Here is a 227,275-nt window from a genome sequence, read left to right as displayed (position 1 = left end):
CGGCAACGGCTACTACGGCGGGCTGCAGTTCAGCCAGTCCACCTGGGCCGCCTACGGCGGCACCGAGTACGCCGCCCGCGCCGACCAGGCCACCAAGGCGCAGCAGATCGCCGTCGCCGAGCGCACGCTCGACGCCCAGGGCCCGGGTGCCTGGCCCACCTGCGGGAAGAGCCTCGACCCGTCGGCCCCGGAGGCCGGCACGGCGGCCGCCGCGCCCGCCCCCGAGCCCGCCGCCGCGCCTGCGGCGGCCGAGCCGGACACGGCCTCCCGGGCCGGCGAGTCCGCCGCCGGCGCCTCCGGCGGCTCGTACACCGTCCGGTCCGGCGACACGCTGGGCAAGATCGCCCGAGACCAGGGCGTCGACGGCGGCTGGAAGGCGCTCTACGCCGCCAACAGCGGCACGGTCAGCGACCCGAACCGGATCTACGTCGGCCAGGAGCTGAAGCTGGCGTGACCCGGGGCGGCAGCCGGGGGACCCGCTCCCCCGGCTGCCGCTCGCGGTTGACCGGGCCCGCAGCGGGCAAGAGGGACCGGTCAGCCGCGCTACCGCTGGGAGGCCCCCGCATGTCCGCACCCGTCGAGTTCGCCGTCTGGGCGCCCGTGCCCGAGCGCGTGCGCCTGCAGGTCGACGGCACGGTGCACGACATGCGCCGCGACGACGACGGCTGGTGGCGGGCCGAGGTCGAGGCCGGCCCGGAGTCCGACTACGGCTACCTGCTCGGCGACGACGACACCCCCCGCCCGGACCCGCGCTCGCGCCGGCAGCCCGACGGCGTGCACGGGCCGTCCCGCCGGTTCGACCCGTCGGCGTACGCGTGGGGCGACACCGCCTGGACCGGGCGCCCACTGGCCGGCGGCGTCGTCTACGAGCTGCACGTCGGCACGTTCACGCCCGAGGGCACCCTCGACTCGGCCATCGACCGGCTGGGCCACCTCGTCGACCTCGGCGTCGACTTCGTCGAGCTGCTGCCGGTCAACGGCTTCGACGGCACGCACAACTGGGGCTACGACGGCGTGCTCTGGTACACGGTGCAGGAGAGCTACGGCGGGCCCGCGGCCTACCAGCGGTTCGTCGACGCCTGCCACCAGCGCGGGATCGGCGTGATCCAGGACGTCGTCTACAACCACCTCGGCCCGTCGGGGAACTACCTGCCGCTGTTCATGCCGGTCTTCTCCGAGGGCGGCGCGAACACCTGGGGCGAGTCGGTCAACCTGTCCGGGCCGGACTCCGACGAGGTCCGCCGCTACGTCCTCGACAACGCCCTGATGTGGCTGCGCGACATGCACGTCGACGGGCTGCGGCTGGACGCCGTCCACGCGCTGGTCGACGAGCGCGCCACCCACGTGCTCGAGGAGATGGCCCAGGAGGTCGACCGGCTCTCGGTCGCCGTCGGCCGGCCGCTCACGCTGATCGCCGAGAGCGACCTCAACGACCCCCGCATGGTCACCCCGCGGGTGGCCGGGGGCACCGGCATCGCCGCCCAGTGGAGCGACGACTTCCACCACGCCCTGCACGCCGTCCTGACCGGCGAGGGCCAGGGCTACTACGGCGACTTCGCCGAGGCCGGCCTCGCCGGGCTGGCCAAGACCCTCACCGGCGCCTACTTCCACGACGGCACGTGGTCGAGCTTCCGCCGCCGCTCCCACGGCCGGCCGGTGGACACCGCCCGGCTGCCGGGCTGGAGGTTCCTGGGCTACCTGCAGGACCACGACCAGATCGGCAACCGCGCGATCGGCGACCGCGTCTCGGCGACGCTGTCCCCCGGCCTGCTCGCCGTCGGCGCGACCCTGGTGCTGACCAGCCCGTTCACGCCGATGCTGTTCATGGGCGAGGAGTGGGGCGCCTCGACGCCGTGGCAGTTCTTCACCAGCCACACCGACCCCGACATCGGCCGGGCGACGGCGGAGGGCCGCAAGAGCGAGTTCGCCGAGCACGGCTGGGACGCCGACGAGGTGCCCGACCCGCAGGACCCGGAGACGTTCCGGCGCTCGAAGCTCGACTGGGCCGAGCTGGACCGGGAGCCGCACGCGCGGCTGCTCGAGGTGCACCGGACGCTGCTGGCGCTGCGCCGGCAGCACCCCGACCTCGTCGACGCCGACCTGTCGGCGGTCGAGGTCGGCTGGGACGACGAGGACCGCGTCCTGGTCGTGCACCGCGGCGGGCTGCGGGTGGTGGCCAACCTGTCCGGGCGGCCGCAGCCGGTGCAGCTGGACCGGCCGGCGACCGGGGTGCTGTTCGCGACCGCCGACGAGCCGTCCCTGGACGGCGCGACGGTGACCGTCCCGGCCGAGAGCGCGGCCGTCCTCACCACCTGATGCGCCGGCTGCTCCCCTCCCCCGGCGGGGCGGACCTCACCGACGACGACCTGGCGGCGGCCTACGCGCTGCCGCCCGGTCGCTCGTTCCGCGTGGACTTCGTCGCCTCGCTCGACGGCGCGGTCACCGTGGACGGCGTCAGCGCCGGGCTCGGCTCGCCCGGCGACCGGCGGGTGTTCTCGACGCTGCGCGCGCTGGCCGACGTCGTCCTGGTCGGGCACGGGACGGCGGCCGGTGAGGGCTACGGCCCGGTGACGGCGGCCTCGGCGGTCGGGCGGCGGCGGGCCGCGCTCGGCCGGCCGCCGGAGCTGCCGGTCGCGGTGGTGTCGCGCCGGGCCTCGCTCGCGCCCGGCGCCCGGCTGGCGCAGCCGCCCACGCTGCTGGTCACCTGCGCCGCCGCGGACCCCGGCCGCCGGGCCGCGCTCGCCGACGCCGGGGTGGACGTGCTGGTCTGCGGGGACGCCGACGTCGACCTGCCGCTCGCGCTGGACCGGCTCGCCGACCGCGGCCTCGAGCAGGTGCTGTGCGAGGGCGGGCCGTCGCTGCTGTCAACGGCGCTGGACGCCGGCGTGGTCGACGAGCTCGACCTCACCGTCTCCCCCGCGCTGGTCGGCGGCCAGGCGCGGCTGCTGGACCGTACGCTGCGCGACGTCGTCCGCCCGCGGCTGACGCAGGTGCTCGAGGAGGACGGCGTCCTGTTCACCCGCTACGCGGTGCGCTGAGTCCACGGCGCGGGTCCCGGGGTGGCAGTCATGGCCGTTCCCGCCACCCGTCCGGTCGACGGCGGTCTGCCGGTGCGGGGGTCCGCTGGTTGACTGACCTGCATGGACCTGCCCGTGCTGCCGCCGGTCAAGCCGATGCTGGCCAAGGCCACGACGAAGCTCCCGACCGGGGACGGGCTGTTCTACGAGCCCAAGTGGGACGGCTTCCGCTGCATCGTCTTCCGCGACGGCGACGAGGTGGAGCTCGGCAGCCGCAACGAGCGCCCGCTGACCCGCTACTTCCCCGAGGTCGTGGCCGCGGTCAAGGAGGCCCTGCCCGAGCGCTGCGTCGTCGACGGGGAGATCGTCGTGCCGCAGGGCGACCGGCTGCACTTCGAGTCGCTGCTGCAGCGCATCCACCCCGCGAAGTCGCGGGTGGACCTGCTCGCCGAGCAGACGCCGGGCCACTTCGTCGCCTTCGACCTGCTCGCGCTCGGTGACGAGTCGCTGATGGAGACGCCGTTCGCCGAGCGCCGGCAGCGGCTGCGCGAGGTGCTGGACCGCGGGCACGAGCGGGTGCACGTCACCGCGGTCACCCGGGACGCCGCGATCGCGCAGCGCTGGTTCGACGAGTTCGAGGGGGCCGGTCTCGACGGCGTGGTCGCCAAGGACGCCGACCTGCCCTACGGCCCCGACCAGCGGCTGATGACCAAGGTCAAGCACGTGCGCACCGCCGACTGCGTGGTCGCCGGGTTCCGCTGGCACAAGAGCGGACCGGTCGTCGGGTCGCTGCTGCTCGGGCTGTACGACGACGGCGGCCTGCAGCACGTCGGCGTCGCGGCGTCGTTCCCCATGGCGCGGCGGGCCGAGCTGGTGGAGGAGCTGGCGCCCTACCGGGCCCAGGCGCTCGACGGGCACCCGTGGCAGGACTGGGCGAACGCCGAGGTGCAGGAGAACGGCGAACACCGGATGCCGGGGGCGCAGAGCCGGTGGAACGCGAAGAAGGACCTGTCCTGGGTGCCGCTGCGCCCGGAGCTCGTCGTCGAGATCAAGTACGACCAGCTGGAGGGACGGCGGCTGCGGCACACCGGGCAGTTCCTCCGCTGGCGGCCCGACCGCGAGCCGCGCAGCTGCACCTACGACCAGCTCGAGGTCCCGGTCCGCTACGACCTGGCCGAGGTGTTCAACGGGTGACCGGCACCTGCGGAGTGGCCGGCGCGGCGCGCCTCCTACGGTCGTGAGCATGCGTCTGCGCCGCGGCCTGCTCGCCGCCTCGACCGGACTGCTCGTGGCGGTCGCCGGCTGTAGCTCCTTCTCGGACCCGGACCCGTCGTCGGCGGACTCCTCGTCGGCCGCCTCCTCGACGCCGGCCGAGCCGGAGGCCGCGCCGATCACCTGGACCGACTGCGACGCGCAGATCACCGAGCTCGTGGCCGGCACGCCCGGCAGCGAGCGCGACCTCGCCTTCGAGTGCGGCCGCACCGAGGTGCCCATCGACCACGAGGAACCCGAGGGCGCGACGCTGCCGCTGTTCCTCGTCCGCGCGACGCTGGCCGGGCAGACCGACCGGATCGGCTCGCTGCTGGTGAACCCGGGCGGTCCCGGCGTCTCGGGGGCCGACCTCGGGCTGAGCCTGGCGCTGTCGCTGCCCGAGGACGTGTTGCGCCGCTTCGACGTGGTCGGCTTCGACCCGCGCGGCGTCGGCCTGTCCACGCCGGTGGAGTGCGTGCCCGCCGAGCTCAAGGACCGCATGACCGCCGCGGAGCCCCGGCCCACCGACCAGCAGCAGATGGACGAGGTCCTCACGCTCAAGGACGAGGCGGCCGACGCCTGCGCCGAGGAGTACGGCGACGCGCTCGGCACCTTCAACACCGTCGCCACCGCGCGCGACATGGACCTGCTGCGCGAGTCGCTGGGCGACGAACAGCTGACCTACCTCGGCTACTCCTACGGCACCACGCTCGGCTCCACCTACGCCGAGCTGTTCCCGGAGAAGGTCCGCGCGATGGTGCTCGACGCCGCGGTCGACCCCGACGCCGACCCGCAGGCCGACGCGGAGGCACAGGCCGCGGGGTTGGAGGCGGGGTTCGACGCGTTCGCCGCCAACTGCGTCGCCCTGGTGTCCGGGTGCCCGATCGGGGGCGACCCCCGGACGTTCGTGCAGGACCTGCTGACCGCCGCCGCCACCACGCCGATCCCGAGCAGCACGCCCGGAGAGACCCGCACCGCGACACCGGGCGTCGTCGTCGCCGCCGTCACCGCGGCCCTCTACGACACCGGGTCGTGGCCGCAGCTCTCGCAGGCGCTGGCCGCCGCGCGCAACGGCGACGCGGCGGGCCTCTTCTCGATCGCCGACCCCTCCGCCGGCCGGCTCCAGGACGGCACGTACACCAACCGGCTCGACGCCGACTTCACGATCAGCTGCGCCGACACCCCCGAGGAGGAGACGTTCTCCGAGGAGGAGGTGCTGCAACTGGCCCAGGAGTGGTCGCAGCGGTACCCGCTGTTCGGCGCCGGGGCCGCCTCCGGGCTCTACACCTGCGGCGTGTGGGACGCCGAGCGGACGCCGCTGCCCGAACGGGACGCCGAGGGCAGCGCGCCGATCCTCGTCGTCGGCAACTCCGGGGACCCGGTCACGCCGCTGCCCGGCGCCGAGGACCTGGCCGCGGACCTCACCGCCGGCACGCTGCTGGTCTGGCAGGGCCAGGGGCACACCGCCTACCCGAAGACCGACTGCGTCACCGCGGCGGTCAACGCCTACCTGATCGACCTCACGGCGCCCCAGGACGGGCTGACGTGCCCGGCCTGAGCCGCCCCGGACCGGGGAGCTGACGGATGGCGAGCAGCAAGGACGCGGTCACGCTGACCGTCGACGGGCACGAGGTGCGGGTCTCCAACCCGGAGAAGCCGTACTTCGCCGAGCGCGGCATCCGGAAGATCGACGTCGTCGAGTACTTCGTCAGCGTCGGCGAGGGGATCCTGTTCGCCCTGCGGGACCGGCCGACGACGCTGGAGCGCTGGCCCGGCGGCGTCTTCGAGGGCGCCCGGCTGTCGACCCGGATGGACAACACCGGCGACGCCTTCTACCAGAAGCGGGTGCCCAAGAACGCGCCCGACTGGGTGCCGACGGCGCACATCACCTTCCCCAGCGGCCGGACGGCCGACGAGATCGCGCCGGACTCGGTCGCCGTCGTCGCGTGGTGCGCCAACCTCGGCACGCTCACCTTCCACCCGTGGCCGGTGGACAGGACCGACGTCGAGTCGCCCAACCAGATCCGCATCGACCTCGACCCGCAGCCGGGCACCGACTTCTCCGACGCCGTGTGGGTCGCGCCGCACGTGCGGGAGCTGCTGCACGAGCTCGGCATGGAGGGGTGGCCGAAGACCTCCGGCGGGCGCGGGGTGCACGTGTACGTGCCGATCCAGCCGCGGTGGACGTTCACCGACGTGCGCCGCGCGGTCATCGCCTTCGGCCGCGAGCTGGAGCGGCGGCTGCCCGACCGCGTGACGATGTCGTGGTGGAAGGAGGAGCGCGGCGAGAAGATCTTCATCGACTACAACCAGATGGCCCGGGACCGCACGATCGCGTCGGCGTACTCCGTCCGGCCCAAGCCGCACGCGCCGGTGAGCGCACCGCTGGACTGGGACGAGCTGCCCGACGTGCACCCCACCGACTTCACCGTGCTGACCGTGCCGGAGCGGTTCCGGGCGGTCGGTGACAAGCACGCGGGACTGGCCGGGCACGCCTACTCCATCGAGCCGCTGCTCGAGCTGGCTGAGCGCCAGGCCGCCGACCAGGGCCTGGGCGACCTGCCCTATCCGCCGGACTACCCCAAGATGCCGGGCGAGCCGATGCGGGTGCAGCCCAGCCGGGCCCGGAAGCCGGCCGACGAGAACGCCTGATCCGGCCCTCGACGCGAGGGGAGCACGGCGCTCACTCCACGGACGACCCGCGTCCTGTGGTGGATCCGGCGTGCTCCTCCGGTGGACCTGCCGGGCGCCTGGGGCGGCTCTCGGGGTGTCCGCTGCTCCTCCCGCTGGCTGACCGGCCTGCGGCCGCGAGCCGGTGCTCGACGAGCGGCCGGGCACGCCGTCGCCGCGTGGTTCGCCGTCACTCGCATGACCGGGTCCAGCCGGCGGTCGTGGACGACGTCCTAGGGCGTCGGTGAGAGGCACGAACCTGCCGGCACGTCACCGTCGCGCCGTTCACCTGTCCCCCTCACCCCTGCCGCCGGACCGAGTCTGTGGTGGGCGGAGGTCCTGTCCGAGCACGCAGTCGACGGGCGGACCCCGTCCCTCTTCTGGCTCGACTCGTCCGGTCCCAGGCTCGGGTAGGTCCTGACCTCGACCGGCGCGCCTCCGCGACCCGAGCCCCCCGTGGTCGACCTCGCCCGCCGACTCCGCAGCACGCTCGTTGCCGAGGGTCCCTCGCACGCCCGAGCCCACACCGCCGTCGTGCTCTCGCGTCCGGGTGCAGCAGCGATCGATCCCGACGAGGACGGCCTGGGGACCTGGAGCCTCCACGTCGCAGCACGGGGCTGGATCACGACCGTCGTCGACCCACCGACGGGGAGGTTTCCTCCGCGCCGCGTCGCCCGGCGGTCCCCCGCCCGGCTCCTCGACCGTAGGTGGCGTGTTGACTAGGATAAGGGTCATGACGACGCAGTCGCTGGCGGCGGTCAAGGCGCACTTCAGCCAGGTGATCGACGAGGTCGCCGCCACGCACGAGCGCGTCACCATCACCAGGAACGGCACTCCGGTCGCGGTCATCCTCGCCGTCGAGGACTACGAGTCCCTGATGGAGACGTTGGAGGTCCTCTCCGATCCCCGAGCGCGCTCGGACATCAGGGAGGCCGAGGCGGCGATGGCCGCCGGTGAGGTCTACGGCGAGGCCGAGGTGCGGGCCGCACTCGCGGCCCGCCGGCGGTGACCGGCCCTCGTCACCACACCGTCGTCCTCTCGGCGGCGGCCGAGCGGGCCATCGAGCGAGACCTCCCCGAGCGGGTGGCTGTCGCGGTCGTCGACTTCCTCTACGGGCCGCTGGCCGCGGACCCGTACCGCGTCGGGAAGCCGCTGCGGTTCGAACTCGAGGGCTACTGGTCCGCGCGGCGGGGCCAGTACCGCGTCATCTACTCGATCCACGACGACGAGGTCCTCGTCAGGGTCGTGCGCATCTCGCACCGCGCCGACGTCTACGGCTGACCGATCGATCCTGCCGGCGCGGGCGCGTGCGGATCTCGGTCCCCCACGATGCCGGGGCGAGCCGATGCGGGTGCAGCCCGACCGGGCCCGGCAGCCGGCCGACGGGAACGCCTGATCCCGGGCCGTGCACGACCGGGTCAGCGGAAGACGACGGTGCTCTGGCCGTTGAGCAGCACCCGCCGCTCGCTGTGCCAGCGCACCGCCCGGGACAGCGCCAGGGCCTCGGCGTCCTGGCCGACCGTGGCGAGGGCGCGCGGGTCGAAGGTGTGGTCGATGCGGATGACCTCCTGCTCGATGATCGGCCCCTCGTCCAGGTCGGGCGTGACGTAGTGGGCCGTCGCGCCGACGAGCTTCACGCCGCGGTCGAAGGCCTGGTGGTAGGGCTTGGCGCCCTTGAAGCCCGGCAGGAACGAGTGGTGGATGTTGATCATCCGGCCGTGCAGCGCGGCGCACGTCTCGTCGGAGAGCACCTGCATGTACCGGGCGAGCACCACCAGGTCGGCCCGGTGCTCGTCGACCAGCTCGAGCAGCCGCACCTCGGCCTCCCGCCGGGTCGCCGGCGTGACCGGCACGTGGGAGAACGGCAGCCCGGCCGCCTCGGCCATCGGGCGCAGGTCCTCGTGGTTGGAGACCACGGCGACCAGGTCGGCGCCGAGGCTGCCGGCCCGCCAGCGGAAGACCAGGTCGTTGAGGCAGTGGCCGAGCCTGGACACCATGACGAGCACGCGCTGCGGCTGGTCACCGGTGACCTGGTAGGTCATGCCGAACTCGTCGGCCACCGGACCGAACCCCGCCGACAGGCGGTCGGCGTCGGTGTCCTGCGAGCAGATGAACGCCGTCCGCAGGAACAGCTGGCCGCGGACGGCGTCGTCGAACTGCTGGTGCTCGACGATGTCGCAGCCGTGCTCGAACAGGAACGAGCTGACCGCGCGCACGATGCCCGGGCGCTCCTGGCAGCTCAGCGTGAGCGTGAACGGGTGGGTCACGGGTGCCTCCTCAGCACTCGACGAGGTTGAGGGCCAGCCCGCCTCGGGCGGTCTCCTTGTACTCGTCCTTCATGTCGGCGCCGGTCGCGCGCATCGTCGTGATGGCCTTGTCGAGCGAGACGTGGTGCCGGCCGTCCCCGCGCACGGCCATGCGGGCCGCGGTGACGGCCTTGACCGAGCCGACGGCGTTGCGCTCGATGCACGGGATCTGCACCAGCCCGCCGACGGGGTCGCAGGTGAGTCCGAGGTTGTGCTCGATGCCGATCTCGGCGGCGTTCTCCACCTGCTCCGGCGTCCCGCCGAGCACCTCGGCGAGACCGGCGGCGGCCATGGAGCAGGCCGAGCCGACCTCGCCCTGGCAGCCCACCTCCGCACCGGAGATCGAGGCGTTCTCCTTGAACAGCAGCCCGATCGCCGCGGCGGTGAGCAGGAACCGCACCACCCCGTCCTCGGAGCAGGAGGGGACGAAGTCGCGGTAGTAGTGCAGGACGGCCGGGACGATCCCGGCGGCGCCGTTGGTCGGCGCGGTGACCACCCGCCCGCCGGCGGCGTTCTCCTCGTTGACCGCCAGGGCGTAGAGGGTGACCCACTCCATCGCGCGGAGCGGGTCGGTCTCGTCCGTGTGCGTCTCCAGCTGGGCGCGCAGCGCGGCCGCGCGCCGGCGGACCCGCAGCCCCCCGGGCAGGACGCCGGTGGTCCGGGTGCCGCGCTCCACGCACTCCTGCATCACCGCCCAGACGTGCAGCAGCCCGGCGCGGACCTCCGCCTCGCTCCGCCAGGAGAGCTCGTTGGCCAGCATCACGTCGCTGATCCGCAGCCCGGTCTCCCGGGTGCGCGCCAGGAGCTCCTCGCCGCTGCGGAACGGGTGGCGCACCGGCGTGGCGTCCTCGACGCGCACCGGGTGGCCGGCCTCGTCCTCGTCGAGGACGAAGCCGCCGCCCACCGAGTAGTACTCGCGGCGGCAGAGCTCCGCCCCGTCGGCGTCGACGGCCCGGAAGAGCATCCCGTTGCTGTGGAAGTCCAGCCGCCTGCGCCGGTGGAGGACGACGTCGTCGTCCACGCAGAACGCGACGGGGTGCTCCCCGGCCAGCCGGAGCTCCCCCTCGCGGCGGATCGTCTCGACCCGCGGCCCGGCCGCGACCGGGTCGACGAGGTCGGGCCGCTCGCCCTCGAGGCCGAGGACTACGGCCGGCACGCTGCCGTGGCCGTGACCGGTGGCGCCGAGCGAGCCGAACAGCTCGCACCGGACGCCGGCCACTCGCCCGAGCACCCCGTCCTCGACCAGGCGCGCGGCGAAGGCGCAGGCGGCCCGCATGGGACCGACGGTGTGCGAGCTGGAGGGCCCGATCCCGACCCTGAAGAGGTCGAAGGCGCTGATGGTCACCGTGCCTCCCGCTCCCCCGCCGTCGCCAGCTCAGGTACACAGTTGGTATATCAGTAGTAGGATGACGGTATGTCGATCCCTCTGGCGAGGCAAGACCCGATGGCCGTCCGCCTCTACGATCTGCGCGTGACCGCCGCACCGCTGGAGTCGGACCCGTCGGCCGCCACCTCCCTGGCGGACAGGGCCTACGTGGCGATCCGGGACCGGCTGATCATGCTCGACATCCGCCCGGGCGACCCGATCGACGACGACGAGCTGGCCGGGGCGCTGGGCGTGGGCCGCACCCCGGTCCGCGAGGCGCTCAAGCGGCTGGAGGGCGACCGGCTCGTGGTGTCCTACCCGCGGCGGGGCACGTTCGCGACCGGCATGGACATCTCCGACCTGGCCCACATCTCCGAGATCCGGGCGCAGCTCGAGCCGCTGGCCGCCCGCCGGGCCGCCGAGCGCGCTCCCCGGACCGGGACGGCCGGCCTCGAGGAGCTGGCCGCCCACATCGAGCAGCTGGACGTCACCGAGGTCGGCCGGGCCGAGCTCATGCGGTGGGACCTGGCGGTGCACCGGACCATCTACCGGGCCGCGGGCAACCCCCACCTCGAGGACGTCCTGATCCGGTACGACAACCTGGCGACGCGGATCTTCTGCCTGTTCCTCGACCGGCTCCCCACCGTGGACGTGCACGTGCGGGAACACGTGGAGCTGCTCCGGGCGATCGCCGCCGGGGACGCCGACCGGGCCGACGAGCTCGCCCGCGAGCACGTCCTCGGCTTCGAGCGGACGATCCGCGCCGTCATCTGAACGGACGCCCCGGTCCCCACCGGCCCGCGAGCGGGCCGGCGGCGGGGACCCGGCCCCTCCCTCAGGCGCGGATGCGGGTCATCTCCGGGTCGACGAGCGGCTCGGCGGTGACGGTCGCCGGGATGCGGCGGCCGAAGTACTCGATCTCGACCCTCGTGCCGACGGTCGCCGAGGCCGGCAGCCAGGCGTAGGCGATCGGCCTGCCGATGGTGTGCCCGAAGGCCGCGCTGGTCACGTAGCCGGCTGGAGCGCCGTCCACGAGGACCGGCTCGTGGCCGAGGACGACGCTGCGGCCGTCGTCGATCGTCAGGCAGGACAGCCGGCGGCTCACCGTGTCCTCGCCCTTCCCGGCGAGTGCCGCCCGCCCGACGAAGTCGGCCTCCTTCTGGCGGCGGACGGCGAACCCGAGGCCGGCCTCGTACGGGTCGTGCTCGGTGGTCATGTCGTGGCCCCAGGCGCGGTAGCCCTTCTCCAGCCGGAGGCTGTTGAAGGCCGCGCGGCCCGCGGCGACCACGCCGAGGTCCTGGCCGGCGCGCCACAGCACGTCCCACAGCCGCCGGCCGGTGTCGGCGCCGGTGTAGAGCTCCCAGCCGAGCTCCCCGACGTAGGACAGCCGCATCGCCGTCACCGGCACCCCCCCGATCCGGGCCCGCTTGGCGCGGAAGTACCTCAGCCCGTCCCGGGAGAAGTCGTCGGAGCTGACCCGCTGGACCAGGTCGCGCGCCCGCGGGCCCCACAGGCCGATGCAGCACGTGCCGCCGGTGACGTCGCGGACCTGCACGCTGCCGTCGTCGGGCGCCTGGCGCAGGAGGTGGTCGAGGTCGAGGGGGCCGTTGGCGCCGACCTGGAACAGCTGCTCCCCCAGCCGGGCCACGGTGAGGTCGCTGCGGATGCCGCCGGCCTCGTCGAGGGCGAGCGTGTAGGTCACCGACCCGACGGACTTGTCCATCTCCCCCGTCGTCAGCCGCTGCAGCAGGGTGAGGGCGCCGGGGCCGCTGACCTCGAGCCGCTTGAGCGGCGTCATGTCGTACACGGCCACGGCGGTGCGGGTCTTCCACGCCTCCGCCGCTGCGATCGGGGACCAGAACCGCCCCGCCCACGTGTCGCGCTCCGGCGGGACCCACTCCGCGGGCAGCTCGTCCACCAGGTGCGCGTTGGCCTCGTACCAGTGCGGCCGCTCCCAGCCGGCGGCCTCGAGGAAGACCGCGCCGAGCTCCTGCTGCCGGGCGTGGAACGGGCTGACCCGGAGGTCGCGCGGGGACAGCCGCGGCTGCAGCGGGTGGACCACGTCGTAGACCTCGACGAAGTTCTGCTGCGAGGTCTCGCTGACGTACTCCGGCGCGAGCTGCACGTCCTCGAAGCGGTGCACGTCGCAGCCGTGCAGGTCGAGCTCGCTGCGGCCGTCGACGAGCAGCTGGGCCACCGAGCGGGCCACCCCGGCCGAGTGGGTCACCCAGACCGCCTCGGCGATCCAGAACCCCGCCACGTCCCGCGACTCCCCGATCAGCGGGGCGCCGTCGGGGGTGAACGAGAAGACGCCGTTGAAGCCGCTGTCGATCTTCGACGAGCGCAGCGAGGGCAGCAGCAGCCGGCTCTGCTCCCAGGCCGGGGCGAAGTCCTCCTCGGTGAAGGGCAGCATCGAGGGCATCGCGGACTCGCGGACGCCGTCCCCCTGGGGCAGCTCGCGCAGGTCGACGGGCATCGGCCGGTGGGCGTAGGACCCGATCCCGAGGCGGTCGGCGCGCTCCCGGAAGTAAAGGTCCTGGTCCTGGTGGCGCAGGATCGGCAGGCTCGCCTCGCCGATCTCGTCGTTGCGGCCGACGAGGCCGGGCACCTGGCCGGTCCAGACGAACTGGTGGGCCAGCGGCAGCAGGGGGACGTCCATCCCGACCATCGCGCCGAGCTCCTGCCCCCAGAAGCCGGCGCAGGAGACGACGAGGTCGGCGGGGACGACGCCGTCCGGGGTCCGGACGCCGGTCACCCGGCCGCCGGCCTGCTCGATGCCGGTCACCCGGGTCGACCCCTGGAAGCGGGCGCCCCGGCCCTCGGCGCGGCGGGCCAGGGCGACGACCGCCCGGGACGCCTTGGCCAGGCCGTCGGTGGGGACGTGCAGACCGCCGAGGATGCGGTCGGGGTCGACCAGCGGGTGCAGCCGCACGCACTCGTCGACGTCGACCACCCGCGCCTCGACACCCCACGAGGTGGCCCAGCCCTGCTTGCGGTGCAGGTCGGCGAGCCGCTCCGGTGTGGTGGCCACCTCGAGCCCGCCGACCTGGTTGAAGCACCAGGCGCCGTCGATGTCGAGGCCCAGGAACTTCTCCACGGTGTAGCGCGCGAACGCCGTCATGGTCCTGGAGGCGTTGGTCTGGAACACCAGCCCGGGCGCGTGGGACGTGGAGCCCCCGGTCAGCGGGATCGGTCCCTGGTCGAGCACGGTGACGCGGTCCCAGCCCCGGGCGGTCAGCTCGTCGGCCAGGTTGGCGCCGACGATCCCCGCTCCGATGATCACGACACGAGGGGTGGCGGACATTGCTGCGCTCCTGACTGCCGGAGGATCAGGTCGGCCCCTCTGCAGGGTCCCGCCGCGAGCCTGCGGGGGGCGGGGGGCAGAGGGGTCCTTCATCCGTGGGTGAACTCGAGGGCCGCGTCGAGCAGCCAGTCGGCCAGGTAGCCGGCGAAGGAGGACCGGACGAGGACGACGACGTCGTCGCCGGTGTCGGACAGGCCCAGCAGGACGACGCCCGCCCGGCCGAGCGTGGTCTGGGCGCTGCTCCCCCGGCCGAACACCCGCGGGTGCAGGTCGATCGAGCAGCCCTTGGCCAGGACGTCGCGCACCCGCGACCCCGTGAGCCGCAGGCCGATCCGCTGGGCGGAGACGTCCGTCGCGGAGCCGCCCAGCGGGAGGACGGCGGTGCGGACCCGGGCCTCGAGCTCCTCGGGCGCCTCGGTGGTGCTGGTCAGCAGCCACTCGTCGGGGCCGAGCCAGACGGCCCGCCCCGCGCCGGCCGGCACCCAGGTGTTCGGGGTCGTCGGCAGGGCGACGCCGAGTGCCGCCGTCGCCGCGGGGTCCACGGTGCCGAGCCGGACGTCGGTCATCGCGACGAACGGCTCGACGGCGATGCCGACGGTCTCGGGCAGGCGCCCGAAGGCGGCGGTCCGTGCCTCGAGGGGGTGGGTGCGCGTCAGCTCAGCCATCGCGGCGGGCTCCTTCGGGATCGACCAGCACCGAGCCGGTGACCTCGACCGGGACGAGGGTGCCGTCGACGGGGACGTGCACGGTGTCGCCGATGCGGTCCCGGCCGCCCTCGACCAGGGCGAGGGCGAAGGGGCGGGCGAGCTCGGCGCTGCGGTAGCTGGAGGTGACGTGGCCGAGCATCGGGACCGGCGGGGGCGGCAACGCGCCGTCGGCGCGGAACTCCACGATCTGGGACCCCTCCGGCAGCACGGTCCGCCGGTCCACGGGCAGCAGCCCGACCAGCTGCTTGCGCAGCGGGTCGGCGTTGGCCGGGCGGGCGAAGGAGCGCTTGCCGACGAAGTCCGGCTTCTTCTTGGAGACCGCCCACGCCATGCCGAGGTCGTGCGGGGTGACGGTGCCGTCGGTGTCCTGCCCGATGATCGGGTAGCCCTTCTCCGCGCGGAGCACGTGCATGGTCTCCGTGCCGTACGGCGTGATGCCGTACGGGCGGCCGGCCTCGAGCAGCCGCTCCCAGACCGCGACCGCGTACCAGGGGTTGACGTAGACCTCGAAGGCGAGCTCGCCGGAGAAGCTGATCCGGGCCAGCCGGACCGGCACGCCCTCCAGCGTGGTGTCCCGCCAGGTCATGAACGGGAACGCCGCGGCGGAGACGTCCACCTCGGGGAAGACGGCGCCGACGACGTCGCGGGAGCGCGGGCCGACGACGGGGAGGGTGGCCCACTGCTCGGTGACCGAGGTGCAGCGGACCCGCAGGTCCGGCCACTCGGTCTGCAGCCACTCCTCCATCCAGTCGAGGACCTTGGCCGCGCCGCCGGTGGTGGTCAGCACGAGGAAGCGGTCCTCGGCCAGGCGCAGCACCGTGCCGTCGTCGATGACCATGCCGTCGACGCCGCACATGACGCCGTAGCGGACCGAGCCGACCTTCAGGCTGCTCATCAGGTTCGTGTAGAGCCGGTCGAGGAGGACGGCGGCGTCGGGGCCCTGGACGTCGATCTTGCCGAGGGTGGAGCCGTCGAGGATCCCGACGCCGGTGCGGGCCGCGGCGCACTCCCGGAGGACCGCGGTCTCCATGTCCTCGCCGGGCCGCGGGTAGTAGCGGGGCCGCTTCCACTGGCCGACGTCCTCGAAGACCGCCCCGGCCGCCACGTGCCGGTCGTGCAGTGCGGTGACCCGCTCGGGGTCGAAGAGCCGGCCCCGGTCGCGGCCGGCGAGCGCGGCGAAGGCGACCGGGGTGTAGGGCGGCCGGGAGGTGGTGGTGCCGGTGTCCTGGACCGGGATGCCGAGCAGCTCGGCGGTGATCCCCGAGGTGAGGACGCCGGAGGTCTTGCCCTGGTCGTGCGCCGTCCCGATGGTCGTGTAGCGCTTGACGTGCTCGATGGAGCGCAGGCCGGCGCCGACCGCGCGGGCGATGTCGGCGACCGTCGCGTCGCGCTGCAGGTCGACGAACGAGGTGCTGCCCCCGGCGCCGGAGGTGTCCGGCACCCGCCACAGGACCAGCGGCGCGGCCGGGGCGGCGGGCTCCGGGGCGGCGGGCAGCCGGTCCTCCCCCACCGGCGGGATGCCCAGCTCCGCCAGGGCCCGGCGGGTCACCCGCTGCCCGTCGGCCAGGCACCCGGCCAGGTCGAGGACGCCGGCGGCCGAGCCGGCGACCGACAGGCCGTCGAGCTCCTCCCCGGGGAGGAAGGCGCCGAGGGTCTCGTCGTAGCGGAGCCGGCCGCGGGCCTGGCTGAACAGGTGCACCGCGGGGTTCCAGCCCCCGCTGACCAGGAGCAGGTCGCAGGCGATCTCGCCGGCGGCGCCGACCTCTCCGTCGGTGAACGGGGCGACGAGGGCGTGGGTGACCCGCTCGACGCCGCGCGTGCCGGTGACCACGGCGCCGGGCAGCACCCGGACACCGGCGCGCTCGCACTCCTCGCGCCGGCGCGGCGAGCCCTCCGGCCGGGCGTCGACCACCGCCTGCACCCGCACGCCGGCGCGGGACAGGTCGAGGGCGGCGTCGTAGGCGCTGTCGTTCGTGGTGAACACGACGGCCTCGCGGCCGGGCAGCACGCCGTAGCGGTGCAGGAACGTGCGGGCGGCGCCGGCGAGCATGGTCCCGGGGCGGTCGTTGTCGGCGAACACGACCGGACGCTCGTGCGCCCCCGTCGCGACGACGACCGAGCGCGCCCGGAGGCGCCACACCCGCTGGCGGGAGACGTGCCTGGGCGCGGCGGCGCCGAGGTGGTCGGTGCGCCGCTCGAGCGCCAGGACGAAGCCGTCGTCGTAGCTGCCGAACGCGGTGGTGCGCTGCAGGTGCAGCACCTCCGGGTGCGCGGCCAGTTCCGCGACCGCGTCCGCCACCCAGTCCAGCGCCGGGACGCCGTCGAGCCGGTCGGTGCCCGACAGCAGCGAGCCGCCGGCCTCGGACTGCTCGTCCACCAGGGCGACGCGGGCTCCGGCCCGGGCGGCGGTCAGCGCGGCGGCCAGCCCGGCGGGCCCCGCTCCCACGACCAGCACGTCGACGTGGTGGTGGACCGCGTCGTAGCGGGCGGAGTCGGGGACGTCGGCGAGGCGGCCCTGCCCCGGCAGGCCGGAGGCGGCCAGCCCGTCGAAGAGCTCCACGGTGGTGGCCAGCAGCATCGGCTCGGGGAAGGGCTCCTCGATCTGCACGAGGCCGCCCGGGTCCTCGGCCCAGGCCGCGGCGATGCCGCGGGGGCGGCCGAGCTTGACGCTGGTGGCGACCCGGTGCCGGCCGTCGGCGAGCAGCGCCGAGGCGAGGGTGTCGCCGGGGTGGCCGCGGAGGGTCTCCCCGTCGAAGGTGAACTCGACCGTGGTGGCGCGGTCCACGCGGCCGCCCTCGGCGGTGCGGAAGGGGCTGGTCACGGGGTCACCGGCCTGGGGTCGTCGAGACGGTAGACGCGCTCGAAGCGGTAGGTGGCGGTGTCGCGGACCGCGTTGAACCAGCGGCGGCAGCCGGCGCTGTGGTGCCAGCGCTCGGCGAAGCGGCCCCGGGGGTTGGCGCGGAAGAAGACGTAGTACGCCCACTCCTCGTCGGAGAGCGCGGCCGGCTCCTCCGGGTACGGGACGTGGGCCTGGCCGCCGTAGTGGAACTCGACCTCCTCGCGGGGGCCGCACCACGGGCACGCGATGAGTTGCACGGAGGACTCCTGGGGCAGTGGGCGTTCAGTGGGCGACGGCGGCGGCGCCGTGCTCGTCGACGAGCACGCCGGTGACGAAGCGGTCGAGGCCGAACGGCGCGACGTACGGGTGGGGCTCGCCGTGGGCGACGGTGTGCGCCAGGGCCGAGCCGATGCCGGGCGTGGCCTTGAACCCGCCGGTGCCCCAGCCGCAGTTGAGGTAGAGGTTGTCGTAGCCGGCGCGGCCGACGATCGGCGAGGCGTCGGGGCTGACGTCGACGATGCCGGCCCAGGTGCGCAGCAGGTGCGCCCGCGCGAAGACCGGGAAGAGCTCGACCGCGGCGGCCATCTGCCGCTCGATCACGTGGAAGGCGCCGCGCTGGCCGTAGCCGTTGTAGGAGTCGATCCCGGCGCCCATGACCAGCTCGCCCTTGTGCGCCTGGGAGACGTACACGTGCACGGCGTTGGACATGACGACCGTGGGGTGCACCGGCTCGAGCAGCTCGGACACCAGCGCCTGGAGGGGGTGGCTCTGCAGTGGCACGCGGATGCCCAGCATGTCGGTGAGCACGGAGGTGTGGCCGGCCGCGCAGAGGACGACCCGGCCGGCGGCGATCGTGCCGCGGGTGGTGTGCACCCCGGTGACCCGGTCGCCGTCGGTGGCGAACCCGGTGACCTCGCAGTCCTGGACCAGGTCGACGCCGGCCTGGTCGGCCCGGCGGGCGAAGCCCCAGGCGACGTAGTCGTGCTTGGCGATGCCGGCGCGCGGCTGGTAGGTGGCCCCCAGGACCGGGTAGCGGATGTCGGCCGAGGTGTTGACGACCGGGCAGATCTTGCGGACCTCGTCGGGCTCCAGCCACTCCGCGTCGATGCCGTTGAGCTTGTTGGCCTCCACCCGGCGCACGCTGTCGCGGACGTCCTGCAGGGTGTGGGCGAGGTTGAGCACGCCGCGCTGGCTGAACAGGATCGGGTAGCCGAGGTCCTCCTCGAGCCCCTCCCACAGCTGCAGGGCGTGCTCGTAGATCGCCGAGCTCTCGTCCCACAGGTAGTTGGACCGGATGATCGTGGTGTTGCGGGCCATGTTGCCGCCGGCCAGCCACCCCTTCTCCAGCACCGCGACGTCCGTGATGCCGTGGTCCTTCGCCAGGTAGTGCGCGGTCGCCAGGCCGTGCCCGCCGCCGCCGACGACGACCACGTCGTAGGAGCGCTTCGGCTCGGGGCTGCGCCAGAGGACGTCCGGGTGCTCGGGCAGGTCCGCGCCGGGCGTGCGGGGGCTCATCGCGGGACCTCCGTCAGGTCGGGGTAGAGCGGGTGGCGGTCGGCCAGCCGGGCGACCCGCGCGCGGAGGCCGGCGAGCTGCTGCCCGTCCACCGAGGGCCGCAGCGCGGTGGCGACCACGTCGGCGACCTCCGCGAAGTCGTCGGGGCCGAAGCCGCGGGCGGCCAGCGCCGGGGTGCCGATGCGCACGCCCGAGCTGACCATCGGCGGGCGGGGGTCGAAGGGCACGGCGTTGCGGTTGACGGTGATGCCGACGGAGTGCAGCCGGTCCTCGGCCTGCCGGCCGTCGAGCTCCGACCCCCGCAGGTCGACGAGGACGAGGTGGACGTCGGTACCGCCGCTGACCACGTCGATGCCGGCCGCGCGGGAGTCGGGCGCCAGGAGCCGGTCGGCCAGGATCCGGGCGCCGGCGAGGGTGCGCTCCTGGCGCTCCCGGAAGGCCGGCTCCCCGGCCAGCTTGAAGGCGACCGCCTTGGCGGCGATCACGTGCTCCAGGGGCCCGCCCTGCTGGCCGGGGAAGACCGACGAGTTGAGCCTCTTCGCCAGGTCGGCGGTGGCCAGGATGACGCCGCCGCGCGGGCCGCCGAGGGTCTTGTGGGTGGTCGAGGTGACGACGTGCGCGTGCGGCACCGGCGACGGGTGCAGCCCGGCGGCGACCAGCCCGGCGAAGTGCGCCATGTCCACCATGAGGTACGCGCCGACCTCGTCGGCGATCCGGCGGAACTCGGCGAAGTCCAGGTGCCGCGGGTAGGCCGACCAGCCGGCGACGACGAGCCGGGGCCGCCGCTCCCGTGCCAGCTCCTCCACCTCGGCCATGTCGACCCGGTGGTCCTCACGGCCCACGTGGTAGGCGGCGACGTCGTAGAGCTTGCCGGAGAAGTTGAGCCTCATCCCGTGGGTCAGGTGGCCGCCGTGGGCGAGGTCCAGCCCGAGGATGGTGTCGCCGGGCTCCAGCAGGGCGGACATCGCCGCGGCGTTGGCCTGCGCCCCCGAGTGCGGCTGCACGTTCGCGTACTCCGCGCCGAACAACGCCTTCAGCCGGTCGACGGCCAGCTGCTCGACGACGTCCACGTGCTCGCAGCCGCCGTAGTACCGCCGGCCCGGGTAGCCCTCGGCGTACTTGTTGGTCAGCACCGAGCCCTGGGCCTCCATGACGGCCACCGGGGCGGAGTTCTCGCTGGCGATCATCTCCAGCGTGGTCTGCTGCCGGGTCAGCTCGGCGGAGATCGCGGCGGACACCTCCGGGTCGGTGTCCGCCAACGACCGGTCGAGCACGCGGTCCCCCACGGCCGGCGGGGCGACGTCAACCTGGACGACCATGCCGGGTCCTCCCTGTCGTGGAGCTGGTATGAGGACTGGTATATCAGTCGTCCAACACCGTAGGGCGGCGGCCGCGCGCGGTCAAGGGGTCCCCGGGAGGCGGGACCACGGACACCGCGCCCGGCCGGACGACGGAGGGGCCGGGAGGACGTCGTCCTCCCGGCCCCTCGGCGTCGCGTGCGGACTCACCCCGCCAGGCGCTGCGTCAGCCACTCGTGGAAGAGCCCGATGTGGTGCTCGGAGGGCACCAGCACCCCGCCGCGGGCGTAGGCCCGGGAGGACATGGCCGGCTGGGTCCGCTCGCAGGCGGCGAAGTCCTGCTCGTTCACCCGGTGGAACAGCTCCACCGACCGGCTGACGTCCCTGCCGGACTCGACCACCTCGCGGGAGTACAGCCAGTCGCACTCGACGATCGTCCGGTCGACCGCCACCGGGAACATCCGGTGGAAGACGACGTGGTCGGGCACCAGGTTCACGAAGACGGTCGGCTTGACCGTGATGGCGTAGTAGCGGCGGTCCTGGTCCTCCTCGACGCCCGGGAGCCGGCCGAAGCCCTCGCCGCCGTCGACGGTGAAGCCCTGGACGTCGTCCCCGAACTCGGCGCCGTGACCGACGAAGAACTGCGCGGCGTACCCGTCGGCGAACTCCGGGAGCACCTCGGTGAGCTCGGGGTGGATCGTCGCGCAGTGGTAGCACTCCATGAAGTTCTCGATGACGAGCTTCCAGTTCGCCTTCACCTCGTAGGTGATGCGGCGCCCGACGGACAGCGAGTCCAGCTCGTAGCGGTCGATCGCCCGCGCGTCCCCGAGGCGCTCGGCGACGGCGCCCACGACGTCGTCCTCGAAGGACGGGGGCTCGTCCGCCAGGCACACCCACGCGTAGCCCAGCCACTCGCGCAGGGCCACCGGCACGAGGCCGTACTCGACGCGGTCGACGTCGGGCATCTTCGTCAGGTTGGGGGCCGCGACCAGCTTGCCCTCGAGGTCGTAGGTCCAGGCGTGGTAGGGGCACTGGAAGGCCCGCCGGACCGTGCCCGAGTCCTCCGTGCAGATCTGCGCGCCGCGGTGCCGGCAGACGTTGAGGAACGCCCGCAGCCGCCCGTCCCGGCTGCGGACCACGAGCACGCTCTCCCGTCCCACCTGGACCTTCCGGAAGGACCCGGGTGTCGGGAGGTCACTCGAGCGCACGGCGCCGAACCACATGTCCTCGAGAACGCGGGACTGCTCCAGCGCGAAGACGGCGGGGTCGGTGTAGTAGTGGCCCGGCAGGGTGGAGATGAGGCTCGCGGGCTGGTCGGTGGTGGTCATACGGCACCTCGGGTTCCGTCGGGCGGTGCGGTGTGGAGGACACGCCAGACGTCGCACGACGCATCGCCTGCGACGAACCACGGTCGCCGTCCGCGCTCAGCGCAGGACGACCGGTGTGTTGCACATTACTCAGCGGATCGCGTCAGACGCAACAGCCCGAAAGCGTGCCGATCCTCGGGACCCGAGACCCCGTGGGGTCAGCGGGGCTGGCGGAAGAAGCCCAGCCTCCGGCTCAGCTCGTCGGCGCCCGCGACCACCCGGCGGGCGATGGCCGGGTGGTCCTCCGGAGCCATCCGGAACGACGGCCCCGAGACGCTGAGGGCGGCGACCACGTCCCCGTCCGCACCCCGGACGGGTGCCGCGACGGCGCTGAGCCCGACCTCGTACTCCTCGACCGTGGACCCCCACCCCTGCTCGACGATCCGGTCCAGGTCCTGCCGCAGCACCTCGGGATCGGTGACCGTGGTGGCGGTGAAGCGCTGCAGCTCGCGGGAGAGCACGCCCTTGCGGACGGTGTCGGGAGCGTGCGCCAGGAGCACCTTGCCGCTCGACGTCGCGTGCAGGGGGGTGCCCTGTCCCACCCAGTTGTGCGTGCTGAGCGCCGCCGGCCCGCGGGCCTGACTGACGTTCACGGCGCGGTCGCCGTCCAGGATGGCGATGTTGACGGTCTCCTCGAGGTCGGCGGCCAGCGCCTGGCAGATCGGCCGCCCCTCCCGGGCGATGTCCAGCTGGGCGGCGGCCGCGCCGGCCAGGCGCACGACGCCGAAGCCCAGCCGGTACTTGCCACGGTCGGCCATCTGCTCGACGAAGCCCCGGCCCTCGAGCGCGGCCACCAGCCGGAAGGCGGTGGACTTGTGCACACCGAGCTCCGCGGCGATCTCGGTGACGCCGGCCTCCCCGTGGGCCGCGAGGATCTCCAGGACGCTCAGGGCCCGGTCCACGGACTGGACGACGGCGACCGAGCTCCGCTCCCCGTTCTCCTCCTGCGGCCCGCTCATGACCTCAGCGTAGGTGGCGGGCGGTGGGGGTCGTCCCGTCTCTTGACGAGGGGACACCGCGGGGCCATGCTGTTGCGCCATCAGCGCATCGTTGCAACATCCGCAACAGTGAGCCTGGAGCGCCCATGATCCTGGTCTGCCCCACGACCGCGTTGCCGCCCGGCGAGGCGATCCGCGTCGAGGCCGAGGAGCCCATCGCGGTCTTCAACGTCGACGGCGAGTTCTACGCGATCGACGACACGTGCACCCACCAGGACGCCTCGCTGGCCGACGGGTGGCTGGAGGGCTGCGCCGTGGAGTGCCCCCTGCACGCCTCCTGCTTCGACCTGCGCACCGGGAAGGTGTCCGGCCCGCCGGCCAGGACGCCGGTCCGCACGCACCGGGTCGTGGTGGAGGACGGCCTGCTGTACGTGCAGCCCGCGGACGTCGGGGAGGAGGGGGCCGCGTGACCTCCACGGTCGCCGTCGTCGGGGCCTCCCTGGCCGGCCTCTCCGCCGCGCGGGCCCTGCGTGACCAGGGCTACGAGGGCCGGGTCGTCGTCGTCGGCGACGAGGCGCACGCGCCCTACGACCGCCCCCCGCTGTCCAAGGAGTTCCTGGCCGGCGCGGCGTCACCGGACGACATCGCCCTGGGCGTGCCCGACGACGACGGCCTCGACCTCGAGTGGCGCCTGGGCACCCCGGCGGTCGGCCTGGACCGCGCCACCCGCACGGTGCTGCTGGGCGACGGCACCGAGGTCCGGGCCGACGGCGTCGTCCTCGCCACCGGGGCCCGCGCCCGGCGCCTGCCCGGCGCCGAGCGGCTCGACGGCGTGCACGTGCTGCGCTCGCTGGACGACGCCGTCGCCCTGCGGGAGGACCTGGCCGCCGGCGGGCGTCTGGTCGTGATCGGCGCCGGCTTCATCGGGGCGGAGGTCGCCTCCACCGCCCGCAGGCTGGGGCTGGAGGTCACCGTCGTCGAGGCCCTGCCCGTCCCGCTCGCCGGCCCGCTGGGCGCCGACGTGGGCGCGGTCTGCGCCGGGCTGCACGCCGACCACGGCACCCGCCTGATCGTCGGCATCGGGGTCGCCGGCCTGGTGGGCAGCGGCAGGGTCGAGGCCGTCGAACTGACCGACGGCAGGCGGCTGCCCGCCGACGTGGTGGTCGTGGGGATCGGGGCCGTCCCGAACACCGAGTGGCTCGCCGGGTCCGGCGTGGCCCTCGGCGACGGCGTCCTCACCGACCCCCGCGGTGCGACGGACGTCCCCGGCGTGGTCGCGGCCGGCGACTGCGCCGCGACGTGGTCGCCCTCCGCGGAGCGGCACGTCCGGACCGAGCACTGGACCCACGCCCTGGAGCAACCGGCCGCCGCGGTCGCCACGCTGCTGGGCACCGGGGCACCCGCGCCGACGCCGGTGCCCTACTTCTGGTCCGACCAGTACGGCGTCCGCATCCAGTTCGCGGGTTCGCGCCGCGAGGGCGACGTCGCCCGCGTGCTGGAGGGCAGCTGCGCCGACCGCTGCTTCCTGGTGGTCTACGAGCGCGAGGGACAGCCCGTGGCCGTCCTCGGGATGGACCAGCCGCGCCTGTTCACCCGGTGGCGCCGGCAGCTGCGTTCGGCCGTGCCCGCCGCGTCCTGACCCCTGGCCGACCCCCGGCCGGTCCGGAGGGCTACCGGCGACCGCGGGGCGCGGCGAGCGCGGCCGTCGACACCAGCCCGGCGGCGGTGGCGAGGGCAGCCGGGGTGCCGGCGACGTCGGTGACGGCGCCGAGGAGGAGGGCGCCGGCGGCCTGGCCGGTGGTCAGGGCGACGAACAGGAGGGCCGTGGCCTGCGCCGCCGCCCCGGGCGCCAGCCGGCCGCCCCAGGCGATGAGCACGCCGGTCAGGGCCACGAAGCCGCAGCCGAACAGCGCCAGCGCCCCCGCGGCGACCACGACGCTCCCCGGTCGCCAGGCGAGCAGCACCGTGCCGGCGGCGGTGACCCCCGTCGGGAGCAGCCAGGCGGCGGGGAGGCCGGCGCGGCGCACGAGACTCCCGCTCAGGCCGCCGAGGAGGGCGGCCACGCCCAGCAGGCACCACAGCAGCCCGGTGGCCCGGGTGGACAGCCCGGCCCCCGTCGTCGCGTCCGGCCCGAACGTCCACACCCCCGCCCCGCCGGCCCCGGCGAGCAGGGCGGCGGTCAGCGCGCGGGCGAGGCGCCGCGGTCGCAGTCCGGCCCCCGGCCGACCGGGGTCGGCGGCGCGCGCGCGCCAGCAGGCGGACCGGTCGGCCCACCAGGTCACGAGCAGCGCGCTGCCGGCGAAGCCGAGCCAGGTCCAGCGCCACTCCCCCGGCCAGGCGAGCGCCACCAGGCCGCCGACGGCCACCCCGGCCCCGGTGCCGCTGTTCACCACCGCCTGGGAGCGGGGCTCGGCGGGCGGTGTGACCGTCCCGGCCACGGCGGCGACCAGGGCCGGGCTGGCGGCGCCCGCTCCGCTGCCGGCGACGAGCGCCCCGACCGCCAGGACCGGTGTCGTCCAGGCGGCGGCGACCACCAGCGCACCGACGGCGGCGCAGACGCCGGCGGACCACAGGGCCCGGCGGGCCCGTCCGCGATCGACCAGTCGCAGGCCCAGGACGGCCGCGACGCAGTAGGCGAGGTAGCTGCCCGCGGCGATGCCGCCGGCCACGCCGGAGGTCACGCCCAGGTTGGACCGGAACTGCGGCAGGGAGAGGCCGAACCCGTACCGGGTCAGGCCGTAGGTCACGGCGATGACCAGCAGCCCGCTGACCACCAGCGGGTGCGGCGCCGGCCGGTCGGCAGCGGGGGGAACCGGCTGTAACGATCGTTTCAGCATAACGATCGTTACACTAGGCGCGTGTCCACTGCCGCCGCGAGCCGACCGGCCCGGGAGCGCCTGCTCGACGCCGCCGGCGAGCTGTTCTACGAGAACGGGATCGCCGCGACGGGGGTGGACGCCGTCCTGGCCCGCGCCCGGGTGTCGCCGGCGACCCTGTACGCGCACTTCCCCGGCAAGGACGGGCTGGTGGCCGCCTACCTCGAGCGCCGATTCCGGCGCTGGCGGCAGGCCTGGGACGAGGTCCTCGACGAGCGGACCGACCCGGTCGACCGGCTGCTGTCCGTCTTCGACGCGGTGCTGCGCTTCCGCGCGGCCGAGGGCGGCCGCCGCGGCTGCGCCTTCCTCGCCGCGGCCACCGAGCTGCCGCCCGGCCATCCCGGCCACCGGTGGCCGGCCGCCGACTCCCGGCTGCTGACCGAGCGTCTCCACCGGCTGGCGGAGGCCGCGGGCGCCGGCGACCCCACCGAGGTCGCCGACGGCCTGCTCGTCCTCTACGACGGGGCGCTGGCCCGTCTCGCCCGCCAGGCGGTGACCGCCGGACTGGAAACCGGCGACACGGTGCAGCGCGCCCGCCGGATGGCCGCGGACTGGCTGACGGGCCGGCTCGGGGCGGCCCGCCCGTCCGCCTGATCCCGGCGACCGGCCTCCCGCCGACCCGCCGCCGGGAGGTCAGTCGCGCGGATCGAGCGGGCGGCCGATGGCCTCCGCCTCGGCCTGGTCCTGCCCCTGCGGGGGGACGGCCGTGCTCCCGGGCGGCACCACGAAGTTGCCCGTCGCGGTGACCGGCCGCCGGCCCTCCGGCTCGGCGTCGGCCGGGGACGACGGCGCCGGCACCCCGGGGGCGCCCGCAACGCCCGGCGCCGGCTCCACCACGAGGACGAAGTCGTCGCCGTGGCGCTTGATGCCGTCCATCACGGCCTGCTCGATCGCCAGCGTGGCGTAGTTGCCGCGCAGCACGATGGGGTCGCGCCGGAGGTCCTTGACCAGGCTCACCGCCATCGCCGCCATCACCAGCGCGAACGGCAGGGCCGCGATGATCGTGAGGTTCTGCAGCCCCGTCAGCGCGGCTCCGTCCTCCCCCAGGAGCAGCATGATCGCGGCGACGGAGCCCATCACCACGCCCCAGAAGACGACCACCCAGCGGCTCGGTTCCAGGGTGCCGCGCTGCGAGAGCGACCCCATGACGATCGAGGCCGCGTCCGCACCGGACACGAAGAAGATCGCCACGAGGACCATCACCAGCACGGTCGACACGGTGGCCAGCGGGTACTGCTCCAGGACGGCGAACAGCTGGCCCTCCGTGGTGCCCTGGCCGGCCACGTCGACGCCGCTGCGCTGGGCCGCGATCCCGGCCCCGCCGAACACGGCGAACCACAGCAGGCTGACCAGGCTGGGCACGAGGAGCACGCCCGTCACGAACTGCCGGATCGTCCGGCCGCGGCTGATGCGCGCGATGAACAGCCCGACGAACGGCGTCCAGCTGATCCACCAGGCCCAGTAGAAGACCGTCCAGCCGCGCAGCCAGGTGGCCATCGGGTCGCCGCCGGTGGCCTCGGTGCGCGCGGCCATCGCGCCGAGGTCGGAGAAGTAGCTGCCGACCGCGTCGGGGAGCAGGTTGAGGATGAAGATCGTCGGGCCGACGACGAAGACGAACACCGCGAGCAGCAGGGCCAGGACCATGTTGGTGTTGGACAGCCACTGGATCCCGCGCTCGATGCCGGAGACGGCCGAGGCGACGAAGGCGGCGGTCAGGATCGCGATGATCGCGACCAGGACGCCGTTGCCGACGTCCCCGGCCCAGCCGAGGATCTCGACCCCGCTGCCGATCTGCAGGGCGCCGAGGCCGAGGGAGGCCGCCGACCCGAACAACGTCGCGAAGATGGCCAGCACGTCGATGACCCGGCCGGCCGGGCCGCTGGCCCGCCGCTCACCGAGCAGCGGGACGAAGGAGGAGCTGATCAACTGGCGGCGACCCCGCCGGAAGGTGCCGTACGCGATCGCCAGGCCGACGACGGCGTACATCGCCCACGGGTGCAGCGTCCAGTGGAACAGCGTGGTCGCCATCGCCGTCTGGATCGCCTCGGACGTCTCGGGCTCGGTGGTGAGCGGCGGCGGGGCGACGTAGTGCGAGAGCGGCTCCGCGACCCCGAAGAACATCAGCCCGATGCCCATGCCCGCGCTGAACATCATCGCGATCCACGAGACGGTGCGGAACTGCGGTCGCTCCTCGTCGCGCCCGAGCGGGATCCGCCCGTACTTGCTGGCCGCCAGCCAGATCACGTACACGACGAAGGCCGAGGCCAGCAGCACGAACAGCCAGCCGAGGTTGCCGGTGACCCAGCCGAGGACCGAGCCGCTGGCGGTGCCGAGACCCGTGGGGGTCGCGAAGCCCCAGGCGACGAAGCCCAGCGCCATCACCGCGGCGATGGCGAACAGGACCCTGTCGACGGCCCAGTGCCGGTCGGCGACGCAGGGAGGCGGCTCCGCGATCGCCGGGTGGATCCCGGCCACGGTGACGTCCGCGGCGTGCACGGCGCGGTGGTCCTCCCGGGCTGCCGTGCCGCCGACCGGCGTCGGGCCGGCCTCGACCGCCTCGGGCCGGTCCGGCCGGCGGGAGGGCGGGACGGGTTCGCGTGGTTCCACCATGACGTCCCCCAATCACTGTTGCGTCATTCGAGACCCACTTCGGAAGAGGGAACCAGAGGTCTGCCCGAGGAACAAGGGTCGAACGTGACGCACACCACAGCCTCGCACCGTGACCGCTCCGCGCCACTCGGCCGCCCGTGGGAGTCGCTGAACGGGGTCGGGAGACCCGTCGCGCCGGCGCCCGTCAGCCGTGGTCCCGCCTCAGGACGCGTCCGTCGCCCACCCTGCAATCGCGTCGTCATCGAGCGCGCCGTCGGCCACGAGGGCCCGGGACCCGCGGGTGACCGCAGCCCCGGCGGGGAGCACGAGCGCCTCGCGCCCGGCCAGCTGCCAGCCGACGCCGGGGTACTCCCGCACCCGCACGAACCACGGGTCGGCCCGGGTCGCCGCGTCGGCGCCGGATCGAACCCCAGGAGCTCGACCACGTGCGGACCGGCGCAGCCTGACCCCGACGTCCCGACCCGCCCCGCGGTTGCCCGTCCCCACCGGGGGCGGGCAGCCGCACCGTTCCCCGAGGAGACCCGCGTGCGCATCGTGATCGCCCCCGACAAGTTCCGCGGCACGGCCACCGCCGTCGAGGCGGCCGGGGCGCTGGCCGCGGGGGTCGCGGAGGCCGGGCACCGGGCCGTCGTCGTCCCGCTCGCGGACGGCGGCGAGGGCGTGCTGGAGGCCCTCGGCGGCGGCACCCGCACGAGCACGGTCACCGGGCCGCTCGGCACCCCGGTGGAGGCCGCGTGGCGGCTGGACGGCGCGGACGCCGTCGTGGAGACGGCCCGCGCCTCCGGGCTGCTCCTGGCGGGCGGCCGGGAGGGCAACGACCCCTGGGCCGCCACCAGCCGCGGCACCGGTGAGCTGGTGGCCGAGGCGGTGCGCGCCGGCGCGCGGCGGGTCGTGGTGGGCGTCGGCGGGTCGGCCTGCACCGACGGCGGGCTCGGGGCCGTGGAGGCGCTCCGGGAGCTAGCGCCGCTCGACGGCAGCCGCGGCTGGACGGTGCAGGTCGCCTGCGACGTCGCGACGACGTTCCTCGACGCGCCGCGGCTGTTCGGCCCGCAGAAGGGCGCGACGCCGGAGCTGGTGCGGCGGCTGACCGGCCGGCTGCGCGACCTGGCGCAGGAGTACCGGGACCGGTTCGGGGTCGACGTGCGCGACCTCCCGGGCTCCGGGGCCGCGGGCGGACTGGCCGGCGGACTGGCGGCCCTGGGCGCCTCCCTGGTCCCCGGGTTCGACCTGGTCGCCGACGTCGTCGGGCTGCGCGCCTCCGTGGCGGCGGCCGACCTGGTCGTCACCGGCGAGGGGATGCTCGACGAGCAGTCCTTCGAGGGCAAGGTCGTCGGCGGCGTCGCCGCGCTGGCCCGGGCGGCCGGGGTGCCCTGGGCCGCCGTGGTGGGGCGGGCGCTCGTCACGCCGCCCGACGGCCGGGTGGTCGACCTCGTCGCCACCTTCGGGGAGGACCGGGCCCTGGGCGAGACGCCGTCCTGCCTGCGCGCCGCGGCGCGCGACCACCTGGGCCTCCGGGCGCGCGGGCCCGCCCGCTAGCGCCCCCGGCCCGACCGCGCCGGGCCGGTGCTGGCCCGGAGGATCAGCTCGGCACCGACGTGCACCCGGCGGGGGCGTCGCCCGCGGCGGTCAGCACCAGGTCCATGGCGCGGGCGCCCATCTGCTCCAGCGGGAGCCGCACGGTGGTCAGGGCCGGTGCAGGTCCGCGGCCATCCACAGGTCGTCGAAGCCCCCGACCGAGACGTCCTCGGGGACGCGCCGCCCGAGGCCGTTCTGCAGCGCGTGCAGCCCCCACGGCCATCAGGTCGTCGAGCGCGAGGACGGCGGTCAGGTGCGGGTGCCGGCCGAGCAGGTCCAGCGTGGCCGAGTGCCCGCCGCCGCGGGAGGAGTCGCTCTCCGCGACGGCGACCGCGTCCCGGTCGCGCCCGAGCGCGGCCCAGGCGTCGAGGAATCCGGCGAGCCGGCCGGACACCGTCCGCAGGTCCGCCGGGCCCGTGAGGGCGGCGGCTTCGCCGCCGCGCAGGCGCGGCCGGGGCCGGGCCGGATCCACCACTGCACGCCTGCCCTGGGCGCGGCGGAGCGCACCCTCGCGCTGCTGACCGGGCGGGCCGCCGACGCCGGGACCGACCTCGAGCTCCGCCAGGCCCCGCACACCGGCGACCTGCCGGACGAGGTCCTGCGGGTGGCCGACGAGGTCGACGCCTCGGTGAGCGTCATCGGCCTGCGCCGCCGCTCCCCGGTGGGCACGCTGCTGATGGGCAGCGCCGCCCAGCGGATCCTGCTGGACGCGACCCGCCCGGTGCTCGCGGTCGAGCCGCGCTCCTCCTGACCGCGGGCCGCGCGGCGGCTCCCGCCTAGCCGCCGAGGACGACCCGGAACGTGCCGTGGGTGCGGAAGTCGAGACCGGTGCCCTCGAACCCCTCGATGTGGACCTCGCCCGACGCGGAGGCGAACTCGCCGGTGCCGCCGGTCACGGCCCAGCTGCTCGGCTCCCGCAGGACCGGCGCCGTGACCCCGGTGCGGCTCACCCCCTGGACGGTGAGCGAGCCCCGCGGGCCCGTGGTGGTCGTGGTGCAGTGCAGCGTCGTGCTGTCCGTGGCGAGGTCCACCTGGTGGAACACGCAGTGCCCCCGGTCGACGGCCTCCCCCAGGCCACCGGTGCTGGCGTTGGTGTAGACGAGCTCGTCCCCGAGCGACGGCACGCCGTTCGCGTCGTGGTCGAGGAACGCCTCCTCCAGGCGGTCGGTCTCGAAGCTGCCCTCGAGGACCTGCCCGTCCGGGTCGGCCGTCGCGACCGCCGGCCACACGGCCACCCCCACGACGAGGGCGGCGGAGCCGGCGAAGGCGAGCGTGGTGCGCTTCTTCGGAGTACGCATGGCGTCCACCTCGGTGACGTCCGAGAACGGAGGGACGCCGGCCGCCTCTGACCGGGGGCTCGGGCCGGAGCACCCCGACGCTAGGAGGCCCGCGTCCCTCCGGGAAGACACCAAGGTCCCTGCCGGCGGCCGCCCGGTGGCTCAGCCCGGCGAGTGCAGCAGGGGCCCGCGGAGGTCGAGGTACTCGGGCGGTTCCTTGGCCAGCCGCACCAGTTCTTCCATGACCTCACGCCACTCCGCCGGCGGCTCCCTGCGCTCGCCCTCGCGGGCCTCGTCCTCCGAGGTGAAGTAGGCGACCTGGACCCAGCGCCCGTCCTCCTGGGTGACCATCACGGTGGCCAGGATCTCGGGGCGGAACTCCGCCAGGCGCTCCCGCGGCACCTGGCGCACGAGCTCCTTCGCGCGCTGGACGTCGGTGGTCTGCCCCTGGATCACCTGGACGAAGCCGGCGCGGTCCGGGTCGCCGAACACGTCGACGACGACGTCCTCGCTGTCGAGGAAGGTCGGCTCGCCGTCGAACAGCCGCCGGACCCCGTCCCACCACCGGCCCTGCTCGGGGCGGTCGGAGTTGCGGCGGGCGGCCTCGGCCGACTCGAACCGGGCCACGGCCACCAGCCACCCGTCGTCGGTGACCCCGGTGGTGCTGCCGAGCCACCCGTCCGCGCCGGGCGACAGCTGCGTCACCCACTCCTCGATGGCCGTGTACACGGCGTCCGTGTCCGTCGTCCTGCCCTGGATGACCTGGACGAACATGGCTGACCTCCCGCCGACGGCGTCTCTCCGGCCCCCGTGGGACCTCGAACGCTACGACCGGGCGGCGGCGCGGTCGACGGGTTCGCGCCCGGGGGCGGGGCGCGGGAGGGGACGGCGCGCGGAGGTCACGGCCCGTCGCTCCGGCCCCACGCGTCCCACGGACGCCGGGGTTCCTGTACGCGCAGGTCCGCCCGTCGCAGGATGACGGGCCGGTGCACCAGCGCACACACGGGGAGAGCACATGGCGTCGTTGTCCGACCCTGCCGTCCAGGCCGTCCTGCGGCACCACACCGGCCGGTCCCCGGGGACGCCGATGCGCGCGGTCGTGTCCAAGGCCGCCGCCCTCGGCTACGACCTCGCGCCCGAGCCGTGGGGGGACGAGCCCACGCTGCGCCTGGTGCGGCGGGCGCCGTCGGGGCGCAGCGTCACCCTCCTGGTGGACGGCCGGCAGCTCACCTCGCCCTCCCCTGCGGAGCGGGCCTTCGCCGCGGCGCTGCCCGGGGCCGACGCGACCCGGGCGGACGTCCGGTTCCCCTTCGCCGGCAGCGACCCGTTCGAGGTGCTGGTGGCCTTCTCCGACGAGGCGGACCGCACACCCGCGCCCGCGCCGGTCCTCCCGCCGGTGCCGCTCCCCGGGCCGGTCCCCGCCGGGAACACCCGGCAGCGGGCGGTGCTCGGCGTCGTCGCCGCGGTCGCCGTGCTGCTCGTCGTCGCCGGGATCGCCACCTCGGGCGTGCCCGGCGGGCTGCTCGCGCTGGGCCTGGTGGCACTGCTCGTCGGCCTCGGCGCGGTCGTCGCCGGCCGGGCGCGGTGGGCGTTCATCGCCTCCCGCCGGGTCGGCGGCGCCGTGGTCGCGGCGGGCCTCGCGGCCGTCGTCGTCGGCGGGGCGGCGGCGCCGCGCGCCGCGCCGACCGCCGCCTCGGCCCCGGCGAGCACCTCGCCGGCCGCGCCCACCACCTCCCCAGCAGAGGAGAGCGCCGCCACGGAGGCCGCCACCGAGGCCGCCGAGGACGCGCTGGCGGAGGCCGAGACCGCGGAGACCGCCGTCCCCGCGGTCGACTCCGCCACCGGGCTGCTCTCCGACGACGCCACCGACGCCGCCGTCGGGACCGCCGCCCCCACCACCGCGCTGGCCGCCCTCGCCGCCGTCCCGGTGCAGGGCCGGGCGCCGCGCACCGGCTACGACCGCGACCTGTTCGGCAACGGCTGGGTGGACACCGACCGCAACGGCTGCGACACCCGCAACGACGTCCTCGCCCGGGACCTGACCGGCGAGACGCTCAAGCCCGGCACCCGGGACTGCGTCGTCATGACCGGGACCCTCGACGACCCCTACTCCGGCCGGACCATCGCCTTCCAGCGCGGGCAGTCCACCAGCGACGACGTCCAGATCGACCACGTCGTCGCGCTCTCGGACGCGTGGCAGAAGGGCGCCCAGCAGTGGGACGCCGCCCGCCGCACGCGGTTCGCCAACGACCCGCTCAACCTGCTCGCCGTCGACGGGCCGCTGAACATGCAGAAGGGCGACGGCGACGCCGCGACCTGGTTGCCGCCGGACCGCTCCTACCGCTGCGCCTACGTGGCCCGGCAGGTGGCGGTGAAGGTCAGCTACGGGCTGTGGATGACGCAGGCCGAGCGCAACGCGGTCGCCACGGTCCTGAGCACCTGCCCGGCCGAGCCGCTGCCCGGCGGCGTGGTCGCCGCCGTGCCGCAGACGGCGGCGCCGACCACCGCGGCGCCCACGCCCCCCCGGCCGACCACGCCGGCCCCGGTGCCGACGACGGCGCCGCGCCCCGCGCCCGTCCCGGTCCCCGCACCCGCTCCGGCTCCCGCGCCGGCACCGGCCCCCGCTCCGGCCCCTGCACCGGCGCCCGTGGGGACCAGCTACGCGAACTGCACGGAGGTCAAGGCCGCCGGCGCGGCACCGATCCACCCCGGCGACCCCGGATGGGACCCGAGGTTCGACCGCGACGACGACGGCGTCGGCTGCGAGTCCTGACCACCCGGTCGTGATCGCCGGACCGACCCCCTCCCCCGTGGCGGGGGTCGGTCCGGCGTGACGGTGGGCCGCTCGGCCGCTCAGTCGGCGAGCAGCGCGGCGTGCGCGCCCAGGCGGTGCGCCAGGGCCGCGGCGGCGCCGGTGGAGCGCAGGACGTCGGCGAGCAGCTCGGCCAGCTCGACCGGGCGCTCCGGCAGCTCCCCGTCCAGCAGGGCGTCGAGGTCGGCCGTGTCGAGGTCGGCGAGCTCGACGAGCACCAGCGGCTCGGCGGGACGCGCGGCGGTCTCCATGACGGGCTCCTCGGGTCGGCGGGCCGGGCTCCGTCCCGGCACCTCCCGACCCTGACCGGCCCGCCGCAGCCCTCCCTCCGCGGAACCGCACGATTCCCGCAAGACCGGTCCCGGCAGGTCCGCGACCCGCCACGCGGGGGCCGGGGCTCCCAAGGACGCTCCGTGCCGGCTAGGGTTCGTCGCGTCGGGAAGGCCCTGCGCACTGGCAGGACCCCGATGCACCATCGCAGCTAGGAGCGAGCGCAATGCCCGAAGGAACTGTCAAGTGGTTCAACGCGGAGAAGGGGTTCGGCTTCGCCACCCCTGACGGTGGCGGACCGGACGTCTTCGTCCACTACTCGGCCATCCAGACCAGCGGTTACCGCACGCTCGACGAGGGGCAGCGCATCTCGTTCGACGTCGAGCAGGGTCAGAAGGGCCCGCAGGCGGCGAACGTCACCCCGCTCTGATCGCCTGAGCCTCCGCCAGCGCCCCCGTCCGGTCCGCCGGGCGGGGGCGCTGTCGCGTCCGGGACCGGGTCAGCGGGCCCGGGGCACGTAGCCGCCGACGAGCGCCTGCATGAACAGCGCCCCGGCGTCCGGGCCCACCGCCTGCGCCGCGTCGGCGAAGGCCCGCCAGCGGTCCCGCTCGACGTCGGTCGGCGCGTTCTGCGCCCGCAGCGCCGCCTGCTCGAGCAGCCGCTCCCACTCTCCCTGCGGCGTCGGCCACAGCCCCGCCAGCCGCCGCGCCTCGGCGGAGATCCCGGTGATCCGGACGATGTCGCCGGCGTGGTTGGTCAGCGGCTCGATGTAGCCGGCGGCCGCCAGCGCCTTGGCCGCCGCGACGACGTCGGCCTTCGGCAGCCCGCTGCCCGGGACGACCGAGCCGAGCAGGTACGGCGCGCCGCCGTGCCTGGGCTCGTCGACCAGCCGGGCGACGGCCCGCAGCACGGGCAGGTCGCGGCGGAACCAGGTGTCGGGCAGGGGCCGGTCGAGCGAGGTCACCCGGGAAGTCTCCGCCGCACGCGACGGCGCCCCGCCACCCGGGTTCCGGAGTGGCGGGGCTCGGCGGTCGGGGTTCAGCGCGCGCCGGTCAGCTCCGGGCGGGTGGCCAGGACGATCCCCAGCGCGACGTACCCGACCAGCAGGTGACCGGCGGCGGTGTACGCGACGACGGACGGAGCGATCTGCGCGACGGGGATGTTGACCGGCGCCCAGCTCTTGGCGCCCAGCGGCCACCAGCGCGCGGCCCCGCTCCAGCGGCCCGCGATCGCGATGCGGATGCCGATCAGGAACATGCCGACCATCGACAGCGGCCAGAAGGCGTCCAGGGCCAGGTACCAGGCCTCCTCGGCGTGCCCGGGCAGGAACGCCGCGCTCAGCGTGGAGAGGATCGCCAGGCTCAGCAGCACGTGCTCGAGGTGGAGGGCCGCGCGGGCCAGGCGGCCGGTGCCGATGGCGCCGGTCCACAGCTGGACGGTGACCAGGGCGACGAGCCCCAGCTGGAAGAGCAGCGCGGTCATCTCGTAGGCGAGGGCCTGCGAGCCGACGGTGGGGTCGATGCCGAAGGCCAGGATGCCGGCCGCCCATGCGGCCGAGCCGGTGGCGACGGCGATCCCGGCCCGGCGGACCGAGCGGACGGACGCGACCGGGCGGGCTGCCGGGGCGGCCGACCGCGGCGCCGCGGCGTCGGTGCGGGCGGGGGCGGGGGTGGTGCTGAGGGACATCTCGTCTCCCGGGTCGGGTGTCGCGGTGCCCTGTGCACCGCCTGGGAGAACCGTCTCGGGGCGCCGTCCCGGGCCACCAGGGCGCGCCGCCCTCCATCGCGTCCCCGTCGCCGTCCCGGGCGACACGGGACACCTGCCTCGTGCCCGGCGGGACACCGGCGGTGGAGGATCCCCCGCGTGCACGCGCAGGCCCCGGTGACCGGGCCCCCGGCGGGGGCGCCGGCTCCCCCGGCTCCCCTCCCCGAGCCCGCCCCGGGCGCTCCCTCCGCGCTGCGGGTGGCCGGGTGGTCGCTGGTCGCCGTCACCGTGGTCTCCGCCCTGGGGGCCGCCGTGCTCGACGTCCTCACCCCGGCCGCCGCCCACGCGGCCGCCGGGACGACGCCGGGCTGGATCGACGGCCTGCCCGGCGTCGGGCTCGCGGTCCCCGCCGCCCTGCTGCTGCGCCGCGCCCCGCGCAACGCCGTGTCGTGGGTGCTCGGCGGGACCGGACTGCTGTGGGCCGTCGACGGCCTGGCGTCGTCGTGGCTGACCCTCGCCGTCCGTGCGGACCCCGCACTGCCGGGCGCCACGCTGTCGTTCTGGTTCCTCAACCGGTTCGGTGCCTGGCTGCTGCTCGGGCTGCCCCTCCTGCTGCTGCTCTATCCCGACGGGCGCTAGCCCTCGGGCCGGTGGCGGCCGGCCGCCGCGCTCAGCCTGGCGGCGACCGCCCTCCTCCCGACGCTGCTGCTCGTGATGCCGTCGGAGATCGCCGACGAGCGGGCCGGCACCCGGACCCCGGACGTGTACCGCTCGCTCGACCTGGACCCGACGAGCCTGCCGCTGCCCGGATCGGTCGCCCTCCCGTTGCTGCGGCTGGCCTTCCCCGCGGCGCTGCTGGGCGTGGCGATCGCCGTCGCGGCGGTCGTCGCCCGGTACCGGCGGGCCGGCGGGGAGGACCGGCGGCGGATGCGCTGGCTGCTGTGGGCGGCCGTGGTCGACCTGCTGGTCGTGGCGACGACGGTCTTCGTGCCCGGGGACGAGGCGTCCCTCGCCCTGTCCGTCTCGGTCACGCTCACCGGCGCGGCGGTCGCCGTCGGCATCCTGCGGCCCCGCGCGGTCGACGTCGACCGGCTGCTCGGCGGCACGCTCGTCCACGGCGGCCTCGCCGTCGGCGTGGTGCTGCTCGACCTGCTGGTGCTCGCCGCCGCCGGCGCCCTGTTCGGCGACGCCCTCGGCCAGCGCGACGCCACGCTGCTCACCCTGCTGCTCGTCGCCGGCGTCTACGTGCCGCTGCGCGCGCCGCTGTGGCGGCTGGTCCGCCGCTGGGTGCTCGGCGAGCGCGAGGACCCCTACCGCGTCGTGTCCGGGCTGGCCGAGCGGCTGGAGCGCTCGGACGGTGCCGAGGAACAGCTCATGACGGTCGCCGCCGGCATCGCCGAGGCGTTCCGCACCCGCTACGTCGGCGTCGAGGTGGACTCCCCCGACGGCGGCCGGCTGGTCGCCGAGCACGGCACCCGCCCCGCCGCGGTGCAGTCGCTGCCGATCGCCTACCGCGGCGAGCAGGTCGGCCGGCTGCTGCTGCCCCGGGACGGCGTCCGCGCGCGGCTGGTCACCCGCGACGAGCGGCTGCTCGCCGACGTCGTCCGGCAGGCCGCCGCGGCCGCCCGCGCGGGCTCGCTGGCCGCGCAGCTGCAGGCCGGCCGCGAGCAGCTGGTCGCCGCCCGCGAGGAGGAGCGCCGCCGGCTGCGCCGGGACCTGCACGACGGGCTGGGTCCCTCGCTCGGCGCCGTGGTGCTGCGCATCGACACCGCCCGCAACCTCGCCGCCGCGCGCCCCGGGGACGCCGACCGGCTGCTGCGCCAGGCCCGCGACGACGTCTCCGCCGCGCTGGCCGACGTCCGCCGGCTCGTGCACGACCTGCGCCCGCCCGCGCTCGACGACCTCGGCCTGGCCGGGGCGGTGCGCCAGCAGGCCGAGCGGCTGCTCCCCCCGCCGGTCACGGTGACCGTGGACGCCGGCGGCCTGGCCGACCTGCCCGCCGCCGTCGAGGTGGCCGCCTACCGGATCGCGTCAGAGGCGCTGGCCAACGCGGCGCGGCACGCCGCCGCCTCCCGCGTGCGGGTCACGCTGGCCCGCGCGGACGGCGACCTCGTCGTCGCGGTGGCCGACGACGGCGTCGGGATCGCGCCGGACCGCGCCGCCGGCGTCGGGCTGGTGTCGCTCCGGGAGCGGGCCGCCGAGCTCGGTGGCCGCTGCACGGTGAGCTGCCCGCCCGACGGCGGGACCGAGGTGCGGGCGGTGCTGCCCGTGGAGGGAGGAGCGACCGGTGACCGAGCCCGATGAGCCGCTGCGGGTCGTCGTCGCCGACGACCACCCGGTCTACCGGGACGGGCTGGCCCTGCTGCTGGGCTCGGTGCCGGGCCTGGAGGTGGTCGGCACCGCGGCCGACGGCGCGGCGGCGGTCGAGGTGGTGCGCGAGCAGCTGCCCGACGACGTCGTGATGGACGTGCAGATGCCGGTGCTCGACGGCATCGAGGCCACCCGGCGGATCACGGCCGAGGCGCCGTCGGTGGGCGTGGTGGTGCTGACCATGAGCGAGGACGACGGGACGGTGTTCGCCGCCGTCCGCGCCGGCGCCCGCGGCTACCTGCTCAAGGGCGCCGACCAGGAGGAGGTGGTCCGCGCGATCACCACCGTCGCCTCGGGCGGGGCGGTGTTCGGCGCGGCGCTGGCCCGGCGGATCGCCGAGTTCTTCACCGCCGGACCCGCCGGGCCGGAGACGGCGTTCCCGCAGCTGACCGCCCGCGAGCGCGAGGTGCTGGAGCTGGTGGCCGCCGGGCGGTCGAACGCGCAGATCGCCGCGGTGCTGTACCTGTCGCCGAAGACGGTGCGCAACGTCGTCTCCAACGTGCTGACCAAGCTGCAGGTCACCGACCGCGCGCAGGCGATCGTGCGGGCGCGGGAGGCGGGCCTGGGCCGGTGAGGCGGGGAATCGGCCCGCGGCCCGGGTCGTTCCCCTGGGCATGACGACGTCCGCTTCGCAGCCGAAGGTGACCAGGACCGACGAGCAGTGGCGCGCCCAGCTGTCCCCGCAGGAGTACGCGGTGCTGCGCCAGGCCGGCACCGAGCGGCCGTGGACCGGGGAGTACGTCGACACGAAGACCGTCGGCGTCTACACCTGCCGGGCCTGCGGCGCCGAGCTGTTCCGCTCGCAGACCAAGTTCGACTCGCACTGCGGCTGGCCGTCGTTCTACGAGCCGTCGTCGGCGGACGACGTGGTGCTCCGCGAGGACCGCACCCACGGGATGGTCCGCACGGAGGTCCTCTGCGGCACCTGCCACAGCCACCTGGGCCACGTGTTCGACGACGCCCCGCAGACGCCGACCGGCGACCGGTACTGCATCAACTCCTTCTCCACCCGGCGGGGCCCCGCCGTGGGCTGAGCCCCCCGACACCCGCGTGAGGGCGGTCCCGGGGGCCCGGGTGCCCGCCCTCAGGCGCATCCCGGCGTCAGGCCAGGTCGCGGACCAGCTCGGCGACCGGCTTGCGCATGCCGGTGTAGAACGGCACCTCCTCGCGCACGTGCCGGCGGGCGCGGCTGGCGCGCAGGTCGCGCATGAGGTCGACGATGCGGTGCAGCTCGTCGGCCTCGAAGGCGAGCATCCACTCGTAGTCGCCCAGGCCGAACGAGGCGACGGTGTTGGCCCGCACGTCCGGGTAGGGCCGGGCCTGCATGCCGTGCTCCTTGAGCATGTCCCGCCGCTCCTCGTCGGGCAGCAGGTACCACTCGTAGGACCGCACGAACGGGTAGACGCAGACGTAGCGCCGCGGCTCCTCGTCGGCCAGGAACGCCGGGATGTGGCTGCGGTTGAACTCCGCCGGGCGGTGCAGCGCCATCTGGGACCACACCGGCTCCAGCGAGCGGCCGAGCTCGGTGCGGCGGAGCCGGGTGTAGGCCTCCTGCAGCGCCTCCGGGGTCTCGGCGTGCCACCAGACCATGAGGTCGGCGTCGGCGCGCAGGCCCGCGAGGTCGTAGGTGCCGCGGACGACGACGCCCTTGCCCGCCAGCTCCTCGAACAGCCCGGTGACCTCGTCGGCGGCGGCGGTGCGCCGGTCGTCGGCCAGCGGCCGGGCGAGCCGGAACACCGACCACATCGTGTAGCGGATGAGGGCGTTGAGCTCGTTGGCCCGCTTGCCGACGCTCTTGGTCTCCGTCTGCTCGCTCATGCCCCCATTGTCGCGCGGCCGGTCAGGAGCCGGCCGCGACGGCACTCACACCAGTGCCTCGACGGCCCGGCGCGCGCCGCGGATGCAGGCCGGCACGCCGACGCCGTCGTAGGCCGCGCCCGCGACCGCCAGCCCCGGCACTGCGGCGACGGCGTCGCGCACCGCCACCACCCGCTGCGGGTGGCCGACCAGGTACTGCGGCAGCCCGCCGCCCCAGCGCACCAGCCGCGCCTCCACCGGCTCCCGGCGCTCGAGGCCGAGCAGGTCGGCGACGTCGGCGACCACGGCGGCGGTCAGGTCGTCGTCGTCGCGCTGCAGCTGCACCTCGTCGCCGTAGCGGCCCACCGACGCGCGCACCCGCAGCAGCCCGTCGCCGGACAGGTGCGGCCACTTCGACGACGACACCGTCACGCCCTTGACCAGCCGCCCGGTCACCGGCGGGACGAGCAGTCCCGACCCGGCGTCGACCGGCTGGGCGGGGAACGCCATCGCGACCACGGCCATCGAGGCGTACGGGATGCCGCGCAGCGGCTCGACGGCGTCCGGCGCCACCCCGGCCAGCAGCCGCGCGGACTTCCCGGCCGGCGCGGTGACGATCACGGCGTCGGCCGCCAGCACCTCGGGCGCGGCGGTGGGCCCGACCGCCACCTCCAGCCGGCCGCCGGCGCGGCGGATCGCGTGCGCCGGCGTCCGCAGCCGCACCTGCGCGCCCGACGCCGCCACCAGTGCGGCGGGCAGCGCCCCGATCCCGTCGGCGACGGTGACGAAGACCGGCCCGTCGGCGTCGCCGCGGCTGCGGGCGCCGGCGTCCCGGGCGGCGACGGCCGCGGCCAGGACCGAGTCGGCGCGGGCGAGCTGCGCGGCCAGCGCCGGCATGGTCGCGGCCAGCGAGAGGTCGTCGGGGCGGCCGGCGTAGACGCCGCCGAGCAGCGGCTCGACCAGCCGGTCGACCACCTCGTCGCCCAGCCGCGCGCGCAGCAGCCCGCCGACGGAGACGTCGCCCTCCAGGCGCAGCGGCGGCAGCTCGGCCTCCGCGCGCACCCGGGCGACGCCGTCGGGGGTGAGCACGCCGGCCAGCCCGTCGGCCGACGTGGGCACACCCTGCACGGTGCCCGCCGGCAGCGGGTGGCGGCCGTCGGGGAGCACGATCGACGCCTGCGTGGTGCGCGGCGCGACCAGCCGGTCGGCCAGGCCCAGGTCCCCGACCAGTTCGACCGCCTCCGGCACGCGCGCCAGCACCGCCTCGGGCCCGGTGTCGTACCAGACGCCGGCGAGCTCGACCCGGTCGAGCTTGCCGCCGATCCGCCCGCCGGCCTCCACGACGACGACCTCGTCGCCGGGCCGCCGCCGGCGCCACTCGAACGCCGCGGTGAGCCCGGCGATGCCGGCCCCGACGACGACGACGCGGGCTGCCGGGGTGGCGGGGCGGGACGACATCACCGCGCCGTGAGCTCGTGCACCAGCTCGACGACGTGGGTGAGCACGCCGGGGTCGGTCTCGGGCAGCACGCCGTGGCCGAGGTTGAACACGTGCCCGCGGGCGGCGCGGCCCTGCTCGACGACGCGGCGGACCTCGCGGTCGACGGTCTCCCGGTCGGCCAGCAGCACGGCCGGGTCGAGGTTGCCCTGCAGGGAGCGCTGCGGCCCGACCCGGCGGGCGGCCTCGTCCAGCGGCACCCGCCAGTCGACGCCGACCACGTCGGCCCCGGCGTCGCCGATGAGCGCGAGGAGCTCGCCGGTGCCGACGCCGAAGTGGACGCGCGGCACGTCCCGGTCGCCGAGCCCGTCGAAGACCGCGCGCGAGTGCGGCAGGACCCGGGTGCCGTAGTCGGCGGCGGACAGCACGCCGGCCCAGGAGTCGAACAGCTGCACCGCGGACGCGCCGTTGTCGACCTGCACCCGCAGGAACGTGGCCGCCGAGACCGCCAGCCGGTCCAGCAGCCGGGTCCACGCCTCCGGCTCGGCGTACATGAAGGCCTTGGTGCGGGCGTGCTCCTTCGACGGGCCGCCCTCGATCAGGTAGGTCGCCAGCGTGAACGGCGCCCCGGCGAAGCCGATCAGCGGCGTCGGGCCGAGCTCGGCGACCAGCCGGCGCACCGCCGTCGCGAGGAACTCCAGCCGGTCGGGCTCGAGGTCGGGCAGCGCGTCGACGTCGGCGACGGTGCGCACCGGGCTGGCCACCACCGGCCCGACGCCGGGCTTGATCTCGACGTCCACCCCGGCCACCACCAGCGGCAGCACGATGTCGGAGAAGAGGATCGCGGCGTCCACGCCGTGCCGGCGGACCGGCTGCAGGGTGATCTCGGTGACCAGGTCGGGGTCCTGGCAGGCCTCGAGCATCGCGGTCCCGGCGCGCAGCGCCCGGTACTCCGGCAGCGACCGGCCGGCCTGCCGCATGAACCACACCGGCGTCCGGCCGACGGGGAGGCCGCGGGCGGCCCGCACGAGGTCCGAGTCGGCGGGGGACGGCGGGACGGCGGCTGCGGTGCTCACGACGCCCGATCCTCCCAGACCCCGCAGCGGCGGCGCGTCCGAGACAGACCGGGCCCGTGGCCCCTACCCTGCGAGCGTGGAGCCACACAGCCTGCCCGGGGACGGGGCCGGTGCGCGTGCGGGCTCCGGCGACGACCGGCCGGCCGCCTTCGTCGCGGGGCTGGAGTCCCTGGCGGCGGTGCGGGTGCGCCCCGAGGTCGTCCTCGAGACGATCCCGCCGCCGCAGCGCCTCGCGCCGTACGCGCACGCGCTGGCCGCGCGGGTCGTCGAGGGCGAGGGCGACGACGAGGTCGAGGTCGCCGTCGCCCGGTTCATCGTGCTGTACGACCCCGAGGGCCACGAGGCCTGGGACGGCACCACGCGCTGCGTCGGGTACCTGTCGGCGAGCACCGACGAGCACATGGTCGACGACGCGATGTTCTCCGAGGTCGCCTGGAGCTGGCTGACCGACGCCCTCCAGGAGTCCGGCGCGGCCTCGCACGCGCTCGGCGGCACCGTCACCCGCACCGCCTCGACCCGCTTCGGTGACCTCGCCGGTCCCGAGCACACGGTCGACGTCGAGCTCCGCGCCTCGTGGACCGCCGAGGACACCGCGATGGGCCGCCACCTCGACGCCTGGCTGCAGGTGCTCGCCAACGCGGCCGGGCTCCCGCCGCCGGGCGTCGCCCTGCTCGGTCCGTCCGGTCCGGTCCCCGGGACGCCCTGACCGCCCGCCCCCTGACCGGCGGGTCTCCCGCGGTCTCTACCATCGGAACCGACGGGACGCACTCCCCCGGGTCCGCGCCGCTCGGCCTGCACGCCCGGGAGCCGGCGGGACCGGTGGCGCGCACGGACGGGACGGCGGGTAGGTGGACGGCAACTGAGCACCGAGCCCCTCCCCCTCGACGGCCTGGAGACCGCCCCGGAGTCCGCTCCGGAGGCGCCCGCCCCGGTGCCCCTGCTGGCCCCGCGCGACGGGCTCCCGCCGGTCATCGACACCCCCGACGCGCTCGCCCGTTACGCCGACGCCCTGCACGCGGGCACCGGCCCGGTCGCCGTCGACGCCGAGCGGGCCTCCGGCTACCGCTACGGGCAGCGCGCCTACCTGGTCCAGCTGCGCCGCGCCGGCGCCGGCACCGGGCTGGTCGACCCCGTCCCGCTCGGGGACCTGTCCGCGATCCAGGACGCGATCGCCGACGCTGAGTGGGTGCTGCACGCCGCGAACCAGGACCTGCCGTGCCTGGCCGAGATCGGCATGGTCCCGAGCCGGGTGTTCGACACCGAGCTGGCCGCCCGCCTCGCCGGGCTGCCGCGGGTGGGGCTGGCCGCCGTCGTCGAGTCGCTGCTCGGGTACTCGCTGGTCAAGGGCCACTCGGCCGCCGACTGGAGCACCCGCCCGCTGCCCGAGGAGTGGCTGGTCTACGCCGCGCTCGACGTCGAGGTGCTCGTCGACCTCCGCGACGCGCTCGCCGCGCTGCTCGAGGAGCAGGGCAAGACCGAGTGGGCGCGGCAGGAGTTCGCCGCCGTCCTCGCCGCCGGGCCGCCGGCGCCGCGGCAGGACCCGTGGCGGCGCACCTCCGGCGTGCACGGACTGCGCAACCGCCGTCAGCTCGGCATGCTCCGCTCGCTGTGGGAGGCCCGCGACGACCTGGCCCGCCGGCGCGACGTCGCCCCCGGCCGGGTGCTGCCCGACGCCGCGATGGTCGCCGCCGTCCAGGCCGATCCGGGGAGCGAGGCCGCGCTGCTGGAGCTGCCGGTCTTCCGCGGCCGGGCCAACCGCCGGCTGGTGGGCACCTGGTTCGGGGCGCTGGCCCGCGGCCGGGCGCTGCCCGAGGCCGAGCTCCCGCCGCACAGCCGTCCCGGTGACGGGCCGCCCCCGGTCAACCGCTGGGCCGACCGCGACCCCGCTGCGGCCACCCGGCTGCAGACCGCGCGCAAGGCCCTCGCCGCCCTGTCGGAGGAGCTCAGCGTGCCGGTGGAGAACCTCCTCTCCCCCGACCTGGTGCGCCGGCTCATGTGGACCCCGCCCGAGCCGCGCGACGCCGAGACGGTGGCCGCGGCCCTGCGCGCCGGCGGCGCCCGCGAGTGGCAGGTCGGGCTCACCCGCGACCTGCTCACCGACGCGCTCTCCCGCGCCTGAACCCCTGTGACGACGGAGGGGCGGCCCCGGCGTGAGCCGGGACCGCCCCTCCGCGTGCGTTCGCGAGGCTAGTGCCCCGTGGCCGCGGCCCGCCGGCGGGCCAGCGCGTCGACGCTGGCGGCCAGCAGGAGGACTCCACCGGTGATGATGAAGTTCAGGTAGGCCTCGGTGCCCAGCAGGCCCAGGCCGTTGGCGATGATCGCCACGACCAGGCCACCGAGGACGGCGTCGCGCACCCGCCCCCGGCCACCGAAGAGGCTGGTGCCACCGATGACCGCGGCGCCGACGGCGTAGAGCAGCGTGTTGCCGCCGCCGGAGCCCGGCGCCACGGAGCCGAGGCGGGCGGCCGCGACGATGCCGCTGATCGCGGCCAGCGTGGAGCCGATCACGAAGACGCTCACGCGGATCTTCGTGACGTTGATGCCGGCGCGCCGGGACGCCTCCGCGTTGCCGCCGACCGCGTAGACGTGCCGGCCGAAGCCCGTCCGGCCGAGCACGAAGGTCAGGACCAGCAGCAGGATGACCACGAGCGGGATGGCGTACGGGATGCCGGCCAGCACCACACCGGGAGCCGGGGCGCGGTCGACGCTCAGCACCGCCGTCACCAGGACGACGACCGCGGCGATCACGCCGATCCGGACGAGCACCACCGCCAGCGGGGCGTGCGCCAGGTTCCTGGCCCGCTGGACGCGGAACCGGTTGAGCTGCAGCGCGGCGTACACGGCGATGGTCAGCAGGGCGAGGACCCAGCCGAGCACGACCGGCACGTTCTTGTCGCTGATCGCCGAGATCACCGGGTCGCGCACCGGCACCGTGCCGCCCTCGCCGATGAGCCGCAGGGTGAAGCCCTGCCAGCCCAGGAACAGCGCGAGGGTGACGACGAACGACGGGATGCCGACCAGCCCGACGAGGCTGCCGGTGAACAGGCCGATGACCACGCCGGTGGCGATCGCCGCCAGGACCGCGACCCACCACGGCGACCCGGCGTCGGCGAGCAGCTTGGCCATGACCGCGGCGCAGACGCCGCTGACCACACCGGCGGACAGGTCGATCTCACCCAGCAGCAGGATGAAGACCAGGCCCATCGCCAGGATGATGATCGGCGCGGCCTGGTCGGCCAGGTTGGCCATGTTCCGCGGGGTCAGGAACGTCTCCGGCCGCAGCGCGAAGAACAGCAGCCCGAGGACGACGATGCCGAGGACGGCCGGCAGCGCCCCGAGGTCACCGCCGCGGACGCGGTCGAGGTAGGCCCGGACGGTCGCGCCGAGGGTGTCCGCGCCGCGGTCGGCCTCGAAGCCCGACGGGGCCCCGCCCGGCTCCTGCGAGCTGGTCGGCTTGGAGATGGTGCTGGACACGGGTCAGACCTCCACGGCCGCGGCGTCGGCGGGTGCGATGCCCAGGTTGCCCGACCGGCCCGCCGTGATGAGCTCGATCACCTGGGGGCGGTCGACCTGCGAGATCGGCACGTCGGCCGCCATCCGGCCCAGGTACAGGGCGGCGACGCGGTCGGCCACCTCGAAGACGTCGACCATGTTGTGGCTGATGAAGACCACGGCGTGGCCGGTGTCGGCCAGCCGCCGGACCAGGTCGAGCACCTGCCGGGTCTGCGCGACGCCGAGGGCGGCGGTCGGCTCGTCGAGGATGACGAGCTTGGACTCCCAGAGCACGGCCTTGGCGATGGCGACCGTCTGGCGCTGACCGCCGGAGAGGCTGGAGACCAGTTGGCGCACGGACTTGAGGGTCCGGACGGAGAGCTTGCTGAGGGTCTCCCGGGCGGCGACCTCCATGGACGTCTCGTCGAGGAGCATGCCGCTCTTGCGCTCGCGCCCGAGGAACATGTTCTGGACGACGTCGAGGTTGTCGGCCAGGGCGAGGTCCTGGTAGACGACCTCGATGCCGAGGGCGGCGGCCTCGCGCGGCCCGCTGACCGTGACCGGCCGGCCCTCGAAGAGGAACTCGCCGGAGTCGATGGCGTGGATGCCGGCGATGGACTTGATGAGCGTGCTCTTGCCCGCCCCGTTGTCGCCGACGAGCGCGGTGACCTGTCCGGGGTAGACCTTCATGTGCACGTCGTGCAGGACCTGGATGGCACCGAAGCTCTTGTTGACGCCGCGGAGTTCCAGGGTGGGGGTGCCGTCCTGGGGACGGTCGGTGGGAGCGGACACACCGGGCCTCTCGTCGCGCTGGTGGGGCTGAGGCAGCAGCCGCCGGGGCGTCCCATCATGGGCGCCCCGGCGGCCGGTGACCACTACGAGATGCCGAGCTCCTGGCACGCGGCGGCGAAGTCGCCGGTGCACAGCTCCTCGGCGCTGACGAACTCGTCGTCCACGACGTCCTTGACGTTGTCGCGGAAGATCGAGACCGGGGTCAGCAGGACCGACGGGACCTCGCGGCCGCCCTCGGTGTCCTCGACGGTGCCGGTGGTCTCGCCCTCCTCGCCGTTGAGCAGCGAGACGGCCAGCTCGGCCAGCGCGTTGGCCTCCTCGCGGACCGACTTGTAGACGGTCATGCACTGGTCGCCGGCGAGGATGTTCTGGAGACCCTCGACGGAGGCGTCCTGGCCGGTGACGTTGGACGCGCCCGCGGCGTTGTTGCGGCCGAGGATCTGGATCACCGAGTTGGCGAGACCGTCGTTGGCCGCGACCACGCCCTGGATGTTGCCGCCGGCCTGGGTGTACATCTGCTCGAAGATCGTCGCGGCCTCCTGGTTGTCCCAGTCGGGCACGGCCTGCTCGGCGACCTGCGTGTACTGCGTCAGCGGGTCGAGCACCTCGTGGGCGCCCGCCGAGAACAGCGTCGCGTTGTTGTCGTCCGGCGAGCCGTTGAGGAACGCGATGTTGCCCTGCGCGACGCCGTTGGCCTCGAGGCACTGCTGCAGGCCCTGGCCCTGCAGACGCCCGACCTCGGTGTTGTCGAAGGAGACGTAGTACTCCGCCGAGCCACCGAGGGTGAGCCGGTCGTAGTCGATCGTCTGGACGCCCTCGGCGGCCGCCTGCTCCTGGATCTGCGCACCGGAGGCCGAGTCGAGGTTGACGATCGCGAGGACGGTGGCGCCCTCGGTGATCATCTGCTCGGCGATGGTCGCCTGCCGCTGGGCGTCGCCCTCGGCGTTCTGGATGTCGTACTCGACGCCGGCCTCCTCGAAGGCCGCCTCGAGGTAGGGGCGGTCGAAGTTCTCCCACCGCACCGAGGACTCGGTGTCGGGGAGGATCACGCCGACCTTGCCGGCGGCCTCGCCGCCACCGCCGCCGCCGCTGCCGCTGTCGCCGCTGTCACCGCTGTCGCTGCCACACGCAGCGAGGCTGAAGACCAGGGCGGCCGCCAGGGCCGTCATCGTGGTGCGCCGTCGCGCCATGGATGGGTCCACCGTTCCGTCGGGAATCTGCAGAAGTGCGGCGGCCAATATGCGCCCCGGGTCACACGGGTGGCAAGCCCGGGTCGGTGGCGTTGCCGGACCGTGACCTCCGTGCGGGTGAGCCTCCCGCACCCCGGTGCCCTCCGGGGAGCGGGTCGCCGTCGCAGCAGCGGTTACCGACCGGTAACTTCACCTGCGCCGTCCCCGTGCCCGGGCCGGCTCCCCCTGCTGCGGAGGTCCCATGTCCCGCTCGCTGCGTGAGGTCGTCTTCGTCGACGGCGTGCGCACCCCCTTCGGCAAGGCCGGCCCGAAGGGCGTCTACGCGGAGACGCGCGCCGACGACCTGGTCGTGCGCGTGATCCGCGAGCTCCTGCGCCGCAACCCGGCGCTGCCGGCCGACCGGGTCGACGAGGTGGCCATCGCCGCCACCACCCAGATCGGCGACCAGGGCCTGACCATCGGCCGCACCGCCGCGCTGCTCGCCGGGCTGCCGAAGTCGGTCCCCGGCTACGCGATCGACCGGATGTGCGCCGGCGCGATGACCGCCGTCACCACCACCGCCTCGGGCATCGCCTTCGGCGCCTACGACGTCGCCATCGCCGGCGGGGTCGAGCACATGGGCCGCCACCCGATGGGCGAGGGCGCCGACCCGAACCCGCGGTTCTTCAGCGAGAAGCTCGTCGACAGCTCGGCGCTGGTCATGGGCTCCACCGCGGAGAACCTGCACGACCGCTTCCCGCACCTGACGAAGGAGCGCGCCGACGCGTTCGCCCTGGCCAGCCAGCAGAAGTACGCCAAGGCCGTCGCCAACGGGCAGATCGGCCCGGAGCTGGTGCCGGTCGCGACCCGCTCGGCCGAGCACGGCTGGGGCCTGGCCACCGCCGACGAGCCCCCGCGGCCGAACACCACCCTCGAGGGCCTGGCGACGCTCAAGACGCCGTTCCGCTCGCACGGGCACGTGACCGCCGGCAACGCCGCGGGCCTCAACGACGGCGCCACCGGCTGCATCCTCGCCGCCGAGGACGTCGCCGCGGAGCTGGGCCTGACCGCCGGCATGCGGCTGGTCGGCTACGGCTTCGCCGGCGTCGAGCCCGAGGTGATGGGCGTCGGGCCGGTCCCCTCGACCGAGCGCGCACTGGCCCGCACCGGCCTGACCATCGGGGACATCGGGCTGTTCGAGCTCAACGAGGCCTTCGCCGTCCAGGTGCTGGCCTTCCTCGACCACTTCGGCATCGCCGACGACGACGAGCGGGTCAACCCCTGGGGCGGTGCCATCGCCGTCGGCCACCCGCTGGCCTCCTCCGGCGTCCGCCTGATGACCCAGCTGTCGCGGCAGTTCGCCGAGCGCCCCGACGTCCGGTACGGCCTGACCGCCATGTGCGTGGGCCTGGGCATGGGCGCCACCGTCATCTGGGAGAACACCGACTGGGAGGGTGCGGCCAAGTGAGCGAGCTCGCGAGCGAACCGATGAGCACAGCACCTGCGGTCACGCAGCCGACGAGCGCCAGCGAGGAGTGCAAGTGACCGCCGTCTTCGAGAACGAGGTCGTGACCACCGCCAGGGTGCGGTACGTGCGGGTGCCGGGCCTGGCCGGCGAGGTCGCTCTGATCACGATCGACAACGGGCACGACCACACCCGGCCGTCCACCTTCGGTCCCGGCGGGCTCGCGTCCCTGGACGCGGCGCTGGACGAGATCGCCGCCCACTCCCCCGCCCCCGTGGCGATCGGCGTGACCGGCAAGCCGTTCGTCTTCGCCGTGGGCGCGGACCTGTCCGGAGTCCCGTCGGTGACCTCCGCCGAGGCCGCGCGCGAGATCGCCGAGACCGGCCACCGGGTGTTCCGGCGGCTCAAGGACGCCGGCGTCCCGACGTTCGCGTTCGTCAACGGCGCGGCGCTCGGCGGCGGCCTGGAGCTGGCGCTGCACTGCACCTACCGGACGATCGCGAGCACCGCCGTCGTCGCCTTCCCCGAGGTCTTCCTCGGGCTGGTGCCCGGCTGGGGCGGCACGCAGCTGCTGCCGGACCTGATCGGCATCGACCCGGCGGTCACCGTGATCGTCGAGAACGCGCTGGCGCAGAACAAGGTCACCTCCGGCCCGCGGGCGGCGAAACTGGGGATCGCCGACGCGCTGTTCGAGCCCGCCGACTTCCTCGAGCGGTCGCTGGAGTGGGCCGCCGCCGTCCTCACCGGCGACGTCACGGTGTCCCGGCCCGAGGTCGACCGGTCCGGCTGGGACGCCGCGATCGAGCGGGCCCGCGGCATCGTGGCCGCGCGCACCCGCAACGCCTCCCCCGGCGCGCTGCGCGCCGTCGAGCTCCTCGACCTGGCCCGCAACGGCGTCGAGGGCGAGGCGTTCACCGCCGGCACCGCCGCCGAGGACCAGGCGCTCACCGACCTGCTCATGAGCGACGAGCTGCGCGCCTCGCTCTACTCGTTCGACCTGGTCAACAAGCGCGCCAAGCGGCCGGCCGGCGCGCCGGACAAGGGCCTGGCGCGGAAGGTCACCAAGGTCGGCGTCGTCGGTGCGGGGCTCATGGCCTCGCAGCTGGCGCTGCTGTTCGTGCGCCGGCTCGAGGTGCCCGTCGTCCTCACCGACGTCGACCAGGCCCGCGTGGACAAGGGCGTCGGCTACGTGCACGGCGAGCTGGAGAAGCTCGCCGCCCGCGGCCGGCTCTCCCCCGACGAGCTGAACCGGCTCACGGGCCTGGTCACCGGCGCGCTGGACAAGGCCGTCTTCGCCGACGCCGACCTCGTCGTCGAGGCCGTGTTCGAGGAGATGTCGGTCAAGCAGCAGGTGTTCGCCGAGGTGGAGGCCGTCGTCTCCCCCGAGTGCGTGCTCGCCACCAACACCTCGGCGCTGTCGGTGACGGAGATGGCCTCCAAGCTCGAGCACCCCGAGCGCGTGGTCGGCCTGCACTTCTTCAACCCGGTGGCGGTCCTGCCGCTGCTGGAGGTCGTGCGCGCCGAGCAGACCGACGACGCGACCCTCGCCACCGCCTTCGCCGTCGGCAAGGCGCTGAAGAAGTCCTGCGTGCTGGTCGCCGACGCCCCGGCGTTCGTCGTCAACCGGTTGCTCACCCGCTTCCTCGGCGAGGTCACCGCGGCCGTCGAGCAGGGCACGCCGGTGGCCGTCGCCGACCGGGCGCTGGACCCGCTGGGCCTGCCGATGACGCCGTTCGAGCTGCTCACGCTGGTCGGCCCGCCGGTCGCCCTGCACGTGGCCGAGCGGATGCACGAGGCCTTCCCCGACCGGTTCGCCGTCGGCGAGGGGCTGCGGAGGATGGTCGAGCTGGGCAAGACCAGCGTCTGGTCCGAGCCCGGCGTCGTCGACCCCGACCTCGCCGGCATCGACGCGGGCGACGCGCCGCTGACCGAGGACGAGGTCCGCGACCGCGCCGTGCGGGCGCTGGCCCAGGAGATCCGGCTGATGCTCGACGAGGGCGTCGTCCAGGCCGTGCAGGACATCGACCTGTGCATGGTGCTGGGCGCCGGCTGGCCGTTCTGGCTCGGTGGGATCTCCGCGTACCTCGACCGCACCGGCGTCTCGGAGAAGGTGACCGGCCAGCGGTTCCTGCCGCGCGGGGTGGCCGGCCTCCCCGCCTGAGGGCGCTGACGACAGACGGCCCGGGCCCCCGCACGGGGCCCGGGCCGTCTGTCGTCTCCGGTGCGGCGCCCGGACCTCGCGCCGTGGTGCCCGACGGGTCAGCGGAACTCGCGGGTGAGGCTCTCGATGGTGCGGTCGACCGAGGCGACCTCGACGTGCGAGGTGCCGCTGGTGAGGACGGGTCTCCTCCGGCTACTGCTGGGCGCCGTCCACGGGCTCGGCGGTCAGCTGCTGCTCGGCCCGCTCGGTGAGCACCGCGGTCCACTCGGCGATCCGGCGGGCGACGTCCTGCTCGGTCAGGCCGCAGTCGGCCAGCACCTGGCCCCGGCTGCCGTGCTCGAGGAACGCCTGCGGCAGGCCCAGCGCGCGCACCGGGACGTCGTGCTGCCGGTCCTGCAGCGCCTGCGACAGCGTCGTGCCGACGCCGCCGGCCCGGCCGCCGTCCTCCACGGTGACGACCAGCCGGTGCGCGGCGGCCATCTCGACGAGCTCGTCGGAGACCGGGAGCACCCAGCGCGGGTCGACCACCGTCACCTCGATGCCGTGGTCGGCGGCCCGCTCCGCGGCGGCCAGGCACATCGGCACCATCGCGCCGACGGCGACCAGCAGCACCTCGCGTTCCCCGCGCCGCAGCACGTCGACCGGGCCGCGCCGCTCCAGGGCCGGGATGTCCAGCGGCGGCGGCCCCTTGGGGAAGCGGACGACGGTCGGCGCGTCGGTGACGGCGACCGCCTCGCGCAGCGCCTCGCGCAGGGTCGGCTCGTCGCGCGGCGCGGCCATGTGCAGCCCCGGCACGACCGAGCAGATCGACATGTCCCACATGCCGTTGTGCGAGGCGCCGTCGGTGCCGGTGACCCCGGCCCGGTCGAGGACGACGGTGACCGGCTGGCGGTGCAGCGCGACGTCCATGAGCAGCTGGTCGAAGGCCCGGTTGAGGAAGGTCGCGTAGACCGCCACGACCGGGTGCAGCCCGCCCATCGCCATGCCGGCCGCGCTGGTGAGCGCGTGCTGCTCGGCGATCCCGACGTCGTAGGTCCGCTCGGGGAAGCGCTCGGCGAAGGCGGCCAGACCGGTCGGGTGCAGCATCGCCGCGGTCACCGCGACGACGTCGGCCCGCTCGGCGCCGATGCGCACCAGCTCGTCGGAGAACGCCGTCGTCCAGTCGCGGGCGACCGCCGGGCTGGCGCCGCTGTCGGGGTCGAAGACGCCGGTGGCGTGCCAGGCGTCGATCTGGTCGGTCTCGGCCGGCGGGTAGCCGAAGCCCTTGGTGGTGACCGCGTGCACGATCACCGGGCGGCCGAACGACCGCGCCCGGCGCAGCGCGGACTCCAGGACCTCGACGTCGTGCCCGTCGACCGGGCCGACGTACTTGAGGCCGAGGTCCTCGAACATGCCCTGCGGCGCCAGGACGTCCTTGACGCCCTTCTTGAGGCCGTGCAGCGCGTCGTAGAGCGCGGAGCCGACGACCGGGGCCTTGTGCAGGGCCTGACGGATGGCCAGCAGCGCCTGCTCGTAGCCCGGCCGCAGCCGCAGGCCCGCCAGCGCGTCGGCGACGCCGCCGATGGTCGGCGAGTAGGAGCGGCCGTTGTCGTTGACGACGATGACCACCGGCCGGTCCTGGGCGGCGGCGATGTTGTTGAGCGCCTCCCAGGCCATACCGCCGGTCAGCGCGCCGTCGCCGACCACGGCGACGACGGGGCGCTTGTCACCGCGGACGGCGAAGGCCTTGGCCAGCCCGTCGGCGTAGGACAGCGCGGTCGAGGCGTGGCTGTTCTCGACCCAGTCGTGCTCGCTCTCGGTGCGGCTCGGGTAGCCCGACAGCCCGCCGCGCTGGCGCAGCCGGTCGAAGCCCTCGACCCGGCCGGTCAGCATCTTGTGCACGTAGGCCTGGTGACCCGTGTCGAACACGATCGGCTCGTGCGGGGACTCGAAGACCCGGTGCAGCGCGATGGTGAGCTCGACGGTGCCGAGGTTCGGCCCGAGGTGGCCGCCGGTGCGGGCGACGCTGGTGACCAGTGCGTCACGGATCTCCGCGGCCAGCGCGGGCAGCTGCTCGGGGGGCAGGGCCCGGAGGTCTGCGGGGTCGCGGAGCGAGCGCAGGAGCGACACGGGGCGGCGGTGTCCTCTCTGTCGGCGGCGGGGCACGGCCCTCCGACGGCCGCCGACCCACTGTAGTCGCGCGGCGGCGCGGACCTCCTGTCGAGCCGGACCCGAGACGGGACGGTTCCGTCACCCTCGACACGCCGCACCCCGCTCACCCGGCCGATGCGGCTCCCTTCCGTCGGTGATTGACAGAACGCGGGCGCGCTCGCACGATGCCCGGCATGGACCCCCGCCCGTGGCTGCCCGATGTCACGGGCCCCTCGCGGCGGCTGGTCGAGGCGCTGCGGGTGAGCGGCCCCTCGACGCGGGCGCAGCTGGTGGAGCGGACCGGGCTCTCCCGCGCCACGGTGTCCGGCTACGTGGCCGACCTCGTCGACCGCGGCCTGGTGGCTCCCGCCGACGACGCGGGGGCGGTCGAGACCGGCGGCCGGCCCGCGCGGCTGGTGCACCTGACCCGGCGGGCCGGTGTCGTCGTCGGGGTCGACATCGGGCGCACCCACGTCCGGGTCGCGGTGGCCGACCTCTCGCACGAGATCGTCGGCGAGGAGACCACCACGCTGCCGGTCGCCGACCTGGACTCCGACGCGGTCCTCGACACCGTGGCGGGACAGGTGCGGGCCGAGCTGCGGCGGGCCGGCGCGTGCACCGAGGACGTCGCCGGCGCGGTGGTCGGCCTGCCGACGCCGGTGGTCGGCCGGGCGGCGAGCGCGCGCGGCACCGTGGCGCGGTCGAACATCCTGCCGACCTGGTCGGGCCGGACGCCGGCGCCGGCGCTGCAGGAGCGGCTCGGCGTCCCGGTCATCGTGGAGAACGACGCCAACCTGGGCGCCGTCGCCGAGGTCCGCTGGGGCGCCGGCCGCGGCTCGCGCGCCACCCTCTACCTGAAGATGGCCACCGGCGTCGGCGGCGCGCTGGTCATCGACGGCGACCTGCTGCGCGGCGTCACCGGCACCGCCGGCGAGATGGGCCACGTGAGCCTGGACCCGACCGGCCCGCTGTGCCGCTGCGGCAACCGCGGCTGCCTGGAGCTCACCGCCGGCGGCACCGCCCTGCTGCGGGCCGTCCAGACCGCCGCCCCCCACTACACCGACCTGCGGTCGCTGGTGGCCGGCGCCCAGGACGGCGACCAGGCCTGCCGGCGGCTGATCGCCGACGCCGGGTCCTCGGTCGGCTTCGTGCTCGGCGGCCTGGTCAACGTGCTCAACCCCGACCGCATCGTCGTCGGCGGCGAGCTGGGCACGGCCGGCGACCTGCTCGTCGACCCGCTGCGGCGGGCGCTCGAGCAGTCCGCCATCCCCGCCGCGGCCGAGCAGCTGACCGTGGTCCCCGGCTCCCTCGGGGCCCGCGCGGAGGTGCTCGGCGCGCTGGCGGTCGCGCTCCGGGAGGCCGACCGGCTGACCGGCTAGGGCCCCGGGGGCCCGCGGACGACGACCGGGCCCCCGGGTGCCGCTCTACAGGCGGGGGACCCAGACTTCGCCGCGCAGCGCCCCGGCGACCACCTCGACGCCGCGCGCCGCCGCGGCCAGCCGCGCGCCCTCCCGCTCGTAGGCGGCGACGGCGGCCTCGATGGCGTCCGGCGGCAGGTGGTCGGCCAGCTCGACGCGCACCGTGCGCCAGCCCGCCCGCGCCGCCTCCAGGCCGGCCGCGACGTGGTCGCCGGCGAACCGCGCGAGCAGCAGCGGGTAGCGGCGCAGCACCGCGTGGGCGCGGTAGTCGGGCGGGACGAGGTCGAACAGCCAGGCCACCGCGGAGCGCTCCCAGTCGGGCGCGCCCGGGGGCCGCACCTGCTCCGGCCAGCCCGGAGGGACGCTCGCACCCACGACCGGCATCCTGCCGCAGGTCGAACACGTGTTCGACCGGGGGCGCGCCGTCGTCACCCGGTCGTGATCACCGACGCCCCCGGCCCCCTGCAGGGTCCCGCCGCGAGCCCGTGAGTGGCGGGGGGCAGGGGGTCCCTCTCAGTCCTTCTGGCGCTTCAGCCAGAACTGCTCGAAGCCCCAGGTGCCCGCGCCGCTGGAGTGGTAGCTGACCAGCTCCCAGCCCTCGCCGCCGAGCCGGTTGAGCACCGAGCTGGTGTCCCCCTGCTGCCGCTCCAGTGAGCCGCCGGGCAGCTTGACGCTCACCCCTGCGCGCTGCGACTCGGTGTCGTTGGCCGTGATGACCGAGGCGTACTCCCAGGTGGTCACGGAGAGCACCGTAACGAAGGCCCCGGATCAGTCGCCCGGCACCAGCAGGGCGACGCACTCCACGTGCGCGGTCATCGGGAAGGCGTCGAAGGCGCGCAGGGCGGCCGGGCGGTACCCCGCGCCGGCGAAGGCGGCGACGTCGCGGCCCAGCGACGCCGGGTCGCAGGCGACGTAGACGACGGCGCGCGCCCCGGTGCCGGCCAGCACCCGGCTCACCGCGGCGCCGGCCCCGGCACGCGGCGGGTCGAGCACCACGACGTCGGGGACGCCGCCGAGCTCGTCGAGCAGCCCGGTGAGCCCGTCGGCGTCCACCTCGCCCTGCCACACCTCGGCCTGCGGCAGGTCGCCCAGGTTGACCTCCGCCGCGGCGCACGCGTCGGCGTCGGCCTCCACGCACACCACCCGGCCGGACTCCCCCACCCCGGGCGCCAGGGCGCCGCCGAACAGGCCGGCGCCGGCGTACAGGTCGAGCACGGTCTCCCCCGGCCGCACGCCGGCCAGCGCGGACACCGCGCCCACGAGCGCGTCGGCGGCCGACTCGTGCACCTGCCAGAAGCCGGTGCCCTCGACCTCCCAGTCCCGTCCGGCGGCGTGCCGCCCGGCCCGCCCGGCCGGCTCGGCGGGGACGTCGTCGCCCGGCCGCAGGACGCGGGTCGACGTCGGCACGCCGCGGCGGTCCAGCCGCGTGGTGGTCACCGTGCCCGCCGAGTCGACGGCGACGTCCACCGCCCCGGCGCCCGGCCAGCGCCGCGACAGCACCGCCCGCGCGGCCGGCTCGACGGTGATCGGGCAGTCGTCGAGGACGTGCACGTCGTGCGAGCGGTGCCGGCGCAGCCCGGGCGCCCCGTCCCGGCCGACGGCGAACCGCGCCCGCGACCGCCAGCGCAGCGGCCCGCCGGGCAACGCCTCGACGGTGAGCCCGGCCAGCACCGGGTCGGCGGCGTCCAGCCCACCGAGCCGGGTGAGCTGCTCGCGGACGACGTCGGCCTTGAGCCGCCGCTGACCCTCCCAGGAGACGTGCTGCCAGTCGCAGCCGCCGCAGCGCCCCGGGCCGCTGTGCGGGCAGGGCCGCTCCACCCGGTCGGGCGCGGCCTCGAGCACCTCGACGGCGTCGGCGCGGCAGTACCCGGGCTGGCGGTCCTCGGTGACCCGGACGACCACCCGCTCTCCGGGCAGCGCGTGCCGGACGAACACCACCCGGCCCTCGTGCCGGGCCACGCAGTGCCCGCCGTGCGCGACCGGGCCGACGGTCACCTCGAACTCCCGGCCGGTCCAGCCGGCGCCCCGGTCGGGCCGGGGCGGCGGGGCCGCCCGCCGGGGAGTGCGCCGCCTATCCATACGGCGTGGCCTCGACCTGGTCGTCGGTGAGGCCGCGGCGCAGGTCGCCGGGCATGGGGCCGGCGCGGCGGTCGTCCTCGTCGCCGCGGCCGATGGAGCTCTCCAGCTGCCACGGCACCGTCGTGATCATGACGCCGGGCTGGAACTGCAGCCGGGCGCGCAGCCGCAGTGCGCTCTGGTTGTGCAGCACGTTCTCCCACCAGTGGCCGACGACGTACTGCGGCACGAACACGATGACCAGCTCGCGCGGGCTGTCCCGGCGGATGCCCTTGACGTAGTCGACGACCGGCCGGGTGATCTCCCGGTACGGCGACTCGAGCACCGTCAGCGGCACCGGGACGTCGTAGCGCTCCCAGTCCGCCTGCAGCGAGCGGGTGTCGCCCGGGTCGACGTTGACCGTCAGCGCGGTGAGCTCGTCGGGGCGGGTGGCGCGGGCGAAGGCCAGCGCCCGCAGCGTCGGCTTGTGCACCTTGGACACCAGCACGATCGCGTGCACCTTGCTGGGCAGCAGGCGGGCGTCGGTGTCGGGGACCAGCTGCTCGGCGACGTGCGAGTAGTGCCGGTTGATCGCCTTCATGAGCAGGAACAGCACCGGCATCACGAGGATGACCAGGTACGCGCCGCGGGTGAACTTCGTGACCACGATGATCAGCAGGACGACGGTAGTGAGGCTGCCGCCGATGGTGTTGATCACCTGGGAGCGGCGCATCCGCCGCTTCTCGGCCGCGTCGCCCGACAGCCGGATCTCCCGGTTCCAGTGCCGGACCATGCCCCACTGGCCGATCGAGAAGCTGGTGAAGACCCCGACGATGTACATCTGGATCAGCCGGTTCGGGTCGGCCTCGAAGGCGAGGATCAGCAGCGCCGCGAAGCCGGCCAGCAGCAGGATGCCGTTGCTGTAGACGAGCTTGTCGCCGCGGGTGTGCAGCTGGCGGGGCAGGAACCGGTCCTGCGCGAGCACCGAGCCCAGCAGCGGGAAGCCGTTGAAGGCGGTGTTGGCGGCGAGGACGAGCACCAGCGCGGTGGCCGCCTGGATGTAGAAGAAGCCGACCGACTGGTCGCCGCCGAAGGTGGCCGCGGCGAGCTGGGCGATGACCGTGCGCTGGGGGTCGGTCTCGCAGTCGCCCGGGAAGCCGATGAGGTCGCAGGTGTTCTCGGCGTAGCGGACGTCGCCGAACAGGGCGAGCGCGGTGACGCCGGCGAACATGGTCGCGGCGATCCCGCCCATGAGCGCGAGCGTCGTCGCGGCGTTCCTCGACTTCGGCGGGCGGAACGCCGGGACGCCGTTGGCGATGGCCTCGACGCCGGTCAGCGCGGTGCACCCGGAGGCGAAGGCGCGCAGCGCGAAGAACACCAGCGCGACGCCGCCGAGGTCGTCGTAGCCCGCCTCGGGCAGCACCGACCAGCCGGCGCTCTCGGCGATGACCGGGGAGTCGGTGAAGAAGTCCCGGATCAGCCCGGTGACGATCATGACCATGATCCCGGCGACGAACAGGTACGTCGGGACGGCGAAGGTCTTGCCCGACTCCCGCACCCCGCGCAGGTTGGTCGCCGCCAGCAGCGCGACCAGCCCGACGGCGATGAGCACGCGGTGCTCGTTGAGCGCGGGGAACGCCGAGATGATGTTGTCGGTGCCCGCCGACACGGACACGGCCACGGTGAGCACGTAGTCGACCAGCAGCGCGCTGGCGACGGTCAGCCCGGCGAACTGGCCGTGGTTCTTCATCGCGACCTCGTAGTCGCCGCCGCCCGAGGGATAGGCGTGCACCACCTGGCGGTAGGACAGCACGACGGTCACCAGCAGCAGCACGACGACGACGGCCAGCCACGGCGCGAGGAACAGGAACGCGGTGCCGGCCAGCGTCAGGACGATCAGGATCTCCTGGGTGGCGTAGGCCACGGAGGAGAGCGGGTCGCTGGCGAAGATCGGCAGGGCCAGGGACTTCGGGAGCAGGGACTCCCCCGCACGGTCGCTGCGGACCGGCCGGCCGACGACGAGCCGTTTGGGGAGTTGTCCGAGGTCGGACAGCTTGGGCACGGCGGCGATGGTACGGACGCGGGGGCACCCGGTGCCGTCCCGCGTCGGGCGCCCCGCCCGGAGGGGGCACGCCGTCCGGGCGCACCCCCGGACCGCCCGCGCACGGGTGTAGCTTCGCGCCCTGGACCGCGGGCGGACGGCGCCCGTGCGAGGCATCCGGGAGCGACACGTGCACGTGGTCGTCATGGGCTGCGGCCGTGTCGGCTCGGCCATCGCGCGACGGCTGGAGCAGATCGGCCACAGCGTCGCGGTGATCGACCAGGACCCGGAGGCCTTCCGCCGGCTCGGGCCCGAGTTCACCGGCCGGCAGGTGACCGGCCTGGGCTTCGACCGGCAGGTGCTCCTCGACGCCGGCATCGACTCCGCCGGCGCCTTCGCCGCGGTCAGCAGCGGCGACAACTCGAACATCATCAGCGCGCGCGTGGCGCGGGAGACCTTCGGCGTCCAGCACGTCGTCGCCCGGATCTACGACTCCAAGCGCGCCGAGGTGTTCGAGCGGATGGGCATCCCGAGCGTCGCCACCGTGCCGTGGACGGTGAACCGGCTGCTGCGCGAGCTGCTGTCGGTGAAGGTCAGCGAGATCTGGCGGGAGCCCACCGGCCGGGTGCTGCTGATGCGGGTGACCGTCACCGACGGCTGGGTGGGCCGCAAGCTCTCCGAGCTCGAGGCCGCCTCCGGCGCCCGGGCCGCCTGGCTGGTCCGCTTCGGGGAGGCGCAGCTGCCCACCTCCTCCACCGTGCTGCAGGACGGCGACCAGCTCGTCGTCGCGGCCACCGACGAGATCTCCGACCGCGTGCACCAGACGGTCGAGCACCCCGAGGGGAGCAGGGCCTGATGCGCGTGGCCATCGTGGGCGCCGGGGCGGTCGGCCGCTCCATCGCCGGGGAGCTGCTCAACAACGGGCACACCGTGATGCTCATCGAGAAGGACGGCCGCAAGGTCCGCACCCGCGCGGTGCCGGGCGCGGAGTGGGTCCAGGCCGACGCCTGCGAGGTCTCCTCGCTCGAGGAGGCCCAGCTGGCCACCTGCGACGTCGTCGTCGCGGCCACCGGCGACGACAAGGCCAACCTCGTCGTCTCGCTGCTGGCCAAGACCGAGTTCGCGGTCAACCGCGTCGTCGCCCGGGTCAAGGACCCGCGCAACGAGTGGCTCTACACGGAGGCCTGGGGCGTCGACGTCGCCGTCTCCACCCCGCGGGTGCTCGCCGCGCTGGTCGAGGAGGCGGTGACCGTCGGCGACGTCGTCCGGCTGATGAGCTTCCGCAAGGGCGCGGCCAACCTGGTCGAGATCACCCTCGCCGAGAACACCCCGTGGGCCGGCCGGCCGCTGCGCGAGGTGCCGCTGCCGCGCGAGACGGTGCTGACGGCGATGCTGCGCGGCGACCGGGTCATCACGCCCACCCCGGACGAGCCGCTCGAGGTGGGCGACGAGCTGCTGTTCGTCACGCACGCCGACGTCGAGGAGCAGCTGCAGCAGGTCCTCTCCCCGACTGCTCTCTAGGCGCCGCCGGCTAGGAGCTGCCGGCGTCCGTCTCCACGCGGTGGCGGTGCAGGCGGGCGACGACCCATAGGGTGAGCGCGAGGGCGGCGGCGGTCACCGGCAGGCCGAGGACGAGCGAGGCGACGCCGAGCAGGTCCTCCTCGTCGGCGAGGTAGAGCGGCGTCTGCACGGCGACGCGCAGCAGGAACGTCAGCGCCCAGACGACGGTCAGCCAGCCGTAGGCGCGCACCATCCGCGGGTCGTCGCGCCAGTGCCGCTCGGGCTCCGGGTCCACCGGGCGCCCCGACTGCTCGGGCGCGGGCTCCGGCGGGGGCGGCTGGTGGTGCAGCCGGGCGCGGGCGCTGTCGACGCGGCGGCGCAGGCCGGGCAGCGAGTGCGCGGCCATCGACCCCAGGTGGCTCGGCGCGAGCCACTCGGCGACCACGCCGACCAGCGGCCAGCGCAGCGGCACCGAGCCCAGCAGCACCACGCCGATGACGGCGTTGCGGATGATGCCCGGCACGAAGTAGTTGCGCGCCTGCCCCGAGGCGGCGGCGATGGCGACCGCCACCGCGACGCCGAACAGGCCGCTGAACGCCTGCTGCACGCTCTCCCGGCGGACCAGCCGGACGAGCAGGATCAGGACGGCGGCGCCGATCGCGGCCCAGATCCCGGTGCGCAGGTCGCCGATCGCGTTGGCGACGATGAAGGCCAGCGTGGGCAGGGTCGCGTCGACCATGCCGCGCCAGCCGCCGAGCTGCTCCAGCACCATGTGCCGGTCGAAGGTGACCCCTCGGCCCGTGTCCTCGGTCGTGGTGCCGTCCGCGTGCGTGGGCTCCTGGTGCGGTGCTGCTCCCCCGGGATCGCGCCGGCCGTCGTCGTCGGCCGCCGGGATCACCCCGCGCTCAGCTCGTACCAGGGGTTGTAGATGACCTTGCGGCCGTCGAAGCTGGCGAACCGGCCGCGGGCGGTCAGCGTCCGGCCGGGCTCGATGCCCGGGATGCGCCGGCGGCCCAGCCAGACCAGGGTGACCGAGCCGGAGCCGTCGAACAGCTCCGCCTCCAGGGTGGGGACCGTCTCGCGCGGGGTGTAGACGACCGACTTGAGCCGGCCGGTCACGGTCACCACTTCCCCCTTGCGGCAGGCGCTCACCGGCTCGCAGCCGGCGCGGTCGGACTCCTCGCGCAGCTCCTGCGCGTCGATGGCGGAGTCGTCGGCGGTCAGCCGCTGCAGCGTGCGTGCGAGCCAGCCGCCGGGACGGGTCTGTGTCACGGTTCCAGGGTAGTGCGGCGGACCCGGCCGGCGGCGTGTTCCCCCAGCCACGCGCGGACCACCGCCCACGCCTCCCCCGCCGGGTCGATGGGCACCCGGTGACCGCCCGGGACGGTGCGCACCGTCACCCGGTCGCCGGCGCCCGCGGCCACCGCCGCGTACCGCTGTGACTGCTCGGGCGGCACGACGTCGTCGTCGGTGCCGTGCACGCACAGCACGTCGGCACCGGTGGGCAGCAGCCCGGCCGGATCGGCGACCGCGTAGCGGCCGGGCACCTCCCCCGGCTCCCCGCCGAGGAACTCCTGGACGGCGCTGCGGCCCAGGCGCTGCTCCGCCGCCCGCGCCAGGTCCACGACGCCGGCCTGCAGGACCGCCGCGGTCACCCGCACGCGCGGCCCGGCGCCGGGGGCGCCGTCGGGCAGCCGCGCCCGCCCGGCGGCCCACGCGGCCAGGTGCCCGCCGGCGGAGTGCCCGACGACGGCGAGGGAGCCGAGGTCCAACCGGCCCGCGTCCGGGAGGTCCGGGAGCGCGTCGAGCGCGGCGGCGACGTCCTCCAGGGTGGCCGGCCAGCCGCCGCCGCTGCCGACCCGCCGGTACTCCACGGCGACGGCGGCGTACCCGGCCGCGGCGAGGTCGGCGGCCAGCGGGCGGGCCAGCTCGACGCCGTACGCGGCCCGCCAGAACCCGCCGTGCAGCACGACGACCACGGGCGCGGGGTCCTGCGCGACGACCATCGGCGCCGGGTCCTGCGCGACGACCATCGGCGCCGGGTCCTGCGCGACGGGCAGGGTCAGCTCGAGGAACTGGTCGGGGTGCGGGCCGTAGGCGACGACGGCGGGGGTCACGCGGGGGGCCGCGGCGGGGCGGCCGGGCGGCCCGGCTGCTGCCCGACCTGCTGCTGCCCGGCCTGCTGCTGGCGGGCCAGCTGCGCGGCGGCCTGGGGCGGGAGGGTGAGCGGCAGCTGCTCGCGCACCGGCATCGGCGAGGTGCCCCGGACGACGACCACCTTGCGGAACACGTCCTCCAGCACCGCGGCCGCCTCGGGCGACTCGGCCGCCGGGCCGCTGATCATCCCGCGGAGGAACCAGCGCGGACCGTCGACGCCGAGGAACCGCGCGGCCCGGCGCACCGGCTTCGGCGGCGGGCCCCCGGGCTGCGCCGGCGGGGTCACGACGACGGTGCCGGCCAGCTCGGGGCCGAACGGGCCCTCGGTCTCCTGCAGCCGCCCGCCCTGGCCGGAGGCGCTGCGCGCCAGCTCGGCGCGGACGTCGTCCCAGATGCCGGCGGCGCGCGGCGCGGCGAAGGCGGACACCTGCAGCAGCGAGTCCCCGTAGCGCAGGGTCGCGCCGATCACCTTCTGCTGCTGGTTGAGGTCCACCCGCAGCTCGGTCCCGGGGACGGCGGGCAGCCGCAGCGCGCCCAGGTCGACGCGGGGCGTGCCGTCGTCGGGGGCGTCGGCCTCGTCGTAGGGGCCGGTGGTCTCCTCGACGTCGCGCTCGCGGTGCTGCGGCTCGGGCGGGACGCCGCGCTCGCGCAGGCTGCGCTCGATCCGGTTGCGCCGTCGTCCGAAGGGCATCTCAGGCCTCCTGTCCCGCGCCGGTGGACCCGTGGCCGCCCTCGCCGCGGACGCTCTCCGGCAGCACGTCGACCGGCACGAAGCGGGCGGGGACGACCGGCTGCACCACCAGCTGCGCGACCCGGTCGCCGGCGCGCAGCGTCAGCGGGGTGGCCGGGTCGAGGTTCACCAGGTTCACCTTGATCTCGCCGCGGTAGCCGGCGTCGATGGTGCCGGGGGCGTTGACCAGGCTCAGGCCGTGCCGGGCGGCGAGGCCCGAGCGGGGGTGCACGAACCCCGCGTAGCCCTCGGGGATGGCCACGGCCACGCCGGTGCCCACGAGCGCCCGCTCGAACGGCGCCAGGTGCACGTCCTCGGTGATGGTGAGGTCGGCGCCCGCGTCGCCGGGCAGCGCGTAGCGCGGGGGGATCGCCCCCGCCGCGGTCAGCCGGACGGGGACCTCGAGGGGGTCGGCCACGACGGCGACCCTAACCGCGCCGGAGCGGGGTCGGCGGACCGGCCGGGACCTCAGGCCGGACCGCGGCGCAGGTCGGCGCGGACCCGGCGGGCGAGGGTCTCGGTGGCCTTGAGGTTGCCGCGGCCGCCGAGCGCCGCACCGACGAACAGCGGCGCGGCCGAGCCGAGGCCGCGGGCCATCCGGCGCGACAGCCGGCGGCGCAGGGCGCGGAACCCGGCGGTGCCGAGGACGACGCCCAGCCCCTCCCGGGCGCCGCTCTCGACGGCGCGCTGCTGGGTCCAGCTGGAGAGGTAGGCGGCGGCGCGCTCGGCGTGGGTGCCGCCGGCCGGCCGTCCGGCGAGCTCGTGCAGCTCCCCGAGGAGGACGACCTCGACGCCGGCGGTGAGCAGCGTCTCGGCGGCGAGCTCCAGCGGCAGCGCCACCAGCGACCCCGGCATGAACCAGTGGGCCGCCGAGAGCCCGCCGGTGGCCGCGCCGACCGCGGCGGTGAGCCGCGCCGAGCGGGTGACGAGGGCGTCGGCGATCTCCTCGTCCGACCTCCCGGGGTACGCGGCGCGCAGCCGGGCGGCGTCGCGGACGGGCAGCCGCGGCGCCGCGGCGGCGAGCAGCTCGCCGAGCACCCCGATCGGGCCCCGGGCCGGGTCCTCGTCGTCGGCCCCGTCCCCGGCCGGCGGCCCCGGACGGCGGGCGGCGCCGGCCGCGGCGGCGCCCAGGGCGGTGATGACGTCGCGGACGACGCCGGCGGTGGACCGGCGGGCGTCCGGCTGCCCGGGGGCGGACGCCTCGTCGGCGCCCCCGCCGAGCAGTCGGGACACGGCGTCGGCGACCGTGCGGGCGGCCCGGCCCAGCCCGGTGTCCTCGGACAGCCAGGCCGGACCGTCCCCCGACCGGTCCGGCCCCGGCGGCGCCGGGGCCTGCACGGGCCGGGGCGGGGGGACGTCGCGGGGCGCGCCGATGCGCTCCCTGGGATCGGTCATCGGCTGCTCCCCCCGTGTCCGGCCATCGCGGTGATGCTGCCTATGCGGCGCAGTCGCGGCAGTACATCTGGTCGCCACGGGTGGCGGCGAGCCGGCTGCGGTGCTGCACGAGGAAGCAGCGCGAGCAGGTGAACTCGTCCTCCTGCTTGGGCAGCACGCGGACGGTCAGCTCCTCGTTGGACAGGTCCGCACCGGGCAGCTCGAGGCTCTCGTTGAAGTCGGTCTCGTCGACGTCGACCGAGGCCGACTGGGCCTCCGCCCGGCGGGCCTTGAGCTCCTCGAGGGAGTCCTCGCCGAGCTCGTCGGCCTCGTTGCGGCGCGGGGCGTCGTAGTCGGTGGCCATGGGGTGTGCCCCTCCTCCGGGGTAGTTCGCGGACGCGCTGGGCGCCCGCCTCGTCCGACGGCGGCGGGGTCCGCCGTCGGCCTGGCCGGCCGCCCGGGGGCGGCCGCTGGTCACGGGACCGGGCCTGCTCCCGTCCGACACGGGGTCGGCTCGGGTGCGGGACCGGCAGCCCCCCAACGCCGTGCGACCCCGGTTTGTGCCCGCCTGTCCGCGGGGGACACACGGGGACGGACGACGGCCCGTCCGGGGCGCCGGGAACCGGCCCGGGCGGGCGGTCGGGAGGCGGAGTGCCGGAGGTTACCCTGCCGCCCGTGTCGAGTCCCGTGGGAGCTGACCCCGCCGTCGTCGGTCCGTATCTCGCCTCCGTGTTCGGTGACGAGCGCTGGCGGGAGGTGACCGTCGAGCTCATCGCGGCGGGCATGTCCAACCTCACCTACGTCGTCACGCCGGCCGGCGGCTCGGCCGACGACGCGGTGATCCTCCGGCGCCCCCCGACGGGCGCCGTGCTCGCCACCGCCCACGACATGGTCCGCGAGCACAAGGTCATCTCCGCGCTCGGGCCGACGTCGGTCCCGGTGCCGCGGACGCTGCACCTGTGCACCGACACCGGGGTGCTGGGCGCGCCGTTCTACGTGATGGAGCGGGTCGTCGGCCTGCACGTGGTGAACGAGATCCCGGCCGGCTACGCCGACACCCCGGAGCGGCGGCGGGAGATCGGCGACGGGCTGATCGACGTCCTGGCCGACCTGCACGCCGTCGACGCCGACGCGGTGGGCCTGGGCGACTTCGGCCGGCCCGAGGGCTTCCTCGCCCGGCAGGTGCGCCGGTGGACCAAGCAGTGGGACGCCACCCGCGACCGCGACCGTCCGCACATGGACGCCCTCGCCGAGCGGCTGGCCGCGACCGTGCCCGCCACGCAGCGCACCGGGATCGTCCACGGCGACTACCGGCTGGACAACTGCCTGCTCGACCCGGAGCGGCCCGGCGGCATCCGCGCCGTCCTCGACTGGGAGATGTCGACCCTCGGCGACCCGCTCACCGACATCGGGATGCTGTTCGTCTACTGGCCCGAGGCCGGGGAGACCCGCCCGGTGCTCAGCCCGGTGACCACGCTGCCGGGCTTCCCGACCCGCCGCGAGATCGCCGAGCGCTACGCCGGGCGCAGCGGCGTGGACCTCTCCGACCTCCACTGGTACGTCGGGTTCGCCTTCTTCAAGTTCGCCGCGATCGTCGCCGGCATCGTGGCCCGCTCGGCCGCCGGCGCGATGGCCGGCAAGGACACCTCCGGCTACGCCGACCGCATCGACCCGTGCGTGGAGCTGGGACGCGCCGCGCTGGAGGACGGTGCCCTCTGAGGTCCGGCGGCCCGCCTAGACTCCGCGCGACCCGACCCGGCCTCCGCGCGGCCCCACCCGGCGCGGCCCGCCGGACCCCTCCGGGTCGCCGCCGAGGAGGACGACCGTGAGCACCAGCACCGCCACCCCGCCGGTGCGTCCCCGCAAGGACCGTCGCTACCTGCCGCCGCTGGTCTTCCTGCTGCTGCTGGCCCTGGTCGCGCTCGGGGTGTGGTGGAAGGTCTTCTCCGACGAGGGCGCCCGCGACGCGGCGCAGGCCGCGGCGTGCGAGACCGCCGAGGCGGCGCCGCCGTCGCTGGACCCCAGCACGGTCACCGTGCGCGTCTACAACGCCTCGGACCTCGCCGGCAAGGCGCAGGAGGTCGCCGGCGAGCTGACCGCGCGCGGCTTCGTCGTCGAGGAGGTCGCCAACGACCCGACCGACCGCGAGGTGACCGGCGCGGGCGAGATCCGGCACGGCGCGCGCGGCTCCGACGCCGCCCGGTACCTGACGCTCTTCCTGCCGGACGCCGGCTCCTACCAGGACACCCGCGCCGACGCCCGCGTGGACCTGGTGATCGGCCCGCAGTTCCCCGGGCTGGCCACGGCCGACCAGGTGGCGGCCACCCTCACCCCGATCGCGAGCGCCGAAGCGGCCTGCTAGCGGCCCTCCTGCAGGGTCCCGCTGCGAGCGTGCGAGCGGTGGGGGGCAGGAGGGTCCTTCCGCCCGTCCCTCTCACCCCTCGCGAGCTCGGGGTGAGCCTCCGGACGGGGCCGTTCCGGCACCTCATGAGTGGAGCCGGTCGAGCAGCGCGAGCAGCGGCCCGGCCACCGTCTCCGGGACCGCGACCGCCATCGGCTCGGCGAACGGCCGGCCGGGCAGGCCGGTGACCACCAGGCCGGCCTCGGCGGCGACCAGCGCGCCGGCGGCGTGGTCCCAGGGCTTGAGGTCCAGCTCGTAGTAGGCGTCCACCCGCCCGGCGGCCACCGAGCACAGGTCCAGCGACGCGCAGCCCTGGCGGCGGATGTCGCGGACCTCGGGCAGCAGCTCGGCGACGACGGCGCCCTGCGCCCGCCGCTGCTCCACCCGGTACCCGAACCCGGTGGCCACCAGCGTCTGCCCGAGGGACGCCGGCCGGTTGCCGGCCAGCCGCACCGGCTCCGGCCGCGCCGGGGTGGAGAGGAACGCCCCGCCGCCGGCGGTGGCGGTGAACAGCTCGCCGGTGGGGACGTCGAGCACCGCGCCCGCCACCGTGACGCCGTCGACCTGGGCGGCGATGGAGACGGCGTAGCCGCGCAGCCCGTAGAGGAAGTTGACGGTGCCGTCGATGGGGTCGACCACCCACCGCACGCCGCTGGTGCCCGCGCGGGAGGCGCCCTCCTCGCCGAGCAGGCCGTCGTCGGGGCGGGCGGCGAGCAGCCGGCCGGTGATCAGCCGCTCGGAGGCGGTGTCGACGGCGGTGACGACGTCGGTGGGGCTGCTCTTGACGTCGACGGCGGCCGCGGCCGACCCGCGCTCGCGGGCGACCAGGTCGGCCGCCTCCCGGGCGGTCGCGACGGCCAGGTCGAGCAGCTCGGCGGGGGACGGCGGGGCACTCACCCGGGCGATCCTGCCCGAGCCACCACCCGGGGTGCGGTGCCGGTCACTAGGGTGACCGCCGTGCAGGGGTTCGGCGTGGACATCGGCGGCAGCGGCATCAAGGGGTGCCTGGTCGACCTCGAGGCCGGCGCCCTCGTGGGCGAGCGGGTGCGGGTGGAGACGCCGCAGCCGTCCACCCCGGAGGCGGTCTACGAGGTCGTCGCCGGCATCGTGTCGTCCTTCGGCTGGACCGGCCGCATCGGCGTCACCTACCCCGGGGTCATGAAGCGGGGGGTCGCGCACACCGCCGCCAACATGGACAAGGCCTGGATCGGCACCGACGTCGACGCCGGGCTGAGCGCGCTGGTGCCCGGGACCGTCGAGACGCTCAACGACGCCGACGCCGCCGGGCTGGCCGAGATGCGCTACGGCGCCGGCCGGGACCAGGACGGCGTCGTCCTCATGCTCACCTTCGGCACCGGCATCGGCAGCGCGCTGTTCGTCGACGGACGGCTGGTGCCCAACACCGAGTTCGGCCACATCCAGGTCGACGGCGAGGACGGCGAGAAGCGCGCGTCGGCGGCCGCCCGCGAGCGCGAGGACCTCAGCTACCCGCACTGGGCCAAGCGCGTGGACCGCTACCTCGACGTCCTCGAGGCGGGGCTCTGGGTCGACCTGATCATCGTCGGCGGCGGGGTGAGCAAGAAGGCGCACAAGTGGGTGCCGCTGCTGAGCACGCGGACGCCGGTGGTGCCCGCGCAGCTGCAGAACGACGCGGGCATCGTCGGGGCCGCGCTGGCCGCCGCGGAGCGACTGGAGCCCTGACCGGGGCACGGGCCCGCCCTTCCGGGCGATCCCGCACCGTTCGAGGCGGTGGTCACACCGGCTCCCGTCGCTACAATGGAAGAGCCCCAGCCCGTCACCACCCAGCCGGGAGTCATCCCCCGTCCGAGCAGCGGCGAAACCCGTGCCGGACTCTGGGGCCCTCCCCGCTCCGCGGCCGACGGCCGGGGCCGCTGCCCGGGAGTCACACCGCCCCCGGGGAACGCACCCAGCACGGGAAGGATCCTGAGTGCCCGCCGACAAGCCTGCACCGGACGACGCCGCCGCGAGCAGCACGCGCTCGAGGACGGTCGCCGCGAGCACCCGGTCTCCCCGGGCCAGCGCCACCGTCGGGGTCGCCGACGACGCGCAGGCCAAGCCCGCCGCACGCAAGCGGGCCGCCACGGGCAAGACGGCCAAGACGGCCGCGCCCAAGGGAGCCACCAAGCCGAGCATCAGCCCCTCCCCCGGTACCGGTGAGGGCGCCGTGCTGACCGCCGTCGCCTCCGAGGACTCCGCCGTCGCGGTGGTCGACGCCGGCGCCGAGGGTCTGTCGATCGACGAGACCGTCGTCGCCGGCCCGGACGGCGCCGAGGCCGAGGCGCCCGCCGCCGAGGAGACCGCCGAGGGCGGCGACTTCGAGTGGGACGACGAGGAGGAGTCCGAGGCGCTGCGGCAGGCCCGCAAGGACGCCGAGCTCACCGCCTCGGCCGACTCGGTCCGCGCCTATCTCAAGCAGATCGGCAAGGTCGCCCTCCTCAACGCCGAGGAGGAGGTCGACCTGGCCAAGCGCATCGAGGCCGGCCTCTACGCCGCCGAGCGCATGCGCCAGGTCGAGGAGGAGGGCCAGAAGCTCTCCCCGCAGATGCGCCGCGACCTCAACTGGATCATCCGCGACGGCGAGCGCGCCAAGAACCACCTGCTGGAGGCCAACCTCCGCCTGGTGGTCTCCCTCGCCAAGCGCTACACCGGCCGCGGCATGGCGTTCCTGGACCTGATCCAGGAGGGCAACCTCGGTCTGATCCGCGCGGTCGAGAAGTTCGACTACACCAAGGGCTACAAGTTCTCCACGTACGCCACCTGGTGGATCCGGCAGGCGATCACCCGCGCGATGGCCGACCAGGCCCGCACCATCCGCATCCCGGTGCACATGGTCGAGGTCATCAACAAGCTCGGCCGCATCCAGCGCGAGCTGCTCCAGGACCTGGGCCGCGAGCCCACCCCGGAGGAGCTGGCCAAGGAGATGGACATCACCCCGGACAAGGTGCTGGAGATCCAGCAGTACGCCCGGGAGCCCATCAGCCTCGACCAGACCATCGGCGACGAGGGCGACAGCCAGCTCGGTGACTTCATCGAGGACTCCGAGGCGGTCGTCGCCGTCGACGCGGTCAGCTTCACCCTCATGCAGGACCAGCTGACCAGCGTGCTGCAGACGCTGTCCGAGCGGGAGGCCGGCGTGGTCCGGCTGCGGTTCGGCCTCACCGACGGCCAGCCGCGCACGCTCGACGAGATCGGCCAGGTCTACGGGGTGACCCGCGAGCGGATCCGGCAGATCGAGTCCAAGACCATGTCGAAGCTGCGCCACCCCAGCCGCTCCCAGGTGCTGCGCGACTACCTCGACTGACGAAGGACCTCCTCGCCCCCCGACCCTCGCCTGGCGCTCGGGCCGGGTCCCTGCGAGGAGGCCGTTCCAGCACGGCACCAGCGACGGCCGGCACCCAGCACGGGTGCCGGCCGTCGGCGCGTGTCGGCCGCGTTGCGGGATGGTCACGATCTCACCCCGGGGGGCGGACGGCGCGGTGTACCGCGGCACCGGCCGGGTAGACGGCGTAGCGTGGGCGACGTCGAGACAGCAGCGGACCCACAGCCGGAAACCAGCCCGGCGCCCGGAACGACCCAGCACCACCAACAGACCGGCACCACCCAGAGGTCCCTGCTGAACACCGTCCCCACCGGTCCCAGCGGTCACCGGCTCACCGGCACCCGGCGAGTCGCCCGCAGTGACAGGAGGCACGGGAACAGGAGGATCCATCCTGGCGCTGTGCAGGAGGCCGATCCGCAGCAGCGGGTCCGTGCGGTAGAGAGCGAGTGATGACCCAGATGACCCAGACGCTGACGACGACCCCCGCCGCCGACGACCTGGTCGTGCCCTTCCACTGCGACCGGTGCGGCGCACTGGCCAAGGTGCGTGTCGTGCTCGCCAGCGGCAGCGACCTCGTCTTCTGCGGGCACCACGCCCGCGAGTACGAGTCCAAGCTCCGCGACATCGCCGTCGACATCATCGAGACCGACGGCGAGCAGCGCCTCGCACACTGAGAGAGGCGCTATCGTCGCTCACCGCGATGATGCCCTCACCCGACGCCGCCGCCGGCGTCCCCGATCCGCCTGACGCGGACGGGGACCCGGCGGCTCCGTCGTTCCCGGGGACCCCCGGTCGACGGCGACCCGAGGAACCCCCGATGCCGCAGCACCCTGCCTCCTCCCCGTCGACCGGCACCTCCCCCGAGGTGGACGCCGACCCCCACGCCGGCCTGTCCGACGAGACCCGCCCGGTCCCCCGCGACCGCGGGCCCGTCGGCCCCGATGCGCCCCCTCCGCCGGCCGCCCCCGCCGGACCGCCGGAGCAGCCCGGCCCGGACACCCGCGACACGCCCGGGCCGGACCCGGTCCACGACACCGTCGCGCTGACCGGCGGCCCGGCCGCACCGCAGACCGGGCAGCGGACCACCGAACCGGTCGAGCTGTGGAAGCCCGCCACCGCCGACGCCCCCGCCGCGGACGCCTCGGACACCGTCGTCCTCGGCGGCGCCGCCGTCCCGGCCGACCCGCCGGCCGCGCAGCCCCCCGCCGCTCCTCCCGTCCCCCCGCCCGGCTCCGGCGGCGGCCCGGGCGACGCGGGCGGCCCCGGGGAGCCGCCCGCGGGCGCCCGCCGTCCGCGCTGGCGCCGTCCCGCCGTGCTGGCCCCCGTCGGCCTGCTCGCCGTCCTCGGCGTCGCCTGGGGCGTCGACGTGCTGGTGGCCGGCGACGACGTCCCCCGCAACACCGTGGTGGCCGGCGTCGACGTCGGCGGCCTGTCCCCCGCGGCCGCGGCCGACCGGCTCGAGCAGGACCTCGCCCCCCGCGTCGCCGCCGACCACGTCGTCGTCGCCGACGACGTCGAGGCCACCCTCTCCCCCGCCACCGCCGGCATCACCCTCGACGTGGACGCGACCGTCGACGCCGCCGACGACCAGCCGCTGAACCCCTGGACCCGCCTGGTCTCGCTGTTCACCGAGCGCGAGGTCGACCCGGTCATCACCGGCGAGGACACCGCCCTGGCCGCCCAGGTCGACACCATCGCCACCCAGGTTGACCGGGTGCCGGTCGACGCGACCATCGCGATCGAGGGCACCACGCCGACCCTGGTGGAGCCGGTGGACGGCCGGACGCTGGACCGCGAGGGCGCGGCGGCGGCCATCACCGCGGCGCTGGCCGCCGGCGGCGACCCGGAGACGCCGATCGAGCTGCCGGTCGACGTCGAGCCGGTGCGGGTGGGCACCGAGGAGGCGCAGCGCGTCCTCGACGGGACCGTCACCCCCGCGCTCGCCGCGCCGGTCACGGTGACCAGCCAGGACGGCGGTACCTCGGTCGAGGTCCCGGTCGAGGCGATCGCGGCGTCCCTGACCTTCACGCCGCAGGACGGCGGCGAGCTCGCCGTCGCCGTCGACCCCGCGGCGCTGCAGTCGGCGATGGCCGAGGAGTTCACCGCCTTCGGCGAGCCGGCCCAGGACGCCCGCTTCGAGGTCGTGGGCGACGGGGTGCGGGTCGTCCCGTCGGTCGACGGCACCGGCGTGGACCCGGCGGCGCTGTCCGGGCAGCTGCTCGAGGTGCTGGACGACCCGGCGCCGCGCACGGTCACCGCCCGGCTGGGCCCGGTGCCGGCCGACCTGACCACCGAGGAGGCGCAGGCGCTCGGCATCGTCGAGGAGGTCAGCTCCTTCACGACCACGACGACGAACAGCGCGAGCGGCACCAACATCCGGGTGGTGGCCGAGGAGGTCGACGGCGCCCTGGTGCTGCCCGGCGAGACGTTCAGCCTCAACACCTACACCGGCCCGCGCGGCACGGCGCAGGGCTACGTGCCGGCGAACGTGATCAGCGGCGGCGAGCTGTCGACCGCGGTCGGCGGGGGGATCAGCCAGTTCGCCACCACGATGTTCAACGCGGTCTTCTTCGCCGGTCTCGAGGACGTCTACCACAAGCCGCACAGCTTCTACATCAGCCGCTACCCCGCCGGCCGCGAGGCCACGGTGTACGAGGGCCAGATCGACCTGCAGTGGCGCAACGACTCCGACACCGGCATCTTCGTCGACACCCGGTGGACCCCCGGGGCCTCCGGCGGGTCGATCACGGTGACCTTCTACGGGACCAAGCGCTACGAGATCGAGGCGATCGAGAGCCCGCGGACCAACTACCGGCAGCCGGCGGTGCAGGAGAAGGTCGACGGCGGCGACTGCATCGCCCAGTCCGGGGTGCAGGGTTTCGACGTCACCGTGACCCGGGTGTTCCGCGACCTGCAGAGCGGCTCGGAGATCCGGCGGGAGACGTTCGAGACCAGCTACGCCGCCGAGGCGGTCATCCGCTGCGTCGCCCCGCCGCCGGCTCCCGACCCGGCCGCGCCCCCCGCCGCCGGCGGCACGCCGCCGGCGCAGCCCACGGCCTGACCGGCCGCCCGATCGGGTTCCCCGGCGCCCGACCCCGCCCCGTCGGCGGCGGGGTCGGGCGCCGGGCGTGCACACTGGCCTGGTGAGCACCGTGCGGGCCGGCGGGCGGTCCCGCGCCGACGGGGCCGCGGAGGACGCGCAGGCCCCCGCGACCGCCCCGCCTCCCGCCGGCGCCAGCCGCGCCGACCTCGCGGCCCCCGGCCGCCTCGACCACTGGCCGCCGGTGGTCCGGGTGCCCCTGCAGGTGCTCGGCCGCACGGTGGCCAAGGCCTGGCAGGACCGCATCCTCGGGCTGTCCGGCGAGGCGGCGTTCTGGCAGATCCTCTCGGTGCCGCCGCTGCTGATCGCGCTGCTCGGGTCGCTGGGCTTCCTCGGCGACTGGATCGGCGCGCAGTCCGTGCAGACCATCGAGGACACGCTGGTCGACGCCTCCAGCGAGGTGCTCACCGCCGACGTCGTCGACTCGCTGGTGCGGCCCACGCTCAGCGACATCCTGACCTCGGGCCGGCTCGACGTCGTCAGCGTGGGCTTCCTGCTCACCCTGTGGGCTGGGTCCTCGGCGACGGCGACGTTCATGAACACCATCGTCATCGCCTACGACCAGCGCGACGTCCGCGGCCCGATCGCCACCCGGCTCATGGCGCTGTGGCTGTTCGTCGTCGGCCTGGTGCTCGCGGTGGTCATGCTGCCGCTGCTGGTGCTCGGCCGCGGGGTGCTCGTCGGGCTGCTCCCGCGGGACTGGCACGAGACGGCGACGGTGCTGATCAACGCCGTCTACTGGCCGGTGGTGGTCGTGGGCCTGCTGCTCGCGCTGACGAGCTTCTACCACGTGGTCCTGCCGCGGCGGCTGCCGTGGCGGCGGCACCTGCCGGGCACGCTGCTGGCCGTCGGGTTCTTCATGGTGGCGGCGACGGTGCTGCGGCTGTACGTGTCCGACATCCTCGTCGCCGCGCTGCCCTACGGGGCGCTCGCGACCCCGATCGCGGCGCTGCTGTTCCTGTTCTTCTTCGGGATGGCGGTGCTGCTCGGCGCCGAGCTGAACGCGACGATCCAGGAGCGCTGGCCGGCGCCGCTGCGCCGGCACACCCGCCGGGCGCAGCGCCGCCGCGCCGCCGAACTCGAGGCCGAGGCCAAGCGCCTCGGACTGCGCTAGTCCTTGCGGAGCTGGTCGTAGACCTCCTTGCAGGCCGGGCAGATCGGGCTGCCGGGCTTCGGCGCCTTGGTCACCGGGAAGACCTCGCCGCACAGCGCCTCGACCAGCGTGCCCATGACGGCGCTCTCGGCGATCTTGTTCTTCTTGACGTAGTGGAAGACCTCGTTGGCGTTGCCGGTGTCCGAGTCGCGGACGTCGGGCTTCTCGAGGAGGTCGGTGTCGCTCACGGTCTCTCCCAGGCTCGGGGACGTCTCCTGCGCGGGCGCCCCGGCGTACTCCGGCGGAGGTGGTGGCCGGGGGCGTCCGCCCCGCCCACCATGATGGCAGGGTGCCTCCCGAAGCTCCCCGGACCGAGCCCCGCCATGCCGCCGCCGCGCCCCTGACCCTCTCCCCCGAGGTGGCCGAGGCGCTCGAGGCCGGTGCCCCCGTCGTCGCCCTGGAGAGCACGCTGCTCGCCCACGGCCTGCCGCGGCCGGACAACCGTGCCGCCGCCGACGACGTCGAGGCGGCCGTCCGGGCCGGCGGCGCGGTGCCGGCCACGATCGCGGTGCTCGACGGCGTGCCGCACGTGGGGCTGACGGCCGAGCAGGTCGACCGGGTGTGCGCCGACCCCGACCTGGCCAAGCTCGGCGTCCGGGACCTGCCGGTGGCCGCCGCCCTCGGCCTGTCCGGCGCCACCACCGTCTCGAGCACCGCGCTGCTGGCCGAGACCGCGGGCATCGGCGTGTTCGCCACCGGTGGCCTGGGCGGGGTGCACCGGCAGTCGGCCGAGACCTTCGACGAGTCCGCCGACCTCACCGCGCTGTCGCGCACCTCGCTGGCCGTCGTCTGCGCCGGCGTGAAGTCCATCCTCGACGTCCCGGCGACGCTGGAGCGGCTGGAGAGCCTGTCGGTCACCGTCGTCGGCTACGGCACCCGCACCTTCCCCGGGTTCTACGTCGCCGACTCCGGCGCGCAGGTGGACTGGGCCGTCGAGTCGCCCGAGCAGGCGGCCGCGGTGCTCGCCGCACGGCGCGAGCTGGCCCCGGGCGCGGTCGTCGTCGCCAACCCGCTGCCGGCCGACGAGCAGCTGGATCCGGAGCTGCACGCCCGGGTCATCGCCGACGCCCTCGCCGCGGCCGAGGCCGCCGGGGTGCGGGGCAAGGCGGTGACGCCGTTCGTGCTCGACCACCTGCACCGGGCCAGCGAGGGCGCCACGCTGGCGGTGAACGTGCGGCTGGTGCTGCGCAACGCCGAGCTGGCGGGGCGGATCGCGGCCGCGCTGGCCGCCGCGGCCCGCTGAGCACCCGCCCGGTCGTCGTCGTCGGCGACCTGGCCACCGACGTCGTCGCCGTCCTGTCCGGCGGGCCGGCGCCGGGCTCGGACCGGCCGGCCGTCATCCGCACCCGCGGCGGCGGTGCCGGGGCCAACGTCGCCGCGCACCTGGCCGCGCTCGGGGTGCCGGTCACCCTGGCCGGGTGCGTGGGCGACGACCCGGCCGGCGCGGCGCTGGTGGCCGAGCTCGCCGCCGCCGGCGTGGGCCTGGCGGTGCGGACCGTGCCCGGCGCGGCCAGCGGGACGATCGTCAGCCTGGTCGAGCCCGACGGGCAGCGGAGCATGCTCGCCGACCGCGGCGCCAACCTGGACCTGCGGCCCGGTGACGTCCCGCCGCCGGTGCCCGGCGGCCACCTGCACGTGTCGGGCTACACGCTGCTCGACGAGCGCCCCCGCGCGGCCGGGCTCGCGGCGCTGGCCGCGGCCCGGGTGGCCGGGTGCACGGTGTCGCTGGACCCGGCCTCGACCGGGCCGCTGACCGGCTACGGCGTGGACCGGTGGCTGGCCGACACCGCCGGCGCCGACCTGCTGCTGCCCAACGCCGACGAGGCGCGGCTGCTGTCGGGGTGCGCGGACGTCGTCGACGCCGCCCGGGCGCTGGCCGCCCGGCACGGCGCGGTCGCGGTGACCCTGGGGGCCGACGGTGCGCTGTGGGCCGCCGGGACCGCGGTGCTGCACCGCCCGGCGCACCCGGCCCGGGTCGTGGACACCACCGGCGCCGGGGACGCGTTCACCGCCGGGCTGCTCGCGGTGTGGCTGGGCGGGCCGGACGCCGACCCGGCCGCCGCGCTGGACGCGGGGCTGGCCCGGGCCGCCGAGGTGGTCGGCCGGCCGGGCGCGCGCTGAGGCGTCTCAGCCCTCGATGACCGTGCCGCCCTCGATGGCGCGCCGCCGGCGGGCGGGGTCGTCGAGGATCCGGTCGGGCTGCGGCGCCCTGTACCGGTGGGCGTTCAGCTTCTTCTTCGGGGGCCGGTCGTTGGCCATGACGACGGCGATCCAGGGCAGCACGGTGCCGAGGACCGCGAAGAGGATCGCGAGCCAGAGGATCTGGTAGGTCGCCGCGGCCAGCACCAGGGCGACGGCGCGGACCGCCATCGTGAGGATGTACCGCTTCTTCCGGGCCGCGTGCTGCTCGGCCAGGCTGGGTTCGGCCTGGGTGATGAGCACCGGCTCCGACCGGCGGGGTCGTGCGGACTGCTGGCTCGAGGCCACGGACACCCATCCCCTCCGCTGGCCCGGGGCCCGACGCTGTCGCCTCACGACCGGGACCGGTCCCTGCTGGCCGGCCCCGGGGATCCCCGGTCCGGCCCCCATGGTGCCACCGGGACAGGGGCTGCGCAGGTGCCTCCGCGGACGATCCCGGGCCACATCCAGCGTGTCGGGGCCGACTCCCCGCCGCCTACCCGGCGGCCCGCTCCGCGGCCTCCTCGGCGGCCTCCTTGGCGGCCTTCTTGGCGGCCTGCTTTGCGGCCCTGACCTCGGCCAGCGACTCCGGGCCGGTGATGTCGGCGACCGACCGGCGCGAGCCCTCCTCGCCGTAGGAGCCGGCCGCCTCGCGCCACCCCGGCGGGGTCACGCCGTACTGCTTGCCGAGCAGCGCGACGAGGATCTTCGCCTTCTGCGCACCGAAGCCGGGCAGCTCGCCGACCCGGCGCAGCAGCGTGGCGCCGTCCGGGACGCCGTCCCACAGGCCCTCGGCCCGGCCGTCGTAGCGGTCCACGAGCAGCCGGCCCAGCGCCTGGGCGCGCTGGGCCATCGAGCCCGGGTAGCGGTGCACGGCCGGGGGCCCCTGGAACCAGGCGAGCAGCCGGTCGGGCTCGGCGTCGGCGATTGCGGCCGCCGAGAGCGTGTCCACCCCCATGCGGTCGGCGAGCAGCCGCGGGCCGGCGAAGGCGCGCTCCATCGGGAACTGCTGGTCGAACAGCATGCCGAGGACCAGCGCGAGCGGGTCCCGGCCGAGCAGGTCGTCGGCGGCGTCGTCCTGGGTGATGCGGAGGGTCGGCACGCCCGCCGATCCTGCCGCACCACGCGCCGGGAGGGTCCAGGGATGCCCCGTGGTCCCCGGGACGAGTCCCCTGCCGAGGCGCCCCGTCAGGGGGGACCGGGCCGGCGACCGGTGGCAGCTGAGACGTCGAGCCGAGGGGCGTCACCGTGGACGATCGCCAGGCGGAGCAGCGAGGAGCCGTCGACGTCGTCGCGCTCGTGACGTCGGCAGGCGGCCTGGACGCGGTGTCTGCCGTCCTCCGGGAGCTGCCGGCGGAACTGCCCGTGGCGGTGGTGGTGCAGCAGCACCTGAGCGGTCAGGGCAGCCAGCTGGTGCCGATCCTGCGGAGGCGGGCCGATCGCGAGATCGACTGGGCGGAGAACGGCACGTTCGTGGAGCCGGGTCGGGTCCTGGTCACGCCCGCCCGGCGGCGGCTGGAGATCCTGCCCGACGGCAGCTGCGCCGTCGGTCCGGCTGACCTGGGAGCGATCGAGCGGGAGCTCGGCGTGCCGCTGTTCCACGGGGTGGGCCGCGGCATCGTGCTCGGCGACGCCGGCGCCCAGCTGATCGAGCCCGCCCGCCAGGTGGTCCGGGACCTGGATGCCGCGCGGGCCGCGGCCCGGTCCGCCCGCGGGCTGCAGCGCGGCCGGGTGGAGCTCGTCGCGATGCCCAGCCCCGGGATCGAGCCGCTGACCACCCTGGTCCGCGCCTTCACCACCGCCCACCCGGCGATGACCGTCACCGCGGACGCCGCGTTCACCCCCGAGGAGGTGGTGCAGGCGGTCAACGCCGGCCGGGCCGAGCTCGGGCTGCTCGGCGCCGCCTCGCCGGCGTCGGGCACGCGGTGCTGCCGTCGTCCTGGACCCCGCTCGCCGAGCGGGCGGGCGCGCGCGTCCGGCGCATCGAGCCCCCGGTCCTGCTCCGGATCGCCCTGGTCTCCCGCGCGACCGCCCTGACGCCGGCGGCGCAGGCCTTCGTCGCCTGCGTCGAGGACTACGTCGCCGGCGTGCAGGACCGATAGGGCCGGGCTATCCGTCCCATCGACGATCGGTGTTGGACGGCCGGGGAGGTGACGCCGTTCACTCGGGAGCGACCCCAGCAGCCGTCCTCCCGGAGACCGCCATGACCGCCCAGCGCACCTTCCGCATCGCCGCCATCCCCGCCGACGGAGTCGGGATCGAGGTCGTCGCCGCCGGCCGCGCCGTCCTCGACGCCCTCGCCGGGGCCTCGAACGGCCGCTTCGCCTTCGACTGGCAGGAGTTCCCCTGGGGCGCCGCCTACCACGCCCAGCACGGCCGGATGATGGACGAGGACGGCCTCGAGCAGCTCGAGGACTTCGACGCCATCTACTTCGGTGCCGTCGGCTGGCCGACCGTCCCCGACCACGTCAGCCTGTGGGGCCTGCGGCTGAAGATCTGCCAGGGCTTCGACCAGTGGGCCAACGTCCGCCCCGTCGAGTTCCTCCCCGGCATCCAGAGCCCGCTGCGGAAGGCCGACACCACCGAGCTGGGCTGGGTCGTCGTCCGGGAGAACTCCGAGGGCGAGTACGCCGGCTTCGGCGGGCGCAACTTCGCCGGCCGCGACGACCGCGGTGAGGTGGCCGTCCAGTCCGCGGTGTTCACCGAGGTCGGCTGCGAGCGGATCATCCGGTTCGCCTTCGACCTGGCCCGCACCCGGCCCCGCAAGAAGGTCTCCAGCGTCACCAAGAGCAACGCCCAGCAGTACGGCATGGTGCTGTGGGACGACGTGTTCGCGCGGGTCGCCGCCGAGTACCCGGACGTCGAGACCGAGAGCGTGCTGGTCGACGCGATGGCCGCCAAGTTCGTCCTGCGCCCCGAGGACCTCTCCGTCGTCGTCGCATCCAACCTCAACGCCGACATCCTCTCCGACCTCGGCAGCGCGCTGGCCGGCAGCCTGGGCCTCGCGGCCAGCGCCAACCTCAACCCGGAGCGGCGCTTCCCGTCCATGTTCGAGCCGGTCCACGGCTCCGCGCCGGACATCGCCGGCCAGGGCATCTGCAACCCCGTCGGCGCGATCGGCAGCGCCGCGCTCATGCTCGAGCACCTCGGCCTGCCCGACGAGGCCAAGGCCGTCCAGCACGCCGTCGAGGTCACCTCGGGCAAGGGCATCCGCACCCGCGACGTCGGCGGGACCGCGAGCACCGACGAGGTCACCGCGGCCGTCATCGAGCACCTGTCCCTCTGACCGCCCCTGCCGCGAGGAGCACCCGGGATCGCGTACGGCGTCCCCGGGTGGGTAGACCCGATGCGGGCCGAGATCGACCCCTGCCCGGCACCTGGGGTGACGCATGGGCGCGAGCGTGTGGGCGCGACGCCCGCCTCCGGCCCCGTGGCCGGGCCCGCCGGCGACGTGGCCGGAACAGCCGGCCACCCTCGCCGCACTGCCCGGTCTGCGCCGCCGCCTCCGCGCGGCGATCGCCGACGGCGAGCTCCCGGCCGGGTGCGACGACGGCGAACGGCTGCTGCTGGTGGTCGAGGAACTGGTGTCCAACGCGCTGCGGCACGGCCGCCCGCCGGTGACCGTCACGGTCACCGCGCCCCGGCTCGGCTGGCTGGTGGCCGTGAGCGACACCGCCGCCGGCCGGCCGCCGGTCCCGGCCCTCGGGCGGGACCCCGCTCGCGGCGGCATGGGCCTGTCCCTGGTGGCGCGGATCTGCGGTGCGCACGGGTGGGTCGCCGAGGACGCCGCCAAGGTCGTCTGGGCGCGGGTGCCCTACCTCGAGCTGCTCCGGACGGACCGTGCCCACCGGGCCACCGACCGGGCCCGCGGCCTGGCCGAGCGCCTCGTCGAGACCGCGGACCGGACAGCCAGGACCCTGGACGCACTGGCCGTGCAGGCGGACTCGGGCGGTCGGACCGACGTCGCCGGCCGGTGCCGGAGCGGGGCCAGGCGGGCCCGCCTGGAGGCCGAGCGGGCCCGCTGGGTGGTCCTCACCGCGCCTGGCCCCCGGTCGGACGCCCGGCGCACCGCCCCGCCTCCTCCCCCGCTCGGCAGGACGTCGTCCCCGGTCCCCGGTGTCCTGTGACGGTCCCCGCCGCCGGCGTCCCGGTCCTTGACCCCGGGCGCCCAGCGGTCCGCGCGCACCGCGCGCACCGCGCGTAGCGTTTCCCCGTGGGCGTTGTCGGGGAGGTCCCCGGCACCGAGTGCGGCGAGCACGTCCTGCAGCTGCACCGGTCCGAGGACGAACAGCTGACCGGTCTGACCGCCTGGGTCCGCCGCGGGCTGGACCTGGGCGAGAAGGTCGTCTGCACCGGGTCCCCGCGGCGGCCCGTGGACGCGCTGGTCGCCGCGCTGGACGGACGGGGTGCGGACGCGACCGCGGCCGTGCGCGACGGGCGGCTCGCGGTGCTGACGGCGGAGGACTTCTACGGCGCCGAGAGCCACGCCACCGTGGTGGACCGCGCGCTGGCCGAGGGCTTCGCCGGGGTGCGGATGGCGGCCGACGAGCCCGCCTGGCTGAGTGCGCTCGACCCCGCCGCGCACCGGGTGGTCGAGCAGCAGATGGACGAGCTGGTCTGCACCCGGCCGGTGCACACGCTGTGCCAGTACCCGCACGCGGGCACCGCGGGGTCGCGGTTGGAGGACGTCCTCGCCGTCCACCGGTCCGGGGTGCACGAGGCGACCTTCGCCACGACCCGGGACCTGGACGGGCTGGCCCTGCACGGTGAGGTCGACGGCACGAACGCCGACGTCTTCGAGGCCGTGCTGGCGACGGCGAGCCGGGGCGCGTCGCGGGTGCTGTGGCTGGACCTGGCCGAGGTGACCCACCTGGACGCCGGGTCCTGCTGGCGGCTGGAGGACGCGACGCTGGGGTTCCGGCTGGCCGGCGGGCACGTCCTGCTCGTCGCCCCCCAGCCGCCGGTCGAGCTCATGCTGCAGCTGATGGAGGTCGACGAGCTGCCGGGCGTGCACGTGGTGGCGGGGCGGCCATGACCTCCGGCACCGGAGCGGAGCTGCTGCACGCCGCGCTCCTGTACGGCTCCGCGGACGAACTGGTCGCCGCGGCGGCGCCCTTCCTCGCCGACGGGCTGGCCGCGGGCGACGCGGTGGTGCTCGCCTGCGGAGACGAGCACGACGCGCTCCTGGCCCGCGCCTCCGGCGGCGGGGACCGCGTCCTCCGGCTGTCGTCCGGGGAGGTCTGGACCGGCTGCGCGCGGGCGCTGGCCACCTGGCGCCGGCTCGTGGAGCGCCGGACCGCCGCCGGTGCCCCGCGGGTCCGGCTGGTCGCCGCCGTTCCTCCCGGCCCGGGGCGGTGGGCGGAGTGGCACCGCTACGAGGCGGCCCTCACCGTGGCGCTGGCCCCACTGCCGCTGACGGCGCTGTGCGTCTACGACCGGCGCGCGATCTCCGACCGGGTACGGGACGGGGTGGAGGAGACGCACCCCCTGCACCTGACCGCCGGCGGTCTCGTGCCCGGCGACCGCTACGTCGAGCCCGCGACGGTGCTGCGGCGGGACTCCGCGAGCCCGCCGCCCGCGGTGCCGGACGGCCCGCCCGCCCTCGTCCTGGCCGGCCTGACCGACGCGACCCGGCTGCCGCAGCTGCGCGCCCACGTGCGGGCCGCGCTGGACGGCGCGGACGGGCAGGCGCGGTCGTACGGCCGGTTCGCCGCCGCGGTCACCGAGGTGCTCGGCAACGCCTTCCGGCACGGCACGCCGCCGGTCGCCGTCCGGGTGTGGACGACGCCGACCCGGCTGGAGTGCACCGTCACCGACTGCGGGGACGGCTTCGACGACCCGCTGGCCGGGTTCGTGCCCCGCGGGAACGGCGCGTCACCGGCCGGAGCGGGCCTGTGGGTGGCCCGGCAGGCCTGCGACACCGTCGAGACGTTCCGCACCCCGACCGGGTTCGCCGTCCGCCTGGCCACCTCGCTGCCCGAGCCGGACGCCAACCCCGGGCCCGCCCCGGGGGTCGCGGCCCCCGAGGCCGCGGCCGACCGCGCGGACCGGGCCCGCGCCGAGGCCCGCGAGCTGGCCCGCCGGCTGGCCGCGCGGTTGCAGCCGTCCTGACCGGAGGCGGCGGGTACCCCGCACCGGTGTCCCGGTCCGTGCCGGACCGGGGTCAGGCGCCCGACGAGGCGTGGCCGGGGTCGGCCCCCTGCTCGGTGGTGCGCTCCCGGGGCGGTCCGCCGTACCAGTCGAGGCAGAGCATCGTCGCGTCGTCGCGGAGGTTCCCGCCGGTCGCCCGCAGCACCGCCGCGCCCAGGGCCTGGACGACCTCGCGCGGGTGCAGGTCCGCGGTGGCGACCAGCGCCGCGGCCACGTCCAGCGACGCCGCGTTGCGCTCCAGCATGCCGTCGGTGAGGAAGACCATCCGGTCGCCGGGCTCGAGGGGCAGCGGCTGCACGTCGAAGGTCTTGCCCGGGAGCACGCCGAACGGCGGCTCGACGCGCAGCGCGATCTCCTCCACGGCACCCGCGCGGAGGCGCAGGGGCAGGGTGTGCCCGGCGTTGACGACCAGCGCCGTGCCGGTGCGCAGGTCGACGCGCACGAGCTGCCCGGTGACGAACCGGCCGGGCGTCGCGTGCCGGGCCAGGGAGTCGTTGGCGTAGCCGGCCTGCGCGCCGAGGTCGAGCCCCTTGCGGCGCCCGTTGCGCAGGCTGCCGACCAGCAGGGTGGCCAGCAGCGAGGCCTCGACCTGGTGGCCGACCGCGTCGGTGATCGACAGCTGCAGGGAGTCCCGGTCGAGGTTGTAGTCGAAGGTGTCCCCGCCCACCTCGGCGGCCGGCTCCAGCCAGCCGGCGAGGGTGAACTGCCCCGCCTCGCAGGTGTAGGCCGCCGGCAGCAGCCGGCGCTGGATCTCCGCGGCCAGGGTGAACGGAGTGGAGCGCATGCCCCACTCGAAGACGTCGGTGTGCCGCCGCGCGGCGACGAGGACGTAGGCCAGCGCGTGCGCGGCGGTCTCGACGGTGGCGACCTCGGACGGGGAGGGCGGGCCGGGCAGCAGCAGCTCCAGCAGGCCGATGGCGTCCCCGCGGTTGGTGACCGGGACGATCACCCGGGCGCCCGCGTCGACGTGCTGCACGTCGACCTGCTGCGTCCGCAGCACGCGCCCGTACGGGCTCCCGCTCAGGGGCACCGTCTCGGCCTGCTCGGCCCCCTGGCTGCGGGCGCCCTCCACCCGGCCCGTGGACGTCAGCCGGACGACCGAGCGGCCGGTGAAGTCGGTGATGAGGAAGTGCACCTCGCGGGCGCCGACCATCTCCGCGAGCCTGGCCGCCACCACCGGCACCGCGTCGACGGGCGGCGCCGCCTCCACCTCGTCGAGGAGCTGGCCGACGTCGATCCCGCCGGCCTCTGACCCGGGCACACGCAGACGGTAGCGAGACGCGTCACCGCACGCCCCCGCCTCGCCGCGACGACGTCGCCGGCCTCTCCCCCGCCCCGGCCCGGGGCGGTCCGGCGGCCGGGTGGGACCAGTCGGTCCTCCGCGCCGGGGAACGCCAGTCGTTCGCCGCCGGCACGCGCCTCACCCGCTCGATCGCCTCGACGCTCCGGCCGAGCGACGTGCTGGTGCGCTCCTGCCGCCGATGTGCGTCCCGGCGGGCCCGCTCGAGGGCCTCGCGCAGCGGCCCGGCCCCCGGCGCGACGGACACCCACGCGGTGCCCCCGGCGACCAGCCGCTCCAGCGCCGTCCCGCGGACGAGACGGGAGACGTCCTCGACGTGGTGCAGGACCCCGACCGCCCTCCCGTCGGCGTCGAGGACGGGCGAGTCCACCGGGAGCCAGGTCCGCTCGACGAACGCTACGGACGTCCGCGCCCCGGTCGAGGTCGTGCGCCGCGGCTCCGGTGCTGCTGGTGCCGCGCCCGCCCTCGGGAGCAGACTCGTCCCGGGCCCCTGGAGGGCTCCCCTTCCCGCGGCGGCCCCGCTCGAGAGGAGGACCCGATGACCACGACCACCACCGGTCACGTCACGGTCGGCGAGGTGATGCGGCCCCCGGTGACGACGGTCGAGCGCGACGCCCACGTGGCCGCGGCCGCCTGGCTGATGAAGAAGCACCACGACAACGCGCTGGTCGTGGTCTCCGACGGCGCGGCGCAGGAACCGGTGACCCTGGTCTGCGACAGCGACGTCGCCCAGGTGGTCGCCGACGGGCGGGACCTCGAGCAGGTCCGGCTCACCCAGCTGCCCCTGCCGCCGATGGTGCTGGTCGCGCCGGACACGCCGGTCACCGAGGCCGCGGAGCGGATGCTCGCGGCCGGCGTCGTCTACGCGCCCGTGGTGCGGGACGGGCACCTGGTCGGGCTGGTCGACATCTCGGCCGTCTGCCGGGGGCTGCTCACCGAGCGGAGGACCGGCGCCGCCTGACCGCCCGGAGCCGGGCGTGCTCAGGCGGCCAGGGCGAACAGCGGCCAGGTGCCGGGGACGCCCCGGAGCGCCCGGACGCCGCGCTCGACGAACTCCAGCCCGGAGCCGACGACGAGGTCCCTGACCGTGCCGGAGACGAGCACCTCCCCCGGCGCCGCCTCCGCCACGACCCGCGCCCCGATGTGCACCGCCAGGCCGCTGACCCCGCCGCCGTCGGCCCGTTCCACCTCCCCGGCGTGCACCCCCGCCCGCAGCCGCAGCCCGACGGTCGCGGCGGCCTCGCGCACCGCGACCGCGCACCGGATCGCCCGCGCCGGGCCGTCGAAGGTGGCGAGCAGCCCGTCGCCGGCGACGTCGACCTCCTGCCCGCCGTAGCGGGCCAGTTCCTCGCGTGCGAGCGCGAGGAACCGGTCGCGGATGGAGGACCAGGCGGCGTCCCCGACCCGCGCGACCAGCTCGGTGGAGCCGGCCAGGTCGAGGAACAGCACCGTGGCAAGGACCGTCGTGGCGGCCCGGCCCGACGGGCGGGTGCCGGTGAGGAACTCCTGGATCTCGGCCAGCGGGGTCTCGGTGTCGCCGAGGAAGAAGAGGTGGTCGTCGCCCTGGAGCTCGACCAGCCGGGCGCCGGGGATGTGCTCGGCGAGGTACCGGCCGATGCCGATCGGGATCATCAGGTCGCCGCGGCGGTGCAGCACCAGGGTCGGCACCCGGATGGTGGGCAGGACGTCGCGCAGGTCGATGTGCGGGTAGAGCTCGAACACCCGGCGGGCCATCCCGGGGCTGGCACCCAGGCGCTGGAGCGTCCCCCACCAGGCGCGCAGCGCCGTGTCGTCCCGGCGTCCGGGGCCCCAGGCGCCCAGCCCGGCCCCCTCGCCCCAGTGCTCGACCAGCCCGGACAGCATCGCCGTCATCACCGGCTCCTCCACCCCGCAGGGGAAGTCCGGACCCCGCGTGATCCGCGGGTAGGCGCCGTAGAGCACCAGCGCCCGGGTGCGCTCGGGGTGCTGGGCGGCGAAGAGCAGGGCCATCGCCCCGCCCTCGGACACGCCGAAGAGGGCCGCCCGCTCGGAGCCGGCCGCGTCCATCACCGCGGTGAGGTCCTCGACCCGCTCCTCGAGGCTGGCCGGGCCCGGCACCGGGTCGGACAGGCCGGTGCCCCGCTTGTCGAACAGGATCAGCCGGCTGAAGCCGGCGAGGCGCTCGAGGAACCGGCGCAGCGACGGCTCCTGCCAGTTCCAGTCGAGGTGGGAGATGAACCCGGGGGCGGCCACGAGGTCGAAGGGCCCCTCCCCGACCACCTGGTAGGCGATGGCGAGGTCCCCGCTCCGGGCGTACCGCGTCCTCGGCGCCACGGGGCAGTCTGGCACGCGGGCCGCCGGCCCCGGCACCCGCGGACGACCCCGGGCCAGGGGCGTCCCGCACGACGGGGTGCCGGTCCCCGTCACAGCGCCCGGGTCAGGACCTCCCGCCCCGTCCGGGTGAACCCGCGGGCTCCGTACCACTCCGCCAGCCGGTGCGACCGCTGTCCGGCGGGCGTGACGACGACGTCGAGCTCGGCGCAGCCACGATCGCGGCACCAGTCGGCGGCGGCGTCGACGAGCCGCGCGGCCCAGCCCTGCCGGCGGTGTCCCGGCAGCACGTAGAGGTCCTCGAGCTCGGCGTTCCGGCCGACCTCGAAGCCGAAGGTGGTCGTCACCGTCGCCACCGCCACGACGCCCGCCTCCGCCTCGGCGACCAGCAGGTGGTTGGCCGGCTCGGCGAGGAACGGGCGGACGCGGGCCCGGACGTCGGCCTCCGAGGTGGCGAACCCCTCCTCGCGGAAGAAGCGCACCAGCAGGTCGGCCACCGCGCCGGCGTCCTCGGGACCGGCCGGCCGGACGCCGCTCATCCCGCCGCTCCGCGGCGCGGGAGGCCTCCGGGAGCCACCGCGACGGACGCCGGGACCGTCCCCGGCCGGCCCCTCGGGGCTCACGGCACGGTGAGGAGGAAGCGGCGCACCGCGGCGTCGAACGCCGCGGGGGCCTCGAGGTTGACGACGTGGCCGACGCCGGGGAGGAGCACCAGCCGGGATCCGGGGATCGCGGCGTGCAGGGCCTCCGCCACCGGCCGCGGCGCCCGCACGTCCTCGGCGCCGCAGAGCAGCAGCGTCGGGACGGCGACGGTCGGCAGCACGTCCCGCAGGTCGGCGTCCGCGAAGGCGGTGAGCATCGACCGCGTCCCGGCCGGACGGACGTCGAGCATCACGCCGCGGACGAGGTCGAGGGTCTCCTGCGGCACGGGGCCGGCGAAGAAGCCGGGCAGGTAGCCGTCGATCCACTCCGCCGGCGGGCGGTCGACCTCGGCGAGCACCCGCCGCAGCCGGGCCTCCACCTCCTCCGGGGGCAGCGACCCCTTCCACCCGGCGTAGGCGGAGACGAGGACCAGGGAGCGGACCGCCTCCGGGTGACGCTGCCACACCGCGAGGGCCAGCCCGCCACCGAAGGACAGCCCGCACAGGTGCACCCGGCCCAGGCCGAGCCCCTCGACGAGCGCGGCCACCGCGTCGGCGTACCCGGCCAGGGGCAGGTCGGCCGGCGGGTCGGGGGACGCGCCACAGCCGGGCGCGTCCCACGCGACCACGTCGAAGTCGTCCGACAGCCCCTCCAGCTGCGGCCGCCACTCCCGGCCGTCGCTCCACCCACCGTGCAGGAGCAGCAGCGGCGCGCCCGCACCCGCGCGGTGGTAGGCGATGGTCCACCCACCGGCCTCGACGACGTCCACGGCGACCCCTCGACGATGCTGCTGGCCGTGGCGCGGGGCGGCTGCCGTCCCGCGGGCCGAGCGTCCCACCCGGGCTGCCGGCCGTCGAGACGCCGGTTCGCGGGGACCGGACGACCCTGGCGCGACCGCCACCGGACGACTCTGGTGCGACCGCCACGGGACGCGGGATGCTGCCTCGCCGACCCAGGGAGCGGGTCGGACCGGCCGGCCGGGCGGGCAGAGCGCCCGACCGGTGCGGGACGAGGAGGCGGCCGTGCCGCAGAAGCTGACGGTGTCCCAGCTGGGGACGGTCCTGGGGGTCTGGGCCCATCCGGACGACGAGGCCTACCTGTCGGCCGCACTGATGGCCGAGGCCCGGGACGCGGGGCAGACCGTCGTCGTGGTCACCGCCACCGACGGCGAGCTCGGGGGCGACGGTCCGGTCGCCGGCCTGCGGCGGCTGGAGGTGGTGGCCGGCCTGGCCGCGGTCGGCGTCACCGACCACCGGTGGCTCGGCTTCCGGGACGGGCGGTGCGCCGCCGTACCCCCGGACGTCGGCGGCCGGGCGGTGCGCGCCCTGCTCGAGGAGGTGCGGCCGGACACCGTCCTCACCTTCGGCCGCGACGGCCTGACCGGGCACCCCGACCACGCGGCCGTGTCGGACTGGGTCGAGCGGGCCTGGCGGGCGGACGGGTGCCGCGCCCTGCTGCTGCAGGCCACGCTCACGGAGAGCTTCCACCGCCGCTGGGGCCGGCTCACGGAGCGCTCCGCCGTGTGGATGCCCGGAGCCCACCCGCCGTCCGTGCCCGACGCGGAGGTGGCCCTGCAGGTCCGCGCGCACGGGCGGACCGCGCGTCGCAAGCTCGAGGCCCTCCGGGCGCACGCGTCGCAGACCGCCGTCCTCCGGGAGTCCGTCGGGGAGGACACCTACCTCCGCTGGTGGTCGGAGGAGAGCTTCGTCCGGGTCCCCACTCCGCCGGCGGTCCTCGTCCCCAGGCCCCGGGCCCCGGGCGACGTGGTCCCGCGGGCGGTGTCCGGCGGCGGGGACCGCTGACCGTCCCGCCGGGGCGGAGCGGGTCCGGTCGTCGCGCACCGGTCGCGCAGGATGGGCCGGTGCGCGCGGTGGTGAGCAGGGTGTCCTCGGCCTCGGTGACCGTCGACGGGGCCGTCGTCGGGGAGATCGGGCCGGGCCTGCTCGCGCTGGTCGGCGTCGGCCGGGACGACGACGCCGGCCGGGCCCGCGCGCTCGCGCGGAAGGTCCACGAGCTGCGGGTGTTCCCCACCACCGACGGCGCCCGCTCGGCCGGCGACCTGGACCTGCCCGTCCTCGTGGTGAGCCAGTTCACCCTCTACGCCGACACGCGGAAGGGCCGCCGTCCGTCGTGGGACGCCGCCGCGCCCGGGGACGTCGCCGAGCCGCTGGTGGACGAGGTGGTGGCGGAGCTGCGGCGGCGCGGGACCTCCGTCGCGACCGGCGTGTTCGGCGCGCGGATGGCGGTGGCGTCGGTCAACGAGGGGCCGATGACCTTGCTGCTGGAGGTCTGACCCGGCGACGGAACGGGTACGGGGGGTGACCGAACACACGGCCTGTGCGTTCTCTGTGAACCCGGGCCGCGTGGAACACCTGGCCCCGTCGGGACCGTTGTACGGGGCGAAACACAACGGACCACAACGGACGAACGAACCGCGGGGGCCCCGCCGGACAACGGAGCCCCATCCCCGACGCGGGTGCGCCACCGTCACCGGACAGCCGGCGGTGCATCCGAACTCCGAGCAAGGACGAAGACATCCCGTGACGCTCCTCCAGTCTTCCCCCAGCGACGCCCTCGAGGTCCGCTCGCCCCGCCGCGAGCCGGACACCAGTGGCCTGGTGTCGACCGACCTGGTGCGCGTGTACCTCAACACCATCGGCAAGACCGCCCTGCTGACCGCCGAGCAGGAGGTGGAGCTGGCCAAGCGCATCGAGGCCGGCCTCTACGCCGAGCGGCTGCTCGCCGAGCGGCAGCTCACCCCCGCCCTGCAGCGCGACTACAAGGCCCTCGCGGTCGACGGCAAGGCCGCCAAGCGGCACCTGCTCGAGGCCAACCTCCGCCTGGTCGTCTCGGTGGCCAAGCGCTACACCGGCCACGGCATGACGTTCCTGGACCTCATCCAGGAGGGCAACGTCGGCCTCATCCGCGCCGTCGAGAAGTTCGACTACACCAAGGGCTTCAAGTTCTCGACCTACGCGACGTGGTGGATCCGCCAGGCGATCACCCGCGCGATGGCCGACTCCGGCCGCACCATCCGGCTCCCCGTGCACCTGGCCGAGCAGGTCAACAAGGTCGTGCGGACCCGCCGGCGGGTGCACCAGGAGCTCGAGCGCGAGCCCACCGCCGAGGAGCTCGGCCTCGAGCTCGACATGACGCCCGAGCGGGTCACCGAGCTGCTCGAGTACAGCCGCGACCTGGTCAGCCTCGACCAGACCGTCGGCGCCGACGAGGAGTCCCGCCTCGGTGACTTCATCGAGGACGCCGACGCCGCGGTGGCCGAGGACGCGGTGGCCTTCCAGATGATGAAGGGCGACGTGCGCAACGTCCTCTCCACGCTGGAGGACCGTGAGCGCGACGTGGTGGTGCTGCGCTTCGGCCTCGACGGCGGCCAGCCCCGCACGCTCGAGCAGATCGGCAAGCAGTTCGGCCTGTCCCGCGAGCGGGTGCGCCAGATCGAGCGCGAGACGATGGCCAAGCTGCGTGACCCGCAGCGCGCCGACGCCCTGCGCGACTACCTGGCGTAGGCACCGCCTCCGGAGAGCCGGCTCCCCCACGGGGGAGCCGGCTCTCGGCGTTGACAGGGACCGCACCCCGGGCCAGGCTCGTGCTCAACCGAACGGTTGAGGAGGCGGCCATGGCGGACACGGCGGAGCGGTGGGCGAGGCTCGCGGACGACTTCGGCCGGAGGGTCGACGGCGTCCCCGCGGACCGCTGGGACGCCCCCGCGCCGTGCGAGGGCTGGGTGGCCCGCGACGTGGTGCGGCACCTCGTCGAGTGGATGCCGTCCCTCTACTTCCCCGCCGTCGACCTGCCGGTGCCCGCGCACCCGTCGGTCGACGACGACCCCGCGGGCGCCTGGCGGGCCACCGACGCGGCGATCCGGGCCCTGCTCGCCGACCCGGACCTCGCCCGCCGGCCGACCAGCACCCGCGCCGGGGACATGCCCCTCGAGGACCTGGTCGCGATGACCGGCCTCATGGACCTCCTGGTGCACGCCTGGGACCTGGCCCGCGCCACCGGCCAGGACGAGACGCTGGACGCGGAGGAGGCCTCGGCGTTCCTCGCCGGCATCGAGCCGTGGGACGCCGCGCTGCGCGGCAGCGGGCACTACGGCCCGCGCGTCGCGGTCCCCGACGACGCCGACGACCAGGCGAAGCTGCTCGCCTTCACCGGCCGCCGTCCCTGACCCGGACCCGCCGATGAGTTCCGGCGCCGGCGACGGTCAGCCCGTCGTCGACACCGAGGAGGAACCGTGGGCCAGCTGCTGAGGGTGCAGAACTTCACCGTCTCGAGCGACGGGTACGGCGCGGGCGAGGGCCAGAGCCTGGAGCGGCCGTTCGGGCACGCCGACCCGGGGGTGCTGATGGCCTGGGCTGTGGACACGGCGGGCTTCCCCGGCCGCACCGGACCGGGCGGCAGCCGCGGCCTGGACGACTACTTCGTCCGCGACTTCTCCCACGGCATCGGCGCTGAGATCATGGGCCGGAACAAGTTCTCGCCCCACCGCGGCCCCTGGCCGGACCTCGAGTGGCGGGGCTGGTGGGGCGACGAGCCGCCGTTCCACACGCCGGTCTTCGTGATGACCCACCACGTGCGGCCCTCGTTCACGCTCTCGGACACGACGTTCCACTTCGTCGACGCCGACCCGGCCACGGTGCTGGAGAAGGCGCGCGCGGCGGCCGGCGGTGCCGACGTCCGGCTCGGGGGCGGCGCCACGGTGATCCGGCAGTTCCTCGACGCCGACCTCGTCGACACGCTGCACGTCGCCGTCGCACCGGTCGAGCTGGGCGGCGGCTCCCGGCTGTGGACCTCACCCGACGAGCTGCTCGACCGCTTCCACCGGGACGTCGCGCCCAGCCCGAGCGGCGTCACCCACCACCTGTTCTGGCGGAAGTGACCCGGGCTCCTCAGTCGCGCATGCGGCGGGGGCCGGGGTCGACGCGGGCGGTGGGCGGGCCGACCCGCACGGTGCCGCCGGCGACCACGAGCGAGCGGCCGCCGTGCCAGGGGTCGGCCGGGCCGACGATCACCGGCGACAGCGTCAGGCCGAGCACCTCGGGCAGGTCCTCGGCGAGCCGGGCCACCCGCAGCAGCAGGTCCTCCAGCGCCGCGACGTCGACCGGCTCGGCCCCCCGCCAGCCGTCGAGCAGCGGCCACGCCCGCGGCGCGCGGACCAGCTCGGCGGCGTCGAGGTCGGTGAGCGGCAGCGTGCGGTAGGCGCGGTCGCCGAGCAGCTCGGTGGCCACTCCCCCGAGGCCGAAGCTGACCAGGGCGCCGAACGACGGGTCGTCGACGACCTCGATGACGGTGGCCACGCCCGGCGCGGCCATCTCCTGCACGATCACCGGGTCGCCGGCCGGGATGGCCTCGAACGCGGCGCGGACGGCGCCGGCGTCGGGCAGGTCCAGCCGCACGCCGCCGAGGTCGGTGCGGTGCCGCAGCCACGGCGCCGTCGACTTGAGCACCACCGGGTAGCCGATCCCGTCGGCCGCGGCGACGGCCTCGTCCGCGGTGGTCGCCGTCCGCGTGCCGAGCAGCGGCACCCCGTAGGCGCCCAGCAGGGCGATGACCTCGTCGTCGGTGAGCTGCCGCCCGCCGGGTGACTCCGCCATCGCGCCGAGCACCACCGACCGGGCCCGGCCGGCGTCGACGCCGGGCAGCTCGGGCACCGTGCCGGCCGGCCGGCGGCGCCATCGGGCGTACTCGGCGACCCGCGCCAGCGCGATGACCGCCCGCTCCGGCGTCGCGTACGACGGGACCGAGCCGCGGGCCGGCATGCCGTCGGTGTCGGGCACGGTGAGCTCCGGCGGGATGCCCTCCGCCGACAGGAAGGTGGCGAGCACCGGCTTGGCCGAGTCCTGCGACACCTCGCGCAGGGCCCGGCCGTACGCGTCGGGCGAGGTGCGCACCAGCGGCGGGAGGAACACCGCGACGACGGCGTCCACGCCCTCGTCGTCGACCGCCTCCTGCAGCGCCGCACGGAAGGCCTCCGGGGTGCCGGCAGTGCCGATGTCGACCGGCGCCTCCTGCGCCAGGGTCAGGCCCTGGTCTAGGACGGCGTCGGCGACCAGCACGCCCAGCGCCGTCGAGTTGCCGACGACGGCGACCCGGTCGCCCGCCGGCAGCGGCTGGTGGGCCAGCAGCATGCCGACCTCGAACAGCTGGGCGACGGTCTCGACCCGGATGACGCCGGCCGAGGCGAACAGCGCCGCCACCGACTGCTCGGGCACCGCGACCGACGTGCCGGCCAGGCCCGGGGTGAGCCCGCCGTGCCGGCCGCTCTTCACCGCGACCACCGGCTTGGTGCGGGCGACGCTGCGCGCGAGCCGGGCGAACTTGCGCGGGTTGCCGAAGCTCTCCAGGTGCAGCAGCACGACCTCGGTGCCGGGGTCGGTGGCCCAGTACTGCAGCAGGTCGTTGCCGCTGACGTCGGCGCGGTTGCCGGCCGAGACGAAGCTGGACAGGCCGATGTTGCGGCTGCCCGCCCGCTCCAGCAGGGCCACGCCGAGCGCGCCGGACTGCGCGAAGAAGCCCACCCGCCCGCGGCCGGGGACCCGCGGCGCGAGGCTGGCGTCGAGCCGGATCGCCGGGTCGGTGTTGACGATGCCCAGGCAGTTGGGGCCGACCACCCGCATGCCCGAGGCGCGTGCCGCGGCGACCAGCCGCCGCTCGGCCTCGCGGCCCTCGGGCCCGGTCTCGCCGAACCCGCCGGAGATGACCACCAGGCCGCGGACCCGCTTGCGCCGGCAGGCCTCCACCACGCCCGCGACCTCGTCGGCGGGGACGGCGACGACGGCGAGGTCGACGTCGCCGGGGACCTCCTCGATGGAGGCGTAGGCCGGGACGCCGCGCACGTGCCGGGTGCCGGGGTTGACCGGGTAGACCGGCCCGTCGAAGCGGTAGTCGAGCAGGTTGCGCAGGACGAGGTTGCCGATCTTGCCCTCGTCGTTGCTGGCGCCGACCACCGCGACCGACGACGGGGTGAGCAGCCGCGCGATCGACCGGGACTCGCTGCGCTGCTCGCGCTCGTAGGCGACCGCCAGGGAGGTCTCGGTGGGGGCGATCGGGAAGGTCAGGTGGACGACGCCCTCCTCGTAGGAGCGCCGGGCCTGGTAACCGGCGTCGAGGAAGACCCGGACCATCCGGCCGTTCTGCGAGAGCACCTCGGCGACGAAGGTGGTGATGCCGCGCTCGCGGGCGGCGGCGGCCAGGTGCTCGAGCAGCACCGAGCCGAGGCCGCGGCCCTGGTGCGCGTCCTCGATGAGGAAGGCCACCTCGGCCTCGGTGGTACCCGGGAGGCGGTCGTAGCGGCCGACGCCGATCAGCTGGTCGCCGAGCAGCAGGACGAACGCGACGCGGGCGTCGTGGTCGACGTGGGTGAAGCGGTGCAGGTCCCGGTCCGACAGCCGCCTCATCGGCCCGAAGAACCGGTAGTAGCGGGTCTGGTCGGAGCTGCGGTCCATGAGCCCGGTCAGCCCCTCGGCGTCCTCCGGGCAGATCGGGCGCAGGTGCACCGTGCCGCCGTCGGCGGCGATGATGTCGGCCTCCCAGTGCGCGGGCGGCTGCGGCGCCGCCTCGGCGGGGGGCTGGCCGACGGTCTGCTGGTCAGTCACGGGGGTCGTCCGGGTCGAGGCCGAAGTAGGGGAAGGACGCCGTGCGGGTGCGGGAGATCGCCCGGTCGACGCGGGACTCGGTGTACGGGTCCCACGCCGAGAAGCCGGTGTAGCCGCCCTCGGTCATGTGCGTGGGCGGCCGGGCCCGCAGCCCGCGGGCGACGACGTCGTCGCGCCAGGACTGCGGGATCGCCGTCGCCGGGTCCAGCCGTTCCCCCGACGCCTCGGCGAGCAGGTGCGTCCAGGCCCGCGGCACGCAGCGCACCAGCCCGTAGCCGCCGCCGCCGAGGGCGATCCAGCGGCCGTCGCAGACCTCGTGCGCAAGCTCGTGCACCGCCCGGTAGCTGGCGCGCTGGCCGTCGACGGTGAGCGCCAGGTCGGCCAGCGGGTCCTCGTGGTGGGCGTCGCAGCCGCACTGGGTGACCAGGACCTGCGGCGCGAACGCCCGCACCACGCTGGGGACGACGGCGGTGAAGGCGCGCAGCCAGCCGGAGTCGTCGGTGCCGTTGGGCAGGGCGAGGTTGACCGCGGTGCCCAGCGCCTTCTCGGGGTCACCGGTCTCCTCGGGGAAACCGGTGCCGGGGAACAGCGTCAGCGGGGTCTGGTGGACGCTCACGGTGAGCACCCGCGGGTCGTCGTAGAAGGCGGCCTGCACGCCGTCGCCGTGGTGCACGTCGAGGTCGACGTAGGCGATCCGCTCGTAGCCCTGGCCGAGCAGCCAGGCGATGGCGATGGCGGCGTCGTTGAACACGCAGAAGCCCGAGGCGCGGTCGCGCATGGCGTGGTGCAGGCCGCCGGAGATGTTGACGGCGTGCTGCGCCCGGCCGGTGTGCACCAGCTCGGCGGCCTGCACGCTGCCGCCGGTGATGAGCGCGGCCGCGTCGTACATGCCCTCGAAGACCGGGTTGTCGGCGGTGCCCAGGCCGAACGCCTCGTCGGGGTGGGTCGGCGCGCGCCGCACCGCCTCCAGGTAGGCGGGGTCGTGCACCAGGGTGAGCAGGTCCTCGCCGGCCGGCGTGGGGCGGACCACCTCCACCCGGCCCGGCGCCAGCACGCCCAGCCCGTCGGCCAGCCGCATGGTGAGGTCCAGCCGCACCGGGTGCAGCGGGTGCTCACCGCCCATGGTGTAGCCGAGCAGGGCGTCGTCCCACACGACGGCCACCGAGTCGCTCACGGGCCCTCCCTGTCGCCGTCGCCGTCCGTGCCGGGCCCGCCGCCGGGCCGGTGCCCCGCGGGCGGTGCCCGGTCCGGACGCTACCGCCGCGCTCCTGCGGCCGTCCCCTCCGCGGCACCGTGTGACCTCGCCCGGGAGCCCGTCCGCGATCCCCGGACCGGTGGCCCGTGCGCCGTAGGATCGGGGCCGACACGGAGGAGTGCCAGTGAACGACCTCATCGACACCACCGAGATGTACCTCCGCACGATCTTCGAGCTGGAGGAGGAGGGCATCGTCCCGCTGCGGGCCCGCATCGCCGAGCGGCTGCACCAGAGCGGCCCGACGGTGTCCCAGACCGTGGCCCGCATGGAGCGCGACGGCCTGCTGACCGTCGAGGGCGACCGCCACCTGCAGCTGTCGGAGACCGGGCGCGCCCTCGCGACCGCCGTCATGCGCAAGCACCGGCTGGCCGAGTGCCTGCTCGTCGACGTCATCGGCCTCGACTACGCCGAGGTCCACGAGGAGGCCTGCCGCTGGGAGCACGTCATGAGCGAGGCGGTGGAGCGCAGGCTGCTCACCCTGCTCGGCAACCCGACGGTCTCGCCCTTCGGCAACCCGATCCCGGGCCTGGACGCGCTCGGCGGGGAGACCTCGGCCGTCCTCGACGCGCTGACGCTGCTGTCGAACACCGCGACCGCCGAGGGCCGTCAGGTCACCGTCCGGCGGATCAGCGAGCAGCTCCAGGAGGACGCCGCGCTGCTGCGGCAGCTCGCCGACCAGGGCGTCCGCCCCGGCGCCACGATGGTGGCGCAGTCGGTGAACGGCACGATCAGCCTCGACGGGCACCCGCTGCCGCAGGGCGTGGCCCAGCACCTGTTCGTCTCGGCGCTGGACGAGGACCTGAGCCCGGTCGAGGCCGCCGTCCAGCTGTAGCCGCCCCCTGCCCCCGAGCGTCGCAGCGCCCGGTCCCCCGCTGCGGCGAGGGGCCGGGCGCTGCTGGTTACGGTGGGCGGCACCGTCCCGTCGTCCCCGCGAGGAGCCCCGGTGAGCCCGTCCGACGCCGTGCCCGAGACCGCTCCCGAGCCCAATCCGGCGCACCCGTTCGCCCGGCTGGCCGACTTCGTCGCGATCCCGCGGGTGACCGGCCTGGCGCTGGCCGACGACGGCCGGCTGGCGGTCTCGGTGCAGACCCTCGACGCCGACCGGAAGAAGTGGGTCTCGGCACTGTGGGACGTCGACCCCGAGGGGCAGCGCCCGCCGCGCCGGCTGACCCGCAGCGCCCCCGGTGAGGCGGCGCCGGCGTTCGCCCCGGACGGCACGCTGCTGTTCGTCTCGGCCCGCCCCGACCCCGCCGCGGGCAAGGACGGCGGCGAGCCCCGGCCGGCGCTGTGGGCGCTGCCGCCCGGCGGCGGGGAGGCCCGGCCGGTGGTCACCCGGCCCGGCGGCGTGGGCGGGTTCGCCGTCGCCGCCGACAGCGGCGAGGTCGTCGTGGTGGCCTCGAGCATGCCCGGCGCCGCCGACGCGGACGAGGACGAGCAGCGCCGGAAGGCCCGCACCGACGCCGGGGTGTCGGCGGTGCTGCACGAGGCCTACCCGGTCCGGTACTGGGACAGCGACCTCGGCCCGGCGTCCCCGCACCTGTTCTGGGCCGGCGCGCTGCCCGCGGAGGACCCCGCCGGCGAGCCGGCCGGGCCGGTGCCGCTGCGCGACCTGACGCCCGACGCCGTCCCGCCGCTCGGCGCCGGGGAGGCGGTGGCCCTCTCCCCCGACGGCCGGCTGCTGGTGCGCGTGGACTCGGTCGCCGACGGCCCGGCCGGCCGGCGCGACCGGCTGGTCCTGATCGAGACCGCGACCGGCGACGGCCGGGTCCTGGTCGACGACCCGCTGGCCGACGTGTACGCCGCCGCGTTCTCCCCCGACGGCGCCTCGGTGGTCTGCGTGCGCGAGTCGACGACCACCTACGCCGAGCCGCCGGACTTCACGCTGCTGCTGGTCGACGTCGCCTCCGGGGACGCCCGCGACCTGACCCCCGACTTCGACCGCTGGCCCAGCGCCCCACAGTTCAGCGCCCAGGGCGACGCCGTCTACTTCCTCGCCGACGACGACGGCCGGCACGCGCTGTTCCGGGTCGAGCTCGCCGGGGGCGCCCCGGTCCGGCTGACCGGCGACGGCGCCTACAGCGACCTGCGGGTGGCCCGCGACGGCAGCGCCCTGTTCGCGCTGCGCTCTGCCTACGACGAGCCGCCGGCGCCGGTGCGCCTGGACCCGCGCGCGACCGGCCAGCACCCCGAGCCGCTGCCGGCACCCGGCGCGCTCGGGCCGTTGCCGGGCACCCTCCACGAGGTGCGGGCCACCGCCGCCGACGGCGCCGAGGTGCAGTCGTGGCTGGTGCTGCCCGAGGGCGCGAGCGCCGAGACCCCGGCACCGCTGCTGCTGTGGATCCACGGCGGGCCGCTGATGAGCTGGAACTCCTGGTCGTGGCGCTGGTGCCCGTGGGTGCTGGCCGCCCGCGGCTACGCCGTCCTGCTGCCCAACCCGGCGCTGTCGCAGGGTTTCGGGCAGGACTTCGTCCGCCGGGGCTGGGGCGAGTGGGGCGGCGCGCCCTACACCGACCTGATGACCGCCGTGGACGCCGCGCTGGAGCGGCCCGAGGTGGACCCGGAGCGGACCGCGGCGATGGGCGGCTCCTTCGGCGGCTACATGGCCAACTGGGTGGCCACCCAGACCGACCGGTTCCGGGCGATCGTCACCCACGCGAGCCTGTGGGACCTCGACTCGTTCGTCGGCACCACGGACGCCGCCTACTACTGGGAGCGCGAGTGGGGGATGCCGCTGGTCGAGCAGAAGCGCTACGAGCAGAACTCCCCGCACCGGTTCGCCGACGCCATCCGCACGCCGGTGCTGGTGATCCACGGCGACAAGGACTACCGCGTGCCGATCGGCGAGGGCCTGCGGCTCTGGTACGACCTGCAGAAGCGCGGCGTCCCGTCGCGGTTCCTGTACTTCCCGGACGAGAACCACTGGGTGCTCACGCCCGGCAACGCGACGGTCTGGTACGAGACGGTGATCGCCTTCCTCGCCGAGCACGTCCTCGGGCAGGAGTGGGAGCGACCCGAGCTCGTCTAGTCCCGCTCACCCGGCCTCCTCGAGGGTGTTGCCGATCAGCTCGCGCAGCCGGGCGGGAGGCAGGCACCGCGCCAGCCCGTCGGCGAGCAGCCGGGGCAGCCGGGCGTCGGGATCGGCGGCCAGGGCGCGGTCCAGGGCCACGTTGGCCATGGCGCCGTCGCCGCGCAGCCAGACGCTGACCGCGAGCAGCGTGGCCGGCGGTCCGTCGAGCGGCACCGGCGCGCGGCGGGTGCACTCGGTCCACAGCACCTCGGCGGCCGCGGCGTCGTCGCCGAGCGCCAGGCCCAGCGCGCGGTCGCGGACGTCCGGGATCGTCAGCCCCCACAGCACCCGGGCCACCCGGGCGTCGGCGAGCCGGGTGGCCGCGGTGGCCGGTCCGGGCCGGCACTCGGCCAGGGCCGCGGTGATCGCCGCGCCGGCCTCCGCGGCGACCGCGTCCCGGCCGAGCGCGCGGAGCCGGGCGGCGTGCTCGCGGCCCTCCGCCAGGCAGGCCGCCGCCATCGCGGGCGCCCCCGGGTCGCCGGCAGGCGGGGTGATCCGCGCGGCGAGCGCGGCGCGGTCGGCGGCCAGGACCGCCCCGCCGGCCACCGCCGCGGCGGCCAGCGGGCTCGCCCCGGCGGGCAGCGGCGTCCCCGCGCCGGGCTCGCAGCACGGGTACGGGCAGTCGTAGTCCCACCAGCGGCCCGACCGGACCAGCAGCGCCTCCCGCACCGGCACGTCCCGGGCGTCGAGGGCGAGCACCAGCTCGTGCACCAGGTCGCGGTGCGGGAGCTCCGCCACGGGCTCCCCCGGCCCGAGGGGCAGGACGAGGGCCGACCGGTCGTCGGGGGCCATGACGTCAGGGGCATCGGACACGACCGCCAGCAGCACCGCGACCGGGTCGTCGGTGAGCAGCTTGTCGGCCAGCGTGGCCGCCAGCGCGCGGGCCGCGGCGGGCGGCGGGAGGTCGGCGCGCACGGTGAGGCCGACGCGGCTGCCGTTCGGCCCGCGCAGGCCGACCAGCACGATCGACTCGGCGGGGTGGAAGCCGAGCAGGTGGGGCAGGGCGGCGGCGACCTCGCCGGTGTCGCCGAGCCGGATGACGGGGATCGGGGGTTGGTCCACCCGGCCGACCCTGGGGCGGAACGGGACCCCGATCCGCCCGGACGGTGCGCCTGTGGAGGGGACCGCCCCTGTGGACGGCCGGGCCCGGACCTGTCCGGCCCCTGCAGGGGCCCGCCGCGAGCGTGCGAGCGGTGGGGGTCCTTCCTCAGTCGAGGGCGGCGGCCTGCGTCTCGTACGCCTGCTCGAGCAGGCCGGTGAACGCCATGAGGTCCGGGCGCCCGCCGGAGGTGTCGGTCCTCAGCAGCACGACCACCCGCTCCCCGTCCTGCACGGTGCCGACCAGCGCCGGCACGGTCAGCTGCTGCCCGTCGGGCCCGGTCACGGTGGTCGTGTAGCTGATCCCGGCGGAGCCGTCGCCGAGGTCGGGGACGTCGAGCTCGGCGAAGGCGATGGTGACCGTGCCGATCTGCGGCGCGCTCACCTGCACCTCCCGGCACTGCTCGAGGTGCTGCCCGAAGCCGGCCGGCGCGTCCTCGGCCGGGCCGCCGGAGGCCAGCGCCTGCACGGTGGTCACCGTCCCGGCGACGGCGACCTGCGCGGCGACGTCGTCGTACTCGTCGAAGGACGGCGAGGTGCCCTGCACCGCGGGCTCGCACTCCGGCGGGGTCACCTGCAGGTCCTCGGTGGCGCCGCCGGCCACCGCCGCGCCCTGCTCCAGCGGGGCCTCGGTCAGCGGGGTGACCTGGGCGCCGGGGCCGAACGCCTCGGCCGGCAGCAGACCGGGCGCGAGGTCGGTCCCGGCGGACGAGGACGACGACGAGGGAGAGGCGGGCGAGGCCGTGCCCCGGACCTCGTCCCCGCCGCAGGCCGCGAGCAGCGGGACGGTGAGCAGGCCCGCGGTGGCGGCGAGCACGGCGCGGCGTCCGGTCACGCGCCGGACGCTAGCCAGCGGCGGGCGGGGCCGCAGCACACCCGCGCGCCGGCGTCACAGCTCGTACTGGACGGCGCTGCGGGCGGCCAGGTACGGGCGGACGTGCTCCGCGATCACCACGAGGTGCACCGGGTCGGTGGCGTAGCGCCGGAAGGTCTCGGCGTCGGGGAAGTCGGCGACCAGGACCGTGTGCGCGTTGCCCTCGACCAGGCCGGCGTCGGGCGCGACGGTGAACGCCAGCGACCCGGGCACCTGCTCGGGCAGCCGGCGCAGCGCGGCCACCGTCTCGGCCCGCCGGGCCTCGTCGGCGGCGTCGGACCAGGTGAAGTGCACGACGTGTCGGATCACGCCGGTCACCCTGTCAGGCGGGCCCGGAAAGTGGACGGGACGGGGTCGGTAGGGTCCGGCGCATGGGACGACGGCTGCGGATCGCACTGCTGTCGTACCGCAGCAAGCCGCACGGCGGCGGGCAGGGCGTCTACGTCCGGGCGCTGTCGCGGGAGCTCACCGCCCTCGGCCACGACGTCGAGGTCCTCAGCGGCCAGCCCTATCCCGAGCTCGACGACGGCGTCCCCCTCACCCGGGTGCCGAGCCTGGACCTCTACCGCGAGCCCGACCCGTTCCGGACGCCGCGGCCCTCGGAGTTCCGCGACTGGATCGACGTCGCCGAGTGGGCCGCGATGTGCACCGCCGCCTTCCCCGAGCCGCTGACCTTCACGCTGCGCGCCGCCCGGCTGCTGCTCCCCCGCGCGCACCAGTTCGACGTCGTGCACGACAACCAGAGCCTGGGCTACGGGCTGCTGCGGCTGGTCCGCGCGGGCGTCCCGACCGTGGCGACCGTGCACCACCCCGTCGCCATCGACCGCCGGCTCGAGCTCGCCGCCGCGTCCTCGCTGCGCCGCCGGCTGACGCTGCGCCGCTGGTACGCCTTCACCGCCATGCAGGCCCGCGTGGCGCCCCGGCTGGACGCGGTCACCACCGTCTCGGAGAGCTCCCGGCGCGACATCGAGACCCACCTGCACGTCCCCGCCGCGGGCGTCGAGGTCATCCCGGTCGGCATCGACCCCGACGTCTTCACCCCGCCGCCGGCCGACCGGCCGCGCGAGGCCGACTCGGTCGTCGTCACCACCAGCGCCGACGTCCCGCTCAAGGGCCTGGTGCACCTGCTCGAGGCGGTGGCCAAGCTGCGCACCGAGCGGCCGGTGCGGCTGACCGTCGTCGGCACCGCCCGCCCCGGCGGTCCGGCCGAGTCGGCGCTGGACCGCCTCGGCCTGCGCGACGCCGTCCGCTTCACCGGCCCGCTGCCCGAGGCCGAGCTGGTGCGGCTGCTGCAGACGGCCACCGTCGCCGCCATCCCCTCCCTCTACGAGGGCTTCTCGCTGCCCGCGGTCGAGGCGATGGCCTGCGGGACCCCGCTGGTCACCACCGACGCCGGCGCGCTGCCCGAGGTGGTCGGCACCCAGGCCGGCCTGCGGGTGCGGGCCGGGGACGTCGACGAGCTGACGGCGGCGCTGAAGCTGGTGCTGGAGAAGCCGTCGCTGCAGGAGCAGCTCGGCCGCGCCGGGCGCCGCCGGGTGCTGGCCTCCTACACGTGGCGCTCGACCGCGGAGCGGACCGCGGACTGGTACGCCGAGGTGCTGGACCGGAAGGGGCGCCGCGGATGACGCCGGGCCCGACGCGCGACCGGGAGGGTCGTCCGTGCTGACCGTCGACTTCGACCTGCTCGACCTGCGCCCCGGCATGACCGTGCTGGACCTCGGCTGCGGGGAGGGCCGGCACGCCTTCGAGGCCTACCGCCGCGGCGCGTCGGTGGTCGCCGTCGACTGGGGCGTGCCCGAGGTCGAGACGACCAAGCGGTGGCTGGGCGCGATCGCCGAGGCCGGCGAGGCCCCCGCGGGGGCGCGCTACGAGGTGGTCCGCGGCGACCTGCGGCACCTGCCGTTCCCCGACGCGAGCGTCGACCGGGTGATCGCCTCGGAGGTGCTCGAGCACATCCCCGACGACGGCACCGCGATGACCGAGATCGCCCGGGTGCTCAGACCGGGCGGGCGGGTCGCCGTCACCGTGCCGCGGTACGGCCCGGAGCGGGTGTGCTGGGCACTGTCGGACGCCTACCACGCCAACGAGGGCGGCCACGTCCGCATCTACCGCGGGGACGTGCTGCGCGCCCGGCTGTCGGTGGCGGGCCTGGTGCCCGGGCGCAGCCACCACGCGCACGCGCTGCACGCGCCCTACTGGTGGCTCAAGTGCGCCGTCGGCGTGGACCGGGACGCCGCCGTCGTCCGCGCCTACCACCGGCTGCTGGTGTGGGACCTGACGAAGCGGCCGTGGGTCACCCGACTGGCCGAGAAGGTGCTCGACCCGCTGATCGGCAAGAGCCTCGTCGTCTACGCGGACAAGCCCCGGGTGCCGGCGGCGGGCGCCCGCCCGGAGCGGGAGAAGACCGCTGCCGTCCGCTGAGCTGCCCGAGCTGCCCGGCGTCCTCGACGGGACCGCCGTGCGGCGCACCGTGGCCGCCATCGCCGCCGAGCAGGGCCGCGACGGTTCGCTGCCGTGGTTCCGCGGCGGGCAGCTGGACCCCTGGGACTCGGTCGAGGCGGCGATGGCCCTCGACGTCGGCGGGGAGCACGCCCGGGCGGCGGCGGCCTACCGCTGGCTGGCCGCCCGGCAGCGCGCCGACGGCTCCTGGGCCGCCGAGTACCGCGACGGCGCCGAGACCCAGCCCGCCGTCGAGAGCAACCACGCCGGCTACCTCGCCGTCGGCGCGTGGCACACCTGGCTGACCAGCGGCGACGAGCGGCTGGTCACCGAGCTGTGGCCGGCCGTGCGCCGCGGCCTGGACCTCGTCGTGGACATGCAGTTGGCCTCCGGCGCGATCGGCTGGGCGCTGCGCCCCGACGGCACCCCGGACGACGTCGCGCTGCTCACCGGCAACGCCAGCCTGTTCCAGGCGCTGCGCTGCGGCATCGCGCTGGCCGGGCTGGCCGGGCAGTCGCAGCCGGACTGGGAGCTGGCGGTCACCGGCCTCGGCACGGCGCTGCGCACCGACCCCGCCGCCTTCGCCGACCGCTCCCGCTGGTCGATGGACTGGTACTACCCGGTGCTCGCCGGCGCGGTCACCGGCGGGCCCGCCCGCACCCGGCTGGCCGACGGGTGGGACCGCTTCGTCGTCCCGGGCCTGGGCGCCCGCTGCGTGGCCGACCGCCCGTGGGTGACCGGCGCGGAGACCTGCGAGCTGGCGCTGGCGCTCGTCGTCGCCGGGCAGCCGGAGGCCGCGCTGGAGCAGGTGGCGGCCATGCAGCACCTGCGCCACGACGACGGCTCGTACTGGACCGGCTTCGTCTACCCCGACGACGCCCGCTGGCCGGTCGAGCGGACGACGTGGACGGCGGCGGCGGTGGTGCTCGCCGCCGACGCGCTGGCCGGCGCCACACCCGCCTGCGGGCTGTTCGCCGACCCCGCGGCGCTGCCCGCACCGGGCACCGAGGACGCCGGTTCGGCAGCGCCGCTGCCGGGCAGTGCCTCTGCGTGACGCGCACGTCGGCACGCCCCCGCACCCCCCCGAACCCCGCCGGCGACGGCGTCAGCGTCGTGGTCATGAGCCGCGACCGGCGCGCGGACCTGCTGGCCACGCTGCCCCGCCACGAGGCGCCGGTCGTCCTGGTGGACAACGGCTCCACCGACGGCACCGTCGACGCCGTCCGCGCCGCGCTGCCGGAGGTGACCGTGCTGCCGCTGGCGGACAACGTCGGCGCGCACGCCCGCACGATCGGCGCCGGGCACGCGGGCAGCGAGTTCGTGGCCTTCGCCGACGACGACTCGTGGTGGGCGCCCGGAGACCTGGCCCGCGCCGCGGAGGTCATGCGGGCGCACCCGCGGCTGGCGGTGCTCAACGCGCGGGTCCTCGTCGGCCCGGAGGAGCGGCTGGACCCGCTGTGCGAGGAGCTGGCCGTCAGCCCGCTCGGCACCCCGGCGCACCTGCCCGGGCCGCGGCTGCTCGGCTTCATCGCGTGCGCGGCGATGGTGCGCACCGAGGCGTTCCTGTCCGTCGGCGGTTTCGACCCCGTGGTGCGCTTCCCCGGCGAGGAGGAGCGGCTGTCCCTGGACCTCGCCGCCGCCGGGTGGGACATCGCCTACGTCGACTCGGTGACCGTGCACCACCACCCCTCGACCCGGCGGTCCGACCCCGCGGGGCGGCGCACGGCGATCTGGCGGTCCAGGCTGCTCACCGCGGTGATGCGGTTGCCGCTGCGCGACGTCGTCCGCACCGTCGTCACCGCGCTGCGGACCGGTGCGCCGGAGCGGCGGGGGCTGCGCCGGGCGCTGCCGGACCTGCCCGCCGCGGTGCGCCGCCGCCGGCGGCTGCCCGCGCACGTCCTGGCCGACCTGCGCCTGCTGTCCGGGGGCGCCTGATGACCGCTGCCGCGCCCCGGCCCCGGCCCGCGGACCCCGGCCCGGACGCGCGGGTCGCCGTCGTCGTGATCACCCACCAGCGCCGCGACGAGGTGCTCGGGGCGCTGTCCCGGCTGCTGGCGCTGCCCGAGCGGCCGCACGTGGTGGTCGTCGACAACGGCTCCACCGACGGCACCGCCGGGGCCGTGCGCGAGCGCTTCCCCACCGTGGAGCTCGTCGCCAGCCCGGAGAACCTGGGCGCGACCGGCCGCAACGTCGGCGTCGACCGGGTGGACGCGCCGTACGTGGCCTTCTGCGACGACGACACGTGGTGGGAGCCGGGGTCGCTGCGGCGGGCGGCCGACGTCCTCGACGCGCACCCGCGGCTGGCCGTGGTGACCGCGCGGATCCTGGTCGAGCCCGGCGGCCGCGAGGACCCGATCGTGCCGGAGCTGCGCGACTCCCCCGTCCGCGGCGCCGGCTGGCTGCCCGGCCCGGCCCTCGGCTCGTTCCTCGCCGGCGCGAGCGTCGTCCGGCGGGCGGCGTTCCTCGAGGCCGGCGGCTTCTCCGAGCGGCTGTGGCTGGGCGGGGAGGAGGAGCTCATGGCCGGCGACCTCGCCGCCGCCGGCTGGGAGCTGTGCCACCTGCCCGAGCTGACCGTGCACCACCGGGCGTCGAGGGCCCGCGACTCGCACCGCCGTCGGCGCGACGGCATCCGCAACACCCTCTGGACGACGTGGCTGCGGCGCCCGCTGCGCCCCGCGCTGCGCCGCACCCTGCACCTGCTGGCCACGTTGCCCCGGGACCGGGTGACCGCGCAGGCGCTGTGGGCCGCCGTCCGCGGGATCCCCTGGCTGGTGCGGGAGCGGCGGGTGCTGCCCCCGCACGCCGAGGCCCGGTTCGCCGCGCTCGACGCGGCCCAGCGCCGCTCCACCGCCCGCCGCTACGTGAGCTGACGCGGCGGCGTCCGCCCGGCCGGGGCGGCAGAGATGGCCGTTTCTGCCGCCCGGCGGCGCGGACCAGGCCAATCCGGCCGATTGGCCCGTAGGAGCCGGGCCGGGTGGGCAGCAGAGTGGCGGGCGTGTTGCAGCACCGTCCGGTTCCCGTGTCCGCCCGTCTCCCGCGTCGCCTCGTCCAGCTCTACGCCGGTCTCGCGCTCTACGGGGCGTCGATGGCCCTGCTGGTGCGGTCCTCGCTCGGGGTCACGCCGTGGGACGTGCTGCACCAGGGGCTCGCGCAGCGGCTGGGCTGGTCGCTCGGGCTGGTCACCGTGGTGGTGGGCGCGCTGGTCCTGCTCGCGTGGATCCCGCTGAGGGAGCGGCCGGGCATCGGCACGGTGAGCAACGTCGTCGTCATCGGGGTCGCCGTCGACGGCACGCTCGCCGTCCTGCCCGCCCCGTCGCACCTGGCGGCGCAGGCGGCCTTCGCGGCGTCGGGCATCGTCCTCAACGCCGTCGCCACGGCCGCCTACGTCGGGGTGCACCTCGGACCGGGCCCGCGGGACGGGCTGATGACCGGGCTGGTCCGGCGCACCGGCGGGTCGGTGCGGCTCGTGCGCACCACGATCGAGGTCGCCGTCGTCGCGACCGGGTGGCTGCTCGGCGGCACCCTCGGCGTCGCGACCGTCGCCTACGCCCTGGCCATCGGCCCGCTCACGCAGCTGCTGCTGCCCCGCCTGTCGGTGCGGCCGGAGGTCAGCGCGCGCAGCTGATGCAGGTGCGGGCGGTGGGCCGGGCGGCCAGGCGCTCGGGCGCGATCGGCCGGCCGCAGGACTCGCACCGGCCGTAGGTGCCGGCCTCGACGGCGGTGACCGCGGCGTCGACGTCGGCCAGCCGGCGGCGCGCCTGCTCCAGCAGCGCCGCCACCTGCTGCCGCTCGAACGCGATCGTGGCGCCCTCCGGGTCGTGCTCGTCGTCGGCGTTGGACGCCTGCGACGCGGCGACGATCTCGTCGAACTGCCGGGTCAGCGCCTCGATCTGCGCCTGGGCGGCCGCCCGCTCCGCCCCCAGCGCGTCAGCGGACACGGCGCAGCAGCCGCAGCGAGCCGGTGCCCGGCAGCTCCTCGAAGTCCCCGGACCCCAGCACCCGCCGGTAGACGCCGAACGGCGCCTGGCCGCCGTCGGCGGGGTCGGGGAAGACGTCGTGGATGGCCAGCGTGCCGCCGACGGCGAGCTTGTCCACCCAGGCGTCCTGGTCGCGGCGCGCAGACTCCTCGGTGTGGCTGCCGTCGAGGAACAGCAGCGCCAGCGGGGTCGACCACAGCGGCGCGAGCACCTCCGAGCGCGCCACGACGGCGACCACGACGTCCTCCGCGCCGGCGTCGGCGATCGTGCGGCGGAACCGCGGCAGCGTGTCGACCCGCCCGACGGCGGGGTCGACCAGCGACGGGTCGTGGTACTCCCAGCCGGGCTGGTGCTCCTCGGAGCCGCGGTGGTGGTCGACGGTGACCACCTGCCGGCCGGTCTCCCGCGCCGCGGCGGCGAGGTACAGCGCCGACTTGCCCATCCACGAGCCGATCTCCAGCAGCGGGCCGGGCACGGCGACCGTGCGGGCGGCCTCGTAGAGGGCGCGGCCCTCGTCGGCGGGCATGAAACCGGGGGCGGCCTCGGCGGCGGCCAGCAGTCGGAGGACCCCGTCCTCCTCCCGCCTCGCACGCTCAGCGCCGGGCTCGGCCGCCTGCAGGGGCCCACTGCGGGCGGGCGAGCGGTGGGGGGCAGGGGGTCCTTGCTGGGGCCGGTCAGTGCGCGTGTTCACCGGGCGAACCTCGCACGCAGGGCCGACATCCGCGCCTCCGGGGCCGCGCCGGCCGCCGTCCCGGCCGCGGTGGCGAAGAACGCGCCGACCGCCGTCGTCACCGGGACCGCCAGCACGAGCGCGATCGCGCCGACCAGCGTGCGGATGACCTCCTCGGCCACCGCGGCGCTGGTGAGCGTGACGCCGGCGGGCTGGGTGTAGACCTCGAACAGCAGCAGCAGCGGCAGCGCGGCCCCCGCGTAGGCGAAGACGATCGTGTAGACGGTCGAGGCGATGTGGTCGCGGCCGACGGCCATGCCGCGGCGGTACAGCTGCCGCCACCCCATCGCCGGGTCCACCTCGTTGAGCTGCCAGATCGCCGAGGCCTGGGTGATCGTGACGTCGTTGAGCACGCCGAGGCCGGCGACCACGACCCCGGCGATCACCAGGCCGGAGAAGTCCAGCGTCGGGTCGAACGTCAGCAGCTGGATGGTCTCCTCGCTGGTGAGCCCGGTCAGCCGCGCGACGCCGACGGCCACCGAGCCGAGCACGGTCACCAGCGCCAGGCCGAACAGGGTGCCCACGAGCGCCGTCGTCGTCCGGGCGGAGAAGCCGTGCGCGAGGTACAGGACGACGAACATGATCGCCGACGAGCCGACCAGGCTGACCAGCGTCGGCGAGGACCCCTCGAGCAGCGCCGGCAGCACGAACTGCAGCAGCACGAAGAACGCGAAGGCCAGGCCGACCAGCGCGGCGAGCCCGCGCAGCCGCGCGACCGCCCCGACGACGAGGGCGAAGGCCACCGCGAGGACGACGATCGGCGTGGTCCGCTCGAAGTCGGCGAACTGGTAGTCCGGGCCGCCCTCGGCGCCGGGGTCGCGGGTGAGCACGAGGGTGTCGCCCTCGCCCACCCCGTTGGCGACCACCTCGGCCGAGAGGTCGACCTGCTGGTACTCCCCCGCGCCGTCGCCCTCGAGCACCTCGACGACGGCGGTGGCGCAGGTCGCCTGCCCGGTCCCGGCCTCGCCGCAGGGCAGCGTCTGCAGCGAGACCACCCGCGCGTCGGCGTAGGTCGTCCCCGCCGGGAGGAAGGTGGCCGCGACCTGCTCGGCGCGGGTCGGCTCGCCGCCGGGCCAGAGCGCGACCAGGCCGACCACGGTGGCCAGCCCGACCGGCACGAGCAGCAGGAGCATCAGCGTGACCGCGCGGCGCCGCCGGGTCAGCGTCTCCGGGCTCGGCGGGGGCGCGTCGGGGTCGGGCCCGTGGCTGTGGGTGTGGGGCGGCACCCGGCCAGGCTAGGAGCAGCCCCCGGCCCGGGACCGCCCGACACCGCGGTGGGGCGCCGCCGGTCAGGCGCTGCGGCCGTCCGGCCCGTCCGGGCGCCGCGACGGGCCCCCCGACGGTGGTGCGCCGCCGGCGTCGGCCGGCCCGGCGCCCTCGCCCACCACCTCGAAGCGCCGCCACAGGCCGGTCAGCTGCAGCGGCCGGGCGACCGCGGCCGGCGGCTCGACCAGCGCCACGGTGACCGCCCGCGGCTGGGTCATCCGCTGCAGCTGCACGAGGACGGCCATCCCGGCGGAGTTCATGTAGGAGACGCCGCTGAGCTCCAGCTCCACCCGCGAGAGCGTGGGCACCGACAGCAGCTGGTCGGTGACCACGCGGACCAGCGGCCGGCGGGCGGCCTCGGTGAGCTCGCCGGTCACGGTGATGCAGCTGACGTCGCCGTCGAGCCGGGCGTCGACCTCGGGCTCGCTCTCGTGGGGCGTGGTGTCCTCGGCCGCGGGTCCACCGGTTTCTCGGTGCTCGTCCATGCCCGGGGTCTGCCCCCGTTGCCCGCCGTCCATGCGCGGGCGGGAACACACGTGGGCAAGAGACGTTTACACGAGTGTCTGGTCGAGGTAATCTCCAGTTGCCACTGGAGGTTCATCCCCGGGCAGCGATCACCATCCGGATCTCCGAGGAGGTTCACCAGCCATGGTGCTGACCGCGTACGACCCCTTCCCCAGCGCGTCCGCCGCCTTCCGCGCCCTGGACCAGCTCACCGGCCGCCCGGGCACCGCCCGCGCCCTGTCGGGCATGCCGATGGACGCCTACCGCGTCGGTGACAAGTTCGTCGCCCACTTCGACCTGCCCGGCGTCGACCCGGGCTCGATCGACCTGTCGCTGGAGGGCACGACCCTCACCGTCAGCGCGGAGCGCTCGGTCCCGCAGCTGGAGGGCGCGGAGTGGGCCGTCGCCGAGCGCCCCTACGGCGCCTACACCCGGCAGCTGGTCCTCGGCCGCAGCCTCGACACCGACCGGCTCGAGGCCAGCTACCACGACGGTGTGCTCACCGTGAGCATCCCGGTCGCGGAGAAGGCCCGGTCCCGCAAGATCACCGTGACCCGCGCCGACGTGCCGGCCGCGGTGGAGAGCCGGACCATCGAGGGCGAGCAGGAGCCCGCCCAGGGCGAGACGCGGGCCGTCGAGGGCTGACCGCCGTCGCGTCCGAGGGGGCCGGGCCGGTGCGGCCCGGCCCCCTCGTCCCGTCCGGGGCCGGAGGCCTCGACACCGCAGGGAGGAGGTCCCGTGACCGCTGACGGCGACCCGCAGCAGGCCGACCCGGCGGCCGACGCCGTGCGCCGGCTCGACGACCCCGACTTCCCGGCGCTGACGATGAGCCAGGCCGCCGCGCTGCTCGGCGTCCAGGCCGCCTTCCTGCGCAGCCTCGACGGCTCCGGCGTCCTGCAGCCGCACCGCTCCCCCGGCGGCCACCGGCGCTACTCGCGCCACCAGCTGGTCCTCGCCGCGCGACTGCGCGGCCTCCTCGACGACGGCCACACACTCGCCTCCGCCGAGGTCATCCTCGGCCTGCAGGACGAGCTCGCCGACGCCCGCGCCGACACCGTGCGGCTGCGCGAGACCGTCGACCGCCTGCGCGCCGGGCGCCCGGAGGACCCGGAGCCGGACCGCGCCTGACACCCCGGGGTCGCCCCCTGGGTTGATACCCCCTGGGGGTAGGGGTACCGTTGCCGCCGTGACCGACTCGGAGAGCGCCCCCGGCCACGTCCACGGCTACATCCACCGCAAGGACGACCACCTCAAGCGGCTGCGCCGCATCGAGGGCCAGGCCCGCGGGCTGCAGCGCATGGTCGAGGACGAGAAGTACTGCATCGACATCCTCACCCAGGTCTCGGCGATGACCTCCGCGCTGCAGTCGGTGGCGCTGAGCCTGCTCGAGGAGCACCTGTCGCACTGCGTCGCCGAGGCCGTCGCCACCGGCGGCCCGGAGGCCGACGCGAAGGTCCGCGAGGCCTCCGCCGCGATCGCCCGGCTCGTCCGCTCCTGACACCCCACCCCACCCCGGAGGACCCCGCCATGAGCACCGCCAGCTACACCGTCACCGGCATGACCTGCCAGCACTGCGTCGCCTCGGTCACCGAGGAGGTCAGCGAGATCCCCGGCGTCACCGACGTCGAGGTGGACCTGGCCAGCGGCGGCCTGACCGTCACCAGCGACGCCCCCGTCGACGACGCCGCCGTGCGCGCCGCCGTCGCGGAGGCCGGCTACGAGGTCGCCGGCCGCTGACGCGGCCGGCCGGTCGGGAGGGAGCTGTCGTGCGCACCGCCACCCGGGTCGCCGCCACGCTCGGCGCCGCGGCCGCCGTCCTCGGCGCCGGCTGGGGCGCGGGTGCCCTCGCCGGCCCGGTGGGCGCGCCCCCGGCCGCGGTCGAGGAGCACGCCGGCGACGGCGGGCACGCGGCGGCGGCTCCCGCCGGGGAGCACGACCTGCCCGCCGGGCTCGCCGTCTCCGCCGAGGGCCACACCCTCGACCTCGCCGACGACGCCCTGCCCGCCGGCACCGCCGTCCCGCTGTCGTTCCGGCTGCTCGGGCCCGACGGCGCCCCGGTGACCGCCTACGAGACCGTGCACGAGCAGGACCTGCACCTGGTCGTCGTCCGCCGGGACCTCACCGGCTACCAGCACGTGCACCCCGAGCTGTCCCCCGACGGCACCTGGACGACGACGGTCGCGCTCGAGCCCGGCTCCTGGCGGGTGCTGGCCGACGCCACGCCCACCGCCCTCGGGCGCGACGTGGTCCTCGGCGCCGACCTCGCCGTCGGCGGCGCGTGGGAGCCCACGCCGCTGCCCGCTCCCGCGGCGACCGCGGAGGTGGACGGCTACACCGTCACCCTCGACGGCGACCTGGTCGCCGGGGAGGAGTCCGAGGTCGTGCTCACCGTCAGCCGCGACGGCGTGCCGGTGACGGACCTGCAGCCGTACCTCGGCGCCCGCGGCCACCTGGTCGCGCTGCGCGCCGGCGACCTCGGCTACCTGCACGTCCACCCCACCGGCGACTCCGGCGGGCAGGTCCGCTTCGCCGTGCAGGTGCCCGCGGCCGGCGGCCACCGGCTGTTCCTCGACTTCCGCCACGGCGACGTCGTCCGCACCGCCGCCTTCACCCTGACCGCCCGGAGCGCCCCGTGACCACACCCACGCAGATCGAGCTGTCGATCGGCGGCATGACCTGCGCGTCCTGCGCGGCCCGCATCGAGAAGAAGCTCAACCGGCTCGACGGCGTCACCGCCACGGTCAACTACGCGACGGAGAAGGCGCGGGTCACCTTCGGCGACGGCGTCGCGCCCGAGGACCTCGTCGCGACCGTGGAGAAGGCCGGCTACACCGCAGCCCTCCCGGCGCCGGCCGAGGAGGACGCCCCGGAGGCCGACCCCGACGCCGGGCTGCGGCAGCGGCTGGTGCTCTCGGCCGTCCTGAGCCTGCCGGTCGTGCTGCTCGGCATGGTCCCCGCGCTGCAGTTCGAGAACTGGCAGTGGGCCTCGCTGACGCTGGCCGCGCCGGTGGTCGTCTGGGGTGGCTGGCCGTTCCACCGCGCCGCCTGGACCAACCTCCGGCACGGCGCGGCCACCATGGACACCCTCGTCTCGCTGGGCACCCTCGCCGCGTTCGGCTGGTCGCTGTACGCGCTGTTCCTCGGCACCGCCGGGGAGCCGGGGATGACCCACCCCTTCTCGCTGGCCGTGACCCGCGGCGACGGGAGCGGGGACGTCTACCTCGAGGCCGCCGCGGGCGTGACCACCTTCCTGCTGGCCGGCCGGTACGCCGAGGCGCGCGCCAAGCGGCGGGCCGGGTCGGCGCTGCGGGCGCTGCTGGAGATGGGCGCCCGCGAGGTGTCGGTCCTGCGCGGTGACACCCGGGACGGTGGCACCGAGGTGCGCGTGCCGGTCGAGCAGCTGCACGCGGGTGACCTGTTCGTCGTCCGGCCCGGCGAGCGGGTGGCCACCGACGGCGAGGTCGTCGAGGGCTCCTCCGCCGTCGACGCCTCGATGCTCACCGGCGAGTCGGTGCCGGTGGAGGTCGGCCCGGGCGACGCGGTCGTCGGGGCGACGGTCAACGCCGGCGGCCGGCTGGTCGTGCGGGCCACCCGGGTCGGCGCGGACACCCAGCTCGCGCAGATGGCGCGGCTGGTCGAGGAGGCGCAGAACGGCAAGGCGCAGGTGCAGCGGCTGGCCGACCGGGTGTCCGGGGTGTTCGTGCCGGTCGTGCTCGCGCTGGCGCTGGCCACCCTGGGCTTCTGGATCGGCACCGGCGCCGGCGTGGCCGGGGCGTTCCCCGCCGCCGTCGCCGTGCTGATCATCGCCTGCCCCTGCGCGCTCGGGCTGGCCACGCCGACCGCCCTCATGGTCGGCACCGGCCGCGGCGCGCAGCTCGGCATCCTCGTGCGCGGTCCGGAGGTGCTGGAGTCCACGCGGCGGGTCGACACCGTCGTGCTCGACAAGACCGGCACCGTCACCACCGGCCGGATGAGCCTGGCCGGCGTCGTCGCCGCCGACGGCGAGGACGCCGGCGAGGTGCTGCGCCGGGCGGGCGCGCTGGAGGACGCCTCCGAGCACCCGATCGCCGCGGCCGTGGCCTCCGCCGCCCGTGAGCGGGCCGGCGCGCTGCCGGCCGTCACCGGGTTCCGCAGCGAGGCCGGGCTCGGCGTGCGCGGCACCGTCGAGGGCGTGCCGGTCGCCGTCGGCCGGCCCGCGCTCGTGGGCCCGCTGCCCCCGGAGCTCGCCGCGGCGGTCGCCGAGGCCGACGCCGCCGGGCGCACCGCGGTCGCGGTCGGCTGGGACGGCGCCGCGCGCGGCGTGCTCGTCGTCGCCGACACCGTCAAGCCGACGTCGGCGGCCGCCGTGCGGCAGTTCCGCGCCCTCGGGCTGCGGCCGGTGCTGCTCACCGGCGACTCGGCCGCCACCGCCCGTGCGGTCGCCGAAGAGGTCGGCATCGACGACGTCGTCGCCGAGGTGCTGCCGCAGGACAAGGTCGCCGCCGTCCGGCGGCTGCAGGCCGGAGGCGCGACGGTGGCGATGGTCGGCGACGGCGTCAACGACGCGGCGGCGCTGGCCCAGGCCGACCTGGGGCTGGCGATGGGCACCGGCACCGACGTCGCCATCCAGGCCAGCGACCTCACCCTCGTCCGCGGCGACCTGCGCGCCGCCGCCGACGCCGTCCGGCTGGCCCGCCGCACGCTCGCGGTGATCAAGGGGAACCTGTTCTGGGCGTTCGCCTACAACGTCGCCGCGCTGCCGCTGGCGATGGCCGGGCTGCTCAACCCGATGATCGCCGGGGCCGCGATGGCGTTCAGCTCGGTCTTCGTCGTCACCAACAGCCTGCGGCTGCGCCGGTTCCGCCCGCTGCCGGGCAACGACACCTCCGCCGCGCCCGCCGGCACGCCGGCGCCCGCCCCCGCGTTGGACCCGGCATGACGAGCCGCTGGACCACCGCCGACGTCCCCGACCAGACCGGGCGCACCGCCGTCGTCACCGGAGCCACGAGCGGGCTGGGCCTGGCCACCGCCCGGGCGCTCGCGGAGCGGGGCGCGCGCGTGGTGCTCGCCGTCCGCGACCCCGCCCGGGGCGAGTCGGCCGCCGCCGGCCTGGCCGGCGACGTCGAGGTGCGCCGGCTGGACCTGGCCGACCTGGCCTCGGTGCGCGCCTTCGCCGACGGCTGGAGCGGTCCGCTCGACGTCCTGGTCAACAACGCCGGGATCATGATGGTGCCCGAGGGCCGCACCGCCGACGGCTTCGAGCTGCAGCTCGGCACCAACCACCTCGGCCACTTCGCGCTGACCAACCTGCTGCTGCCGCACGTCACCGACCGGGTGGTGACCCTGTCGTCGGGGGCGCACCGGATGGGCGCGATCGACCTCGACGACCTCAACTGGGAGCGGCGGCGGTACTCCGCCGAACGCGCCTACGGCCAGTCGAAGCTGGCCAACCTGCTGTTCACCCTGGAGCTGCAGCGCCGGCTGACCGCCGCGGGCTCGCCGGTGCGGGCGCTGGCCGCACACCCCGGCTGGTCGGCCACCAACCTGCAGGGCCACACCGGGAACCGGCTGAAGGACGCGTTCGCGCTGCTGGGCAACCGGGTGGTCGCGCAGTCCGCGGAGCAGGGCGCGCTGCCGACGCTCTTCGCCGCGACCACCGACCTCCCCGGCGGCAGCTACGCCGGACCGGACGGGCTGGGCGAGCTGCGCGGGTACCCGACCCTGGTCGGCCGGACGGCCGCGGCCAGCGACCCCGACCTCGCGACCCGGCTCTGGACGGCGTCCGCGCGGCTCACCGGCGTCGACTTCCCGGCCACGCTCCCCACCCGCGGACCCGCCTCCGACAGGAGCCACTAGCGCTGTGAAGGCCCCTCAGAGGGCCGGGAGCAGGAGCAGGACGGTCGGGACCAGGAGGAGCAGCCCGGCGCAGAGCAGGACGGCGGCGCGGGCGGCGGCCGGCAGCGGGGCCGGCGGGTCGACCAGCCGGAGCACCCGGGCGGTGACCGCGCTGCCGGTCACCGACAGCGCGCCGCTCGGCACGCCCCCGCCCGCTCCCCCGGCCGTGACGACGATCGCCTGCGCCAGCGTGCGCCGCGGGTCGGGCCCGGCCAGCGAGGTCACCGCGCGGTCGTCGGCGCGCATCTCCACCAGCCCGCGGACCGCGGCGTGCGCGCGGGCGGCGGCGGGCAGCACCGGCAGCGCCGCCTCCCACGCCACGAAGGGCAGCAGGTAGAGGTGGTGGTGCTCGGCCAGGTGCGCCCGCTCGTGGGCGACGACGGCGGCCAGCTGCCCGTCGTCGAGCTCGGCGACCATGCCCGAGGACAGCACCAGCAGCGGGCGGGCGCCGGGGATGCAGAACGCCACCGGCGCGGGGTGCTCGAGCAGCCGGGCGTCGGGGGCGGCCGCCGACGGCTGCACGACCAGCTCCAGCAGCGCCCGGTGCCGCCGCCGGGTGCGCGCGGTGCGCACCCACGACAGCGCCAGGACGCCGAGCAGCTCCGCGGCGAGGACGCCGGCCAGCGTGAGGGTGACCCAGTGGTCGCCGCGGACCGGGTCGCGGGCCGGGTGCCCGGTCAGCACCGCCCAGCCGGCCTCGGGCAGTGAGTGGCCCCACGGCGCGAGCCCGTGCACGAGCAGCGCGCCGATGATCGACAGCCCGCCGGCCAGCCCGATCGCCTGCCAGCAGACCAGCGCCACGAGCGGGTCGCGCCGGGGCCACCGGGCGCGGCCGAGCAGCGCCGGCACCGGCCAGGCCAGCAGGACGGCGAGGACCGCGAGCGCCGCGGCGGTCGCGGGCAGCACGTCAGCGCGCGTCCGGCGCCGTCTCGCTGAGCAGCTGCCGCAGGAGGCGGGCCTCCTCCGGGTCGACGCCGCCGACGAACCGGGCGAGCACCGCCTGCCGGTCGCCGGCCTGGCCGAGGACCTCGTGCATGAGCTCGGCGGCGTGGTCGGCGCGGCTGGCCCGCGGGCGGAAGCGGCGCGGCCGGGCGTCGTCGTGCTCGACGAAGCCCTTGGCCTCCAGCCGGGACAGCACGGTGTGCACGGTGGTGAGCGCCAGCTCGCGGTCGGCCAGCGCGTCGCGCAGCCCGGCCGCGGCCACCGGCCCGTCGGCCGCCCACAGCACGTCCATGACGGTGCGCTCCAGGTCTCCCAGCGACGCCACGGCCCCTCCCGTCCTCGTTTCTACCCAGCGTAGAACGGGGTCCCGGGCGAGCGCACGCACCCTGTCGCGCACCTCACCCCGACGCGTTCTACGCGGCGTAGAGAAGTAGTTCTACGAGGCGTAGAAAGGAGGTGTCGGTCGGAGGCACAGACGAGGAGCAGCGCGCGTGGACGTGCTCGACATCGCCCGGTGGCAGTTCGGCATCACCACCGTCTACCACTTCCTGATGGTCCCGCTGACCATCGGACTCGGGATCCTGGTGGCCGTCATGCACACCCTCTGGGTGCGCACCGGCAAGCCGGAGTGGCTGCGGATGACCCGGTTCTGGGGCCGCGTCTACCTGGTCAACTTCGTGCTCGGCGTGGCCACCGGCCTGGTCCAGGAGTTCCAGTTCGGCCTGGCGTGGAGCGAGTACTCGCGCTTCGTCGGCGACGTGTTCGGCTCGCTGCTGGCGATGGAGGCGCTGCTCGCCTTCTTCCTCGAGTCGACCTTCCTCGGCCTGTGGATCTTCGGCTGGGGCCGCATCCCCAAGAAGCTGCACCTGGCGGCGCTGTGGGCCGCGGTGATCGGCTCCATCGTCAGCGCGTACTTCATCATCGCGGCCAACTCCTGGATGCAGCACCCGGTCGGCGTCGTCGTCGGCGAGGACGGGCGCCCCGAGCAGGTCGACTTCCTCGCCGTCCTGACCAACAACACGGCCCTGGCCGCCTTCACCCACGCGATCGTCGCGGCGCTCATGGTCGCCGGTGCCCTGCTGGTCGGCATCGGCCTCTACCAGCTGCGCAGGCGGAAGCTGGCCGGCGCCCCGACCACCGAGGTCGACCACTCGGTGTGGCGCCGCTCGGTGCGGCTCGGCGGGTACGTGTCGCTGGCCGCCTTCGTCCTGGTCGCCGTCACCGGCGACTGGCAGGGCAAGCTCATGTACCAGCAGCAGCCGCTCAAGATGAGCTCGGCCGAGGCGCTGTGCGAGACCGAGGCGCCGGCACCGTTCTCGGTCTTCGCCTGGGGCAAGCTCGGGTCCAACGAGTGCGACGACGTGCACAGCTGGACCGTCCCCGGCCTGCTCTCCTTCCTCGCGCACAGCGACTTCGAGACCGCCGTCCCCGGCGTGAACGAGCTGCAGGAGGAGTACTCCGCGGTCTACGGCGCCACCTACCCCGACGACCCGTCCTTCGGCGACCGCGCCGGCCAGCCGATCGACTACACGCCGGTGCTGGCGGTCACCTACTGGAGCTTCCGGCTCATGATCGGCATGGGCGCGGTCTCGGCCGGCGTCGCGGCCTACGCGCTCTGGGCCACCCGCCGCGGCCGGGTGCCGACGTCGCGGATCGGCGTCCACGGCTCGCTGCTCGCCGTCGGCGCGCCGTTCGTGGCCAACGCGACCGGCTGGGTGTTCACCGAGATGGGCCGCCAGCCCTTCGTCGTCTACCCGAACCCGGACGTGCCCGTGGACGAGCAGGTGTGGTTCTTCACCGCCCAGGCCGTCTCCCCCGGCATCACCGCCGCCGAGGTCTGGACCTCGCTGATCAGCCTCGGCCTGCTCTACGGCGCGCTCGCGGTGGTCGAGCTGTTCCTCCTCGTCCGGCTGGTCCGCCGCGGGGTCACCACCGGCGACACGACGCCGACCCCGCCCGCGGTCGGGTCGTCCCGGGACGACGACGACCCGCGTCCGGGCGACGACCGGGCCGACGACGACGTCCTCTCCTTCGCGTACTGACCGGAGTGCCTGACATGGACCTGCAGACCCTGTGGTTCGCCGCCGTCGCGGTGCTGTGGACCGGCTTCCTGCTGCTGGAGGGGTTCGACTTCGGCGTCGCGGCGCTGCTGCCGGTGCTCGGCCGGCGCGGTGCCGAGGGACGTGCCGACCGGCACCTCATGCTCCGCACGATCGGCCCGGTGTGGGACGGCAACGAGGTCTGGCTGATCACCGCCGCCGGCGCGGTGTTCGCTGCCTTCCCCGGCTGGTACGCCACCTGGCTGCCGGCGCTGTACCTGCCCTTCGTCCTGGTGCTGCTCGGCCTGATCGTGCGGGCGGTGGCCTTCGAGTGGCGGCACAGCTCGCACGACCCGCGCTGGGACGCCGCCTGGACCCGCGTCATCACCGGCGGCTCGCTGGTGGCCGCGGCGGGCGTGGGCGCGGCGCTGGCCGCCACCACGCTCGGCCTGCCGATCGACGCGGCGGGCGACCGGGTCGGCGGCGCGTTCGCCGGGCTCGGCTGGTCCGCGCTGCTGGGCGCGGCCGCGGTGGTCGGTCACTCGCTGGTGCACGGCGCGCTGTTCCTCGCGCTCAAGACCGACGGCCCGCTGCGGCTGCGGGCGCGGGCGTTCGCGCTGCGCTGGTCGCCGGTGGCCGCGCTGCCGCTGCTGGCGTGGTCGGGGCTGGTGCAGCTGCGCTCGGGCACGGCGCTCACCGGCGCGCTGTGGCTGGTGGCCGCGCTGGCCGTCGTCGTCACGTGGACCCGGGTGCGGCTGGACCGCGAGGGGCAGGCCTTCGCCGGCTGGGCCACCGTGCTGCTGGCCTCGGCGGCCACGCTGTTCGGCTCGGCCTACCCGGTGGTCGTGCCCTCGACGATCGACCCGGCCTTCGACGTCACCGTCGCCGAGGCCTCGGTCAGCGACTACACGCTCACCGTGATGACCTGGGTGGCCGCGGTCGGCCTGCCGGTCGTGCTCGCCTACCAGGCCTGGACGTACTGGGTGTTCCGCCGCCGCCTGACCGCCGAGCCGCAGCACGTGGCCGCGTGAGGGCGGCAGGAATGGCCATCTCTGCCGCCCCCGCCCGGGCGCGGGGGCCGCTGGCCCCACTGGCCGGCGTGCCGGGACTGCCCGGCGCGCTGGCCCGGGCGGCGGCTGCCGCCCTCGGCTCGACGGCGGGGCTGGTGTTGCTCGCCGCCGGCCTCGCGCACGCCGTCGCCCGGGCCGCCGGGTACGCCGACGGCGACCTGACCGCCCCGCTCGCGCTGGCGGCCGCCGGCGCCGTGCTGCGCGCGCTGGCCGGCACCCTCGGCGAGCGGGCCGCCACCCGCGACGCCCGCCGCGCCGAGGACGCGGTGCGCCGCGCGCTGCTCGACCGGCTGGCCGCCTCGCCCGCCGCGGTCGCCGCCGCGGGCGGGCCGGCCCCGGCCGCGGTGCTGGCCACCACCCGGCTGGCCGACCTCGCGCCCGCCCTGGCCACCTACCTGCCCGCGCTCGCGCAGACCGCCGTCGTCCCGCCGGTGCTGCTGGTCGTGCTGGCCGCCACCGACCTGCTCTCGGCCGGCCTGGTCGCGGCCACCCTGCCGCTGGTGCCGCTGTTCATGGCGCTGGTCGGGCTGGCCACCCGCGACGGCACCACCGGCGCCGCCCGCGCCCTGGACCGGCTGGCCGCGCACGTCGCCGAGCTCGTCCGCGGGCTGCCGGTGCTGGTCGGCCTGGGGCGGGCCGCCGAGCAGGTGACCGCCCTCGCCGAGCTGGGCGAGGCCACCCGCCGCCGCACGCTGGCCACCCTGCGCCTGGCATTCCTCTCCGCGCTGGTGCTCGAGCTGATCGCCACGCTGTCGGTGGCGCTGGTCGCGGTCACCGTGGGCCTGCGGCTGGTGCACGGCGACCTCGCGCTCGCCGTCGGGCTCACCGCGCTGCTGCTCGCCCCCGAGGCCTTCGCACCGCTGCGCGCGCTGGGCACCGCCCACCACGCCGGCGAGGCCGCCACGCTGGCCGCCGCCGAGGCGCGCGCCGTGCTGGCCGCGCCGGTCGCCACCGCTCCCCCGGCGGTGGACGACGACGACCCGCGCGGCGCCGACGTCGCCGTCTCGGGACTGACCGTGCGCCACCCCGGCCGCGCGCTGCCCGCGCTCCCGCCGGTCGACCTCGCGCTGCGCCCCGGCGAGCTGGTGGTGCTGCGCGGGCCCAGCGGCTCGGGCAAGTCCACCCTCCTGGCCGCGCTCACCGGCGCGGTCGACCCGGCCGCGGAGGTCGGCGGCACCGTCACCGGCGTCCCGGCCGGCGCGGTCGCGCTGGTCCCGCAGCACCCGCGGACGACGGCGCGGACGGTGGCCGACGAGCTGCGCCGGCACGCCGCCGCCTCCCCGGGCGTGGACGCGGTGGTGGCCGAGGCGTTCGTCGTCGAGGCGCTGCAGCGGGTCGGGGCCGAGGCGCTCGCCGGGCGGGACTGCACCACCCTCTCCCCCGGCGAGCTGCAGCGGGTGGCGCTCGCACGGGCGCTGGTGCGTGTGCGCCGCGGCGCCCGGCTGCTGCTGCTCGACGAGCCCACCGCCCACCTCGACGAGGCGTCGGCCGCCCGCGTCGCCGCCGTCCTGGCCGGCCTGCGCGGCACGGTCACGGTCCTGCTGGTCACCCACGACCCGGCCCTGGCGGCGCTGGCCGACCGCACGGTGACGCTGTCGAGCCCCGCCACCCCGCCCTCCCCGCCGGGATCGCCGGTCCCGGCGGCTGCGGCGGCCCGGGGCGACGGGATCGCCGACGTCGTCGCCCCGGCACCGGCCGCGAGCACCGCCGTCCCCGCCCCCACGGGGCTCGGCTGGCCGCGGCGGGCGCTGGTCCGGGCGGTCGCGGCCGGCACCGCCTCGGCCGGCGCGGGCGTCGCGCTCACCGCGGTGAGCGGCTGGCTGATCGTCCGCGCCGCGGAGATGCCGCCGATCCTCACGCTGATGGTCGCCATCGTCGGCGTGCGCGCCTTCGGCCTCGGCCGCGCGGCGCTGCGCTGGGTCGAGCGGCTCACCGCGCACGACGCCGCCCTGCGGATGGCCGCCGACCTGCGGGTGCGGGTCTGGCGGGCGCTGTCCGCGCAGGGCGTGGCCGCCGACCGGACGCCGGGCAGCGCGCTGGCCCGCGTGGTCGGCGACGTCGGCCTGGTGCAGGACCTGTCGGTGCGGGTGGTGCCGCCCGCGGTCGTCGCCGCCACCGTCCCGGTGCTCACGCTGGCCGCCCTGGCGCTGCTCTCCCCGGGCGCCGCGGCCGCCGCGGCGCTCGTCCTGGCGCTCACCGCCGCCGGCGTGCTGCTGGTGCACCGGCGGGTCGACGCCGGCGCCGCCCGCACCGAGGGCGCGCTGCGGGTGGCCGCCCTGCGCGACGTCACCACCGCCCTCGACGGCGCGGCCGACCTGCGCGCGCACGGCCTCGCCGCCGCCACCGCCGCCGACCTCGCCGCGGTGGCGGGCCGCCGGTCCGCCGTCGCCGCCACGGGCGCCCGGGCCGGCGCGCTCGGCACCGGCCTGGTCGTCCTCGGCACCGGGCTGGCCGCCGTCGCCGCCACCGCGGTCGGCGCGGCGGCGGGCCTCGGCGGGCCGGAGGTCGCGGTCCTCGGCCTGGCCCCGCTGGCGCTGGCCGAGCCGCTGGCCGGCCTGGTGTCCGCGCTGCAGCGCCGCGGCGCCCTCGCCGACGCCCGCGCCCGCCTCGACGCCGTCCTCACCGCCCCGGTGCCCGCCGACCCCGCCGATCCGGTGCCCGCCCCCGCGCCGGTGCGCGACCTCGCCGTCACCGGCCTGGTCGCCGGCTGGCCCGGCGGCCCGGACGTGCTGCGCGGCCTCACCGCGCGGGCGGTTGCCGACGGCGGCTGGCTGGTGGTCCGCGGCCCGTCCGGCGCCGGCAAGTCGACGTTCCTCGCCGTGCTGCTCGCGGCGCTGCGCCCGCGGGCGGGGCGCTACGTGCTCGGCGGCGCCGACACCGCCCGGCTGACCGGCGCGGCCGTCCGCGCGCGCACCGCCTGGCTGCCGCAGGACGCGCACGTCTTCGCCTCGACGATCCGCGCCAACCTGGCCCTCGCCGCCCCGCGCGGTGAGCTGGCCGGCCCCGGCGGCGAGGCGCGGATGACCGCCGCGCTCACCGCCGCCGGGCTCGGCCCGCTGCTGGCCGGGCTGCCCGACGGGCTGGACACCCCGGTCGGCGCCGGTGGCACCGCGCTGTCCGGCGGCGAGCGGCGGCGGCTCGCCGCGGCCCGGGCGCTGCTGGCCGCCCGCGACGTCGTCCTGCTCGACGAGCCGACCGCGCACCTGGACCCGCCGACGGCGGCCGCCCTGGTGCGGGACCTGCGCGACGCGCTGGCCGGCCGGGTCGTCGTCTGCGTCACCCACGACGACGCCGTCGAGCAGCCCGGCGACACCGTCCTCGACCTGGGCGGCCGGGTGGCGCTCCCCGCCTGAGGACGTGACCCGACAGCGCACGTCCCGGCGTCGCCGGCCCCCTCCCGGGGCCCGCCCCGAGCCTGCGAGGGCCTCAGGCGGCCGCGGCGCCGGACCAGCCGCGGCCACCCGGCCCCACCCGGCGCACCTCGAAGCCGGGGCACGCGGGCAGCCGGGGGTCGACGACGAGGGGCACGGCGGCGGGCTCGCCGAGCGAGCGCGGGCCGGTCCCGTGCCAGCCGAGCTGGGCGCCGAGCCGCTGGAGGAGCTCCGGCCGGAGACGGATCTCGCGGGGCGGCGCCGTGCCGGGCATCCAGGCGACGGCGAGGAGGTCCCCGGCGACGTCGGACCGGGTGGCGTGCCCGGCGGAGGTGGGGGCGAGGGTGAGGGTCGTGGTGGCCATGACGAGCCTCCAGGGGCGGTCCCCCCGTGCTCCGTACAACACCGGGGTGGACGAGGTCATGCCTACCGCCGAGGTCTGACAGTTCCCCCCTGCTACCCGGCCGGGCCGCCGGGAACCGGCGCCGGCGGGATCAGTTCCCGGCGGGCACGTCGACCGGGACCTCCGGGCCCGGCCGGGCCCCCTGCAGCAGGGGCAGGTCGTCGCCGGACCGGGAGCCGCCCGGGTCGTACCGGTTGCGCGGGCGATCGGCCGGCAGCAGCCCCATGGCCGCGCGGGTGACGGCCACCGGCTCGGCGCAGGACACCGTCTCGGCCGCGGTGCCCCGGCGCAGCCGGCCGCCGGGCCAACCGCGGACCAGCCCGCGGGTGGCCGGGAACGGCCGGCCGTCGAGGCGGGCGACCGCGCGCAGGACGGCGTCCTCCATCGCGCGGGGTCACCCCGCCGTCGTCGGCCGGGCCGACCAGCTGGCGCAACCACCTGCCGCTGCGGCGTCGTCGCTGACCCAGGTCACCCCCGCACGGACGGACGGCGACCGCCACACCGGGTCGCACGGCGGCCCTCCTCCCGCGCCCCCGCCGGGTCGACACTGACGGAGCCGTCCACGGGGGACCCGTCCTCGGGAGGGAGAGCACCGTGACCGAGCACCCCAACCTCATCCGCAGCCGCGAGGGCTACGAGGCGTTCGCCAAGGGCGACCTGGCCTTCCTGACCGAGCAGTGGCGCGAGGACGTCCGCTGGCACGAGCAGGGCTCCACCGAGCTGGCCGGCGACTACGAGGGACCGCAGGCCGTCTTCGGCATGTTCGCCCGGCTCATGGAGCTGACCGAGAACAGCCTCCGCGTCGAGCCGGTGCAGATGTGCGCCGACGACGAGTACGGCATCGCCCTGGTCCGGTTCACGGCCCGCCGCGGGACCGCGCACCTGGAGACGCTCAGCGCCCAGGTCGCCCGCTTCGACGGGGAAGGGAAGCTGGCCGAGTTCTGGAACTGCCCCACCGAGCCGGGCGTCCTCGACGCCTTCTTCGGCGAGCACCCCGTGTGACGGGCGTGGCGCCCCCGGACGTCGCCCGCCTCCACGAGGCGTACGCGGCGTTCGGCAGGGGCGACCTCGACCACTGCAGGAGCTGTGGCGCCCGGACGTCCGCCGGCACGAACCCGGGAGGAACCGGTTCAGCGGCGACCACACCGGCACCGACGGGGTCTTCGAGCTCTTCGGCCGGGTGTTCGTCCTCAGCGACGGCACGTTCCGCGTCGACCTGCGGGCGGCCTCCGCCGACGACACCGACGGCGCGGCGGTCGTCCGGATCACCGCCTCCCGCGGCGACCGGCAGTTCGACGTGCTCGCCGCCCACCTGGTCCGCTTCGAGGACGGCGGTCGCCGAGTTCTGCCAGGCGCACACCGACCAGGCCGCGGTGGACGCGTCTCCGCCTGACCGACCGACGAGGAGGCGACCGTGACCAGCTCTCCCCACCCCCACGTCACCGTGCTGCTGGAGGGCTACGAGGCCTTCGCCGAGGGCGACCTCGACCGCCTCCCCGAGCTCTGGACCGACGACGTCCGGTGGCACGAGCCCGGGACGCACCCGCTCGCCGGCGACTACACCGGTCCGCAGGAGCTCGTCGGCCTCTTCGGCCTGGCGTACGAGGTCACCGGGGGCAGCTTCCGGGTGGACGTGAGATCCGCCTTCGCCGACGACACCGACGGCGTGGCGGTCGTCCGCATGACCGCCCGTCGCGGCGACCGGGACCTCGACGTCCTCGCCGCCCAGGTGGTCCGCTTCGAGGACGGCCGGATCGCCGAGTTCTGGGATGCGCACACCGACCAGGCCGCGGTGGACGCGTTCTTCGGCTGAGCCGGGTCCCGGCGTTTGACGGGCGCGGGTTCCGCGTACGGGAGGACGGTGCGGGAGGACCAGGCGGACGGCGGGGGTCGGGCCACCGCGGCTTCCGGGACGGGTCCGGGGAGCGCCCGGCGGTCGAGAGCGTCGGCGAGCGGCTGCTCGGCTCGCTGCTCGACCGCGCCCACCTCATCCCGCCGCGCCTGGTCGGCCCGCTCGTCGCCCAGGAGCTGCACGGCGCCGGCGTCGAGGAGGTCGCCGTCCTGCTGCAGGACGTCGACCAGGTCGAGCTGCGGCCGCTGACCGGGCCGCTGCTGTCCGGCGAGCCGGTGGCGATCGAGGGCAGCGCCGCCGGCGCCGCCTTCGCCGGGGACCGGCTCGTGGAGGAACGGCTGCCCGGCGGCCAGGTCCGGCTGCACCTGCCGATGCTCGACGGCTCGGACCGGGTCGGCGTCCTGACGCTGGTGCTGCGCGGGATCACCGACGCCGACCGGGTGCTCGCGCAGCGGGTCGCCGGCCTGGTTGCCGACCTCGTCGTCACCAAGGACCTCTACACCGACACGTTCGCGCGCGTCCGGACGCGGAAGCCGATGACGCTGGCCGCGCAGCTGCAGTGGAAGAACCTGCCGCCGCTGTCGATGACCACCCCGGACGTCGACCTCTCGGGGATCCTCGAGCCGGCCTACGAGGTCGGCGGCGACAGCTTCGACTACGCGCTGGACGAGCACGTCCTGCACCTCGCCGTCTTCGACGCCATGGGGCACGGGCTCACGGCGGCCACGATGGCGAGCACGGTCCTCGCCGCCTACCGGCACGGCCGGCTGCGCGACGTCCCGCTGACCGAGACGTACACCGAGATGGACCGCGTGGTCGGCGAGGTCTTCCCCGGCCGGTTCGCCACCGGCCAGATCGGCCGGCTCGACACCGAGACCGGCGAGCTGCGCTGGGTCAACGCCGGGCACCCGCCCGCGCTGTGGCTGCGCGGTGGCCGGGTGATCGGCGAGCTGGCGGGCCGGGCCAGCCGGCCCATCGGCTTCGGCAGCGAGGACCCGGAGGTGCACACGGTCCGGCTGGAACCGGGCGACCGGGTGCTGTTCTTCACCGACGGCGTCGTCGAGGAGCGGCTGGAGGGCGGGGAGCAGTTCGGCGAGGCCCGGCTGCGGGAGCTGCTGGAGCGGACGTCGGCCGAGGGGCTCGCCGCGGCCGAGACCGTGCGCCGGCTCTCGCACGCGCTCATGGCCGCCCGCGCCGGCCGCACCAGCGACGACGCCTCGCTGCTGCTCGTCGAGTGGAAGCGCCCGCCCCGCGACGACGAGCTCGCCCCCGACATCCCGGAGTCGACCCCCACCGGGGCGCAGAGCCGCTAGCCGGCCGGGAGGACCGGGCCCTCGTCCTTGAGCGCGACGCCCGAGGCGCCCAGCTCGCGGGCGGAGGAGAGCAGCACGGCCACCGTGTCGGCGGCCCGGGCGTAGGACAGCCCGTGCGGCGGGCGGACGTTGGAGACGCAGTTGCGCTCGGCGTCCACCCGCCCCGGCCGCGGGTCCCAGGTGAGGTAGACGCCGAGCGAGTCCGCCGACGACAGCCCCGGCCGCTCGCCGATCAGCACCACGACCGCGCGCACGCCGAGGGCCTCCCCCACCGCGTCGCCCAGCGCCACCCGCGCCTGCGTGGCGACCACCAGGGGTGCCACGGTCCAGCCGGGCAGCCGCTCGAGCAGCGCGGCGGCCAGCCCCGGCCCGTGCGCGTGCACCGCGCGCGGGGAGAGCCCGTCGGCCAGCACGACCGCGAGGTCGGCGCCGGACCGCGGCAGCGCCGTCCCCGCGGCGAGCTGCCGGCCGAGGTCGGGGCGCTGCAGGTAGGTGGCGCGGTCGGGCGCGGCCGAGGCGACGGTCAGGACCTCCCCGCCGAGCGCCGCGCGGACCGCGTCGACGTCGAGCGGTGAGTGGACGGCGTCGCGGGCGGCGGCGTGCGCGGCACGGAACTCCAGCTCCCGGTGCGTGGGCAGCGCGTCCCCGGCCCGGCCGAGCGCCACCCGCGCCCGGGTCGCCGACCGCAGCACCGCCCACGGGTCGGCGGCGGGAGTGGCCGTCTCTGCCGCTTCCCCGGTCACGCGGACGCCGCCGCGAGGAGGGCCCGCGCCGCCGGGGCGTCGGGGGCGAGCTCGCGCACCCGGCCGGCGCCGTCGAGCAGGTCCATCCGGGCCAGCCACGCCTCGAACTCCGGCGCCGGGCGCAGGCCGAGCACCTGCCGGGTGGTGAGGACGTCGGAGAACGACAGCGACTGGTAGTGCAGCATCACGTCGTCCGAGCCCGGGACGGCGATGACGAACGAGCAGCCGGCCGCGCCGAGCAGCAGCACGAGGGAGTCGGTGTCGTCGCCGTCCACCTCGGCGTGGTTCGTGTAGCAGACGTCGACGCCCATCGGCAGGCCGAGCAGCTTGCCGCAGAAGTGGTCCTCCAGGCCGGCGCGCAGCACCTGCTTGCCGTCGTAGAGGTACTCCGGACCGATGAACCCGACGACGGTGTTCACCAGCAGCGGGCGGAAGTGCCGGGCCACGCCGTACGCGCGGGCCTCCAGCGTCTGCTGGTCCACCGGCCGCCCGCCGACGCCGAGGTGCGCGCCGGCCGACAGCGCCGACCCCTGCCCCGTCTCGAAGTAGGTGACGTTCTGCCCGACGGTGCCGCGGCCCAGCGCGAGCGCCCCGGCGCGGGCCTCGGCGAGCAGGTCGAGGGTGACGCCGAAGCCGCGGTTGGCCTCCTGCGTGCCGGCCACCGACTGGAACACCAGGTCGACCGGCGCGCCCTGCTCCAGCGCGCGCAGCGTCGTCGTCACGTGGGCGAGCACGCACGACTGCGTCGGGATGCCGTAGCGGCCGATCACCGCGTCGACCAGCTCCAGCAGCGCCACGGTGCGGGCCGGGGAGTCGGTGGCCGGGTTGATGCCGATGACCGCGTCACCGGAGCCGTGCAGCAGCCCGTCGACGATCGAGGCGGTGACGCCCACCGGGTCGTCGGTGGGGTGGTTGGGCTGCAGCCGGGAGGCGAGCGTGCCGGGCAGGCCGATGGTGCTGCGCAGCCGGGTCACCACCCGCGCCCGCCGGCCGACGGCGACCAGGTCGGCGTTGCGCATGAGCTTCGACGTCGCGGCCACCATCTCCGGGGTGAGGCCGGGCGCGAGCGCGCCGATCGACGCCTCGTCGCCGGCCGCCGCCCAGGCCAGCAGCCGGTCGCGGAACTCCCCGACCGTCAGCGAGGCGACCGGCGCGAACGCCGCGGCGTCGTGGGTGTCGAGGACGAGCCGGGTGACGTCGTCCTCGTCGTAGCCGACCACCTGCTCGTCGAGGAAGGTGGCCAGCGGCAGGTCGGCGAGCACGGTCTGCGCGGCCACCCGCTCGGCGGCCGACTCCGCCGCGCACCCGGCGAGCACGTCCCCGGAGCGCAGCGGGGTGGCCTTCGCCAGGAGCTCGACCAGCGTGGGGAACTCGTGGGTGTGGCCGCCGAGGGTCGTGCGGCGGACGGTCACGGCGGCTCCCCGGGTCGGCGGCCCGGCCAGCGTGGCGCGGCGCCGCCCGGCGGGTCAACGGGGTGGGGCGGGACGGAACACGCCGTTCACGGGATGCCGTGCCACCGCCCCTCCTCGGCGTTGCCGGCCGGCCGGGACTCGAAGACGTTGCCCTCCGTCGGCTCCGTCCGGTGGTCGTCGGCGAGGGCGAACACGCGCAGCAGCGGGCCGACGAGGGCGTCGTAGACCGCCGGGAGGAGCCGGAAGCCGAGGATGACGACGGGGTTGGCGAAGCCGGACTGGACCAGCCGCCGTGGCCGGTCCAGCCGGGCGACGACCGAGCGGGCGACCCGCTCCGGCGAGTAGATGGGGATCGGCGGCCGGCCCTTGAGGCCGATGTAGCTGCCGGCCTGCGAGTAGATCGGGGTGTTCACCCCGCCCGGCGCCACCGCCGACACGTGGATGCCCGCGGCGTCGCGCGTCTCCTGCTGCAGGACGCGGATCAGCCCGAGCTGGCCCCACTTGGCGGTGATGTAGCTGCCCATGAGCGGCGTGGTCACCGAGGCGAGCAGCGAGCTCACGACGACGAGGTGCCCGGCGCCCTGCCGGCGGAACTGCGGGAGGACGACGCGGGCGAGGTTGGCCGTGCCGTGCAGCGCGGTGTCGACGACCCGCTCGTACACCGCCTTCGGCACGTCCTCGACCCGCCCGTAGGCGATCACCTGTGCGGCGTGGACGACGACGTCGAGACTGCCGGAGCGGACCACGGTGCCCTCGACGACGTCGCGCAGCGCGTCCTCGTCGAGCACGTCGGCCGGGCAGACGACGACGTCGGCCGCGCCTTCCGCGCGGACCTCGGCCGCGGTCTCCTCCAGCGCCTGGCGGCCCCGGGCCAGCAGGACCAGTGACGCGCCCCGCCGGGCGAAGAGGCGGGCGGTGGCGCGGCCGATGCCGCTCGAGGCACCGGTGATCAGGACGGTCTGCGGCATGCGGGGACGTCTCCTCGGTTCGGGGTCGTCCCCCGGCTACCCCGGTCGGTTGCCCGCCATGCGATCGAGCACGTCGAGCAGCCAGCCGGGCCCGCGGACGTCGGTGCCCTCGGGCAGCCGGGCGCGCAGGCCCCGGTCGGCGGTCACGGCGAGCACCGCCCGGCCGGCGCCGGCCAGCGCGGCGGCCTCCGCGACCAGGGCGTCGTCGCCGCTGCCGGCCGCGCGTACCAGGCGGACGCCGTCGGGGGCCGGGACGTCCCGCGCGGCGCCCTCCACGACGACCACCACCTCGTCGACCACCACCTCGTCGACCACCACCTCGCCGACGTCCACCTCGCCGTCGTCCTCCGGGAGCGCCGCACCGGCCAGCCGCCGCAGCAGCCGGGTGGTCGCGCCGGCGCGGTCGCGCCACCAGCCGTCGGGGCGGGCGCCGACGACGTTCGCGGCGTCGACGAGCAGGACGGTCACGTGTCCTCCCTGCGGGTGACCCCGTTCGCGCAGGTCCGGAGCCGGGTAGCGGGGGCCCAGTCCACCCCCGTGACGAGGAGGTCCGATGGCGAGCACCGACCGTACCCACCACGACCACGACGCGACGGCGACCACCGAGGGCTCGCACGCGACCCGCGGCGCCGCCCGCGACGCGATCGACGCGCAGCGCGACCGCTTCGGCGGGATCAAGTGGGGCGCCGCCTTCTTCGGCTGGCTGTCGGCCAACGGGCTGGCGGTCGTCCTGATCGCGCTGCTGGCCGCCGCCGGCGTGGGGCTCAGCCTCGCCGAGGTCGACGGCGTCGAGGACGTCCCGGCCGACCCGACCAGCGCCCTGGGCGTCGCCGGCGGGATCGCGCTGCTGGTCGTCCTGTTCCTGGCCTACCTCGCCGGCGGCTACGTGGCCGGCCGGATGGCCCGCTTCGACGGCGCCCGGCAGGGGCTGGCGGTGTGGCTGGTCGGGCTGCTGGTCGTCGTGCTGCTGGCCGTGGCCGGGACGGTGCTGGGCGCGCAGTACAACGTGCTGCAGCAGCTGAACCTGCCGCGCATCCCGATCGACGAGGGCACCGCGACCACCGCCGGGATCGTCACGCTGGCGGCGGTCCTGGTCGCCACGCTGATCGGCGCCCTGCTCGGCGGCACGCTCGGCACCCGCTACCACCGCCGGGTGGACCGCGTCGGCTTCGGCGTCTGAGAGCGCGGGGCCCCGGTCGACGACCGGGGCCCCGCGGTCGTACCCCGGCCATACGCTGCGCCCATGTGCCGCAACATCCGCCCCCTGTCGAACTTCGAGCCGCCGGCCACCGAGGACGAGGTCCGGGCCGCGGCGCTGCAGTACGTCCGCAAGATCAGCGGGTCCGCGCACCCGTCCCGGGCCAACGCCGAGGCCTTCGAGCGCGCCGTCGAGGAGGTGGCCGCGGCGTCCGCCCGGCTGCTGGACTCCCTGGTGACGACGGCCCCGCCGAAGGACCGGGAGGTCGAGGCGGCCAAGGCGCGCGCCCGCGCCGCCGTCCGCTACGGGACCTGAGACCCCAACGGGTCGTGCACGATCCACTTGCCCTCCCCGGGCATGGCCTCCGGTGGAGCGGGTAGGGGGCGGTCTCCCGACCCCTTCCCCTCCAGGAGACCCCGATGGCCCGCAACACCCTGTCCCGCGCCCTGCACGACCTCGGCCTGTCCGCCTGGTTCGGCGGCACGCTGGCCAACGCCGTGGCCCTGAACGCCGCTGCAGCGGACGCCGGCGGGGACGCCGGCCGGGTCGCCAACACCGGCTGGAACCGGTGGACGCCGGTGAACGCGCTGGCCATCGGCGCGCACCTGGTCGGCAGCGTCGGCCAGCTCATCGGCAACCGCGGCCGGGTGGCCCAGCAGGAGGGCGTGGCCGGCATGTCCGCCGTCAAGACCCTGCTCACCGCCGCCGCGCTCGGCGTCACCGCCTACAGCCGCTCGCTGGGCCAGGTCGTCAACAGCCAGGACAACCCGTCGGCGAAGTCCGGCACCAAGCCGACCAAGCGCACCAAGGCCGAGATCGCCCACGCGCAGCAGCAGCTCGACTCGCTGCAGTGGGTCATCCCGGCCCTGACCGGCGCGCTCGTCGCCGTCAGCTCCTACGCGGGTGAGCAGCAGCGGCCGAGCGAGGTCGCGAAGGGCGTCGCCCGCCGCTGACCGGGGTACCGACCCCGGACCGAGCCGTTCCGACCGGAAGGGGACCCGTGTCCCGGACCGACACCCGCACGACCACGTTCTCCGGCAACACCGTGGCCGACCGGCCCGCCGGCGGCCGCGGCGCCACCGTCTGCGCGCACTGCACCGACGGCCTCGGCCGGCCGCGGCCGGTGCCGCCGGACTCGTGGCGCGGCCGCATCCGGCAGAACCCGCCGCTGCACCTGGCGTACCGGATCGCGGTGTTCGTCGCCGGGCTGCTGTTCGTGCTGCTCGGCGTCGCGCTCACGGTGCTGCCCGGGCCACTCACGATCCCGCCGATCCTGGCCGGGCTGTGGGTCTGGTCGACGGAGTTCGACTGGGCGCGGCGGTTCTTCGCGGCGTTCCGCCGCAAGGCCGTCGCGGCGTGGCGGCACGCGCGGCAGCACCCGGTGAGCTCGGCGCTGGTGACCGTCGGCGGGCTCGTGGCCGCCGCGCTGGCGTTCTGGGCGGTCGGGCACTTCTCCCTGGTCGACCGGGCCACGACCGCGCTCGGCCTCGGCTGACCCCGTACGGCCCCGGCCGCCGTCCGCGCTCCGGCGGACGGCGGCCGGCGCGTGTCCGGGCCCGTTCCGCGGGAACAGGAGGCCCCGTGGCCGGACCGCACGCCCTGCCCCGCCGGCTGCCCCGGCTGGTCCGGCGCGGGCGCACCCCCGGCCTGCGCACCGGCAAGACCGTGCTCGCCGCGGTGCTGGCCTTCCAGGTCGCGACCTGGCTGGACACCAGCAGCTCACCGGTCCTCGCGCCGCTGACCGCGCTGCTGGTCGTCCAGCTGACCTTGTACGAGACGCTGGCGACCGGCTGGGAGCGGATCGCCAGCGTCACCGCCGGGGTCCTGATCGCGGCGCTGTTCGCCTCCGTCGTCGGCCTGTCCTGGTGGAGCCTCGGGCTGGTCGTCGGGCTCTCGCTGGTCGTCGGCCGGCTGCTGCGGCTGGGGCCGCACCTGGCCGAGGTGCCCATCAGCGCGATGCTCGTGCTGGCCGTGGGCGGGGCGGAGAGCGCGGCACTGGACCGCGTCACCGAGACGCTGGTCGGCGCGGCGGTCGGGGTGCTGGTGAACCTGGTGGTCGCGCCGCCGCTCTACGTCCAGCCGGCCGGCGAGTCGATCGCCGAGCTGGCCGAGCGCATGGCCGGGTTCTGCGACGACCTCGCGGCGGCGCTGCGCGGCCCGTGGTCGCGCCGCCTCACCGACGACCTGCTGGCCCGCGCCCGCGCGGTGAGCGCGGAGGTGGCCCGCGCCGACGGCCGGCTCGCCCGCACCGAGGAGAGCGCCCGCCTCAACCCGCGCGGGCGGGCGGCCCGGGAGGCCCAGCCGCGGCTGCGGAACACGCTGACCGCCCTCGAGCGGGTGCACGTCACCCTGCGCAACGTCGCCCGCGTGCTGCTGGACCGCACCTACTTCGTGCCCGGGGACGACGCCGACCGCGCCTGGTCGCGCCCGGCGCGGGACGCGCTGGCCGACGTGCTGCTCGCCGTCGCGGCCACCCTGCGCGACGCCGCGGCCGTGGCGGTCGGCACCGGTCCCGCCGCCGGGATCGACCCGGCGTGCCTGGAGACGCTGCTGGCGCTGCGCGGCCGGCTGGCCGAGGCGCTGCTCGTCGACCCCCGGGCGGACCCGGCCGCCTGGTCCCAGCACGGCGCCCTGCTCGACGCCGTGGACCTGCTGCGCGTGGAACTGGGCACCGCGCTGCAGCCGCCGACGGCGTCGTGGGCGCCGCCGCCCCTGGCCGCGGCGCAGCGGCGCGCCGTCCGCCGGGCGATGACCCGGCGCCGGCGGCGATGACCCGGCGCCGGCGGCGCTGACCCGGCGCCGGCGGCGCTGACCCGGCTCATGGGGCGGTGAGCACCACCGGGCCGTCGTCGGTGACCGCGACGGTGTGCTCGACGTGCGCGGCGCGCCGGCCGTCGGCGGTGACCACCGCCCAGCCGTCCTTCTTGTGCTTGTAGCGGTCGCCGCCGGCCAGGAGCATCGGCTCGATCGCCAGGGTGCTGCCGGCGTGCAGGCGCACCCGGTCCAGGCCGGCGGAGGGCCGGTTGGGCACGAACGGCGGCTCGTGCATGGAGCGGCCGATGCCGTGCCCGCCGTGGTCGGGCAGGTGCGCGTAGCCGTACCGCCGGGCGACGTCGTCGACGGCGCGGGCGACGTCCTGCAGCGTCGCGCCGGGCACCGCGGCGGCGATGCCCGCGGCCAGCGCCTCCTCGGTCGCGGTGACCAGCCGCGCGTCGTCGTCGGAGGCCTGCTCCCCCACCAGCAGCGAGATGGCGGCGTCGCCGTTCCAGCCGTCGACGACGGTGCCGCAGTCGACGCTGAGCAGGTCACCCTCCTTCAGCCGCTGGCCGCTGGGGCGGCCGTGCACGACGACCTCGTTGGGCGACAGGCACAGCACGCCGTTGTAGGCCGTCGGCGCCCACGCCGGCTTGTAGCCCAGGAACGACGACGTCGCGCCCGCCTCGTACATCGTCGTCTTCGCGAGGTCGTCGAGCTCGCGCAGCCGCACGCCGGGGACCGCCGCCTCCCGGACCGCCGCGAGCGTCTGCGCCACCGCGCGCCCGGCGGCGCGCATGGCGTCGAGTTCGTCGGCGGTCCGGGGAGGCAGCACGGTCAGGTCCACGCCTCCGACGGTACGAGCCGCCCGGCGCACGGCTGGCCGCGCCGCCCGGCCGGTGCCACGGTGACCGCCATGGACTTCCGCAGGGTCAGGCCCGGGCAGTGGCACCGGGCCGCCCGCATCGAGATCACCGAGCCCGGCGGGCTCCCGACGGCGCGCGAGGTGCACGAGCGCTGCCACGTCCTGTTCACCGAGGGCTGGTGCTACGTGGAGACCTCCGACGGGGACATCGACGTCTACCCGGCCTACCGGGTGCGGGCCGTGCACGACCTGCGCGAGCCCGACCAGCCCGACGAGGCCCCCGGGACGGCGCCCAGCCCGCTGCTCTAGCCGGCGTCGGTCTCCCGCCGGACGTCGGCCGGGTCGGGCGTGCGGAAGACCGTGTCGTGGTCCCCGGCACCGGCGACCGACCCGCCGCCCTCCTCGGGACGGTCGGGCTCCTCGCCGCCGACGCCGAGACCCTCGGCCGGCGGCGGTGCGCCGGCGCCCGGGTCGGCGGCGGCGACCTCGTCGTCCGGGCGGTAGCGGTTCGGCGTCATCGGCTCCCACATCGACATGGCCCTCCCCTACCCGGCGCCGGTCCCTCCCGTCGGCCGTCCGGGTGACCAGCAGGTGATCACCCGGCGTCCGGCGGGTACACGGCAGGTGAACGGCCGGGGTCACGGGGACCTGCGGGGCGGCCGGTCACGGAGGGAGCACGCGACGATGACGACGACGGGCGCTGGTCAGCGGGCACGACGGGACGCCCGGCCGGTCCCCGCCCAACCCGGGGCCGACGGCGCGGACGACGGGCGGCGGGAGAGCCGCCCCGAGCGGATCGACCGCGAGCTGATGGAGCTGCTCAACGAGCTGCGCGTGGCGCTGCCCGGGGTGCAGTTCCTGTTCGCCTTCCTGCTCGTGGTGCCGTTCCAGCAGGCGACGTCGCGCGCGACGGACTTCCAGCGCGACGTGTACTTCGTGACGCTGGTCGCGGTCGTCGTGGCCACCGCACTGCTCATCGCCCCGGCCGCGCAGCACCGGGCGCTGTTCCGCCAGCACGACAAGGAGGACCTGCTGCGGCGCAGCAACCGCAACGCGTTCCTCGGCCTGTGCGTGCTCGCCGTCGCGATCGTGTCGGCGGTGGTGCTGGTGGTCGACTTCCTCTTCGCCCTCCCCCAGGCGCTGGTCACCGGCGGCGTCGTGGCGCTGCTGCTCGGCTGGCTCTGGATCGGCAGCCCGGCCGTCCAGCGGGTGCGCGGCCGCGCCGGCGACTGACCCGCCGCGGACTCAGCGGCCGAGGACCGCGCAGATGGCGTCGGCGACGACGTCCGGGTCCTCGTGCTCCCAGAAGCGCAGCACCCGCCAGCCGAGCCCGGTGAGGACGGCGTCGGCCCGGCGGTCGCGCGCGGCGTTGCCCGCGAGCTTCGCCGCCCACCAGCCGCGGTTGGCCTTGGGCACGTGGCCGCACTGCGGGCAGCCGTGCCAGAAGCAGCCGTCGAGGAAGACGACCAGCTTCCGGCCCTTCCAGACGATGTCGCCGCGCGCCCGCGTCTGCGGGCAGGGCCGGACGTCGACCCGATAGCGGACGCCGCGGGCGTGCAGCCGCCGGCGCACCGCCATCTCCGGTCGGGTGTCGCGCCGGCCCTGCCGCCGGAAGCGCGCCGCCACCACCTCCGACGACGGCGCGGGTGCGGTCCCGGGTCCGGCCGTCGGGTCGGGGCCGGCCGGGGACACCCTCGCATCCTGACCCGCGGCACCGACGATCCGGCGGCGCGGCTCGCCTAGGCTGGCGCCCCGTGCAGACGGCGGTGACGACGGAGGCCGCGCCGCGGCCGGCCGGCGGGCCTCTCCGCTGGTCCCCCGTCGAGCTGCTCCCCCCGGCGGTGCTCGCGCTGCTGTGCGCCGTGCTGCTGGCCCCCGGGCACGGGCTCTGGTTCGACGAGGCGTTCACCGCCGAGGTCGCCCGCCGCCCGCTGGCCGACATCCTGCGCGCGGTCGTCACCGGGGAGGGCGTGACCGGTTACCTCGCCGACGTCCCGCCCTCGTACAACGCGCCCTACTACCTCGTCGTGCACCTGTGGGTGTCGCTGCCGGGGCTGGGCGGGGACACGTCGCTGCGGGTGCTGTCCGTGCTGGCCACCGCCGGCGGGCTCGCGCTGGTCACCCGGGCGGTCACCCGGCTGGCCGGGCGGGCGGCCGGGGTGCTGGCCGGCCTGGTGCCCGCCGCCGCGCCGCTGCTGCTCGAGCAGGCCGTGGAGGCGCGCAGCTACGGGCTGGCCGTCCTGGCCACCGGCGGCGCGCTGCTCGGCCTGACCCGCTGGCTGCAGACCGGGCGCGGGCTGCTGCTGTTCGGCCTCGCCGGCGCCGGCATGGGCCTCATGCACTGGTACGCCGTCACCGTCCTGGCCGCGTTCGTCGCCGCGGCGCTGCTGCTCCGCGGCCGCGCGGCCGTGCCGGTCGCCGTCGTCGGGACCCTCGCCGCCCTACCGGCCGCCGCCCTGGTCGGCGTCAACCTGCTCAACGGCACCGGCGCGCGTAACGCCGAGCACCTGCGCGACACCGGCGGCACGCTGGCGAACCTGGCCGTCGAGGCGTGGACCGGCGGGCGCACGCCACTGCTGTACCTCACCGTCGGGCTGGCCGTGGTGGGTGCGCTGCGCGGCGCGGGGACCCGGGTGGTCGGCGTCTGCTGGGTGCTGGTGCCGCTGCTGCTCCTGCTGGCCACCGAGACCGTCCGGCCGGTCTACCTGCCCCGCTACCTGCTGGCCGGGCTGGTCGGGCTCGGCGTGCTCGCCGCGGCCGGGGTCACCGCCCTCCCCCGGGGCGCGCGGGCGCCGGTGGCCGCGGTCCTGGTGGGCCTGTCGCTGGTGGCGAGCGCGCCGCTCGCCACGCGGGAACCGCGGGAGCGGTCGGACGACGTCGTCGCGTTCCTGCTGCGCGAGCAGCGGGCGGGTGAGCCGGTGGTGGCCGCCGACCAGCGCGCGGCGCTCGGGCTCGACCACTTCGTGCGGACGCTGGGCCCGCGGCTGCGCCCCGACGTCGTCCTGCCGCCCGAGGACGCCCCCGCCGGTGCCGGCCGGGTCTGGCTGGTGCGGCGCCTCATCGACGGCGAGCCGGTGCCCACCGACGACGACGCGATCCTCAGCGACGCCGGCCTGTCCCCGAGCCGGACCGAGGAGTTCCCGGCCGCGAAGACCGACCTGGTCGTCCAGCTCTGGGAGCGCTGACCCCGCGCGACGCCGCCCACGCCAGCGACCGCAGCGACTGCCGCAGCCGGGCGCGGGCGCTCCACGCCGACGTCCCCACCGGCCGGCGGTCCCGGGCGACCGGCACGCTGGCCAGCGGGGCGCCGGCCAGCCCGGCGGCGAGCACGACGCTGGGCGCGTCCCCGGCCAGCACGGCGTCGACGACGGCGTCGCGCACCGCGGGCCCGAGCGCGAGGAACGCGCCGGCGTCCGGCGGCAGGCCGGTGAGCCGGGCGGCGACCCGCCGGTGCAGCTCCCCCGTCAGCCGGCGCACCGGCGACTGGTAGTGCCCGCGGCGGCCGGCGAACACCGCGCCGACGTCGCCCCGGGCCAGCCGGTCGAGCAGGACCGGCACGGCCTCCGGCGGGTCCTGCAGGTCGGCGTCGAGGCACACCCACACGTCGGCGTCCTCGGCGGCCAGCCCGGTGGCCAGGGCCCGGTGCTGGCCCACGTTGACCTCCAGCGCCGTGACGGCGACCCGCGGGTCGGTCGCCAGCCCGCGCGCGACCGCCACGCTGCCGTCGGGCGAGGCGTCGACGACCAGGCGCAGCCGCCAGTCCCGGCCGGCGAGCGCCGCGGCCAGCCGCTCCGCCAGCGGCCGCAGGGTCGCCTCGTTGCCGTACACCGGGACCACCACCGCGACGCGGGGCGCGGTCATCCCGCCGCCCACGTGCGCGCCAGCCCGTCGGCGAGGCCGACCGTCGGCGTCCAGCCGAGCAGCTCGCGCGCGGCGCTCGGGTCGCACACCCAGTCGGCGGCGTCCCAGTGCCGGCCGGGGTGGGCGCCCGGCGCGATCGCGATCGGCCGGCCCGTCACCCGCTCCGCGGTCGCGACCAGCTCCGCGACGTCGGTCTGCACGCCGGTGCCGACGTTGACCACCGCGCCCGGCGGGAGCGTGTCGTCGACCGCGGCCCGCACGCAGGCGTCGACGACGTCGCCCACCCACACCCAGTCCCGCCGGCTCACCCCGGCCGGCAGCGGCACGGTCGCGCCGGTGCGGGCGGCGGCGAGCACCACCGGCACCAGCCGGGTCGGGTGGTCCCCGGGCCCGTAGACCTGGAAGGCGCGCAGCACCGCCGCCCGCACGCCGCGCTCGGCGGCGGCCGCCTGCAGCAGCAGCGACCCGGCCGCCTTCGTGGCGCCGAAGAAGCCGCGCGGCCGCAGCGGGGCGTCCTCGGCCAACGGCACCGGTGCGGCCGTGTACTCGGTCGACGAGCCGAGCCGCACGACGGCGCGGCACCGGTCGGGCAGGGCGTCGACCAGCCACGGGCTGGTGTTCACGGCGACCGTGGCCGCGCGCTCGGCCGGGGTCGCCTTCGCCCGCCCGGCGGCCAGGGAGAAGACGACGTCCGGGTCGGCGGCGCGGACCGCGGCCGCGGCGGCGACCGGGTCGGCGAGGTCGACGTGCGCGCGGGTCAGCGCGGTGACGTCCCAGCCGTCGGCGCGCAGCCGCGCCACCAGGTGCCGGCCGACGAAGCCGCCGGCGCCGGTGACCAGCGCCCGGCCGCTCACGCGGGCAGGGCGACCGGGAGGTCGGCCGCGGCGGCCTCCACCGCCGCCACGAACCCCGCCCGCCGCTCGACGACGGCGGGCGGGTCCGCGGCGGACAGCCCGGCCAGCGCGGCGAGCAGGCGCGGCACCTCCACGAAGGGGTCGCGCCCGGCCATGTCCGCGGTGAACGAGCGCCGCAGGAAGGTGAAGTCGGTGCGCAGGCGCACCAGCTCGGCGGCCAGCAGGTCCCCGGGCACCGGGAACCCCCCGCCGGGCAGGGTCAGCCCGCCGACCCCGAAGGGCACCGGGACGGCGGCGCGCACGGCCTCGACGGTCCCGTCGACCAGCGGCCGGAACAGCTCCCGCGACCGCCGGTCGATGCGCAGGTCGTTCAGACCGACGTAGATCCGCGACAGCGGCCGCCGGGCCAGCTCGGCGACCCGGTCGACGGCGTCCTGCGTCTCGACCAGGATGCCCAGCCCGCAGCGGCCGGCGACCACGTCCAGCGTGCGGTCGACCTCCTCGGGCGTGCGGACCATGGGCAGCAGGACCTCGTCGGCGCCCGCCGCCACCGCGTCGGCCACCTCGCGCGCCGTCCACGGGCCCGCGGCGTTGATCCGGCACAGCAGCCGCCCGTCGGTGGCCGCGCGCACGCGCACGAGGTCCGCGAGGGTGTCGGCGTTGATCTGGGTGCCCTCGCCGGCCTGCCGGCGGTGCTTCCCCCGGCGCTCCCAGTCGACGACGATCCCGGCCGCACCGGCCGCGACGACGTCGCGCCCCCAGGCGGCGTCCACGGTGAAGAGGAACAGGTCCACGCGGTGAGCTTAGGCACACCTAACCCACAGCCGGCGCCCAGGGTCAGGCCGGTGCCGGGGCCTGCCCGACCACCTGCGACGGCGCGACCGGGGGCGCCGGGAACGGGACCGCGGGGCCCTGCACGGTGACGGTGACCTCCGCGCCGGGCAGCGGCAGGTCCGCGCCCTCGGTGCGCGCGCTCACCCGCCGGCCCGACGGCAGCTCCAGCTCGACGCGGGCGTCGTGCCCGTAGAAGTCGACGTCGCGCACCCGGGCGCCCGGGCCGGCCGCCAGCCGCAGCTGCTCGGGGCGGAGCAGCACCCGGACCGGCCCGTCGGGGCAGGGCCGGCCCAGCGTCAGCTCACCCAGCTCGGAGGCCACCCGGCCCCCGGCGGCGACGCCGTCGAGCACCACGGCCTCCCCGACGAAGGCGGCCACGTCCAGGTCGCGGGGCTCCCGGTAGAGCGTGCGCGGGTCGGCCAGCTGCGCGAGCGTCCCGCCGCGCACGACCGCCACCTGGGCGGCGGTCGACAGCGCCTCGGCCTGGTCGTGGGTGACCAGCACGGCGGTCGCGCCGGTGGCCCGCAGCGCCTCGACGACGGCCCGCCGGGTGTCCTCCCGCAGCGCGGCGTCGAGGGAGGAGAACGGCTCGTCGAGCAGCACCAGCGACGGCTCGGGCGCCAGGGCCCGAGCCAGCGCCACCCGCTGCTGCTGGCCGCCGGAGAGCTGGTGCGGCGCCCGGTCGGCGAGCGCGGCGTCGAGGCCGACGAGGGCCAGCAGCCCGGCGATCCGGGCCCGGTCGCGGCGCAGCCGGCGGGGCAGGCCGAAGGCGACGTTGCCGGCCACGCTCAGGTGCGGGAACAGGCCGCCCTCCTGCGGCACGAAGCCGATGCCGCGCCGGCGGGCGGGCACCCCGCGGCCGGCGCCGGCCACCACCCGGCCGCCCAGCTCGACGGTGCCGGCGTCGGGGTCGTCGAACCCGGCGACGATGCGCAGCAGCGTCGTCTTGCCGCAGCCGGAGGACCCCAGCAGGGCGGTGGTCGTCCCGGCGGGGACGTGCAGGTCCACCCCGGTGAGCACGGGGGTGCGGCCGTAGGACTTCGCCAGGCCGGTGACGGTGAGCGCGCTCATGGGGTCAGACCTCGTCGGACATCGCGGGAGAGGGCATCGCGGGGAAGGGCATCGCGGGAGAGGGCATCGCGGGAGAGCAGCACCGTGGCCGGTGCCGAGAGCAGGACCATGACGACGGCGTAGGGCGCGGCGGCGCCGTACTCCAGCGCGCTGCTGGCCGACCAGAACGCCGTCGCGAGCGTCTCGGTGCCGGTCGGGGCCAGCAGCAGGGTCGCGGTGAGCTCGGTGACCACCGCGAGGAACACCAGCGCCGCGCCCGCGCCGATCCCCGGGGCCAGCAGCGGCAGGGTCACCCGCCACAGCCGGGCGGGTGCAGGGACGCCGAGGGAGGACGCGACCTCGTCGTGCACCGGCGGTGACTGCTCGACCGCCGCGCGCACCGTGACGATCGCGCGCGGCAGGAAGAGGATCGCGTAGGCGGCCAGCAGCACCGGGACGGTCTGGTAGAGCGCCGGCAGCGCCCGGATGCTCACCGCGACCAGAGCCAGGGCGACGACGATCGCCGGCACGGCGCTGCCCAGGTAGGTGGTGCGCTCGAGGAGGGTGGCCAGCGGCCCGCGGCGGCGCACGGCCAGCCAGCCGGTCGGCAGGGCCAGCGCGGTGGTGACGGCCGCGGCCGCGGCGGCCAGCGCGAGCGTCGTCCCGGTGGTGGCGGCCAGGGTCGCCCAGTCGACCCGCGCGGAGGCGCCGGTCAGGAACCAGGACGCCAGCGCGGCGACCGGGACGAGCAGCGCGAGCCCCGCCACCGCGGCGAGGGCCAGCAGCGCCGGCCCGGTGAGCGGGCCGAGCCGGACCGGGCGCGGCTGCCGGGCGGCGCCGGCCCCGGTGCGGGCGTACCCGCGGGCGCCGCGCAGCCGGATCTCGGCCACCAGCAGCACCAGGCACAGCAGCACGAGGACGCCGGCGAGCATGGTGGCCGCGGGGCCGTTGAAGGTGGCGCGGTACTGGTCGTAGACCGCCGTGGTGAAGGTCGGGTAGCGCAGCATCGCCAGGGCGCCGAACTCGGCCAGCACGTGCAGGGCGACCAGCAGCGCCCCGCCGAGCACCGCCACCCGCAGCTGGGGCAGCTGCACCCGCCGGAACACCGCCCAGCCCGACAGGCCCAGGCCCCGCGCGGTCTCCTCCAGCGCCGGGTCGGTGCCGCGGAGGGCGGCGACCGCGGGCAGGTACACGAACGGGAAATAGGCCAGCGAGACGACCAGCAGCGCGCCGCCGTAGGTGTCCAGGCCGGGCAGCAGGGAGATCCACGCCGAGCCGGTGACGAAGGCGGGCAGCGCCAGCGGCGCGACCATCAGCACGTGCCAGACCCGGCGGCCGGGCAGGGTGGCGCGCTCGACCAGCCAGGCCGCGCCCACGCCGAGCACGACGCACACCGCGACCGAGCCGGCGACCAGCCGGACGGTGTTGCCCAGCAGCTCCGCGACCCGTGGCCGGAAGACCAGCTCCGCCACGCCGCTCCACCCGACCTCGGCGACGGCCACCCCGATGTGCACCAGGGGGAGCAGCGCGAGCGCCGCCACGGCCGCGGCCAGCGCCACCGTCACCGGCGCGCGCCGGGCCCGGGACGCGCGCCGGCTCCGCGACGCCGGCAGGGCGGGCGCCGCGGAGCGCGGACGGGCGGGGGCCGGGGAGGCGTTCAGAGCAGGCCCACCTCCTGCATGAGCTCGGTGACCCGCTCCTGGTCCAGCGAGCCGGGGTCGACCGCCGGCACCCCGAGCGTGTCCAGCGGCGGCAGCGCCTCGGCGGAGGGCACCCCGGTGCCGACCGCGTACTCCAGGGCGGTGCTCTCGGCCAGCCGCTCCTGCGCCTCCCGGCCGGTCAGCCAGGCGACCAGCCGCTGCGCGTCCTCGGGCTGGTCCGACGAGGCGAGGACGCCGGCCCCGGAGACGCTGAGGAAGGCGCCCGGGTCCTGGCCGCCGAAGAAGTGCAGCCGCGCGTCGTCGCCCTTGAGGCCGCCCTCGGCCTGGTCGCGGTACCAGTAGTAGTGGTACATGACGCCGGCGTCGATCTCGCCCTCGTCGGCGGCCACCATCACGGCGGTGTTGCTCTGGTAGACGCCGGCGTTGCGCTCGAGCCCCTCCAGCCACGCCCGGGTGGCCTCCTCGCCGCGCAGGGCCAGCACCGCCGCGACGATCGCCTGGAAGTCCGCGCCCCCGGCGGCGATCCCGATGCGGCCCTCCCAGGCCGGGTCGGCCAGGTCCAGGATCGACGCCGGCAGCTGGTCCTCCGGCAGCGCGGCGGGGTCGTACACCAGCACGGTCGAGCGGGCGGCGAAGCCGGTCCAGGTCCCCGACGACGGGCGGAACTGCGCACCGACCTGGTCGAGCGTCTCCTGCTCGAGCGGCGCCAGCAGGCCCTCGCGGTCGAGGACGGCGATCGACGGGCTGTTCTCGGTGAGGAAGACGTCGGCGGGCGAGGCGTCGCCCTCCTGCACGATCTGGTTGGCCAGCTCCGCGTCGTTGCCGTCGCGGAACTCCACCTCGATGCCCGTCTCCTCGGTGAAGCCCTCGAGCATCGTGCGCACCAGGCTCTCGTGCTGGGCGCTGTACACCGTGAGCGTCTCCGCGTCCGACGCCCCGGCGCTCCCGCAGGCGGCCAGCGCGCCGGAGAGGCAGACGGCGGTCAGGACGGCGGCGGTCGCCCGCCCGGGCGTGGTCACGGGTCCTCCAAGGGGACGTGCACGGCTGATCTCGACAGCCAGGGTAGGCACACCTAACCAGAGGTGCCGACGGGGCCGGGAACCGATGAGTCCCGCCCCCCTCCCCGGTCAGAAGCGTCAGACCCGCGCGGGACCGTGCGGGCACCCGACTCGGGGAGCAGGGGGTGGGGCACGTGACGGCGTACGTCGGTGATGCGGCGCCGGCCGGTGGACAGGTGTCCGGGAGCGACGGGGTCCCGGCCATCGAGGCCGTCGGCCTGGTCAAGCGCTTCGGCACCACGACGGCGGTCGCCGGGGTCGACCTGCTGATCCCGCAGGGCGGCGTGCACGGCTTCCTCGGCCCCAACGGAGCCGGCAAGACGACCACGATCCGGATGCTGGCCACCCTGCTCCCGCCCGACGGCGGCACCGCCCGGGTGTTCGGCCACGACGTCGTCACCGACGCCGACGCCGTCCGCGCGCGGGTGAGCCTGACCGGCCAGTTCGCCTCCCTGGACGAGGTGCTCAGCGGCGCGGAGAACCTGCTGCTGCTCGCCCGGCTGCTGGGCTACTCCCGGGCCGCCGCCCGCCAGCGCACCGACCAGCTGCTGTCGGCGTTCGGCCTCACCGAGGCGGCCGGCAAGCAGGTGAAGAACTACTCCGGCGGCATGCGGCGGCGGATCGACATCGCCGCGAGCATCGTCGTCCGGCCCGACCTGATCTTCCTCGACGAGCCGACCACCGGCCTGGACCCGCGCAGCCGCAACCAGGTGTGGGACGTCGTGCGGGCGCTGGTCCGCGGCGGGACGACGGTGCTGCTGACCACCCAGTACCTCGACGAGGCCGACCAGCTCGCCGACCGCATCTCCGTCATCGACGCCGGCCGCGTCATCGCCGAGGGCACGCCGGGTGCGCTGAAAGCGTCGGTGGGGTCGGGCACGCTGCACGTGCGGGTCGGCGACCCGGCCCGCCGGGGCGTCGCCCGCGAGCTGCTCGAGCGGGTGCTGGCCGTGCCGGTGACCGAGGACGGCGACCCGGCGGCCCTCACCGCCTCGGTGCCCGACGCCGGGCCGGCCGCCCGGGCGCTCACCGAGCTGGAGGCCGCCGGCATCCCGCTGGCCCAGTTCGCCCTCGGGCAGCCGAGCCTCGACGAGGTCTTCCTCGCCCTGACCGGCCGGCCCGCCGAGACCGCCGCTCCGTCCGCCCCCGATCCGGAGGACCCGCGATGACGACCCTCGACAGCCCGCCGGCCGCGACCGCCCCCGCCGAGGTCGCGGCCCCGGACACCGACGCGGTCCTCGCCGCCCTCGGCTCCGGGGAGCGCCCGCGGCCGCAGGGCGCGCTGGCGGCGTCGGCGACGTTCGGCCGGCGCACCCTGCTGCGGATCAAGTACGTCCCGGAGCAGCTGTTCGACGTCACCGTCTTCCCGGTGATGCTCACGCTGATCTTCACGTACCTGTTCGGCGGCGCCCTGGCCGGCTCGGTCGACCGCTACCTGCAGTTCTTCCTGCCCGGCATCCTCGTGCAGAGCATCCTGATGATCACGATGTACACCGGGGTGGCGCTCAACACCGACATCGAGAAGGGCGTCTTCGACCGCATCCGCTCGCTGCCGGTCTGGCGGCCCAGCGCGCTGGTCGGGGCGCTGCTCGGCGACGTCGTCCGGTTCACGCTGGCCTCGGCGGTGGTCATCGGGCTGGGCCTCGCGCTCGGGTTCCGGCCGCAGGGCGGGGCGGTCGGCGTGCTCGCGGCCGTGGCGCTGCTGCTGGTCTTCGCCTTCGCGCTCGGCTGGATCTGGACCTACCTGGCGCTGGTCGTGCGCACGCCGAACGCGGTGATGGGCTGGAGCATGCTCGTCATCACGCCGCTGACGTTCGGCAGCAACATCTTCGTCGACCCCGCCACGATGCCCGGCTGGCTGCAGGCCGCCGTCGAGGTGAACCCGGTCAGCCACCTGGTCAGCGCGGTGCGCGGGCTGGTGCACGGCGAGGTCGCCGGCTCCGACGTCGTCCTCGTGCTGGTGTGGGCGGCCGCGCTGGTCGCCGTCCTCGGCCCGCTGACGATGCGCCGCTACCGCACCCGGAACTGACGTCAGCTACAACGGGAGGGTGCCCGCCTCGCAGCCGACCCTCCGCACCGCGTCCTTCGCCGAGCTCACCCCCTTCGAGGTCTACGCCCTCTGCCGGTTGCGGGTCGACGTCTTCGTCGTCGAGCAGGAGTGCCCGTACCCCGAGCTCGACGGCCGGGACACCGAGCCGGCCACGCGGCACCTGTGGTTCGAGCAGGACGGCGAGGTCCTGGCCACCATCCGCGTCCTCGACGACGGCGCGAGCCGGGCGATCGGCCGGGTCGCCACCGCCGCGTCCGCGCGCGGGCGGGGGCTGGCCGCGCGGCTGATCGAGGCCGGGATCGGGCTGTGCGACGGCGCCCCGATCACGCTGGGCGCCCAGGCGCACCTGCAGGGCTGGTACGAGCGCTTCGGCTTCCGGCTCAGCGGCCCCGGCTACGTGGAGGACGGCATCCCGCACGTGCCGATGCGCCGCGAGCCCGCCTGACCCCTGCTCAGGCCGCCGTCGCCGGCCCGAGGTCGGCGGCGCCGAAGGCGGCGTCGAACCGGTCGCACCAGATGACGACGCTCGTGTACCCGGTCGCGTCGACCCCCGCGGGCACGGCGTAGTTCTGGTCGCCGACGTTGCCCTTGAGCGGCCCGAGGTCGACGAACTCCTCGTCGAAGGCGGCCTCCTCGCCGGTGGCCGGGTTCTGCGACAGGTACACGTACAGCGCCGGGCCGTTGGAGGTCTCGAAGCCCTCCAGCCGGACGACGACCTGCCCGTCGGGGAGCCGCACCACCCGCGCGGTGCCGACGGTCTCGTGCTCGCGGGAGACGAACGTGCCGGTGGCGAGGTCGACCGGCCCGGGCGGTGCCACGGTGATCACCGCTCCCCCGCCGTCGCCGGTCCCCGCGGTCTCCTCCGCGGCCGCCGGCGGCAGGCTCTCGTCCACCCGCTCGTCGTAGAAGAGCTTCTGCGGCTGGAACCAGACGAGCGTGACGGCGGCCAGCGCCACCACCACGACCGCCGCCGCCAGCCAGATCCAGGTCCTCCGCCGCGCTGCCACGGCGGCGGACCCTAGCCGCGGCCCCGCCGCCCGTGGGGTTCCGCGGGCGTGGCTCCCCGGCGGGCGGGTACCGCGCGCCCCATGGCAGACGACGCGACCCCCGGCGGATTCGCCGGCCGGCTCGGAGTGACGGTGGAGGACGCCGGCGACGGCGCCGCGACCCTGGCGTTCGAGGTCCGCGACGAGCACCTGAACCCGGCGGGCACGCTGCACGGCGGCGTCGTCGCGACGCTGGTGGACACGGTGATGGGCCAGGCGGTGCGCAGCACCACCGGCGACGGCGAGGTGCCCGCGACCAGCCAGCTCACCGTCACCTACCTGCGCCCGGGGAGGCCCGGCCCGCTCGAGGTGCGCGGCCGGGTGCGCACCCGCGGCGAGCACCTGACCATCTGCGAGGCCGACGTCGAGCAGGAGGGCGAGGCGCTCGCGCACGCCGTCGCGACCTTCGCGCTGCTCCGGCGCTGAGGACACGAGCGCCCCGCCGGCCGGGCCGGCGGGGCGCTCGTCGTGCGGAGGTCGGGCTCAGGCGACCGGCTCGAGGCAGTAGACCCTGCCCTCGTCACCGGTGCTGCCGTACCAGAGGGCGTCGGTGGCCGAGGCGAAGTCGATGCAGGTGTCGGGGTCGGCGAGGTACTCGCTCTCCGTCTGCTCCTCCTCCTCGATGCCGACCACCCGCAGCTCGGCCGCGGAGTCGTCGCAGTCGACGACGTCGACGTCCGTGCCGCTGGTGCGCTGGACGCAGTCGCCGACCTCGGGGGCGCCGAAGTCGATGAACCGGAACGCCGCGATGCCGCCGGCGATGGCGACCGCGGCCACCGCGCTGCCGATCTTCTTGCCCTTGCCGGGCTTGCCGGCCGGCGCCGGGCCGCCGAAGGGCCCCGGCTGCCCGGGCTGGCCGGGACCGAACGGACCCGGCGCACCGGGCTGGCCGAACGCGGGCTGGCCGGGCTGGGGCGGGCCGTAGGCCGGCTGGCCGGGCTGGGGCTGACCCCACGCGCCGGGCTGACCGGGCTGGGGCGGGCCGCCGGCGGGCGGCTGCCATCCCCCCGGCTGCGGAGCGCCCTGCGGCGGGACGGGCTGACCGGGCTGCGGGCCCCCGGCCGGCGGGGTGCCGGGCTGTCCCGGGTTCGTCATGTCGTGCTCCTCGGTGCTCCGACCGGCGCCGGGAGTGGCACGCGGTCCGGCGGGCACCTTCACACACGGCGAACGCGCTGGTCAGGAGGACGCGCCGCAGCCTCCCCCACGCGGGTCAGGTCGTGACCGGAGCCGGGACCGGGTGGTCGAGCACCACGCTGACGCTCGCCGGGGCACCGGCCGGGTCGTCCTCGTACACCTCGTCGTCGTCCCCGGTGCCGCACTGGCTGACCAGGAGGATGAAGGCGAACACCAGGACGATCAGGCCGAGGAAGGTCCCGAGGAGCACCGCCCGGCCGCGTTTGGGCCGCGGCTGCATGCCCCGCCGCGGGTCGTCGGGGTCGGGCGGACGGGCGGCCTGGGACATGGGCGGGCTCCTCGTGCGGGACCGGCGGGGCGGCATCTGCTGCGCCCTCTCCCCCGGACACATGCCCAGCCCGCCCGCCGGTACGCCTGCGGGGCGTGGCGGCGGACGGCACGATCACCCCATGACCACAGCCACGTGGAACGGGACCGTCATCGCGGAGTCCGATGACATCGTGACCGTCGAGGGCAACGCCTACTTCCCGCGCGAGTCGGTGCGCGAGGACGTGCTGCGCCCGTCGTCGACGCACACGACCTGCCCGTGGAAGGGGCAGGCGTCGTACTTCACGCTCGAGGTCGACGGGCAGACCAACCGGGACGCGGCCTGGTACTACCCCGACCCGAAGGAGGCGGCGGAGGAGATCACCGGCCGGGTGGCCTTCTGGCGGGGCGTCGAGGTCCGCTGAACGACGAGGGCCCGGCCGCCGCGGCGGCCGGGCCCTCGCGGCCCCTCTGCAGGGGCCCGCCGCGAGCCTGCGAGTGGCGGGGGGCAGAGGGGTCCTTCCTCAGGAGCCGGGGCGGCCACCGGCGAGCTCGCGGGCGGAGGCGGCCTCGTCGGGCGCGAGGGCGGCGGTGCGCTCCTGGCGCTCGATGGCCCGGTGGTAGGCCTCCCAGGCCTGGTCGGGGGTGACGCCGAGCGCGCCGGCGATCTGCTCCCAGCTCGCCCCGCCGCGCAGCGCGGCGCGGAAGCCGGTCAGCTGGCTGTCATGGGCCTTGCGGGCGATGACCTCGCCGAGCGCGAGGATCTCCAGGGACTCCGGCACGTCGAGGGAGGTCTGCTGGCTCAGCAGCGAGGTCCAGTCGTCGTCGTCGCGGTCACGGACGGTGTTGAGAGTCGTCGCCCCGGAGTCCCGCCGGCTGAGGAAGTCGAGGCGGGTGGCGGCCGTCTGGAGCGAGAACTCCTGCTCCAGGGCCTCGGGAGTGATCTGCATGTCCCCACCTTCCCCGAGGAGCCGGACGGTCGCGACCTGCTGCGACGCGGATCTCCCCCGGTCGGCGGAGGGCCCGCACCCAGGGTGGGTGCGGGCCCTCCGGAGCGTGCGGCCGGGCGTCACTTCTCCTTGACGCCCACGGCCTCCTTGGCCACCGCGGCCAGCGCCACCTGCGCGGCGCTGATCACGTCCGACCGGTTCTTGTGCGTCTCCTCGTAGCGGATCAGCACGTTGATCTGGTGCGGGTCGCGCAGCGCCTTGGCGGCCTCGGCGGCGTCCGGGGTGGACATCGAGTCGAAGCCCTTCACCGGCAGCTCGTCGGCGGAGACGTCGCCGAGCTCCTCGCGGGCCGCCCGGGCGGCGTCGGCGGCCTCCCGGTTGCCCTCGCGGTCGGCGACCCGCTCGGCCCGGCGCAGCGCGGCGCTCCGGCCAGCCCCCAGGGTCTCGCGGACGGCGCCGGCCAGGCCGCCGGCCGTGCTCGCGGCCTGCCCCAGCCCCTCGCCGACCTTCTGCCGCCGCTGCTCGGCGCTGTCGACCGCCTGGTTCACCCGGTTGGCGACGAAGCGGTACGGCGCGACGACGGCCCGGCTCGCGGCGCCGGCGACCTGCTGGAACGGGGTGGGCCGCAGCGCGGCGGGGCCGCCCAGCGCCTCCTCGGCCAGCACCACCTGGAGCCACTCGACGGTGGCCTCGTGGGCGGTGACCAGGCCCTCGGCGAGCCGGACGACCTTCTCCAGGCCGGCCTTCTGGCCGAGCACCTTCAGGTAGAGGGCGCGGTCGTGCAGCTGGTGCTCGAGCGAGAGGTCCTGCAGCAGGGCCTCCTCGATGGGCGCGGCCTGCTCGAAGGTGGCCTTGAGCACGGCGGCCAGCCGGCCGAGCGCCGGGGTGACGACGTCGGGCACGCCACCGAGCTCGCGCAGCTCCGCGGTGATCAGCCGGGTGCGCTCGGCGGCGTTGTCGGCGTTCTGGGTCAGCTCGCGGCGGACGGCGTCGGTCCGGGCCTGCAGCACCCGCGTCCGGGCGACCTGCTCCTCGGTCTGGCTGAGCAGGACGAGCGCGCGGAGCTGGTTGACGATCTGGGCGTTGTCGTTGTCGGTCACGGCGGGGACTCCAGCGATCGGGGACGACCTGACGCCCTCTTCCTGCCCCGCCGTCGGGCGCCGCTAACAACAGCAAGCGGATTGCTAGCAGTGAGGGCGGTCACACCTCCGGCGGCACCCAGTCGGCCGAGATGCCCAGCTGCTCCCCGATCGCCCGCATCTCCGCCTCGAACAGCGGGGCGGCGTCGGCCAGGGCGAACTTCAGGTGGCCGAAGACCTCCATGCAGACCAGCCCGTACAGGCGCACCCAGCAGGAGAGGAACACCGCCATCACGCCGAGCGGCAGCTCGACCGGCAGCGTGGTGCACCAGGCGCGCAGCTGCTCCTGGAAGTCGGGGGCGAGGTCGGCGTCGGCCGGGACCGGGAACGGCCGCCGGAAGTACACGGCCGCGAGGAGCGCGGCGAACACGCCGCCGAAGCGGCGGCCGGCGGCCGCGGCCGGCCCGTCGCCGGTCTCGTCGGGCACCACGCCGTCGGCCGCCGAGCCGAACAGCAGCCCGAACTCGGCCGGGTGGCCGACCGCCCAGGTGCGGAAGGCGCGCGCGGTGACCAGCAGCTGCGTGCCGGGCCGGGGCGGGTCGACGGCGTCGCGCGCGGCCTCCAGCCGGTCGCACAGCTCGTCGTAGAGGTCGGCCACCACCTGCTCCACGAGGTCCTCGCGGCTGGCGTAGTAGCGGTAGAGCGCCGGTGCGGTCAGCCCCACCTCGCGCGCGATGGCCCGCAGCGCCAGCCCGTCCGGCCCGTGCTCGACCAGCACACGACGGGCCGCACCGCGGATGTCACGCAGGGTCTCGGCGCGCAGCCGCTCGCGCCTGCCGATCGGCTCCGCCACGGCCGACCACCTCCCCGGGTTGACGCGAGTGAACGGTGTATGCAGAGTTATCGCCGTTCGCTAACACTGTTCACCCAGCCTACCGGGGAGAGGGAGGGATCGCCGTGTTCGAGGCCCTCGGACGAGTGGTGTACCGACGGCGACGGTGGGTGCTGGCGCTGAGCGCCGTGGCCGTCGTCGTCGCCGGCGTGTGGGGCACGGGCGTCTTCGGCCGGCTCACCAGCGGCGGCTTCGAGGACCCCGCCAGCGAGAGCGCCCGGGCCGCCGAGCTGGCCGTCCGGGAGCTGGGCCGCGACGCCTCCGACGTCGTCGTCCTGTACCGCAGCGACGACCTGACCGTCGACGACCCGGCCTACCGGGACGCGGTCGGTGCGTCGCTGGCCGGGCTCCCCGACGGCGTCGTCGAGCGGGCCACGACCTGGTTCGACACCGGGGCGGCGCCGCTGGTGAGCGAGGACCGCCGGTCCACCTACGCCGTGCTGACGCTGGCCGGGGACGCCGACGCCCGCACCGACGCCGTCGGGGTGGTCGAGGACGAGCTGGCCGCGCCGGGCCTGGAGACGTCGATCGGCGGCACCGCCACGGTCGAGCGCGACATCAACGAGCGGGTCAGCGCCGACATCGCCCGCGCCGAGATGATCTCGCTGCCGGTGCTGGCGGTGCTGCTCGTGGTCGTCTTCGGGAGCCTGGCCGCCGCGAGCCTGCCGCTGGCCATCGGCGTCACCGCGATCCTCGGGGCGTTCACCGCGCTGCGGGTGGTCAGCCTGTTCACCGAGGTGTCGGTGTTCGCGGTCAACATCGTCACGATCCTCGGTCTCGGGCTGGCGATCGACTACGGCCTGTTCGTGGTCAGCCGGTTCCGCGAGGAGGTGCGCCGGCAGGCCACCGTCGAGGACGCGCTGGCCCGCACGATGGCGACGGCGGGCCGCACGGTCGCCGTCTCCGGGATCACCGTGGCGCTGTCGCTGGCCGGGCTGGTGGTGTTCCCGCAGGTGTTCCTCCGCTCGATGGGCTTCGGCGGGGTGAGCGCGGTGCTGGTCGCGATGCTCGCCGCGCTGACCCTGCTGCCCGCGCTGCTGGCGGTGCTCGGCAGGCGGGTGGACGCGCTGTCGGTGCCGTGGCGCCGGCGGACGCGGGACGCGGAGCCCGGCCGCGGCGCGTGGGAGCGGATCGCCCGCGGCGTCATGCGCCGGCCGGTGCTGGTGACCGTCGCCGTCGTCGGGCTGCTGCTGGTGCTCGCACTGCCCTTCCTGCGCGTGCAGTTCGGCGCGATCGACGTCCGGGCGCTGCCCGCCGGCACGGAGAGCCGGGTGGTGGCCGAGACGATCGACCGGGACTTCCCGCCCTCGCCGTCGGGCCCCGTGACCGCCGTCGTCAGCCTGCCCGACCCGGTCGACTCCCCCGCCGGCGCCGCCGCGCTCGAGGGCTTCGTGGCCGACGTCGCCGCGCTGCCGGAGGTGGACGGCGCGTCGGTGACCGGGGCGGCCGGCACCACCGCGCGGGTGTCGGTGGCCTACGACGGCGACCCGGTCGACGCCGACGCCCGCGCGCTGGTCGCCGACGTCCGCGACGTGCCCGCGCCGCCGGGCGGCGAGGTGCTCGTCGGTGGCGAGAGCGCCGTGATGACCGACCTGCTGGACAGCCTCGGCTCGCTGTTGCCGTGGATGGCGCTGATCGTGGTCTCGACGACGTTCGTGCTGCTGTTCCTGGCCTTCGGCTCGGTGGTGCTGCCGGTCAAGGCGGTGCTGGTGAACGTGCTGTCGCTGGGTGCCTCGTTCGGCGCGCTGGTGTGGATCTTCCAGGACGGCAACCTGTCCGGGTTCCTGGACTTCACGCCGACCGGGTTCATCGAGGCGACCCAGCCGATCCTCGTGCTGGCCATCGTGTTCGGGCTGTCGATGGACTACGAGGTCTTCCTCATGTCCCGCATCCGCGAGCAGTACGACCTGACCGGCGACAACACCGCCGCCGTCGCCACCGGGCTGCAGCGCACCGGCGGGATCATCACCAGCGCGGCGCTGCTGCTGCTCGTGGTGATCGGGGCGTTCTCCACCTCGGGGATCACGTTCATCAAGATGATCGGCGTCGCGATGGCGATCGCGATCGTGGTGGACGCGACCGTCGTCCGGACCCTGCTGGTGCCGGCGACGATGCGGCTGCTGGGGCGGGCCAACTGGTGGGCGCCGGGGCCGCTGGGCCGGGTGTACGCCCGGTACGGGATCCGCGAGTCCGACGGCGAGGTGCCCCCGGCGCCGACGCCCCGGCCGCTGGAGCCGGCCGGCATGGCCTGACCGCTCCACTCGCACCGGCTCCGCGGGCCGCCGCGGAGCCGGTGCGGCGTCTCAGCGCGCGGGCGCCGGGGGGACCGGGGGCCGGCGGCGGGTCTCCAGCCGCAGCACCGGCTGGGTCAGCTGCGCCAGCGCGGCACAGCGGGCGCAGACCGGGCCGGGGTGGGTCTCGGCGGCGCAGGTGTCACACAGCACGCGGGTCTCCTCGCTCGGGAGTCCGTGGGGACTCGGGAGCCAGAACATGCCACCCGCCTCCGACGTCGCGCCCACCCGTGGGACGGGTGTGACGTCTCGTCAGCGATCCGTCATCGACGGCGGCGCCGCGGGGGCGGTCCCCCACCCCGGGCGGCGGCGCACGACGGCGGTCGCGACGGGTCGGGCGACGGGCGTGCAGGTGCATACCTGGCCGGCACAGCGGTGCGAGGTGCTCACGGGGACCTCCCGGGACGGTGGCCGCCGAGGATGGCGGCACCCCGTCGGCGGCGCGAGGCCCGGCGCGCCGGTGGGACGAGACGTCACACGATCGACCCACCTCGTTCCCCCGTCCGGCATCCCCCGGCCGCCGGGGAGCGCGCATCCGCCGCACGTCGACCTGCTGCTGCCTCAGTGCGCGGGAGACGGCAGCAGGTCGACGACGGGCGCAGCGTCAGCCGGCGTCCTCCACGGCCTGGCTCTCGTCCTCCGCCGTGGCACGCGAGGCGACGTCGTCGGGCAGCTGGGGAGCCGGGGCGACCCACGGCCGCAGCGGCTGGACCACCTGGCCGTAGAAGCCCTCGACGGTGCCCGTGACGCTCGGGATGAAGGCCCCGCGCACACCCGACCGCTTGCCGCCCATGGGCTGGGTCCAGGTGAGGGTGAAGGTGGACACCTCCGAACCCGAGGAGCCGGTGAGCGCCGCGGGCTTCTCTCGGACGTCGCGCAGCTGCTCGCAGGTCGTCTCCCGCGAGCCGGCGAAGGCGACCTCGATGAGGAGGTCGTCGGGTGCGTCCTTGAGCTGGCGGAGCAGCCAGGAGATCCGCCGCTGACCGGTGCCCTCCTGCGGCGCCGCCACCCGCGTGCTGACCCGGACCTGAGCGGTCCGCAGGTCGGCCACCACGGTCAGCGGGCCGATGGCGCCCGGCACCTTGACCGTGGCGCTCAGACAGCCGGTGGACGCCAGCGCCTCGACCCCGGCTCTCGTACGCGCGACGGGGTCGGTGGCCAGCTTGCGCGGGAGGACGTGGGTGACGGTGACCCCGAGCTCCGCCGACAGACGCAGGCTCAGGTGCCGGATGAGCCGGATCCAGGAGTCCACGACGCCGGGCACCTTGCGGTCGTTGGCCCGCAGGGTGCCGGCGGACACCGCCTCGCGGACCGGCACCCAGGACGCGCCCATGTCGTCGAAGCCGGCCGCACCCGACCGGGGGTGCTCCAGGTAGCGCACGAACTCCGAGAGGACCCAGGCCTGCAGCGGGTCGTCGACCCCGCGGTGCCCGAGGACCATCTGGGCCTCGTGCAGCACCTCCGCCCACGACAGGTGGAACAGCGCGACCTTGGCCAGCTTGCGGCGGTCGACGACGACCGGGTGCTCCCCCACGCCCGGCGGGATCTCGTTGGAGAGGGTGACCACCGCGTCGAAGCCCTGCTGACGGGCGACGTCGAGGTAGTTCTCCACCTGGTCACGGCGGAGCTGCCCGCTGCCGGTCTTGGTCTCCAGCAAGCAGGTCCACACCCTGCTGCCCCGGGCGACCCGGATGACCCCGTCGGGGAACACCGTGGTCTCGCCGCGCGGGAAGCCGACCTCGAGGTAGGTCTCGACCGTCCCGGCCGGTGCTCCGAGCCGGGCGGTGATGCCCCGGCCGAAGGCCCGGACACCCATCATCGTGGCCATGAGCGCCGAGGTGGCGCGCTTCTCCTGCTCCTCCGCGTTGCCGACGCCCGACACCGAGAACAGCCGCGCCGGCTGCCACGACTCGTCCCCGGCCAGCTTGAGCGCGGGCTTGGTCACCGCGGGCGTCGCCCGCTTGCGGGTCCGCACGCCGCGGGCGGCCGGCGCGGGACGCGGCGCGGCTCCCGAGGTGACCGGCGTAGCGCGCGGTGCGGGTAGGTCGATGACGACGGCCAGCGGCCGGTCCCCACCGGGGGCCTCGATCTCCTGGACCTCGACCAGTTCCTCGGCGGTCTCGTCGGTGGGTTCCTCCCCCACCGGCTCGACCTCGACGCGAGGCTCCGGCGCCTCCTCCGCGGGGACCTCGGGGACGGACTCCTCCGCCTGCGGCTCCTCCTCGACCGTGACGCCGAAGCTCTCGGCGAGGCCGGCCAGTCCCGAGTCCCAGCCCTGACCGACGGCGCGCACCTTCCACGCGCCGTCGCGCCGATACACCTCACCCAGCACGAGCGCGGCCTCGGCTCCCACGTCGCCGACCGCGTAGCCGAACAGCGGCACGCCGGTCCCGTCGAGGACCTGCATCCGCAGCCCGGAGAGCCGGCCCAGGGTGCCGGTGGCGACGCTCGCCGTGACCGCGACGCGGGCGACGTCCTCGGGCAGGCCCTCCAGGTCGATCGCGAGACCGGCCTGGACACCGGCGTCCGTGCTGGTCTGGCCGAGGTACTGCACGGTGCCGTCGGGTGAGGCCGGCTGGTTGTAGAAGACGAGGTCGTCGTCGGACCGCACCCGCCCGTCGGCGGCGAGGAGCAACGCCGAGGCGTCGACGTCGGCGTCCTCCTCCTGCTGGTCCCAGGTGACGACGACGCGCAGTCGCAGCACCTCCGGTGGGAGGGCGGCGTTCTGGCCCTTGGACAGTGCGACGGGGACGGCTCCGGCTTCCAGCACGCAGGAAAGCTACGAGCGCCTGCCGACGGCGGGCGGGATTCCGGACGGTCCGGTCCCCTCCTGTCGCGTGCCCCTCCTCCGTCCCACCTGCCCCACCCTCTGACACCAGAGGGTCACGGCGCGTGCGGGATCAGCGACACCGGCCGGTTCCCGACCTACTCTCCCCGGGGCCGGAGCGGAGAGCGCCCCGGCACTGCACAGGAGGACGCCGCGCATGACGACCACGCTGGTGCGGGGCGCCAACGCACCGCTGCGCTCGGCATCGCAGCAGCCGGCCGCCCAGGTCCGGGTCGAGCTCGCCTGGCGCGGCACCGGTGTGCCCGCCGTCCTGACCGCGGTCGCCTGCGACGACCGCGGCCGGGCGCTGAGCCCGGCGCACCAGGTCACCTGGCAGCGCCCGACGTCGGCCGGCGACCGTGAGCGCTTCGAGGTGCTCGTGGACCTGCGTGCCACCCCGAACGACGTCGTGAGCGTCGTCCTCGCGCTGGACGTGCCCGGCCCGGGTGCGCGGGCGCTGACCGGACTGACCGCGACGGTGCGCACCGCGTCCGGCGAGCCGCTCGCCGCCTACCCGGTGGAGGACCTTCCCGACGCCCCCGGCCTGCTGGTGACCGAGGTGTACCGCCGCTCGGGCCAGTGGAAGGTCCGCGCGATCGGCCAGGGCCTGACGCAGGGCCGCGCAGGACTCCTGCGCTCGGTGGGCCTCCCGAGCTGACCGGCACAGACCACGGCCGCGGACGACTTCAGGGGTCGCCGTCGGGGCCGATACCGATACTCGACCGACCCGGACCCCCGTGTGGGGCCCACCGACGGGGGGAACCGATGCTCGTCCCTCGCGTGCCCAGAGGCCCGCGCCCGACCGCGGGGAGCGCCGCGTGACCGGGCCCGGTGGCGCCAGTCCCTGGGGCGCGTGGCCGTCCGGATCCGCGGGGGCCGCGCCCACGCCGGGCGGGTTCCCGTCGCCCGGGGGGTCGACGACCCCCGGCGGGTTCCCGTCGCCTGGCGGCTTCCCGAGCTCGGCCACCCCGCTGTCGGGTGGGTCGGCTGACGGCACGTCCGGCGGTTCCCCGTGGGCACAGGGACCGGCCGGTGCGCCGGCCGAGCGGGCAACGCCGCCGGTCGCCCTGCTGGGCGCCGCGCTGCTCGCCCCGCTGGTGACCGTGCCGCTGCTGTTCCTCGACGGGTGGGGCTGGCACGTCCTCGGCTGGGCGGTCGCCACGTTCGGCGCCGCCGCACTGCTCATCGCCGCCACCCTCGCCGACACGCGGCGCCGGGCCTCCGCCTGGTACCTCGGCCGCGACGGCCTGGTCAGCGCGCTGCGGCTGGGCACCGTCGTCCTCGCCCTGCTCGCCGCCGGTGCGCACGCCTGGCTGTTCGCCGACTGGTTCTCCCGCCTCGAGGTGTTCGCGTGACCGCTGCACTCCCCCGCCGCGCGGCCGCGCTCCTGCTGGTCTGCCTCGGCGCCGTCCTCGCGCTCGCCGGCCTCACCGGCCCGGCGGCCGCCGCGCCGTCCCCCGTGGGCACGGCCGCGCTGCAGGACCTCGGCGCCTGCCTCGCCGACCAGCAGCAGGCCGACGTGCTGCTGCTCGTGGACGAGAGCGGCAGCCTCGGCCGCACCGACCCCGACGACACCCGGGTCGCCGCGGCGCAGCTGCTGCTGGCCCGGCTCGCCGACACCGCCGCCCGCAGCGGCGCGACCATCGACCTCGCCGTCAGCGGCTTCTCCGCCGGGGTCCGCGGGGCGCTGGACTGGTCGCCGCTGACCGAGGGGTCCCTGCCCGACGCCTCGGCCGCGGTCGCGGACTTCGCCGGCCGCGACGACGGCTTCGAGACCGACTACTGGACGGCGCTGACGACGGCCCGCCAGCAGCTGGTCGACCACCGCGACCCCGCGGCGGCCCGTCCCTGCCAGGCGCTGGTGCTGTTCACCGACGGCCAGTACGAGCTGTCCCCTCGCGACACCGACGCGGAGCGCCGGCAGTACGGCGAGACCCTGCCGATCCCCGGCGCGGAGGGCGTCCCGATCACCTCCGACGAGGCCGCCACACAGGTCGCCGTGGCTGGGGAGGCGGACCTCTGCCGTCCCGGCGGCGTGGCGGACCAGCTCCGCGAGGACCGCATCCTGCTGATCGCGCTGGGCCTCTCCGGCGACGGCGTCGACCTGGGCCTGCTCGGGCGCATCGCCGAGTCGGCGGCGCCGGACCCGTGCGGCCAGGCCGCCCCCTACGGCCTGTTCCTCCCCGCCGACGACGTCCAGGACCTGGTGCTGGCCTTCGACGCCGTGGGCGACCCGGCCAACCCGCCGCAGCCGGTAGACGAGAAGGGGGTCTGCGTCGGCGCGGCCTGCCCGCAGCAGGCACACGCCTTCACCCTCGACGCCTCGATCACCTCCATCCACCTCGTCGGCACCTCCGACGCGGCCGGGATCGACGTCCTCGTCCAGCCGCCCGGCGTGCCGCAGCCGCAGCTGCTGCGCTACGACGCGGCCCGGCCCACGGGCGTCCTGCCCGCCGGCGCGGTCGGCCTCGACTACACCTGGTACGCCGACGGCGCCTTCTCCGTCGACGCGGCCATCCCCGCCGGCGGCGCCAACTGGTCGGGCACCTGGCGGGTCGTCTTCGTCGACCCGACCGGCCGGAACCCCGACGCCGTCACCCGCACCCAGCTGACCATCCAGGCCGACCTGGCCGCGGTCGTCGACGCCGACGTCGAGTGGCGGGTCGGTGAGGACCCCGGCACGGTGCCGTTCGTGCTCGTCCGCTCGGACGGCACGCCGGCCACGCTCGGCGACCCGGCGCCCACCCTCGCGCTCGACGTCGCGCTGCGCGCGGACGACGGCACCGAGGCCGTGCTGGCCACCGCCGTGCCCGGCGCGCGGCTGGGCGCCGTGCCGCTGACGGTGCCCGCGGACTTCCCGCCCGGCCCCGCCGAGCTGCGCACCTCGCTCGCGGTCACCACGGTCAGCGGCCAGGTGCTGCAGCCGCAGGTACGCACCGCGCAGGTCGACGTCCTCCCACCGCTGGGCTTCCCGACCGTCGCCGCCGACCCGGTCGACTTCGGCCGGCTGGAGGGGACCGAGCCCAGCGACACCGTGACCATCCCCGTCACCGGCCCCGGCTGCGTGTGGGTGGAGTCCGCGACGCTCGACGTCCACCCCGCCGGCGTCGGCGAGGTCGCCGCGACCTCGCCGTACGACAGCGCGGAGAAGTGCCTGGAGGTCCCCCAGGGCGAGACCGGTGAGCTGACCGTGCAGCTCTCCAGCGGCGTCGTCGACGCCGGGGACCTGCAGGGCGACCTGGTGCTGCGCGCCGCGCCCGAGGGCGTCGACGGCGCCGAGCGCGAGGACCGCGCGGTCGACGTGCGAGTGGCCTACGCCGCCCAGCTCGTGCGCCCGGCCGACACCGGCGTGCTCATCGGCGTCTTCCTCGCCGCGCTCGTCGTCGGCATCGGCCTGCCGGTGCTGGTGTTCCTCCTCGGCCGCCGGATCGCCGCGAAGCTGCCCGACAAGCCGCTGCAGTCCACCGTGCTCGACGTGCGGGTGGGCCCGGTCGGGCTGTCCGGCGCCGCGCTGGACCGCGCGTGGGACCCGGTCCCGCCACCCGGTGGCGGCCGCAAGCAGGCCGTGCTCTCGGGCGTCCCGGTGCGGGCCCGCGCCGGCGTGAAGCTCACCGAGGCCGGCTTCGCCGAGGTCCAGGACCCCGCACGGGTCGGCGTGTCCGGCGCGCCGGGCGGCCGGGCGGCCAAGTCGCTCGCCGCGCGACTGCCGCTCGCGCTGGCCGGCAGCTGGACGCTGCTCCTGGACCGGACGACGGCGGCCTCCGACGCCGCCGAGGTGCCGGCCCGGCTGCTGCTCGTCGTCGACGCGGCAGCTCCCGCCGAACAGCGCGAGGCGCTGCTGGCCCGCGCCCGCGCGGAGGGCCCCGGCGCCGTCGACAGCCTGCGCGGCGCCGCCCGCGAGAGCGCCGACGCCCCGACGGCTCCCCCGGCCCCGCCGGACCCCTTCGGCGGCCCAGGTGGCACCCCGCCCGGCGGCGGTCCGGCGCCGGATCCGTTCGGCGGCAGCCCCGCACCCGCGTGGCCTGGTGGCGGCGGTTCCTGGCCGCCCGCGGCCCCGACGTCGCCGAGCACGCCGCAGCCGGCCCGCGACCCGTTCGCCGGCGGCAACGGCTCCCCGTGGCCGTCTCCCTCGTCCGACCCCTTCCGGCGCTGACGGCGCCGCGCACCCCGCACTGACCTGGAGAACCCGTGTACAAGATCTGCGTCGTCGGCCTGGGCGGCTCGGGCGGCAAGACCCTGCAGTTCCTCATGGACCAGCTGCGCTCGGAGCTGTCCGCGAAGGGCTGGACCGCCGACCACCTGCCCCGCTGCTGGGAGTTCGTGCACATCGACGTGCCCTCGGCGCCGGACGGCGTCGGCCCCGGCCTGCCGCAGACCGTGCCGGCGCAGGGCGGCACGTACATCCCGGTGAGCAACCCGACCGACAGCTACGCCGTCCTCGACGCGGCGCTGCAGACCACCCTCTCCTCCCAGCCCACCGGCAGCCAGCTGCGCCAGCTGGCCCGCTGGCGCCCGGATCCGGGGAAGGTGACGACGCCGATCACCGAGGGCGCCGGCCAGTACCGGGCGGTCGGTCGGCTGCTGACGCTGGCCCGGGCCGGTCTGGTCTACGACCGGTTGGTCCCGGTGGCCGAGCGGCTCAACCAGAGCGCGGCCGACAGCGACCTCCGCACCCTGTCGAACCTGCTCAAGCTCGACGACAAGGCGTCCCAGGGCACGCTGGTCTTCGTCGTGTCGTCGCTGGCCGGCGGCACCGGCGCCTCCATGACCCTCGACGTCTGCAACCTGCTGCGCGCGGTCGCCGGGCAGGTGCCCAACTTCCCCGCCGAGCAGGCCCTGGCCTTCCTGTACACGCCGGACGTGTTCGAGCGGCTGCAGGCCAACCGTCGCGCCGGCGTGAACGCCAACGCCCTCGGCACCGTCGCCGAGCTGATGTCGTCGATGGCGGCCCGGCAGACGCCGTGGACCCCGCAGGAGTGGTCGGTCTACGGTGGCGTCCCTCAGCCGGTGAAGCCCGGCCGCGGCCCACTGCTCGCCTTCCCGGTCGGCGCCTACAACGGCATCACCGGAGCCCGGTTCGGTGACGGCGCGTCGGAGACGGTCTACCGCGGCTTCGCCCGGTCGCTGGCCTCGCTGTTCGTCTCGGAGGCCCAGCAGACGAGCCTCAAGGCCTACGCCATCGGCAACCTGGAGTCGGCCGCCACCTCCCTGCAGGACCGCACCCAGCTCAGCGTCCAGCCGGCCCGGCACGGCGCGGAGATCGAGACCACCGAGCCGCTGGTTTTCGGCTCGATCGGCTTCGCGTCCCTCGGCCTGGGGCGGGACCGCTACGCCGAGTACGCGGCCCAGCGCCTGGCCCGCCGCGGGCTCGAGCGGCTGCTGCGCGGCCACTGGGACATCACGGTGCACACCGGTGAGCGCAGCCCGCAGCAGGCCGTCGCCGCCACCGCGGCCGAGTACTACCCCCAGTTCCTCCAGTGGGCCGGGCTCCCGGACCTGCGCCTGCGGGACACCAGCTACCTGCGGTTCCTGGTCGACGACGTCTGGTCTGCCCAGGCCCGCGAGACGCTCGCGGCGAACTCCACCAGCGCCGCGGTGGCCCCCGCGATGGTGCCGGGCTACTCGGCGAAGGGTGCCCACTTCGCCCAGCAGCTGGCCGGCCTGATCAACCAGGCCTTCCACCGGGTCACGGGGGACGCCGAGGCGGAGCTGCGCGAGGCCGCCGCCAAGTGGGTGCAGGACATCCAGGTCCGGCTGGAGAAGGCGGCGCTCCTCGTCGCAGGCGAGCGCGGGCTCCCGGTGGCGGAGCGGGTGCTCGAGACGCTCGCCTCCGACCTGCAGGCGGCCGCCGACCAGCTGACCCGGAACTCCGCGACGACCTTGCACCCGCAGGAGATCGCCGCCGACGTCACCGGCGAGCTGCAGACCGTCACCGCCGCCATCGACGCCAACCACGGCGTCGTCGGCCGGGCCGTCACCCGCATCCGGCAGCACTTCGGCGACCTGTTCGTCCGCAAGGGCGCGGCCCTGGCCGGCGACCTGCTCGCACAGCTCGGCACCGACCTGCTGCCGCCCCTGCGCACGGGGCTGCAGCACGCCCGCGAGGCACTCGAGGCCGCCGAGCGGGCGACCGTCGGGGCCGCCCCGGTGTCGACCGTCGCCACGACCGAGGTGCAGCAGTGGCCGGTCGGCGAGGACGTCCCCGGCCGCTTCGCCACCGCCGAGAACGAGGTCCTGCTCGAGGACATCGCCGGCTACCCGCGGTCGTTCGCCGACCAGCTGGTGCAGACCTTCAACGGCTTCGCCCCCGGCGGCGGCGCCGTCTCGGCCGAGCGCGCCGAGGAGCTCGCCGTCTTCGAGACGCTGACGTGGCTGCACGCCGACGTCCGCGGCGGGGTCCGCCCGGCCGGGCGGCTCACCGGCCTCGACACCAACGGCTCGCCGGTGCGGATCGGCCGCCGCTCGGAGTGGTGGCCACAGGCGCTGGCCTCGGTGAACCCGTCCCGGCGGGCCACCTACCGCGTCGGGCTCGACGCCGCGGCGCTGCTCGACGGCGCCCGCGCCTGGGTGAACCGGCCCGACCAGGTCATGGGTGGGTTCATCCAGCAGGGCCTCGACGCCTACCTGCGCCGCGAGGGTGCGGGTGTCCACGAGCGGGAGGAGCTCGCCCGCCACTTCGTCGACCGCTTCGAGGCGGCCCTGCAGCTGGCCGCCCCGCTCGTGGCCGTGGACACGGGCATGGTCCAGGCGGTCCACGACGTCCGGGTGGAGGTGACCTACCAGTTCGGTGAGGTGCCCCTGACGGCGCACCGGGACGTCGTCGAGCGGATGGCCGACGCGCTGCGCCGTGGCGCGATCGACCACGACGCCGTCGAGCGGCTGCACCACGCGGTCACCGAGGGGCCGCAGAAGCGGATCGACATCCTCGGCAACTACGCCGGCATCTACAACCCGGTCGTCTACTCGTCGCTGCAGCGCCCCATCCGCAAGCAGTGGACCGAGTCGAACTCCCCGCAGCTGCGCGGCAGCTTCTGGCGCTGGCGCCGCGGCCGGTCACTGACCGACTTCGCCCCGGTCTCCCGCACCTGGCTGCAGTCGATGGTCACGGGCTGGCTGGTCGGCCGGCTCACCGGCGAGGTCCTCATGCCCGGCGAGGGCCCGATCCTCGACGGCGGCGTCGCGGTGTGGTCGGAGGAGCTGCGCACCTTCACCCGCCTGCCGCACCCGCTGCTCGGCGCCGAGGACCCGGCCCGCGACGCGCCCGGCTGGGGCCTGCTGGCCGCCGTCGTCGAGTCGCTGCCCCTCGCCCTGGCGCTGTGCGACGGCAACACCCAGCTGCCGGCGCTGCAGCCCTACCAGGCCCTCTTCCAGCTCGGCCGGTTCCTGCAGTCGGCCGACGAGCGGCAGCCGAACGACGCGCTGCTCAGCTGGATCCGGGACGGCCGGACCCGCAGCGGCGCGCTGCCCTGGGGTGAGTCCCCGGTCGTGGCGACGCCGGAGCAGCGGCTGGCCGAGGCCCGGGAGTGGTGTGCCTCGCTGCGCGAGGACGCCACGAGCCTGCTGCCGCCGGACGCGTCCGTGCCCGGCCCGCGCGGGGAGTTCAGCACCGTGAGCCCGCACAACTTCTGGAAGGTGCCGCGCGACTGGGAGATCGCCCCCCAGCTGCTGACCGCGAGCACCCAGCTGCTGGCCAACCTGGAGCTGCCCGACTACACCGGGATCGCCCTGGCTCCGCAGGCGTCCAGCGGCATCACCCGGACGCGGGCATGACCGCGCCCGGCTCCGGCCCCACGACGGTCGTCCTCGGCCGGTTCGGCGGCGGCGCGGCGGCGGACGTCCGGGAGGTCGTCCGCGACTGGACGGCGGCCGACCTGCTCGGCCCGTCGGTGTGGATCGACCTGGACCAGCCGGCCGGCCCGCCACAGCTGACCGTCGTCGACCGGGACGGGGCGCGCACCTCCGCGGCCGAGCAGTGGCTGGCGGTCTCGGGCATCACCGGGGCGCGCGTGGTGCTGGTTCAGGTCTTCACCGACGACGCCGGGACCGCGCCGCGGCCCGCCGTCCCGGCGACGACGGCGGCGCTGGCCCTGCTCGAGCGGATCGGCCTGGGCCACGCGCCGCTGGTCAACCTGCTCGTCCCCGCCACCGGGGCGACCCCCGTCCCCGAGGACGCCGTCGTCGGGTCCCGGCCGAACGTGCTGCTGCAGGCGCGCGACGGGCAGAGCCCGACCGCGGTGAGCCGGCCGGTGCCGGCCGGGGAGCTCGCCGCGCACGCCGCCTCGGGGCTGGCCACCGTCGCCGGGCTCTGGACGGCGATGGCCGAGGCGCCGTTCGACGGCACCCAGGTCTGGCCCGGGACGCAGGTCGTCGTCGCCCGCGCCTACGCCCGCACCCTCGACTCCCAGGCGGTGTTCACCGGGCTGTCCGAGCAGGTGTACCGGGCCGAGGGGCCGCTCCCCCGGGCGCGCACGCCCCGCGGGGACCGGCTCACCGACGTCCCCGACGTGCAGGCGCTGCCCGCCGCGGAGGCCGCGGCGAACGCCGTCCTGGAGCTGCACCGCGACCTGACCCGGTTCGCCGCCCCCCCGCCGTACACGCCCGCCCCGCGCACCGGCGTCGGGTTCCTGCAGGCGGTCCGGATGTTCCTCTCCTTCCTGTGGGCGGCCATCCGGAACGCCCCGAGGGCGTGGGTCGAGGGACTGGTGCACCGGACCGCCGGCGCGCTCGCCGGGTGGGCCAACGACCGGCTCTTCGGTGACCGGTCGGGCTACGAGGTGCTCGTGCTCGGCGTCCGGCCGGCCAACCGGCCGCCGCAGTCGGCCGACGAGGACGACATCAGCGTCCTGATCGACGAGGCGACGAGGCTGTCGGCCCAGGTGTCCCCGGGCAGCGAGGCAGCCACCGTCGATGCCGGCGCGTTCTGGAACGACGTCACGGCGGTGGGCGTCAGCCTGGCCGACGGGTCGGCGGTGCACCCGGCGGTGCGCATGCCGCAGTTCGGCCAGGACCGGCAGGTGCTCGACAAGCCGGAGCTCATCGTCCCGCCGCCGGCCGAGCCCGCGCACCGGCTGCCGGTCGGCGCCCTGCCGGAGGTCGGCGCCGTCGAGGTGCAGCCCGACGACCCCTACCTCGCCGCGCAGGCCCACCGCCTGCTGACCGGCGAGCGCGACCGGCCGGCCGCGGGGGCGAACGACCCGTCGCGCTACGCCGTCCTCGACGGCACCCTGCGGTCGCTGGGCACCTGGATGGCCCGGCAGCGCAGCTTCACCTGGACGCTCGGCTCGTCGCTGTCCTGGGAACTCGAGCAGGCCCGCCGGACGCTGAGCGAGGCGATCGGGACCGCCGGGGACACCGGCGGTGACGAGCCGCCGGCGCGCATCCTGGAGACCCAGCGGCGCACCCGCCGGTTCGTGCTCGGTGCCCTCGCCGCGGTGGTCGCCGCCCTGTTCCTGGTCGCCGGGCTGGTCGTCGGCGAGGTCCTCTCCGTCCTCGTGGGCAGCCTCGTCGGCGTCGGCCTGCTGGTCGTCTGGTTCACCAGCTCCGCGCTGGTGTTCATGCGCCGGCAGAAGGAGCTGTTCACCTGGCTGCACGAGCGTGACGAGCAGCGGGCACGCCGGGAGTGGGCGCAGAAGCACGTCGCCCACGTTGCGCGCGAGGTGCAGCGGCTGGGCGTGCTGTACCGGCAGAGCCGGCTGTGGACCCGGGTGCTCGCCCGCGTCGTCCACGACCCGTTCGGTGCGGCGGGGGCGGCCGACGAGGAGTCGGCCTACCCGACCGGCCTGTCCGGGACGCTGCCGCTGTCGCTGGCCGTCGGCTCCGCCGGCTTCTCGCCCGACGAGCACGTGCAGCTGGTGCACGAGGCGCGGCGGGCCCAGGTGCACGTCGGCTGGCTCGGCGCCCAGCTGCAGGCCCGCATCCAGGCCGCTCTGGCCGCCCGCTCGCAGCGCTACGGCCGGGCCGAGCACTCGGCCGTCTTCAGCGACACCGGCTACTCCGACCAGGGTCCGCTCACCGAGCTGGTGCGGACGCTGGGCACACCCCGGGACCGGCACGCCGCCGCGGCCGCCGCCGACGCACGGCTCGTCGACTGGCTCACCCGGCTGGGCACCGAGCGCGGGCTGGAGTGGTCGCTGGCCGTCGTCCACCCGACGGTGACGGTGACCGCGGGCATGCGCGAGGAGACGGTGTCCGGGCCGGTGTTCCTCTCCCCGGTGCTCGGGACGGCCACCCACCTCGACCGGGAGGGCTTCAGCTCCACCGGCGCCGTGATGCTGGCCAACCAGGTCGAGTCCACCGTGCTCGCCGCGGTCGGCGTCCCGGTGCCCCCCGGCGCGGCCACCCGGCTGCGGGTGGTCCCGGCGGCCGGCCGCCGCAGCATGGACCGCTTCGTCGCCCGCCTCGACCTCACCCGCCAGCTCACGCTGGACCAGGTCGTGCACTTCACCCCGTCCGCGGCCGAGGAGCCCGAGCCGCCGTCGCCGGTCGGCCGCGGCATCGGCACGAGGAGCTGACCGCCGTGCTGTGGGACCTGCTGGCGCTGACCGGCCAGCTCTTCCTGCTCATGTGGCTGGCCACCGCGGTCTTCTGGGGCCTGGCCGGCTCTTCGGTGGCCGCCGCGCTGGGCCGGCCGGCCTGGCAGGGCCTGCTGCTCGGGGCGGTGCTGCCCGGCGTCGGCCTGGTCGTGTTGCTGGTCGTGGACGTCGTCCGCCACGGCGGGACGGCCGGCGTGCGAGCCCGCCCGGCCCCACCGTGGCAGCGGCGCCGCGCCCGGGAGACCGCCGCCGCGCTCGCCGTCCTGGGCGCCGTCGCGGTCGTCGTGGTGACCGGCGTGCGCGACACCCGGCTGGCCGTGGTCACCGGCGAGGTGTCCTTCACCGTCCGCGACCTCGGCCTGACCACGGTCACCGGGGTCACCGTCCTCGTGCTGCTCGGCGCCGCCGTGCTGGCCTGGCGCCGGCCGAGCCGGATCGCCGCCGTCGCGGTCGCCTGGTGCGCCTCCTGGTGGCTGCTGTGGGCGGCCGGCGCGCTGCTGGTCGGCGACACCCTGCGGGTGCTCGCCGACTCCACCGGCCTGGCCGACGCCCTCGACGCGGCGGTCGAGGTCGGGACGTCGTGGTGGCTGCTGCTCGGCGTGTCGGTCGCGCTGCTCGCCTGGAGCGCCGCGCTGCTGCTGACCGGCGCCCTCCGGCGGGTGCCGGAACCCCTGACGCCCAGCCTGCCCCAGCCCGGCTTGCCCCTGCCGCGCGCCGGCGCGGACCCGTTCGCGGGCCCCGCGGGCCCCGCCTGGGGGACGCTGCCCGGCGCTACCGCCGCGCCGGCCCCGTTCGCCGGGCCGGCCGACCCGTTCGCCGGTCCCGGCCCGCGGCCGGGCTCAGGAGGCTGGTGAGGCGTGCGCCAGCGCCCTGACCACCGCCGCCGCGTCGGGCCGGGGTTCCGGGACGACGACGCTGCCCAGGCCGCTCGCGGCCACGGTGCGCCCCGGCTCGGGTGCGGCCAGCACCACGCGGTAGCCGGACGCCGCCAACCCGCCCTCCTGGTCGGTCACGGTGACCACCACACCCGGCCGGCCGTCGCCGGCTGTGGTGACCGCCCGCGACCCGGTGCGCAGGCCGATCTCGGCGGTCCAGACGCGGAGGAACTCCTCGGGGTCGTCGGCCAGGCCCAGCTGCCGCGGCGGCTGGGGACGGTCGCTGACCGCCACCACCGTGACGGCCGGCTGGTCGGCGGCCGCGGCGAGGGCCTGGACGGCGCCCAGGACGCTGGCCACGGTGCCGGCCACCAGCCGCGGGCGCATGGACGCGGACAGGTCGAGCACCGCGGTCACCGGGACGCCGCTGGCGACCAGGCCGGCGTGACCGGCCAGTGCCGTGGCCTCGCGCAGGGCCTGCGGGACCTCCACGTGCCTGGGCGCGGGTCCGCCGCCGCGCAGCCACGGGTCGCGGGTGGGCACGTAGGGCACCTGCTGCGGCAGGACGGCGTAGCCGGTGTCGGTCGGCGCCAGGCTCAGCGCCACGGTGGCGGTGCCCCCGACGGTGTCCAGACCGGGGTGCTGGAAGGCCTCCTCCGCGCCGGCGCCCGGGCCGGTGCGCACGACCAGCGACAGCGACAGCGGATGCGCCGTCGGCGCGGTGACCACCAGGTCCAGCCGCTGCCACCCGGTCGGCAGCGCGCCGGCGTCGAGCAGCCAGGTGTTGTCCGCCCACGGCTGGCGCCGCAGACCGGGGACCTCGTCGTCGGGGAAGCGCAGGTGCTGCCCGGAGGCGGTCACCAGGTGCGCGGCGACCTCGTCACCGGGCCGCAGCCCCTGCCACTCGACCAGGCACTGGGCGCCCGGCAGCGGCTCGCGCTGGTTGACCGTCATGAGCACCGTCATCGGGTAGCTTCCCCCTCCGGATCCGGATCGTCCGTGCCCCGGCCAACCGGCCGGACGCCGCCGCAGTGTGACAGAGCGCCGGCCCGCCCGGGCCCGCTGCCGGCCCATCCGCGCGTCCCCTCCGGGGCGGCCTCCCCCGCCGTCCCGCCCCCGCACCACACGAGGAGTCCCCGTGGCGTCAGCCCTCTACAGCGCGCTGCGCACCGCGCGTGACCAGCACGGCGTCGCTCCCGATGCGAGCGACGGCGTGTTGCTGCTCATCGCCCGGTCCCGCGTCGGGGACCCCGACCAGCTCGCCGAGCTGCTGAAGGACAAGGGCATCACGCTCGCGCCGTCGTCGGTGCACGAGCTGGCCCGGCTGGTCCGCGAGAGCGGTGGCGGGACGCCCGCCCCGCCGCCGGCCGCCGCGCCCGCACCCGGCGGCGCCATGGGCTTCCTGACCCGCGTCGACGACCAGCCGGCCGGCCGCGTCGTCGACAGCATCCCGCCGGCGCCCACCGCTCCCCCGCCCCCCAAGGTGCGGCGCAAGCGCGGCGGCCTGTCCCCCGAGCACGCGGCCTCACGCGACGCCACGGGCACTCTCCCGCCGCCCGCCCATCCGGAGCCGCCCGCGGCTCCCGAGCCGGCCCCGACCCCGGAGCCCCCGGCCGCCGCTGCCCCGCCGCCTCCGGCTCCGGCACCCACCCCGCAGGTCGAGCCCGAGCCCGAGCCGGCAGCGGCCTCGGGGCCGGGCCTGCCCGGCCCCGAGGCGTTCTCCGACGACGTCGACCAGTGGGCGACCCGCGGCGACAAGGTGTCCACCCGCCGCGTCGACGACCACACCGTCGACGTCTCCTGGCCGGCGCTGGACGCCTCCGGGCAGTCCGTGGCCTACCTGCTCGTCGCCTCCTCCACCGGCATCCCGCCCCGCCCGAGCGCGGGCACCCGGGTGCTGGTGACCGACGAGCCGCGCGCGTCCGTCCCGGCCGGCACCGGACCGTTCGTCTCGGTGTTCAGCTACGCGGCGGACGCCCCCGGGAGCCTGCCGACGGTGCAGGCGGTGCACCACGCCGCCGGCCGGGTCGTGCCCGAGGTCGCCGACCTGCACGTCAGCGTCCACAACGACGCGGTGGTGCTGAGCTGGACGGCACCGCAGGGCGTCAGCCGGGTGCGGGTGCTGCGCAGCCTCCCCGACGAGGCGCTGCCGCCGACCTTCGACGCCGCGCGGGAGATCATCAGCACCCCCGCCTACGCCCGCGACACCGGCGTGCTCCCCGGCCGCCGTTACGAGTACCGGGTCCTCACCCAGTTCACCGAGGGCTCCGCCACCCACCTGTCGACGGGCATCGAGGCCATCGCCACCATCCCGGCAGTCCCGCAGCCGGTGACCGACCTGACCGCGACCGTCTCCGGCGAGACGGCGATGGCGCGGGTCGAGCTGCGGTGGACCACGCCGGACCTCGGCACCGTCGTCGTCTACGAGGCCGGCGACAAGCCCGAGCACGCCGCCACCGGACGGGTCATCAGCCGCGGCCAGCTCGACGTGCTGCCCCTGGGCCGGCCGGTGGGCGAGCCGGTGCTCGCCGAGGGACCGGTCTCCATGGTGCCGGGCATCCCGTTCCGCCAGGCCGAGGGCGCCCGCCGCGCGTACACGCCGGTCACGCTGATCGGGGACCAGGCGGCGGTCGGGCCGGCGGCGGTCGTCGACCTGCTGGGCGCCCCGCGCGACGTCACGCTCACCGAGCGGGTCGGGTGGCAGCTGCTGCGCTTCGCCTGGCCGGTGGGCGCCACCTTCGTCGAGGTCGAGCGCAGCGGCATCGGCGGCCTCCCGGACGGCACCCCGGCCGTGCGCATCTCGGAGCAGGAGTACCGGCGGCTGGGCGGCATGCGCCTGGAGAACCTGCCCGTCAACGGCTGCGACCTGCACCTGCGCGGCTCGGTCCGGTCGGGCGGGGCGTGGACGCACGGCCCGACGACGGTGGTCACCTACCCCGGCCGCTGGGTCCTCTACTACCGGGTCGACAAGGTGGGCCGGATCGGCCGCCGGCGGCAGCTGTCGCTCTACGTCGAGCGGCCGTGGCAGGACAACGCCCGGGTGGCGTTCGTGACCCGGCAGGACCGGATGCCGCTCAACCCGGCGGACATGGAACGGCAGCCCGACCACTTCATCGACGTCCGCGGCAACACCCTGGTGCCGCACCAGTGGACGCCGGTGGGCGAGCTGCCGCCGGAGGGTCCCGGCTACACGAGGTTGTTCGCCCAGCACGAGCGGGCGGGCTGGCCCGCCGTCGTCCCGCCGCCGACCGTGCCGCGTCCGCCGGGCCCGGCGCCCGCGCCCCTGGCGCCTGGCCAGCTGCGGTGCGTCACGTGCGGCACCAGCCAGGACGCGCAGCCGACGCTGTTCCGCTGCACGGGCAGCTGCCAGCCCACGCTCGACCCGGTGCTCTCGGGCTTCCTCGGCGAGGCGACCCAGGACCGGCCGCTGTTCGCCGCCTCGGCGCCGGGCATGGACAGCGTCGCGTGCCCCACGTGCAGCACGCCGTCCCGCGACGTCGTCTGCAAGGCCTGCCACTCGTCCCTGCAGTCGCAGGCGGCCGCCACCGACCCGGTGACGGTCACGGTCGTCGGCGCGCGCGGCACCGGGAAGACGACGTTCCTGGTGCGGCTCTGCGACTGGATCGAGAAGGTGTGGGGCCCGGCGACCGGCGCCCCGGCGACGCCGCTGGACTCCTACACGGTCGGCCGGCTGCAGGCCATGCGCGAGTCCCTCACGGACGGCCGCGCGCTGCCCTCCACGATGACCGTGGAGCAGAACCCCGACCTACTCACCCCGATGCTGATGACGCTGGACCAGTGGGGTGGCCGCGCGCGCACCCTCGCGCTCTACGACGTCGCCGGGGAGGACACGGAGCGCCCCGGCGCCCTGGCGCCCTACGGCCCGACGATGGCGCGCAGCGACGCGTTGCTGTTCCTGCTCGACCCGCTGCAGATCGAGGACGTCCGCAACTTCCTCGAGGGGCAGATCCCGCTGCCGCCGGTGGCCGGCAACCCGCTCACCGTGCTGAACAACGTCGTCACCGAGATCCGGCGGCGCACGAACGAAGCAGGGCGTCTCGGCATGCCGCTGATGGTCGCGGTCAGCAAGCTCGACGGGATCCACGAGGCGGTCGGCACCCCCGGCACCGACCTGTCCGAGCTGCTCAACGGCGGGTCCGCGCTGATGCACGACCCGACGGCGGGTGACTCGCTGGCCTTCGACCCGTACGACCGCTACCAGGTGCACGAGGAGACGCGCAGCCTCCTGCTGCGGCTGAACGCCATGCAGTTCCTCTCGCTGGCCGAGGAGTCCTTCGCGCGGGTCGAGTACTTCTCGCTGTCCGCCCTGGGCCACTCACCGGCCGGAGCGACCCTGTCCGAGGCGGGCGTGTCCTCCTTCCGCGTGCCCGACCCGCTGCGCTGGCTGGTCGCCGGCCGCTGGCCGGGCCGCTGAGGTCATCAAGATGCTGCGCGCGCAGTTCACGTACACGGCCTCTCGCCGGCCGGGTCGCTACGACGCCAGTGCGGGTTGGAAGGTGTTGGATGTCGTTCCGGACGACTCGGTGCCCGAGGAGATCGTTCGACGAGCCGCCCGCAACGTCGGCGGTTTCGTTCCGCCGGCGTTGCCGGAGCTGGCCTCGAAAGCCGATGTCGACTCGCTGCCGCACTGCCTGCGGCTGGACGTGCTCGACGGTGGCGAGCGCCTGGTCTGCCTGAGTTCCATCGTGGCGGCCGGGCCGGACTACTCGGGTCGGCCGAACACCTTCGCCCACGGGCTCCTCCTGTCCCCCGATGCCGTCCAGGTCGACGGGACCAGCTCCCTGCGCCCGGCCGATCTGTGGGACGCCCCCCTGTGGCTGCGGCCGCTGGGTACGAAGGCGACCGAGGACAGCGCGCCCGACGAGGACCTGCACGCGCTGACGCGCGGCCCGCTCGACGACGTCGCGCTGGAGGCCTTCACCAAGGCCCACCCCAACCAACGCGAGCTCGTACTGGCTGCGATCGAGCGGTACCTGTGCGGAGGTGCCGGTCCACTGGTCGTCGTCGGCGACGCGTCGTTCTCCTCGGTGGCCACATGGCTGCACCTGGCCGGGCGGCTCCTGCTCCCGGCGTCGGCCTGGCGGCTGCCCTTCAGTACCTACGAGCGGCTCCGGGACGCCCGTACGGCGAACAACTGGCAGTTCGCCGCCGTCGGCGTGCCGGCGGCTGACGCCGCGGCTGCCGCGGCCCTCCCGGGCAGCCGGTTCACGGTGCTCCGGGACGAGGAGCAGCCGGTGCGCGCAGGCCTGGGCCGCTGGACGCTGCACGACGGCACTGAGCTAATGGCCGACTCGTGGGCACAGCTGGCCGAGTCGGTCATCACCAACGAGTTCCTGCCGGTGGTGGCGGACCAGGTGAATGCCCTGGCCTCGCGGGTGGGCGACACGACCCTCGACCAGCCGCTGTGGGCGCTGGGGGCCGCGGTGCTGCTTGATGAGGACCTGGCGGAGTTCTTCGGTTCCGAGGCCGCCGAGGTGGCCGCCGCGCACTGGCCGGCGCGCCTGGAGTCGGAGGAGCTGCTCGAGCAGGTCCTGGAGGGCGTGGAGCGGTACGGCGAGCCCGACGTCGCTGCCGACCTCCGCGAGCGCGTCGTCTCCGATCCCGACAGTCCGATCGCCCAGCGGGCGCTTCTCCGTCCGGTTCTCGCCGCACTCGAGACGCCAGCGGACTTCGAGCGGCTCGCGCACACGCTGCCGCAACGGCCGATCGAGGTCGCTCCCACACTCCGGACGGATCTCAGCGACGCCGTCGCCGACGCGCTCGGCCGCGTACCGCAGGCCGACGACCCGGTCGGAGCGCTCCTGGCGGTCGCCGCCGTGATGGACAGTGTCGCCAGTCCCCTGGAGCTGCGGCTGCGGGCGGTCGAGCTGGCCCGGGAGCTGGTGGTGCCGAGGCTGGTCGAGCCGGCGGCCGATCCGGTCCGCCGCGGCTGGCCGCCCGTGCCCTCCTGGCTGTGGGACTCGCTGACCCCGGCACTGGCCGCGACGCCCCAGCTGGAGCACGGCATCGAGCTGCCCGGGGAGAACCTGTCGGCGGCCACGCACGAGTGGCTCGGATCGCTCTCCCTGCCGACCGGGGAGCTGACCGCCGAGGCGCTGCGCAGGACGGGACCGGTCGAGTGGGAACGTGCCTCCTACCGGCTGTTCGTCCAACGGGCCGACGTGACGCCGCTGGAGCGGGCGGCCGCCTTCCTCCGCACGGTCTACTGCGCCGCGGTGAATGAGGGCACCGGGATGGACCGCTGGGCCGGGCGAGCCGTCGACGAGGCCTACAAGCGCCCGCCGTTGGACCTGCCGACCGCCCTGGTGCTGATGGACGTCCTCTCCCCCGACGTGGCGTTCGCCGGGCCGCTCGCGGGCGTCCTGCAGCGCACCCCGGTGGCCAGCTCGGGAACGCGAGCCGCCGTCGAGCAGCTGTACGAGCGCGAGACCGTCCCGAGCACGCTGGAGAAGTTGCTCGAACGGCACCGGCGCTTCGAAGAAGCAGCCGCGACGCCGGTGTCCGACATTTCCGAGCCGAAGGGCCTTGCATCAGCACAGGTCACCCTGACGGAAGTGCAGCCCTCGTCTGGTGACGCGCTGGTGACCGCCTCCACGCAGTTGGACTCCCTGCTGCGCATGGCGGCGACAGCGCCATCTCGGTCGACGTGGGCCTTGGTAACGGAAGCGGTGTTGCGCGTTCATGTCAGGGTGCTGCCGATGCAGGGACTGCCGTCGTCTCTCTGGAAGGAGACCACGCCGTGGGGCGACGGCTGGGCCCGATTGAACGCCAAAGAGACCGATCCCGGCTTGCGCACTCAGCTCGCCGCCAACCTGCTGTGCCGGGGAGCTCGGGCGCATTGGTGGCCACGCGACGACTGGGCCGCCGGTTGGCTGACCGACAAGGGCGAGCAACGGAGCACTGTCTGGGCTCAGACCATCGCCGAACAGCTCCTCTTGCGGGGCGACTCGCGGATTGACGTCGTCGCACTGGTGCGTGTCCTGACCGAGCAGACGCAACGCAAGCCGCGCGTGGCTTCTCCCGACAGTGAGCAGCGTGAAGACGCCTGGCGGGCCATGGCGCTGAGCTGGGCCGAGCAGCTGGCCGGGTCCAAGCCGCGACCGTCACCGGTCCCCCGGACGCGGTGAGCGTCCCCGTCCGCGGCCGTCGTCGGCGAGGCCACGTGGCGGCCCGGGACGGCCGGTCCGCTGTCCCTGCCGGTGGGGGCAGCTCCGCGTCGAGGCGCTGCAGCGCACCGGCCCGGTCGAGTGGGAGCGGGCGCCCACCGCGTGTACGTCCTGCGCTCGGCCACGGTCTCCCCGCTGGAGCGGGCCGCGGCGTTCCTCGGCACCGTCTCCTCGACGGTGACCAACCGGGAGGTGCCGGTCGAGCGGGGGGCCGCGCAGGCGGCTGACAGCTCCTCGTCGAGCACCACGAGCGCCCCGCGGGGCGGTAGCCGGGACGACGGCCGTATCCCAGTTCCGATGCTCGCCGTCGGAGATCCGGCCACTGACACGTCGGCCGCGCCGCCCGCGGGTGCGGACGGCGCGGCGACGACGAGCGGTCCGGCTCAGGCGGCGCCGAGGGACCGCCAGTAGGCGTTGAGCGCGCCGTTGGTCTTCACGAACCAGACGATCGGTCCGACGATCAAGAAGATGCCCGGGAAGTACCAGAGCCCCGTCGCACCGCTGACCGGCTTGGCGCGGCCCATCCGCGCGTAGAGGTTCCCGACCTCGCTGCTGACGACGTACGGCGAGGCGATGCCGAAGAAGATCGCGATGACCAGGGCGAGGCCGCCGCCGAGGCCCTGACCGGTGTGCCGCTTCATCTCGTCGTGCACGCAGTAGAACCAGACCAGGCTGTAGATCCCGAAGGTCACGACGAGCAGCAGGATGGCGATGCCGGTGCTGCGGGCCTTGCCGACCGGACCGACTGCGGGTACTGCGCGCCGGCCGGGACGGGCGGCATCGGCTGGCCGGTGTAGGCCGGGAAGGCCGGGGCCTGGCCAAAGGGCGCCTGGCCGTACGGGGTGTACGGCACGGCTCCGTAGGCGGGCTGCTGCGCCTGCGCGCCCGGGAACTGAGAGGTGGTCATGGTCCCCCGATTCGAGAGGGCCGGCGGTGTCTCCGTCGGCGTCGCAGCAAGCTAGGCAGCGCCGTACCGGAACTGCGGGACGTGACCGGCGACACGGACACAGCGGTCACGCCGACCCCAGGCGTGTGCGGGCTCCGCCGGATGTCGACCCGCGGCCGTCTCCGGACGGCCGGGACAGCAGCACGTCGACAACGGGCAGGGCGTCAGCCGGCGAGCAGGTCCAGCAGCCGGTCGAGGTAGGGCACCTGGCCCTTCACCAGCTTGGCCCGGGCCTCGTCGACGCCGAACCAGGCGGCGCGGTCGATCTCCGGGAACTCCTGCACCCGTCCCGACCGCGGCGGCCACTCGATCGTGAACGTGTTGCTGACGGCGGCCGACGCGTCGAGGTTGCCTTCACCGGCCCAGACGGTGAGCACCTTGCCGCTGGTCCGCAGCTCGCCGAGCGGCACCAGCGCCGTCGCCGGCACGGGGCTGCCGAGCTCCTCCTCGAACTCGCGGTGCGCGACCGCGAGCGGGTCCTCGCCGTCGGCGTACTCGCCCTTCGGGAACGACCAGGCGCCGTCGTCCTTCCTCGCCCAGAACGGCCCGCCCATGTGGCCGAGCAGCACCTGCACGTCGGGCGCGCGCCGGTACAGCAGGACCCCCGCGCTCCGTCTCGGCACCGGCTCAGCCTGTCACGGGCAGCGCGGGCCCCGGTCGCCGTTGCCCCGGCCGTTGCCGCGACCGTCCTGGCCGCGGCCGGGCGGGTCGGCGCAGGCGACCGGCAGCTCGGCGGGCGGCGGGAGGGGCGCGGCCGTCGTCGGAGCGGGCGTCGCCGATGGGACGGCGACCGGCACCTCGGCGACCACCTCCGGGACGGCGGCCGGGGAGGGCGCGGGCGTCGTGGGCGCGGCCGACGACGGGTGCGGCGACGCCGGGCGCGCGACGGGGTCGGTCGGGGCGGCGGTCCGCACGACGGGCGGCGCCGCGTCCACCGCCGTCCCCGTCACGGCCGGCGCGACCAGCACCGCCAGGCCGCCGACGGCGAGCAGCACCGCGAGCGCGCCGAGGACCGCGAGCCACCGCCGCCGGAACGCCGACCGCGCCGCCCGGTGCCGCGAGGAGGTGGGCAGCCGGTCCGTGTCGAGCCCGTCGGAGAGGTCGTCGAACAGGCCGTCGGAGAGGCCGTCGGAGGGCACGTCGGGCAGGGGCTCGGAGGCGCTGCGCACCCGGCTGAACGTACGGACGCGACACCCCTGATCCGGCCACCGACCCGCTCCCCCGTGCCCGCCCGGCAACGTCTCGGCCCTCCCGTCACACACGCCCCAGACGCTCCACGCGGATGACCGGACCGGTCCGTCCGGGCCGGTAGACAGGACGCCATGAGCACCACGGACACCCGCCCGCATCCGCACGACGGGGTCCGGGCTGCCGTGGCGATCTCGGCCACCAGCACGCCGGTGCTCTCCTACGCCCTCGCGCACAACCGCGTCCCGGTCGTGTCGCGGCTGGCGTTCACCAACCACGGCGCGGCGGTCCGCGGCGCCACCGTGCGCCTGGGCGTCCAGGACGCCGAGGGCCCCATCGGCAACCCGGTCGAGCTGCTGGTCGACCTCGACGCCGGCACCACCACCGTGCTCAGTGACGTCGGCCTGGTCATGGACCCCGCCGCGATGCTGCAGATCGAGGAGCAGCGGCCCGGGTCGATCGAGATCGACGTCGCCGTGGACGGCGTGGACGTCGCCGGCACCGCCGTCCCGGTGCAGGTGCTCGCCGCCAGCCAGTGGCTGGCCACCCCCGTGCCGCTGGCGCTGGAGATGCTCGCCGCGCACGTGCTGCCCAACCACCCCGCGGTCACCGCGCTGCTGGCCGAGGCCGCCGCGGTGCTCGAGGAGCGCACCGGCGACCCGTCGGTGCAGGGCTACCAGGCCGGCCCCGAGCGGGTCGACGCGATCGTCGCCTCGATCGCCGCCGCCATGCGGGCCCGCGGCATCCGCTACAGCGAGCCCCCCGCCAGCTGGGCCGACATCGGCCAGAAGGTGCGCACCCCCGGCGACGTCCTCGACGGCCGGGTGGGCACCTGCCTGGACACCGTCGTCGTGCTCGCCGCCGCCCTCGAGGCCGCCGGCGTCCGGCCGCTGCTGTGGGTGGCCGAGGGGCACGCCTTCCTCGGCTACTGGCGCGAGGAGCGCACCGCCGAGAGCGCGGCCACCACCGACGTCGCGCCGCTGGTCAACCTGGTCGACCTCGGCCTGGTGCGGCTGGTGGAGACGACGCTGCTGACCAGCCGCAGCGCCGAGGAGCCCGACGCCGACCGGCTGCACCGCGCCGCCTACGACGCCTGGCTGCCCGGCACCCTCGACCGCGTCGTCGGCGTCACCGATGTCCACCGCGCCCGCCGCGACGGCATCCTGCCGCTGCCCGCCCGCACCCGCGGCCCGGACGGCTCGGTGCAGGTCATCGAGTACCGCGCCGCCGAGCACGACCCCGCCGCCCGCCCGTCCGGCCGGCACGCCGCCCCGGTCGCCGGCGGCCGCCCGGGCGTGCCGCCGCGGGTGCAGCAGTGGAAGAACAGCCTGCTCGACCTCAGCCTGCGCAACCGGCTGATCAACTACACCGAGGGCGCCGGCCTGCCGCTGGTCGTCCCGGACGCCTACCTCGCGGGCCTGGCGGACCTGCTCACCGGCGACGACGCCCTCACCCTGCTGCCGGGCGACCGGCTGGCCGCCGTGCACGTCGAGCGCGGCGTGCGCTCGGCCCGCGAGCTGCCGGTCGGCCTGCTCGGCGAGGCGCTGGTCGACCGCCGCACCGTGCACGCCGACGTCACCGAGGGCGGCTACCTGCCGCGGCTGCGCGGGCTGGCGCACCGGGCGCGGACCGTCCGCGAGGAGACCGGCGCCAACAACCTCCACGTCGCCATCGGCAGCCTGGCCTGGGAGCTCGACGGCCGCTCGCTGCGCTCGCCGCTGGTGCTGCTGCCGGTGGTCCTCTCCCCCGCCGGCCGCACCGGCGCCTACCGGCTCACCGCCGACGAGTCCTCCGCCGCCAGCCCCAACTGGTGCCTGCTGGAGAAGCTGCGCCAGGTGCACGGGCTGACCGTGCCGGGGCTGGACGGCGAGGGCATCGACGTCGACACCGCGCTGACCGCCGTCCGCCAGGCGCTGGCCGACGCCGGGCTGCCGTACCGCGTCGAGGCCACCGCCGACCTCGCCGTCCTGCAGTTCGCCAAGTACCGGCTGTGGCGTGACCTCGACGAGCACTGGGCCGAGCTGACCGCCAACCCGCTGGTGCACCACCTCGTGCACGCCCCGACCGAGGCGTTCACCGACCCGGTGCCGGCCACGGCCGCCGACGTCGACCTCGACGAGCTGGCCGCCCGCTGCCCCGTCCCGGCCGACGCCTCGCAGCTGCGCGCGGTGGCCGAGGGCGTCGCCGGGCGCACGTTCGTGCTCGAGGGCCCGCCCGGCACCGGCAAGTCGCAGACCATCACCAACCTGCTCACCCGCGCGGTCGCCGATGGCAAGCGGGTGCTGTTCGTGGCCGAGAAGCGGGCCGCGCTCGACGTCGTCGCCCGCCGGCTCGAGGCGGTCGGCATGGGCCCGTTCGCCCTCGACCTGCACGACCGGGGCGCCCGCGCCGCGGAGGTCCGCGCCCGGGTGCGCGCGGCGCTGGACCACGCCGTCGCCGTCGACGAGCAGGGCCTGGCCGCCGACGGCGACGACCTGCGCGCCGCCCGCCGCACCCTGGCCCGCTACGCCGACCGGCTGCACGCGCCGAACGCCGCCGGGCTGTCCTACTACTCCGCGCGGACGGCGCAGCTCGCGCTCGGCGACGACGTCCCGCAGCTGCCGGTACCGCAGACCTTCGCCGCCGCCGCGTCCGCCGCGACGCTGGCCGAGGTGCGCCGCGCGCTGGCGCTGCTGCCCGACGTCGCCGACCTGGTCCGCCCCTCCCCGCGGCACCCGTGGGCGTTCGTCGACACCGCGCGGGTCGACCTGCGCGCCGCCCAGGCCGCCGCCGCCGAGGTCGACGCCGCCATGCGCGCGCTGCCGGCCGAGGAGCACCTGGCGCGGGCGCTGCGCGAGGTGCGCACCCCCGGCGACCTCGACGACCTCGCCCACCTGCTGTCCGGTCCCGCGGCGGGTCTCGACGTCCTCGACGAGGTGCCGACCGAGCGCTGGACGACCGCGACGACGACGGTGCTCGGCGAGGTCGCCGCGTTCACCTCCGCGGTCCACCCGGGGCTGGAGCTGGCGACCTCCGAGGCGCTGGCGCTGCCGCTGGCCGACCTCTACGTCGCCGCCCAGACCGCGCAGGCCGCCCGCTGGTGGGCCCGCCGGCAGGGGCTGCGCGCGGTGCGGGCGCAGCTCGCGCCGGTGCTGCGCCCGGGCGTGACGGTCAAGCTGCGCGACGTCGCCGAGCTCACCGCGTCGCTGTGGCGGCTGCAGACCGCCGCCGCCGGCATCGCCGCCCGCGCCTCGGTGATCCCGGGGCTGTCGGTGCCGGCCGGCTGGAACCCGCTGCTGGAACCCACGCTGCTCGACGGGCAGGTCGCCTGGCTGCGCCGCGCCGGCGCGGTCGTCGACAGCGCCCGCGAGTTCGCCGTCGCGCTGCGCCGCTACGTCGTCGCCGGGCCCGGGCCGGACGCCGCCGCGGCCGCCGCCGTCGTCCGGCTGCGCGACGGGCTCGACGCCCTGCTGCGGGTCTGCTCCAGCACCCCGGCCGCGCTGGCCGCCTGGTGCGGGGACGACGGCGTGGTGCTGCGCTGGGCGATGACCCGCCCCGAGCGCGGCGTCGAGCACAGCGGGCTGATCTCGCTGCGCCGGTGGGCGGAGTTCCTCGACACCCTCGAGCCGCTGCGCGCCGCCGGGCTGACCGAGGCCCGCGCCGCGCTGGTGTCCGGCCGGCTGCCCGCCGAGGACGCCCCGCGCGCCTTCGAGCACGGCCTGGCCGCCGCGTCGACGGCCGAGCGCCGCGCCGCCACCGGGCTGGACGGCTTCGACGAGGCCGCGCACGGCAAGGCGATCACCCGGTTCACCGCCGCCTCCCGGGCGGTGCGCCGGCACCTGGCCGCCGCGCTGCCGGCCGAGGTGCTGGCCGGCCGGGACCTCCGCGACGCCGGCGACCGGCTCGGCGCGCTGCAGCGCGAGCTCGGCCGCTCCCGCCGCGGGCCGGGCGTGCGCGCGCTGCTGGCCGAGTACGGCGACCTGGTCACCGCGGTCATGCCGTGCGTGCTGGTCAGCCCCGACTCGGTGGCGCGGTTCTTCCCCGCCAAGGCCGGGCTGTTCGACCTGGTGGTCTTCGACGAGGCCTCGCAGATCCGCGTCGCCGACGCCGTCGGCGCGCTGGGCCGGGCCAGGGCCGCCGTGGTCGTCGGGGACAGCGAGCAGATGCCGCCGACGTCGTTCGCCGAGCCGGTGTCGGTCCTCGACGACGAGCTCGCCGAGCTGCTCGGCACCGCCGTCGAGGACGAGGAGTCGATCCTCTCCGAGTGCGTGCAGGCGCGGGTGCCGCGGCACTGGCTGTCCTGGCACTACCGCAGCCAGGACGAGTCGCTGATCGCGTTCAGCAACGCGCACTACTACGAGAACCGGCTGTCGTCGTTCCCGGCGCCCACCCATGGGCGCCCCTCGCCCGACGTCGACGGCCGCGGCATCTCGCTGGTCCGGGTGCAGGGCACCTTCCACCGCTCCGGCGCCGGCCGGCTGCTGCGGACCAACCCGATGGAGGCCAAGGCCGTCGTCGCCGAGGTCCGCCGCCGCTTCGACGCGGGTACGGGCGGAGATGCCACAGCGGTGCCGTCGATCGGCGTGGTGACCTTCAACGCCCAGCAGCGCGCCTACATCGAGTCGCTGCTGCGCGACGCCGGCGACGAGCGGCTGACCGAGGCGCTGGACCGCACCGACGGCGAGGGCCTGTTCGTCAAGAACCTGGAGAACGTGCAGGGCGACGAGCGCGACGTCGTGCTGTTCTCCACCGGCTTCAGCCCCGACGACCGCGGCGTGCTGCCGCTGAACTTCGGCCCGCTCAACCGGGTGGGCGGCGAGCGCCGGCTCAACGTGGCGATCACCCGCGCCCGGCGGCAGGTCGTCGTGTTCTCCTCCTTCGACCCGTCGGCGCTGCGCGCGGAGCAGACCTCGTCGCTGGGCATCAAGCACCTGCGCGCCTACCTCGACCTGGCCGCGCTCGGCACCGACGCGCTGCCCCGTGAGGCGCGGCGGCCGTCGGTGCCCGACCGGCACCGCGAGGAGATCGCCGCGGCGCTGCGCGAGCGGGGGCTGGCGGTGCGCACCGACGTCGGCCTGTCGGAGTTCCGCGTCGACCTGTCCGTGGCCCGGGCTTCGGCGCCGGAGAGCCCGGTCGTGGCGGTGCTGCTCGACGGCCCCGAGTGGGCGCGCCGGCGCACCGTCGGCGACCGCGACGGCCTCCCGGTCGAGGTGCTGTCGGGGATGCTCGGCTGGCCCGTGGTCGAGCGGGTGTGGCTGCCCTCGTGGCTGCGCGACCGCGACGCCGTCCTCGACCGCATCGTCGCCGCGGTGGCCGCGGTCCCCGGGCCGGCGCCCGCTGCCCCGGCCGCCGCGCCGGCCGTGGTGGACGACGTCCCGGCCCCCGTCGTCGAGCTCCGCGTCGCCGAGCACCCCGCCGCCGAGGCGGAGCCGGATCCCGAGCCCGAGCCGGAGCCCGCCGCCGAGCCGGAGGGCCGCGGACTGCCGACGCTGCGCTCGATGGTGTCGGCCGCGGTGACCGCGCTGCCGGTGCCGCGGCACGCGCCGGTCGAGGCGCCGGTGGTGACGACGCCGGTGACGCCGGTGCCGCTGACCGTCGTCCCCGACCCCGTCGAGGAGCCCGCTCCCTCGCCGGAGCAGCGGTTCCGCGCGTGGGCGCCCAAGCCCGCGGGCGACCGCAAGGTCCTCGACAACCTGGCCGACCCGCGCAACGCCCGCCTCGTGAAGCGGGTCCTGACCGCCGGGGTCAAGGCCGAGGGGCCGGTGCACCGCGACCGCCTCGTCCGGCTGGCCGCCGGCGCGTTCGGGCTGACCCGGGTGAGCGAGGCCCGCCGCGACGCGCTGCTGGCCCTGCTGCCCGCGGGTGCCCTCGACGGCGAGGTCGTCTGGCCGGACACGCTGGACCGGGAGACCTGGACCGCGTTCCGCCGCCAGGCCACCAGCACCGCGCGCCCGCTCGAGCAGGTGCCGGTGCAGGAGGTCGGCAACGCGATGGTCGCCCTGTGCCGCACGTCGGGCGGGCTGACCCAGGACGAGCTGTTCCTGCGCACCGCCGAGGTGTTCGGCTACCGCCGCCGCACGCCGTCGCTGGCCCCGCTGCTCGCCGAGGCGCTGGCCCGGGTCACCGCCGCCGGCCGCGTCACCGTGGGCGACGACGGTCGCCTCACCGCCTAGCCGACCTGTTCTGCGGGTCCTCGTGCTCTGCCCCCACGGGCGGGGCAGAGCACGACCGTCCGCAGGAGCACCCCCGGCCGCGGGCAGGATGGGGCACCGTGAGCACCGCCGGGACGACCGAGGCGACCGCGATCCGGGACTTCGCCGCCGACGTGCGGGACGCCGTCGGCCGGCTCGCCGGGGTCGCCGAGCGCACGCCGCTGCAGCGCAACGAGCGGCTGTCCACGCTCACCGGCGCCGACGTGTGGCTCAAGCGCGAGGACCTGCAGGTCGGCCGCTCGTACAAGGTGCGCGGCGCGTACAACACGATCAGCCGGCTCGACGACGCCGCCCGCGCCGCCGGCGTGGTGTGCGCGAGCGCCGGCAACCACGGCCAGGGCGTCGCGTACGCCTGCCGGGCGCTCGGCGTGCGCGGCGCCGTCTTCGTGCCCGGCACGACGCCGCGGCAGAAGCGCACCCGCATCCGGGCCCTCGGCGGGGACACGGTCGAGCTGGTCGTCACCGGCGACACCTACGACGACGCCGCGGCCGCCGCCGCGGCGCACGCCCGCACCAGCGGCGCCACGCTGGTCCCGGCCTTCGACGCCTGGCCGGTCGTCGTCGGGCAGGCGACCGTCGCGGTGGAGGTGCTCGACCAGCTCGGCGGCCACGCGCCCGACGTCGTCGTCCTGCCGCTCGGCGGCGGCGGGCTGCTGGCCGGCTGCGGCACCTGGCTCGCCCAGGCGAGTCCCGGCACCCGGCTGGTCGGGGTGGAGCCGGCGGGCGCGGCGAGCATGGCCGCGGCCCTGGCCGCCGGGCGGCCGGTCGAGCTGCCGGAGATCGACACCTTCGTCGACGGCGCCGCGGTCCGGCGGGCCGGCAGGGTCACCCATCCCCTGGTGCGCGACTGCGGCGCCGAGCTGGTCGCCGTCCCCGAGGGGCAGGTCTGCACCGAGATGCTCGACCTCTACCAGGTCGACGGGATCATCGCCGAGCCCGCGGGCGCCCTGGCCCCCGCCGCGCTCACCGGCGGCACCGTGCCGGTCGAGCCGGGGCAGACGGTGGTCTGCGTGCTGTCGGGCGGCAACAACGACGTCAGCCGGTACGCCGAGGTCATCGAGCGCTCCCTGGTCCACCAGGGGCTCAAGCACTACTTCCTCGTCGAGTTCCCGCAGGAGCCCGGCGCGCTGCGCCGCTTCCTCGACGACGTGCTCGGCCCCGACGACGACATCGTGCTGTTCGAGTACGTCAAGCGGGACAACCGGGAGACCGGCGCCGCGCTCACCGGCATCGAGCTGGGCACCGCCGCCGCGCTGCCCGGCCTGCTCGACCGGATCGCCGCCAGCCCGCTGCGCATCCAGCACCTGGCGCCGGACTCCCCGGCCTACCGCTACCTCGTGCGCGGCGGAGGGCTGGGCTAGACCCGGGCCAGCCCCACCACGGTGACGTCGTCGGTGCCCGCCGGGTCCAGTGCCGCGACGACGCCGTCCACGACCTCCTGCGGCTCCCCGGCCAGCGTGGCCACCGCCGCGCGCACCGCCTCCAGGCCCTCGGGCAGCGGGCGGTCGCGCCGCTCGACCAGCCCGTCGCTGTAGAGCAGCAACCGGTCGCCGGCGTCCAGCCGCAACCCCACCTCGGGGTAGTCGGCGTCGTCGAGCAGGCCGAGCGCCGGCCCGCGGCCGTCGGCGACCAGCCGCGCGGCGCCGTCGTGGGCGTGCACGGCGGGCAGGTGCCCGGCGTTGGCCAGCGCCAGCGCGCCGCTGACCGGGTCCAGCTGCACGACCAGGGCGGTCGCCATCTCCCCTGGCAGCAGCGCGGCGACCAGGCGGTTGAGCTCGGCCAGCGCCGCGGCGGGGCCCTCGTCGCGCAGCAGCGCGGCGCGCAACGCGTGCCGCAGCTGGGCGGTCACCGACGCGGCGGTCAGGCCGTGCCCGGCGACGTCGCCGAGCACCACGGCCAGCCGGCCGCTGGGCAGCGGCACCAGGTCGTACCAGTCGCCGCCGACGACGTCGGCCTCGCTGGGCCGGTACCGCGCGCCGAGAGCGACGCCGGGCACCTTGGGCAGCTCCTCGAGCAGCAGGGTGCGCTGCAGCGCGGCCGACAGCCGGTCGTCCTCGCCGGCGCGGGCGAGCACAGCCGCGCCGAGGTGGCCGGCCAGTGCGCGGGCGGCGGCGACCTCGTGCTCGTGCCACGGGCGGGCGGTGCCGCGCACGGTCTCGGTCCAGCGGGTGAACGACCGGCGCGGGGACAGCCGCCCGTCGGTGACCTTCGACGTGTGCGGGTCGCCGCCCCAGCTGACCTCGCGCGGGGTCTCGGGGCGGAACCAGGCGAGGAAGTCGCCGCGCCCGCCGCCGACCTCGACGGCGAGCACGCCGCTGGCGTCCTCGGCGAGGTCGGCGAAGCCGGGCAGCGCGAGGGTGAGCCGGTCGGTCGCGCCGCCGGCCCGCAGCACCGCGGGGACGACGGCGGCGACCCGGTCGGCCGGCGGGGTGCGCCCGAGCAGGTGCAGCCGCCCGTCGAGGCGGACCGCGGCGCCGGCGACGGGCAGCAGGTCGAGCGCGGTGAGGTCGCCGTCGACGAGCGCGGCGGCGGGGGTGCGCGGCGTGCGGCCGATCGCCGACACCAGCTCCGCCTCCCGCTGCGCGACGGCGACCACCCGATCGCGCTCGCCGGCCTCGACGGTGGTGTGCAGCAGCAGCGAGGCGGTGCGGCCGAGGAACTCCGCGGCGGTGCGGTCGGCGTAGGAGGGGCGGTGCGCGCCGCTGTAGCCGTGGCAGGAGATCAGACCCCAGAGCTTCCCGCGGTCGACGAGCGACACCGACATCGACGCGGTGACGCCCATGTTGGCCAGGTACTCCAGGTGCACCGGCGAGACGCTGCGCAGCATCGCGCCGGACAGGTCCAGCGGCCGCCCCGTCCCCGGCACCAGCGGCGGCTCCAGCGGCACCGGCGTGTAGGTGGCGTCGGGGATCAGCCGCATCCAGTTGGTCGCGTAGAGGGCGCGGGCCTGGGCGGGGATGTCACTCGCCGGGTAGTGCAGGCCGAGGAAGGGCTCGAGGTCCGCCCGCCGGTCCTCGGCGACCACCTCGCCGTTCCACTCGGCGTCGAAGCGGTAGACCATCACCCGGTCGAAGCCGGTCAGCGCCCGCACCTCGCGGGCCAGGACCGCGGTCAGCCCCTCCAGCGACGTCGGCGCGGACAGCCGCTGCAGCACCGTCGGCAGCCGCCGGTGCCAGGCCGCGCCGGCCTGCTCGGCGCCGGCGACCGGCTCCCACTCGGTGACCAGCAGGTCGCCGCTGCGGGACAGGACCAGGTCCAGCTCGCTGCCGCCCGGCGCCACCCGCAGCGGGTCGGCCTCGGCGAGGTCCCCGGCCAGCGCCGCCCGCAGCCGGTCGAGCTCGGCGGGGGTGAGCAGGTCGGCCAGCGTGCGGCCGGTGGGGTCGGTGCCGAGGACGTCGGCGGCGTTGGCCGAGGCGACGACGACGGCGAGGTCGGGCTCGGTGACGGCGAGCAGCGCGCCGTGCGGCTGGATCGCCCCGGGGACCGCGATCGGCTCCTCCGCGCAGCGGGCGAGCGCCTCGTCGTCGACCGTGCGGCGGAGCGGGTCGGGAGCCGGGGACGGCGGGTGCGCGGCGGGGCTCTCGGTCGCGGTCATCGCGGCCGACCCTACGACCCGACCTCCCCGTCGGTCAGGCTCGCCGCCTCGACCACCGGCACCAGGCGGGACAGCTCCAGCAGGTCGATGACCAGCCGGACCGGCGTGTTCTCCCGCGGGCAGACCACCTGCAGCGCGGTGCCGGCCGCGGCGGCGGCCCGGGCGGTGCGGGCGAGCTGGCGGGCGCCGGAGGAGTCCAGGAAGGTCGTGTCGGTCAGGTCGACCACTAGGGCCCGCGGCGAGCGGGACAGCTCGGCCTCGACGCACTGCGCCAGCCGATCCACCGTCGCGATGTCCAGTTCACCGCGTACCCTCAGCGCGGGCCGCCCGTGCACCGCCACGCGGTCGACGGCGAACAGCACGATGGGGCTCCCTCGGAACTCGGAACGGACCCGAGGAGCGTACGCGCCGTCACGGGAGGGGGCTCGGCATGGACATCGCGTTCACCGTCCGGCTGCCCGTCGACGTCGACAGCGTGCCCTTCGTCCGCGGCCTGTGCCGGCAGGCGCTCGACCACCTGCGGATCGAGCGGGCCGTCGTGGAGGAGACGACGCTCGCGCTCACCGAGGCCTGCGCGAACGTCGTCCAGCACGCCGGGGACCACGCCGAGTACCAGGTGTCGGTGGAGATCGACCGGGCGCTGTGCCGGATCACCGTGGTCGACGACGGCACCGGCTTCGACCCCGAGGAGGCGGTCGCCCGGGCCGGTCTCGACGGCGAGCGCGGTGCGGGGCTCACGCTCATGCAGGCGCTGGTCGACCGGCTGGACTTCCGCCGCGACCCCGACGGCCGGCACTGCGTCAGCCTGGAGAAGCGGCTGACCACCCGCCCGTCGCTGCGCCTGCTCGACCGCAACCGGCCCTAGGCCGTCCTCTCCCGCGGACGCTCGTGCTCTGCACACACCCGTGTGCAGAGCACGACTACGCGTCGAGGGAGTTGGCCCGCGCCCGGGCGGCGAAGCCGTTCGCGGAGAACCGCCCGGCGAGCGAGTCCGGCTTGCGGCGGGCCTGGTCCTCGAAGCAGGCGACGAACTCGCCGATGAGGCCCAGCCGCGGGTACTCGGCGAGGACGGCGGCGCGCAGGTCCGCGGGCCAGGCGTCCGGGTCGCGGCCGGAGATGTCGAGGCCGGTGGCCAGCTCCAGCAGGTGCCCCTCGGGGTCGGCGGCGACGTCGACCTCCGGCGCCATGTGCGCGACGACGATCTCCGCGACCCGGCGCCGCCGCGCGGCCGGCCAGCCCGCGCCCGCGGCGAACACCCAGCCGACCGCCCCGCCGGCCTCCTCGAACGGCAGGGTCGCGCTGTCGAAGACCGGCACCAGGCCGAGGTCGTGGACCATCGCGGCGACGAACAGCAGCTCCTCGTCAAAGGCGGTGCCGTGCCGGTGGGCGTGGTCGGCGGCCCAGAGGTAGGAGCGCAGGCAGTGGTTCACCAGCGCCGGTGAGCTGAACTCCTGCACCACCTCCCGCGCGAGGAGGCAGGCGGCGGTGTCGGGCAGGGCGGGGAGGGAGGCGGTCACGGTCGGCGAGTGTGCCGCCGCCGGGACCGCCGTCGGGCCCTGCTCCCCCGCCCGCCGCGCACCCTGGCAGGTCCGTTGCGGAACCCGGCAGGGACGGTGTCCTGACGAGGGCTGTCACGCCGAGGGCGTCAGCTCCCTCACCCGCTCGACGAGCCCGCCGGCGCAGGCGTCGATGAACCCGTCGGGGTCCGGGCCGACGTTCTGCAGGACGAGGTGGTCGAAGCCGGCGTCGACGTAGGGCTGCGCCTGCTGCAGGTGCTTCTCGAGGTCCGGCCCGACGGAGAACTGGCCCCGGATGTCGTCCTCCTTCACCGTCTGGCTGGCGGCGTCGAAGTTGACCGGGTTGGGGAGCTCGCTCATGACCTTCCAACCGGTGAGCGCCCAGCGGCTGGTCCTCAGCGCCTCCTGGACGGCGGACTCCTCGTCCTGCGCCCACGCCATCGGCACCTCGGCGTAGAGCGGGCCCTTCCCGCCGGCGTCGCGGAAGGCACCGACCAGGTCCTCGCGCGGCTCGGTGGCGAACAGCCCGTCGCCGTACTCGGCGGCCAGCTGCGAGGCGTTGGGCCCGCCGCTGGCCACCGCGATCACCGGGAGCTCGTCGGGCAGGTCGAAGACCCGGGCGTCCTCGAGCTGCAGGTACTTGCCCTCGAAGGTCTGGTAGCCGCCCTGCCACAGCTGCCGGATGATCTGCAGCGCCTCGCGGAGCATCTCGTGCCGCACGTGCACCGCCGGCCAGCCGGTGCCGACGACGTGCTCATTGAGCCGCTCACCGGCGCCGATGCCGAGGGTGAACCGGCCCTCGGCGAGGATCTGCACCGTCGCCGCGGCCTGGGCGATGACCGCGGGGTGGTACCGGATGATCGGGCACGTCACGCCGGTGACCAGGCCGATCCGCTCGGTCTTCGCGGCCATCGCGCCGAGCATCGACCAGGTGAAGCCGCTGTGCCCCTGGACGTCGAGCCACGGGTGGTAGTGGTCGCTCATCTCGACGAAGTCGAAGCCCGCCTCCTCGGCCCGCACCGTCTGGCGGACGATCTCCTCGGGCGGGAAGGCCTCGGTGGCGAGCTTCAGTCCGACCTGCATCGCGCGCGTCCTCACTGTCGGGTCCAGCGGTCGCACGAGGGCTGCCCGGGCCCCGCGGAACGGAAACGGCACGCCGGATTCCCGGACCGCCGGTGCCGGCGGCCCGGGAGGCCCTCCTCCGCGGCTCAGCCTCGGACGAGGTCCGCGCGCAGTCCGAGCTGCTCGGCGAAGGTCTTTTGGTCGAAGTAGCCGACGACCCGCGTGACGCCGTCCGCGCCGACTTCGATGACGTCGATGCCCGGGAGGTCGCACCGGCCACCGGTCGGCTCCGGCAACCCCGGCATCGGCCCGCTCCAGGTGCCCTGCAGCCGCCACCGCGCGTAGACGCGAGAGCCATCGGAGCCGATGTCCTCGATGACGAAGGCCAGGTCCGGCATGGCTGTGACCAAGGCGGCGACGTATCCGGCGATGGCCACCTTCGGAAGGGGCTCCGGCAGGTTCGGGTCCACGTAGGTCCCGCCTTCCGCAAAGGTCGCAGCGACCGCGTCCCCGTCGTGGTCGTTCCAGCCCCGCAGGTACCGCTCGGCCAGCTCGGCGGCGTCGATCGTCGTCGTCACGTCGGTCTCCCCTCGGTCGGTGGACGGGCACCGCGGCGCGGACGGGGGCCGCGCGCGCCACGGCGGGTGGTCGCGCGAGGGTGCCGAGGCTAGTGCCGCGACGCCCGGAAACCGAGGGAGTTCCCCGCGGTGGGGTCCCCGGGTAATCCGGTCGCGCCGCGCGAGCCGAGCGCGTTGACTGCCCCGGCCCGAACGGCAGAGACGGCCATTTCTGCCGCCATCCCTGGAGACGGAAAGGACCATGGAGGAGATCAGCGAGCGCCTGCTCAGCTGGGCGTCGATCCTCGAGGACGCGACCCGCGAGCAGGCCGAGCGCACCGCCTCGCTCCCGTTCATCCACCCGCACGTGGCGCTGATGCCCGACGCCCACCTGGGGCTGGGCGCGACCGTCGGCTCGGTCATCCCGACCGACGGCGCGATCATCCCGGCGGCGGTCGGGGTGGACATCGGCTGCGGGATGATGGCCGTGCGCACCCAGTTCACCGGCGACGACGTCCGCGGCCGCAACCTCGCCGTGCTGCACGAGCAGATCGCCCGCGCCGTGCCGCTGTCGGCCGGCCGCGCCAACCGGAAGGTGCGCGAGACGGCCGCGCCGCGGATCGAGGAGCTCCGCGCACTGCCGGGCGCGGACCAGGCCGACGGCGTCGTGCGCGACTGGCCGCTGCAGCTCGGCTCGCTCGGCTCGGGCAACCACTTCATCGAGGTGTCCCTCGACGAGGCCGACCGGGTGTGGCTGTTCCTGCACTCGGGCTCGCGCGGCGTCGGCAACAAGCTGGCGTCCACGCACATCCGGGTGGCGCAGGAGCGCACGCGGGCCCGCGGCGTCGCCGTCCCCGACCGCGACCTCGCCTACCTGGAGGAGGGCGAGCCGGAGTTCGACGCGTACATCGAGGCGCTGCACTGGGCGCAGCGGTTCGCCGCGCTCAACCGCGAGGAGATGATGGACCGCGTCGCCGACCAGGTGTCGCGGTTCCTGACCGAGGAGGTCCGGCGCGAGCAGGTGGTCCAGTGCCACCACAACTACACCGAGCGGGAGACCCACTACGGCCGGGAGGTGTGGCTGTCCCGCAAGGGCGCGATCGCCGCGCGCCGGGGGCAGTGGGGGCTCATCCCCGGCTCGATGGGCGCGGCGTCCTACGTCGTCGTCGGGAGGGGCGACGCCGCGTCGCTGACCTCGGCGCCGCACGGTGCCGGGCGGGCGTTCTCCCGGTCGGCCGCCCGCAAGCGGTTCAGCCGGGCCGACCTCGACCGGCGGATGGCGGGCATCGCCTGGGGCCGCTCGGACGCGTTCCTCGACGAGCACCCCGAGGCGTACAAGGACATCGACGTCGTCATGGCCGACGCCGCCGACCTGGTCGAGGTCCGGCACACGCTGCGCCAGGTGGTGAACGTCAAGGGCGACTGAGTCCCCTGCCGCGGGGGGGGGGGGGGGGGCGGCCGGGGGGGGGGGGGCCCCCCCAGCCGCGCGCCCCCCCCCCCCCCGCCCCCCCCCGGAGCACCCACCCGAGGAGCCCGCCGACTTTCCGTGCCACCTGGGCTCCAGCAGAGTGACGGCGTGACGACGTCGATCGAGGCCGCGGCGCTCGAGCAGGTGGCGCCGGGGGTCTTCGCCTACGTGCAGCCCGACGGCAGCTGGATGATCAACAACACCGGCGTCGTCACCGGCGACGACGGCACGGGGCTGATGGTGGACACCACCTCGACCGAGGCCCGCAACCGCGCGCTGCTGGCGGCCGTCGGGTCGGTGGCGCCGGGCCGGCTGCGGGCGCTGGTGAACACCCACCACCACGGCGACCACACCTTCAGCAACTGGCTGGTGCCCGCCGACACCCCGGTCGTCGGGCACGTGCACGCGCGGGAGGACCAGCTCGCCGCCGGGCTGCTGGCCGCGCAGGTGCTCACCGGCCCGGACTACGGGCATCTGGAGGTGCGCCCGCCCGACCTGACGTTCACCGGCGGGCTGACGCTGCACCTCGGCGAGCGGGCGGTGGAGCTGCACGCGGTCGGGCCGGCGCACACCCGCGGCGACGTCGTCGTCTGGCTGCCGGCGGAGCGGGTGGCCTTCGCCGGGGACATCGCCTTCGCCGGGGGCCAGCCGTTCCTCGCCGAGGGCAGCGTGGCCGGCTACCCGCGGGCGGTCGAGGCGCTGCGCGCGCTGCAACCCGACGTGCTGGTGCCCGGGCACGGCCCGGTGTGCCGCGGCGACGAGGTCCCCCGGCTGCTCGACGAGCTGGCCGGCTACGCCGCCTTCGTCGCCGCGACCGCGCGCGAGGGGCACGCGGCCGGGTGGTCGCCGCTGGAGACCGCGCGGCGGCACGCCGACAACCCCTACACCGGGTGGCAGGAGTCCGAGCGGCTGGTCGGCAACCTGCACCGGGCCTACGCCGAGCTCGACGGCCGGCCGCCGGGCGAGCGGCTGCCGCTGGCCGACATCTGGCCGGACATGGTGGCGTTCCACGGCGCCCCCATCGGCTGCCGGGCGTGAGGGAGGAGAGCTGATGCGCTGGGTCACCTACGTGTCGCCGTCGGACGGCGCGGAGCGGGCCGGGCTGCTGCGCGACGGGCAGGTGCACGGGTTCGACGCCGCACTGGTCGACCTGCTGCCCGACCTCGCCTTGGCGGCGGAGCGCACCCCGGCCGAGGTGGTGCCGGAGGAGGGGCTGGTGCTGCGCGCGCCGGTGCCGCGGCCGCCGTCGGTGCGCGACTTCCTGTCCTTCGAGCAGCACGCGCGCAACGCCGCCGCCGCGTTCGGCCGGGAGGTCTCGCCGGTCTGGTTCCAGCAGCCGGTCTTCTACTTCACCAACCCCGCGGCGGTGCGCGGGACCGGCGAGCCGGTGCCGGTCTCCCCCGGCTCGGCGGCGTTCGACTACGAGGTGGAGGTCGCCGCGGTCGTCGGCCGGGGCGGGTCGGACCTCACGCCGGAGCAGGCCGAGGCCGCGATCGCCGGCTACACGGTGTTCGTCGACTGGAGCGCTCGCGACGTGCAGGGCGTGGAGTCCCAGGTCGGCCTCGGCCCGGCCAAGGGCAAGGACGGCGCGACGACGCTCGGCCCGGTCCTGGTGACGCCCGACGAGCTCGAGCCGTACCGCTCGGGTGCCGGCTACGCGCTGCGGATGGTGGCCGCGGTCGACGGCGTCGAGCAGGGCGGCGGCAACTGGGCCGACATCCGCTGGTCGTTCGGGCAGATGCTCGCCTACGCCTCGCGCGGCACCGAGCTGCGGCCCGGTGACGTCGTCGGCAGCGGCACGGTCGGGACCGGGTGCCTGCTGGAGCTGCGGTCGCTGCACGGCGAGGAGCGGCACCCGTGGCTGCGGCCGGGCGTGGAGGTCGCGGTGACCGTCGAGCGGATCGGCACGGTGACCGCACCGATCGTCGCCGGCCCCGACCTGGTTCCGCTGGGTCCCGCGGCGGCCGCGCGGGCCTAGGGCGGAGCGTGCCCGCGCTCCGGGGCCACTGTGACCCCGGAGCGCGGACACGCGCCGGTTCAGTCCTCCGCCCGGCCCATCCCGGTGCCCTCGGCGGCGCCGGGGAAGCCGGGGCGGTCTCCGCTCCCCATGGGTCCCTGGGCAGCGCGGGGTCCCTGCTCGGGTGCGTCGTCGGCGACGCCGTTCTCGTCGGGGTGCTCACCCGGCAGCACGTGGTCGTCGGTGCGGCCGTCGGAGCCGCCGTTCGGCGGACCCTGGGTCATCGCGGACCTCCTCAGCCGTGCTCCGACCGGACGGCTGGGCTCGCCCCGGTCGGAGCACGGGGTACCCGTCCCGCCGCCCCGGACACGGCTCGGGCGGTCGCCGTCCGCTCGGGGACGGGTGGTCAGGGGCAGCTCTCCTCGAGCTTCACGACGCCGAGGTCGATGGCGCCCTCGACGTCGCCGGTGACCCGCTGGCCGGCCGGGACGTTCTGCGTGCAGACCTTCCAGTTGGCGTCGAGCACCTGGTTGCGCGTGTCGAGCAGGTCGTGGGACAGGCTGAGGAAGACGCCGTGGGTCTGGATCAGGTCCTGGGCGTCCTGCAGGGTCATCCCGACCACCGACGGCATGGCGAAGTCGACCACCGGCGCGGCCGACGTGGTCAGGGTCGCGGTGGTGCTCGGCGCGACGGCCGGCGGCGGGGCGCTGGAGACGGGCGGGACGGCCGGCTGCGGGCTCGGCGTGGCGGTCACGGTCTCGGTGACCGTGGTGGTGCTCGCGGCCACGGTCGCCGGCTCGTCGTCGTCGCCGCCACCGAGCGCGGCGCCGATGGTGCCCACGACGAGGACCAGCGCGAGGACGGCGAACCAGGGACGCAGGTAGACCGGCGTCTCCTTCTCCTCCGGAGGCGGGGGGAGGAATCCGGGCAGCGGGCCCTGCGGCGGCTGCCAGGGCTGGCCGGGCGGCGGTCGGGTCATCGGGACACCCCGTCGTGCTGGAGGGACCCGCGGCGGGCGCGGCGGCACCGCTGTCGCGGGAGGAACCGCGGGAGCGTGCCACGGGGGGACGCCGGTCCCCGGGACATCCGGGACGGCGTCGTCGCGGAACGGTCACGGGACGCCCCCGTCGCCCCGCCGGTCTCCCCGGACACGCCGCGGCCCCCGTCCCGGGCCGGGACGGGGGCCGCGATCGATCGGGACCGCGGGTCAGTAGCCGCGACCGGACTGGCCCTTGCCGCCCTTTGCGTTCTTGGCCTGGAAGTCGCGGACGAACTGCTTGATCTTGGCCTGGTTCTGCGGCTTCCGGAGCTCCTGGACGACCTTGGCGGCGACGCCCGAGGCGATCAGGTTCCTCATCATCCCCATGGGGGGCTCCCTCCTCTCGGTTACTGCATCGGGTGCCCCGACAACGGGCGGCGCAACCGTCGCGATCCCGGCTGTGTCCCCCGATCCGGTCGTGGCGGGTCGTTGACGGGCTGTACGGGCACACCGCCGGCTCCTTTCTCCTCCGCCGCGGCGTGTCGGCGCCGTCCCTCCGGATCTCGCACGGCGGGGGCGCCGGCTCCGGTCCTGGTGAGGCGGGCGATTCGGATCCGCTGCCCGCGTCAAGTCCGCGACCGGCGTCCGGGCGTGGCGCGACTCCGGCCCGGTTGAGTGCTGCAACCCCCGTCCCTACCGTCGTCGCGGTCCGGCCGGGACCCACCGTCACGCCCCCTGTGTGACACCCGCCGGACACGCCGAACCGGACGCCGGCAACTCAGCCGGCACCGGGCCGGGGACCCACGTGAGCACTGGGGTGAAGCGCGCTCCGTCGCGCCGGGCGACTCCTCCGTCCGAACCCGTCAGCTAACCCGGTAGGCGATCGCGGAGAACAGGAGAACCGTCGTCGATGACGACTGCACGCACGTCCACCGCCCGTCGCTCGTTCCGCGGCATCGCCGTCGCGGCCATCGCCGGAGCCGGCATCGCCCTGTCCCCCCTGCCGGCGTCGGCCTCCACGGGCGGCGGCGGTACCGGGACGGTCGCCGCCGCACCGGCGCCCGCTCCCAACGGGGCGGCCCAGACGGCCGTCGACACCGCCCTCGCGCAGGTCGGTGACCGCTACGTCTACGGCGCGACCGGCCCCGACAGCTTCGACTGCTCGGGCCTGACCAGCTACTCCTACCAGGCGGCGGGCGTCTCGATCCCGCGCACCTCGAAGGCCCAGTCGACGTTCGGCACCCCGGTGGCGAAGGCCGACCTCCAGCCGGGTGACCTGGTGTTCTTCTACAGCCCCGTGTCGCACGTGGGCATGTACATCGGCAACGGCCAGATGGTCCACGCCTCGACCGCCGGCAAGCCGGTGGCCGTGGTCGACCTGGACTCGATGCCGGAGTTCGCGGGCGCGCGCCGCGTCGCCTGACGCACGGAACGGTGCCCCCGGCCGGCTCGCCCGGCCGGGGGCACCGACCCATCCTCGGGTGGTGACCGCCGCCGATCCCCCCTGGCCGCGGCCGGCCGGCTCCGGTCCGGTGGTGGCGGTCGGCAAGCTCGTCGCCGACCAGCTGCTCGTGCTCTCCGCACCCCTGGTGATCGGCGGCCAGCAGCGCGTCGGGCGGACGACGACGGCCGGCGGCGCGCCCGCCAACGTCACCGCCGGCGTGGCCCGCCTGGGTGCGCCCGCGCGGCTCGCGGGCTGGGCCGGCGCCGACCCGCTCGCCGACGGGCTGCTGGCCGGTCTCGCCGGGCGCGGCGTCGAGATCGCGGTGGTCCGCCGCGGCCGCGCGCCGCTGGCGACGGTGCTCGTGCACCCCGACGGCGAGCGCACGGTGCTGACCGACCGCGGGGAGGGCGGCCTGGAGCCGGCCGACGTCCGCCGGGAGTGGTTCGCCGGCGCGGCCGTCGTCCACCTCGACGGCTACGACCTGCTGCGCTTCCCCGACGCGGTGCGGGCCGCCGCCGACACGGCGCACGACCTCGGGGTGCCGGTGAGCGTGGACGTCGCCGCTGCCGCCCGGATCTCTGCCCACGGCGTGGGTGCCTACGCCGACCTGCTCACCGGGCTGCGTCCGGACGTGCTCTGCTGCAACGCCGCCGAGGCCAGCGCCCTGGGTCTGGACGGCGACCGGCCCGCCTGGGCGCCGCCGCTGGTGCTGGCACACGCCGGCGCTGCCCCGACTCGGGTCGTCACGGTGGCGGGCACGGTGGAGGTGCCGGTCGAGCGGCTGCCCGCAGGTGGGCTCTGCGACACGACGGGCTGCGGCGATGCGTTCGCGGCCGGGCTGCTGACCGGCTGGCGCGCGGGTGCGTCCGTGCTGGACGCCGTCCGGGCCGGTCATGCAGCGGCCGCTGTGGTGGCCGGAGCGGTCGGTGGCCAGCCACCATTTTTGGGCTTCTGACCTGGGGGTTCGTGCTGCACGAGACTGCCGGATCGACTAGACTTCGATCATGTGTTCGGGTGACCTGGAGAGCGGGGACGTCCTCGACGACGTCGCCGCTGCGGTCGCCCGGCGCAACCGCGAGGACGCCCGTCTGACCTGCCTGGTTCGCGAGGCGGAGATCCAGCAGGCGCCGGAGCGGGACGGGCTGAGGTCGATGGTCTCGTGGCTGCGCGGGCACTGCCGGCTGTCGACGGTGGAGGCCTCTCGGCTGGTGCGCAACGGGCGCGCCCTGGAGCACCTGCCGGCGCTCGCCGAGGCACACGAGACGGGTCTGGTGTCCGCCGAGCAGGTCGCGGTCGCGGCGCGGGTGGTGACCCCCGAGCGGCTGGCCTCGGCTCTCGAGCAGGGCGTGGACCTGGCGGTGATCGACGCGGTGCTCACCGGCGTCGCCGTCGAGCGCGAGCACGCCGATCTGGTCCAGGTGGTGCAGCACTACTGCAACGACCTGGATCCCGACGGGCCGGAACCCGACCCGACCGAGGGCCGGTCACTGACGCTGGCCAGGCACGCCGACGGCTCGCTCTCCATCCGCGGGCACTTGGACGCGGTCGGCGGGGAGAAGCTGCAGACCGCGCTGGAGGCGCACGTGCAGGCCGACCGCCCCGCCGGGGACGACCGCACCCGTGCCCAGCGCCTCGGGGATGCGCTGGTCCAGGTCATCGACAACGTGCTGGCGGCCGGGAGCCTGCCGCTGCTGCGCGGGCACAAGCCGCACGTGGTGGCGCGGATCGACCTCGCTGACCTGGCCGCTCCGGGCACCGATCGCAACGCCGCCACGCTGGGCTCGGGAGTGACCATCTCCGCCGCCCGCGCCCGGTGGCTGGCCTGCGACGGCATGATCTCCCGGGTGGTGTTCGGGGCCGACGGGGTGCCGCTGGACCTGGGGCGGGAGCGGCGGCTGGCCGACCGTCACCTGCGCCGCGCCGCCGAGCTCCGGGACGGCGGGTGCGTGTTCGCCGGCTGCGGGGCGCCGACCTGGTGGTGCGACGTACACCACCTGGTGCACTGGATCGACGGCGGCGAGACCAGCCTGGAGAACTCGGCACTGCTGTGCGAACGCCACCACACGAAGGTGCACCACGGCTTCCGGGTGGAACGACAACCGACCGGGGTCTGGCGCACCTACCGACCGGACGGCACCGAGATCTCCGTCCGGCCACCTCTGCTCGCCCCCGCCGCATGAATCAGGGCAGGTAGCGACGGCGGAAGAGCGCTGCGCAGTCGCTCAGCGCCGGCACCGCAGCGGCGGCGTCCGCGAGCTCGCCGTGCCCGCGGAAGAGCACGCGCGTCGGCAGGGATCCGCGATCGGCGTTTAGCCGGCTCGCCACGTCGCGGGCACCCTCGTCGTCGTCCCGGGCGAGGACCAGCGTCACCGCCGCGTCCCACACCGGACCACCCGCGGAGCCGCCGCGGCGCACGCTCTCGGTGAGCAGGACGTTGCGCAACAGCTGCCGTGTCGGGTACCCGCCGAGGCGGTCGAAGGCGCCGTCGGCCATGCCGAAGTTCTCACAGAACCCGCGGTACTTCCTGTCCTTTGCGTCGTCCTTGGCGTCCCGGCTGAAGCTGTCCACGTACTTGGTCTCGACGGCGACGAGCAGCCGGGCGCCGTCCGCCAGCCGGGCTGCCACCACGGCGTCGAAAGCCGACCCGTCCTGCAGGTGCTCGCGGCGGTCGGGAGCCCACTCGCACTCGATGCCGTCGATGACGCGCTGCCCGAGCTTGACCCTGTCGAAGCCCCTCACCGGCAGGTGGAGGAGACGCCCGAGGACGGTCGCGGCCTCGTCGCGGTGGGCGCGCAGGTGGCCGAAGACGCTGAACGCCAGCGGCATCGAGCTGAGCATGTTGGTGAACAGCTGCGACCGCTCGAGCTGCCCACCCTCCTCGCGCACGACCTTGGCGCGTGCGCGGGCGTACCGCGCTGCCTCGGGTGAGAGGAAGTTGTGGTCGCCGTGCTCCTCGCGGAGGTAGTTGCCGAGCGGCTGGCCCTTCCGCGTCCCGGCCGGCAGGCCGAGGACCTGCTCCCGGAAGTCCGACTGCCGCCGGCGCTCGCGTCGGGTGACCGGGTCGTCCGACCGGACGGGGGAGATGACGCTGTCCGTCACGACGTCAGATCCGCGCCAGGAGTTCGGCCTTCTTGGCCTCGAAGTCCGCGATGGTGATGACGCCCGCGTCCCGCAGCTCGGCCAGCTGGCGCAACTGCTCGACGACCGCGGGGAAGCCGCCGTCACCGGCAGCGCCCGGCTGCGGAGCCGGGGCGGGCGCCTGCTTGACGAACGGGTCTGCCGGAACTGCCTGCGCCGGCGGCACGAGCAGCGCACTGACCGTGGAGCGGACCCGGTCCACGAAGGGGCCGCCGTCCGCCTTCGGCACGGACGTGTAGGTGACCTTGCGCCCGCCGTCCTGCACGGTCAGCTTCCCCGTCAGGACACCGGCGTCCCACAGGATCGAGCCGAGGCGCAGCAGGGGGTACTCGTCGATGCTCGAACCACCCCACCCGTCGCGGACGAAGAGGACGCGGCGGTCCGTGAGCGCGAGCAGGCCCTGGCTGGTCCCGAGGACGGCAGGAGCGAGGGCTTCGACGCGCTCACCCGGCCACAGGTGGGCGGCGAGCCCGCGGATCTCCTTCTTCCTGCCCATCGTCGACGACATGCGCGCCGCCGCGGCGGCGATGTCGGGACGCAACTGCTCGGCCATGGTGCTCCTGTCCGCTCCGGCCCGCGTGGGCGCGGACTCGGGACGACGCTAAGGACGGATCCCCGGGCGCCGTGGGACCCGGTGGCACGGTCTGGCACGTCTCCCCCGGCCGCCCCAGTCACCTCACGAGGAACCGCTGAGGGCGATCGACCCCCGCGTCGGTTCAGTACCGGACGCCGAGGTGCTGCTCGGCGCAGGTCGTGCACAGCCCGGTGTTGTCGTGTACGTGCTCACGGGCGTTGACCTGCCGGCACACGGGGCACCAGCGGAAGGTCCGCCGCCGCTTGCGGGCGACCTCCTCGGCCGCCTCGGCCAGCTCCGCGCGCTCGTAGAGCACCTCGTCGGACGAGAACCGGCGGTCGGCGGCGAACTCCCACACGAGATCGTGCCCGGACCAGCGCGGCTCGGGACGGGCCAGCGTGAAGCCGAACCCGTCCCAGCCGACCGCGACCTGCGCCGGCTGCCCGCTCACGAACCACCGCTCGTGCGGCGGCCCGGGCACCTTGCTCCAGCCGTCACCCAGCGCCCGCACCAGCACGTCGGGCGCCACGCCGACCAGGGCGGCGAGCTCCGCGGTGTCAGACACCGGCCATCTCGGCCAGGCGGCACATGGCGTTGACCTGGCGCAGTTGCTCCGGCGTCCGGACCGCGGCGTCGAGCAGCAGCGGGCTCATCACCACCACCGCCAGCGCCTTCGCCCGCGACACCGCCACGTTGAGCCGGTTGAGGTCGTAGAGGAACGACACCCCGCGCGGCGCCTCGTCGGCCGACGTCGATGTCGTCGAGTAGACGACGACCGGCGCCTCCTGCCCCTGGAACCGGTCGACCGTCCCGACGCGCGCCCCGTCGGGCAGCAGCGAGCGGATCAGCGCCACCTGGTTGTTGTACGGCGCGACGACGAGCACGTCGTCCGGGCCGATCGGCCGCTCGGCGCCCTCGGCGTCCACCCAGCCGACGCCCTGCAGCGACTCCCAGACCGCGGCGACCTCGGCTGCCTCCTCCATCGAGGACGCCGACGCGGCCACCGTGTGCTCCACGTACCGCACCGCCAGCCCGGCCCCGGACACCAGCCCGCCCGGCCGCACCGTGATCCGCTCCCGCAGCGGCGCCGACTCCAGCCGGCCCTCGTACGCGAGGTCGGACACGAACGCGGTCAGCGCCGGGTGCATCCGGTAGGTCGTGTCGAGGAAGACGCCCCGCCCGACCGGCACGGTCGGGTGCCCCTCGAGCAGGTGCTCCAGCGCCGACAGCCCCGAGTCGCCGGGGTGCACGCCCTGCGTCGGCTGGGCCAGCTGCTGCGGGTCGCCGAGGAGCACGAGGGACCTGGCCGCACGCGCGACCGCCACCGCGTTGGCCAGCGAGAACTGCCCCGCCTCGTCGACGACGAGCACGTCGACGGCCTCGGCGAGATCGGGCTGCGTCCAGAACCACGCCGTCCCGCCGACCAGCGACACGTCGCCGTCCAGGAGCCGCGAGGCGACCTCCTTACCGTCCCGCGACCACTCCACGCCCGGCGCGCCGCAGGCCTGCTTCTCCTCGCACTTCTGCAGCGCCGGCCGGCCGACGGCGGACAGCACGTTGCCGATGACGGCGTGCGAGGTCGCCGTGACGCCGACCTTCTTGCCGGCGTCGAGCAGCGCTCGGATCAGCCGCGACGCCGCCCGCGTCTTGCCGCTGCCGGGCGGGCCCTGCACGGCGAGCACCTCGCCGTCGAGCCGCAGCCCGAGCCGCACGACGGCGTCACCGGCCTCCTCGTCCGGCAGCCGCCGGCAGTCGGCGGGCACCCGCCGCTCGAGCAGCGCCTGCCCGAGGCAGTCGCGCCCCTCGAGGACATCGGACGCGGTCGCGGCGATGGCCGCGCGCATGCCCTTGTCGTCGAGCGGGCCGCTGGGCCCGAGCCCGCGCGGGGTCGCCGGGGCCTTGGCCGTCTTGACGACGACCCGCCCGGCGACGGCGTCCAGCGCGACGACGGTCCCCACGCTCACCCGCTGGTCGACGTCGACCGCCGTCGACCCGACCGCGAGCTTCGTGTCCTGCGGCGGGAAGCGGTACTCGTACAGCTTCGAGCGCTTCTCCTGGCCGACCTCGACGGGCGCGGTCAGCCGGCCGAGCGCGGTGCCGTCCTCGACGAGTGCGTCGTCGTCGAGCTCCTTGCGGGCGAAGTACTCCCACCAGCCGGGGCGGGCCTCGCGGCGATGCCACTGCACGAGGTCGCCGAGCAGGCCGTGCCCCGCGTCCTTGAGCCGATCGACCAGTGCCAGCTCGGCGAGGTCGGACTCGGTCCGCTCGGTCGGGCCGGTGGCCTCCGACACCAGTGGGCGGTCCTGGCCGCCGAACTCCCGCTCGAGCTCCTCGCGCTGGGTCTCCAGCCAGTCGTGCAGCTCGCGGGTCGAGTCGACGTCGTCCTTGTTGTAGTCCTCGATCGCCTTCAGGCGGGCGTCGTCGCGGTCGGCGAGCCACTGCTCGTAGGCGATGACGCTGCTCATCGCGTCGGCGACGTCGCCGGTGTGCTGCCGGCCGTAGAACGCCTCGACCTTCTTGATCGAGTACGAGCCCTTGCTGATCCGCATCGACTGCTTGACGACGGGATAGAGGTCGACGAACCGCTCGTTGCGCAGCAGCTCGTCGAGCTCCGCCTCGCGGACGCCGTACCGCCCGGTCAGCCGCTTCAGCGCGCTGACCTCGTAGGCGGCGTAGTGGTAGACGTGCATGCCGGGGTCGGCGTCCCAGGCCGCGATGATCAGGCCGATGAGGTCGGCGACCATCTGCTTCTCGGCGGCGGGGTCGTGGGCCCACAGCGCGGTGAAGCTGCCGTCCCGCCGCCCGACGCCGGCCAGGTACTCCAGGCCCGCGCCGTCGGCCGAGTGCGGGTCGCCCTCGAAGTCGAGGTAGAGGTCGCCGGGACTGGGCGCGGGCAGCCGCAGCAGGCCGAGGTCCTTGACCGGCGGGAGCAGCGTGCGGCTGGGGACGCCGGTGCGGCGCTCGTCGAGCTGCTGGCGCGCCTGCTCCTGCACCCGGGTGCGGGTGGCCGCGCCGATGCGGGTCGCCTTGAGCGTCTCGGGCGAGGCGTCGGCCAGCTGCTCGAGGGTGGTGATGCCGGCGGCGCGCAGGGCGTCGCGGGTGTCGCGGCGCATGCCGGCGACGAGGCTGAGGTCGTCGGCGTCCTGCAGCTCGGCGTCGCACTTGGGCTTCCACGTGCACTGGCTGCAGTAGGGGCCGGGGACCGGCTCGGTGGCCGGCGGGTCGGCGACGAAGGCGGTCAGCCGGGCGCGGGCGCGGCGGGCGTAGGCGGCGACGTCGACCAGCCGCCACGGGTTGGTGACGCCGTCGCCGGTGACGACGCAGACGCGGTCGGGCTGCCTGCCCTGGAGGACGGCGAGCCGCTCGGCGTAGGTGGCCATCTGCAGCAGCGCGGGCACCTTGACGCGGCGGGCGAGCTTGGCGTCGGCGACCTCGTACGACCAGTCCCCCAGCGCCGAGGGGGTGGGCACCTTCAGGAGGAAGTCGGCCGCGCCGCCCCAGACGCCGTCGAAGAACGCGGCCTGCGAGATGACGTCGACGCCGTCGCGCATGGCCTGCAGGGTCATCGCCTCGGCCTCGCGGCGGCCCGCGGCGTCGAACCGGGCCGGGATGCAGACGACGCTGCGGCCCTCGGCCTCGAGCGCGTCGAGGTAGCGCAGCTCGTGCTCGGTGCCGAGGTCGGCGATGAGCGCGGCGTGGTCGCCCGGACCCTCGGCGAGCGGCTTGAGCCGGCCGTCGGCGACAGCGAGGTCGAGCGTCGTGAGGTGCGTGCAGGCCTGGTGGCGGGTCAGGTCGGTGGGGCTCAGGACCAGGGAGCCGTCGGTGCGGTACATCGAGACGGGACGGTCTCATGCGGCGGCCGTGATCGGGGTCTTCCGCGCCGGAGGCGTGCGTGCCCCTGCCCCACACCCATCAGAAGACGTGCAGTGACACCGACCGCGCACGAGGCACCCGTCCGGGTGACTGCGCTGGGGTTGCCGGCGAGCGACGATGCGGAGCGCTGACCACCCCGAAGACAGGAACGTGCCCGTGGGACTGCTGCGCAAGACGGCTTCGATCTTCACCGTGGGAGTGGTGTCCTTCCGCAGCCAGGAAGACCGCATGACGCGCTATGCCAGGCAGACGCGGAACGCAGCGCGCGCCCAGGTGGCGCAACAGGCTGTGGCACTCGAGCACCAACGCCAGCTGATCACTCAAGGCGAGTACGCGGCAGTCCAACAGCAGGTCCAGGCCGGCGGTCAGCAGCAGATGCACTTCCAGCAGTTGCAGGCCATCACACAAATGTCCCGGCCGGGGCAGCCACCTGTCCCGCCGCAGCCCTTGCACCCTCGTCCGCCGGCACTCCCGCACGCCCTACCGGCGCCCCCGCCTCCGCGGCCCGTTCCCCCGGCTCCGCCGGCGGGTTGGTATCCGGATCAGCAGGACCCCCGGCTCGTGCGGTGGTTCGACGGGATGCGGTGGACGGAACACACGCAGCCCCGCGCGTAAGGCGGCGCCGTCAGCCCGTCACGGAGACTGAGTACGTGACCGCAGGACTGCACCGCTCGCACCGGGTGGCGGGTGCGCTCGTCGGGTCGGTGGTGGGCGACGCGCTCGGGGCGCCGTTCGAGTTCGGCCCGGCCGGGGCGTTCTCCGCTCGCTTCCCCGTGGCCGCGCGCGGATCGGCGACCGAGATGTGCGGCGGCGGGTCGCTGGGGTGGGAGCCGGGCGAGTTCACCGACGACACGCAGATGGCGCTGCTGGTGGCGCAGTCACTGGTCGAGCGGGACGGGCTCGACGAGGCCGACGTCTACGACCGGTTCGCGACCTGGGCGGCGGCCGGCCCGCCGGACATCGGCGTGCAGACGCGAGCGGTGTTCGACTCCGGCCTGCCGTGGGACCGCGCGGCGGCCGAGTACTTCGCCCGCACCGGACAGGCGGCGGGCAACGGCTCGCTGATGCGGACGACGCCGGCGGCGATCTGGTTCTCCCGGTCCGGCACCGAGGCCACCGTGGACGCCGCCCGGCGCATCTCGGCGCTCACGCACGGCGACCCGGCGGCCGGTGAGGGCTGCGCCGTCTTCCACGAGCTCGTGCGGGTGGCGCTGGACGGCGGGGACCCGCTGGCCGCCGTCCCCGCGGCGCTCGCGCTGGTCGCGGAGGAGCACCGCGACCGCTGGGCGGCCGTCCTGGCGCCGGACTGGGAGCCCTCGATGGCGACCGAGTCCAACGGCGCGGTGTGGCCGACGCTCGGCCAGGCGCTGTGGGCGCTGCGGCACGGGCGCGACTTCGCGGAGGTGCTGCGCCTGGTGGTCGACCTCGGCGGCGACACCGACACGGTCGCCTGCGTGGCCGGCGGCCTGGCCGGCGCGGTGTACGGGATGGGCGGCATCCCGATGCGGTGGGCGTCCGTGGTGCACGGCCGGGTGCCCGGATACGGGGACCGCGTGTGGCGGCTGCCCGACCTGCTGCCGCTGGCCGCCGCTCTGGACGGCAAGGAGTTCTTCCAGGCCGAGACGGGCGTCATCCCGCGGATCGGTCCCGCGGAGGTGCTGCCCGGCATCTGGGCGGGGAACCTCGACGGCGCCCGCGCCAGCGACGAGGACTTCGCCGTCATCAGCCTGTGCCGGCTGGCGGAGCCGTTCCCGCACACGCTGCACCGGATGGCCTACATCGCCGACAACAGCCACAACGTCGACGTCGACGTCGTGCTGACCGACGTCCTCGACGACCTCGCCGCGCTGCGCGCCGAGGGCCACCGGGTGCTCGTGCACTGCCACGGCGGGGCCTCGCGCACCGGCCTGGTGCTGCGCGCCTGGCTGGTCCGCGAGGAGGGCATGACGCCGGACCAGGCGACGGCGCACGTCGCCGAGCGCTGGCCGCACCTCGGCCTGTGGAACGACTCGTTCACCGCCGCACTGGAGCGCCTGGCCGAGCGGTAGCGCCGGCCTCAGACGTCGGTGATCCGGATGGCCAGCAGGTCGGACACCTGGACGGGACGGCCGGCGTCGACGACCAGCTCCAGCCGGTGCCGGCCGCGGCGGTGCACGAGCCGTGGACCGGCGTAGCGCGGGACGTCCGCCCCGGCGGGCCCGACGTGGTGGACACACTGCAGCGCCCCGGCAGCCGCCGCCGTGCCGGCGCGGCGGCGGAGCGGGAGGTCGAGCACGAAGACCAGCGGGCGTGCAGGGTGGCGCTCGTCGTCGCGGTGCACCCAGATCGGGAAGCCGAGGTCGGCGTACGGCCAGAAGGCGGGCTCCTGCTCGGGTGGGAGCCGGCCGCGCAGCCCGATGCCGAACGGGCTGGCACCCGTGGTGGCCCAGTCGGCCCGGCGGTCCAGCCTCAGCGGGTTGCCGCGGGCCTCGGCGCGGTCCTCGACCCACACCAGCTCCAGGTAGTGCCCGGCGAGGAGGAGCCGCCGGTTGCGGGTGCCCTGCCCGGGGTGCGCCGTCCCGGCGTCGAGCTCCCAGCCGGCCGCGGTGAGCCGCTCGGCCCAGGCCTCCTCCGGACTGGCCATGCAGAGCACGTGGTCGAGCTCGAGCACGTCTCCAGTGTGCCGCCGCGCCACGCGGCGAGGGCACCCCCCACGGGATCCGGTGTGCACATCCGCGGAAGTGCACCGGCGACGTCCCTTGTTAGCGTCCGGACATGGCGATCGACCCGCGCGGAGCCGACCTCAAGCGCTACCTGCAGGAGGACCCGGGCGGGCCGGTGGTGATGCTCAACCTGCTGCGCTTCGCCGAGGGCGGCCGGGAGTCGTACGACCGGTACGCGCAGGCGCTGTCGGAGACCTTCCTCCCCCGCTACGGCGGCGAGGTCCTCTACGCCGGCGACGGCGGCACCCCGCTGGTGGCCGAGCAGGGCCAGGACTGGGACGCGGTGCTGCTCGTCCGCTACCCGTCGCGCGAGGCGTTCAGCCGCATGGTCGCCGACCCCGAGTACCAACAGGTCACGCACCTGCGCACCCAGGCGCTGACCGAGGCCGTGCTGCAGCCGACCAGCTCCTGGTGACCGGGCGCGGTCAGGCCGTGGGGACGCCGACCTCGCGGATGCGACCGATCAGTCCGGCGTGAGGATCCGCCGGGCCGGCGTCAGACACCGGACGTGACCCGGTTACCCGGACGGCGGGGCGGGCGGATGGTGCGCGCGGCCGAGCGGGCCAGGCGGATGGGGCCGGTGTCCCAGAGCTTCTGGACGGGCTCGTCGACCGGCGGCGCCGGCTGCGGCACCGGTCGGGTGGCCCCCTCGGCCTCGACCTGCGCCTGGGCGAGCGCGGCGAGGTGGCGGGCGCGGATGGCGGCCTTCTGCCGGTCCAGCCGCTCCTGCTCGGCCATGACCAGCATCTCCTCCTTGGCCTCGGCCACCGTGCGCCGCGACTGCTGCTGCATCTCCTCGATGTCCACGTCGCCGGTGTCGCGCAGCGCCGCGAGCTTGTCGTAGGCGGTCGGCGGACCGAAGTTGAGCAGCACCTTCATGAGCACCGGCAGGATCTCGACGCACATGAACAGCAGCGACAGCATGAACTTCGCCGCGGCGAGCGTGGCGTTGCGGTCGCTGAGCCGGTCGAGCGCCTCCAGCCGCAGCAGGATGCCGCCGGAGCCCTCGTTGGTGGCGTCGAACGCGGCCTGCAGCCGGTCCAGCTCGGCGGTCAGCCGGGCGAGCTCCGCCTGGTCGGTGGCGAGGGAGGCGGCGGCGAGGTCGGCGCTGCGCGACTCGGCGTCGGACGCCGCGTCCTGCGCGTCGTCCAAGGCCGCACGGGCCGAGGCGACGACGCCGGCCTGCGCGTCGGCAGCGGCGCGCGCCTGCACGTAGGCGTCGCCGGTGCCCGGGTCGCCGGTGCCACAGGTGCCGTCGAGCTCGCACTGCGCCCGCGCCTCGAGGTCGCGCTGGGTGGCGAGGGCGGCGTCGTAGGCGGACTGCTTGGCGGCGACGTCGGCCTGCACGGCGGCCAGCGCCGGGTCGCTCTGCCCGCCCGTGGCGACGACGTCCTGCCCCTGCGTCACCCGCTCCTGCAGCTCGTCGAGGCCGGCGAAGCGCGCGTCGGACTCCAGCGACTGCCGGTACGCGTCCGCGGCCTCGGCCTGCATGACGGTGATCTCGGCGTCGATCTCCTTGTGGAACACCTGCAGCGTCAGAGGTGTCGCGACGACGACGCCTAGGATCAGCGCCAGCCCCACGCGCGGGACGGCGAGGGCGAGGTTGCGCTTGAGCGAGGCGTCGTGCGCCATGCCGACGAGAAGCATCCGGTCGAGGTTGACCACGACGGCGCCCCAGCCGAGGCCGAGCACCAGCGCGAACGGCCACCAGACGCCGAGGGCCATGTGCAGCGCGAACGACGCCGACGCGACGGCGAGCCCGCCGGTGCTGAGCAGGACCCCGCCGAGCGCGGCGAACCGCGGACGCGCGCCGGGCGCGGCCTCGAGCAGGTCGGGCCGCGCGCCGCCGAGGACCGCGAGGCGGTCCTGGAGCCGTCGTCGTCCAGCCATGGAGTGCACTCCCCGAGCGCCGGGGGTCGTGGTTCGTCCGCCGCTCCCCTGCCCCATCGGCAGTCGGCGCGCGAGGCGGGACACCGTCGTCACACGAGCCCCACGTGACCGAACGGAATGGTCCGGCTCCGCTCTGGCGTGCCGTTAGTCACACTGTCTGACCTCTCGGCGGCCGGTGCTGGACCGGCTCGGAACCGAGGGAGGAACCGGATGCGGAAGACCGTGACCACGGTGGCACTGGCGTCGGCGATGCTGCTGGCCGGAGGGACCGCCGCGCAGGCGATCACGGGCAACTTCACCGACGACACCGTGCACGACTACGTCGGCCTCGCCGTCTTCTACAACACCGACGGCACCCCCTCCCACCGCTGCTCCGGCACCCTGCTGACCGACACCGTCTTCCTGACGGCCGGGCACTGCGTGACCTCGGACGACGAGGGCACCCTGGCGGCCAGCGCGCGGGTGTACTTCGAGCAGGACGTCCAGGCGAAGGTGCCGGGCTACCCGACCAGCGGTGGCGTCGAGTCGCACGAGCTCTACTCGTACGGCTACGAGGGTCTCGGCAACATCCCGGAGACCAAGGACGCCGGCGTGCTGATCCTCGACCAGTCGGTGGAGGACACCTACGACATCAACGAGTACGCCTCCCTGGCCGGCGCCGGTTACCTCGACGCGTACAAGTCGGACCACCCGGGCAACTCGGCGACCACGACGATCTCGGGTTACGGCGTGCAGGAGAGCAACGGCAGCCAGACCAAGCAGGTCGCCTACCGGGAGCGGCTGACCGCCGAGAGCTTCATCATCGGGCTGAACGGCACCAACGCCGGCGGCTACAACGTGAAGCTGTCGACCAACCCGGGCAGCGGCCGCGGCGGCACCTGCTTCGGCGACTCCGGCGGCCCGGTCCTCGTCGGGGACACGGTGACCGCGGTCAACTCGTTCGTCATGAACGGCGCCTGCGCCGGCACCGGCTTCGGCTACCGGGTCGACCAGCAGCCCTTCCTCGACTGGCTGAAGGCGACCGTCGGCGACGACGCGTGGTACGACATCGAGCACGTCACCCTCTGACGCACTCGTGACGAGGCCGTCCCGCCACGGTTGACCGCGGTGGGACGGCCTCCGTCACGTCCGGGGCAGGACGACGTCAGCCGTGTAGGCGGCGTGGTCGCTGACGTTCCTGCCGTCGGGCCACGTCGGCCGGTGCGTCTGTGCAGCGCTGCCGGCGAAGTGCTCGCTGACGGCCAGGTGGTCGATCGAGCGCATCCGGCCGTTGAGGTGCTCGGCCCCCGCGGTCAGCGCCACCAGCCCGAGCGAGTCGAACGCCGACTGGAGCGCGGCCATCCCGGCGACTGTGGTCCCGTCGAGCGGGCGCTGGAGCGGCTGGTTGAAGTCCCCGCCCCAGACGAGCGGCTCACCCTCACGGCGCTCACCGCGGATCCGCTCGAGGTGGTGTTGCAGCACGAGGTCGAACTGCGCGAACTGACCGGTCGGGAGCCCGTGCCAGTACTCGTGGGCCCCCTTCTACGGCAGGACCGAGCAGGCGACCAGGACCGTCGTCCCGTCGACCTCGACGCGGGCGAGGACGAGCCCCTCCTCCCCCGGGTGCTCACCGCCCGCCGGCACCGGGGTCAGGGGTAGCTTCGTCTCGATGCCGGCCCACCGCTTCGGCTCGTCGCCGTCGAAGCTCCGGGGCGGCGAGACGGTGAAGGAGCCACCGCGCGGGTCCCAGTCCCGGTGCACCTCGGTCAGCAGCCAGAGGTCGGCCTTCTGGCCGTCGAGCCAGGCCGAGATGGCCTGCCCCTTCGCCGACGACGGGCTCGGGCAGAGCCGCAGGTTCCACGTTCCGATGCGCACGGTGCTCCTCAGGTGGTCGGTCTCCCGACACCCTGACGCGTCCCGGCACCGGAACGGCGTCGGCGCGCGCTGCGCGTCACCCGCGTTGGCGAGACGCAAGGTCACCGCAAGCGCCCCAGCCGAGGGTGCGGGCAACAGCCCACGCCCCCCAGGAGCCCTCCCCCATGCGCTCGTCCCGTCCCGGCGCCGCCGCGCTGCTCGCCTCCGCCGTCCTCGCGGCCGGCTGCTCGACCTCCGTCGCCGGCGTCGCCGAGCCGGGCGGGCCGGCCGCCGCCGGACCGCTCACCGAGGTCCTCGGGCAGGTGGAGGTCGACGCGGACGTCGAGGGGCACGTTCGGCTCTCCGATGTCGCCGCCACCCCGGACGGCGGCTTCGTCGTCCTCATGACCGGCGACCTCGCCAGCAACCACCGCAGCGTCCTGGTCGAGCTCGTCCCGGGCGACGGCGGCCTGGTCGTCGACACCGTGACCGAGGGCCCGCCCGCCCTCGACCTCGGCGAGGTGCACGTCGCGCCCGACGGCACGGTGGTCGCCCTCGTGCCGATCGTGCCCGCCGACACCAGCGGCGGCGGCCGGGAGCTGGACCTCGCCCTCGCCGTCCTCGAGCCCGGCAGCGACGAGCCCGACGTCCGCCGCATCGCCGCCGACGCGGAGCTCGGCACGCCCGACACCGGCACCGGCGTCCTCTCCCCCGACGGCACGACGCTGCACGCGAGCCTGCAGTGGTACGTCGACGGCGACACCGTCAGCCGCCTGGCCACCGTCGACGTCGCCACCGGCGAGGTCACCGCCAGCGCGGCGCTGCAGCTCGAGACGCCGGGCCAGGCGGTCGCACGGGACGTCGCCCTGCGTCCCGACGGCGGCCTGGCGGCGCTGGTGACCGTCGACCGCGACGCGGAGGGCGACGTCGACGGCGTCGTCCTGGCGCAGTACGACGCCGACCTGCTGCCCGCCGGCGAGCCGGTGGAGCTGGTCGAGGAGCCGGAGAGCACCGGCTACGCGCTGGCCGTGCTGGCCGACGGGACGACGGTGGTGTCGGTCGTCGCGGGCGAGTGGGACACCGGCGAGCCGCGGCTGGTGACCGTCCGGGACGGCGCGGTGGGCTCGACCGCGGTGCTGCCCGGCTCGGGCACCGACCTCGCCGTCGAGCCGGGCGGGCGGCACGTCTACCTGGTCCACGGGCGGCCGGGGGCAGGCGTCGGCCTGGCCACCGTCGAGCTCGCCACCGGGGAGACCGTCGCCGACGTCAAGCTGTGCCCCGACGGCATCCCCGCGCCGCTCGCCCTCGCCGCGGACGGGCGGACGGTCGCCGCCACCGTCGCCTGCGAGCAGGACGAGAACCTCTACGCCGATCTCGCCGTCCTCGTCGGCTGAAGACGCCGGTGCCCCGGCCGCGCGAGGCGGCCGGGGCACCGGGTCGTGCAGGTGAGGGAGTCAGACCGAGACGGTCTCCCGCTCGGGCTGCGGGTCCTCGTCGGACGACGCCGCGGGGACCTCGCGGGCCTCCTCCCGCCGCTGCGCGACGACGCTGGCTACGACCGCCGCGACGATGAACAGCAGGCCGGTGAGGCCGGTGACGTACTCGCTGATGTGGAACCGCAGCTCGAGGATCATGATCGCCGCGAGCACACCGATCGCCCACATGGCGCCGTGCTCGAGGTAGCGGTACTGCTCGAGCGTGCCGCGGTCGACCATGAAGATCGTCAGCGACCGCACCCAGAAGGCACCGATGCCGAGGCCCAGGGCGATGATCAGGATGTCGCTGCTGATGGCGAACGCGCCGATGACGCCGTCGAAGCTGAACGACGCGTCGAGCACCTCGAGGTAGAGGAACGCGGCGAACCCGGCGCCGGCGACCGCCTTGGTGGCGGTGCCGGTGGCCGACGGCGTCGACTCCTCGTCCTCGTCGTCGTCGGACTCCATGAGCTCGTTGAGCCCGCCGATGAGCAGGTAGGTGAACAGGCCGGCGAGGCCGGAGAGCAGGACGGTGCCGTACTTGTCGTCGTCGGCGATCTGCGAGCCGGTGTAGATGACCGCGAGCGCGATGACGATCGACAGGTAGGGCAGCTTGCCGGCCTTGGCCAGCGGCTTCTCCAGCCAGGCGAGCCAGTGGACGTCGCGCTCCTCGTCGAAGGCGAAGTTCAGGAAGATCATCAGCAGGAAGATCCCGCCGAAGGTGTAGATCGCCTCGGCGGACGCCTCGACGTTCTCGGCGTAGGCCTCCTGGTCGGTGAGCGCCAGGTCCCAGACCTCGGGGATGGACAACTGCGCCGTCACCGAGACGAGCAGGATCGGCAGCAGCAGCCGCATGCCGAACACGGCGATGAAGATCCCGACGTAGAGGAACAGCTTCCGCCACAGCGGGCTCATGTTCCGGAGGACCTTGGCGTTGACGACGGCGTTGTCGAAGGACAGGCAGACCTCGAGGACGCCGAGTACGGCGACGGCGAGGAGCGCGGCGGGACCGCCGAAGAGCACGGCGGTGACGAGGGCGGCCGCCGTCAGGAAGACGGAGAAGCCGAAGTAGCGGATCAAGGGGTGCCTTTCAGGGGACCACAGCGAGGGCGGTCTCGGGTGGGAGGAGGAAGCGGGCTACTTGCGGGCGGCCTTCCAGCGGAGACCCCAGCCGTACGCCTGGTCCAGATGGCTCTGACTGCCCTGGAGGTAGCGGATCTCGCGCTGGACGCGCAGATGGCCGCGCTCGTTGGTCACCATGGCGATGGCGCAGAAGCGCGCGTCCCGGGCGTGCTCGTCGAGATGGACGGTGAACTCGTTGCCGTTCTGACCGAACAGCGTGACGACTCCCTGGGCCGTGGCCCAGTTCGGCGCGCCCTCGTAGATGTAAGCGAAGACCAGGATGCGCTTGATCTCGTCGAGGTGGTCCAGGTTGACGATGAGGTTCTCGCCACCCGCGTTCGTGCCCGAGCGGTCGTCGCCGTCGAGGAGGACGTAGGGCGGCCGGTGCAGATCACCGAACGTGTTGCCGAGCGCCTGGACGACGCCCTTGTCGCCGTCGGCGGTCTCCCAGAGGCAGCCGAGGTCGAGGTCGACCGCCTCACGCTTGTCGAAGAACCCGCGTCCCGGACGCTGGTTCCAGTTCAAGTTGACGCGCCACTGCCCGCGGGCGCCCTGCGCCTTGGACAGCGAGACCGACGGGGCCGCCTTGGTGAGCGTGACCTTGCCGAGGGAGACGCCGGCCGGCTTCTGCTTCGGCGGTCGGGTGTAGTCGATCATGACCTACCTTTTCTGAGGGGGAAGGGCTCAGGCCCGCGGTCCGGTCCCGCGCTCGTCGCTGCGGGGCCGGACCGCGGGAGGACGGGTCAGGCGACGTTAACGCCGAAGTCCTGCGCGATGCCGCGCAGGCCGGAGGCGTAGCCCTGGCCGACGGCGCGGAACTTCCAGTCGCCGTTGTGCCGGTAGAGCTCACCGAAGACCATCGCGGTCTCCATGGAGGCGTCCTCGGTGAGGTCGTAGCGGGTGACCTCCCGCCCGGTGACCTGGTCGACGACGCGGATGAAGGCGTTGCGGACGCCGCCGAAGTTCTGCCGGCGGTTGTCGGCGTCGTGGATGGAGACCGGGAAGACGATCTTCTGGACGAACTGCGGGACGGCCGTCAGGTCGACCTGGATCATCTCGTCGTCCCCGTCGCCCTCACCGGTCAGGTTGTCGCCGGTGTGGACGACGGAGCCGTCGGGGCTGCGCAGGTTGTTGTAGAAGACGAAGCCCGAGTCGTCCGGGGTGACCCGGCCACTGGCGTCGAGCATGATCGCCGAGGCGTCGAGGTCGTACTCGAAGTTGGAGAACGTGTTGACGTCCCACCCGAGACCGACGTTGATGGCCGTGAGGCCGGGGGCCTCCTTGGACAGCGAGACGTTCCCACCCTTGGCGAGGACGACAGTCATGGTTGTTCTTCTCCCGTGGTGCTCCTGGTCGCGGGGCGGCGGGATGCCGCACCGCGCGGCGCGTGGCCGGTCGATCCGGAACGGTGGCGGACCGCCTCGGGATGCTGCCGCACCGTGACCCGTAGCACCACGACCTCCCGCCCCGCAGGGGTGACCGCGGGACGCCTGTGACTCGTGCGCACGGACCGAGAGCCGGGCGAGACGCCGTCGGTCGTCGCCGGGGGTAGGAACCGCCCATGGGCTCGACCGGGGACCGTCCGATCCTGCTGCTCGACGTCGACGGCGTGCTCAACGCGCCCGTCCGCACGCTGCCCGACGGCTGGCAGCGGGGGACGTTCAACGGCTTCGTGCTGTCCTGGGACCCCACCGTCACCGCGCGGCTGCGGGAGCTGCACGAGTCGGGCCGGGTGGAGATCCAGTGGCTGACCACCTGGACCACCGACGCCGACCGGCTGCTGGCCGAACCGATGGGCCTGCCGCGCGGGCTCAAGACCCACGCCCGCACCGACTCCGCGCCGACCGGGTTTCTCGGACCGCTCTGGGGCGAGTCGGGCTGGTGGAAGCTGGCCGTCGCTCAGGAGGTGGCCGCGGCGGAGCCGGACCGGCGGATCGTGTGGATCGACGACGACCTGGCCGAGCAGGCGGCCGACACCGGCGACTGGCTGGCCGCCCACCCGCACGTGCTGGTGGTCGCCCCGGACCTCTACGTCGGGCTCACCCACGCGCAGCTGGACGAGATCGAGGCGTGGCTGTGACCGCTCACCGGCGCGGCCGCAGCTCTAGGGCCAGGTCGGAGGGGACGTCGACCTCGCCGGCGTGCCCGTCGAGCCGGGCCAGGCCGTGCCGCAGGAGCAGCCCCTGCGGGGCGGAGCGGGCGACGTCGCCGGCGGCCGGGTGCTCCGGGCACGGGGCGAGCGGCACCTGCGCCGGGAGGTCGCACAGCGCGCGCCACTCCTCGGCGACGGCGGTCAGCGCCGCCAGCGGGTCGGTGTTCCCGCCGGCGGCGAGCACGGTGACCGGCCCGCCGTCGCGGCCGACGACGACCGGTCGCCAGGGGCCGAACGCCGGGCCGAAGGTGCGGTGGACGGCGTCGTAGTCGTGCACGGGGACGGCGGGGTACGCGGCCGCGGCCAGCGCCCACAGCGTCCGCTCGGTGAGGGTCATCGGGTCTCCTGTCAGTTCTGGGTGCCGACCGGCCACGAGTCGGGCCGGGGGCCGGGACGGGGCTGCTTGACGAAGCTCGTGCCGATGCCGGTGCCGGCGGGGGCAGCTCCGGCAGGGGTGAGCTGCTGGTCCTTCCAGCGCTCGACGCCCTGGCGGGTCACCTCGAGCTGCGCCTCCAGCACCAGCCCGGTGGCCCGGGACTCAGCCTCCAGCGTGCGGGCCGCCCGCGCTTCGGCGGCCGCGAGCGCCGACTTCGCCAGCACCTCGGCCTCCTCGTACTCGGTCTGCATCCGCAGCCGCACCCGCTCCTCGACCTTCTCCTCCCCCAGTGCGAGCAGCCGCTCGTAGAGGGACGGCGGCGCGAGGGCGAGCATCGTCTTGAACAGGATCGGCAGGCACTCGAGCGCGGTGAGGAACGCGAACAGCAGCGCGTGCGCCGTCGCAAGCGTCGGCTCGTCGTCCTGGATGCGCTCCATCGCGGTCATCCGGGCGAGGATCCCGTCGCTGTCGTCGATGGCCGCGTCGTGCGCCGCGACGTCCTCGGCGCGCTGCTCCTCGGCGTCGGCGACCAGCGCCTGCAGCTCCTCGAGGTCCGCCTGCTGGTCGGCGGTGTTCTGCGCCTCCTCGGCGAGCAGCTGCTCGTAGGTCTGCGCCTCCAGCTCCTCGAGCTCCGCGGCGACGTCGTCCCGCTCGGCGCGCAGCCGGTCCCGGTCGGCCTGCCGGGCCGTCGTCGCCGGGCCGTAGCCGCGCTGGCCGGTGCCGCCGCTGCCGTCGAGCTCGGCGTTGTAGGCCGCCTCCGCGGCGTTGTAGCGCGCGTCGACGGCGTCGAACCGGGCCTGCAGGGCGGCGACGGCGGGGTCCTCCGCGACGTCGGCCTGGGTGACGCCGTCGGCGATGTCGGCCTGCAGCGCCGCGATCTGCTCGCGCATGGCGGGCAGCTGCGCGTAGCGGGTGTCCTCGGCGAGCTGCTGCGTGAACTCGTCCTCGGCCTCGGCCGCCATCACCTCAACCTCGGTGTCGATCTCGGCGCTGAAGACGGCGAGGGTGAGCGGCGTGGAGACGACCGCGCCGATGAGCACGGCGAGGGCCACGCGCGGCAGGGCCATCGCGACGGTGCCGACCTTGCTCGTCAGCCGCGGCGTGGAGACGACCAGCCAGCGGTCGAGGTTGAGGATGATGAGGCCCCACGCCAGGCCGCCGAGGACCGCGACGGGCACCCACAGGTGCAGGGCGAGGTACAGCGCGTAGCTCGCGGAGACGGCGGCGAGCGCGGCGGTGCAGACGAGCACCGCGCCCATCGCGACCTGCTTGCCGCGCTCCTTGGGGGCGTCCTGCAGGACCTCGCGGTTGGCGCCGGCGACGGTGAGCAGCTGCTCGCTGACGACGGCGCGGAGGGACCGGCGGCGGGTCACGGGGTGTCCTTCCTTCCGGCACGCCGGAGGCTGTCGAGGAGGGAGTCGGGCACGCCGACGAGGCGCGGCGACACCTCGATCCGGGGGCGGAGGGCGTCCTGGGTGGCCCAGAAGGCGTCGAGCCGGTCGGTGACCGGCGAGGGCGCGCCGACGGTGGCGGCGACGTCGGCGCGCAGGGACACCGGCGGCGGCGCGGTGACGCTCGGCAGGTCGAGCTGCGGCACGGCCACGGCGGCGACGACGGGGGTGGCCGCCGGCGTCGTCGTGAAGCGGTTGCGGCCGGTGACGTCGACCCGGCGACTGGCGTCGATGCGGACGAGCGCCTCACCGCACGGCGGGTGCCCGGGATGGCCGTCGACGAGGACGTCGCGGGCGTGCTCGAAGCACCAGGTGACGAGGACCTCCGAGCCCGGCCGGACGATCGTGTGGCTGACCGAGATCGCGCGCAGGACGGGCACCTGGCCGTCAGGCACGGGGCCGGCCGGGACGCCGTGCCGGCAGGCGAGCAGCTGGGGCTCGGCGTCGCCGGCCGGGCGGCCCCGGGCCGCCTCCTGGCGCCAGTCGCGGATCCAGCGGTCGGTCCACGGCAGGGCGGACCGGGGCTGCTCGGGCTTCGGGTGCTTCGGCGCCGGGCCGGCGGCGTCACCGAACCAGCCCTTGGCGCGCAGCCAGGCGAGGAGGAGCAGGAGGAAGAAGGACCAGAGGAACGCGGTGGCGAGGTCGACGATGAAACCGGCGACGCGCTCGGGCTCGACGGAGCCGCTCCACTCGGTGTTTGCGTTGAGCGCGACGAAGCCGGCCAGCAGCAGGACCACGGCCCAGCCGACGACGAGGGGATCGCGGCGCAGCGGTTGGCGGAACATCTCTCCCCGTGTGCGGGTCGCACCCGCCTGTCAGCACGTCGTCGGACCAACGGAACCCGATCGGATCGGAGTCCTCGGGATTGGTACCGGGCGGCACCGACGAAAGGCAGCGGCGCCTCACCCGTCCGGGTTAGGCAGGTGCCGGGATCCTCAAGGAGCCGTGCGCGACGTCACCGTCGCGGCGGGCTGCCGGCCGCGGTGCCGGACGACGGCGGTCGGCACGCCGGACGGGAAGTATGCGGCCCGACGGCGCTCCAGTCGACGGAGCTGCCAGTTCCACGGCACGCGCGCCGACTTCTGCTTGTTGTGCCGCGGACACAGCGCCTGGCCGTTCTCGACCGTCGTCGCGCCACCCCGGCTATGCGGGTGGACGTGGTCGGCCTGCAGGTCCGTGGTGGCCCGGCAGCGGCCGCCGAGGAGCGAGTAGTGCTCACAGCGGTGTCCGGCCCGGTCGAGGACGGCCCGCTTGTCCGCCCGCGAGAAGCGACGCACCGGGTCCCGTGGGTGCACCCCGTGGATGACGCTCCGGACCAGCCGGACGACGGCACGGACTGCCAGGAGGGCGAACAGCGCGACGAGCCACGGTTCGTCCAGGACGGAGGCCAGCACGCCGCTCAGGACGTTCCCGAAGTCGTCTGACGGGTCGAGGACGGTCCCGGATGCCGCAGTCACGGGAGTGGGCTCGGTCCGCCGTACTCCCGGGTTGAGCCCGGCGCGCCCGTCTCGCTCACCGGGGTGGGATCGCCGTCGGCACGCCCCAGGAAGATCCAGCGCCCCGTGGGATCGCTTGCCGTGCGCCTCGGTTGGACGCCGGCCGGCAGAGCCCCGACGATGACGCGGTCCTGCAAACCGCCGATACGAGGAGCACCGTGGCCGCCTTCCCGTCGCTGGGAAAGCTCGAGGTCGTACCCGTCACTGAGGTGTGGGCGCACGAGGCCCACGTCTTCACCCCCTGGCTGCTCGACAACGCCGATCGCCTCGGCGACGCACTGGGCATGGAGCTCGAGCTGACGGTCAACGAGCACCCGGTCGGAGACTTCTTCCTCGACCTCCTCGGGCACGACCTCAACACCGGCGAGACGGTGATCGTCGAGAACCAGCTGCAGAAGACCGACCACGGACACCTCGGACAGCTGCTCACCTACGCGGCCGGCGTCGACGACGTCAGCAACGTCGTCTGGGTCTCGCCGGAGTTCCGTCCCGAGCACCGCGCAGCGCTGGACTGGCTGAACAACCACACCCTCCCGGGTAGGCGCTTCTTCGGCGTCCAGCTATCGGCCGTGCGGATCGGGGACTCGATACCAGCTCCCCTGTTCACGGTCGTCAGCCAGCCCAACGACTGGGTCCAGTCGGCCAAGAGCGCCGCGCAGAACCAGTCCGCGCCGGGTCCGAAGTCAGCCCTCTACCAGGCCTTCTGGCAGAAACTGCTCGACCGGTTGAAGGCGGAGCACCCCGGCTGGTCCAAGGGGAAAGCGCCGCTCAACAACTACTTCGTGATGTCGGCCGGCGGCCACGGACTCGTGTGGGGGTTGAGCTTCACCAAGGACCCGCGGATGCGCAGCGAGCTCTACTTCGACCACCCCAGCGCGGCGCAGAACGAGCTCATGTTCGAGCGACTGTCCGCTGTGAGGCAGGAGTTCGAGGCCGCCTTCGGCGGACAGCTCCTGTTCGACCGTCTCGACGGGAAGAAGGCGTGCCGGGTGGAGGCTGCCTCCGCTCCCGCCTCGATCGAACGGGAGGACGAGTGGCCGGCCTACCTGGACTGGATGGTCGACACGCAGGCGCGACTGCGGACGGCCTTCACCGTCATCGGCGGCATGGCCACGCTCACCTCGGAGTGACCTCGAGCAGGTCACGCCGGCGAGGGATCCCGTGGGGTCAGCTCCCCGAGGTCAGCCGACGCACGACCGCTTCACCGCCGACGCGGCGGATGAGCTCCAGGTCGCCGCAAACGACGAGCAGGTCGCGGACCCGCGAGAGGCCGACGTAGAGCATCTCCCGGGCCCGCGCCTCGTCCCGGAAACCGTTCACCGCCAGGACGACGGCCGGCCGCTCGAGGCCCTTGAACCCGAGGACTTGCCCGTAGAACAGGTCGTCGCCCTCCCAGAAGGTCTTCCAGTAGGCGTCCTGCCCGTCCTGCTGTCGCTCCACCTGCACGGGGTGCCGGTGATAGGTGGTGAGCAGCGCAACCGCCTCGTGCGGCCAGCCCTCCTGCAGCAGGGCATCGGCGGCGTCGTCGGCAGCACCACGGGCGTCCTCGCTGGTGCACGGGATGAACCGCACCGGCACGCCGTTGCCGCCGCGGTTGCGCATCTGGGTCGGCGTCAGGCTGCCGAACGTCCCGGCGATCTGCTTGGTGTTGCGCAGGTTCTCGTTGAGGTTGAACGGGGTCAGCGCCACGGTCGGCCGGCCCTGGCGCGCGAACACCCGCTGCCCCTCGTCGGCGAAGACGTAGAGCTGGCCGTCGGCCGGAGAGCGCAGCGCCGCTACGACCGCGGGCCACCAGCTCTCGGCGAAGTCCTGCGCCTCGTCGATGACGACGGCGTCGAAGCGCTCCTCCTCGGGCAGGGCGCCGGCGAGAGAGACCATCTGCTCGGGGAGCCGGTGCTCCCAGTAGCCGCTGTCGTCGTCGGTGCCCGGCGGCACGCCCCAGTCGATGCCGAGGCCGTGGAAGGTACCGACGTAGGCTGGGCGCTCCTTCGGCCGCCAGGTGGCCACCCGCCGGCGGAGGAACTCAGCGAGCCCGCGGGAGTAGCACATGACGGCGACCCGCTCCCCGGCGCGCGCGAGCCGGCGGGCCTTCTCCAGGGCGAGCCAGGTCTTGCCCGAGCCGGCTCCGCCCCGGACCTCGACCCGACGGTTGTCCTCGAGCATGTCGAGCACGCGCGCCTGCTCGCGGGTGAGCAGGTCATACTCGGCCTCGCGCTCGTGCAGCCGGGCAAGGAGGTCCTGCTGCGGGATACCGACGCCGGCGAGGCAGTCGACCAACCCCTCGACGTCGTCGGCGGTCGGCGGTTCAAACTCCCTCTCGCACTGCCGCAGCGCGGAGGCGACACGAGCGGCCGCCTGCCCCAGGTCGGTGCGGTCGAGGACCGTCCAGCGCGGCGCGTCGGGCGCGGCGAAGCCCTCGGGGACGACGGTCGCGGGCAGCGCGACGAGGTGCACCATTCGCGGGTCACCGGCCCGCCACCGCCGGTCCTGGCGCAGGTACTCGCGCAGCAGGTACTTGCAGCGCACGGCCTGATCGACCGGGTGGATGCGCCGGTCCGCACCGTTGCTCGCCTGGCGCCACTCGGCGCCCTGCAGGTACACGCTGCCGCCCTTGACCTCGATGACGGCGATGCCGAAACCGGGCCAGGCGACGATGACGTCGGCCTAGCGGTCCTCGCGCCGGTCGCTGAACCGCTGGCCGCATACCATGACGGCGTCGTCGGGCAGCTGGTCCCGCAGCGCATCGACGAACTCCTGCTCCGCGTGCGACTCGAAGACCGGCTCGGCCGGGAAGACCCGCACCGCCATGTGCACCCCCGTGTATTCGGCTCCGGACCGAGCGTGACAGGAACATCCGACACGGCGGGCCACACGCGACCCGTGTCGCCGTCGCACGTCCCGGGAGGGCTCAGGTGTCTCACGGACGCGACCGTGCGCCGGTCCCACTGCACGTCGCGGTACCGCGCGGGCGAGGGCGCGGTCGAGCCGAGGCAAGCTCCCAGATGTGCACAGCATGGTAGGTCCGTGACGTGCCGGCCATCACCTGCGCAGTTGCGCACACGAGCGACGCCTTCGCCCATGTGACCGCCATGCGCTCGCCCCCTTGGCTGTGGTCCCAACGCCCTGTGTTCCTGGGAGCGCGACCGCGCGTCGTTCCACCTCCTGGCCCCGCAAACGCCGACCGAGCCGACCACCCTGTGGCGCAGAAGCTGACATACCTGCGCCGGCTGCACTACCGCTCCCGGTGAACGACACCCAGCAAGGTGTTCACCGCGCTGGTCACGGACCGGCCAATGCCCGAGGTGGCATCGCTCGGGCCGCGCGCCCGCGACCGGTGGGCCGGCTGCGCTTCGTTGTCGACTAGGCGCGGGCGTGGTCGGCGTCGGTGGGAGGCAGGCTGCGCGCGTACCTAACCCGAGCCGCGCAGCAGGTCGAGGAGTCCACGCTCGATATCGAGGCGGCACTGCCGGATCCGGCGCTGTAGCCACGAACAGGACCTTCTTAAGGCGCATGCTTAAGGTCACCGTCAATAGCTGTCGCCGCATAGAAGGCACGCGGACCGCACCCGCCACCTCGTCCACGTTCCACCGGCGCGACTCATGCCTACCACCGGACCGGCTGCAGTCAGCTAAACAGGCCCGCAGCGCACGACGCGCTAACCAGATGCCACACTCAGCAAGTGGAATCGACTAGCTCTAACCGGCGGAATTGGTCGCTCGACGAATATGTCGTCGTCGCGGAACTATACCTTCGCCGGCTAAACACCTCAAACGCTCACAATCCTGAAGTTATAGAGCTCGCAAGTCTCATCAACCGGACCCCCGCCGCTGTCAGCTACCGGCTTGGCAACTTCCATAGTACGGTTAGTGGCGCAGGATTCAAGCCGGTAAGAGGCGAGGCACTCGCAGTTTTCACAGCCATGAGGCAGAGCCCTGTCGAGTGCGAACGACTCGCCAGGGAGGCCCGCGGCCGACTTGCCGCCGGCCTTCCGTCAGCACCTATTCAGATCGGACCTTCCGCCGCCGCCATAGTTGACGTCGAACGGATGGCGACTACGGAGACCGAGACGTCACTGTCTGCAAAGACTCAGAGGATAATCCGGAAGGAGGCCCAGCTCGTCTCTCGCTACACGAAGTGGCTCGACCCAGCTGGGGACCGCCTAAGGGGAGTGCTGATCCCATGCGGCCCCGTTACACTTCGCGCCGATCTGTACGACCAGAAGCGGAACCTCCTTATTGAGGCCAAGGCCGAGGCGTCGCGCGATATGATTCGGTACGCCATCGGACAGCTGCTCGATTATCAACAGAAGCTGGACTTCGGACCGGACCTAGCGGTCCTATTGCCGACGCCACCCGCGGCTGACCTGGCGTCTCTGCTGAGCGACCTCCGCATCACGGTGATCTATGAGGACCAAGGGCGCTTTATCGACCCCCTGGCATAGCGCCGCCACGCCCGACCACGGCGCCGGACGCCTGGGCGGATGCATCGAAGCTTCTCGAGCCGCGTCTAGCGGTACCCCAACAGCCCCCCGGACATCACCCGCCCCAGTCGAGTGACACAGCCCCCTCCGGCACGCGCCCAACTCGAGTGTCGCCTCACTGCTGTTAACGTCCACGCACGTTACGGAACGGGGGAGGTCACTGCTGGCGAACAACATGCGCAGCCTTGAGCGGCTTGGCGATACCGGTCAACGAGCGGCCGCGCGGTTAGGTCCCAACTGCTGTCGCAGAGCCAAGTGACCTTGAAGAGAGTTGCGATGAACACGTCCTTTGCTTGGGGCCGCTGCTTCCCTAGCACACTCAGCGCCCGACACAACACCAGCGGCGAGGGCGCCGCAAAGTCCTCATGACCGATACTGAGCTTGACGCTTGGGACGAGGCCGCACCTCGGCCTGAAGCCTTGGTGGAAAGCCTTCGTTCATTCGGCTACTCACCTGAGACGGCACTCGCCGACCTCATCGACAACAGCATCAGTGCGGACGCCAAGAGCGTCGACGTGTATTTCATCTGGGACGAGGCCGCCTCGCACGTGGCAGTTGTCGATGACGGCGAGGGCATGACCGCGACCGAGCTGCTAGAGGCTATGAGACCGGGAAGCGTCAGCCCCCTAGCAACGCGCCGCAAGTCTGATCTTGGTCGCTTCGGACTCGGGCTGAAGACGGCTTCCTTCTCCCAAGCTCGCGAGTTGACAGTGATCACCCGCCCGCGCAGCGGTGGAGCCGTGGAAGTTCGCCGCTGGGATCTCGATCTCGTCGGCAGGTCGGGGCAGTGGAGGCTGCTGAAGACGCCTACCCCCCAAGCGCAGCGTTACATTGATCGCATCCGAGGCGGCGGCGGTACGGCCGTCATTTGGAGCAAGTGCGACCGACTTCTCGGCGATGTTGAGAAGTCGCCGGAGAAGGCGGCCGACCGCTTCTACGCAACCGCGTCCCAAGTGGAAGCGCATCTTGGGATGACTTTCCATCGATTCCTCGAGGCTAAACGTGGAAAGCGCAACATCCGCGTCAACGAGAATGCCGTTGCGCCCTGGAATCCGATCATGGAGCACCCGGCAACACATACCCTCGGCCCGCCGGACAAACTGCCCTTCATGGGCTCGGTCATCACCGTTCAACCGTTCGTACTCCCCCACCGCAGCAAGCTTGACGAGGATCAACAGAGACGCGGAGGAGGGATCCGCGGCTGGACCGCGCAACAAGGATTCTACGTATACCGGAACAACCGACTCGTTGTAGCCGGCGATTGGCTGGGAGCGGCTGGCGCAAAGGACGAACACACAAAGCTCGCACGCATACTCATCGACTTCGACTCTACCCTGGATCTGCAATGGCAGATCGACGTCAAGAAGTCGACGGCACGCCCCCCCGGAAGCATCGTGGACGACCTTCGCCGCATTGCGACCGCCACACGTCGAGCGGCCGAAGAAGTGTACCGGCACAGGGGGACCATCCTGCCCAATAACAGGAAGAAGGGGCAGGATCGCGCCCTAGTCATGGCGTGGCAAGAGTTCAAGGAGCGCTCCGGAGAGGTCCGACTTCGCCTCAACAGAAGACACCCCATCCTCGCAGGCGCGCTGTCAGGACCAGCTGTGCAGAAAAGAGCTGTCGAGCGCGTTGTCCGACTGGCGGAGGAGACACTGCCGACCTCCCTCATCGGCATCCGCCTCGCCGAAGCACTTGACACGCAGGCGACACCGTATGAGACGCGACAGGACGAGCTCGCCAAGCTGTTGCAGTACGCCCTAGAGACGATGACCTCAGCCGGCACAGACCGGTCGGCGGCCTTGGACGAGTTAGCACTGATCGAGCCCTTCTGGCGATTCCCCGCAATCATCGAGGCTTATCGGGATGGAGAAGCATGAACGTCGGCCCCTACGACGAAGTTCGCGGTCTTGTTATGACCTTGGTTGCCAATGAGCGGGCAAATCATCAGGTGGTTACCGCTGATTCGATCGCGCAGAAGATCAGCGCAGTCATGTCCATGTACACCGGCATCCGCGGATCGGAGTTCGCCGAAGAGGTCGACCGCGATGCGCTGCAGCGTGACATTGAATCCTCCTTCAACGTCTTCATCGCAAACGCGAATCTCATGTCGGACGACAGTGACCACGAACCTTGGCTTGAGTCCGTTCGTGCCGACATCGACTGGCGCTTCTGGAAGCGCTACCGCCAGTACCAGCTCGCAGTCAACAAGATGCCACCTGACGCAGTCGACAAGCTCCACGACATCACAGACATGGTGCTCGGTCGACTGGAGAACCCGCGAAGGCCCGGATCGTGGGACCGTCGTGGTCTCGTCGCGGGCCAGGTTCAGTCCGGCAAGACCGGCAACTACATCGGCCTCATGTGCAAGGCTATCGACGCCGGCTACAAGCTGGTTATTGTCTTGGCGGGAATTCACAACAGCCTGCGTGCCCAGACGCAGGCCCGCGTCGACGAAGGCGTCCTCGGCTTCAGCACCGAGCGAACCTTCCGTGCCGCGGACGCAAACAAGAGCCTCGTGGGCGTTGGCCACCAAGGTTTCCTTTATGTGAACTCCTTCACCTCGCGCAAGGAACACGGCGACTTCAACCTCAAGGTCGCCGAGAGCATCGGCGTGGCCGTAGGGGGCGCCGATCCGGTGGTTCTCGTGGTGAAGAAGAACAAGAGCGTTCTCAGCAACATTCTCAAGTGGGCGACGAGTCTAACTGCGGTGGAGGATCCGGAAACCGGCCAACAGGTGGTTCAGAACGTACCGCTGCTCATCATTGACGACGAGGCTGACCAAGCCTCAGTCGACACCAATGGACCAAAGAGGGGCGCGGTTGACGAGTATGATCCTCCGGTCATCAATGGTCTAATCCGTGAGCTTCTGAAGAAGTTCCAGCAGAGCGCGTATGTTGGCTATACCGCCACGCCTTTCGCGAACATCTTCATCGACCCCGAAGTTGAGCACTCGAAGTCCGGCCAGAGCCTCTTCCCCCGCAGCTTCATCATGAGCCTTCCCGCGCCTTCCAACTACGTGGGGCCGTCGCGGGTCTTTGGCTTGAAGGAAGATGTCACGCGGAACATCGAGCCCCTCGCACCTCTCCCGATGGTGCGCCGCATCCAGGACTGGTCAACCTGGATGCCGGACAGGCACAAAAAGGATTTCGTACCGAGCTCGATGCCCGAGTCACTGCGAGAGGCAATTCTCGCCTTTGTCCTGACAGTGGCCGTTCGCCGCTGGCGGGGACAGACAAACAAGCACAACTCGATGCTTGTGCACGTCACGCGCTTTACAGCGGTGCAAAAGGAGGTGCGCGCCCAAGTCCAGCGGGAACTTGAGCGACTTCAGCACCGCTTCGGCCACGCCGATCGCTCAAGGGACTCTACCTGGGCCACAGCCCGACTTCTCTTCGAGGACGACTTCATCGCCACCCGTCGCGCCTTCTCGCTCGCTGAGGACCTTGGAGACCAGGTGGGCGCTATGCCTACCTGGGAGCAGCTGGCGAGCGGGCTGGCCGAGGCCGCAAACCTGATCAGCGTCCGCGAAGTCAACGGCACGGTGAAGGACTCGCTGGACTACGTCGACCACCCTGGTGGACTGAATGTTATCGCGGTCGGTGGCGCGAAGCTGTCCCGTGGATTGACCCTGGAGGGCCTGAGCATCAGCTATTACCTCGCTGGGTCGCGGATGTACGACACACTGATGCAGATGGGGCGGTGGTTCGGCTACCGCCCCGGCTATTTAGATTTATGCCGCCTGTACACCACCGACGAGCTCAAGCGCAGGTATGAACTGATTACCAGTGCCGCCGAGGAATTGTACCGAGAGTTCGACTACATGGTCGCGCTCGGTAGCAGTCCGCGCGACTTCGGCCTCCGAGTGCAGCAACACCCCGATGGCCTCATGGTGACTGCACCCAACAAGATGAAGGCCGCCCAACTACTGAGCATGAGCTTCGCAGGCGGGCTCAGCGAGACGGTCCTCTTTGATACCAGGACCGTCGCCCGCGAGCAGAATTGGAAGGCGCTGGAGCGGCTGATTGGTGGCATGAACACACAGCCCCTCGCGCGCGAACAGTCCAGTTCTATCGGTGGGGGAAACTCCTACGTCTGGCAGGGAGTGAGCGCGTCCGCTGTCACAACTTTCCTCGACAGCTACATCACGCATCCTGACGCATACAAGGTCCAGCCGAAGCCCCTTCGGGACTACATCCAATCCCGCAACACGGATCAACCAGCGGAACTGACTGACTGGTGGGTGCTGCTGGCG

Annotated in this window: 218 protein-coding genes, 1 pseudogene and 1 riboswitch (2 of these 220 only partly in view); of the genes and pseudogenes, 110 read left to right on the top strand and 109 right to left on the bottom strand. The window is 75.5% G+C overall.

Going from position 1 to position 227,275, the window contains the following annotated elements; genetic code table 11:
• The 8 genes from ACI798_RS03145 to ACI798_RS03110 all read left to right on the top strand — a co-directional run.
• On the top strand, positions 1-454 hold the 3' portion of the coding sequence (locus ACI798_RS03145) for a transglycosylase family protein (RefSeq protein WP_456939856.1). It extends 158 nt beyond the left edge of the window; the window shows 454 of its 612 coding nt (coding positions 159-612); its start codon lies beyond the left edge, outside the window; it ends in the stop codon at positions 452-454.
• 110 nt (positions 455-564) lie between these two features.
• Complete coding sequence (gene treZ / locus ACI798_RS03140) at positions 565-2,316, top strand: malto-oligosyltrehalose trehalohydrolase (RefSeq protein ID WP_457047204.1); 1,752 nt, start codon at positions 565-567, stop codon at positions 2,314-2,316.
• The gene (locus ACI798_RS03135; protein ID WP_457047203.1) at positions 2,316-3,038 is read left to right on the top strand and encodes a dihydrofolate reductase family protein; all 723 of its coding nucleotides are present in this window, start codon (positions 2,316-2,318) and stop codon (positions 3,036-3,038) included. The genes treZ and ACI798_RS03135 overlap by 1 nt, the downstream gene beginning before the upstream one ends.
• Before the next feature lie 102 nt (positions 3,039-3,140).
• A complete protein-coding gene (locus ACI798_RS03130) occupies positions 3,141-4,211 on the top strand; it encodes an ATP-dependent DNA ligase (RefSeq protein WP_456939853.1) in 1,071 nt (356 codons plus the stop codon).
• A gap of 49 nt (positions 4,212-4,260) precedes the next feature.
• Positions 4,261-5,826, top strand: coding sequence for an alpha/beta hydrolase (locus ACI798_RS03125; RefSeq protein WP_456939852.1), 1,566 nt, complete (start codon positions 4,261-4,263; stop codon positions 5,824-5,826).
• 26 nt (positions 5,827-5,852) lie between these two features.
• Positions 5,853-6,920: a DNA polymerase domain-containing protein gene (locus ACI798_RS03120; protein WP_456939851.1), complete on the top strand. Its 1,068-nt coding sequence runs from the start codon at positions 5,853-5,855 to the stop codon at positions 6,918-6,920.
• Positions 6,921-7,671: 751 nt separating this feature from the next.
• Positions 7,672-7,947 (top strand): type II toxin-antitoxin system Phd/YefM family antitoxin, encoded by a 276-nt coding sequence (locus tag ACI798_RS03115; RefSeq protein ID WP_456939850.1) that lies wholly within the window; start codon positions 7,672-7,674, stop codon positions 7,945-7,947.
• On the top strand, positions 7,944-8,219 hold the full coding sequence (locus tag ACI798_RS03110) for a type II toxin-antitoxin system RelE family toxin (protein WP_456939849.1): 276 nt from the start codon (positions 7,944-7,946) through the stop codon (positions 8,217-8,219). Before ACI798_RS03115 ends, ACI798_RS03110 begins: the two co-directional genes overlap by 4 nt.
• A 137-nt stretch (positions 8,220-8,356) precedes the next feature.
• Here the strand turns inward: ACI798_RS03110 and purU are convergent, their stop codons facing one another.
• Positions 8,357-9,205, bottom strand: coding sequence for a formyltetrahydrofolate deformylase (purU, locus tag ACI798_RS03105; RefSeq protein ID WP_457047202.1), 849 nt, complete (start codon positions 9,203-9,205; stop codon positions 8,357-8,359).
• A gap of 10 nt (positions 9,206-9,215) precedes the next feature.
• On the bottom strand, positions 9,216-10,589 hold the full coding sequence (locus ACI798_RS03100) for an L-serine ammonia-lyase (protein ID WP_457047201.1): 1,374 nt from the start codon (positions 10,587-10,589) through the stop codon (positions 9,216-9,218).
• Positions 10,590-10,715: 126 nt separating this feature from the next.
• Here ACI798_RS03100 and ACI798_RS03095 point away from each other — a divergent pair, with 126 nt between their 5' ends.
• Complete coding sequence (locus ACI798_RS03095) at positions 10,716-11,384, top strand: GntR family transcriptional regulator (protein ID WP_456939846.1); 669 nt, start codon at positions 10,716-10,718, stop codon at positions 11,382-11,384.
• Positions 11,385-11,445: 61 nt separating this feature from the next.
• Here ACI798_RS03095 and ACI798_RS03090 read toward each other — a convergent pair whose 3' ends face one another.
• From ACI798_RS03090 to ACI798_RS03055, 8 genes are all read right to left on the bottom strand, one after another.
• Positions 11,446-13,893 (bottom strand): GcvT family protein, encoded by a 2,448-nt coding sequence (locus tag ACI798_RS03090; RefSeq protein WP_457047200.1) that lies wholly within the window; start codon positions 13,891-13,893, stop codon positions 11,446-11,448.
• A gap of 110 nt (positions 13,894-14,003) precedes the next feature.
• Complete coding sequence (locus ACI798_RS03085) at positions 14,004-14,579, bottom strand: sarcosine oxidase subunit gamma (RefSeq protein ID WP_457047199.1); 576 nt, start codon at positions 14,577-14,579, stop codon at positions 14,004-14,006.
• On the bottom strand, positions 14,572-17,442 hold the full coding sequence (locus tag ACI798_RS03080; RefSeq protein WP_456939843.1) for a 2Fe-2S iron-sulfur cluster-binding protein: 2,871 nt from the start codon (positions 17,440-17,442) through the stop codon (positions 14,572-14,574). The genes ACI798_RS03085 and ACI798_RS03080 overlap by 8 nt, the downstream gene beginning before the upstream one ends.
• Complete coding sequence (locus tag ACI798_RS03075; RefSeq protein ID WP_456939842.1) at positions 17,439-17,717, bottom strand: sarcosine oxidase subunit delta; 279 nt, start codon at positions 17,715-17,717, stop codon at positions 17,439-17,441. Before ACI798_RS03075 ends, ACI798_RS03080 begins: the two co-directional genes overlap by 4 nt.
• A 25-nt stretch (positions 17,718-17,742) precedes the next feature.
• The gene (locus ACI798_RS03070) at positions 17,743-18,975 is read right to left on the bottom strand and encodes a sarcosine oxidase subunit beta family protein (protein WP_456939841.1); all 1,233 of its coding nucleotides are present in this window, start codon (positions 18,973-18,975) and stop codon (positions 17,743-17,745) included.
• On the bottom strand, positions 18,972-20,294 hold the full coding sequence (locus tag ACI798_RS03065) for a serine hydroxymethyltransferase (protein ID WP_456939840.1): 1,323 nt from the start codon (positions 20,292-20,294) through the stop codon (positions 18,972-18,974). Before ACI798_RS03065 ends, ACI798_RS03070 begins: the two co-directional genes overlap by 4 nt.
• Positions 20,295-20,479: 185 nt before the next feature.
• Positions 20,480-21,601, bottom strand: a complete 1,122-nt coding sequence (locus ACI798_RS03060; protein WP_456939839.1) for an aromatic ring-hydroxylating oxygenase subunit alpha — start codon at positions 21,599-21,601, stop codon at positions 20,480-20,482.
• A gap of 197 nt (positions 21,602-21,798) precedes the next feature.
• A complete protein-coding gene (locus ACI798_RS03055; protein ID WP_457047198.1) occupies positions 21,799-22,599 on the bottom strand; it encodes an IclR family transcriptional regulator in 801 nt (266 codons plus the stop codon).
• A gap of 125 nt (positions 22,600-22,724) precedes the next feature.
• Between ACI798_RS03055 and ACI798_RS03050 the strand changes: the two genes are divergently transcribed.
• Both ACI798_RS03050 and ACI798_RS03045 read left to right on the top strand, forming a co-directional pair.
• A complete protein-coding gene (locus ACI798_RS03050; RefSeq protein WP_456939837.1) occupies positions 22,725-23,048 on the top strand; it encodes a bifunctional 3-phenylpropionate/cinnamic acid dioxygenase ferredoxin subunit in 324 nt (107 codons plus the stop codon).
• The gene (locus tag ACI798_RS03045; RefSeq protein WP_457047197.1) at positions 23,045-24,217 is read left to right on the top strand and encodes an NAD(P)/FAD-dependent oxidoreductase; all 1,173 of its coding nucleotides are present in this window, start codon (positions 23,045-23,047) and stop codon (positions 24,215-24,217) included. Before ACI798_RS03050 ends, ACI798_RS03045 begins: the two co-directional genes overlap by 4 nt.
• 31 nt (positions 24,218-24,248) lie before the next feature.
• On the opposite strand, the gene ACI798_RS03040 is transcribed toward ACI798_RS03045, so the two are convergent.
• Positions 24,249-25,415 carry an MFS transporter gene (locus tag ACI798_RS03040; protein ID WP_457047196.1) on the bottom strand — a complete coding sequence of 389 codons (1,167 nt, stop codon included), beginning with the start codon at positions 25,413-25,415 and terminating at the stop codon, positions 24,249-24,251.
• A 21-nt stretch (positions 25,416-25,436) separates the two neighbouring features.
• Here ACI798_RS03040 and ACI798_RS03035 point away from each other — a divergent pair, with 21 nt between their 5' ends.
• A complete protein-coding gene (locus ACI798_RS03035; protein WP_457047195.1) occupies positions 25,437-26,048 on the top strand; it encodes a TetR/AcrR family transcriptional regulator in 612 nt (203 codons plus the stop codon).
• 39 nt (positions 26,049-26,087) lie between these two features.
• On the opposite strand, the gene ACI798_RS03030 is transcribed toward ACI798_RS03035, so the two are convergent.
• Positions 26,088-28,061 (bottom strand): BCCT family transporter, encoded by a 1,974-nt coding sequence (locus ACI798_RS03030; RefSeq protein WP_456939833.1) that lies wholly within the window; start codon positions 28,059-28,061, stop codon positions 26,088-26,090.
• 204 nt (positions 28,062-28,265) lie between these two features.
• Positions 28,266-28,550, bottom strand: coding sequence for a DUF6807 family protein (locus ACI798_RS03025; protein WP_456939832.1), 285 nt, complete (start codon positions 28,548-28,550; stop codon positions 28,266-28,268).
• Between the two features lie 39 nt (positions 28,551-28,589).
• Here ACI798_RS03025 and ACI798_RS03020 point away from each other — a divergent pair, with 39 nt between their 5' ends.
• The gene (locus ACI798_RS03020; protein WP_456939831.1) at positions 28,590-29,600 is read left to right on the top strand and encodes a glycerate kinase; all 1,011 of its coding nucleotides are present in this window, start codon (positions 28,590-28,592) and stop codon (positions 29,598-29,600) included.
• Between the two features lie 43 nt (positions 29,601-29,643).
• On the opposite strand, the gene ACI798_RS03015 is transcribed toward ACI798_RS03020, so the two are convergent.
• The gene (locus ACI798_RS03015) at positions 29,644-30,033 is read right to left on the bottom strand and encodes a hypothetical protein (protein WP_457047194.1); all 390 of its coding nucleotides are present in this window, start codon (positions 30,031-30,033) and stop codon (positions 29,644-29,646) included.
• On the opposite strand from ACI798_RS03015, the gene ACI798_RS03010 reads away from it, so the two are divergent.
• Positions 29,929-30,390, top strand: a complete 462-nt coding sequence (locus ACI798_RS03010; RefSeq protein WP_457047193.1) for a universal stress protein — start codon at positions 29,929-29,931, stop codon at positions 30,388-30,390. The two genes, ACI798_RS03015 and ACI798_RS03010, sit on opposite strands and share 105 nt — an antisense overlap.
• A 25-nt stretch (positions 30,391-30,415) precedes the next feature.
• Here the strand turns inward: ACI798_RS03010 and ACI798_RS03005 are convergent, their stop codons facing one another.
• Positions 30,416-30,937 carry a hypothetical protein gene (locus ACI798_RS03005; protein ID WP_457047192.1) on the bottom strand — a complete coding sequence of 174 codons (522 nt, stop codon included), beginning with the start codon at positions 30,935-30,937 and terminating at the stop codon, positions 30,416-30,418.
• A gap of 141 nt (positions 30,938-31,078) precedes the next feature.
• Positions 31,079-31,690, bottom strand: a complete 612-nt coding sequence (locus ACI798_RS03000) for a hypothetical protein (RefSeq protein ID WP_456939827.1) — start codon at positions 31,688-31,690, stop codon at positions 31,079-31,081.
• Positions 31,691-31,931: 241 nt separating this feature from the next.
• On the opposite strand from ACI798_RS03000, the gene ACI798_RS02995 reads away from it, so the two are divergent.
• On the top strand, positions 31,932-33,689 hold the full coding sequence (locus ACI798_RS02995) for a GmrSD restriction endonuclease domain-containing protein (RefSeq protein WP_456939826.1): 1,758 nt from the start codon (positions 31,932-31,934) through the stop codon (positions 33,687-33,689).
• Positions 33,690-33,769: 80 nt separating this feature from the next.
• On the opposite strand, the gene ACI798_RS02990 is transcribed toward ACI798_RS02995, so the two are convergent.
• A complete protein-coding gene (locus ACI798_RS02990) occupies positions 33,770-33,979 on the bottom strand; it encodes a hypothetical protein (protein ID WP_456939825.1) in 210 nt (69 codons plus the stop codon).
• 245 nt (positions 33,980-34,224) lie between these two features.
• Between ACI798_RS02990 and ACI798_RS02985 the strand changes: the two genes are divergently transcribed.
• On the top strand, positions 34,225-34,428 hold the full coding sequence (locus tag ACI798_RS02985; RefSeq protein ID WP_387990932.1) for a cold-shock protein: 204 nt from the start codon (positions 34,225-34,227) through the stop codon (positions 34,426-34,428).
• Positions 34,429-34,497: 69 nt separating this feature from the next.
• Here ACI798_RS02985 and ACI798_RS02980 read toward each other — a convergent pair whose 3' ends face one another.
• Together ACI798_RS02980 and ACI798_RS02975 are read right to left on the bottom strand one after the other, a co-directional pair.
• Positions 34,498-34,962, bottom strand: a complete 465-nt coding sequence (locus tag ACI798_RS02980) for a hypothetical protein (RefSeq protein WP_456939824.1) — start codon at positions 34,960-34,962, stop codon at positions 34,498-34,500.
• Between the two features lie 74 nt (positions 34,963-35,036).
• Positions 35,037-35,684 (bottom strand): hypothetical protein, encoded by a 648-nt coding sequence (locus ACI798_RS02975; RefSeq protein WP_457047191.1) that lies wholly within the window; start codon positions 35,682-35,684, stop codon positions 35,037-35,039.
• Positions 35,685-35,861: 177 nt separating this feature from the next.
• Between ACI798_RS02975 and ACI798_RS02970 the strand changes: the two genes are divergently transcribed.
• From ACI798_RS02970 to msrB, 4 genes are all read left to right on the top strand, one after another.
• Positions 35,862-36,341, top strand: coding sequence for a hypothetical protein (locus ACI798_RS02970; protein WP_457047190.1), 480 nt, complete (start codon positions 35,862-35,864; stop codon positions 36,339-36,341).
• A 75-nt stretch (positions 36,342-36,416) separates the two neighbouring features.
• On the top strand, positions 36,417-38,006 hold the full coding sequence (locus tag ACI798_RS02965) for a sensor histidine kinase (RefSeq protein WP_457047221.1): 1,590 nt from the start codon (positions 36,417-36,419) through the stop codon (positions 38,004-38,006).
• Entirely contained in the window at positions 37,990-38,646 is a 657-nt protein-coding gene (locus ACI798_RS02960) for a response regulator (RefSeq protein ID WP_457047189.1), read from the top strand. The genes ACI798_RS02965 and ACI798_RS02960 overlap by 17 nt, the downstream gene beginning before the upstream one ends.
• A gap of 67 nt (positions 38,647-38,713) precedes the next feature.
• Positions 38,714-39,106: a peptide-methionine (R)-S-oxide reductase MsrB gene (msrB, locus tag ACI798_RS02955; RefSeq protein ID WP_457047188.1), complete on the top strand. Its 393-nt coding sequence runs from the start codon at positions 38,714-38,716 to the stop codon at positions 39,104-39,106.
• Between the two features lie 67 nt (positions 39,107-39,173).
• Here msrB and hemQ read toward each other — a convergent pair whose 3' ends face one another.
• Genes hemQ through hemE form a run of 3 tightly spaced genes read right to left on the bottom strand, consistent with a single transcriptional unit; the run spans position 39,174 to position 42,382 of the window.
• Positions 39,174-39,890 carry a hydrogen peroxide-dependent heme synthase gene (gene hemQ / locus ACI798_RS02950; RefSeq protein WP_456939819.1) on the bottom strand — a complete coding sequence of 239 codons (717 nt, stop codon included), beginning with the start codon at positions 39,888-39,890 and terminating at the stop codon, positions 39,174-39,176.
• 45 nt (positions 39,891-39,935) lie between these two features.
• Positions 39,936-41,327: a protoporphyrinogen oxidase gene (gene hemG, locus ACI798_RS02945; RefSeq protein WP_457047187.1), complete on the bottom strand. Its 1,392-nt coding sequence runs from the start codon at positions 41,325-41,327 to the stop codon at positions 39,936-39,938.
• Positions 41,327-42,382 carry a uroporphyrinogen decarboxylase gene (gene hemE, locus ACI798_RS02940; RefSeq protein ID WP_456939817.1) on the bottom strand — a complete coding sequence of 352 codons (1,056 nt, stop codon included), beginning with the start codon at positions 42,380-42,382 and terminating at the stop codon, positions 41,327-41,329. Before hemE ends, hemG begins: the two co-directional genes overlap by 1 nt.
• Positions 42,383-42,458: 76 nt before the next feature.
• Here hemE and ACI798_RS02935 point away from each other — a divergent pair, with 76 nt between their 5' ends.
• Positions 42,459-43,088 carry a DUF3000 domain-containing protein gene (locus ACI798_RS02935; protein WP_457047186.1) on the top strand — a complete coding sequence of 210 codons (630 nt, stop codon included), beginning with the start codon at positions 42,459-42,461 and terminating at the stop codon, positions 43,086-43,088.
• A gap of 225 nt (positions 43,089-43,313) precedes the next feature.
• Complete coding sequence (locus ACI798_RS02930) at positions 43,314-44,501, top strand: ribonuclease D (protein ID WP_457047185.1); 1,188 nt, start codon at positions 43,314-43,316, stop codon at positions 44,499-44,501.
• 68 nt (positions 44,502-44,569) lie between these two features.
• Here the strand turns inward: ACI798_RS02930 and ACI798_RS02925 are convergent, their stop codons facing one another.
• The 3 genes from ACI798_RS02925 to ACI798_RS02915 all read right to left on the bottom strand — a co-directional run bounded on the left by ACI798_RS02925 (position 44,570) and on the right by ACI798_RS02915 (position 47,856).
• Complete coding sequence (locus ACI798_RS02925) at positions 44,570-45,856, bottom strand: sugar ABC transporter permease (RefSeq protein ID WP_457047184.1); 1,287 nt, start codon at positions 45,854-45,856, stop codon at positions 44,570-44,572.
• A 3-nt stretch (positions 45,857-45,859) separates the two neighbouring features.
• Positions 45,860-46,666 carry an ATP-binding cassette domain-containing protein gene (locus ACI798_RS02920; RefSeq protein ID WP_456939813.1) on the bottom strand — a complete coding sequence of 269 codons (807 nt, stop codon included), beginning with the start codon at positions 46,664-46,666 and terminating at the stop codon, positions 45,860-45,862.
• An 83-nt stretch (positions 46,667-46,749) separates the two neighbouring features.
• Entirely contained in the window at positions 46,750-47,856 is a 1,107-nt protein-coding gene (locus ACI798_RS02915; protein WP_457047183.1) for a sugar ABC transporter substrate-binding protein, read from the bottom strand.
• A gap of 241 nt (positions 47,857-48,097) precedes the next feature.
• Here ACI798_RS02915 and ACI798_RS02910 point away from each other — a divergent pair, with 241 nt between their 5' ends.
• Positions 48,098-49,303 (top strand): thiolase family protein, encoded by a 1,206-nt coding sequence (locus ACI798_RS02910; RefSeq protein WP_457047182.1) that lies wholly within the window; start codon positions 48,098-48,100, stop codon positions 49,301-49,303.
• Between the two features lie 73 nt (positions 49,304-49,376).
• Entirely contained in the window at positions 49,377-51,461 is a 2,085-nt protein-coding gene (locus ACI798_RS02905) for a 3-hydroxyacyl-CoA dehydrogenase NAD-binding domain-containing protein (RefSeq protein ID WP_457047181.1), read from the top strand.
• Positions 51,462-51,653: 192 nt separating this feature from the next.
• On the opposite strand, the gene dxs is transcribed toward ACI798_RS02905, so the two are convergent.
• Positions 51,654-53,570, bottom strand: coding sequence for a 1-deoxy-D-xylulose-5-phosphate synthase (gene dxs / locus ACI798_RS02900; RefSeq protein ID WP_456939809.1), 1,917 nt, complete (start codon positions 53,568-53,570; stop codon positions 51,654-51,656).
• 215 nt (positions 53,571-53,785) lie between these two features.
• Between dxs and ACI798_RS02895 the strand changes: the two genes are divergently transcribed.
• Positions 53,786-54,970 carry an ROK family protein gene (locus ACI798_RS02895; protein WP_456939808.1) on the top strand — a complete coding sequence of 395 codons (1,185 nt, stop codon included), beginning with the start codon at positions 53,786-53,788 and terminating at the stop codon, positions 54,968-54,970.
• A gap of 45 nt (positions 54,971-55,015) precedes the next feature.
• Here ACI798_RS02895 and ACI798_RS02890 read toward each other — a convergent pair whose 3' ends face one another.
• The 4 genes from ACI798_RS02890 to ACI798_RS02875 form a co-directional block, all read right to left on the bottom strand.
• The gene (locus ACI798_RS02890; protein ID WP_456939807.1) at positions 55,016-55,393 is read right to left on the bottom strand and encodes a hypothetical protein; all 378 of its coding nucleotides are present in this window, start codon (positions 55,391-55,393) and stop codon (positions 55,016-55,018) included.
• 129 nt (positions 55,394-55,522) lie between these two features.
• Positions 55,523-55,750, bottom strand: a complete 228-nt coding sequence (locus ACI798_RS02885) for a DUF4177 domain-containing protein (protein WP_456939806.1) — start codon at positions 55,748-55,750, stop codon at positions 55,523-55,525.
• Between the two features lie 27 nt (positions 55,751-55,777).
• Positions 55,778-57,088, bottom strand: a complete 1,311-nt coding sequence (locus tag ACI798_RS02880; RefSeq protein ID WP_457047180.1) for a class I SAM-dependent RNA methyltransferase — start codon at positions 57,086-57,088, stop codon at positions 55,778-55,780.
• On the bottom strand, positions 57,081-59,126 hold the full coding sequence (locus ACI798_RS02875; RefSeq protein WP_456939804.1) for an APC family permease: 2,046 nt from the start codon (positions 59,124-59,126) through the stop codon (positions 57,081-57,083). Before ACI798_RS02875 ends, ACI798_RS02880 begins: the two co-directional genes overlap by 8 nt.
• Before the next feature lie 169 nt (positions 59,127-59,295).
• Between ACI798_RS02875 and ACI798_RS02870 the strand changes: the two genes are divergently transcribed.
• Entirely contained in the window at positions 59,296-59,961 is a 666-nt protein-coding gene (locus ACI798_RS02870) for a potassium channel family protein (protein ID WP_456939803.1), read from the top strand.
• Complete coding sequence (locus ACI798_RS02865; protein ID WP_387990860.1) at positions 59,961-60,626, top strand: potassium channel family protein; 666 nt, start codon at positions 59,961-59,963, stop codon at positions 60,624-60,626. The genes ACI798_RS02870 and ACI798_RS02865 overlap by 1 nt, the downstream gene beginning before the upstream one ends.
• A 10-nt stretch (positions 60,627-60,636) precedes the next feature.
• Here ACI798_RS02865 and ACI798_RS02860 read toward each other — a convergent pair whose 3' ends face one another.
• The 7 genes from ACI798_RS02860 to ACI798_RS02830 all read right to left on the bottom strand — a co-directional run bounded on the left by ACI798_RS02860 (position 60,637) and on the right by ACI798_RS02830 (position 65,230).
• A complete protein-coding gene (locus ACI798_RS02860; RefSeq protein ID WP_457047179.1) occupies positions 60,637-61,377 on the bottom strand; it encodes a DUF3159 domain-containing protein in 741 nt (246 codons plus the stop codon).
• Between the two features lie 122 nt (positions 61,378-61,499).
• Positions 61,500-61,877, bottom strand: a complete 378-nt coding sequence (locus tag ACI798_RS02855; RefSeq protein WP_456939801.1) for an OB-fold nucleic acid binding domain-containing protein — start codon at positions 61,875-61,877, stop codon at positions 61,500-61,502.
• Positions 61,874-62,722 (bottom strand): alpha/beta hydrolase family protein, encoded by an 849-nt coding sequence (locus ACI798_RS02850; protein WP_457047178.1) that lies wholly within the window; start codon positions 62,720-62,722, stop codon positions 61,874-61,876. The genes ACI798_RS02855 and ACI798_RS02850 overlap by 4 nt, the downstream gene beginning before the upstream one ends.
• Positions 62,719-63,453, bottom strand: a complete 735-nt coding sequence (locus ACI798_RS02845; protein WP_457047177.1) for a DUF3710 domain-containing protein — start codon at positions 63,451-63,453, stop codon at positions 62,719-62,721. Before ACI798_RS02845 ends, ACI798_RS02850 begins: the two co-directional genes overlap by 4 nt.
• Before the next feature lies 1 nt (position 63,454).
• The gene (dut, locus tag ACI798_RS02840) at positions 63,455-63,910 is read right to left on the bottom strand and encodes a dUTP diphosphatase (RefSeq protein WP_456939798.1); all 456 of its coding nucleotides are present in this window, start codon (positions 63,908-63,910) and stop codon (positions 63,455-63,457) included.
• A 50-nt stretch (positions 63,911-63,960) separates the two neighbouring features.
• On the bottom strand, positions 63,961-64,887 hold the full coding sequence (locus tag ACI798_RS02835) for a hypothetical protein (RefSeq protein ID WP_456939797.1): 927 nt from the start codon (positions 64,885-64,887) through the stop codon (positions 63,961-63,963).
• Between the two features lie 40 nt (positions 64,888-64,927).
• Complete coding sequence (locus ACI798_RS02830) at positions 64,928-65,230, bottom strand: DUF4193 domain-containing protein (protein ID WP_204693870.1); 303 nt, start codon at positions 65,228-65,230, stop codon at positions 64,928-64,930.
• Between the two features lie 311 nt (positions 65,231-65,541).
• Here ACI798_RS02830 and ACI798_RS02825 point away from each other — a divergent pair, with 311 nt between their 5' ends.
• Positions 65,542-66,585, top strand: coding sequence for a phosphotransferase family protein (locus tag ACI798_RS02825; RefSeq protein ID WP_457047176.1), 1,044 nt, complete (start codon positions 65,542-65,544; stop codon positions 66,583-66,585).
• 106 nt (positions 66,586-66,691) lie between these two features.
• The gene (locus ACI798_RS02820) at positions 66,692-67,228 is read left to right on the top strand and encodes a LytR C-terminal domain-containing protein (RefSeq protein WP_456939795.1); all 537 of its coding nucleotides are present in this window, start codon (positions 66,692-66,694) and stop codon (positions 67,226-67,228) included.
• Positions 67,229-67,351: 123 nt separating this feature from the next.
• Here the strand turns inward: ACI798_RS02820 and ACI798_RS02815 are convergent, their stop codons facing one another.
• Positions 67,352-68,164 (bottom strand): inositol monophosphatase family protein, encoded by an 813-nt coding sequence (locus ACI798_RS02815; RefSeq protein ID WP_457047175.1) that lies wholly within the window; start codon positions 68,162-68,164, stop codon positions 67,352-67,354.
• 60 nt (positions 68,165-68,224) lie between these two features.
• Between ACI798_RS02815 and ppgK the strand changes: the two genes are divergently transcribed.
• The 5 genes from ppgK (at position 68,225) to ACI798_RS02790 (ending at position 74,821) form a co-directional block, all read left to right on the top strand.
• Positions 68,225-68,968, top strand: a complete 744-nt coding sequence (gene ppgK / locus ACI798_RS02810) for a polyphosphate--glucose phosphotransferase (protein ID WP_456939793.1) — start codon at positions 68,225-68,227, stop codon at positions 68,966-68,968.
• A 247-nt stretch (positions 68,969-69,215) separates the two neighbouring features.
• Positions 69,216-70,589, top strand: a complete 1,374-nt coding sequence (locus ACI798_RS02805; RefSeq protein WP_456939792.1) for an RNA polymerase sigma factor — start codon at positions 69,216-69,218, stop codon at positions 70,587-70,589.
• Positions 70,590-71,056: 467 nt separating this feature from the next.
• Positions 71,057-71,281, top strand: a complete 225-nt coding sequence (locus ACI798_RS02800; RefSeq protein ID WP_143108228.1) for a DUF7455 domain-containing protein — start codon at positions 71,057-71,059, stop codon at positions 71,279-71,281.
• 143 nt (positions 71,282-71,424) lie between these two features.
• Positions 71,425-73,668: a VanW family protein gene (locus tag ACI798_RS02795; RefSeq protein ID WP_457047174.1), complete on the top strand. Its 2,244-nt coding sequence runs from the start codon at positions 71,425-71,427 to the stop codon at positions 73,666-73,668.
• Between the two features lie 82 nt (positions 73,669-73,750).
• Entirely contained in the window at positions 73,751-74,821 is a 1,071-nt protein-coding gene (locus ACI798_RS02790) for a YihY/virulence factor BrkB family protein (protein ID WP_457047173.1), read from the top strand.
• Here the strand turns inward: ACI798_RS02790 and ACI798_RS02785 are convergent.
• Positions 74,818-75,048, bottom strand: coding sequence for a DUF3039 domain-containing protein (locus tag ACI798_RS02785; protein WP_456939789.1), 231 nt, complete (start codon positions 75,046-75,048; stop codon positions 74,818-74,820). The genes ACI798_RS02790 and ACI798_RS02785 overlap by 4 nt on opposite strands.
• A gap of 101 nt (positions 75,049-75,149) precedes the next feature.
• Between ACI798_RS02785 and ACI798_RS02780 the strand changes: the two genes are divergently transcribed.
• Both ACI798_RS02780 and ACI798_RS02775 read left to right on the top strand, forming a co-directional pair.
• Entirely contained in the window at positions 75,150-76,103 is a 954-nt protein-coding gene (locus ACI798_RS02780) for a pseudouridine-5'-phosphate glycosidase (RefSeq protein ID WP_457047172.1), read from the top strand.
• Positions 76,100-76,981, top strand: a complete 882-nt coding sequence (locus ACI798_RS02775) for a carbohydrate kinase family protein (RefSeq protein ID WP_457047220.1) — start codon at positions 76,100-76,102, stop codon at positions 76,979-76,981. The genes ACI798_RS02780 and ACI798_RS02775 overlap by 4 nt, the downstream gene beginning before the upstream one ends.
• 6 nt (positions 76,982-76,987) lie before the next feature.
• Here the strand turns inward: ACI798_RS02775 and ACI798_RS02770 are convergent, their stop codons facing one another.
• A complete protein-coding gene (locus ACI798_RS02770) occupies positions 76,988-77,347 on the bottom strand; it encodes a DUF3099 domain-containing protein (RefSeq protein ID WP_456939787.1) in 360 nt (119 codons plus the stop codon).
• Positions 77,348-77,534: 187 nt separating this feature from the next.
• Positions 77,535-78,140: an HhH-GPD-type base excision DNA repair protein gene (locus ACI798_RS02765; RefSeq protein WP_457047171.1), complete on the bottom strand. Its 606-nt coding sequence runs from the start codon at positions 78,138-78,140 to the stop codon at positions 77,535-77,537.
• A gap of 146 nt (positions 78,141-78,286) precedes the next feature.
• Here ACI798_RS02765 and ACI798_RS02760 point away from each other — a divergent pair, with 146 nt between their 5' ends.
• From ACI798_RS02760 to ACI798_RS02740, 5 genes are all read left to right on the top strand, one after another.
• Positions 78,287-79,075, top strand: coding sequence for a chemotaxis protein CheB (locus tag ACI798_RS02760; RefSeq protein WP_457047170.1), 789 nt, complete (start codon positions 78,287-78,289; stop codon positions 79,073-79,075).
• Between the two features lie 166 nt (positions 79,076-79,241).
• Entirely contained in the window at positions 79,242-80,324 is a 1,083-nt protein-coding gene (locus tag ACI798_RS02755; protein WP_456939778.1) for a tartrate dehydrogenase, read from the top strand.
• A 103-nt stretch (positions 80,325-80,427) separates the two neighbouring features.
• The gene (locus tag ACI798_RS02750) at positions 80,428-81,165 is read left to right on the top strand and encodes an ATP-binding protein (protein WP_456939777.1); all 738 of its coding nucleotides are present in this window, start codon (positions 80,428-80,430) and stop codon (positions 81,163-81,165) included.
• A gap of 86 nt (positions 81,166-81,251) precedes the next feature.
• Complete coding sequence (locus ACI798_RS02745; RefSeq protein WP_456939776.1) at positions 81,252-82,073, top strand: MEDS domain-containing protein; 822 nt, start codon at positions 81,252-81,254, stop codon at positions 82,071-82,073.
• Positions 82,070-83,149: an anti-sigma factor RsbA family regulatory protein gene (locus ACI798_RS02740; RefSeq protein ID WP_456939775.1), complete on the top strand. Its 1,080-nt coding sequence runs from the start codon at positions 82,070-82,072 to the stop codon at positions 83,147-83,149. Before ACI798_RS02745 ends, ACI798_RS02740 begins: the two co-directional genes overlap by 4 nt.
• 52 nt (positions 83,150-83,201) lie before the next feature.
• On the opposite strand, the gene ACI798_RS02735 is transcribed toward ACI798_RS02740, so the two are convergent.
• Together ACI798_RS02735 and ACI798_RS02730 are read right to left on the bottom strand one after the other, a co-directional pair.
• On the bottom strand, positions 83,202-84,449 hold the full coding sequence (locus tag ACI798_RS02735; RefSeq protein WP_456939774.1) for a PP2C family protein-serine/threonine phosphatase: 1,248 nt from the start codon (positions 84,447-84,449) through the stop codon (positions 83,202-83,204).
• Positions 84,450-84,471: 22 nt separating this feature from the next.
• Positions 84,472-84,858: a hypothetical protein gene (locus ACI798_RS02730; RefSeq protein ID WP_456939773.1), complete on the bottom strand. Its 387-nt coding sequence runs from the start codon at positions 84,856-84,858 to the stop codon at positions 84,472-84,474.
• A 168-nt stretch (positions 84,859-85,026) separates the two neighbouring features.
• Here ACI798_RS02730 and ACI798_RS02725 point away from each other — a divergent pair, with 168 nt between their 5' ends.
• Complete coding sequence (locus tag ACI798_RS02725) at positions 85,027-85,449, top strand: CBS domain-containing protein (RefSeq protein WP_456939772.1); 423 nt, start codon at positions 85,027-85,029, stop codon at positions 85,447-85,449.
• A gap of 20 nt (positions 85,450-85,469) precedes the next feature.
• Here ACI798_RS02725 and ACI798_RS02720 read toward each other — a convergent pair whose 3' ends face one another.
• From ACI798_RS02720 to ACI798_RS02710, 3 genes are all read right to left on the bottom strand, one after another.
• A complete protein-coding gene (locus ACI798_RS02720; protein ID WP_456939771.1) occupies positions 85,470-86,801 on the bottom strand; it encodes an adenylate/guanylate cyclase domain-containing protein in 1,332 nt (443 codons plus the stop codon).
• Between the two features lie 89 nt (positions 86,802-86,890).
• Positions 86,891-87,337 carry a GNAT family N-acetyltransferase gene (locus tag ACI798_RS02715; protein ID WP_456939770.1) on the bottom strand — a complete coding sequence of 149 codons (447 nt, stop codon included), beginning with the start codon at positions 87,335-87,337 and terminating at the stop codon, positions 86,891-86,893.
• 80 nt (positions 87,338-87,417) lie between these two features.
• Complete coding sequence (locus ACI798_RS02710; RefSeq protein WP_457047169.1) at positions 87,418-88,209, bottom strand: alpha/beta fold hydrolase; 792 nt, start codon at positions 88,207-88,209, stop codon at positions 87,418-87,420.
• 253 nt (positions 88,210-88,462) lie between these two features.
• Here ACI798_RS02710 and ACI798_RS02705 point away from each other — a divergent pair, with 253 nt between their 5' ends.
• From ACI798_RS02705 to ACI798_RS02685, 5 genes are all read left to right on the top strand, one after another.
• A complete protein-coding gene (locus ACI798_RS02705; RefSeq protein WP_456939768.1) occupies positions 88,463-89,242 on the top strand; it encodes a PIG-L deacetylase family protein in 780 nt (259 codons plus the stop codon).
• A 59-nt stretch (positions 89,243-89,301) separates the two neighbouring features.
• Positions 89,302-89,733, top strand: a complete 432-nt coding sequence (gene dtd, locus ACI798_RS02700; RefSeq protein WP_457047168.1) for a D-aminoacyl-tRNA deacylase — start codon at positions 89,302-89,304, stop codon at positions 89,731-89,733.
• Positions 89,734-89,980: 247 nt separating this feature from the next.
• Complete coding sequence (sigB, locus tag ACI798_RS02695; RefSeq protein ID WP_456939766.1) at positions 89,981-90,964, top strand: RNA polymerase sigma factor SigB; 984 nt, start codon at positions 89,981-89,983, stop codon at positions 90,962-90,964.
• A 110-nt stretch (positions 90,965-91,074) separates the two neighbouring features.
• A complete protein-coding gene (locus ACI798_RS02690) occupies positions 91,075-91,626 on the top strand; it encodes a TIGR03086 family metal-binding protein (protein WP_457047167.1) in 552 nt (183 codons plus the stop codon).
• 66 nt (positions 91,627-91,692) lie between these two features.
• The gene (locus ACI798_RS02685) at positions 91,693-92,337 is read left to right on the top strand and encodes a dihydrofolate reductase family protein (protein ID WP_457047166.1); all 645 of its coding nucleotides are present in this window, start codon (positions 91,693-91,695) and stop codon (positions 92,335-92,337) included.
• 10 nt (positions 92,338-92,347) lie between these two features.
• Here the strand turns inward: ACI798_RS02685 and ACI798_RS02680 are convergent, their stop codons facing one another.
• The gene (locus tag ACI798_RS02680) at positions 92,348-95,053 is read right to left on the bottom strand and encodes a bifunctional acetate--CoA ligase family protein/GNAT family N-acetyltransferase (protein ID WP_457047165.1); all 2,706 of its coding nucleotides are present in this window, start codon (positions 95,051-95,053) and stop codon (positions 92,348-92,350) included.
• On the bottom strand, positions 95,046-96,227 hold the full coding sequence (locus ACI798_RS02675; protein WP_457047164.1) for an acetoin utilization protein AcuC: 1,182 nt from the start codon (positions 96,225-96,227) through the stop codon (positions 95,046-95,048). Before ACI798_RS02675 ends, ACI798_RS02680 begins: the two co-directional genes overlap by 8 nt.
• Before the next feature lie 205 nt (positions 96,228-96,432).
• Here ACI798_RS02675 and ACI798_RS02670 point away from each other — a divergent pair, with 205 nt between their 5' ends.
• Both ACI798_RS02670 and ACI798_RS02665 read left to right on the top strand, forming a co-directional pair.
• Positions 96,433-97,140, top strand: a complete 708-nt coding sequence (locus ACI798_RS02670) for a metal-dependent transcriptional regulator (protein WP_456939761.1) — start codon at positions 96,433-96,435, stop codon at positions 97,138-97,140.
• 111 nt (positions 97,141-97,251) lie between these two features.
• A complete protein-coding gene (locus ACI798_RS02665; protein ID WP_457047163.1) occupies positions 97,252-99,333 on the top strand; it encodes a S9 family peptidase in 2,082 nt (693 codons plus the stop codon).
• A 6-nt stretch (positions 99,334-99,339) separates the two neighbouring features.
• On the opposite strand, the gene ACI798_RS02660 is transcribed toward ACI798_RS02665, so the two are convergent.
• The 3 genes from ACI798_RS02660 to ACI798_RS02650 form a co-directional block, all read right to left on the bottom strand.
• The gene (locus ACI798_RS02660; protein ID WP_457047162.1) at positions 99,340-100,437 is read right to left on the bottom strand and encodes a DUF4192 domain-containing protein; all 1,098 of its coding nucleotides are present in this window, start codon (positions 100,435-100,437) and stop codon (positions 99,340-99,342) included.
• Between the two features lie 145 nt (positions 100,438-100,582).
• Positions 100,583-101,308, bottom strand: a complete 726-nt coding sequence (locus ACI798_RS02655; RefSeq protein ID WP_457047161.1) for a hypothetical protein — start codon at positions 101,306-101,308, stop codon at positions 100,583-100,585.
• 54 nt (positions 101,309-101,362) lie between these two features.
• Positions 101,363-101,656, bottom strand: coding sequence for a Dabb family protein (locus ACI798_RS02650; RefSeq protein ID WP_457047160.1), 294 nt, complete (start codon positions 101,654-101,656; stop codon positions 101,363-101,365).
• Positions 101,657-101,718: 62 nt separating this feature from the next.
• On the opposite strand from ACI798_RS02650, the gene ACI798_RS02645 reads away from it, so the two are divergent.
• The 6 genes from ACI798_RS02645 to yczE all read left to right on the top strand — a co-directional run bounded on the left by ACI798_RS02645 (position 101,719) and on the right by yczE (position 107,411).
• On the top strand, positions 101,719-102,972 hold the full coding sequence (locus ACI798_RS02645) for a glycosyltransferase family 4 protein (RefSeq protein ID WP_457047159.1): 1,254 nt from the start codon (positions 101,719-101,721) through the stop codon (positions 102,970-102,972).
• 34 nt (positions 102,973-103,006) lie between these two features.
• Positions 103,007-103,768 (top strand): class I SAM-dependent methyltransferase, encoded by a 762-nt coding sequence (locus ACI798_RS02640; protein WP_457047158.1) that lies wholly within the window; start codon positions 103,007-103,009, stop codon positions 103,766-103,768.
• A 37-nt stretch (positions 103,769-103,805) separates the two neighbouring features.
• Positions 103,806-104,840, top strand: a complete 1,035-nt coding sequence (locus ACI798_RS02635; RefSeq protein WP_457047157.1) for a prenyltransferase — start codon at positions 103,806-103,808, stop codon at positions 104,838-104,840.
• 65 nt (positions 104,841-104,905) lie between these two features.
• The gene (locus tag ACI798_RS02630; protein ID WP_456939753.1) at positions 104,906-105,721 is read left to right on the top strand and encodes a glycosyltransferase; all 816 of its coding nucleotides are present in this window, start codon (positions 104,906-104,908) and stop codon (positions 105,719-105,721) included.
• The gene (locus ACI798_RS02625; protein WP_456939752.1) at positions 105,721-106,656 is read left to right on the top strand and encodes a glycosyltransferase family 2 protein; all 936 of its coding nucleotides are present in this window, start codon (positions 105,721-105,723) and stop codon (positions 106,654-106,656) included. The genes ACI798_RS02630 and ACI798_RS02625 overlap by 1 nt, the downstream gene beginning before the upstream one ends.
• Positions 106,657-106,805: 149 nt before the next feature.
• On the top strand, positions 106,806-107,411 hold the full coding sequence (gene yczE, locus ACI798_RS02620; protein ID WP_456939751.1) for a membrane protein YczE: 606 nt from the start codon (positions 106,806-106,808) through the stop codon (positions 107,409-107,411).
• Here the strand turns inward: yczE and ACI798_RS02615 are convergent.
• From ACI798_RS02615 to ACI798_RS02600, 4 genes are all read right to left on the bottom strand, one after another.
• Positions 107,395-107,724 (bottom strand): TraR/DksA family transcriptional regulator, encoded by a 330-nt coding sequence (locus ACI798_RS02615; protein ID WP_456939750.1) that lies wholly within the window; start codon positions 107,722-107,724, stop codon positions 107,395-107,397. The two genes, yczE and ACI798_RS02615, sit on opposite strands and share 17 nt — an antisense overlap.
• Positions 107,714-108,289 (bottom strand): class I SAM-dependent methyltransferase, encoded by a 576-nt coding sequence (locus ACI798_RS02610; RefSeq protein ID WP_456939749.1) that lies wholly within the window; start codon positions 108,287-108,289, stop codon positions 107,714-107,716. The genes ACI798_RS02615 and ACI798_RS02610 overlap by 11 nt, the downstream gene beginning before the upstream one ends.
• A 161-nt stretch (positions 108,290-108,450) precedes the next feature.
• Positions 108,451-109,719 carry a YibE/F family protein gene (locus tag ACI798_RS02605; protein ID WP_457047156.1) on the bottom strand — a complete coding sequence of 423 codons (1,269 nt, stop codon included), beginning with the start codon at positions 109,717-109,719 and terminating at the stop codon, positions 108,451-108,453.
• A gap of 63 nt (positions 109,720-109,782) precedes the next feature.
• The gene (locus ACI798_RS02600; protein WP_457047155.1) at positions 109,783-110,244 is read right to left on the bottom strand and encodes an STAS domain-containing protein; all 462 of its coding nucleotides are present in this window, start codon (positions 110,242-110,244) and stop codon (positions 109,783-109,785) included.
• Positions 110,245-110,407: 163 nt separating this feature from the next.
• Here ACI798_RS02600 and ACI798_RS02595 point away from each other — a divergent pair, with 163 nt between their 5' ends.
• From ACI798_RS02595 to ACI798_RS02565, 7 genes are all read left to right on the top strand, one after another.
• Positions 110,408-110,908: an Hsp20/alpha crystallin family protein gene (locus ACI798_RS02595; RefSeq protein WP_456939746.1), complete on the top strand. Its 501-nt coding sequence runs from the start codon at positions 110,408-110,410 to the stop codon at positions 110,906-110,908.
• A 93-nt stretch (positions 110,909-111,001) separates the two neighbouring features.
• The gene (locus tag ACI798_RS02590; RefSeq protein ID WP_457047154.1) at positions 111,002-111,391 is read left to right on the top strand and encodes a helix-turn-helix domain-containing protein; all 390 of its coding nucleotides are present in this window, start codon (positions 111,002-111,004) and stop codon (positions 111,389-111,391) included.
• Positions 111,392-111,449: 58 nt separating this feature from the next.
• On the top strand, positions 111,450-111,761 hold the full coding sequence (locus ACI798_RS02585) for a metal-sensitive transcriptional regulator (RefSeq protein WP_387990729.1): 312 nt from the start codon (positions 111,450-111,452) through the stop codon (positions 111,759-111,761).
• Between the two features lie 29 nt (positions 111,762-111,790).
• Positions 111,791-112,000: a heavy-metal-associated domain-containing protein gene (locus ACI798_RS02580; RefSeq protein ID WP_456926947.1), complete on the top strand. Its 210-nt coding sequence runs from the start codon at positions 111,791-111,793 to the stop codon at positions 111,998-112,000.
• A gap of 29 nt (positions 112,001-112,029) precedes the next feature.
• Positions 112,030-112,899 carry a hypothetical protein gene (locus ACI798_RS02575; protein ID WP_457047153.1) on the top strand — a complete coding sequence of 290 codons (870 nt, stop codon included), beginning with the start codon at positions 112,030-112,032 and terminating at the stop codon, positions 112,897-112,899.
• Between the two features lie 35 nt (positions 112,900-112,934).
• Positions 112,935-115,181, top strand: coding sequence for a heavy metal translocating P-type ATPase (locus tag ACI798_RS02570; RefSeq protein ID WP_457047219.1), 2,247 nt, complete (start codon positions 112,935-112,937; stop codon positions 115,179-115,181).
• Entirely contained in the window at positions 115,178-116,098 is a 921-nt protein-coding gene (locus ACI798_RS02565; RefSeq protein ID WP_457047152.1) for an oxidoreductase, read from the top strand. Before ACI798_RS02570 ends, ACI798_RS02565 begins: the two co-directional genes overlap by 4 nt.
• A 15-nt stretch (positions 116,099-116,113) precedes the next feature.
• Here the strand turns inward: ACI798_RS02565 and ACI798_RS02560 are convergent, their stop codons facing one another.
• Both ACI798_RS02560 and ACI798_RS02555 read right to left on the bottom strand, forming a co-directional pair.
• On the bottom strand, positions 116,114-117,043 hold the full coding sequence (locus tag ACI798_RS02560; RefSeq protein WP_457047151.1) for a M56 family metallopeptidase: 930 nt from the start codon (positions 117,041-117,043) through the stop codon (positions 116,114-116,116).
• Between the two features lies 1 nt (position 117,044).
• Positions 117,045-117,404 carry a BlaI/MecI/CopY family transcriptional regulator gene (locus ACI798_RS02555; protein WP_456926943.1) on the bottom strand — a complete coding sequence of 120 codons (360 nt, stop codon included), beginning with the start codon at positions 117,402-117,404 and terminating at the stop codon, positions 117,045-117,047.
• A gap of 166 nt (positions 117,405-117,570) precedes the next feature.
• Between ACI798_RS02555 and ACI798_RS02550 the strand changes: the two genes are divergently transcribed.
• Genes ACI798_RS02550 through cydC form a run of 3 tightly spaced genes read left to right on the top strand, consistent with a single transcriptional unit; the run spans position 117,571 to position 123,541 of the window.
• Complete coding sequence (locus tag ACI798_RS02550) at positions 117,571-119,121, top strand: cytochrome ubiquinol oxidase subunit I (RefSeq protein WP_457047150.1); 1,551 nt, start codon at positions 117,571-117,573, stop codon at positions 119,119-119,121.
• 14 nt (positions 119,122-119,135) lie between these two features.
• Complete coding sequence (cydB, locus tag ACI798_RS02545) at positions 119,136-120,149, top strand: cytochrome d ubiquinol oxidase subunit II (RefSeq protein WP_457047149.1); 1,014 nt, start codon at positions 119,136-119,138, stop codon at positions 120,147-120,149.
• 11 nt (positions 120,150-120,160) lie between these two features.
• A complete protein-coding gene (gene cydC, locus ACI798_RS02540) occupies positions 120,161-123,541 on the top strand; it encodes a thiol reductant ABC exporter subunit CydC (RefSeq protein ID WP_457047148.1) in 3,381 nt (1,126 codons plus the stop codon).
• 73 nt (positions 123,542-123,614) lie between these two features.
• Here cydC and ACI798_RS02535 read toward each other — a convergent pair whose 3' ends face one another.
• Together ACI798_RS02535 and ACI798_RS02530 are read right to left on the bottom strand one after the other, a co-directional pair.
• Complete coding sequence (locus tag ACI798_RS02535; protein WP_456939738.1) at positions 123,615-123,923, bottom strand: hypothetical protein; 309 nt, start codon at positions 123,921-123,923, stop codon at positions 123,615-123,617.
• A gap of 130 nt (positions 123,924-124,053) precedes the next feature.
• On the bottom strand, positions 124,054-124,347 hold the full coding sequence (locus tag ACI798_RS02530; RefSeq protein ID WP_457047147.1) for a hypothetical protein: 294 nt from the start codon (positions 124,345-124,347) through the stop codon (positions 124,054-124,056).
• Positions 124,348-124,556: 209 nt separating this feature from the next.
• Here ACI798_RS02530 and ACI798_RS02525 point away from each other — a divergent pair, with 209 nt between their 5' ends.
• From ACI798_RS02525 to ACI798_RS02510, 4 genes and pseudogenes are all read left to right on the top strand, one after another.
• Complete coding sequence (locus ACI798_RS02525) at positions 124,557-124,964, top strand: nuclear transport factor 2 family protein (RefSeq protein ID WP_457047146.1); 408 nt, start codon at positions 124,557-124,559, stop codon at positions 124,962-124,964.
• Between the two features lie 55 nt (positions 124,965-125,019).
• Positions 125,020-125,355, top strand: a pseudogene (locus ACI798_RS02520) (nuclear transport factor 2 family protein); the annotation flags it as partial.
• Positions 125,356-125,376: 21 nt separating this feature from the next.
• On the top strand, positions 125,377-125,775 hold the full coding sequence (locus ACI798_RS02515; protein WP_457047145.1) for a nuclear transport factor 2 family protein: 399 nt from the start codon (positions 125,377-125,379) through the stop codon (positions 125,773-125,775).
• Between the two features lie 314 nt (positions 125,776-126,089).
• Positions 126,090-127,127 carry a PP2C family protein-serine/threonine phosphatase gene (locus tag ACI798_RS02510; protein WP_457047144.1) on the top strand — a complete coding sequence of 346 codons (1,038 nt, stop codon included), beginning with the start codon at positions 126,090-126,092 and terminating at the stop codon, positions 127,125-127,127.
• On the opposite strand, the gene eutC is transcribed toward ACI798_RS02510, so the two are convergent.
• From eutC to ACI798_RS02490, 4 genes are all read right to left on the bottom strand, one after another.
• On the bottom strand, positions 127,124-127,870 hold the full coding sequence (gene eutC, locus ACI798_RS02505; RefSeq protein ID WP_457047143.1) for an ethanolamine ammonia-lyase subunit EutC: 747 nt from the start codon (positions 127,868-127,870) through the stop codon (positions 127,124-127,126). The two genes, ACI798_RS02510 and eutC, sit on opposite strands and share 4 nt — an antisense overlap.
• Positions 127,867-129,282: an ethanolamine ammonia-lyase subunit EutB gene (locus ACI798_RS02500; protein ID WP_457047142.1), complete on the bottom strand. Its 1,416-nt coding sequence runs from the start codon at positions 129,280-129,282 to the stop codon at positions 127,867-127,869. Before ACI798_RS02500 ends, eutC begins: the two co-directional genes overlap by 4 nt.
• A gap of 86 nt (positions 129,283-129,368) precedes the next feature.
• A complete protein-coding gene (locus ACI798_RS02495) occupies positions 129,369-130,250 on the bottom strand; it encodes an SDR family NAD(P)-dependent oxidoreductase (RefSeq protein WP_457047141.1) in 882 nt (293 codons plus the stop codon).
• A 36-nt stretch (positions 130,251-130,286) separates the two neighbouring features.
• Entirely contained in the window at positions 130,287-130,718 is a 432-nt protein-coding gene (locus tag ACI798_RS02490) for a hypothetical protein (protein WP_457047140.1), read from the bottom strand.
• An 85-nt stretch (positions 130,719-130,803) separates the two neighbouring features.
• Between ACI798_RS02490 and ACI798_RS02485 the strand changes: the two genes are divergently transcribed.
• From ACI798_RS02485 to ACI798_RS02465, 5 genes are all read left to right on the top strand, one after another.
• Positions 130,804-131,430 (top strand): hypothetical protein, encoded by a 627-nt coding sequence (locus ACI798_RS02485; protein ID WP_457047139.1) that lies wholly within the window; start codon positions 130,804-130,806, stop codon positions 131,428-131,430.
• A 63-nt stretch (positions 131,431-131,493) separates the two neighbouring features.
• On the top strand, positions 131,494-131,763 hold the full coding sequence (locus tag ACI798_RS02480) for a DUF2277 domain-containing protein (RefSeq protein ID WP_457047138.1): 270 nt from the start codon (positions 131,494-131,496) through the stop codon (positions 131,761-131,763).
• Between the two features lie 104 nt (positions 131,764-131,867).
• Positions 131,868-132,401 (top strand): hypothetical protein, encoded by a 534-nt coding sequence (locus tag ACI798_RS02475; RefSeq protein WP_456939726.1) that lies wholly within the window; start codon positions 131,868-131,870, stop codon positions 132,399-132,401.
• A 47-nt stretch (positions 132,402-132,448) separates the two neighbouring features.
• Positions 132,449-132,943 (top strand): PGPGW domain-containing protein, encoded by a 495-nt coding sequence (locus ACI798_RS02470; RefSeq protein WP_456939725.1) that lies wholly within the window; start codon positions 132,449-132,451, stop codon positions 132,941-132,943.
• A gap of 86 nt (positions 132,944-133,029) precedes the next feature.
• Positions 133,030-134,220 (top strand): FUSC family protein, encoded by a 1,191-nt coding sequence (locus ACI798_RS02465; RefSeq protein WP_457047137.1) that lies wholly within the window; start codon positions 133,030-133,032, stop codon positions 134,218-134,220.
• A 46-nt stretch (positions 134,221-134,266) separates the two neighbouring features.
• On the opposite strand, the gene map is transcribed toward ACI798_RS02465, so the two are convergent.
• A complete protein-coding gene (gene map, locus ACI798_RS02460) occupies positions 134,267-135,049 on the bottom strand; it encodes a type I methionyl aminopeptidase (protein ID WP_456939723.1) in 783 nt (260 codons plus the stop codon).
• 69 nt (positions 135,050-135,118) lie between these two features.
• Here map and ACI798_RS02455 point away from each other — a divergent pair, with 69 nt between their 5' ends.
• The gene (locus tag ACI798_RS02455; RefSeq protein ID WP_456939722.1) at positions 135,119-135,376 is read left to right on the top strand and encodes a hypothetical protein; all 258 of its coding nucleotides are present in this window, start codon (positions 135,119-135,121) and stop codon (positions 135,374-135,376) included.
• Here the strand turns inward: ACI798_RS02455 and ACI798_RS02450 are convergent.
• The gene (locus ACI798_RS02450; protein WP_456939721.1) at positions 135,373-135,603 is read right to left on the bottom strand and encodes a hypothetical protein; all 231 of its coding nucleotides are present in this window, start codon (positions 135,601-135,603) and stop codon (positions 135,373-135,375) included. The genes ACI798_RS02455 and ACI798_RS02450 overlap by 4 nt on opposite strands.
• Before the next feature lie 148 nt (positions 135,604-135,751).
• Between ACI798_RS02450 and ACI798_RS02445 the strand changes: the two genes are divergently transcribed.
• Positions 135,752-136,300: a DUF6328 family protein gene (locus ACI798_RS02445; protein WP_456939720.1), complete on the top strand. Its 549-nt coding sequence runs from the start codon at positions 135,752-135,754 to the stop codon at positions 136,298-136,300.
• 12 nt (positions 136,301-136,312) lie between these two features.
• On the opposite strand, the gene ACI798_RS02440 is transcribed toward ACI798_RS02445, so the two are convergent.
• On the bottom strand, positions 136,313-136,759 hold the full coding sequence (locus ACI798_RS02440) for a very short patch repair endonuclease (protein WP_457047136.1): 447 nt from the start codon (positions 136,757-136,759) through the stop codon (positions 136,313-136,315).
• Between the two features lie 62 nt (positions 136,760-136,821).
• Between ACI798_RS02440 and ACI798_RS02435 the strand changes: the two genes are divergently transcribed.
• The gene (locus ACI798_RS02435) at positions 136,822-138,252 is read left to right on the top strand and encodes a hypothetical protein (protein ID WP_457047135.1); all 1,431 of its coding nucleotides are present in this window, start codon (positions 136,822-136,824) and stop codon (positions 138,250-138,252) included.
• Here the strand turns inward: ACI798_RS02435 and ACI798_RS02430 are convergent.
• The 6 genes from ACI798_RS02430 to ACI798_RS02405 form a co-directional block, all read right to left on the bottom strand.
• Positions 138,167-138,928 carry a glycosyltransferase gene (locus ACI798_RS02430; RefSeq protein WP_456939717.1) on the bottom strand — a complete coding sequence of 254 codons (762 nt, stop codon included), beginning with the start codon at positions 138,926-138,928 and terminating at the stop codon, positions 138,167-138,169. The genes ACI798_RS02435 and ACI798_RS02430 overlap by 86 nt on opposite strands.
• Positions 138,925-139,782 (bottom strand): NAD-dependent epimerase/dehydratase family protein, encoded by an 858-nt coding sequence (locus tag ACI798_RS02425; protein WP_457047134.1) that lies wholly within the window; start codon positions 139,780-139,782, stop codon positions 138,925-138,927. The genes ACI798_RS02430 and ACI798_RS02425 overlap by 4 nt, the downstream gene beginning before the upstream one ends.
• Positions 139,779-140,576, bottom strand: a complete 798-nt coding sequence (locus ACI798_RS02420) for an aldolase/citrate lyase family protein (protein ID WP_456939715.1) — start codon at positions 140,574-140,576, stop codon at positions 139,779-139,781. Before ACI798_RS02420 ends, ACI798_RS02425 begins: the two co-directional genes overlap by 4 nt.
• 43 nt (positions 140,577-140,619) lie before the next feature.
• Positions 140,620-141,687, bottom strand: a complete 1,068-nt coding sequence (locus ACI798_RS02415) for an ABC transporter ATP-binding protein (protein ID WP_457047133.1) — start codon at positions 141,685-141,687, stop codon at positions 140,620-140,622.
• On the bottom strand, positions 141,684-143,231 hold the full coding sequence (locus tag ACI798_RS02410; RefSeq protein WP_457047132.1) for an ABC transporter permease: 1,548 nt from the start codon (positions 143,229-143,231) through the stop codon (positions 141,684-141,686). The genes ACI798_RS02415 and ACI798_RS02410 overlap by 4 nt, the downstream gene beginning before the upstream one ends.
• A 92-nt stretch (positions 143,232-143,323) precedes the next feature.
• A complete protein-coding gene (locus tag ACI798_RS02405) occupies positions 143,324-144,346 on the bottom strand; it encodes an iron ABC transporter substrate-binding protein (protein WP_457047131.1) in 1,023 nt (340 codons plus the stop codon).
• Between the two features lie 215 nt (positions 144,347-144,561).
• On the opposite strand from ACI798_RS02405, the gene ACI798_RS02400 reads away from it, so the two are divergent.
• From ACI798_RS02400 to ACI798_RS02390, 3 genes are read left to right on the top strand one after another with little or no spacing between them, the layout of a single operon-like run.
• Entirely contained in the window at positions 144,562-145,554 is a 993-nt protein-coding gene (locus tag ACI798_RS02400) for an ATP-binding cassette domain-containing protein (RefSeq protein ID WP_457047130.1), read from the top strand.
• Positions 145,551-146,414, top strand: a complete 864-nt coding sequence (locus ACI798_RS02395; RefSeq protein ID WP_457047129.1) for an ABC transporter permease — start codon at positions 145,551-145,553, stop codon at positions 146,412-146,414. The genes ACI798_RS02400 and ACI798_RS02395 overlap by 4 nt, the downstream gene beginning before the upstream one ends.
• A 19-nt stretch (positions 146,415-146,433) precedes the next feature.
• Positions 146,434-146,880 (top strand): GNAT family N-acetyltransferase, encoded by a 447-nt coding sequence (locus ACI798_RS02390; RefSeq protein WP_456939709.1) that lies wholly within the window; start codon positions 146,434-146,436, stop codon positions 146,878-146,880.
• A 7-nt stretch (positions 146,881-146,887) separates the two neighbouring features.
• Here ACI798_RS02390 and ACI798_RS02385 read toward each other — a convergent pair whose 3' ends face one another.
• On the bottom strand, positions 146,888-147,442 hold the full coding sequence (locus ACI798_RS02385) for a DM13 domain-containing protein (RefSeq protein ID WP_456939708.1): 555 nt from the start codon (positions 147,440-147,442) through the stop codon (positions 146,888-146,890).
• Positions 147,443-147,523: 81 nt separating this feature from the next.
• Between ACI798_RS02385 and ACI798_RS02380 the strand changes: the two genes are divergently transcribed.
• Positions 147,524-147,907, top strand: a complete 384-nt coding sequence (locus tag ACI798_RS02380) for a PaaI family thioesterase (protein ID WP_456939707.1) — start codon at positions 147,524-147,526, stop codon at positions 147,905-147,907.
• 57 nt (positions 147,908-147,964) lie between these two features.
• Here ACI798_RS02380 and ACI798_RS02375 read toward each other — a convergent pair whose 3' ends face one another.
• Both ACI798_RS02375 and ACI798_RS02370 read right to left on the bottom strand, forming a co-directional pair.
• Positions 147,965-148,576: an LppU/SCO3897 family protein gene (locus ACI798_RS02375; protein WP_457047128.1), complete on the bottom strand. Its 612-nt coding sequence runs from the start codon at positions 148,574-148,576 to the stop codon at positions 147,965-147,967.
• Positions 148,577-148,691: 115 nt separating this feature from the next.
• Entirely contained in the window at positions 148,692-148,943 is a 252-nt protein-coding gene (locus ACI798_RS02370; RefSeq protein WP_457047127.1) for a hypothetical protein, read from the bottom strand.
• 121 nt (positions 148,944-149,064) lie between these two features.
• Between ACI798_RS02370 and ACI798_RS02365 the strand changes: the two genes are divergently transcribed.
• Positions 149,065-149,346 (top strand): DUF427 domain-containing protein, encoded by a 282-nt coding sequence (locus tag ACI798_RS02365; protein ID WP_457047126.1) that lies wholly within the window; start codon positions 149,065-149,067, stop codon positions 149,344-149,346.
• A gap of 99 nt (positions 149,347-149,445) precedes the next feature.
• Here the strand turns inward: ACI798_RS02365 and ACI798_RS02360 are convergent, their stop codons facing one another.
• The 3 genes from ACI798_RS02360 to ACI798_RS02350 form a co-directional block, all read right to left on the bottom strand.
• A complete protein-coding gene (locus ACI798_RS02360; protein ID WP_457047125.1) occupies positions 149,446-149,871 on the bottom strand; it encodes a hypothetical protein in 426 nt (141 codons plus the stop codon).
• A gap of 119 nt (positions 149,872-149,990) precedes the next feature.
• Positions 149,991-150,971, bottom strand: coding sequence for a ferritin-like domain-containing protein (locus tag ACI798_RS02355; protein ID WP_457047124.1), 981 nt, complete (start codon positions 150,969-150,971; stop codon positions 149,991-149,993).
• A gap of 100 nt (positions 150,972-151,071) precedes the next feature.
• Positions 151,072-151,803, bottom strand: a complete 732-nt coding sequence (locus tag ACI798_RS02350) for a TetR/AcrR family transcriptional regulator (RefSeq protein ID WP_456939701.1) — start codon at positions 151,801-151,803, stop codon at positions 151,072-151,074.
• A gap of 104 nt (positions 151,804-151,907) precedes the next feature.
• Between ACI798_RS02350 and ACI798_RS02345 the strand changes: the two genes are divergently transcribed.
• A complete protein-coding gene (locus tag ACI798_RS02345) occupies positions 151,908-154,094 on the top strand; it encodes an MMPL family transporter (protein WP_456939700.1) in 2,187 nt (728 codons plus the stop codon).
• Between the two features lie 51 nt (positions 154,095-154,145).
• On the opposite strand, the gene ACI798_RS02340 is transcribed toward ACI798_RS02345, so the two are convergent.
• Complete coding sequence (locus ACI798_RS02340; protein WP_387988812.1) at positions 154,146-154,286, bottom strand: hypothetical protein; 141 nt, start codon at positions 154,284-154,286, stop codon at positions 154,146-154,148.
• 451 nt (positions 154,287-154,737) lie between these two features.
• Complete coding sequence (locus ACI798_RS02335; protein ID WP_457047123.1) at positions 154,738-156,903, bottom strand: TerD family protein; 2,166 nt, start codon at positions 156,901-156,903, stop codon at positions 154,738-154,740.
• Positions 156,904-157,117: 214 nt separating this feature from the next.
• Here ACI798_RS02335 and ACI798_RS02330 point away from each other — a divergent pair, with 214 nt between their 5' ends.
• The 6 genes from ACI798_RS02330 to ACI798_RS02305 all read left to right on the top strand — a co-directional run bounded on the left by ACI798_RS02330 (position 157,118) and on the right by ACI798_RS02305 (position 168,346).
• Positions 157,118-157,618 (top strand): TerD family protein, encoded by a 501-nt coding sequence (locus tag ACI798_RS02330; RefSeq protein WP_457047122.1) that lies wholly within the window; start codon positions 157,118-157,120, stop codon positions 157,616-157,618.
• Positions 157,619-157,778: 160 nt separating this feature from the next.
• The gene (locus tag ACI798_RS02325) at positions 157,779-158,315 is read left to right on the top strand and encodes a hypothetical protein (RefSeq protein ID WP_457047121.1); all 537 of its coding nucleotides are present in this window, start codon (positions 157,779-157,781) and stop codon (positions 158,313-158,315) included.
• Complete coding sequence (locus ACI798_RS02320) at positions 158,312-161,113, top strand: vWA domain-containing protein (RefSeq protein WP_457047120.1); 2,802 nt, start codon at positions 158,312-158,314, stop codon at positions 161,111-161,113. The genes ACI798_RS02325 and ACI798_RS02320 overlap by 4 nt, the downstream gene beginning before the upstream one ends.
• A 35-nt stretch (positions 161,114-161,148) precedes the next feature.
• On the top strand, positions 161,149-164,730 hold the full coding sequence (locus ACI798_RS02315; protein WP_457047119.1) for a tubulin-like doman-containing protein: 3,582 nt from the start codon (positions 161,149-161,151) through the stop codon (positions 164,728-164,730).
• Positions 164,727-167,471 (top strand): hypothetical protein, encoded by a 2,745-nt coding sequence (locus ACI798_RS02310; RefSeq protein WP_457047118.1) that lies wholly within the window; start codon positions 164,727-164,729, stop codon positions 167,469-167,471. Before ACI798_RS02315 ends, ACI798_RS02310 begins: the two co-directional genes overlap by 4 nt.
• Before the next feature lie 5 nt (positions 167,472-167,476).
• Positions 167,477-168,346, top strand: coding sequence for a hypothetical protein (locus tag ACI798_RS02305; RefSeq protein ID WP_457047117.1), 870 nt, complete (start codon positions 167,477-167,479; stop codon positions 168,344-168,346).
• On the opposite strand, the gene ACI798_RS02300 is transcribed toward ACI798_RS02305, so the two are convergent.
• Entirely contained in the window at positions 168,332-169,333 is a 1,002-nt protein-coding gene (locus ACI798_RS02300; protein WP_457047116.1) for a hypothetical protein, read from the bottom strand. The genes ACI798_RS02305 and ACI798_RS02300 overlap by 15 nt on opposite strands.
• A gap of 172 nt (positions 169,334-169,505) precedes the next feature.
• On the opposite strand from ACI798_RS02300, the gene ACI798_RS02295 reads away from it, so the two are divergent.
• Entirely contained in the window at positions 169,506-172,802 is a 3,297-nt protein-coding gene (locus tag ACI798_RS02295; RefSeq protein ID WP_457047115.1) for a hypothetical protein, read from the top strand.
• Between the two features lie 10 nt (positions 172,803-172,812).
• On the top strand, positions 172,813-175,515 hold the full coding sequence (locus tag ACI798_RS02290; RefSeq protein ID WP_457047114.1) for a GAP1-N2 domain-containing protein: 2,703 nt from the start codon (positions 172,813-172,815) through the stop codon (positions 175,513-175,515).
• A 422-nt stretch (positions 175,516-175,937) separates the two neighbouring features.
• Here the strand turns inward: ACI798_RS02290 and ACI798_RS02285 are convergent, their stop codons facing one another.
• From ACI798_RS02285 to ACI798_RS02275, 3 genes are all read right to left on the bottom strand, one after another.
• Positions 175,938-176,267: a DUF4234 domain-containing protein gene (locus ACI798_RS02285; protein ID WP_457047218.1), complete on the bottom strand. Its 330-nt coding sequence runs from the start codon at positions 176,265-176,267 to the stop codon at positions 175,938-175,940.
• Positions 176,268-176,664: 397 nt separating this feature from the next.
• Positions 176,665-177,123 carry an NUDIX domain-containing protein gene (locus ACI798_RS02280; protein WP_457047113.1) on the bottom strand — a complete coding sequence of 153 codons (459 nt, stop codon included), beginning with the start codon at positions 177,121-177,123 and terminating at the stop codon, positions 176,665-176,667.
• A gap of 12 nt (positions 177,124-177,135) precedes the next feature.
• Positions 177,136-177,669: a hypothetical protein gene (locus ACI798_RS02275; protein ID WP_456939698.1), complete on the bottom strand. Its 534-nt coding sequence runs from the start codon at positions 177,667-177,669 to the stop codon at positions 177,136-177,138.
• Positions 177,670-177,822: 153 nt separating this feature from the next.
• Here ACI798_RS02275 and ACI798_RS02270 point away from each other — a divergent pair, with 153 nt between their 5' ends.
• Positions 177,823-183,840, top strand: a complete 6,018-nt coding sequence (locus tag ACI798_RS02270; protein ID WP_457047112.1) for a DUF4011 domain-containing protein — start codon at positions 177,823-177,825, stop codon at positions 183,838-183,840.
• Between the two features lie 98 nt (positions 183,841-183,938).
• On the top strand, positions 183,939-185,240 hold the full coding sequence (ilvA, locus tag ACI798_RS02265) for a threonine ammonia-lyase IlvA (RefSeq protein ID WP_457047111.1): 1,302 nt from the start codon (positions 183,939-183,941) through the stop codon (positions 185,238-185,240).
• Here ilvA and ACI798_RS02260 read toward each other — a convergent pair.
• Positions 185,237-187,474, bottom strand: a complete 2,238-nt coding sequence (locus tag ACI798_RS02260; protein WP_456939695.1) for a SpoIIE family protein phosphatase — start codon at positions 187,472-187,474, stop codon at positions 185,237-185,239. The genes ilvA and ACI798_RS02260 overlap by 4 nt on opposite strands.
• 11 nt (positions 187,475-187,485) lie before the next feature.
• Positions 187,486-187,836 (bottom strand): STAS domain-containing protein, encoded by a 351-nt coding sequence (locus tag ACI798_RS02255; RefSeq protein ID WP_456939694.1) that lies wholly within the window; start codon positions 187,834-187,836, stop codon positions 187,486-187,488.
• Between the two features lie 68 nt (positions 187,837-187,904).
• Here ACI798_RS02255 and ACI798_RS02250 point away from each other — a divergent pair, with 68 nt between their 5' ends.
• Positions 187,905-188,339, top strand: a complete 435-nt coding sequence (locus ACI798_RS02250) for an ATP-binding protein (RefSeq protein WP_456939693.1) — start codon at positions 187,905-187,907, stop codon at positions 188,337-188,339.
• 55 nt (positions 188,340-188,394) lie between these two features.
• Here ACI798_RS02250 and ACI798_RS02245 read toward each other — a convergent pair whose 3' ends face one another.
• From ACI798_RS02245 to ACI798_RS02235, 3 genes are all read right to left on the bottom strand, one after another.
• Positions 188,395-188,991, bottom strand: coding sequence for an HD domain-containing protein (locus ACI798_RS02245; protein WP_457047110.1), 597 nt, complete (start codon positions 188,989-188,991; stop codon positions 188,395-188,397).
• A gap of 114 nt (positions 188,992-189,105) precedes the next feature.
• Positions 189,106-190,074: a TIGR03557 family F420-dependent LLM class oxidoreductase gene (locus ACI798_RS02240; protein ID WP_457047109.1), complete on the bottom strand. Its 969-nt coding sequence runs from the start codon at positions 190,072-190,074 to the stop codon at positions 189,106-189,108.
• A gap of 125 nt (positions 190,075-190,199) precedes the next feature.
• Positions 190,200-190,631 (bottom strand): ester cyclase, encoded by a 432-nt coding sequence (locus ACI798_RS02235; protein WP_457047108.1) that lies wholly within the window; start codon positions 190,629-190,631, stop codon positions 190,200-190,202.
• 241 nt (positions 190,632-190,872) lie between these two features.
• Between ACI798_RS02235 and ACI798_RS02230 the strand changes: the two genes are divergently transcribed.
• The 3 genes from ACI798_RS02230 (at position 190,873) to ACI798_RS02220 (ending at position 194,056) form a co-directional block, all read left to right on the top strand.
• On the top strand, positions 190,873-192,036 hold the full coding sequence (locus tag ACI798_RS02230) for an RtcB family protein (RefSeq protein ID WP_457047107.1): 1,164 nt from the start codon (positions 190,873-190,875) through the stop codon (positions 192,034-192,036).
• Positions 192,037-192,186: 150 nt separating this feature from the next.
• The gene (locus ACI798_RS02225; protein ID WP_457047106.1) at positions 192,187-193,116 is read left to right on the top strand and encodes an MBL fold metallo-hydrolase; all 930 of its coding nucleotides are present in this window, start codon (positions 192,187-192,189) and stop codon (positions 193,114-193,116) included.
• A gap of 13 nt (positions 193,117-193,129) precedes the next feature.
• Positions 193,130-194,056, top strand: coding sequence for a fumarylacetoacetate hydrolase family protein (locus tag ACI798_RS02220; RefSeq protein ID WP_457047105.1), 927 nt, complete (start codon positions 193,130-193,132; stop codon positions 194,054-194,056).
• A gap of 59 nt (positions 194,057-194,115) precedes the next feature.
• Here ACI798_RS02220 and ACI798_RS02215 read toward each other — a convergent pair whose 3' ends face one another.
• From ACI798_RS02215 to ACI798_RS02205, 3 genes are all read right to left on the bottom strand, one after another.
• Positions 194,116-194,319 (bottom strand): hypothetical protein, encoded by a 204-nt coding sequence (locus ACI798_RS02215; protein ID WP_456939686.1) that lies wholly within the window; start codon positions 194,317-194,319, stop codon positions 194,116-194,118.
• Positions 194,320-194,441: 122 nt separating this feature from the next.
• Complete coding sequence (locus ACI798_RS02210; protein ID WP_457047104.1) at positions 194,442-195,014, bottom strand: hypothetical protein; 573 nt, start codon at positions 195,012-195,014, stop codon at positions 194,442-194,444.
• Positions 195,015-195,242: 228 nt separating this feature from the next.
• Positions 195,243-195,401: a hypothetical protein gene (locus ACI798_RS02205; protein ID WP_456939684.1), complete on the bottom strand. Its 159-nt coding sequence runs from the start codon at positions 195,399-195,401 to the stop codon at positions 195,243-195,245.
• A 359-nt stretch (positions 195,402-195,760) separates the two neighbouring features.
• A riboswitch (cyclic di-AMP (ydaO/yuaA leader) is annotated at positions 195,761-195,912 on the top strand.
• A 12-nt stretch (positions 195,913-195,924) separates the two neighbouring features.
• Here ACI798_RS02205 and ACI798_RS02200 point away from each other — a divergent pair.
• From ACI798_RS02200 to ACI798_RS02190, 3 genes are all read left to right on the top strand, one after another.
• Positions 195,925-196,437 (top strand): C40 family peptidase, encoded by a 513-nt coding sequence (locus tag ACI798_RS02200; RefSeq protein WP_457047103.1) that lies wholly within the window; start codon positions 195,925-195,927, stop codon positions 196,435-196,437.
• 61 nt (positions 196,438-196,498) lie between these two features.
• On the top strand, positions 196,499-197,413 hold the full coding sequence (locus ACI798_RS02195; RefSeq protein ID WP_457047102.1) for a carbohydrate kinase family protein: 915 nt from the start codon (positions 196,499-196,501) through the stop codon (positions 197,411-197,413).
• Positions 197,414-197,462: 49 nt separating this feature from the next.
• A complete protein-coding gene (locus ACI798_RS02190) occupies positions 197,463-198,638 on the top strand; it encodes a DUF222 domain-containing protein (RefSeq protein ID WP_457047101.1) in 1,176 nt (391 codons plus the stop codon).
• 1 nt (position 198,639) lies between these two features.
• On the opposite strand, the gene ACI798_RS02185 is transcribed toward ACI798_RS02190, so the two are convergent.
• The 4 genes from ACI798_RS02185 to ACI798_RS02170 all read right to left on the bottom strand — a co-directional run bounded on the left by ACI798_RS02185 (position 198,640) and on the right by ACI798_RS02170 (position 204,003).
• Positions 198,640-199,557, bottom strand: a complete 918-nt coding sequence (locus ACI798_RS02185; protein WP_457047100.1) for a PGN_0703 family putative restriction endonuclease — start codon at positions 199,555-199,557, stop codon at positions 198,640-198,642.
• 4 nt (positions 199,558-199,561) lie between these two features.
• Entirely contained in the window at positions 199,562-200,149 is a 588-nt protein-coding gene (locus tag ACI798_RS02180) for an SHOCT domain-containing protein (RefSeq protein WP_457047099.1), read from the bottom strand.
• Between the two features lie 163 nt (positions 200,150-200,312).
• Positions 200,313-200,735, bottom strand: a complete 423-nt coding sequence (locus ACI798_RS02175) for a hypothetical protein (protein ID WP_457047098.1) — start codon at positions 200,733-200,735, stop codon at positions 200,313-200,315.
• Positions 200,728-204,003 (bottom strand): TM0106 family RecB-like putative nuclease, encoded by a 3,276-nt coding sequence (locus ACI798_RS02170; protein ID WP_457047097.1) that lies wholly within the window; start codon positions 204,001-204,003, stop codon positions 200,728-200,730. The genes ACI798_RS02175 and ACI798_RS02170 overlap by 8 nt, the downstream gene beginning before the upstream one ends.
• A gap of 157 nt (positions 204,004-204,160) precedes the next feature.
• On the opposite strand from ACI798_RS02170, the gene ACI798_RS02165 reads away from it, so the two are divergent.
• Positions 204,161-204,658 carry a DUF2510 domain-containing protein gene (locus tag ACI798_RS02165; RefSeq protein ID WP_457047096.1) on the top strand — a complete coding sequence of 166 codons (498 nt, stop codon included), beginning with the start codon at positions 204,161-204,163 and terminating at the stop codon, positions 204,656-204,658.
• A gap of 35 nt (positions 204,659-204,693) precedes the next feature.
• Complete coding sequence (locus ACI798_RS02160) at positions 204,694-206,091, top strand: ADP-ribosylglycohydrolase family protein (protein WP_457047095.1); 1,398 nt, start codon at positions 204,694-204,696, stop codon at positions 206,089-206,091.
• Between the two features lie 8 nt (positions 206,092-206,099).
• Here the strand turns inward: ACI798_RS02160 and ACI798_RS02155 are convergent, their stop codons facing one another.
• Positions 206,100-206,693, bottom strand: a complete 594-nt coding sequence (locus ACI798_RS02155; protein WP_457047094.1) for a VOC family protein — start codon at positions 206,691-206,693, stop codon at positions 206,100-206,102.
• Positions 206,694-206,797: 104 nt separating this feature from the next.
• Between ACI798_RS02155 and ACI798_RS02150 the strand changes: the two genes are divergently transcribed.
• Positions 206,798-207,160 carry a DUF1330 domain-containing protein gene (locus ACI798_RS02150; RefSeq protein WP_456939674.1) on the top strand — a complete coding sequence of 121 codons (363 nt, stop codon included), beginning with the start codon at positions 206,798-206,800 and terminating at the stop codon, positions 207,158-207,160.
• An 80-nt stretch (positions 207,161-207,240) separates the two neighbouring features.
• Here ACI798_RS02150 and ACI798_RS02145 read toward each other — a convergent pair whose 3' ends face one another.
• Positions 207,241-208,635: a DUF4407 domain-containing protein gene (locus tag ACI798_RS02145; RefSeq protein ID WP_457047093.1), complete on the bottom strand. Its 1,395-nt coding sequence runs from the start codon at positions 208,633-208,635 to the stop codon at positions 207,241-207,243.
• A gap of 210 nt (positions 208,636-208,845) precedes the next feature.
• Between ACI798_RS02145 and ACI798_RS02140 the strand changes: the two genes are divergently transcribed.
• Entirely contained in the window at positions 208,846-209,703 is an 858-nt protein-coding gene (locus tag ACI798_RS02140; RefSeq protein WP_457047092.1) for a trypsin-like serine protease, read from the top strand.
• A gap of 54 nt (positions 209,704-209,757) precedes the next feature.
• On the opposite strand, the gene ACI798_RS02135 is transcribed toward ACI798_RS02140, so the two are convergent.
• Together ACI798_RS02135 and ACI798_RS02130 are read right to left on the bottom strand one after the other, a co-directional pair.
• A complete protein-coding gene (locus ACI798_RS02135; RefSeq protein WP_457047091.1) occupies positions 209,758-210,096 on the bottom strand; it encodes a hypothetical protein in 339 nt (112 codons plus the stop codon).
• A gap of 60 nt (positions 210,097-210,156) precedes the next feature.
• Positions 210,157-210,489, bottom strand: a complete 333-nt coding sequence (locus ACI798_RS02130; RefSeq protein ID WP_457047090.1) for a hypothetical protein — start codon at positions 210,487-210,489, stop codon at positions 210,157-210,159.
• Positions 210,490-210,653: 164 nt separating this feature from the next.
• Between ACI798_RS02130 and ACI798_RS02125 the strand changes: the two genes are divergently transcribed.
• Positions 210,654-211,862, top strand: coding sequence for a hypothetical protein (locus ACI798_RS02125; protein ID WP_457047089.1), 1,209 nt, complete (start codon positions 210,654-210,656; stop codon positions 211,860-211,862).
• Between the two features lie 60 nt (positions 211,863-211,922).
• Here ACI798_RS02125 and ACI798_RS02120 read toward each other — a convergent pair whose 3' ends face one another.
• The 3 genes from ACI798_RS02120 to ACI798_RS02110 form a co-directional block, all read right to left on the bottom strand.
• Entirely contained in the window at positions 211,923-213,023 is a 1,101-nt protein-coding gene (locus tag ACI798_RS02120; RefSeq protein WP_456926853.1) for a DUF475 domain-containing protein, read from the bottom strand.
• 57 nt (positions 213,024-213,080) lie between these two features.
• Positions 213,081-213,722 (bottom strand): TerD family protein, encoded by a 642-nt coding sequence (locus ACI798_RS02115; RefSeq protein ID WP_457047088.1) that lies wholly within the window; start codon positions 213,720-213,722, stop codon positions 213,081-213,083.
• Positions 213,723-213,808: 86 nt separating this feature from the next.
• Entirely contained in the window at positions 213,809-214,390 is a 582-nt protein-coding gene (locus ACI798_RS02110) for a TerD family protein (RefSeq protein ID WP_457047087.1), read from the bottom strand.
• A gap of 236 nt (positions 214,391-214,626) precedes the next feature.
• On the opposite strand from ACI798_RS02110, the gene ACI798_RS02105 reads away from it, so the two are divergent.
• The gene (locus tag ACI798_RS02105) at positions 214,627-215,145 is read left to right on the top strand and encodes an HAD domain-containing protein (RefSeq protein ID WP_457047086.1); all 519 of its coding nucleotides are present in this window, start codon (positions 214,627-214,629) and stop codon (positions 215,143-215,145) included.
• A gap of 4 nt (positions 215,146-215,149) precedes the next feature.
• On the opposite strand, the gene ACI798_RS02100 is transcribed toward ACI798_RS02105, so the two are convergent.
• The 4 genes from ACI798_RS02100 to ACI798_RS02085 form a co-directional block, all read right to left on the bottom strand.
• Positions 215,150-215,554 carry a hypothetical protein gene (locus ACI798_RS02100; protein WP_457047085.1) on the bottom strand — a complete coding sequence of 135 codons (405 nt, stop codon included), beginning with the start codon at positions 215,552-215,554 and terminating at the stop codon, positions 215,150-215,152.
• An 11-nt stretch (positions 215,555-215,565) separates the two neighbouring features.
• On the bottom strand, positions 215,566-216,966 hold the full coding sequence (locus tag ACI798_RS02095; protein WP_457047084.1) for a DUF4407 domain-containing protein: 1,401 nt from the start codon (positions 216,964-216,966) through the stop codon (positions 215,566-215,568).
• Positions 216,963-217,829, bottom strand: coding sequence for a hypothetical protein (locus ACI798_RS02090; protein ID WP_457047083.1), 867 nt, complete (start codon positions 217,827-217,829; stop codon positions 216,963-216,965). The genes ACI798_RS02095 and ACI798_RS02090 overlap by 4 nt, the downstream gene beginning before the upstream one ends.
• Before the next feature lie 150 nt (positions 217,830-217,979).
• Positions 217,980-218,438, bottom strand: coding sequence for an HNH endonuclease (locus ACI798_RS02085; protein WP_457047082.1), 459 nt, complete (start codon positions 218,436-218,438; stop codon positions 217,980-217,982).
• A 260-nt stretch (positions 218,439-218,698) separates the two neighbouring features.
• Here ACI798_RS02085 and ACI798_RS02080 point away from each other — a divergent pair, with 260 nt between their 5' ends.
• Positions 218,699-219,670, top strand: coding sequence for a DUF4268 domain-containing protein (locus ACI798_RS02080; protein WP_457047081.1), 972 nt, complete (start codon positions 218,699-218,701; stop codon positions 219,668-219,670).
• A 37-nt stretch (positions 219,671-219,707) separates the two neighbouring features.
• On the opposite strand, the gene ACI798_RS02075 is transcribed toward ACI798_RS02080, so the two are convergent.
• Both ACI798_RS02075 and ACI798_RS02070 read right to left on the bottom strand, forming a co-directional pair.
• Positions 219,708-221,195 carry a nuclease gene (locus tag ACI798_RS02075; RefSeq protein ID WP_457047217.1) on the bottom strand — a complete coding sequence of 496 codons (1,488 nt, stop codon included), beginning with the start codon at positions 221,193-221,195 and terminating at the stop codon, positions 219,708-219,710.
• 9 nt (positions 221,196-221,204) lie between these two features.
• The gene (locus tag ACI798_RS02070) at positions 221,205-221,348 is read right to left on the bottom strand and encodes a hypothetical protein (protein WP_457047080.1); all 144 of its coding nucleotides are present in this window, start codon (positions 221,346-221,348) and stop codon (positions 221,205-221,207) included.
• Positions 221,349-222,219: 871 nt separating this feature from the next.
• On the opposite strand from ACI798_RS02070, the gene ACI798_RS02065 reads away from it, so the two are divergent.
• The 3 genes from ACI798_RS02065 to ACI798_RS02055 form a co-directional block, all read left to right on the top strand.
• Positions 222,220-222,981, top strand: a complete 762-nt coding sequence (locus ACI798_RS02065) for a hypothetical protein (RefSeq protein ID WP_457047079.1) — start codon at positions 222,220-222,222, stop codon at positions 222,979-222,981.
• A gap of 404 nt (positions 222,982-223,385) precedes the next feature.
• Positions 223,386-224,900 carry an ATP-binding protein gene (locus ACI798_RS02060; RefSeq protein ID WP_457047078.1) on the top strand — a complete coding sequence of 505 codons (1,515 nt, stop codon included), beginning with the start codon at positions 223,386-223,388 and terminating at the stop codon, positions 224,898-224,900.
• A protein-coding gene (locus ACI798_RS02055; protein WP_457047077.1) for a Z1 domain-containing protein crosses the window boundary here: on the top strand, positions 224,897-227,275 show its 5' portion. Its footprint extends 531 nt past the window's final position; only the first 2,379 of its 2,910 coding nucleotides appear in the window; the start codon lies at positions 224,897-224,899; its stop codon lies off the right edge, out of view. Before ACI798_RS02060 ends, ACI798_RS02055 begins: the two co-directional genes overlap by 4 nt.

It is taken from the genome of Geodermatophilus sp. SYSU D01045 (genome assembly GCF_054050295.1).
The sequence above is the reverse complement of the archived record's forward strand: the minus strand, read 5'-3'. Positions and strand labels throughout refer to the sequence as shown.

Coding starts and splice junctions, on each gene's coding strand:
- treZ (WP_457047204.1), top strand. CDS start 565: ATGTCCGCACCCGTCGAGTTCGCCGTCTGGGCGCCCGTGCCCGAGCGC.
- ACI798_RS03135 (WP_457047203.1), top strand. CDS start 2,316: ATGCGCCGGCTGCTCCCCTCCCCCGGCGGGGCGGACCTCACCGACGAC.
- ACI798_RS03130 (WP_456939853.1), top strand. CDS start 3,141: ATGGACCTGCCCGTGCTGCCGCCGGTCAAGCCGATGCTGGCCAAGGCC.
- ACI798_RS03125 (WP_456939852.1), top strand. CDS start 4,261: ATGCGTCTGCGCCGCGGCCTGCTCGCCGCCTCGACCGGACTGCTCGTG.
- ACI798_RS03120 (WP_456939851.1), top strand. CDS start 5,853: ATGGCGAGCAGCAAGGACGCGGTCACGCTGACCGTCGACGGGCACGAG.
- ACI798_RS03115 (WP_456939850.1), top strand. CDS start 7,672: ATGACGACGCAGTCGCTGGCGGCGGTCAAGGCGCACTTCAGCCAGGTG.
- ACI798_RS03085 (WP_457047199.1), bottom strand. CDS start 14,579: ATGGCTGAGCTGACGCGCACCCACCCCCTCGAGGCACGGACCGCCGCC.
- ACI798_RS03070 (WP_456939841.1), bottom strand. CDS start 18,975: ATGAGCCCCCGCACGCCCGGCGCGGACCTGCCCGAGCACCCGGACGTC.
- ACI798_RS03065 (WP_456939840.1), bottom strand. CDS start 20,294: ATGGTCGTCCAGGTTGACGTCGCCCCGCCGGCCGTGGGGGACCGCGTG.
- ACI798_RS03060 (WP_456939839.1), bottom strand. CDS start 21,601: ATGACCACCACCGACCAGCCCGCGAGCCTCATCTCCACCCTGCCGGGC.
- ACI798_RS03055 (WP_457047198.1), bottom strand. CDS start 22,599: ATGAGCGGGCCGCAGGAGGAGAACGGGGAGCGGAGCTCGGTCGCCGTC.
- ACI798_RS03050 (WP_456939837.1), top strand. CDS start 22,725: ATGATCCTGGTCTGCCCCACGACCGCGTTGCCGCCCGGCGAGGCGATC.
- ACI798_RS03040 (WP_457047196.1), bottom strand. CDS start 25,415: ATGCTGAAACGATCGTTACAGCCGGTTCCCCCCGCTGCCGACCGGCCG.
- ACI798_RS03005 (WP_457047192.1), bottom strand. CDS start 30,937: ATGCGTACTCCGAAGAAGCGCACCACGCTCGCCTTCGCCGGCTCCGCC.
- ACI798_RS03000 (WP_456939827.1), bottom strand. CDS start 31,690: ATGTTCGTCCAGGTCATCCAGGGCAGGACGACGGACACGGACGCCGTG.
- ACI798_RS02995 (WP_456939826.1), top strand. CDS start 31,932: ATGGCGTCGTTGTCCGACCCTGCCGTCCAGGCCGTCCTGCGGCACCAC.
- ACI798_RS02990 (WP_456939825.1), bottom strand. CDS start 33,979: ATGGAGACCGCCGCGCGTCCCGCCGAGCCGCTGGTGCTCGTCGAGCTC.
- ACI798_RS02985 (WP_387990932.1), top strand. CDS start 34,225: ATGCCCGAAGGAACTGTCAAGTGGTTCAACGCGGAGAAGGGGTTCGGC.
- ACI798_RS02975 (WP_457047191.1), bottom strand. CDS start 35,684: ATGTCCCTCAGCACCACCCCCGCCCCCGCCCGCACCGACGCCGCGGCG.
- ACI798_RS02965 (WP_457047221.1), top strand. CDS start 36,417: ATGCCGTCGGAGATCGCCGACGAGCGGGCCGGCACCCGGACCCCGGAC.
- hemQ (WP_456939819.1), bottom strand. CDS start 39,890: ATGAGCGAGCAGACGGAGACCAAGAGCGTCGGCAAGCGGGCCAACGAG.
- hemG (WP_457047187.1), bottom strand. CDS start 41,327: ATGTCGTCCCGCCCCGCCACCCCGGCAGCCCGCGTCGTCGTCGTCGGG.
- ACI798_RS02915 (WP_457047183.1), bottom strand. CDS start 47,856: ATGGCGCGACGGCGCACCACGATGACGGCCCTGGCGGCCGCCCTGGTC.
- ACI798_RS02910 (WP_457047182.1), top strand. CDS start 48,098: ATGTCCCGCTCGCTGCGTGAGGTCGTCTTCGTCGACGGCGTGCGCACC.
- ACI798_RS02895 (WP_456939808.1), top strand. CDS start 53,786: ATGGACCCCCGCCCGTGGCTGCCCGATGTCACGGGCCCCTCGCGGCGG.
- ACI798_RS02890 (WP_456939807.1), bottom strand. CDS start 55,393: ATGCCGGTCGTGGGTGCGAGCGTCCCTCCGGGCTGGCCGGAGCAGGTG.
- ACI798_RS02880 (WP_457047180.1), bottom strand. CDS start 57,088: ATGGATAGGCGGCGCACTCCCCGGCGGGCGGCCCCGCCGCCCCGGCCC.
- ACI798_RS02865 (WP_387990860.1), top strand. CDS start 59,961: ATGCGCGTGGCCATCGTGGGCGCCGGGGCGGTCGGCCGCTCCATCGCC.
- ACI798_RS02860 (WP_457047179.1), bottom strand. CDS start 61,377: ATGGTGCTGGAGCAGCTCGGCGGCTGGCGCGGCATGGTCGACGCGACC.
- ACI798_RS02845 (WP_457047177.1), bottom strand. CDS start 63,453: ATGCCCTTCGGACGACGGCGCAACCGGATCGAGCGCAGCCTGCGCGAG.
- ACI798_RS02835 (WP_456939797.1), bottom strand. CDS start 64,887: ATGACCGATCCCAGGGAGCGCATCGGCGCGCCCCGCGACGTCCCCCCG.
- ACI798_RS02830 (WP_204693870.1), bottom strand. CDS start 65,230: ATGGCCACCGACTACGACGCCCCGCGCCGCAACGAGGCCGACGAGCTC.
- ACI798_RS02800 (WP_143108228.1), top strand. CDS start 71,057: ATGACCCAGATGACCCAGACGCTGACGACGACCCCCGCCGCCGACGAC.
- ACI798_RS02795 (WP_457047174.1), top strand. CDS start 71,425: ATGCCGCAGCACCCTGCCTCCTCCCCGTCGACCGGCACCTCCCCCGAG.
- ACI798_RS02755 (WP_456939778.1), top strand. CDS start 79,242: ATGACCGCCCAGCGCACCTTCCGCATCGCCGCCATCCCCGCCGACGGA.
- ACI798_RS02750 (WP_456939777.1), top strand. CDS start 80,428: ATGGGCGCGAGCGTGTGGGCGCGACGCCCGCCTCCGGCCCCGTGGCCG.
- ACI798_RS02740 (WP_456939775.1), top strand. CDS start 82,070: ATGACCTCCGGCACCGGAGCGGAGCTGCTGCACGCCGCGCTCCTGTAC.
- ACI798_RS02725 (WP_456939772.1), top strand. CDS start 85,027: ATGACCACGACCACCACCGGTCACGTCACGGTCGGCGAGGTGATGCGG.
- ACI798_RS02715 (WP_456939770.1), bottom strand. CDS start 87,337: ATGAGCGGCGTCCGGCCGGCCGGTCCCGAGGACGCCGGCGCGGTGGCC.
- ACI798_RS02690 (WP_457047167.1), top strand. CDS start 91,075: ATGGCGGACACGGCGGAGCGGTGGGCGAGGCTCGCGGACGACTTCGGC.
- ACI798_RS02645 (WP_457047159.1), top strand. CDS start 101,719: ATGGGACGACGGCTGCGGATCGCACTGCTGTCGTACCGCAGCAAGCCG.
- ACI798_RS02630 (WP_456939753.1), top strand. CDS start 104,906: ATGAGCCGCGACCGGCGCGCGGACCTGCTGGCCACGCTGCCCCGCCAC.
- ACI798_RS02625 (WP_456939752.1), top strand. CDS start 105,721: ATGACCGCTGCCGCGCCCCGGCCCCGGCCCGCGGACCCCGGCCCGGAC.
- ACI798_RS02610 (WP_456939749.1), bottom strand. CDS start 108,289: ATGCCCGCCGACGAGGGCCGCGCCCTCTACGAGGCCGCCCGCACGGTC.
- ACI798_RS02600 (WP_457047155.1), bottom strand. CDS start 110,244: ATGGACGAGCACCGAGAAACCGGTGGACCCGCGGCCGAGGACACCACG.
- ACI798_RS02595 (WP_456939746.1), top strand. CDS start 110,408: ATGGTGCTGACCGCGTACGACCCCTTCCCCAGCGCGTCCGCCGCCTTC.
- ACI798_RS02580 (WP_456926947.1), top strand. CDS start 111,791: ATGAGCACCGCCAGCTACACCGTCACCGGCATGACCTGCCAGCACTGC.
- ACI798_RS02570 (WP_457047219.1), top strand. CDS start 112,935: ATGACCTGCGCGTCCTGCGCGGCCCGCATCGAGAAGAAGCTCAACCGG.
- ACI798_RS02565 (WP_457047152.1), top strand. CDS start 115,178: ATGACGAGCCGCTGGACCACCGCCGACGTCCCCGACCAGACCGGGCGC.
- cydB (WP_457047149.1), top strand. CDS start 119,136: ATGGACCTGCAGACCCTGTGGTTCGCCGCCGTCGCGGTGCTGTGGACC.
- cydC (WP_457047148.1), top strand. CDS start 120,161: ATGGCCATCTCTGCCGCCCCCGCCCGGGCGCGGGGGCCGCTGGCCCCA.
- ACI798_RS02535 (WP_456939738.1), bottom strand. CDS start 123,923: ATGGCCACCACGACCCTCACCCTCGCCCCCACCTCCGCCGGGCACGCC.
- ACI798_RS02530 (WP_457047147.1), bottom strand. CDS start 124,347: ATGGAGGACGCCGTCCTGCGCGCGGTCGCCCGCCTCGACGGCCGGCCG.
- ACI798_RS02495 (WP_457047141.1), bottom strand. CDS start 130,250: ATGCCGCAGACCGTCCTGATCACCGGTGCCTCGAGCGGCATCGGCCGC.
- ACI798_RS02485 (WP_457047139.1), top strand. CDS start 130,804: ATGGCGAGCACCGACCGTACCCACCACGACCACGACGCGACGGCGACC.
- ACI798_RS02480 (WP_457047138.1), top strand. CDS start 131,494: ATGTGCCGCAACATCCGCCCCCTGTCGAACTTCGAGCCGCCGGCCACC.
- ACI798_RS02475 (WP_456939726.1), top strand. CDS start 131,868: ATGGCCCGCAACACCCTGTCCCGCGCCCTGCACGACCTCGGCCTGTCC.
- ACI798_RS02455 (WP_456939722.1), top strand. CDS start 135,119: ATGGACTTCCGCAGGGTCAGGCCCGGGCAGTGGCACCGGGCCGCCCGC.
- ACI798_RS02450 (WP_456939721.1), bottom strand. CDS start 135,603: ATGTCGATGTGGGAGCCGATGACGCCGAACCGCTACCGCCCGGACGAC.
- ACI798_RS02445 (WP_456939720.1), top strand. CDS start 135,752: ATGACGACGACGGGCGCTGGTCAGCGGGCACGACGGGACGCCCGGCCG.
- ACI798_RS02430 (WP_456939717.1), bottom strand. CDS start 138,928: ATGACCGCGCCCCGCGTCGCGGTGGTGGTCCCGGTGTACGGCAACGAG.
- ACI798_RS02415 (WP_457047133.1), bottom strand. CDS start 141,687: ATGAGCGCGCTCACCGTCACCGGCCTGGCGAAGTCCTACGGCCGCACC.
- ACI798_RS02395 (WP_457047129.1), top strand. CDS start 145,551: ATGACGACCCTCGACAGCCCGCCGGCCGCGACCGCCCCCGCCGAGGTC.
- ACI798_RS02380 (WP_456939707.1), top strand. CDS start 147,524: ATGGCAGACGACGCGACCCCCGGCGGATTCGCCGGCCGGCTCGGAGTG.
- ACI798_RS02375 (WP_457047128.1), bottom strand. CDS start 148,576: ATGACGAACCCGGGACAGCCCGGCACCCCGCCGGCCGGGGGCCCGCAG.
- ACI798_RS02370 (WP_457047127.1), bottom strand. CDS start 148,943: ATGTCCCAGGCCGCCCGTCCGCCCGACCCCGACGACCCGCGGCGGGGC.
- ACI798_RS02365 (WP_457047126.1), top strand. CDS start 149,065: ATGACCACAGCCACGTGGAACGGGACCGTCATCGCGGAGTCCGATGAC.
- ACI798_RS02360 (WP_457047125.1), bottom strand. CDS start 149,871: ATGCAGATCACTCCCGAGGCCCTGGAGCAGGAGTTCTCGCTCCAGACG.
- ACI798_RS02330 (WP_457047122.1), top strand. CDS start 157,118: ATGACGACCACGCTGGTGCGGGGCGCCAACGCACCGCTGCGCTCGGCA.
- ACI798_RS02310 (WP_457047118.1), top strand. CDS start 164,727: ATGACCGCGCCCGGCTCCGGCCCCACGACGGTCGTCCTCGGCCGGTTC.
- ACI798_RS02300 (WP_457047116.1), bottom strand. CDS start 169,333: ATGACGGTGCTCATGACGGTCAACCAGCGCGAGCCGCTGCCGGGCGCC.
- ACI798_RS02290 (WP_457047114.1), top strand. CDS start 172,813: ATGCTGCGCGCGCAGTTCACGTACACGGCCTCTCGCCGGCCGGGTCGC.
- ACI798_RS02270 (WP_457047112.1), top strand. CDS start 177,823: ATGAGCACCACGGACACCCGCCCGCATCCGCACGACGGGGTCCGGGCT.
- ACI798_RS02260 (WP_456939695.1), bottom strand. CDS start 187,474: ATGACCGCGACCGAGAGCCCCGCCGCGCACCCGCCGTCCCCGGCTCCC.
- ACI798_RS02250 (WP_456939693.1), top strand. CDS start 187,905: ATGGACATCGCGTTCACCGTCCGGCTGCCCGTCGACGTCGACAGCGTG.
- ACI798_RS02240 (WP_457047109.1), bottom strand. CDS start 190,074: ATGCAGGTCGGACTGAAGCTCGCCACCGAGGCCTTCCCGCCCGAGGAG.
- ACI798_RS02230 (WP_457047107.1), top strand. CDS start 190,873: ATGGAGGAGATCAGCGAGCGCCTGCTCAGCTGGGCGTCGATCCTCGAG.
- ACI798_RS02220 (WP_457047105.1), top strand. CDS start 193,130: ATGCGCTGGGTCACCTACGTGTCGCCGTCGGACGGCGCGGAGCGGGCC.
- ACI798_RS02215 (WP_456939686.1), bottom strand. CDS start 194,319: ATGACCCAGGGTCCGCCGAACGGCGGCTCCGACGGCCGCACCGACGAC.
- ACI798_RS02210 (WP_457047104.1), bottom strand. CDS start 195,014: ATGACCCGACCGCCGCCCGGCCAGCCCTGGCAGCCGCCGCAGGGCCCG.
- ACI798_RS02205 (WP_456939684.1), bottom strand. CDS start 195,401: ATGGGGATGATGAGGAACCTGATCGCCTCGGGCGTCGCCGCCAAGGTC.
- ACI798_RS02200 (WP_457047103.1), top strand. CDS start 195,925: ATGACGACTGCACGCACGTCCACCGCCCGTCGCTCGTTCCGCGGCATC.
- ACI798_RS02190 (WP_457047101.1), top strand. CDS start 197,463: ATGTGTTCGGGTGACCTGGAGAGCGGGGACGTCCTCGACGACGTCGCC.
- ACI798_RS02180 (WP_457047099.1), bottom strand. CDS start 200,149: ATGGCCGAGCAGTTGCGTCCCGACATCGCCGCCGCGGCGGCGCGCATG.
- ACI798_RS02170 (WP_457047097.1), bottom strand. CDS start 204,003: ATGTACCGCACCGACGGCTCCCTGGTCCTGAGCCCCACCGACCTGACC.
- ACI798_RS02165 (WP_457047096.1), top strand. CDS start 204,161: ATGCGGAGCGCTGACCACCCCGAAGACAGGAACGTGCCCGTGGGACTG.
- ACI798_RS02150 (WP_456939674.1), top strand. CDS start 206,798: ATGGCGATCGACCCGCGCGGAGCCGACCTCAAGCGCTACCTGCAGGAG.
- ACI798_RS02145 (WP_457047093.1), bottom strand. CDS start 208,635: ATGGCTGGACGACGACGGCTCCAGGACCGCCTCGCGGTCCTCGGCGGC.
- ACI798_RS02140 (WP_457047092.1), top strand. CDS start 208,846: ATGCGGAAGACCGTGACCACGGTGGCACTGGCGTCGGCGATGCTGCTG.
- ACI798_RS02125 (WP_457047089.1), top strand. CDS start 210,654: ATGCGCTCGTCCCGTCCCGGCGCCGCCGCGCTGCTCGCCTCCGCCGTC.
- ACI798_RS02115 (WP_457047088.1), bottom strand. CDS start 213,722: ATGATCGACTACACCCGACCGCCGAAGCAGAAGCCGGCCGGCGTCTCC.
- ACI798_RS02110 (WP_457047087.1), bottom strand. CDS start 214,390: ATGACTGTCGTCCTCGCCAAGGGTGGGAACGTCTCGCTGTCCAAGGAG.
- ACI798_RS02105 (WP_457047086.1), top strand. CDS start 214,627: ATGGGCTCGACCGGGGACCGTCCGATCCTGCTGCTCGACGTCGACGGC.
- ACI798_RS02100 (WP_457047085.1), bottom strand. CDS start 215,554: ATGACCCTCACCGAGCGGACGCTGTGGGCGCTGGCCGCGGCCGCGTAC.
- ACI798_RS02090 (WP_457047083.1), bottom strand. CDS start 217,829: ATGTTCCGCCAACCGCTGCGCCGCGATCCCCTCGTCGTCGGCTGGGCC.
- ACI798_RS02070 (WP_457047080.1), bottom strand. CDS start 221,348: ATGGCGGTGCGGGTCTTCCCGGCCGAGCCGGTCTTCGAGTCGCACGCG.
- ACI798_RS02060 (WP_457047078.1), top strand. CDS start 223,386: ATGACCGATACTGAGCTTGACGCTTGGGACGAGGCCGCACCTCGGCCT.